This is a genomic window from Flavobacterium cucumis (genome assembly GCF_900148835.1).
In the GTDB taxonomy this organism is placed as follows: Bacteria; Bacteroidota; Bacteroidia; order Flavobacteriales; family Flavobacteriaceae; genus Flavobacterium; species Flavobacterium cucumis.
Genome location: NZ_FRYK01000001.1, coordinates 288,357 through 519,042, shown reverse-complemented (window position 1 = coordinate 519,042; position 230,686 = coordinate 288,357). Strand labels below are relative to the sequence as shown.

The 230,686-nt window shown below is 32.8% G+C and carries 214 protein-coding genes, 6 tRNA genes and 1 riboswitch (2 of these 221 only partly in view); of the genes, 125 read left to right on the top strand and 95 right to left on the bottom strand.

The annotated features are described in order from the left end of the window. The 4 genes from BUE95_RS02445 to BUE95_RS02430 all read right to left on the bottom strand — a co-directional run. Positions 1-438, bottom strand: partial view of a tRNA1(Val) (adenine(37)-N6)-methyltransferase gene (locus BUE95_RS02445; protein WP_073581091.1) — the 5' portion only. The gene continues 267 nt to the left of window position 1, outside the view; 438 of the gene's 705 nt are visible here — the first part of the coding sequence; the start codon lies at positions 436-438; its stop codon lies off the left edge, out of view. Positions 439-493: 55 nt separating this feature from the next. After that, positions 494-841, bottom strand: a complete 348-nt coding sequence (locus tag BUE95_RS02440) for a four helix bundle protein (RefSeq protein WP_073581090.1) — start codon at positions 839-841, stop codon at positions 494-496. 152 nt (positions 842-993) lie between these two features. After that, entirely contained in the window at positions 994-1,521 is a 528-nt protein-coding gene (gene rimM / locus BUE95_RS02435) for a ribosome maturation factor RimM (protein ID WP_073581088.1), read from the bottom strand. A gap of 15 nt (positions 1,522-1,536) precedes the next feature. Next, positions 1,537-2,091, bottom strand: a complete 555-nt coding sequence (locus tag BUE95_RS02430; protein ID WP_073581086.1) for a 30S ribosomal protein S16 — start codon at positions 2,089-2,091, stop codon at positions 1,537-1,539. A gap of 169 nt (positions 2,092-2,260) precedes the next feature. On the opposite strand from BUE95_RS02430, the gene BUE95_RS02425 reads away from it, so the two are divergent. The 6 genes from BUE95_RS02425 to BUE95_RS02400 all read left to right on the top strand — a co-directional run bounded on the left by BUE95_RS02425 (position 2,261) and on the right by BUE95_RS02400 (position 10,137). After that, positions 2,261-2,971 carry a DUF6252 domain-containing protein gene (locus BUE95_RS02425; protein WP_073581084.1) on the top strand — a complete coding sequence of 237 codons (711 nt, stop codon included), beginning with the start codon at positions 2,261-2,263 and terminating at the stop codon, positions 2,969-2,971. 151 nt (positions 2,972-3,122) lie between these two features. Then, positions 3,123-7,649, top strand: coding sequence for a DNA polymerase III subunit alpha (gene dnaE, locus BUE95_RS02420; protein ID WP_073581082.1), 4,527 nt, complete (start codon positions 3,123-3,125; stop codon positions 7,647-7,649). Positions 7,650-7,763: 114 nt separating this feature from the next. Then, positions 7,764-8,081, top strand: a complete 318-nt coding sequence (trxA, locus tag BUE95_RS02415) for a thioredoxin (RefSeq protein WP_073581080.1) — start codon at positions 7,764-7,766, stop codon at positions 8,079-8,081. Positions 8,082-8,190: 109 nt separating this feature from the next. Then, positions 8,191-9,129, top strand: a complete 939-nt coding sequence (locus tag BUE95_RS02410) for a DUF58 domain-containing protein (protein ID WP_073581078.1) — start codon at positions 8,191-8,193, stop codon at positions 9,127-9,129. An 86-nt stretch (positions 9,130-9,215) separates the two neighbouring features. Then, positions 9,216-9,292: transfer RNA gene (locus BUE95_RS02405), tRNA-Asp, on the top strand. A 218-nt stretch (positions 9,293-9,510) separates the two neighbouring features. Next, entirely contained in the window at positions 9,511-10,137 is a 627-nt protein-coding gene (locus BUE95_RS02400; protein WP_073581076.1) for a hypothetical protein, read from the top strand. Positions 10,138-10,203: 66 nt separating this feature from the next. Here BUE95_RS02400 and BUE95_RS02395 read toward each other — a convergent pair whose 3' ends face one another. After that, positions 10,204-10,701: a DUF456 domain-containing protein gene (locus tag BUE95_RS02395; protein WP_073581074.1), complete on the bottom strand. Its 498-nt coding sequence runs from the start codon at positions 10,699-10,701 to the stop codon at positions 10,204-10,206. Between the two features lie 65 nt (positions 10,702-10,766). Between BUE95_RS02395 and BUE95_RS02390 the strand changes: the two genes are divergently transcribed. Further along, entirely contained in the window at positions 10,767-11,246 is a 480-nt protein-coding gene (locus BUE95_RS02390; RefSeq protein WP_073581072.1) for a hypothetical protein, read from the top strand. A 168-nt stretch (positions 11,247-11,414) separates the two neighbouring features. On the opposite strand, the gene BUE95_RS02385 is transcribed toward BUE95_RS02390, so the two are convergent. Further along, positions 11,415-12,524, bottom strand: a complete 1,110-nt coding sequence (locus tag BUE95_RS02385; protein WP_073581070.1) for a glycosyltransferase family 2 protein — start codon at positions 12,522-12,524, stop codon at positions 11,415-11,417. 169 nt (positions 12,525-12,693) lie between these two features. Then, positions 12,694-13,623 carry a hypothetical protein gene (locus tag BUE95_RS02380; RefSeq protein ID WP_073581068.1) on the bottom strand — a complete coding sequence of 310 codons (930 nt, stop codon included), beginning with the start codon at positions 13,621-13,623 and terminating at the stop codon, positions 12,694-12,696. Between the two features lie 54 nt (positions 13,624-13,677). Here BUE95_RS02380 and ruvC point away from each other — a divergent pair, with 54 nt between their 5' ends. From ruvC to BUE95_RS02335, 9 genes are all read left to right on the top strand, one after another. Further along, positions 13,678-14,232, top strand: a complete 555-nt coding sequence (ruvC, locus tag BUE95_RS02375; protein ID WP_073581066.1) for a crossover junction endodeoxyribonuclease RuvC — start codon at positions 13,678-13,680, stop codon at positions 14,230-14,232. Between the two features lie 52 nt (positions 14,233-14,284). Beyond that, the gene (locus tag BUE95_RS02370; RefSeq protein WP_073581064.1) at positions 14,285-14,659 is read left to right on the top strand and encodes a four helix bundle protein; all 375 of its coding nucleotides are present in this window, start codon (positions 14,285-14,287) and stop codon (positions 14,657-14,659) included. A gap of 51 nt (positions 14,660-14,710) precedes the next feature. Then, positions 14,711-15,844, top strand: a complete 1,134-nt coding sequence (gene hemW, locus BUE95_RS02365) for a radical SAM family heme chaperone HemW (RefSeq protein ID WP_073581062.1) — start codon at positions 14,711-14,713, stop codon at positions 15,842-15,844. 74 nt (positions 15,845-15,918) lie between these two features. After that, entirely contained in the window at positions 15,919-16,296 is a 378-nt protein-coding gene (locus BUE95_RS02360) for a GxxExxY protein (RefSeq protein WP_073581060.1), read from the top strand. 78 nt (positions 16,297-16,374) lie between these two features. Beyond that, positions 16,375-17,130 carry a cyclase family protein gene (locus BUE95_RS02355; protein ID WP_073581058.1) on the top strand — a complete coding sequence of 252 codons (756 nt, stop codon included), beginning with the start codon at positions 16,375-16,377 and terminating at the stop codon, positions 17,128-17,130. A 50-nt stretch (positions 17,131-17,180) separates the two neighbouring features. After that, entirely contained in the window at positions 17,181-17,552 is a 372-nt protein-coding gene (locus BUE95_RS02350) for a four helix bundle protein (RefSeq protein WP_073581056.1), read from the top strand. Positions 17,553-17,605: 53 nt separating this feature from the next. Continuing rightward, on the top strand, positions 17,606-17,977 hold the full coding sequence (locus BUE95_RS02345; RefSeq protein WP_073581054.1) for an MmcQ/YjbR family DNA-binding protein: 372 nt from the start codon (positions 17,606-17,608) through the stop codon (positions 17,975-17,977). Between the two features lie 46 nt (positions 17,978-18,023). Continuing rightward, a complete protein-coding gene (locus BUE95_RS02340) occupies positions 18,024-18,515 on the top strand; it encodes a hypothetical protein (protein ID WP_073581052.1) in 492 nt (163 codons plus the stop codon). A gap of 38 nt (positions 18,516-18,553) precedes the next feature. Next, complete coding sequence (locus tag BUE95_RS02335) at positions 18,554-19,246, top strand: PH domain-containing protein (RefSeq protein WP_073581050.1); 693 nt, start codon at positions 18,554-18,556, stop codon at positions 19,244-19,246. 155 nt (positions 19,247-19,401) lie between these two features. Here the strand turns inward: BUE95_RS02335 and BUE95_RS02330 are convergent, their stop codons facing one another. Further along, positions 19,402-20,502: a DUF4407 domain-containing protein gene (locus BUE95_RS02330; protein WP_073581048.1), complete on the bottom strand. Its 1,101-nt coding sequence runs from the start codon at positions 20,500-20,502 to the stop codon at positions 19,402-19,404. A gap of 195 nt (positions 20,503-20,697) precedes the next feature. After that, positions 20,698-22,014 (bottom strand): adenosylhomocysteinase, encoded by a 1,317-nt coding sequence (ahcY, locus tag BUE95_RS02325; protein WP_073581046.1) that lies wholly within the window; start codon positions 22,012-22,014, stop codon positions 20,698-20,700. 130 nt (positions 22,015-22,144) lie between these two features. Here ahcY and BUE95_RS02320 point away from each other — a divergent pair, with 130 nt between their 5' ends. The 6 genes from BUE95_RS02320 (at position 22,145) to BUE95_RS02295 (ending at position 28,489) form a co-directional block, all read left to right on the top strand. Next, positions 22,145-22,828, top strand: a complete 684-nt coding sequence (locus tag BUE95_RS02320; RefSeq protein WP_073581044.1) for a 4'-phosphopantetheinyl transferase family protein — start codon at positions 22,145-22,147, stop codon at positions 22,826-22,828. A gap of 1 nt (position 22,829) precedes the next feature. Then, a complete protein-coding gene (locus tag BUE95_RS02315) occupies positions 22,830-23,549 on the top strand; it encodes a phosphoglycerol geranylgeranyltransferase (RefSeq protein ID WP_073581042.1) in 720 nt (239 codons plus the stop codon). Beyond that, a complete protein-coding gene (pnuC, locus tag BUE95_RS02310) occupies positions 23,542-24,156 on the top strand; it encodes a nicotinamide riboside transporter PnuC (RefSeq protein WP_073581040.1) in 615 nt (204 codons plus the stop codon). Before BUE95_RS02315 ends, pnuC begins: the two co-directional genes overlap by 8 nt. Continuing rightward, complete coding sequence (locus BUE95_RS02305) at positions 24,126-25,661, top strand: DUF4301 family protein (RefSeq protein WP_073581038.1); 1,536 nt, start codon at positions 24,126-24,128, stop codon at positions 25,659-25,661. The genes pnuC and BUE95_RS02305 overlap by 31 nt, the downstream gene beginning before the upstream one ends. After that, complete coding sequence (arfB, locus tag BUE95_RS02300; protein ID WP_073581036.1) at positions 25,654-26,055, top strand: alternative ribosome rescue aminoacyl-tRNA hydrolase ArfB; 402 nt, start codon at positions 25,654-25,656, stop codon at positions 26,053-26,055. Before BUE95_RS02305 ends, arfB begins: the two co-directional genes overlap by 8 nt. 220 nt (positions 26,056-26,275) lie before the next feature. Next, on the top strand, positions 26,276-28,489 hold the full coding sequence (locus tag BUE95_RS02295) for a TonB-dependent receptor (RefSeq protein WP_073581034.1): 2,214 nt from the start codon (positions 26,276-26,278) through the stop codon (positions 28,487-28,489). 49 nt (positions 28,490-28,538) lie between these two features. Here the strand turns inward: BUE95_RS02295 and BUE95_RS02290 are convergent, their stop codons facing one another. Beyond that, positions 28,539-28,961, bottom strand: a complete 423-nt coding sequence (locus BUE95_RS02290) for a Rieske (2Fe-2S) protein (protein WP_073581031.1) — start codon at positions 28,959-28,961, stop codon at positions 28,539-28,541. A 156-nt stretch (positions 28,962-29,117) separates the two neighbouring features. Between BUE95_RS02290 and greA the strand changes: the two genes are divergently transcribed. Then, positions 29,118-29,594 carry a transcription elongation factor GreA gene (gene greA, locus BUE95_RS02285; RefSeq protein WP_073581029.1) on the top strand — a complete coding sequence of 159 codons (477 nt, stop codon included), beginning with the start codon at positions 29,118-29,120 and terminating at the stop codon, positions 29,592-29,594. Between the two features lie 106 nt (positions 29,595-29,700). Beyond that, entirely contained in the window at positions 29,701-30,090 is a 390-nt protein-coding gene (locus BUE95_RS02280; RefSeq protein ID WP_073582382.1) for an HIT family protein, read from the top strand. 31 nt (positions 30,091-30,121) lie between these two features. Here BUE95_RS02280 and BUE95_RS02275 read toward each other — a convergent pair whose 3' ends face one another. After that, positions 30,122-31,270, bottom strand: coding sequence for a sensor histidine kinase (locus BUE95_RS02275; protein WP_073581027.1), 1,149 nt, complete (start codon positions 31,268-31,270; stop codon positions 30,122-30,124). 105 nt (positions 31,271-31,375) lie between these two features. Between BUE95_RS02275 and BUE95_RS02270 the strand changes: the two genes are divergently transcribed. From BUE95_RS02270 to aat, 3 genes are all read left to right on the top strand, one after another. Beyond that, the gene (locus BUE95_RS02270) at positions 31,376-32,251 is read left to right on the top strand and encodes a flavin reductase family protein (RefSeq protein WP_073581025.1); all 876 of its coding nucleotides are present in this window, start codon (positions 31,376-31,378) and stop codon (positions 32,249-32,251) included. 11 nt (positions 32,252-32,262) lie between these two features. After that, complete coding sequence (locus BUE95_RS02265) at positions 32,263-32,646, top strand: DUF3127 domain-containing protein (RefSeq protein ID WP_073582380.1); 384 nt, start codon at positions 32,263-32,265, stop codon at positions 32,644-32,646. A gap of 104 nt (positions 32,647-32,750) precedes the next feature. Beyond that, on the top strand, positions 32,751-33,398 hold the full coding sequence (gene aat / locus BUE95_RS02260; protein ID WP_073581023.1) for a leucyl/phenylalanyl-tRNA--protein transferase: 648 nt from the start codon (positions 32,751-32,753) through the stop codon (positions 33,396-33,398). On the opposite strand, the gene BUE95_RS02255 is transcribed toward aat, so the two are convergent. The 16 genes from BUE95_RS02255 to rplM form a co-directional block, all read right to left on the bottom strand. Next, positions 33,382-34,092 carry a HesA/MoeB/ThiF family protein gene (locus BUE95_RS02255; protein WP_073581021.1) on the bottom strand — a complete coding sequence of 237 codons (711 nt, stop codon included), beginning with the start codon at positions 34,090-34,092 and terminating at the stop codon, positions 33,382-33,384. The two genes, aat and BUE95_RS02255, sit on opposite strands and share 17 nt — an antisense overlap. A gap of 11 nt (positions 34,093-34,103) precedes the next feature. Next, positions 34,104-35,219 carry a 2-iminoacetate synthase ThiH gene (gene thiH / locus BUE95_RS02250; protein WP_073581019.1) on the bottom strand — a complete coding sequence of 372 codons (1,116 nt, stop codon included), beginning with the start codon at positions 35,217-35,219 and terminating at the stop codon, positions 34,104-34,106. 29 nt (positions 35,220-35,248) lie between these two features. Continuing rightward, on the bottom strand, positions 35,249-36,019 hold the full coding sequence (locus tag BUE95_RS02245) for a thiazole synthase (RefSeq protein WP_073581017.1): 771 nt from the start codon (positions 36,017-36,019) through the stop codon (positions 35,249-35,251). Next, positions 36,006-36,638: a thiamine phosphate synthase gene (locus BUE95_RS02240; RefSeq protein WP_073581015.1), complete on the bottom strand. Its 633-nt coding sequence runs from the start codon at positions 36,636-36,638 to the stop codon at positions 36,006-36,008. Before BUE95_RS02240 ends, BUE95_RS02245 begins: the two co-directional genes overlap by 14 nt. Then, positions 36,631-37,386: a hydroxymethylpyrimidine/phosphomethylpyrimidine kinase gene (locus BUE95_RS02235; protein ID WP_073581013.1), complete on the bottom strand. Its 756-nt coding sequence runs from the start codon at positions 37,384-37,386 to the stop codon at positions 36,631-36,633. The genes BUE95_RS02240 and BUE95_RS02235 overlap by 8 nt, the downstream gene beginning before the upstream one ends. Continuing rightward, positions 37,359-37,946 (bottom strand): thiamine phosphate synthase, encoded by a 588-nt coding sequence (locus BUE95_RS02230; RefSeq protein WP_073581011.1) that lies wholly within the window; start codon positions 37,944-37,946, stop codon positions 37,359-37,361. Before BUE95_RS02230 ends, BUE95_RS02235 begins: the two co-directional genes overlap by 28 nt. 2 nt (positions 37,947-37,948) lie before the next feature. Then, positions 37,949-39,775: a phosphomethylpyrimidine synthase ThiC gene (thiC, locus tag BUE95_RS02225; protein WP_073581009.1), complete on the bottom strand. Its 1,827-nt coding sequence runs from the start codon at positions 39,773-39,775 to the stop codon at positions 37,949-37,951. 41 nt (positions 39,776-39,816) lie between these two features. Beyond that, the gene (gene thiS / locus BUE95_RS02220; RefSeq protein ID WP_073581007.1) at positions 39,817-40,023 is read right to left on the bottom strand and encodes a sulfur carrier protein ThiS; all 207 of its coding nucleotides are present in this window, start codon (positions 40,021-40,023) and stop codon (positions 39,817-39,819) included. A gap of 51 nt (positions 40,024-40,074) precedes the next feature. Then, positions 40,075-40,171, bottom strand: a riboswitch (TPP riboswitch). A gap of 36 nt (positions 40,172-40,207) precedes the next feature. Next, the gene (locus tag BUE95_RS02215) at positions 40,208-40,420 is read right to left on the bottom strand and encodes a VF530 family protein (protein WP_073581005.1); all 213 of its coding nucleotides are present in this window, start codon (positions 40,418-40,420) and stop codon (positions 40,208-40,210) included. Positions 40,421-40,424: 4 nt separating this feature from the next. After that, complete coding sequence (locus BUE95_RS02210; protein WP_073581003.1) at positions 40,425-40,985, bottom strand: DNA-3-methyladenine glycosylase I; 561 nt, start codon at positions 40,983-40,985, stop codon at positions 40,425-40,427. Beyond that, positions 40,975-41,628, bottom strand: a complete 654-nt coding sequence (locus BUE95_RS02205) for a queuosine precursor transporter (protein ID WP_073581001.1) — start codon at positions 41,626-41,628, stop codon at positions 40,975-40,977. The genes BUE95_RS02210 and BUE95_RS02205 overlap by 11 nt, the downstream gene beginning before the upstream one ends. A 1-nt stretch (position 41,629) precedes the next feature. Further along, positions 41,630-45,328: a TraB/GumN family protein gene (locus tag BUE95_RS02200; protein ID WP_073580999.1), complete on the bottom strand. Its 3,699-nt coding sequence runs from the start codon at positions 45,326-45,328 to the stop codon at positions 41,630-41,632. A gap of 106 nt (positions 45,329-45,434) precedes the next feature. Then, entirely contained in the window at positions 45,435-46,256 is an 822-nt protein-coding gene (gene tsf, locus BUE95_RS02195; RefSeq protein WP_073580997.1) for a translation elongation factor Ts, read from the bottom strand. Between the two features lie 135 nt (positions 46,257-46,391). Then, entirely contained in the window at positions 46,392-47,153 is a 762-nt protein-coding gene (rpsB, locus tag BUE95_RS02190) for a 30S ribosomal protein S2 (RefSeq protein ID WP_073580995.1), read from the bottom strand. 175 nt (positions 47,154-47,328) lie between these two features. Continuing rightward, positions 47,329-47,715, bottom strand: coding sequence for a 30S ribosomal protein S9 (rpsI, locus tag BUE95_RS02185; RefSeq protein ID WP_008256015.1), 387 nt, complete (start codon positions 47,713-47,715; stop codon positions 47,329-47,331). Further along, entirely contained in the window at positions 47,715-48,170 is a 456-nt protein-coding gene (gene rplM / locus BUE95_RS02180; RefSeq protein WP_026724384.1) for a 50S ribosomal protein L13, read from the bottom strand. The genes rpsI and rplM overlap by 1 nt, the downstream gene beginning before the upstream one ends. Before the next feature lie 197 nt (positions 48,171-48,367). Here rplM and BUE95_RS02175 point away from each other — a divergent pair, with 197 nt between their 5' ends. Together BUE95_RS02175 and BUE95_RS02170 are read left to right on the top strand one after the other, a co-directional pair. After that, the gene (locus BUE95_RS02175; protein ID WP_073580993.1) at positions 48,368-49,390 is read left to right on the top strand and encodes a LacI family DNA-binding transcriptional regulator; all 1,023 of its coding nucleotides are present in this window, start codon (positions 48,368-48,370) and stop codon (positions 49,388-49,390) included. A gap of 16 nt (positions 49,391-49,406) precedes the next feature. Then, positions 49,407-49,988: a hypothetical protein gene (locus BUE95_RS02170; protein WP_073580991.1), complete on the top strand. Its 582-nt coding sequence runs from the start codon at positions 49,407-49,409 to the stop codon at positions 49,986-49,988. Positions 49,989-49,993: 5 nt separating this feature from the next. Here the strand turns inward: BUE95_RS02170 and BUE95_RS02165 are convergent, their stop codons facing one another. From BUE95_RS02165 to polA, 3 genes are all read right to left on the bottom strand, one after another. After that, the gene (locus tag BUE95_RS02165) at positions 49,994-50,704 is read right to left on the bottom strand and encodes a nicotinamide mononucleotide transporter family protein (RefSeq protein WP_073580989.1); all 711 of its coding nucleotides are present in this window, start codon (positions 50,702-50,704) and stop codon (positions 49,994-49,996) included. A gap of 2 nt (positions 50,705-50,706) precedes the next feature. Continuing rightward, positions 50,707-52,074 carry a serine hydrolase domain-containing protein gene (locus BUE95_RS02160; protein ID WP_073582378.1) on the bottom strand — a complete coding sequence of 456 codons (1,368 nt, stop codon included), beginning with the start codon at positions 52,072-52,074 and terminating at the stop codon, positions 50,707-50,709. A 70-nt stretch (positions 52,075-52,144) separates the two neighbouring features. Then, positions 52,145-55,000 (bottom strand): DNA polymerase I, encoded by a 2,856-nt coding sequence (gene polA / locus BUE95_RS02155; protein WP_073580985.1) that lies wholly within the window; start codon positions 54,998-55,000, stop codon positions 52,145-52,147. A gap of 135 nt (positions 55,001-55,135) precedes the next feature. Between polA and BUE95_RS02150 the strand changes: the two genes are divergently transcribed. The 3 genes from BUE95_RS02150 (at position 55,136) to BUE95_RS02140 (ending at position 58,399) form a co-directional block, all read left to right on the top strand. Then, positions 55,136-56,668, top strand: a complete 1,533-nt coding sequence (locus BUE95_RS02150; protein WP_073580981.1) for a DUF4394 domain-containing protein — start codon at positions 55,136-55,138, stop codon at positions 56,666-56,668. Between the two features lie 130 nt (positions 56,669-56,798). Beyond that, on the top strand, positions 56,799-58,028 hold the full coding sequence (locus tag BUE95_RS02145) for a metallophosphoesterase (RefSeq protein ID WP_073580978.1): 1,230 nt from the start codon (positions 56,799-56,801) through the stop codon (positions 58,026-58,028). 74 nt (positions 58,029-58,102) lie between these two features. Further along, a complete protein-coding gene (locus BUE95_RS02140; protein WP_073580974.1) occupies positions 58,103-58,399 on the top strand; it encodes a thioredoxin family protein in 297 nt (98 codons plus the stop codon). Here the strand turns inward: BUE95_RS02140 and BUE95_RS02135 are convergent. Then, positions 58,396-59,034, bottom strand: coding sequence for a polysaccharide deacetylase family protein (locus tag BUE95_RS02135; RefSeq protein WP_073580970.1), 639 nt, complete (start codon positions 59,032-59,034; stop codon positions 58,396-58,398). The genes BUE95_RS02140 and BUE95_RS02135 overlap by 4 nt on opposite strands. A 67-nt stretch (positions 59,035-59,101) precedes the next feature. Beyond that, positions 59,102-62,302 (bottom strand): glycosyltransferase family 117 protein, encoded by a 3,201-nt coding sequence (locus BUE95_RS02130; protein WP_073582376.1) that lies wholly within the window; start codon positions 62,300-62,302, stop codon positions 59,102-59,104. 156 nt (positions 62,303-62,458) lie between these two features. Between BUE95_RS02130 and BUE95_RS02125 the strand changes: the two genes are divergently transcribed. Next, positions 62,459-62,529, top strand: a tRNA-Gln gene (locus BUE95_RS02125). A gap of 117 nt (positions 62,530-62,646) precedes the next feature. On the opposite strand, the gene BUE95_RS02120 is transcribed toward BUE95_RS02125, so the two are convergent. Further along, positions 62,647-63,471 (bottom strand): universal stress protein, encoded by an 825-nt coding sequence (locus BUE95_RS02120; protein ID WP_073580946.1) that lies wholly within the window; start codon positions 63,469-63,471, stop codon positions 62,647-62,649. 167 nt (positions 63,472-63,638) lie between these two features. Between BUE95_RS02120 and rimP the strand changes: the two genes are divergently transcribed. Genes rimP through infB form a run of 3 tightly spaced genes read left to right on the top strand, consistent with a single transcriptional unit; the run spans position 63,639 to position 68,206 of the window. Then, positions 63,639-64,106 carry a ribosome assembly cofactor RimP gene (gene rimP / locus BUE95_RS02115; protein ID WP_073582374.1) on the top strand — a complete coding sequence of 156 codons (468 nt, stop codon included), beginning with the start codon at positions 63,639-63,641 and terminating at the stop codon, positions 64,104-64,106. A gap of 13 nt (positions 64,107-64,119) precedes the next feature. Beyond that, positions 64,120-65,361, top strand: coding sequence for a transcription termination factor NusA (gene nusA / locus BUE95_RS02110; protein ID WP_073580945.1), 1,242 nt, complete (start codon positions 64,120-64,122; stop codon positions 65,359-65,361). A gap of 52 nt (positions 65,362-65,413) precedes the next feature. Then, the gene (gene infB / locus BUE95_RS02105; protein WP_073580944.1) at positions 65,414-68,206 is read left to right on the top strand and encodes a translation initiation factor IF-2; all 2,793 of its coding nucleotides are present in this window, start codon (positions 65,414-65,416) and stop codon (positions 68,204-68,206) included. 55 nt (positions 68,207-68,261) lie between these two features. On the opposite strand, the gene BUE95_RS02100 is transcribed toward infB, so the two are convergent. After that, complete coding sequence (locus tag BUE95_RS02100; RefSeq protein ID WP_073580943.1) at positions 68,262-68,651, bottom strand: SPOR domain-containing protein; 390 nt, start codon at positions 68,649-68,651, stop codon at positions 68,262-68,264. A gap of 216 nt (positions 68,652-68,867) precedes the next feature. Here BUE95_RS02100 and BUE95_RS02095 point away from each other — a divergent pair, with 216 nt between their 5' ends. The 30 genes from BUE95_RS02095 (at position 68,868) to BUE95_RS01945 (ending at position 105,532) form a co-directional block, all read left to right on the top strand. Next, a complete protein-coding gene (locus BUE95_RS02095) occupies positions 68,868-70,145 on the top strand; it encodes a c-type cytochrome (protein ID WP_073580942.1) in 1,278 nt (425 codons plus the stop codon). 32 nt (positions 70,146-70,177) lie between these two features. Then, positions 70,178-73,213 (top strand): TAT-variant-translocated molybdopterin oxidoreductase, encoded by a 3,036-nt coding sequence (locus BUE95_RS02090; RefSeq protein ID WP_073580941.1) that lies wholly within the window; start codon positions 70,178-70,180, stop codon positions 73,211-73,213. A 30-nt stretch (positions 73,214-73,243) separates the two neighbouring features. Next, entirely contained in the window at positions 73,244-74,653 is a 1,410-nt protein-coding gene (gene nrfD / locus BUE95_RS02085) for an NrfD/PsrC family molybdoenzyme membrane anchor subunit (protein WP_073580940.1), read from the top strand. 4 nt (positions 74,654-74,657) lie between these two features. After that, positions 74,658-75,182 (top strand): DUF3341 domain-containing protein, encoded by a 525-nt coding sequence (locus BUE95_RS02080; RefSeq protein WP_073580939.1) that lies wholly within the window; start codon positions 74,658-74,660, stop codon positions 75,180-75,182. 9 nt (positions 75,183-75,191) lie between these two features. Further along, complete coding sequence (locus BUE95_RS02075; protein ID WP_073580938.1) at positions 75,192-75,737, top strand: c-type cytochrome; 546 nt, start codon at positions 75,192-75,194, stop codon at positions 75,735-75,737. 27 nt (positions 75,738-75,764) lie between these two features. Then, positions 75,765-77,273: a quinol:cytochrome C oxidoreductase gene (locus BUE95_RS02070; protein ID WP_073580937.1), complete on the top strand. Its 1,509-nt coding sequence runs from the start codon at positions 75,765-75,767 to the stop codon at positions 77,271-77,273. 19 nt (positions 77,274-77,292) lie between these two features. Further along, positions 77,293-78,444 carry a cytochrome c oxidase subunit II gene (locus tag BUE95_RS02065; RefSeq protein WP_073580935.1) on the top strand — a complete coding sequence of 384 codons (1,152 nt, stop codon included), beginning with the start codon at positions 77,293-77,295 and terminating at the stop codon, positions 78,442-78,444. A 29-nt stretch (positions 78,445-78,473) separates the two neighbouring features. After that, positions 78,474-80,240: a cytochrome c oxidase subunit I gene (locus tag BUE95_RS02060; protein WP_073580933.1), complete on the top strand. Its 1,767-nt coding sequence runs from the start codon at positions 78,474-78,476 to the stop codon at positions 80,238-80,240. A gap of 74 nt (positions 80,241-80,314) precedes the next feature. Beyond that, positions 80,315-81,337 carry a Holliday junction branch migration DNA helicase RuvB gene (ruvB, locus tag BUE95_RS02055; RefSeq protein WP_073580931.1) on the top strand — a complete coding sequence of 341 codons (1,023 nt, stop codon included), beginning with the start codon at positions 80,315-80,317 and terminating at the stop codon, positions 81,335-81,337. A 58-nt stretch (positions 81,338-81,395) separates the two neighbouring features. Next, positions 81,396-81,749 carry a four helix bundle protein gene (locus tag BUE95_RS02050; RefSeq protein ID WP_073582372.1) on the top strand — a complete coding sequence of 118 codons (354 nt, stop codon included), beginning with the start codon at positions 81,396-81,398 and terminating at the stop codon, positions 81,747-81,749. Position 81,750: 1 nt separating this feature from the next. After that, a complete protein-coding gene (gene queG / locus BUE95_RS02045) occupies positions 81,751-82,689 on the top strand; it encodes a tRNA epoxyqueuosine(34) reductase QueG (protein WP_073580929.1) in 939 nt (312 codons plus the stop codon). Positions 82,690-82,776: 87 nt separating this feature from the next. Next, positions 82,777-83,658: a DUF808 domain-containing protein gene (locus BUE95_RS02040; RefSeq protein ID WP_073580927.1), complete on the top strand. Its 882-nt coding sequence runs from the start codon at positions 82,777-82,779 to the stop codon at positions 83,656-83,658. A 577-nt stretch (positions 83,659-84,235) separates the two neighbouring features. After that, positions 84,236-86,518 carry an NADP-dependent malic enzyme gene (locus BUE95_RS02030; protein ID WP_073580923.1) on the top strand — a complete coding sequence of 761 codons (2,283 nt, stop codon included), beginning with the start codon at positions 84,236-84,238 and terminating at the stop codon, positions 86,516-86,518. 6 nt (positions 86,519-86,524) lie between these two features. After that, positions 86,525-87,106 (top strand): Holliday junction branch migration protein RuvA, encoded by a 582-nt coding sequence (gene ruvA / locus BUE95_RS02025; protein ID WP_073580921.1) that lies wholly within the window; start codon positions 86,525-86,527, stop codon positions 87,104-87,106. A gap of 36 nt (positions 87,107-87,142) precedes the next feature. Further along, entirely contained in the window at positions 87,143-94,366 is a 7,224-nt protein-coding gene (sov, locus tag BUE95_RS02020) for a T9SS outer membrane translocon Sov/SprA (protein WP_073582370.1), read from the top strand. Between the two features lie 127 nt (positions 94,367-94,493). Next, entirely contained in the window at positions 94,494-94,874 is a 381-nt protein-coding gene (gene gcvH, locus BUE95_RS02015; RefSeq protein ID WP_073580919.1) for a glycine cleavage system protein GcvH, read from the top strand. Continuing rightward, positions 94,843-95,220, top strand: a complete 378-nt coding sequence (locus BUE95_RS02010) for a VanZ family protein (protein ID WP_073580917.1) — start codon at positions 94,843-94,845, stop codon at positions 95,218-95,220. The genes gcvH and BUE95_RS02010 overlap by 32 nt, the downstream gene beginning before the upstream one ends. A 42-nt stretch (positions 95,221-95,262) precedes the next feature. Next, entirely contained in the window at positions 95,263-96,000 is a 738-nt protein-coding gene (locus tag BUE95_RS02005; RefSeq protein ID WP_073580915.1) for an energy transducer TonB, read from the top strand. Positions 96,001-96,092: 92 nt separating this feature from the next. After that, positions 96,093-96,848 (top strand): energy transducer TonB, encoded by a 756-nt coding sequence (locus tag BUE95_RS02000; protein WP_073580913.1) that lies wholly within the window; start codon positions 96,093-96,095, stop codon positions 96,846-96,848. Between the two features lie 77 nt (positions 96,849-96,925). Further along, complete coding sequence (gene deoC, locus BUE95_RS01995; RefSeq protein ID WP_073580911.1) at positions 96,926-97,669, top strand: deoxyribose-phosphate aldolase; 744 nt, start codon at positions 96,926-96,928, stop codon at positions 97,667-97,669. Positions 97,670-97,680: 11 nt separating this feature from the next. Then, positions 97,681-99,786, top strand: a complete 2,106-nt coding sequence (locus BUE95_RS01990) for a gliding motility protein RemB (protein ID WP_073580909.1) — start codon at positions 97,681-97,683, stop codon at positions 99,784-99,786. 54 nt (positions 99,787-99,840) lie between these two features. After that, complete coding sequence (locus tag BUE95_RS01985) at positions 99,841-100,233, top strand: DUF3592 domain-containing protein (RefSeq protein ID WP_234977617.1); 393 nt, start codon at positions 99,841-99,843, stop codon at positions 100,231-100,233. 136 nt (positions 100,234-100,369) lie between these two features. Beyond that, positions 100,370-101,272, top strand: a complete 903-nt coding sequence (gene cyoE, locus BUE95_RS01980; protein WP_143165214.1) for a heme o synthase — start codon at positions 100,370-100,372, stop codon at positions 101,270-101,272. Between the two features lies 1 nt (position 101,273). After that, complete coding sequence (locus tag BUE95_RS01975) at positions 101,274-101,861, top strand: cytochrome c oxidase subunit 3 (protein ID WP_073580903.1); 588 nt, start codon at positions 101,274-101,276, stop codon at positions 101,859-101,861. Between the two features lie 45 nt (positions 101,862-101,906). Next, positions 101,907-102,887, top strand: a complete 981-nt coding sequence (locus BUE95_RS01970; protein ID WP_073580901.1) for a cytochrome c oxidase subunit 3 — start codon at positions 101,907-101,909, stop codon at positions 102,885-102,887. A gap of 20 nt (positions 102,888-102,907) precedes the next feature. After that, entirely contained in the window at positions 102,908-103,258 is a 351-nt protein-coding gene (locus BUE95_RS01965; RefSeq protein ID WP_073580899.1) for a cytochrome C oxidase subunit IV family protein, read from the top strand. 77 nt (positions 103,259-103,335) lie between these two features. Next, positions 103,336-104,043 carry a hypothetical protein gene (locus BUE95_RS01960; RefSeq protein ID WP_073580897.1) on the top strand — a complete coding sequence of 236 codons (708 nt, stop codon included), beginning with the start codon at positions 103,336-103,338 and terminating at the stop codon, positions 104,041-104,043. After that, entirely contained in the window at positions 104,043-104,669 is a 627-nt protein-coding gene (locus BUE95_RS01955) for an SCO family protein (protein ID WP_073580895.1), read from the top strand. The genes BUE95_RS01960 and BUE95_RS01955 overlap by 1 nt, the downstream gene beginning before the upstream one ends. A gap of 89 nt (positions 104,670-104,758) precedes the next feature. Next, positions 104,759-105,298 carry a DUF420 domain-containing protein gene (locus BUE95_RS01950; RefSeq protein WP_073580893.1) on the top strand — a complete coding sequence of 180 codons (540 nt, stop codon included), beginning with the start codon at positions 104,759-104,761 and terminating at the stop codon, positions 105,296-105,298. Further along, the gene (locus BUE95_RS01945) at positions 105,299-105,532 is read left to right on the top strand and encodes a hypothetical protein (RefSeq protein WP_073580891.1); all 234 of its coding nucleotides are present in this window, start codon (positions 105,299-105,301) and stop codon (positions 105,530-105,532) included. It abuts the gene before it with no gap. Positions 105,533-105,548: 16 nt separating this feature from the next. On the opposite strand, the gene BUE95_RS01940 is transcribed toward BUE95_RS01945, so the two are convergent. Then, positions 105,549-106,940, bottom strand: a complete 1,392-nt coding sequence (locus BUE95_RS01940) for a DUF4403 family protein (RefSeq protein WP_073582368.1) — start codon at positions 106,938-106,940, stop codon at positions 105,549-105,551. Between the two features lie 102 nt (positions 106,941-107,042). On the opposite strand from BUE95_RS01940, the gene BUE95_RS01935 reads away from it, so the two are divergent. The 3 genes from BUE95_RS01935 (at position 107,043) to tsaB (ending at position 110,581) form a co-directional block, all read left to right on the top strand. Further along, positions 107,043-108,476 carry a TolC family protein gene (locus BUE95_RS01935; RefSeq protein WP_073580889.1) on the top strand — a complete coding sequence of 478 codons (1,434 nt, stop codon included), beginning with the start codon at positions 107,043-107,045 and terminating at the stop codon, positions 108,474-108,476. A 20-nt stretch (positions 108,477-108,496) separates the two neighbouring features. Next, positions 108,497-109,819: an efflux RND transporter periplasmic adaptor subunit gene (locus BUE95_RS01930; protein ID WP_073580887.1), complete on the top strand. Its 1,323-nt coding sequence runs from the start codon at positions 108,497-108,499 to the stop codon at positions 109,817-109,819. A gap of 102 nt (positions 109,820-109,921) precedes the next feature. Beyond that, entirely contained in the window at positions 109,922-110,581 is a 660-nt protein-coding gene (gene tsaB / locus BUE95_RS01925) for a tRNA (adenosine(37)-N6)-threonylcarbamoyltransferase complex dimerization subunit type 1 TsaB (protein ID WP_073580885.1), read from the top strand. A gap of 8 nt (positions 110,582-110,589) precedes the next feature. Here the strand turns inward: tsaB and BUE95_RS01920 are convergent, their stop codons facing one another. After that, entirely contained in the window at positions 110,590-111,408 is an 819-nt protein-coding gene (locus tag BUE95_RS01920; protein ID WP_073580883.1) for a mechanosensitive ion channel family protein, read from the bottom strand. Positions 111,409-111,491: 83 nt separating this feature from the next. Beyond that, positions 111,492-111,692, bottom strand: coding sequence for a dodecin family protein (locus BUE95_RS01915; RefSeq protein WP_073580881.1), 201 nt, complete (start codon positions 111,690-111,692; stop codon positions 111,492-111,494). A 135-nt stretch (positions 111,693-111,827) separates the two neighbouring features. On the opposite strand from BUE95_RS01915, the gene BUE95_RS01910 reads away from it, so the two are divergent. Further along, complete coding sequence (locus BUE95_RS01910) at positions 111,828-114,071, top strand: inorganic phosphate transporter (RefSeq protein ID WP_073580879.1); 2,244 nt, start codon at positions 111,828-111,830, stop codon at positions 114,069-114,071. A gap of 123 nt (positions 114,072-114,194) precedes the next feature. Here BUE95_RS01910 and BUE95_RS01905 read toward each other — a convergent pair whose 3' ends face one another. Both BUE95_RS01905 and BUE95_RS01900 read right to left on the bottom strand, forming a co-directional pair. After that, complete coding sequence (locus BUE95_RS01905; RefSeq protein ID WP_073582366.1) at positions 114,195-114,719, bottom strand: gamma carbonic anhydrase family protein; 525 nt, start codon at positions 114,717-114,719, stop codon at positions 114,195-114,197. Positions 114,720-114,777: 58 nt separating this feature from the next. Further along, positions 114,778-115,782, bottom strand: coding sequence for a PorP/SprF family type IX secretion system membrane protein (locus BUE95_RS01900; RefSeq protein ID WP_073580877.1), 1,005 nt, complete (start codon positions 115,780-115,782; stop codon positions 114,778-114,780). Positions 115,783-116,133: 351 nt separating this feature from the next. Between BUE95_RS01900 and BUE95_RS01895 the strand changes: the two genes are divergently transcribed. Then, positions 116,134-117,033: a NifU family protein gene (locus BUE95_RS01895; protein ID WP_073580875.1), complete on the top strand. Its 900-nt coding sequence runs from the start codon at positions 116,134-116,136 to the stop codon at positions 117,031-117,033. A gap of 10 nt (positions 117,034-117,043) precedes the next feature. Here BUE95_RS01895 and murI read toward each other — a convergent pair whose 3' ends face one another. The 8 genes from murI to BUE95_RS01855 all read right to left on the bottom strand — a co-directional run bounded on the left by murI (position 117,044) and on the right by BUE95_RS01855 (position 125,324). Next, positions 117,044-117,823 carry a glutamate racemase gene (murI, locus tag BUE95_RS01890; protein ID WP_073580873.1) on the bottom strand — a complete coding sequence of 260 codons (780 nt, stop codon included), beginning with the start codon at positions 117,821-117,823 and terminating at the stop codon, positions 117,044-117,046. A gap of 73 nt (positions 117,824-117,896) precedes the next feature. Further along, positions 117,897-118,403, bottom strand: coding sequence for an OmpH/Skp family outer membrane protein (locus BUE95_RS01885; protein WP_073580871.1), 507 nt, complete (start codon positions 118,401-118,403; stop codon positions 117,897-117,899). 22 nt (positions 118,404-118,425) lie between these two features. Beyond that, a complete protein-coding gene (locus BUE95_RS01880; RefSeq protein ID WP_073580869.1) occupies positions 118,426-119,424 on the bottom strand; it encodes an OmpH family outer membrane protein in 999 nt (332 codons plus the stop codon). Positions 119,425-119,538: 114 nt separating this feature from the next. Beyond that, a complete protein-coding gene (gene bamA, locus BUE95_RS01875) occupies positions 119,539-122,292 on the bottom strand; it encodes an outer membrane protein assembly factor BamA (protein ID WP_073580867.1) in 2,754 nt (917 codons plus the stop codon). Then, the gene (locus BUE95_RS01870; protein ID WP_073580865.1) at positions 122,222-122,962 is read right to left on the bottom strand and encodes an isoprenyl transferase; all 741 of its coding nucleotides are present in this window, start codon (positions 122,960-122,962) and stop codon (positions 122,222-122,224) included. Before BUE95_RS01870 ends, bamA begins: the two co-directional genes overlap by 71 nt. A 1-nt stretch (position 122,963) precedes the next feature. Beyond that, on the bottom strand, positions 122,964-123,647 hold the full coding sequence (porG, locus tag BUE95_RS01865; RefSeq protein WP_073580863.1) for a type IX secretion system protein PorG: 684 nt from the start codon (positions 123,645-123,647) through the stop codon (positions 122,964-122,966). Positions 123,648-123,768: 121 nt separating this feature from the next. Continuing rightward, a complete protein-coding gene (locus BUE95_RS01860; RefSeq protein ID WP_073580861.1) occupies positions 123,769-124,653 on the bottom strand; it encodes an NAD kinase in 885 nt (294 codons plus the stop codon). 11 nt (positions 124,654-124,664) lie between these two features. Beyond that, entirely contained in the window at positions 124,665-125,324 is a 660-nt protein-coding gene (locus tag BUE95_RS01855; protein ID WP_073580859.1) for a CBS domain-containing protein, read from the bottom strand. A gap of 94 nt (positions 125,325-125,418) precedes the next feature. On the opposite strand from BUE95_RS01855, the gene BUE95_RS01850 reads away from it, so the two are divergent. The 8 genes from BUE95_RS01850 to clpX all read left to right on the top strand — a co-directional run bounded on the left by BUE95_RS01850 (position 125,419) and on the right by clpX (position 133,761). Then, positions 125,419-126,132 carry a pyridoxine 5'-phosphate synthase gene (locus tag BUE95_RS01850; RefSeq protein WP_073580857.1) on the top strand — a complete coding sequence of 238 codons (714 nt, stop codon included), beginning with the start codon at positions 125,419-125,421 and terminating at the stop codon, positions 126,130-126,132. A 4-nt stretch (positions 126,133-126,136) separates the two neighbouring features. Further along, the gene (locus tag BUE95_RS01845; protein WP_073582364.1) at positions 126,137-126,898 is read left to right on the top strand and encodes an alpha/beta fold hydrolase; all 762 of its coding nucleotides are present in this window, start codon (positions 126,137-126,139) and stop codon (positions 126,896-126,898) included. 118 nt (positions 126,899-127,016) lie between these two features. Next, the gene (locus BUE95_RS01840; RefSeq protein ID WP_073580855.1) at positions 127,017-128,255 is read left to right on the top strand and encodes an OmpP1/FadL family transporter; all 1,239 of its coding nucleotides are present in this window, start codon (positions 127,017-127,019) and stop codon (positions 128,253-128,255) included. Between the two features lie 16 nt (positions 128,256-128,271). Continuing rightward, complete coding sequence (locus BUE95_RS01835) at positions 128,272-129,840, top strand: autotransporter outer membrane beta-barrel domain-containing protein (protein ID WP_073582362.1); 1,569 nt, start codon at positions 128,272-128,274, stop codon at positions 129,838-129,840. A 79-nt stretch (positions 129,841-129,919) separates the two neighbouring features. Further along, positions 129,920-130,264, top strand: a complete 345-nt coding sequence (locus tag BUE95_RS01830; protein WP_073580852.1) for a phage holin family protein — start codon at positions 129,920-129,922, stop codon at positions 130,262-130,264. Between the two features lie 101 nt (positions 130,265-130,365). Further along, positions 130,366-131,691: a trigger factor gene (gene tig, locus BUE95_RS01825; RefSeq protein WP_073580850.1), complete on the top strand. Its 1,326-nt coding sequence runs from the start codon at positions 130,366-130,368 to the stop codon at positions 131,689-131,691. A 108-nt stretch (positions 131,692-131,799) separates the two neighbouring features. Then, a complete protein-coding gene (gene clpP / locus BUE95_RS01820) occupies positions 131,800-132,456 on the top strand; it encodes an ATP-dependent Clp endopeptidase proteolytic subunit ClpP (RefSeq protein WP_073580848.1) in 657 nt (218 codons plus the stop codon). A 72-nt stretch (positions 132,457-132,528) separates the two neighbouring features. Beyond that, positions 132,529-133,761 carry an ATP-dependent Clp protease ATP-binding subunit ClpX gene (gene clpX, locus BUE95_RS01815; protein WP_073580846.1) on the top strand — a complete coding sequence of 411 codons (1,233 nt, stop codon included), beginning with the start codon at positions 132,529-132,531 and terminating at the stop codon, positions 133,759-133,761. A gap of 213 nt (positions 133,762-133,974) precedes the next feature. Here the strand turns inward: clpX and BUE95_RS01810 are convergent, their stop codons facing one another. Next, a complete protein-coding gene (locus BUE95_RS01810) occupies positions 133,975-135,537 on the bottom strand; it encodes an OmpA family protein (protein WP_073580844.1) in 1,563 nt (520 codons plus the stop codon). Between the two features lie 237 nt (positions 135,538-135,774). Then, complete coding sequence (locus BUE95_RS01805; RefSeq protein ID WP_073580842.1) at positions 135,775-137,286, bottom strand: GH3 auxin-responsive promoter family protein; 1,512 nt, start codon at positions 137,284-137,286, stop codon at positions 135,775-135,777. Between the two features lie 99 nt (positions 137,287-137,385). Here BUE95_RS01805 and BUE95_RS01800 point away from each other — a divergent pair, with 99 nt between their 5' ends. Further along, positions 137,386-138,177, top strand: a complete 792-nt coding sequence (locus BUE95_RS01800; protein ID WP_073580840.1) for a DUF2797 domain-containing protein — start codon at positions 137,386-137,388, stop codon at positions 138,175-138,177. Positions 138,178-138,231: 54 nt separating this feature from the next. On the opposite strand, the gene BUE95_RS01795 is transcribed toward BUE95_RS01800, so the two are convergent. Beyond that, entirely contained in the window at positions 138,232-140,838 is a 2,607-nt protein-coding gene (locus BUE95_RS01795) for an AsmA-like C-terminal region-containing protein (protein ID WP_073580838.1), read from the bottom strand. Between the two features lie 140 nt (positions 140,839-140,978). Beyond that, entirely contained in the window at positions 140,979-142,745 is a 1,767-nt protein-coding gene (gene sppA, locus BUE95_RS01790) for a signal peptide peptidase SppA (protein ID WP_073580836.1), read from the bottom strand. Positions 142,746-142,859: 114 nt separating this feature from the next. Between sppA and folK the strand changes: the two genes are divergently transcribed. Next, the gene (folK, locus tag BUE95_RS01785; protein ID WP_073580834.1) at positions 142,860-144,002 is read left to right on the top strand and encodes a 2-amino-4-hydroxy-6-hydroxymethyldihydropteridine diphosphokinase; all 1,143 of its coding nucleotides are present in this window, start codon (positions 142,860-142,862) and stop codon (positions 144,000-144,002) included. 116 nt (positions 144,003-144,118) lie between these two features. Here folK and BUE95_RS01780 read toward each other — a convergent pair whose 3' ends face one another. Further along, the gene (locus BUE95_RS01780; protein WP_073580832.1) at positions 144,119-144,646 is read right to left on the bottom strand and encodes an RNA methyltransferase; all 528 of its coding nucleotides are present in this window, start codon (positions 144,644-144,646) and stop codon (positions 144,119-144,121) included. Positions 144,647-144,849: 203 nt separating this feature from the next. On the opposite strand from BUE95_RS01780, the gene mutS reads away from it, so the two are divergent. The 4 genes from mutS (at position 144,850) to BUE95_RS01760 (ending at position 148,200) form a co-directional block, all read left to right on the top strand. After that, the gene (mutS, locus tag BUE95_RS01775; protein WP_073582360.1) at positions 144,850-147,417 is read left to right on the top strand and encodes a DNA mismatch repair protein MutS; all 2,568 of its coding nucleotides are present in this window, start codon (positions 144,850-144,852) and stop codon (positions 147,415-147,417) included. Positions 147,418-147,579: 162 nt separating this feature from the next. After that, positions 147,580-147,652, top strand: a tRNA-Gly gene (locus BUE95_RS01770). 18 nt (positions 147,653-147,670) lie between these two features. Beyond that, a tRNA-Leu gene (locus tag BUE95_RS01765) sits at positions 147,671-147,756 on the top strand. Positions 147,757-147,858: 102 nt separating this feature from the next. Further along, positions 147,859-148,200 (top strand): YegP family protein, encoded by a 342-nt coding sequence (locus BUE95_RS01760; protein ID WP_073580830.1) that lies wholly within the window; start codon positions 147,859-147,861, stop codon positions 148,198-148,200. 5 nt (positions 148,201-148,205) lie between these two features. Here BUE95_RS01760 and BUE95_RS01755 read toward each other — a convergent pair whose 3' ends face one another. The 6 genes from BUE95_RS01755 to BUE95_RS01735 form a co-directional block, all read right to left on the bottom strand. After that, complete coding sequence (locus tag BUE95_RS01755) at positions 148,206-149,471, bottom strand: hypothetical protein (RefSeq protein WP_073580828.1); 1,266 nt, start codon at positions 149,469-149,471, stop codon at positions 148,206-148,208. Between the two features lie 242 nt (positions 149,472-149,713). Further along, positions 149,714-149,842, bottom strand: a complete 129-nt coding sequence (locus BUE95_RS13850; RefSeq protein WP_262494359.1) for a hypothetical protein — start codon at positions 149,840-149,842, stop codon at positions 149,714-149,716. 148 nt (positions 149,843-149,990) lie between these two features. Further along, complete coding sequence (locus tag BUE95_RS01750; protein WP_073580826.1) at positions 149,991-150,191, bottom strand: hypothetical protein; 201 nt, start codon at positions 150,189-150,191, stop codon at positions 149,991-149,993. 163 nt (positions 150,192-150,354) lie between these two features. After that, positions 150,355-152,508 carry a S46 family peptidase gene (locus tag BUE95_RS01745; RefSeq protein WP_073580824.1) on the bottom strand — a complete coding sequence of 718 codons (2,154 nt, stop codon included), beginning with the start codon at positions 152,506-152,508 and terminating at the stop codon, positions 150,355-150,357. Between the two features lie 66 nt (positions 152,509-152,574). Beyond that, on the bottom strand, positions 152,575-153,024 hold the full coding sequence (locus tag BUE95_RS01740) for a GNAT family N-acetyltransferase (RefSeq protein WP_073580822.1): 450 nt from the start codon (positions 153,022-153,024) through the stop codon (positions 152,575-152,577). Then, positions 153,024-154,265: a 3-deoxy-D-manno-octulosonic acid transferase gene (locus BUE95_RS01735; protein WP_073580820.1), complete on the bottom strand. Its 1,242-nt coding sequence runs from the start codon at positions 154,263-154,265 to the stop codon at positions 153,024-153,026. Before BUE95_RS01735 ends, BUE95_RS01740 begins: the two co-directional genes overlap by 1 nt. A gap of 150 nt (positions 154,266-154,415) precedes the next feature. On the opposite strand from BUE95_RS01735, the gene BUE95_RS01730 reads away from it, so the two are divergent. Together BUE95_RS01730 and galE are read left to right on the top strand one after the other, a co-directional pair. Continuing rightward, the gene (locus tag BUE95_RS01730) at positions 154,416-155,543 is read left to right on the top strand and encodes a DegT/DnrJ/EryC1/StrS family aminotransferase (RefSeq protein ID WP_073580818.1); all 1,128 of its coding nucleotides are present in this window, start codon (positions 154,416-154,418) and stop codon (positions 155,541-155,543) included. 65 nt (positions 155,544-155,608) lie between these two features. Then, positions 155,609-156,640 (top strand): UDP-glucose 4-epimerase GalE, encoded by a 1,032-nt coding sequence (gene galE / locus BUE95_RS01725; protein ID WP_073580816.1) that lies wholly within the window; start codon positions 155,609-155,611, stop codon positions 156,638-156,640. Positions 156,641-156,648: 8 nt separating this feature from the next. Here galE and BUE95_RS01720 read toward each other — a convergent pair whose 3' ends face one another. From BUE95_RS01720 to BUE95_RS01655, 14 genes are all read right to left on the bottom strand, one after another. Next, positions 156,649-156,903, bottom strand: coding sequence for a hypothetical protein (locus tag BUE95_RS01720; RefSeq protein WP_073580814.1), 255 nt, complete (start codon positions 156,901-156,903; stop codon positions 156,649-156,651). A 49-nt stretch (positions 156,904-156,952) separates the two neighbouring features. Beyond that, a complete protein-coding gene (locus tag BUE95_RS01715; protein ID WP_073580812.1) occupies positions 156,953-157,633 on the bottom strand; it encodes a peptidoglycan DD-metalloendopeptidase family protein in 681 nt (226 codons plus the stop codon). 4 nt (positions 157,634-157,637) lie between these two features. Then, complete coding sequence (locus BUE95_RS01710; protein WP_073580810.1) at positions 157,638-158,021, bottom strand: DUF3037 domain-containing protein; 384 nt, start codon at positions 158,019-158,021, stop codon at positions 157,638-157,640. Further along, the gene (locus BUE95_RS01705) at positions 157,999-158,787 is read right to left on the bottom strand and encodes a HipA family kinase (protein WP_073580808.1); all 789 of its coding nucleotides are present in this window, start codon (positions 158,785-158,787) and stop codon (positions 157,999-158,001) included. The genes BUE95_RS01710 and BUE95_RS01705 overlap by 23 nt, the downstream gene beginning before the upstream one ends. Positions 158,788-158,866: 79 nt before the next feature. After that, positions 158,867-159,736: an ACP S-malonyltransferase gene (gene fabD / locus BUE95_RS01700; RefSeq protein WP_073580806.1), complete on the bottom strand. Its 870-nt coding sequence runs from the start codon at positions 159,734-159,736 to the stop codon at positions 158,867-158,869. 122 nt (positions 159,737-159,858) lie between these two features. Continuing rightward, the gene (locus BUE95_RS01695) at positions 159,859-160,389 is read right to left on the bottom strand and encodes a YceI family protein (RefSeq protein ID WP_073580804.1); all 531 of its coding nucleotides are present in this window, start codon (positions 160,387-160,389) and stop codon (positions 159,859-159,861) included. Between the two features lie 84 nt (positions 160,390-160,473). Then, positions 160,474-160,998 (bottom strand): NADPH-dependent FMN reductase, encoded by a 525-nt coding sequence (locus BUE95_RS01690; protein ID WP_073580802.1) that lies wholly within the window; start codon positions 160,996-160,998, stop codon positions 160,474-160,476. A gap of 6 nt (positions 160,999-161,004) precedes the next feature. Beyond that, complete coding sequence (locus BUE95_RS01685; RefSeq protein ID WP_073580800.1) at positions 161,005-161,217, bottom strand: putative antibiotic biosynthesis monooxygenase; 213 nt, start codon at positions 161,215-161,217, stop codon at positions 161,005-161,007. Continuing rightward, a complete protein-coding gene (locus BUE95_RS01680) occupies positions 161,217-161,498 on the bottom strand; it encodes a GNAT family N-acetyltransferase (RefSeq protein WP_073580798.1) in 282 nt (93 codons plus the stop codon). Before BUE95_RS01680 ends, BUE95_RS01685 begins: the two co-directional genes overlap by 1 nt. Positions 161,499-161,530: 32 nt before the next feature. Next, the gene (locus BUE95_RS01675; RefSeq protein ID WP_073580796.1) at positions 161,531-162,244 is read right to left on the bottom strand and encodes a pirin family protein; all 714 of its coding nucleotides are present in this window, start codon (positions 162,242-162,244) and stop codon (positions 161,531-161,533) included. Positions 162,245-162,321: 77 nt separating this feature from the next. Then, positions 162,322-162,897: a Crp/Fnr family transcriptional regulator gene (locus BUE95_RS01670; protein WP_073582358.1), complete on the bottom strand. Its 576-nt coding sequence runs from the start codon at positions 162,895-162,897 to the stop codon at positions 162,322-162,324. A 72-nt stretch (positions 162,898-162,969) separates the two neighbouring features. Beyond that, complete coding sequence (locus tag BUE95_RS01665; RefSeq protein WP_073580794.1) at positions 162,970-164,841, bottom strand: peptidase U32 family protein; 1,872 nt, start codon at positions 164,839-164,841, stop codon at positions 162,970-162,972. 260 nt (positions 164,842-165,101) lie between these two features. Then, positions 165,102-166,286: a pyridoxal phosphate-dependent aminotransferase gene (locus BUE95_RS01660; protein WP_073580792.1), complete on the bottom strand. Its 1,185-nt coding sequence runs from the start codon at positions 166,284-166,286 to the stop codon at positions 165,102-165,104. Positions 166,287-166,343: 57 nt separating this feature from the next. After that, a complete protein-coding gene (locus BUE95_RS01655) occupies positions 166,344-167,438 on the bottom strand; it encodes a fatty acid desaturase family protein (RefSeq protein WP_073580790.1) in 1,095 nt (364 codons plus the stop codon). 108 nt (positions 167,439-167,546) lie between these two features. Between BUE95_RS01655 and rsmG the strand changes: the two genes are divergently transcribed. Beyond that, positions 167,547-168,176 carry a 16S rRNA (guanine(527)-N(7))-methyltransferase RsmG gene (gene rsmG / locus BUE95_RS01650; RefSeq protein ID WP_073580788.1) on the top strand — a complete coding sequence of 210 codons (630 nt, stop codon included), beginning with the start codon at positions 167,547-167,549 and terminating at the stop codon, positions 168,174-168,176. Between the two features lie 44 nt (positions 168,177-168,220). Continuing rightward, positions 168,221-168,688 carry a hypothetical protein gene (locus BUE95_RS01645; RefSeq protein WP_159433488.1) on the top strand — a complete coding sequence of 156 codons (468 nt, stop codon included), beginning with the start codon at positions 168,221-168,223 and terminating at the stop codon, positions 168,686-168,688. 77 nt (positions 168,689-168,765) lie between these two features. Here the strand turns inward: BUE95_RS01645 and pruA are convergent, their stop codons facing one another. The 4 genes from pruA to BUE95_RS01625 form a co-directional block, all read right to left on the bottom strand. Then, positions 168,766-170,391 carry an L-glutamate gamma-semialdehyde dehydrogenase gene (gene pruA / locus BUE95_RS01640; protein WP_073580784.1) on the bottom strand — a complete coding sequence of 542 codons (1,626 nt, stop codon included), beginning with the start codon at positions 170,389-170,391 and terminating at the stop codon, positions 168,766-168,768. 127 nt (positions 170,392-170,518) lie between these two features. Then, on the bottom strand, positions 170,519-170,905 hold the full coding sequence (apaG, locus tag BUE95_RS01635) for a Co2+/Mg2+ efflux protein ApaG (protein WP_073580782.1): 387 nt from the start codon (positions 170,903-170,905) through the stop codon (positions 170,519-170,521). A 3-nt stretch (positions 170,906-170,908) separates the two neighbouring features. Beyond that, positions 170,909-172,003 carry a DUF3667 domain-containing protein gene (locus BUE95_RS01630; protein ID WP_073580780.1) on the bottom strand — a complete coding sequence of 365 codons (1,095 nt, stop codon included), beginning with the start codon at positions 172,001-172,003 and terminating at the stop codon, positions 170,909-170,911. A gap of 2 nt (positions 172,004-172,005) precedes the next feature. After that, positions 172,006-173,253: a type IX secretion system plug protein gene (locus tag BUE95_RS01625; protein WP_073580778.1), complete on the bottom strand. Its 1,248-nt coding sequence runs from the start codon at positions 173,251-173,253 to the stop codon at positions 172,006-172,008. A gap of 195 nt (positions 173,254-173,448) precedes the next feature. Between BUE95_RS01625 and BUE95_RS01620 the strand changes: the two genes are divergently transcribed. From BUE95_RS01620 to BUE95_RS01580, 9 genes are all read left to right on the top strand, one after another. Continuing rightward, positions 173,449-174,795, top strand: coding sequence for a Na(+)-translocating NADH-quinone reductase subunit A (locus BUE95_RS01620; RefSeq protein ID WP_073580776.1), 1,347 nt, complete (start codon positions 173,449-173,451; stop codon positions 174,793-174,795). 26 nt (positions 174,796-174,821) lie between these two features. Further along, entirely contained in the window at positions 174,822-176,018 is a 1,197-nt protein-coding gene (locus tag BUE95_RS01615; protein ID WP_073580774.1) for an NADH:ubiquinone reductase (Na(+)-transporting) subunit B, read from the top strand. Between the two features lie 2 nt (positions 176,019-176,020). Then, complete coding sequence (gene nqrC, locus BUE95_RS01610; protein WP_073580772.1) at positions 176,021-176,746, top strand: NADH:ubiquinone reductase (Na(+)-transporting) subunit C; 726 nt, start codon at positions 176,021-176,023, stop codon at positions 176,744-176,746. A gap of 3 nt (positions 176,747-176,749) precedes the next feature. Then, on the top strand, positions 176,750-177,424 hold the full coding sequence (locus BUE95_RS01605; protein ID WP_073580770.1) for an NADH:ubiquinone reductase (Na(+)-transporting) subunit D: 675 nt from the start codon (positions 176,750-176,752) through the stop codon (positions 177,422-177,424). Between the two features lie 3 nt (positions 177,425-177,427). After that, on the top strand, positions 177,428-178,177 hold the full coding sequence (gene nqrE / locus BUE95_RS01600; RefSeq protein WP_073580768.1) for an NADH:ubiquinone reductase (Na(+)-transporting) subunit E: 750 nt from the start codon (positions 177,428-177,430) through the stop codon (positions 178,175-178,177). 2 nt (positions 178,178-178,179) lie between these two features. Further along, on the top strand, positions 178,180-179,493 hold the full coding sequence (nqrF, locus tag BUE95_RS01595) for an NADH:ubiquinone reductase (Na(+)-transporting) subunit F (RefSeq protein WP_073580766.1): 1,314 nt from the start codon (positions 178,180-178,182) through the stop codon (positions 179,491-179,493). An 80-nt stretch (positions 179,494-179,573) separates the two neighbouring features. Further along, positions 179,574-179,939: a Na(+)-translocating NADH-quinone reductase subunit F gene (locus BUE95_RS01590; protein WP_073580764.1), complete on the top strand. Its 366-nt coding sequence runs from the start codon at positions 179,574-179,576 to the stop codon at positions 179,937-179,939. Next, positions 179,914-180,930, top strand: a complete 1,017-nt coding sequence (locus tag BUE95_RS01585) for an FAD:protein FMN transferase (protein ID WP_073580762.1) — start codon at positions 179,914-179,916, stop codon at positions 180,928-180,930. Before BUE95_RS01590 ends, BUE95_RS01585 begins: the two co-directional genes overlap by 26 nt. Before the next feature lie 91 nt (positions 180,931-181,021). Continuing rightward, positions 181,022-183,829: a M16 family metallopeptidase gene (locus BUE95_RS01580; protein WP_073580760.1), complete on the top strand. Its 2,808-nt coding sequence runs from the start codon at positions 181,022-181,024 to the stop codon at positions 183,827-183,829. 34 nt (positions 183,830-183,863) lie between these two features. On the opposite strand, the gene BUE95_RS01575 is transcribed toward BUE95_RS01580, so the two are convergent. Genes BUE95_RS01575 through map form a run of 4 tightly spaced genes read right to left on the bottom strand, consistent with a single transcriptional unit; the run spans position 183,864 to position 189,142 of the window. Further along, on the bottom strand, positions 183,864-186,746 hold the full coding sequence (locus BUE95_RS01575) for a DEAD/DEAH box helicase (protein WP_073580758.1): 2,883 nt from the start codon (positions 186,744-186,746) through the stop codon (positions 183,864-183,866). 10 nt (positions 186,747-186,756) lie between these two features. Beyond that, positions 186,757-187,521 (bottom strand): class I SAM-dependent methyltransferase, encoded by a 765-nt coding sequence (locus tag BUE95_RS01570; protein WP_073580756.1) that lies wholly within the window; start codon positions 187,519-187,521, stop codon positions 186,757-186,759. Next, positions 187,518-188,306: a DUF3667 domain-containing protein gene (locus BUE95_RS01565; protein ID WP_073580754.1), complete on the bottom strand. Its 789-nt coding sequence runs from the start codon at positions 188,304-188,306 to the stop codon at positions 187,518-187,520. Before BUE95_RS01565 ends, BUE95_RS01570 begins: the two co-directional genes overlap by 4 nt. A 17-nt stretch (positions 188,307-188,323) precedes the next feature. Then, positions 188,324-189,142: a type I methionyl aminopeptidase gene (map, locus tag BUE95_RS01560; RefSeq protein WP_073580752.1), complete on the bottom strand. Its 819-nt coding sequence runs from the start codon at positions 189,140-189,142 to the stop codon at positions 188,324-188,326. A 240-nt stretch (positions 189,143-189,382) separates the two neighbouring features. Here map and BUE95_RS01555 point away from each other — a divergent pair, with 240 nt between their 5' ends. Together BUE95_RS01555 and BUE95_RS01550 are read left to right on the top strand one after the other, a co-directional pair. Then, complete coding sequence (locus BUE95_RS01555) at positions 189,383-190,663, top strand: acetyl-CoA hydrolase/transferase family protein (protein ID WP_073580750.1); 1,281 nt, start codon at positions 189,383-189,385, stop codon at positions 190,661-190,663. A gap of 199 nt (positions 190,664-190,862) precedes the next feature. Next, entirely contained in the window at positions 190,863-191,192 is a 330-nt protein-coding gene (locus BUE95_RS01550) for an RNA recognition motif domain-containing protein (protein WP_073580748.1), read from the top strand. A gap of 52 nt (positions 191,193-191,244) precedes the next feature. Here the strand turns inward: BUE95_RS01550 and BUE95_RS01545 are convergent, their stop codons facing one another. The 7 genes from BUE95_RS01545 to BUE95_RS01515 all read right to left on the bottom strand — a co-directional run bounded on the left by BUE95_RS01545 (position 191,245) and on the right by BUE95_RS01515 (position 200,610). Further along, positions 191,245-192,633: a TolC family protein gene (locus BUE95_RS01545; protein ID WP_073582356.1), complete on the bottom strand. Its 1,389-nt coding sequence runs from the start codon at positions 192,631-192,633 to the stop codon at positions 191,245-191,247. Then, a complete protein-coding gene (locus tag BUE95_RS01540) occupies positions 192,633-193,979 on the bottom strand; it encodes an HlyD family secretion protein (RefSeq protein WP_073580746.1) in 1,347 nt (448 codons plus the stop codon). Before BUE95_RS01540 ends, BUE95_RS01545 begins: the two co-directional genes overlap by 1 nt. A gap of 2 nt (positions 193,980-193,981) precedes the next feature. After that, a complete protein-coding gene (locus BUE95_RS01535) occupies positions 193,982-195,634 on the bottom strand; it encodes a peptidase domain-containing ABC transporter (RefSeq protein ID WP_073580744.1) in 1,653 nt (550 codons plus the stop codon). Then, on the bottom strand, positions 195,631-196,302 hold the full coding sequence (locus BUE95_RS01530; RefSeq protein WP_073580742.1) for a TetR/AcrR family transcriptional regulator: 672 nt from the start codon (positions 196,300-196,302) through the stop codon (positions 195,631-195,633). Before BUE95_RS01530 ends, BUE95_RS01535 begins: the two co-directional genes overlap by 4 nt. Before the next feature lie 110 nt (positions 196,303-196,412). Continuing rightward, a complete protein-coding gene (locus tag BUE95_RS01525) occupies positions 196,413-196,601 on the bottom strand; it encodes a hypothetical protein (protein WP_073580740.1) in 189 nt (62 codons plus the stop codon). Next, positions 196,601-198,118: a 2,3-bisphosphoglycerate-independent phosphoglycerate mutase gene (gene gpmI / locus BUE95_RS01520; protein WP_073580738.1), complete on the bottom strand. Its 1,518-nt coding sequence runs from the start codon at positions 198,116-198,118 to the stop codon at positions 196,601-196,603. The genes BUE95_RS01525 and gpmI overlap by 1 nt, the downstream gene beginning before the upstream one ends. 83 nt (positions 198,119-198,201) lie before the next feature. After that, positions 198,202-200,610, bottom strand: coding sequence for a DUF5916 domain-containing protein (locus BUE95_RS01515; protein ID WP_073580736.1), 2,409 nt, complete (start codon positions 200,608-200,610; stop codon positions 198,202-198,204). Between the two features lie 191 nt (positions 200,611-200,801). Between BUE95_RS01515 and BUE95_RS01510 the strand changes: the two genes are divergently transcribed. Beyond that, the gene (locus tag BUE95_RS01510; protein ID WP_073580734.1) at positions 200,802-201,533 is read left to right on the top strand and encodes a murein L,D-transpeptidase catalytic domain family protein; all 732 of its coding nucleotides are present in this window, start codon (positions 200,802-200,804) and stop codon (positions 201,531-201,533) included. A 52-nt stretch (positions 201,534-201,585) separates the two neighbouring features. On the opposite strand, the gene BUE95_RS01505 is transcribed toward BUE95_RS01510, so the two are convergent. Beyond that, complete coding sequence (locus BUE95_RS01505) at positions 201,586-203,175, bottom strand: L,D-transpeptidase family protein (protein ID WP_073580732.1); 1,590 nt, start codon at positions 203,173-203,175, stop codon at positions 201,586-201,588. A 41-nt stretch (positions 203,176-203,216) separates the two neighbouring features. Continuing rightward, positions 203,217-203,675: a GNAT family N-acetyltransferase gene (locus tag BUE95_RS01500; RefSeq protein WP_073580730.1), complete on the bottom strand. Its 459-nt coding sequence runs from the start codon at positions 203,673-203,675 to the stop codon at positions 203,217-203,219. Positions 203,676-203,816: 141 nt separating this feature from the next. Between BUE95_RS01500 and BUE95_RS01495 the strand changes: the two genes are divergently transcribed. Next, a tRNA-Gly gene (locus BUE95_RS01495) sits at positions 203,817-203,889 on the top strand. A 34-nt stretch (positions 203,890-203,923) separates the two neighbouring features. After that, positions 203,924-203,996, top strand: a tRNA-Gly gene (locus BUE95_RS01490). Between the two features lie 33 nt (positions 203,997-204,029). Here BUE95_RS01490 and pepE read toward each other — a convergent pair. Then, positions 204,030-204,737 (bottom strand): dipeptidase PepE, encoded by a 708-nt coding sequence (pepE, locus tag BUE95_RS01485; protein WP_073580728.1) that lies wholly within the window; start codon positions 204,735-204,737, stop codon positions 204,030-204,032. A 112-nt stretch (positions 204,738-204,849) separates the two neighbouring features. Between pepE and BUE95_RS01480 the strand changes: the two genes are divergently transcribed. The 6 genes from BUE95_RS01480 to BUE95_RS01455 all read left to right on the top strand — a co-directional run bounded on the left by BUE95_RS01480 (position 204,850) and on the right by BUE95_RS01455 (position 210,276). Continuing rightward, positions 204,850-205,626, top strand: a complete 777-nt coding sequence (locus BUE95_RS01480) for a peptidase associated/transthyretin-like domain-containing protein (RefSeq protein ID WP_073580726.1) — start codon at positions 204,850-204,852, stop codon at positions 205,624-205,626. Continuing rightward, positions 205,616-206,449, top strand: coding sequence for a hypothetical protein (locus BUE95_RS01475; protein ID WP_073580724.1), 834 nt, complete (start codon positions 205,616-205,618; stop codon positions 206,447-206,449). Before BUE95_RS01480 ends, BUE95_RS01475 begins: the two co-directional genes overlap by 11 nt. 16 nt (positions 206,450-206,465) lie before the next feature. Continuing rightward, positions 206,466-206,960 (top strand): DUF6702 family protein, encoded by a 495-nt coding sequence (locus BUE95_RS01470; protein WP_073580722.1) that lies wholly within the window; start codon positions 206,466-206,468, stop codon positions 206,958-206,960. Positions 206,961-206,974: 14 nt separating this feature from the next. After that, positions 206,975-209,254 (top strand): M1 family metallopeptidase, encoded by a 2,280-nt coding sequence (locus BUE95_RS01465; RefSeq protein WP_073580720.1) that lies wholly within the window; start codon positions 206,975-206,977, stop codon positions 209,252-209,254. Positions 209,255-209,354: 100 nt separating this feature from the next. Then, on the top strand, positions 209,355-209,702 hold the full coding sequence (locus BUE95_RS01460; RefSeq protein WP_073580718.1) for a Sec-independent protein translocase subunit TatA/TatB: 348 nt from the start codon (positions 209,355-209,357) through the stop codon (positions 209,700-209,702). Between the two features lies 1 nt (position 209,703). Next, entirely contained in the window at positions 209,704-210,276 is a 573-nt protein-coding gene (locus BUE95_RS01455; protein WP_073580716.1) for a phosphatase PAP2 family protein, read from the top strand. On the opposite strand, the gene BUE95_RS01450 is transcribed toward BUE95_RS01455, so the two are convergent. Beyond that, positions 210,260-210,901 carry an O-methyltransferase gene (locus BUE95_RS01450; protein ID WP_073580714.1) on the bottom strand — a complete coding sequence of 214 codons (642 nt, stop codon included), beginning with the start codon at positions 210,899-210,901 and terminating at the stop codon, positions 210,260-210,262. The two genes, BUE95_RS01455 and BUE95_RS01450, sit on opposite strands and share 17 nt — an antisense overlap. Positions 210,902-210,973: 72 nt before the next feature. On the opposite strand from BUE95_RS01450, the gene rlmN reads away from it, so the two are divergent. The 6 genes from rlmN (at position 210,974) to dnaG (ending at position 217,755) form a co-directional block, all read left to right on the top strand. Next, positions 210,974-212,014, top strand: coding sequence for a dual-specificity RNA methyltransferase RlmN (gene rlmN / locus BUE95_RS01445; protein WP_073580712.1), 1,041 nt, complete (start codon positions 210,974-210,976; stop codon positions 212,012-212,014). Positions 212,015-212,093: 79 nt separating this feature from the next. Next, positions 212,094-213,074, top strand: a complete 981-nt coding sequence (locus BUE95_RS01440; protein WP_073580710.1) for a polyprenyl synthetase family protein — start codon at positions 212,094-212,096, stop codon at positions 213,072-213,074. 168 nt (positions 213,075-213,242) lie between these two features. Further along, positions 213,243-213,812 (top strand): RNA polymerase sigma factor, encoded by a 570-nt coding sequence (locus tag BUE95_RS01435; RefSeq protein WP_073580708.1) that lies wholly within the window; start codon positions 213,243-213,245, stop codon positions 213,810-213,812. Further along, a complete protein-coding gene (locus tag BUE95_RS01430; RefSeq protein ID WP_073580706.1) occupies positions 213,799-214,485 on the top strand; it encodes a hypothetical protein in 687 nt (228 codons plus the stop codon). Before BUE95_RS01435 ends, BUE95_RS01430 begins: the two co-directional genes overlap by 14 nt. Positions 214,486-214,519: 34 nt before the next feature. Then, a complete protein-coding gene (locus BUE95_RS01425) occupies positions 214,520-215,638 on the top strand; it encodes a hypothetical protein (RefSeq protein ID WP_073580704.1) in 1,119 nt (372 codons plus the stop codon). A gap of 140 nt (positions 215,639-215,778) precedes the next feature. After that, on the top strand, positions 215,779-217,755 hold the full coding sequence (gene dnaG, locus BUE95_RS01420) for a DNA primase (RefSeq protein ID WP_073580702.1): 1,977 nt from the start codon (positions 215,779-215,781) through the stop codon (positions 217,753-217,755). A gap of 1 nt (position 217,756) precedes the next feature. On the opposite strand, the gene BUE95_RS01415 is transcribed toward dnaG, so the two are convergent. Together BUE95_RS01415 and nadE are read right to left on the bottom strand one after the other, a co-directional pair. Beyond that, positions 217,757-218,386 carry a response regulator transcription factor gene (locus tag BUE95_RS01415; protein ID WP_073580700.1) on the bottom strand — a complete coding sequence of 210 codons (630 nt, stop codon included), beginning with the start codon at positions 218,384-218,386 and terminating at the stop codon, positions 217,757-217,759. A gap of 78 nt (positions 218,387-218,464) precedes the next feature. Then, complete coding sequence (gene nadE, locus BUE95_RS01410; RefSeq protein ID WP_073580698.1) at positions 218,465-219,271, bottom strand: NAD(+) synthase; 807 nt, start codon at positions 219,269-219,271, stop codon at positions 218,465-218,467. A gap of 81 nt (positions 219,272-219,352) precedes the next feature. Between nadE and gldB the strand changes: the two genes are divergently transcribed. Then, a complete protein-coding gene (gldB, locus tag BUE95_RS01405; RefSeq protein WP_073580696.1) occupies positions 219,353-220,315 on the top strand; it encodes a gliding motility lipoprotein GldB in 963 nt (320 codons plus the stop codon). Between the two features lie 5 nt (positions 220,316-220,320). Then, on the top strand, positions 220,321-220,647 hold the full coding sequence (gene gldC, locus BUE95_RS01400) for a gliding motility protein GldC (protein ID WP_073580694.1): 327 nt from the start codon (positions 220,321-220,323) through the stop codon (positions 220,645-220,647). Positions 220,648-220,682: 35 nt separating this feature from the next. Here the strand turns inward: gldC and yihA are convergent, their stop codons facing one another. Both yihA and BUE95_RS01390 read right to left on the bottom strand, forming a co-directional pair. After that, a complete protein-coding gene (gene yihA / locus BUE95_RS01395) occupies positions 220,683-221,303 on the bottom strand; it encodes a ribosome biogenesis GTP-binding protein YihA/YsxC (protein WP_073580692.1) in 621 nt (206 codons plus the stop codon). Between the two features lie 130 nt (positions 221,304-221,433). Continuing rightward, positions 221,434-222,189 (bottom strand): alpha/beta fold hydrolase, encoded by a 756-nt coding sequence (locus tag BUE95_RS01390; RefSeq protein WP_143165212.1) that lies wholly within the window; start codon positions 222,187-222,189, stop codon positions 221,434-221,436. Between the two features lie 338 nt (positions 222,190-222,527). Here BUE95_RS01390 and mraZ point away from each other — a divergent pair, with 338 nt between their 5' ends. From mraZ to BUE95_RS01350, 8 genes are all read left to right on the top strand, one after another. Then, positions 222,528-222,998 (top strand): division/cell wall cluster transcriptional repressor MraZ, encoded by a 471-nt coding sequence (gene mraZ, locus BUE95_RS01385; RefSeq protein ID WP_073580688.1) that lies wholly within the window; start codon positions 222,528-222,530, stop codon positions 222,996-222,998. Continuing rightward, positions 222,973-223,881, top strand: coding sequence for a 16S rRNA (cytosine(1402)-N(4))-methyltransferase RsmH (gene rsmH, locus BUE95_RS01380; RefSeq protein WP_200778595.1), 909 nt, complete (start codon positions 222,973-222,975; stop codon positions 223,879-223,881). The genes mraZ and rsmH overlap by 26 nt, the downstream gene beginning before the upstream one ends. Positions 223,882-223,887: 6 nt before the next feature. Next, on the top strand, positions 223,888-224,244 hold the full coding sequence (locus BUE95_RS01375) for an FtsL-like putative cell division protein (protein WP_073580684.1): 357 nt from the start codon (positions 223,888-223,890) through the stop codon (positions 224,242-224,244). Continuing rightward, positions 224,235-226,217 carry a penicillin-binding protein gene (locus BUE95_RS01370; RefSeq protein WP_073580682.1) on the top strand — a complete coding sequence of 661 codons (1,983 nt, stop codon included), beginning with the start codon at positions 224,235-224,237 and terminating at the stop codon, positions 226,215-226,217. Before BUE95_RS01375 ends, BUE95_RS01370 begins: the two co-directional genes overlap by 10 nt. Beyond that, positions 226,214-227,677 carry a UDP-N-acetylmuramoyl-L-alanyl-D-glutamate--2,6-diaminopimelate ligase gene (locus tag BUE95_RS01365; protein WP_073580680.1) on the top strand — a complete coding sequence of 488 codons (1,464 nt, stop codon included), beginning with the start codon at positions 226,214-226,216 and terminating at the stop codon, positions 227,675-227,677. Before BUE95_RS01370 ends, BUE95_RS01365 begins: the two co-directional genes overlap by 4 nt. Before the next feature lie 58 nt (positions 227,678-227,735). Continuing rightward, a complete protein-coding gene (gene mraY / locus BUE95_RS01360) occupies positions 227,736-228,956 on the top strand; it encodes a phospho-N-acetylmuramoyl-pentapeptide-transferase (RefSeq protein ID WP_073580678.1) in 1,221 nt (406 codons plus the stop codon). Between the two features lies 1 nt (position 228,957). Next, positions 228,958-230,292, top strand: a complete 1,335-nt coding sequence (gene murD / locus BUE95_RS01355; RefSeq protein WP_073580676.1) for a UDP-N-acetylmuramoyl-L-alanine--D-glutamate ligase — start codon at positions 228,958-228,960, stop codon at positions 230,290-230,292. 90 nt (positions 230,293-230,382) lie between these two features. Beyond that, a protein-coding gene (locus BUE95_RS01350) for an FtsW/RodA/SpoVE family cell cycle protein (RefSeq protein ID WP_073580674.1) crosses the window boundary here: on the top strand, positions 230,383-230,686 show its beginning. Its footprint extends 1,052 nt past the window's final position; the window shows 304 of its 1,356 coding nt (coding positions 1-304); the start codon lies at positions 230,383-230,385; its stop codon lies off the right edge, out of view.

The window sequence follows — 230,686 nt, the reverse complement described above, 5'->3', positions numbered from 1 at the left end:
TAAGGCAGCTGCTTCAATTAATTCTTCAAAAGGTAAAGCGTCTTCAAAACGTGCTAAATCTCTCGAAGTGTTATCTGATTTGTAATCATCGGTGTAAAAAGGCGGATTAGAAATGATTAAATCATATTCTTCTTCAGGTTCGTCTACAAATTCATCCAAACCCGCATGAAAACAGAATAATTTATCACCCCAAGGCGAAGCTTCAAAATTTTCAACACATTGTTCGTAAGCGTCTTCGTCAATTTCAATCGCATCGATTTGTTCGGCGTTACTTCTTTGAGCCAACATCAAAGACAAAATTCCAGTTCCGGCACCAATATCTAAAATATTATGAGGATTATTGATTAACGGCGTCCAAGCACCAAGCAAAACACCATCTGTGCCAATTTTCATAGCACAACGCTCTTGATTAACGGAAAATTGTTTGAATGTAAACATAATGAAAATCCCAATATTAAAGATCCCAAATTCCAAAAGTGGAACCTAGTATGTATTATGAACTTTTAGTTATAATTGTAGATAAAATTTTTCTTAATTCTTCTGCTTCTTCCAAAAGTGGAATCGAAAATTCATTTAATTCTGGATTCAAATCTTGTAACAATCTAATCCAATATTTTGATTCTTTAGCTTCTTTTCTAGATATTTTAGCTCTAAATAAAAAATCTTTATCTCCCAACTTTTCATTTGCTTCAATATAATTAGCGCCAATAGAACCAGATGAGCGTACTAATTGCTTCCCGTCTTCCATATTTGAAATAGTTTTAGGTAGTTTTTTAACAAATAACCTACAATCTCTTGCAAACAAATAAGTTCTTTTTTCTAAGTCAAAAGGTTTATTCATAATTAAATTATTAATAGTTGGAATTTAAAATATTGGAATTTAAAATATTGGAATTTCTATATTTTATTGGAATTTGGAATTTAAAATATTGGAATTTAAAATATTGGAATTTCTATATTTTATTGGAATTTGGAATTTAAAATATTGGAATTTTAAGAAAGATAAAGGTCAACCAAGCCTTTAGGAGTTTCTAAAGTAATGGTTTTGTTTGCTCTGTCAAGTGCAATGATGAAATCATCAATAAGCGGGATTAAAATTTCAGTTCCGTTTTTATCGATTTCAAAAAGGGGTTGAGCACCACTGTCATTAATAGCGGCAATTTTTCCAATATTTCCTAAACGGGTATCAATTACATCAAATCCAATTACTTCGTGATAGTAGAATTGAGTTCCTTCTAATTTTGGTAACATTGAAAGTGGAAGGTATAATTCGCTTCCCATGATTTCGTCAGCTTCTTCTTCCGTTTGGATGTCTTCAAATCGGATTCTTAAAAATTTATCTTTATGAAGCGAACTACTTTCAATAAAAAATGGAACCAGACTTTTGTTGATTTCAACAAAAACTGATTCCAAATTTTGATACAATTCGGGTTCGTCGGTGTCTAAATACGCCAATACTTCCCCTTTGAAACTAAATTTTTTCGCGATTTTACCTAAATAGAAACAATCTTCTTTACGCATGGAATCGCTGTAAAATTATGCTTGAGTTTCTTCGTTGTTTTCTTCAACAGCAGGAGCTTCTTCAGCAGCAGCCTCAACTACTTCTTCAGCAACTTCTTCTGTAGCTTCAGCAGCTTTTGCAGCCTCAGCTTGAGCAGCAATACGTTTTGCGTTTGCTTCTTGTTCTGCTTTTAAAGCTTTAGCTTTTGCATCAGCTTCAGCTTTTGATAAACCTGATTTTTTAGCTTCAACTTTACCAGCTTTTTCTTCTAACCAAGTAGCTAATTTAGCATCAGCTTGTTCTTGAGTTAAAGCACCTTTACGAACTCCTCCATCTAAGTGGTGTTTTAATAAAGCACCTGTGTAAGATAAAATTGCTCTTGCAGTGTCAGTTGGTTGCGCACCATTGTGTAACCATTGTGCTGCTTTTTCGATGTTTAAATCGATAGTAGCTGGGTTAGTGTTTGGATTGTAAGTTCCTAATTTTTCTAAGAATTTACCATCTCTTTTTGATCTTGCATCTGCTGCAACAACCCAATAAAAAGGTTTCCCTTTTTTTCCGTGTCTTTGTAATCTAATTTTTACTGACATAATCTTGTGATTAATTTGAGGTTCTCGACCTCGGTTATTTAAGGCTGCAAATATACAAAACTTTGCTAATTTAAATTATGCACTTTAAAAAAAATAAAATAAAATCCTAATTAATATGAAAAAAACGTTATTTTTGTTTCTAAAGAGCACAAAAAATAAACATTATTAGATGAAAAAAGCTGCATTAATCACAATTTTAAGTATTTTTCTTTTTTCTTGTGAAGAAGATATTCAAATAAGTTCGCCAGCCTTGCAGGCAAAAAAAGATAATATGTTTTGGCGGTCCAAACAAACAACAGTTTCAGTTAATTCATTGGGTCAGTTGGAAATAACTGCAATTAATGGTTATGATGAAATTGTTATGAAGACAGCTCAAAACAGTGTGGGGACCTATCTTTTTGGTACCACCAATACAGATAATTTTGTTACCTATACACTAGATAAAACACAAACTGAGGATAATATTGATGAAGTTTATGATTCTAGGGATGTCTTAGGACCTGTAAACAGTGTTTCAAATCCTTTATCAAATGGGTTGGATTATATAAATGAAAGTATAGTTCAGACTACAACTAGTGGTACGGGATCGGGTTTGAGATTGAAAGTAACCACAAATTCTAATGGAAGTGTTAGTACAGTTGAAATTGTTGCAAGAGGAGTTGGATATAAATCAGGTGATATTGTTTACTTAGTTGGAGGTAATAATAATGCAGCAGTTCAAGTGGTAAATGTGCAGCAAAGTAATGGTAAGATAGTGATAGAGAAAATCGAAAATGGTTTTTACACAGGAAGTTTTAATTTTAATGTTGTTAATGATGAAGGTGAAATTATAACTTTTTCAGAAGGGATATTTTACAGAGTACCGCTTACTTCGTTTTAAGCTAATCCGAAATTATATTTTAAGCCACTTGAATTCTTTCAAGTGGTTTTTTTGTTGATAACTAAAATTGATATTCATTAACATTAAATGTAATTTTGTTTTTATTCAAAAACTGCTTTTGCACTTTGCTTGAGCCTTAATTATCAGATAAATGTATTTAATTTTCGATACTGAAACCACAGGATTGCCACGTAGTTGGTCGGCACCCATTACAGATACGGATAACTGGCCACGCTGTATACAAATTGCTTGGCAGCTTCACGACGAAATGGGGAATTTAATCGAGCATCAAGATTATTTGGTAAAGCCCGAAGGGTTCAATATTCCATATGATGCGGAACGAATTCACGGTATTTCTACGGAATTAGCAATGGAACAAGGAATCTCCCTATCGGAAGTTTTAGAAAAATTCAATATCGCACTTTCAAAGGCAAAATTCATCGTGGGGCAAAATGTGGGATTCGATGTAAATATTATGGGGTGTGAATTCCATCGTATGAACATTGGTTCGGATATGGCTAAAATGCCTGTTTTAGATACCTGTACAGAAGTTACAGCCAATTTGTTGAAGTTGCCTGGCGGACGTGGTGGAAAATTCAAATTACCAACTTTAACGGAATTACATCAATATCTTTTCAACCAACCTTTCGCTGAAGCACACAATGCCACTGCCGACGTGGAGGCTACAACGCGTTGTTTCCTTGAGTTAATCAAAAGAGAAGTTTTTACAAAAGAAGAGTTAGATGTAACGCCAGAATATTTTAGAAGCTTCCGGGAAAAAAATCTAGGTGAAATACAACTTATCGGATTAAAGCATATCAATCTAAAACAAGCCTCTGATGAAATTAGAGCACGTTTGAAAAAAATCGAGCAAGAAAAGATTCAAACTACGATTTCAGATGAAGTAAAATCCGATTTAAAGGATGCTGTATTTGCGCATTTGCACAATCACACTCAGTTTTCGGTATTGCAATCGACTATTGCAGTCAGTGACTTGGTTAAAGCTTCGGCAAAATTTAAAATGCCTGCGGTTGCGATGACCGATACCGGTAATATGATGGGTGCGTTTCATTTTGTAAGTGCTGTTTTGAATCACAACAAAGCAGCTGAAGCTAAAAACGCAGTATTAGTTGAAAGCGGAGAAGCACCAACCGAGACCGTAATCAAGCCTATTGTTGGTTGCGAATTCAATATTTGCGACGATCATAAAGATAAGACCAAGAAAGACAACGGTTATCAAGTTGTTCTATTGGCAAAAAATAAAAAAGGATATCATAATTTAGCCAAAATGTCCTCAATTGCTTATACTGACGGTTTCTATTATGTACCTCGTATCGATAGAAAAGTAGTGGAGCAATATAAAGAAGATATTATTGTATTGTCAGGAAATTTATACGGAGAAATTCCTAGTAAAATTTTGAATGTCGGGGAAAGTCAAGCGGAAGAAGCTTTAATTTGGTGGAAGGAACAATTCGGTTCTGATTTCTATTTGGAATTAATGCGTCACAAACAAGAAGACGAGAATCGCGTTAATCAAACTTTAATCGCTTTCGCGAAAAAACATAATGTGAAGTTAATCGCGACTAACAATACGTATTACGTTAATAAGGAAGATGCCAATGCACACGACATTTTATTGTGTGTAAAAGATGGTGAAAAACAAGCGACTCCTATTGGACGTGGACGTGGTTATCGCTACGGATTACCAAATCAAGAATATTATTTTAAATCGGGTGACGAAATGAAGCAACTTTTTGCGGATTTACCTGAAGCGATTATCAATATTCAAGAAATCATCGATAAAACAGAACCGTATTCTTTATATCGCGATGTATTGCTTCCAAAATTTAAAATTCCAGACGAATTTGAAGTAGAGGAAGACAAATTAGATGGCGGAGTTCGTGGTGAAAATGCGTATTTGAAACATCTTACGATGGAAGGTGCAAAAAAACGCTATGGCGAAATCACACCAGATATTCAAGAACGTTTAGATTTTGAATTATTAACGATTTCTAATTCAGGTTATCCGGGTTATTTCTTAATTGTACAAGATTTCATCGCTGAAGCTAGAAAAATGGATGTTTCCGTTGGGCCAGGTCGTGGTTCGGCTGCGGGTTCGGCTGTAGCATATTGTTTAGGAATTACGAATATCGACCCGATTAAATACGACTTGCTTTTTGAGCGTTTCCTGAATCCCGACCGTGTTTCCATGCCTGATATCGATATTGACTTCGATGATGAAGGTCGTGGTCGCGTTATGGATTATGTAATCAATAAATACGGTTCTAATCAGGTGGCGCAAATTATTACCTATGGTAAAATGGCTACGAAATCAGCAATTCGAGATACCGCTCGTGTATTGGATTTGCCACTTTTTGAAGCCGATAGAATTGCCAAATTGATTCCAGGGATGATGCCATCAAAATGGAATTTAGCAAGATTCTTAGCCGAAGATGAAAGCGAAGTTAAAAAAGCATTGCGTTCGGAAGAATTTGATCGCGTAAAAGAATTAATCGAAATTGCCAATTCGGAAGATTTAGCAGGAGAAACCATTCAACAAGCAAAAGTGTTAGAAGGTTCCATGCGAAATACAGGAATTCATGCTTGTGGGGTGATTATTACGCCCGATGATATTACGAATTTCGTTCCCGTAACTACCGCGAAAGATTCGGATTTATATGTGACCCAATTTGACAACTCGGTAGCGGAAAGTGCTGGTTTGTTGAAGATGGACTTCTTGGGATTAAAAACCCTAACCTTAATTAAAGACACAGTGAAATTGGTAAAATACCGTTTAGGAATCGATTTGAATCCTGACGAATTTCCAATTGATGACATTAAAACTTACGAGTTGTTCCAAAGAGGTGAAACGGTTGGAGTTTTCCAATACGAATCGCCTGGAATGCAAAAATACATGAAGGACTTAAAACCAACAGTTTTTGCCGATTTAATTGCCATGAATGCATTATATCGTCCGGGACCATTGGAATACATTCCTTCTTTCGTTCGTAGAAAAAACGGAGAAGAGCCTATCACTTATGATTTAGATGCTTGCGAAGAATATTTAGGAGAAACTTACGGAATTACCGTTTACCAAGAGCAGGTGATGCTTTTGTCGCAAAAATTAGCGAATTTTTCTAAAGGTGATGCCGATGTACTTCGTAAAGCGATGGGTAAAAAGCAGAAAGATGTCTTGGATAAAATGAAATCTAAGTTCATTGATCAAGCAAAAGCCAATGGTCACGACGAACAAAAATTAGACAAAATTTGGACCGATTGGGAAGCGTTTGCGAGTTATGCCTTCAACAAATCGCATTCTACTTGTTATGCTTGGATTGCGTATCAAACCGCGTATTTGAAAGCGCATTATCCAGCGGAATATATGGCTGCGGTGCTTTCCAATAACATGAATGATATTAAACAAGTTTCGTTCTTTATGGAAGAATGTAAACGCATGGGATTAGCTGTTTTGGGTCCAGACGTGAATGAATCGTACTATAAATTTACGGTTAACGAAAATTATGCCGTTCGTTTCGGAATGGGAGCGATTAAGGGTGTTGGCGCAGGAGCTGTTCAAACCATTGTAGAGAATAGAAAGGATGGAAAATATAAATCGATTTTTGATTTGGCCAAACGAATTGATTTGCGTGCTGCTAACAAAAAAGCATTTGAAAATTTAGCACTAGCTGGAGGCTTTGATGGTTTTGGTGAGACTCATCGAGCGCAATATTTTCATCATGACGGCGACGGAATTACGTTTTTGGAAAAAGCGATTCGATATGGATCGAAATTCCAAGAAAACGAGAATTCATCTCAAGTAAGTTTGTTTGGTGATGCTTCGGAAGTACAAATTGCCGAACCACAAGTGCCACCATGTGAAGAATGGAGTACTATGGAAAAGTTAGCCAAAGAAAAAGAAGTAGTTGGAATTTACATTTCTGGTCATCCATTAGATGATTATAAATTTGAAATGAAATATTTCTGCACGGCGAAATTGGAATCACTTAAAAATTTAGAGCAGCATTTGGGTAAAAATCTTTCTTTTGGAGGAATTGTAACCAATGTACAACATCGAACTGCCAAAAATGGAAAAGGCTGGGCAACCTTTGTTTTAGAAGGTTATGACGAAAGTTATGAGTTTCGGATTTTTGATGAAGAGTATTTAAAATACCGTCATTTCTTATTGCAAAATCAGTTTGTTTATTTTAAAATTAATGTGAAGGAAGGTTGGGTAAATCGCGAAACTGGGAAAAAATCCGATCCGAGAATTCAGTTTTTAGATGCTAAAATGTTGGCTGATGTATTGCCAACTTTTGCTAAAAAATTGATTTTAATGTTTCCAATTAACGATGTAAAGGAGCCTTTGATAACTGAGTTAAATCGAATATTTTCTGAAAATAAAGGAGATAATTCAGTGACTTTTGAAGTAATGGAATTGGAACGAATAAAACGAATTGTGGAAGATATACCAGTTTCAAATCCTGTAGATGATGTAGATGAAGAAATTTCGGAAGATTCAAATGAAGAAATGGAAATGAATATTGAAGTTCCTGTTGAAAAAGAAGAAATTATTGTAAAAACAAAACTTTCCATGCCAAGTCGAAAATTGAAAGTAAAGATTTCGTCAGAGTTGCTTCAAGAATTAGAACGTATGCAGGTTAATTTCAAATTAAATTAAAGTATAAGCTCTTGCAATAAAGGTATAATCAAAACTAATTTTAAAATACACTTTGGTTTATAATTAATTCCTAAATTTGCAATTCAAATAAGTATAAAACTAAAAAGAAATAATATGGCATTAGCAATAACAGATGCTACTTTTGATGAAGTAGTATTAAAATCAGACAAACCAGTAGTAGTAGATTTTTGGGCAGCTTGGTGTGGCCCATGTAGAATGGTTGGTCCAGTAATCGACGAAATTTCTACTGAGTACGAGGGAAAAGCAGTAGTAGGAAAAGTAGATGTTGACGCAAACCAAGAATTTGCTGCGAAATACGGTGTAAGAAATATCCCAACGGTATTAGTATTCCAAAACGGAGAAGTTGTTGGAAGACAAGTTGGTGTTGCTCCAAAGAAAACATACACTGATGCAATTGACGCATTGTTATAATGTTTGAAAAAGAAATTCAAGGCTCAACGAAAGTTGGGCTTTTTTTTGCCTATGACCTTTCGCCCATATCCTTTGGTCAAAAAATAAAATCTTTTTCTATCTTTACGATATGAATCTAGAACCGCAAATAGAAAAAATTTCCAGTTTTGAACATTTAGAACTTTTGGCCAATCAAATCGTGGAAGGTTTTATCTCGGGCATGCACAAATCCCCTTTCCATGGATTTTCGGCTGAGTTTGCTGAACATAAAATATACAATCCAGGAGAAAGTACGAAACATATCGATTGGAAATTATATGCCAAAACCGATAGATTATACACCAAACGCTACGAGGAGGAAACTAATTTACGTTGTCATTTGATTTTAGACAATTCGTCTTCGATGCATTATCCGAAATTAAAGGAAAATCAGCCGTTTTATGAGAATAAAATTGGTTTTTCAGTGTTAGCTGCTGCAGTTTTGATGAATTTGCTTAAAAAGCAACGCGATGCAGTTGGGTTGAGTGTTTATTCAGATACGTATGAGTATTATTCGCCAGAAAAAGGGAGCGAGCGGCATCATCGTATGATTTTAAATAAGCTGGAAGAAGTCTTATCTCAAAACAAAGCCAATCGAAAAACTGACACCGTAACTTTTTTGCATCAAATTGCGGAGAATATTCACCGTCGCTCTATGGTGATTTTATTTACGGATATGTTCCATTCTGAAGGATCGGAAGAAGATAACGATAAAATTTTCAAAGCCCTCCAACATTTAAAACACAACAAACATAAAGTGGTAGTTTTTCATGTTTATGATGAAAAAACGGAGTTAAATTTCAATTTTGATAACGCACCTCGTAAATTTATTGATGTAGAAACGGGAGAGGAAATCAATTTATTTGCCGAGAACACACAAGAATTGTATCAAAAAGTGGTGCAAGATTATTTTAAAACAATAGAAGCAACGTGTATGCAGTATCAGATTCGCTATGTACCTGTTTCGATGAAGGAAAATTTCGAAAAAATTTTACTGACGTATTTGGTTGAAAAACAAAAGTTTGGCTAAAAACACTAAAAAAAGTTTACTTTTTTTTGCAAAAATATTTGCAGGAATGAAAAAGTGTAGTATATTTGCACTCGCAATCAAGCACTGGTTTGGTAGTTCAGTTGGTTAGAATACATGCCTGTCACGCATGGGGTCGCGGGTTCGAGTCCCGTCCAGACCGCCAGTACAGAGGAAGCCTTTCGTAAAAGAAAGGCTTTTTTGCCCTCTTACAATATTTAAAATAGTTGTGTTGTTTAGGTACGAAAGTACCAAAAGGTTTAGTAGTTAGACCAATGAAAAGCTTTGCATTTGATGCAGGGCTTTTTTGATTTTTAAACTTTAACACCTGTTTATTTTATTTTCATTTTTTGTTTCATAATTTTATAAAAAAATTAAACAAATATGAAAAATCTAATCACAGTCTTCTTCTTGTTTTTTTTAATTTCAATTTTTGCTCAGGAAACTAATGATAAAAATCAAACTAAGTTTGGTTTTGAGGTTACAGCTAAATTTGGTTCATCAAAATTAGATGTAAAAGAAGCTGTTGATTTGAATGGAAACTTCAGTGCTGGTGATTTCTTAGTTGTGTACCGTTTAAATCAGTATTCGATTTTTAAATCTGGGATAACAATTGCTGAATTTAATTCTAATTTTACAGCATCAGGTGAGACAGCAAGTCTCAAAAATTCATACCTACAAATCCCATTAAAATATTTTTATGTTACCTCATTATCAAACAATGCTATTAATGATTCTACGATTAATTTGTTGTTTGGATTAGGAGTGAATGCAAATCATCTGTATCAATCTAAAATCGAAACGGTAAACACCTCAAATTCGAATAAAAATTTAGGTTGGAATTTAGGTTCTTCTTTTGAAATGGGGTTAGATTTTTCCTTCTCAAAATATATGAATTTTGGTATTTTCTATGAAGCCATGGCGGATATTACTAGAAACGAAAAAGAAAATAATAATCAAAAGTTAGTAGGTACTAATTTGATTAAATTTTCCTATATTATAAATTTTTAATTAGTTTGTTTTAGGTTTTAATGGTTGAACCCTTAAAAGCTTTGCGTAATGCAAAGCTTTTTTGATTTAAAACCAAATAGCTCTATTTTGCCAAAACACAACTATAAATACTCCTAAGAAAAGCAAGCTCACTAAAAACTTAATAAACGTTCCTGCTAGAAAACCTAAGAACGAACCTGTAGCGGCTTTAAAAGCACGTTTTCCTTCGTTTGAGTTGTATATGAGTTCTCCTATTAAAGCTCCTAAGAATGGACCAATTAAAAACCCGAAAGGAGGGAAGAATAAACCAATGACTAACCCAATATTTGTTCCCCAAATTCCATATTTGCTACCCCCGAAATACTTGGTGCCTTGTGCTGGAATCACATAATCTAAAATCCCAATCACAACGGCAATTATTAAAGTAATTCCAAGTAACCAATAATTCGTTTCGATTCCTGGACAAAAATAAAGCAGTAAAATCCCAACCCAACTAATAGGCGGGCCAGGCAAAGCGGGTAATAAACTACCTATAATCCCCACTGCCATTAAAAGTAAGCCCAGAATCAATAAAAAGTATTCCATAAGATTTTAGTTATTGTCTAACAAATTTATAACTTTGTTTTATACGATGCATTAAAATTCGAATAATGAGATTATTTTGGGCTTTATTTCTTTTATTTTCTTTTGTTTCTTGTCAGTACTTGGATAAACAAGTGCCTGATGAGAAAGAATTATTGGAACAAGAATTGAAAAAAATCAATTGGGAAGAAGTGGATGAATTTCCATCCGTTTTGCAATGCGATACCCTAAAAAATGCAGAAATAAAAAGACAATGTTTCTTCGATTACATAGCACAAACCATTCAAGAGCGGATTGGACTGGATACATTTCGTTTTGAATATCCAGAAATTGATACTATAAATGTGAAAGTTACCATCAATCCTGATTCTAGCTTACAATTTGAAACCCAATATTTGAACGATAGTATTCCAACAGTTGAAAAAAGAAAAATTGATAGCATTCTAACCTCTAGATTAGCTGATTTTCCTAAGGTAGAACCAGCGATTAAGAGAGGTATAAAAGTAAAATCGCAATTTGTGCTTCCAGTGATTATTAAAATGGAGTAGTAAACAAGGTCAAAATCAAGTTCAAATTAGGAACACAGATTTAAGAAATTTCAATAATTTTTAAAATCTTATATGAACTTAATTCGGAAAAAATGTCTACTTCAAAAAACTCACATGACTTTTGTGTTAAAAACAATTCATGCTAATTCGTGAAATTCGAGTTTAAAATTATTTCCTAAAATTTCTCCCTTTCCAATTGTATTTCCAAAACAAAGAATACACTGCCACAGAAACACTAAAAAAAGGATACAACAGACTACTCGCCAGTATATATTGTAATTTCGATTCAAAGAAACTTGCCGTCTTGTAAATCAAGATGAAATCGATTAGGAATTTTAAACCCAAAAAAAGCATGAAGCTGTTTGGATCTAAAGTTTCTAACAGCCAGATCAAGAAACTTATTATCCAAGCTAAATTACCGCCAAAAACTACTAAAGCTAATAACGTTCCATAAACTGAAACATAACTTGTACTCTTTGAAGCCCAACGAACCCGTTGTTGAAATAATTCAGTCCAAGTTTCAACTGGTTTTGTTGTGACAATACTTTCTTTAGCCATTAAAAAGCCAACTTTTTTTGGAGCAACCGAAACTGCTTTCTGAAGAAGAAAAACATCATCACCACTGGCAATGGTTTCATTTCCTACAAAACCATTTAATTCTTTGAAAAATTGTTTGGAATAAGCAAAATTAGCACCATTACACATAAAAGGTTTTTCGATTCCAAAACTTCCAATTGTAGCGCCTTGTAAACTCGAGAAATCTAAATTCTGAAAAGCCGATAAAAAGCCACTTTTTGGAACATAACAAACACCAGAAGCTACCATTTCCACTTCATTTTCCTGAATATATTGATCGAAAGTCGTTAACCAGTTTTTCTGAACTAAACAATCGGCATCGGTAGTTATAATCCAATCGTTTTTGGCAACTTGAATCGCGGTTTCAATGGCATCTTTCTTGGGTGAATTTGATTTTCTTTCGTTCTTAATTAATCGAATTTCAAACTTCCATCTTCCATCTTCCATCTTCCAACTATCATTGGAATCATCATCAACCAAAATCACTTCTACCAATTCTTTCGGATAATGCAACAAAGAAATCGAATGCAATAAATTCGGAAGATTCTCTTTTTCATTTCGAAATGGAACCACAATGGTAAAGGAGGTTTTTGGAGTGAATTCCTTTCTCGAAAAGCGTTTCATGCGATTAAATCCATAAATCAGTTGCCCAATGAACAGGATGTAAATTAGAAAAACGGTTCCAAGAATCAATTCCAGCATAATTAAAAATTAGTTCTATGTGAGTTATGTTTAGTGAAACGCCTAAAATCAACACAGTCAAAATCTATTGTGACTATGTGTTAAATTTTAAAACACCTAGAAATATAGTAAAAGTGGGAAAAAATATTGAGAAGACAAAGAAAACTTCGTTTTTACACAAAGAAATCGCTCATGCTTTTTTGTCATTCAACTTAAATCGCATCACATAATAACTTCCAATTACCACAGGTAAAACTACGTTTAAAAACCACATCAACGTACTAATGAAAATCACAATCCATTCGTTAATGCCATATTTTCCAAAGAAAAACATTGCGACACTTCCTTTTACTGCGAAATCTAAAAATTGAAAACTCGGTAACGAAGAAGCTAAAAAGTAAACAGCAGCAATCGAGCTAATCAATGTTAAATAAGGTAAATCGACATCAAAAACCAAAAACAAAACATAATACTGATGCGAAAAAACCAAGTAACGACAAACTCCCAATAAAATATTTTTTCGATGAATCTTCTTTGGAATTTCGTTGATTTTATGAAGTAATTTTTGAATGGAATAACCTTTAATTGTAATGTTTTTCGAAAGAACAGCAATTAAAAATAAGACAACGGCAATTCCAATAATCGCTAAAGCCCATTTCCAATAACCAATTAAAAACAATCCAAGAATTCCGAAAATAATGGTCAAAATCATTTGGATTCCGTTACAAATCAAGTTTAAAAACACCACTTTTTTGGTTTGTTCTTTTTTGAAAAACATGGCTTTTCCAGCGTATTCTCCCAAGCCATTTGGAGTGTAAATTCCAGCAGTTAAAGCACCTAAAACATGTTTGCTTGCTTCGCCAACCGAAATCGGCTTGATAAAAGTGACTAAGTTCTGCCATTTTAAAATTTCAAAATAACGATTCGCAACACTAAACAATAAAATGAAAATGATGGTTGTTGCAGAAGTTTTTTCTAAAACCAAAGTTTGGAATTTACTCCATTCTAACTTTGAGTTATTGGCAATTTGGTCATAAATAAAATAAAACGCACCAATTACAATCAAAAGTTTGATGGTAAAAACAAGTAATTGCTTAGCTTTGTGAGGAATTGAAATCATGTTGCAAAGAAACAAAAACTTTGAACTTGAAACTTGAAACTTGAAACAAAATAATTGGCAAACGAGCGCATCATATTAGGAATCGACCCAGGAACCACGATTATGGGTTTTGGATTAATCAAAGTAGTCAACAAGAAAATGGAATTTCTACAGTTGAACGAGCTTATTTTATCCAAATACGACAATCATTATCAAAAATTAAAAGTCATTTTTGAGCGTACTATTGAATTAATCGACACACACAATCCAGATGAAATTGCGATTGAAGCACCTTTCTTTGGAAAAAACGTACAGTCGATGCTGAAATTAGGAAGAGCGCAAGGAGTTGCCATGGCAGCCGGACTTTCGAGAGATATTCCCATTACAGAATACGAGCCTAAAAAAATTAAAATGGCGATTACCGGAAACGGAAACGCCAGTAAAGAACAAGTTGCTAAAATGCTCCAACAATTATTAGGTTTAAAAGAATTGCCAAAAAACCTCGATTCCACTGATGGTTTGGCAGCAGCGGTTTGTCATTTTTTCAATTCGGGAAGAGTGGAAGTAGGAAAAAGTTACTCAGGTTGGGATGCTTTTGTGAAACAGAATGAGTTGAGAGTTAAAAAATAGTGCTCAGTGTTCAGTTTTTAGTATTCAGTTTTAAATTGTATTAAAAAAATATATGAGATTTCAAGATTTATTAGCTTATAAGAAAGGATTTGAAGTTGCAATGGAACTTTTTGAAGTATCAAAAAGTTTTCCAAAAGAAGAAACATATTCTTTAACAGATCAAATTAGAAGAAGTTCAAGAAGTGTAACAATTACGATTGCAGAAGCCTATCGAAAAAGGGAATACCCAAAATATTTTCATAGTAAATTAACAGATGCTGATGCTGAAAACTCTGAAACACAAGGTTGGTTAGAGTATGCTTTAGCTTGTAAATATATTACTCAAGAGACATTTGACTATTTGACTGAAAAATCAATAGAGGTTGGAAGATTAATAAATTACATGATTTTAAATCCCGGAAAATTCGGTTCAAAATCTGAAAACTAAATATTTCAGCATTTAGACAGAACACTAAAAACTGAACACTGAGCACTTAAAATGAGCGGAATCTACATCCATATCCCTTTTTGCAAACAAGCATGTCACTATTGTGATTTTCATTTTTCTACTAATTTGAAGAAGAAAGATGAAATGGTTTTGGCATTGGCTAAAGAAATTCAATTGCGAAAAAGCGAGTTTCAAGATGAGATTGTGGAAACGATTTATTTTGGTGGTGGAACGCCTTCGATACTTTCGATTGAAGATTTGAAATTTTTGATTGATGAAGTGTATCTTAACTACAAAGTAGTCGAAAATCCAGAAATTACTGTAGAAGCCAATCCAGATGATTTAACTGAAACGCGAATAATAGAATTATCAAAAAATAAAGTCAACCGCTTATCCATCGGAATTCAATCGTTTTTTGAAGACGATTTGAAGATGATGAATCGTGCGCACAATGTGGAAGAAGCTAAAAAATGTTTGGAAATCGCCACACAGTATTTTGATAATATTTCTATCGATTTGATCTACGGAGTTCCTGAAATGAGCAACGAAAAATGGTTGAAAAATATTGAAACCGCTCTGTCTTTTGGTGTGCCGCATATTTCAAGTTATGCCTTAACAGTTGAGCCTAAAACCGCGTTGCATTCGTTCATTCAAAAAGGAATTATCCCACAACCTGATGACGAAGTCGCACAAGAGCATTTTCAAATTTTGGTTGATAAACTTTCGGAAAACGGATTCATACATTACGAATTATCGAATTTTGGAAAAGAAAACTTTTTTTCAAAAAACAATTCGAGTTATTGGTTAGGTAAAAAATACATCGGAATTGGTCCGTCAGCACATAGTTATGACGGAAAAAATAGAGGTTGGAATGTTTTGAATAATTCGCTTTATATTAAATCCATTCAAGAAAATAAATTACCAATAGAAATTGAAACTTTAACCCAAACAGATCGTTATAACGAATATATTATGACAGGTTTAAGAACAATTTGGGGTGTTTCATTAGAACGAATCGAACAAGAATTTGGGAAAACCTATTTGGAATATTTGAACAAACAAGCAGTAAAATTTATAGATGACCATTTGTTGTTTGTAGATGAAAATATCTTGCGAACTACAAAAAAAGGAAAGTTTTTGAGTGATGGAATAGCTTCCGACTTATTTTTATTAAATTTGGAGTAGTTTAACCGCAAAGACCGCAAAGTTTTTCGCAAAGCACGCAACAATTTAAATTATACACGCCAAAATAAATAATTATGACAGAAAACGAATTATCAAGAATTGTATTTGATTGTGCTTTGAAAGTACATCAAAGTTTGGGTCCAGGTTTACTGGAAAGCGCTTACGAGGAATGTCTATTTTACGAATTAAAGAAGATAGGTCTAAGAGTTGAAAAACAAAAACCTTTACCCTTAATTTACGAAGAAGTAAAACTCGATGTCGGTTACAGAATTGATATAATAGTTGAAAACAAATTAATAATTGAAATTAAATCGGTAGAAGCATTAAATGATGTTCATTTCGCTCAATTATTGACTTATTTAAAATTAACAAATTGCAAGTTAGGGTTACTAATAAATTTCAATGTTTCTCTAATCAAAAATGGAGTAAAAAGAGTTGTAAATAATCTCTAATTCTTTGCGAACTTAAACAATAACAAATAAACTTAGCGAACCTTGCGTAAACCCTTGCGTTCTTTGCGGTTAATTAATATGAAAGCAACCATCAACAACATACAAATCGACTTATCAAAACCTATTGATATTTCCATCCCATTAACCAATAATGAACAAAACCCAATTGCTTGGTATCAGAATGCGCCTGAAATTGAACCTGTAAAAATGGGCGATTGGACAGGAAAAGTTTCGGAAGGGAAATCATCTACAAATTTCAATAATATTTTCTTTAATCCGCACGCTCATGGTACGCACACGGAATGTTTGGGACATATTACCCGCGATTTTTACTCAATAAATCAATGCTTGAAACAGTTTTTCTTTACAGCGGAATTGATTTCGGTGGAGCCAAAAGTAGTTGGAGAGGATTTAGTTATAACGAAAGAACAAATTGAATTTGCAATAGGAGAAAATTCGCCAGAAGCCATTATCATACGAACTTTACCAAATCCAGAAAGTAAAAAACATTTGAATTATTCCAATACCAATCCACCATATTTAGAAGAAGCTGCTGCGATTTTTATTAGAGAAAAAGGAATTCAACATTTACTTATAGATTTACCAAGTGTTGACAAAGAACACGACGAAGGAAAATTATTAGCTCATAGAGCATTTTGGAACGTAAAAGACATAAACCAAGTAAATGATGATGCTCGATTTAATTGTACGATTACTGAAATGATTTACGTTTATGAAGAAATTCAAGATGGCAGTTATCTATTGAATTTGCAATTCGCTTCGTTTGAGAATGATGCTTCGCCATCGAAACCAGTTTTGTACAGTTTGGAGTAGGGAGTTTTTAGTTTGGAGATTATAGAGTAATTATTTTTTAAAATTGTGATATGGATTATGAAGATTTATTAGCTTATAAAAAATCATTCGCCTTAGCTATGATGATTTTTGATGTGTCTAAGGCTTTTCCAAAAGAAGAAAAGTATTCTTTAACAGATCAAATTAGAAGAAGTTCCAGAAGTGTAACAGTAACAATTACAGAATCATATAGAAAAAGAGTTTATCCAAAAAATTTCTTGAGTAAACTTACTGATGCTGAAGCAGAAAATTCTGAAACTCAAGTGTGGTTAGATTTTTCATTAGCATGTGGCTATTTGGAAGAGATAAAATACAACGAACTCACTGCGCTGAATACTGAAGTTGGTAAATTAATTTATTATATGATGAATAATCCCGATAAATTCGGTTCAAGTAAAATATAAATTAAACGATATAAAACTCCCAACTAAAAACTCCTTACTCCCAACTATTAATTATGGATATTCAACAACTATACGAATTCTGCTTATCTAAAAAAGGCGTTACCGAACATTTTCCGTTTGATGAAGATACGTTGGTGTTTAAAGTAGGAGGAAAAATGTTTTGCCTAACCTCATTGTCCGAATGGGAAAAAGGAACACCATCGTTAAATTTAAAATGTAATCCTGATGTAGCGGTAGAATTACGTGAGAAATATGACGGTATTCTCCCAGGCTATCACATGAGCAAAGTACATTGGAATACCGTAAAAATTAACGAAGATGTTCCTGATAAAAAAGTACTTCATCTCATCAATCATTCATATGAATTGGTTTTTTCAAGTTTAACAAAAAAAGTAAAAGAAGAAATTCAAGAATTAGAAAATTAGGCATTACTTTTGTAATGAGAATTAACCCAAAAAAGTAATTTTGTAAGTGGAAAAGTTTCTTTATCTTGAAAAAACATCTTTAAAAAGTTTAATACTTGGAAATTTACTTTGGATTTCAGGATTGTTTCTATTGCTTTTTTTTAATGTTACTTTTGGACCTGCTTTCGTGTTAGTTTGGATAGCTTTGATAATTGGAGGTTTTGTAATATTATCCAATAACGGAATAGAGTTAGATTTAAAAAATAATCAATATAGAAATGTTTTTTCGATTTTAGGTTTGAAAATAGGTGATTGGAAGAATTTCCCAAAAATGGAGTCTATTTCTGTTTTTAGAAGTAATATTTCAACTAAATTTGGAGGAATTGGAATAAGTTCAACAGCTTCTGTAAGAATTTCAGAAAAGGCAATTTTAATAAATTTATTTCCTGAAAATGGTAAACCTACAACACTTTATTTTACTGAAGATGAAAAATTAGCATTAGAAATAAGCGAGAAACTTAAAATGAAATACGAAGTTGAAATAATAAATAAGATTTAATCTAAGTTATTTTAGCAATTTTAAAATTAAAACAGAAAATGATAGACAACTTAAAAAAAATATTAAACGAAGATCAAGATCCAAAAGCTATTGAGAAAATCACGGCTAAATTGGAGCATCTTTTAATGTCGAACGAAGAAGTAGGTTACATTGCCGTTCAGAAAAAACCAGCGGTAACTATTTTTCCTGATAGTATAGTGGTAACGAACAAACGCATTATTTTGTGTAAGCCTAAAAATTTAGGGTTATCAATGGAATTCATTGATTATGATTGGGATGATATTGCAGGTTCGTTTGTAAAAGAAGGTATTTTAGGTGCTGATTTTACTTTTACTACGAATTCTGATTTAACGCATACCGTTGATTATTTACCAAAGAATCAAGCTCGAAAATTATATACTTACGCAAAAGAGCAATTGGATTTATTAAAAAATCCGAAAGCAAGTGTGCCAGTTGTAGCAGAAGTTAAAGAGGAAACTCCTGTTGTTGAAACAGTAGAAGAAGTTCCAACAGAAGAGGTGACACTTTATGCTGAAATTATGCCAACTTCAAACGATATTATTCGTGATACAGAAGTAGAAGCTCCAATTTCGGAAGAGAAAGGTTTAGCGCATTTAACACAAGATGAATTGTTTGCCAAACTTCAGAACTATAAAAAATTATTAGACAACGGATTAATTCTTCAAGGAGAATATGATCGATTGAAGTCGGAAATCTTGAAATTTTTATAATTTTTAACCGCAAATATCGCAAAGATTTACGCTAAAGAACGCTAATAAGACAACATAAAAGAATCCCGATAAGGTGTTTAAATTTATCGGGATTTTGCCTCTTTAATAACCTTTGTAAACCTTGCGTAAATCTTTGTACGCTTTGAGGTTAAGTTCTATATCGATTTTTTCTGTTTTTCTACAAAACCATCGGCCTGGAGTTTTAGCAATTCCACAGCACTTTTCTTTTTATAGTTGTAGAGTTCTTTATCTTCTTTGATGTCGGCATAGACTTTGTCATAAATTTCGGCATCGGTTTTCTTTTGCAATTCACTTTGGTAACGATTTTGGACCAACATATTTTTGATGCCCATTTCGTTGTCTTCCTGTTTGAAATCGTATTCACTTTTTGGTGATAATAATTTGGCAATAATAGGCGAAGTTTCAATCGCTAAAAACAATAACATAATAAAAAATGAAGGCAAGAAAGGTAATTTATTCAAGGCGTTAATTCGCGCCATTAAACCGTCGAAACCTTCAATAATGGGTTGGGTTTCGGTGACTTTTTTGTCTAAATCGGCTTGTAGGGTTTTAGCTTTCGCTTCTAAATCTGTGATTTTGGCTTGATTTGTCGTTTTTAAAGTTGCTAAATCTTGCAAAGCAGCGTCGTGCTTTTCACGTTTTTCCTTATAAACCGGACCTTTGCCTAACTTTTTAGTTCCGGTAGTTCCTTCGGCTTCGGTGATATAGACGGAATATAAATCGTTTACTTCTTTCTCTTTTTTAAGAATATCCGATTTTAAACTATCAATTTGGGCTTTGTTTTTATCTAAATCCGATTGAAAATAATTGGCTACTTGTTTTTTATTGGTCAATAGCATTTCGTTCTTCTCTTTTAGTAAAACCGTATTAATTTCCTTTTCGAATATTTTAATTTCTAGAGGTTTCGAAATTACGATTGCAATAATAACCGCTAAAATAATCCTTGGTGTAGCTTGAATGAATTCGTCAAAGAAACGCTCCCTTTTTTTAATGGTAGAAACGATAAATCGATCCAAATTAAAAATAAGTAACCCCCAAACTAAACCGAAACCTACGGCAATAAATGCATTATCAAAAACGGTAAAAAGAGCATAAGAACTGGCAATAAAAGCCATTACGGCAGTGAAGAATACGGTAGCTCCAATTCCGGCATATTTGTTTTGCTCGCCATTGGAACAACCTTTAATTATGTCGGCATCTACGCCCGAGCATAACATGAAAAAATGTTTTAACATGATGATTGATTTTGATCCACCAAAGGCGGACAGGTTGATGATTGATGATATTAGTACAAATTTAACGCAAATTGTTTCAACTTGATGTTAATTTGTTGATAAATAGTTAGATAAAAAAAACCCTCGCATTCCCGAATTGTTAGAATGCAAGGGTTTAAAATATTTTGAGATGCTGAAACGAGTTCAGCAAGACAATTAATATCTATAATATTCAGGTTTGAATGGACCTTGAACTTCAACTCCAATGTAAGCAGCTTGCTCTGAATTTAAAGTTTCTAATTCAACACCTAATTTAGCTAAATGAAGCGCTGCTACTTTTTCATCTAAATGTTTAGGTAACATATATACTTCGTTTTTGTAAGCGGCACTATTTGTCCATAATTCAATTTGCGCTAACGTTTGGTTAGTAAATGAATTACTCATCACAAAACTTGGGTGACCTGTAGCACAACCTAAGTTTACTAAACGTCCTTCAGCTAAAACAATAATATCATTTCCGTTAACATTGTAGATGTCAACTTGTGGTTTTACTTCTATTTTAGTGCTTCCAAAGTTTTTATTTAACCACGCCATATCAATTTCATTATCAAAGTGTCCGATGTTACAAACGATAGTCTTATCTTTCATAGCTTCGAAATGACGTCCAACAACGATGTCTTTATTTCCAGTTGTAGTGATTACGATATCTGCATTAGCAATAACAGTATCTAATTTTTTTACTTCAAAACCGTCCATAGCTGCTTGTAAAGCACAAATTGGATCAATTTCAGTAACCGTTACAATAGAACCAGCACCACGGAAGGAAGCCGCTGTTCCTTTTCCAACATCTCCATATCCACAAACTACAACTCTTTTTCCAGCTAACATGACATCAGTTGCTCTACGAACTGCATCAACTGCAGATTCTTTACATCCATATTTGTTGTCAAATTTAGATTTAGTAACAGAATCGTTAACATTAATTGCTGGCATAGGTAAAGTTCCTGCTTTCACTCTTTCATAAAGACGGTGAACTCCAGTGGTTGTTTCTTCAGATAAACCTTTGATGCCAGGAACTAATTCAGGGTAACGGTCAATAACCATATTCGTTAAATCACCACCATCATCTAAGATCATGTTTAACGGTTTTCTATCTTCACCAAAGAATAATGTTTGCTCTATACACCAATCAAAATCTTCTTCATTTAAACCTTTCCAAGCATATACTTGAATTCCTGCAGCAGCAATTGCAGCAGCAGCCTGATCTTGAGTTGAAAAAATGTTACAAGATGACCAAGTTACCTCTGCACCTAAAGCGATTAAAGTTTCAATTAGAACAGCCGTTTGGATGGTCATGTGAAGACATCCTGCAATTCTTGCTCCTTTTAAAGGTTGACTTGCGCCGTATTCTGCTCTTAATGCCATTAAACCTGGCATTTCAGCTTCCGCTAATTCAATTTCTTTTCTTCCCCAAGCCGCAAGTGAAATATCTTTCACTTTGTAAGCTACATAAGGTAATGTTTGTGTACTCATCTATTATGTATATTTGTATATTCAAAAATTAGTGTGCAAAATTACAAAATAACTTTTTATTTTTTCAAAGTTTTCTATTAATTTGTGAAATGTTTATCTTTCTAATGATTTGAAAAACAACAAAATATAAATGCCATTACATAAAATTATAACGATTAACGAGACCACGGTTGCGTACTTTTGGCACATTACTGAAGACGTAACTTCGTTGTTTAGAGCTGTTTCGTTAAAAGATACTTCTCTTTTTCGCTTGGAGGGAATGAAATCTGAAGAACATCAAAAAGGTTTTTTAGCCGTTAGAATGTTGTTACAACATTTAGGGTATACAGATTATGATTTAACTTATGATGAAGCTGGAAAACCCCATTTGGAGTACAAAGTAAGAAGTTCGGAGAAGAAAAATGAAAACCCATCAACCATCAACCATCAACCAAAACATATTTCCATTTCCCACTCACATGAGTTCTCTTGTATTTGCATAAGTAATGAACTAATGGGGATAGATTTAGAAAAACTTAAAGAAAAAACATTGAAAATTGCTCCTCGATTTATGGAAGTAAAGCATTTGGAGAATCTTTCTGTTTCGGATCAAATAGAGAAAGCAACTGTGATTTGGGGTGTAAAAGAGTCCATTTTTAAAATTAAAAATGAAAAAGGAATTAGTTTTCCAGAACATATTTTTGAGAACAAATTTGACTTAAAAGACAAAAAATGCGAAGCGGAGTTGCATTTTAATAACACCATAGAAAAGTTTAAAATTCACTTTTCTAGAGTAGAAGATTATATCTTTGTGTGCGCTTTTCCAAATAAATAGAATGCAAAACCTATATCAAAATATACTTCAAGCAAAAAAAAATTGCCAAAAACTATTAGCTATTCTGATTGATCCTGAAAAAGTTTCTATTGAGAAAGCAATTGTTTTGTCAAATAAAATTAAAGAGTCACCAGCCACACATATTTTTGTAGGCGGAAGTACTTTTAGTGGAACACATTTGGACGAACTGATTTCCGTTATTAAAACAATTACTCAATTGCCAGTTTTGATTTTTCCAGGGCATCCATACCAAATTTCCAATGCAGCTGATGGAATTTTATTTTTAAGTTTACTTTCAGGTAGAAATCCAGAATATTTAATCGAGCATCATATTAATTCGGTTGAAGTCTTAGAAAGATCGGATTTAGAAATTATTCCAACAGGCTATTTGTTAATTGATGGAGGAATAGAAACGGCTGTGCAACGTGTAAGTCAAACCCAACCGATTGATCGTAATAATATGGAATTGGTTTACAAAACAGCAAAAGCAGGGGAGTTTTTAGGAAAAAAACTGATTTATTTAGAGGCGGGAAGTGGTGCTAATCAACACGTGTCTTTAGAAATGATTCGTTTTGTGTCGCAAAACATTCAAATTCCCTTAATTGTAGGGGGAGGTATTCGTACTATTGGAATGATTAAAGCGGTGCAAAACGCTGGAGCCGATTTAGTTGTTATTGGAACTGCTTTTGAAAAGGACACTAATTTCTTTGATTATGATTGATTTTTTATTTTCTCAATACAAATCGTACACAAGTTATTTCATTTTTTTAGAACTAACAGCAGTTTTCTTTGGAACTATTAGTGTTTTATTTGCCAAAAAGAATAATATTTTAGTATATCCGACAGGTTTAGTAAGCACATTGATTTTTGTTTACATACTATTTGAGTGGAAATTGTTTGGCGATTTCATTATCAATATTTACTACTCGATTATGAGTGTTGTCGGTTGGTATTTATGGTCTAGGAAGAAAAATGGAGTAGCTGAATTTCCAATATCTTTCATGAATCGAAGCGATTATTTCATTTCGAGTATCATTTTCTTAGGCACCTTACTTTTTATTGCTTTGATTTATCATTTTTTTGATAAATTTACACATTGGACAGCTTATGTAGACACGCTTACAACTGCATTGTTTTTTGTAGGAATGTGGCTTATGGCTAAACGAAAAATTGAAAACTGGATTATTTGGATTATTGCCGATTTAATTTCGGTTCCTTTGTATTTTTATAAAGGATTAACTTTTTCCAGTATACAGTTTTTAGTGTTCACAATTATCGCTATTTTAGGTTACAAAGAATGGAAAAAACTTTTACAGAAGCAGATATAAAATATATAAACGAAAGAGGGAATTCTTTAGAAAAAATTCAACAACAATTGCATTTTTTTATTGAAGGAATTCCCAAGATTAATTTAGTTAAATCCGCTACAATAGGTGATGGAATATGGCGTTTCTCAGAAGAAGAAGTTTTTCAGTTAGTGTCTTATTTTGATAAATTTAAAAATAGGTATTCTATTGAAAAGTTTGTGCCGGCTTCCGGTGCCGCAACCCGTATGTTTAAGTTTTTAATAGAGTTTTTAGAAGACTTTGATCCAAAAAAAGACACTATAAACGCTTATGTCAATAAAAGAAATGCTAAAGATTTATCTATCTTTATTTTTGGATTGAAAAATTTCCCTTTTTATAAAGAATTAAAAGAAGCTACTATTGCTCTATATCCAAATTATTTTTCATTATCAAATGATGCGAAATACTATACTCTAATAAAAACTTTGTTAAGTAAAGAGGGATTGGATTTTGCAAACAAGCCAAAAGGAATATTGCCATTTCATCTGAGAGAAGAACAGATTATTACCCCAATAGAAGAGCATGTGTTTGAGGCCAATTTCTTTAAGAAAGAACATCAAAAGACAAAAATTCATTTTACTATTTCTCAAGAGTTTCAAACAGCTTTTGAAAGCATAACGAATAAGTTTACTGATTTTGACATTAGTTTTTCTTATCAAAATCAGGCAACAGATACTTTGGCTGTTAATGAAGACAATACGCCATTTCGAATTGAAGAAAACAAATTGTTTTTCAGACCAGGTGGACATGGTGCATTGATAAATAATTTGAATGCCTTGCAATCGGATATTATCTACATAAAAAACATTGATAATGTTTCTCAAAATCACAGAAAAGTAATTGAGAATTATAAGAAGTTGTTAGGAGGCGTTTTGTTTTGGATACAATACAAAATTTTCAATTATCTCGAATTGCTTTCTAACGGAGATGTAACGGAGACTCAAATTACAGAAATCAAGGATTTTGCAGAAAACAAGACAGCTTTCCCACTTCCAGAAGAATTCAAATATTTTCAAACGGAGTATAAGGTCGAGTATTTAATTAAGGTTTTAAATCGTCCGATTCGAGTTTGTGGTATGGTTAGAAATGAAGGAGAACCTGGAGGAGGCCCTTTTTGGGTTCAAGATGAGAAGGGTAGGAGAACGCTACAAATCGTTGAGTCGTCTCAAATCGATTTGAATAATAAAGAACAAAAAAAGATTGTTAAAAAAGCGACTCATTTTAATCCTGTTGATATCGTTTGCGGTGTAAAAAATTTCAAAGGAGAAAAGTTTAATTTGAATCAGTTTGTTGAGCCTAAAACTGCATTTATTACTGAAAAAACAAAAAATGGAAAAACCATAAAAGCTTTTGAACTCCCTGGATTATGGAATGGTGCAATGGCAAAATGGACTACTATTTTTGTTGAGGTTCCATTAGAAACTTTTAATCCGGTTAAAACAGTTAATGATTTACTCAAACCAGCACATCAGGTAGATAATGGATAAATCAATAATTATAACAGAGTTTTCTTTTAAAGCTGTCAGGAGTAGTGGCCCTGGAGGGCAAAACGTGAATAAAGTGTCTTCTAAAGTGGTGCTGACTTTTGATGTAAGGCAGTCAAAAGGATTGTCGAATGAAGAAAAAATGGTGTTACAAACTAAAATTTCGACCAAGTTAACTCAAGATGGCATACTAATTTTAACTAGCGAAGAAGATAGAAGTCAGTTAAAAAATAAAGAAAACGTCATAAAAAAATGTTTTAGACTACTTGAAAATGCTTTAGTAATTCCAAAAGAGCGAAAAGAAACAAAAATCCCAAGAGCAGTTAAAGAAAAGCGTTTAAATGCTAAAAAAGTTATGAGTGTTTTAAAACAAAACAGAAAAAAACCAAACTTTTAAACCTTTCAACTTGGAATTGTAGACTAAAGAATCTTATATTTGCACGTCTCAAAGGGGTGCTCCAAATAACGAGCTGAGATCATACCCATAGAACCTAGAACAGGTAATGCTGTTTAGGGAATTGACTAAAATAATTATATATTTTTATTGGTGTCAAAGAGTATCAAATTAATTTTTAACCAAGGAATAATTGCCCCTTTTATTCGTATTAATTTTACGAATGAAAACTTTATTAGCCACGCTCAGTTCGTCAAGAATTCGGGTCAAAAAAAGTACAAAGTACAAAGTATTAAGTACAAAGACTTGTTTTAGTCTATTTTCTATTTTCTATTTTCTTTTCTCTTTTTCTCAAGAAACACAAAAAGATAGTTTAAAAACTACTGAGCTAAAAGAAGTTACGGTTTCATCTGTAAGAGCAAAAGACAAAAACCCAATTACCTTTACGAATGTTTCAAAAGAGCAAATTGCGCCACGAAATTTAGGTCAAGATGTCCCTATTTTACTTCAATATTTACCTTCTGTTGTAAGTACAACGGATGCTGGTAATGGTGTAGGGTATACTTCTTTGCGCGTTCGAGGTTCCGATGGTTCTCGAATTAACGTAACCTTAAATGGTGTTCCTTTTAACGATAGTGAAAGCCAAGGTACTTTTTTTGTGAATTTACCTGATTTTGCTTCATCTTTAGAAAGTGTTCAGTTGCAACGTGGAGTAGGAACTTCAACTAATGGTGCGGGTGCATTTGGTGCGAGTTTGAATATGGCGACCAAATCTTATCAAGAAAAGGCTTATGCCGAAATTGCAAATTCATACGGAAGTTTTAACACCAGAAAGCATACTTTATCCTTCGGAACAGGTTTGCATGATAATTTTGAACTGAATGGTCGCATTTCAAATATTGCTTCTGATGGATTTATTGATAGAGCTGAATCCAATATGTTGGGTTATTTTTTCAATGCCAATTATGTAAAGGAGTCTACTTTGATAAAGTTTATGGCTTTTGGAGGAAAAGAAAAAACCTATCAAGCATGGTATGGAATAGAGGATCCAGAAAAACTTAGAAATGACCGAACCTTCAATCCTGCAGGAATGTATTTTGATGAAAATGGTACTATGCAGTTTTATGATGACGAAACCGATAATTACTGGCAAAATCACTTTCAATTGCATTGGACAGAAAAGTGGTCGGAGCATTGGATTTCAAATGCGGCGTTACATTACACTATTGGTAAAGGCTATTTTGAGCAATACAAAGAAGACGAAGATTTAAACGAATATAATTTACCTGCGTTTAATGGAAATTCCATTTCCGATTTGGTTAGAAAACGTTGGTTAGATAATGATTTCTTTGGTGCAACTTTTTCCTTAAATTACAGAGATGAAAAAACTGACTTATTATTTGGTGGAGCAGCCAATCGCTATTTAGGATTGCATTATGGAGAGGTAGTTTGGACACAGAATAACATTCCAGCATCAAATCGATACTACGATAATTTTGGGAATAAAGATGATGTAAATTTTTACACTAAAGCTTCTTATAATGTTACAAATAAGCTAAATTTATTTGCTGACTTACAATATCGAATGGTTTTTTATGAAGCAACAAGTTTTCGTTTTGATGCTGTAAATGATACGTTTCGCTTTTTTAACCCTAAAACGGGTCTAAACTATCAGTTAGATGAGCAAAATGCTTTTTATGGTTATTTTGGAATTGCCAATAAAGAGCCAAGACGCGATGATTACGAGAGCGGTGCCATAAAGCCAGAGCGTTTGTTTGATTATGAATTGGGCTGGAAATTCAATTCTGAAAAAGTGAAGTTGTATGCCAATGCCTTTTATATGCGGTACAATGATCAGTTAGTTTTAACTGGTGATTTGAATGATGTTGGTGCTCCAGTTTTTACTAATAGTGGAAAAAGTTATAGACTAGGCTTGGAAGTAGAATCAATGATTGCTATAACTGATAAACTGCTTTTCAATCCAAATTTCACTTTAAGTCAAAATAGAAATGAAGATTTTTATTATGAAATTAATGGTGTAGTTCGAGATTTGGGTAATACAAATATTGCATATTCGCCTGATTTTATTTTTGGCAACAGATTTTCATATTTGCCAGCTAAAGGTTTGCAATTGTCCTTGTTGTCAAAATTTGTTGGGGAGCAATACATGGGAAATATTGATTCGGAAGTTTCAAAATTAGATAGTTATTTTATAAATGATTTCAATGCTTCTTTCGATTGGGAAATCAACAAAGGCATTAAGTCAATAACTTTTTCTGCTTTGGTAAATAATATTTTTGATGTTGAATACGAATCGAATGGTTATTTCTATACATTTGATGATGATTCTTCAGGAAACGTAATAACGTATGAAGGAGCGGGTTTTTATCCACAAGCTGGAATAAATTTCCTTCTCGGAATGAGTTTGAAATTTTAGTTTTGTTAAGTTGAAAAAGCCTGAAAGATTATTTTTTCAGGCTTTTTTATTAGTTATAAACTCGGAGTGAAATTGCATCTAATTGTTCTACGCGGTAACGTTTCATAGGGTATTCCATACCTTGTGCTTGACCCGAAAACAAACTGTATCTAGTATCATCACATGGACAAATGGCATCAATGCCACTTAGCGTCATAGTAGAACAAGAACTTAAAGCTTGATTTGGGCAAGCAGCATCATAGGCTACATAACCATTACCAGTATTAAAAACAATAATTCCTAAAATTCCTTGTCCAGAAGAATCAATATAAAGTGCGTTTCCTGGAAACTGTAGTATACTATATTGTGGTAGGCTTAAATTTATGTTCAAGTTTACGGGATAATTAGGTAGATATGGATTGTTGTTTTGAAACGCTTCTTTATCACATCCTAATAGAAATAGGATTGATAATAAAAAAAAATATTTTTTCATTTGCTATTAACCTTTGTATCTGTTAACAAATTTAATTAAATACATTTAACTAAACATTACCTTATTACTTAAATTAATATTAAAATAAATTACTACCTTTGTGAAAAGGAATCCCATGAAGGTGGGATTCTTTCTATTTATATAAACGATGAAGTTATGAGTACAGTATCTTATTACACAGCAGAAGGGTTAAAAAAATTAAGAGACGAATTAGACCAACTTAAAAGTATAGAACGCCCAAAAGCATCACAAGCTATTGCTGAAGCTAGAGACAAAGGGGATTTATCAGAAAATGCTGAATACGATGCGGCTAAAGAGGCGCAAGGGTTATTGGAAATGAGAATCTCTAAAATGGAAGAGTTAGTAGCTAATGCTCGTTTAATTGATGAATCACAATTGGATTTATCAAAAGTATTGGTATTGTCTACTGTAAAAATTAAAAACCAAGCTAATGGTATGGAAATGAAGTACACATTAGTAGCAGAAAGTGAAGCGGATTTAAAAACAGGAAAAATATCAGTAACTTCTCCAATTGGAAAAGGGTTATTAGGAAAATCAGTGGGAGAAATTGCTGAAATTAATGTTCCAAATGGAGTTTTAAAGGTAGAGATTTTAGAAATTACAAGAGATTAAATTAATTAGTCGATTTGTCAATGTGGCAATATGACAATTAAAAATATAGTAAAAACAATTTTCTTGAAATTAATCAATGAAAATTAGCCAATTGAAAATTATTAAAATGAGCTCAATATTCACTAAAATAGTAAACGGAGAAATTCCTTGTTATAAAATAGCTGAAGATGAAAATTATTTGGCTTTTTTAGATGTAAATCCGAATGCAAAAGGACATACATTATGTATTCCAAAGCAAGAGATCAACAAAATCTTCGATATGGAAGAAGATCATTATTTGGGTTTAATGAAGTTTTCTCGTAAAGTAGCTAAAGCACTTGAAAAAACTATCGAATGCAAACGTGTTGGTGTAGCGGTTGTTGGTTTAGAAGTGCCACATGTCCATGTGCATTTAATTCCACTTCAAGACATGGACGATATGCGTTTTCAAAGAAAGACTAGTTTAACACCAGAAGAATTTCAACAAACAGCAAAGCAAATAGCTTCCAATTTATAAGCAATATTATCCCGATTCGTTCGGGATTTTTTTATGCTTTTTTGTAACTAATTTGCATTGTTGTTCCTTTTCCTAGTTCGGAATGAGCTACTTTTATTTTTCCTTTATGGTATTCTTGAACAATACGCTTGGTTAGGGATAAGCCTAATCCCCAGCCGCGTTTTTTTGTGGTAAATCCAGGTTCAAAAATTTTGGTAAATTGGTTTTTTGGGATTCCTCTTCCAGTATCGGTTATACTGATTTTTACAAAATTGTCTAATTCTGAAATAACAATATTCAAATGGCCTTTCCCTCTCATTGCGTCAATTGCATTTTTGACTAAATTTTCAACAGTCCAACTATGTAGTGCTGAATTGATCTCAACAAAAATAGGATGTTGAGGTGCTTCGAAGTTGAAATTCACTTGTTGCGACACTCTAGTTTGTAAATAGTCAACGGTTTTGTGCGTGTCTGTAATGATATCTCTTTTTTCTAAAATGGGTTCGCTTCCTATTTTCGAGAATCGATCTGTGATCGTCTGTAATCGGGTAATATCCTTTTCAATTTCAACAATAGTACTTTCTTCAATGTTTTCCATTTTTAAAATTTCCAACCAACCGATTAAAGAGGATAATGGGGTTCCAATTTGATGTGCTGTTTCTTTAGCCATCCCAGCCCAAAGTTTATTTTGCGTGGCCATTTTTGTAGCGCGATAAAAATTATACACGACTGCACCAAACAAAATAATAATCAGCAATAAAGCAATTGGATAATATTTCAACTTATTCAATAATGGCGAATTTCCATAATAAACCAATTGGTAGCTTTTCTCTGAAAGTTGCATTTTTATGGGTTGGTTGTCGTTTTTTATCGAGTTGAAATATTTTTTTAAATCAGTAGTGTCAACTGCAATAGCCTCATCAATATTATTGTGGCTGATAATAGAATCTTTGCTGTCAGTAACAATCATTGGAATAGATGTGTTATTACTAATGATTTGGAAAGGAAGTTCTACATCTGTAAATTCATTTGCATTGGCCAATGTTTTTTGAGCACTTGCCCAATATTCTATTTTAGCCCGTTCTTCATTTTTAAAAATTTGGAAAAAGTTGTAAGTATTCCAAAGAATTAAAACGACAATGAAAAAAGATGCTATTATTATAAACCAACGTGTGAGATTTCTTCTTTCTGAAAACTGCATGTATTCGTATTTGAAGTAAAAATACTAAAATCCTTTTTAATTTGATGTTTATTCTTGTAATTGAACTTGTAATTGTTTGTTATCTTTGTAAAAAATAGTTTCAACATGTTAAGCATCGATCCAAAAGAAATAGCGCCAGCGAAATTACAAGGGTATTTACAAAGTGCTGTGGCGCCTAGACCCATTGCATTTGCGAGTACAATAGATACTGATGGAAGTCCAAATCTGTCTCCATTTAGTTTTTTTAATGTATTTAGCTCCAATCCCCCTATTTTAATTTTTTCCCCTGCTAGACGTGTTCGAGACAATACTACAAAGCACACTTTAATTAATGCTCAAAACACTAAGGAAGTGGTGATTAATGTTGTGAATTATGATATTGTAGAGCAAATGTCATTATCAAGTACGGAATATCCAGATGGTGTAAACGAGTTTGAAAAAGCAGGATTTACGATGCTAAAATCAGATAAAGTAAAACCATTTCGTGTGGCGGAAAGTCCAGTACAATTTGAATGTAAGATTAACGATGTTGTAGCTTTGGGAGATCAGGGTGGTGCCGGCAATTTAGTTATTTGCGAGGTGGTGAAAATTCACATCAGTGAAGCCGTTCTAGATGCAAATGGAATGATTGATCAATATAAAATTGATTTAGTTGCCCGAATGGGAGGCAATTGGTATAGTCGATCTAATGTAGGGATGTTTGAAGTTGAAAAACCTTTGACCACTTTAGGAATTGGAGTAGATAGTATTCCTGATTTTATTAAAGAAAGTGGTTGCTTTACAGGTAATGATTTAGCAAGATTAGGAAATATAGAAAATATTCCAACCGAAGAAGAAATTGCTATATTTGTAAAAGAAAATTTTGAGGTCAAAGCTGTTTTAAGTGCTGATGATATGGCTACCAAATTTCAAAAGGCAAAAGAGTATGTAGATAATGGAAGAGCTATTGATGCTTGGAAATTGTTATTAGCAAAAAAATAAATTTTAGTATTATGGAAGTTTTAGGAAGAGTAAAAGTAATTAACCCTGTTCAACAAGTGAGTGCATCTTTCAAAAAAAGAGAACTTGTTGTTACAACAGAAGAACAATATCCTCAACACATTTTGATTGAGTTTACACAAGATAAAACGGATTTGTTAAACAATTATAATATTGGAGAACAGGTTAAAGTTTCGATCAATTTGAGAGGAAGAGAATGGGTAAATCCACAAGGAGAGACAAAATATTTTAACTCTATACAAGGTTGGAGAATTGAAAAAGTGCAAGCAGAAACACCAGCAGCGGGAGCACCTCAAATGCCACCAATGCCACCAGCAGCAGCTTTTGAACCAGCAACTAACTTTAACGAAGAAGAACACGACGATTTGCCTTTCTAAAAGTTAGAAGTCAAAAGTTAGAAGTCAGAAGTTTAAGAGTAATACTTGAATTTCTGGCTTTTTTATTGAAATTGAAATTTGATTTTGAACTTGTATTTGACTAAATGTATTATTTAACCAAAGAATTATTTTTTCCACCAGTAGAAACCGCTTCACCAGAAGGAATTGTAGCTGTTGGAGGTGATTTATCTCCCGAACGATTACTGCTTGCTTATAAATCAGGAATTTTTCCTTGGTTTGAAGATGATGAGCCTATTTTGTGGTGGAGTCCACCAGAGCGGATGGTCTTGTTTTTTGAAGATTTAAAGATTTCGAAAAGTATGCGCAATATCATCAATCAGAATAAGTTCAAAGTAACATTCAACACTTCTTTTAGAGAGGTGATTCTAAATTGTAAAAAGATTTCTCGAAAAGATCAACCCGGCACTTGGATTACAGATAATATGGTAGAAGCCTATTGTAAACTTCATGAATTAGGTGTTGCTAAAAGCGTTGAAGTTTGGTATAATGACGAATTAGTTGGCGGTTTGTATGGCGTTGATTTAGGCCACATTTTCTGTGGTGAAAGTATGTTTTCTAAAGTTTCAAATGCTAGTAAAATTGCTTTTATTGCTTTGGCAAAACAATTAGAAATGGCGAATTATCGCTTGTTAGATTGTCAAGTATATAATGATCATTTAGCCAGTTTAGGTTGTGTAGAAATTGAAAGAGAAGATTTTATGATGGTGTTGAATACTAATATTTCAATTTAATTAAATTCCAATCGAGTGTGTTAAAAATCAGTATTTCGTCATTTAAAACTGGAATTTCCATAATTAATTTTAATGCTTCATTTGCCATAATTACACCAATTATTCCAGGCAAAGTTCCCATAACACCATTCATACTGCAATTAGGTACATCCTCAGGACTTGGCAGTTCAGGAAACAAATCGCGTAGGTTTTTGTTACCCTTATGGTTAAAAACAGCTACTTGACCTTCAAATTTTAAAATACTTCCATAAATTAGAGGTTTGTTCATCTTTACACAAGTATCATTTACTAAATAACGAGTGTCAAAATTATCACTACCATCAATAATTAAATCAAATGATTCAAAAATAGATTCACAATTATTTTGAGCTAATTTTTCGTCAAAAGGGATAATTTTTATATGTGGATTTAGTTCTGCTAATACCTTTTTGGCAGTTACTACCTTTGATGAACCAATATGATTTTCAGTATATAAAATTTGACGATGAAGATTGGGTAATTCTACTTTGTCAAAATCAATAATCCCAATTGTTCCTACACCAGCAGTTGCTAAATATTGTAAAATTGGACAACCTAATCCTCCAGCACCAATCATTAATACTTTTGCGTTTTTAATTTTTTTTTGACCCGATTCACCAATTTCTGGGAGCATCATTTGCTTGTTGTATCGTAAAATATCTTGTATAGAAAGCATGGTATTTGTATTTAAATAGTATAACTCTTATCCCAATTTTTCCAAATGGGTTGATATCCCTTTTCGGAAATTATTTTTGCTATTGTTTGAGCAGAACGTTCATCACTAGTTTCAAATTGTTCTAACGATTCTACATCAACGATATAGCCTCCGGGATTGGTTTTTGAACCAGCACTCATACTGGTGACGCCTAATGGAATTATGTTGTCCCGAAATTTTTCGTTTTCACGAGTAGAAATCGAAATTTCTAAATCCTCATTCCAAAGGCGGTAAGCGCAAATGAGTTGAAGTAAATCACTATCTTCCATAATAAAATTGGGCTCAATAATTCCTTCAGCTGGTCGTAATCTAGGAAATGAAACCGAATAATTACTCTTCCAATATTTTTTTTGTAAGTAATCGATATGAAGTGCATTAAAAAAACTATCCGTGCGCCAATCTTCCAATCCCAACAAAACTCCTAATCCTATTTTATGAATCCCAGCTTCTCCAATGCGATCGGGCGTTTCTAAACGAAAATCAAAATTTGATTTTTTGCCTTTTGGATGGTATTCTTTATAAACCTCCCTATGATAAGTTTCTTGATAAATCATAACAGAATGCACACCAGTACTATGTAATTGCTGGTATTCTTCTGTTGAGAGAGGTTGTACTTCAACAAGAATTGAAGAAAAATGTTCCTTTATTTGTGTGACAGCTTTAAGAAAATAGTCAATGTTTACTTTGTGACTTGCTTCTCCAGTGACCAGTAAAATAGTGTCGAAACCTGCTTTTTTTAATTCTGTGATTTCAATAAAGATCTCTTCTTCGGTAAGTGTTTTTCTTCTAATTTTATTATCTAGACTAAAGCCACAATAAGTACATATGTTTTGACATTCGTTGCTCAAATACATTGGGGCATACATTTGTATGATTTTTCCAAAGCGTTTTTTAGTCAGTAGATGACTCGTTTGTGCCATTTCCTCTAGAAAAGGTTTAGCCGCTGGAGAAATAAAAATTAAAAAATCATCTAAACTTTTTTTCGTTTTTACTAATGAGTTTTTGACTTCTTTTTCCGTAGTTAGATAAATTTTATTTTGAATGGTATTCCAATCATAGTTTTCAAATACCGATTTGAATGTATTCATCTGCTTTTTCTTTTTTGTAAATGATAAACCTAATGATTTAAAAATGAAGTTAGTGGGCTTGAGGCTATTGCTTTATTTGCTGTTTGAGCTAACTGTGCTTCGTAAGCTTTTCGTCCAGCTATTACGGCTTCTTTAAATGCTTCGGCCATTAATTGAGGGTTGCCAGCAACAGCAATAGCGGTGTTTACTAAGACTGCATCGGCGCCCATCTCCATTGCTCTTGCTGCGTGAGAGGGAGCTCCAATTCCAGCATCAACAATCACTGGAACATTACTTTGTTCTATTATTATTTCTAAAAAATCTTCTGTTTTTAAGCCTTTATTACTCCCAATAGGTGAGCCCAATGGCATAACAGCTGCAGTTCCTACATCTTCTAATCGTTTGCATAAAATTGGGTCTGCATGGATGTAGGGTAAAATTATAAAACCAAGTTTTGCCAATTCTTCTGTTGCTTTTAGTGTTTCAATCGGGTCGGGGAGTAGGTATCTTGGATCAGGATGAATTTCTAATTTTAGCCAATTGGTTTCTAACGCTTCTCGGGCTAGTTGCGCTGCAAAAACAGCTTCTTTGGCATTACGAGCACCAGAAGTATTGGGTAGTAAATTAATATGAGGATGATTTATATGGGATAATAGTTCGTCGGTTTCGGTCTCTAAATCAATGCGTTTAAGCGCTACGGTTACCAATTCACTACCAGATGCCAAAATAGCTTCTTCCATTTGTTGGTTTGAACCAAACTTTCCAGTTCCCAAAAATAAACGAGAACTAAATATTGTATTCGCAATTTTAAAAATTGACATATAGCTTTTCGTTAAGTTGTATAATTAATTCTTTTGTAAAAGGATTGTTGGTAAGTAGTTTTGAAACAGCAATTCCATGAATACCTATTTTAAGTAAGTTATCAATGTCATTTGCTTCAATTCCGCCTATCGCATAAACTGGAATTTGGATATTTTGCTCTTGCATTTTAGAAAGAATTCTTTTGTATTTTTCTAACCCTATAATTGGACTCAATTTAGTTTTCGTTGTTGTAAATTTGTAAGGACCAAGTCCAATGTAATCGCACTTTTCTTTAGAGAGATGTATTATATCTTCAAAAGTATTTGCTGTTCCACCAATTATTTTATGATTGCCAAGAAGATTTCGAGCTTCCCCGATTTTCATGTCGTTTGCACCTAAATGTACTCCATCAGCGTTGATTTGAATGGCTAAATCTACTTTGTCGTTAATGATGAAAGTTGCTAAGTATTCATTACAAAGTATTTTTACTGCCTCCGCTAAAGTAAATAGTTCGTTTGAATTGCCGTTTTTGAATCGCATTTGAATCCAATCACAACCATTATCTAATGCTTGATGAATGTTATATAATTGTTGTTCGACGGTGTTTCCCTGAGAAATGTATTGTAGTTTACTAAACATAATGATATCCTAATAGTGTATTGTTTGAGTTAAGAAATTTTTCAATATAAATTTTGGCATTTGTACAAGCAGAAGTTAGATCGTATTTCAATGCTATATTCGCTAGAATTGCAGCAGATAAAACACAACCAGAACCATGTTTCTCTTGTATACTTGATGTTTTTGGTATTATTTTTATGACTTCTCCATTGAGGTATAGTTCATCTATGCCTTTCAATTCAGAACGATGTCCTCCTTTCAATAAAACAGGACAATATTTAGATAATTTTTGTGCTGTTTTTGTTGCAGAAATTCCATTTTGGGAGAGTTTTGATAGTTCTATATAGTTTGGAGTAATTAAGTCTATGTTTCGAATTACCTCTATAAAAGTTGATTTGTTATCAATGGAGATAAAAGTAAAATCAGTAGAGGATTTTAAAATGGTGTCCCAAATGATTATTGTTTTTGGTGAAAGTGTTTTTATTTCTTGAACAATACTTTTTAAATAGGTTAGCGATGGAATAATCCCTATTTTAACTCCTTTTATATCGTGTTTTTCGAAGAGCATTTTTATGGAACGCAATACAAAATCTAAGTCAGTCCAATGCATTTCATAAAAATGATTTTCGGTTTGAATCGTATTCCCAGTATTAATGGCTAATCCATACACTTGATGTTGTTCAAACGTTTTGATATCCGATAAAATACCAGCACCAGCAGAAGGGTCAAAACCTGCAATTGTTAAAACGATTGGGCGATTTTTCGACATTTTATATATTTTTTTACTGGGTTTTTACAATTCCAAATGGTTCCTAATAATGCTACATCATCAAAACCGTTTTCTAATGTATATTGAATATTTTCAGCTGTAATTCCACCTAATGCAACTAGTCTTGTGTCGAAGTTGCTTCTTTCTTTTACTCTTTCAAAGTGATTGTTTTTTGGAGTGTAATTCGGTTTGGAAATGCTTGGAAAAATTGGACTCAAAAAAGCGTATTCAAAACTATGTTTTAGCGCATTGAAATTATCGATAGTATGAATTGATGTGGAATGGTATTTAATTGATTTTAAAGGCTTTACTGGTATGGAATTTCTTTCTTTCTCAGAAAAATGCAATTGATTGATATCTAGGTTTTTTGCCAGTTGATGATGACTGTGTAAAACCAAACGATTATAATATTCCAATCCTATTTTTAATAAAAGCGATTCCATTTCTGCTTCGGAGAAATCAGGTTTTCGAATATGAAGAAATGATAATCCTTCCTCGAAAAGAGAATGAATAATTTTAATTTCGTTTGAAATAGCAAAAGGGTTGGTTATGATAATCATAATTAGATATAAATTTCTTTACCACTCTTTTCGAATTCTTCGGATTTGGCTTTCATGCCTTTTTCAGCTTCAGCTACATCACGAATTTCTTGAGAGATTTTCATAGAGCAAAATTTTGGACCACACATAGAACAAAAGTGTGCAACTTTTGCGCCATCAGCGGGTAATGTTTCGTCATGATATTCTCTTGCTGTATCTGGGTCTAATGCCAAGTTAAATTGATCTTCCCAGCGGAATTCGAATCGAGCTTTACTTAATGCATTATCGCGATATTGTGCTCCTGGGTGCCCTTTTGCTAAATCTGCAGCATGAGCAGCAATTTTATAAGTTATAACGCCATCTTTCACGTCTTTTTTATTTGGCAAGCCAAGATGTTCTTTTGGAGTTACATAGCATAGCATAGCGCAACCATACCAAGCAATCATTGCTGCCCCGATAGCTGAAGTAATATGATCATAACCAGGAGCAATATCAGTTGTTAAGGGTCCAAGTGTGTAAAATGGAGCTTCTGAACAATGTTCAAGTTGTTTGTCCATGTTCTCTTTAATCATATGCATTGGAACATGTCCAGGGCCTTCAATAAAAACTTGTACATCGTGTTTCCAAGCTATTTTTGTTAAATCACCTAAGGTCTCTAACTCAGCAAATTGAGCGGCATCATTGGCATCAGCAATAGAACCAGGTCGTAATCCATCACCTAATGAAAACGCAACATCATATTGTTTCATGATTTCGCATATTTCCTCAAAATGAGTGTAAAGAAAGTTTTCTTTATGGTGAAACAAACACCACTTAGCCATGATGGAACCACCTCGAGAAACAATTCCTGTAACACGATTAGCGGTTAAATGGATGTATCGCAACAATACACCAGCGTGAATAGTAAAATAGGAAACCCCTTGTTCTGCTTGTTCAATTAATGTGTCTTTGAAAATTTCCCAAGTTAAATCTTCTGCTACCCCTTTTACTTTTTCGAGTGCTTGATAAATTGGAACAGTTCCAATTGGAACAGGTGAATTTCGAATAATCCATTCACGAGTTTCATGGATGTTTTTCCCAGTTGATAAATCCATTATCGTATCTGCTCCCCAACGGCACGCCCAAACTGCTTTTTCAACTTCTTCTTCAATGCTTGAAGTAACAGCACTATTCCCTATGTTGGCATTTATTTTTACTAAAAAATTACGACCAATAATCATGGGTTCACTCTCAGGATGGTTGATGTTGTTTGGTATGATGGCACGACCTGCAGCAACTTCACTTCTAACAAATTCAGGTGTGATTTTGCTTTTTGGTGTATTGGCACCAAAACTATGTCCTTCATGCTGAGATTGCATTGCTTTTGTTTGTGTGTTTAATTGTTCAATGCGTTGGTTTTCACGAATGGCAATATATTCCATTTCTGGAGTGATAATCCCTTTTTTAGCATAATGTAATTGGGTAACATTTGCCCCTTTTTTGGCACGCATTGGTTTGTGTAAATATTCAAATCGAAGATGATTCAGCGTTTCATCGTGCAATCTTTTTTTTCCATAACCAGAAGATATTTCTGTTAATTCTTCTACATCATTTCGATTTAAAATCCATTCTTCTCGTAATCTTGGCAAACCTTTTTTAACATCAATTGTAATGTTGCTATCTGTGTATGGCCCACTAGTGTCATAAATGGTCACGGGTGGATTATCTTCTGTTTTTCCGTTAGTTAATTTGGTGTTATGTAGTTTAACTTCTCGCATGGCTACTTTGATGGGATAAAGTTCGCCTTCTACATATATTTTTTTTGAGTTAGGGAAAGGAGTTCTTGAAATTATATCTGTTGTTTCTTTCATTTTATGTTTTTTATGTGGTTAGTTTTGAGCCAAAAGAAGATTCATCCGCCTTGAGTTGCTGATATTATTAAAATTTCATCTTTTTCTTTGATGTAATGAGAGTTCCAATTCGATTTTGGAACTACAACGCCGTTTATTGCGAGAGCAATACCGTTTTGTTTGTTTGGTCTTTCTAAATCAAGTAGCATCTGAACAGTTAAACCGTTAGATGTAATTTTTTTGATTTGATTGTTAACTTTGATTTCCATTCCTTAAGTTTTTGATATAAAAGCACTTTAGGAATGGCTACATAAATAAAATGAAGTCATTTCACTTTTCCCTACGGCAGTATGAACTGCATCAGGTTCAAAGGGTAAAATCTCAGCCTATTTAAAATAGGCACCCCTAAAGTGTTACAAATATATTAGTATTATTTAAATATTTGTATTTTTTTTAAAATTTGTATATAGATTTTATATATAATTCCTCAACTTTTTTTCTAGCCCAATCGGTTTTTCTTAAGAATTTCAAACTAGAATTTATTGATGCATTATCTTTAAAGCAATTGATATTGATGAGCTCTGACAAAGTATCAAAGCCATAAAAAGCTACTAATTGTTCCAAAATAGCTTTTAGAGATTTTCCGTGTAGTGGATCGTTACTCATAATTTTATTTTCTAGTCCAACAATCCATTACATGATCATTTACCATTCCAGTGGCTTGCATATGGGCGTATACCACTGTGGAGCCTACAAATTTAAATCCTCGCTTCTTTAAATCCTTACTTAGAGCATCTGAAATTGGAGTAGTGGCCTTAACATCATTTAGTGTTTTGGGTTGGTTGTCAATAGGTTTTCCGTTTACAAACCCCCAAATATATTTCGAAAAACTTCCAAATTCTTTTTGGATTTTTAAAAACGCTTGTGCGTTGGTAACGGTAGCTTTGATCTTTAATTTATTTCGGATAATTCCTGCATCTTCAGCTAATGCATTCATTTTCTCTTCTGAGTAATTAGCCACTTTCATTAAATCAAAATTATCAAATGCTTTTCTGAAATTTTCTCTTTTAGCTAAAACAGTATACCAGCTTAATCCCGCTTGAAACGTTTCTAGAATAAGAAATTCGAATATGGTTTCATCATCATAAATAGGTTTTCCCCATTCATTATCGTGATAATTTCGATATAAGTCATCTTTTTCACACCAAATACAACGGTTTTTATTTTCCATCTTTAGCTAAGTATTTTTCAATTACATAATGTCCCAAGTAAATTAAAGGGGTTAGTCCAACAGCAATTAGTAATTTCACGGTATAGCCTGTTAATGCTGATGCAATAAACATTTTCGTGTCAATTTTACCGGGTAACCAAAAGGCGATTCCTAGTACAATGAAACTATCAAAAAGCTGAGAAATTACAGTTGACCCCGTACTTCTTAACCAAATCATTTTTTTACCAGTTCGATTTTTTACAAAATGAAATAAGGTTACATCAATTAATTGGGATACTAAAAAAGCTGTAATACTTCCAACAATAATCCACATACTTTGCCCAAAAACTGCAGTGAATTGCTCGTCAGTAATTAAGTTATCTCCTTTAACAGCAGGGATTTGGAGTCCAATTAATAGCAGAAAAAAAGTATAAGCAATTAATCCTGCTGTAATGAATGACAATTTTTTTACCCCTTTTTCTCCAAAATATTCGTTGATTAAATCAGTTGTAATGAAAACAATGGGCCAAGGTAAAATCCCTAAACTCATCACAACATCTCCAATATAAATTAATTTTCCGCCAATTAATTCAGCAACCAAAGCATTGGTAATAAAAATTCCAGCTAAGATCACATAAATGATATCTTTTCTTCTTTGAAACATATTAATAGTCTTCTGAGTTTACTTCTTCGTAAAAGTTGTAATTCGATTTTATTTTACCAAATGAAGCTCTTTTATGATGCTCGTTTAAGGATTCGTCAATCATATTTTTAATAATACCTTCAACTTCTTTTTCTTCTAAAAATATTTTTGAGTTTAGTTTGTGGTATTCTTTAATGTTGATTTTCCCATTTTGCGTTATAAAGCCAATGCCACCTATTTTTTGTTCATTTGATTTGTATGAATTCTCTTCAGTATTTATTCTTTTGAAGAAGAAATAGATGATTTTTTTATTATTAAATTTAATTTCTTTTGAATCATAAAATGTTAATGATTCGGTTTTTTTATCAATATTTTCCGCATAAACTTCAGCTGCCATTGCAATAGTTTTAGCATCATATTTTGTTAAAAATGAGTTTTCTTTCATGTGATGCAACATTAAAAAACCGATAAATTGAATTTTTTCATTACTTAAAATTTTTTCTAAAGTTATGTTTTCAACCTGATTGGTTTTTTTTAATTGTATGTCAGCCATAGCTAAGTCTAAATTGTCAATATTTAGATTATTGGCTTTACTAAAGAGTTGTGCGATATCTTTTTCGGTTCTAAAGGGAAATAAAATTGTATAGTAACTTATGAAATCTTCTATTGGAGCTTCTTCCTCATAGTATTGATCTTCGTCAGTTGATTTGATGTTTTGTTTGTTTTTCCAACTAGCTAATCGTTTGTATTCTAATTTTGCATTAGTTAGTAACATTTTCTTGAACGATTTCAATTTTTTGGCGTTCCCATAGTTTTTCAATAGCACTTTATGAGTAAAAGAAACAATTGGTCCGTGAAATTCTTTAATGCTATAGTATTGAAAGATGTAGGGGAACATAACTTGACTATTTTCAAGATCTTCTTCAAAAAGACTGAATAATCCAATTATCTCGTATTCGTTATCTGATATTGGCAAATCGAATTCCAATAGCTCCAAGATTTTTTTATAGGCCTCCTTGCTTTTTTGATGTGTTAATGCTCTTAATATGGCAAACTGAATTATAGTGCTTGAATTTTCTTTTTTATAGGCGTTTTCAAGGTAATTAATAACTTCGGGAGTCTTTATTTGTCCCAACTTTTCATATAATGCACCTAAAATTTCCGTTTCATCTTCCCTAAACTTAAAGGTGTTAATAAAAGTTATGAGTTTGGAAAGATCTTTCTTTTCAATTGATAAGTATTCAATTGATTTTAGTGCTGAATAGCGAATGCTATCGTGTTTACTTCTAACATCATTCAGAAATAAATCCATTTTGTTTTCAAAGATATTTTCTGAAGCGTTATTTAGTAAAACCAAGGAATTAAATGTCCTTTCAACAAAAGTATCTTTTTTATTGTAATTTTTAGGAACTAAGGTTGACACTTCATAAATGGTATTTCCTTTTAGAAGTAATTTATATTTTATGGCTTGTTTGGAGTCTTGTTTTGAAACTAGAGCTTCGAAAGTATGTAGTTGTCTTTCTTTGTCGTAATCGATATTCTCTTCTATTATTTTTAATTTTTCCTCTTTACCAAATAATTTTTTATCCCAATCAGAACTTAAAAAATCAGTTGGCAGATTAAAATTTGCATCAATTGATGTAGTTTCGTTTGTATTTGGAGCATTTTCTTCTTGTATTTGATTAACCGTTTGGTTTTTTGTAATTTGTTTGCGGTATTCTTTCCAAATCGAATCTAAAGATTTTTCAGATTCATAGCGATGGTACTTGTAATAATTTAATTGAATTATGGCGCCGTTGCTGCCTAAGAAATTATAGCTTTTTGATTTGGCTGTAAAATGATTTTTCTTTTTCGTACTGTTTTTGGGGTCAATATCGATCAAAAAGTCTAAATGTTCGTTTTGTTTTTCTGGAACTTCAATACTAAAATGGTTTGTAGTGTCTTTGAAAATTCTATAAGTGCCCGAATCGATTGCTGATTTGATTTTGAAAGACTCGAAATAACGTTTGGTATTTGTTTCAGAAGCGTTTACAGTTCCAAGAAGATAGTATTTATTTCCGTTTATTGTAGATTTTAGTTGAATGGCTCTGTTGTCAATTGTTGATTTTGAGTAAAATATTTCTCTTTCTTTATTAAATCTTGTGTGGACAGAATCCAAGTCGTGTTGGTTATAAAATTCTTGATGAATGCGCTTTAACTCATATTCTGAGTTTTCTAAATTATTTATTTCAGAAAGTGTTTTTTCTATAAAAAAATAATAACTTTTTTCTTTTTCGTCAAGAGCAATAATCGAAATGTCTGAATTGTCTTTTTCGTTATTTTTATTTCCAGAATATGAGTAATATGCGGGGATTTGTATTTCAAAGTTTCCTTTTCTTGGATTCATTTTTTCCCAAATGTTTTTAGTGTCTTTTAGTTCAATCTTTGAAAAAATATCATCTTCAAAACGTCTAACATAATCGCCTTCACCACCCATAATTACAGTAATGATTTCTAGCGGAGTAATATAATATCGATAACGTTGAGCGTTTCCAGTCTTGGTTTTACTTTTTAAATCATAAACCCAGTAGTTTTTTTCTTGATAGGATTTTTTTTCTATTATTTCACCTGGAATATTTTCATAAAACAAACTATCTAGTGTCTTAGTATTAAAAAATTTATTCTTTTTATTGATGAAATCGTTTAATCGCTTTCTTTTTACATTTACATAACCGCCGTTGACCAAATCGGGAGATTCCAAGTCTTCCCCGTTTTCAAGTACAATTTCAAAAAGGGGTAGAGAAATCATTCCATCAGCTGTGGTTTTGATTTTTAGTTCTGGTTTCGTAAAATATTCTTCTATTTGTTTTTTTACAGCTTTCCCTTTTTCGGTATAGTTTCCAAAAATAGGAGTGACTTTATAACCTTTTGATCTTAGTAATTCAATTATCCCATTAGGTCCCGGTAAGTGCGCAGCGCCAATTGCACTAAATAAACTACCAGTTTTCATTATAGAATCCATATTTTTAACCATTTCAATGTTTCGGTCAAAGAGCATGGCTTTTAAGAAAGATTTGGGTGAGCTTAACATTCCTAATGAGTCGATCATGTCTAAATCTTTTTCTCTATAAAAATCATTTAGTGCCTGTTCGTAAGATTTATTTTTTAAGATTTTTAAAATGGCTTGGCGGTTTTTATCTACTTCACTCTCATCCATTTTAGCTTGCGCTGTCATAATGTTTAAAGTGGATTGCTTCACATCTTCTAAGCCAATTGTTTTTTTGTTGTACTTTCTTCCTGTTCTGTAGATAAACATGTCTAGATAGGTTTCTTCTTGAAAGTCTTTTTGCGCTTCATTAGTTCGTGTTAGAAGACTAATTAGGTTGTAATTATTGCTTTTAAATAAAGAATATAGATTTTCTTTTTCAATTGGATTTATATAGAAGTTTGTATAAAATCTATTTTGATTTGTAAATTGGTTATAAAAGCTAAACAAGTCAAATAATGAGGTCCAAGTTCTTGGTTCACTTTCGTTTGCTATGATGTCGGCCTCATTAAGATGTTTAAAAAAGTTATCAGAAAGATGGTAGGAAACTTTATCGCTCACGTGCATGCTGCCATAGAGATACGACTTTTTTTGTAGGTTGTTGCCGCTAATTTCCCACAATAAACTTTGGTATTTTTTTTCTTGTGCAATTATGGAAACTGAGTAAAAGATGATAAATAAAACAATTCTTTTCAAGATAATTCGATTTAACTTTAAATCAAATATACAGTATTTTAAAAAGAAAAAACCCTTAACTCTTGTTAAAGAATTAAGGGTTTGAATAATTTTGTTTAAAATAGGATTATCCTAAAGCAACTCTTTTGAATCCAGTTACTGTTAAGTTAGCGTCTACAGATTTGATGTAAGCAGCAACACTCATAGAACTGTCTTTAATAAAATCTTGGTTTACTAAAGTATTATCTTTGTAGAAACGTTGGATTTTACCTTTAGAAATGTTATCTAACATAGCTTCTGGTTTACCTTCAGCTCTTAATTGTTCTTTAGCGATTTCGATTTCTTTTTCAATAATTGCAGCATCAACACCAGCTTCGTTTAAAGCTATTGGGTTCATTGCAGCAGCTTGCATTGCTACGTTTTTAGCTGCTTCGTCAGCACCAGCAACGTTTGCAGATAATGCCACTAAAGTAGCGATTTTACCAGCGTGAATATAAGATCCAACGAAAGCACCTTCTAATCTTTCGAAAGCACCGATTTCGATTTTTTCTCCGATTACACCCGTTTGCTCGATTAATTTCTCTGCAACAGTAATTCCGTTGAAATCAGAAGCTAATAATTCTTCTTTAGTAGCAAAGTTTAATGCTTGGTTAGCTAAGTCGTTAGCTAATTTTACAAATGCTTCATTTTTACCTACGAAGTCTGTTTCACAGTTTAAAGTGATTGCAACTCCAGCAGTATTGTTAGCATTGATAACAGCAACAGCAGCTCCCTCAGTAGATTCTCTATCTGAACGGTTAGCAGCAACTTTTTGCCCTTTTTTTCTTAAGTTTTCGATAGCTAAATCGAAATCTCCTTCAGCCTCCACTAATGCTTTTTTACAATCCATCATTCCAGCACCTGTGATGGTTCTTAATTTATTTACGTCTGCAGCAGTAATATTTGCCATTTTGTATTTTTTTATTTGTTGTTTATAAAAGTAAAAATTCCAATTACTAAATCCCAAATTCCAATTTTACTAAATTGCTAACTAAAAGTTAGAACAAGTTTGGAATTTGGAATTTAATTCTTGGAATTAATTGATTTATGCTTCAGTTTCAGTAGCAGGAGCTTCAGTAGCTTCTACTTCTTTAGCTGGTAATTCATCTTTTTCAACTTTTCTATCAGAAAGACCTTCAACGATAGCTGAAGATACTAAAGATAAAACTTTTTCAATTGATTTAGAAGCATCGTCATTTGCAGGAATTACGAAGTCAATTGGACGTGGGTCCGAATTCGTATCTACCATTGCGAACACTGGAATGTTTAATTTTTGAGCTTCTTTAACAGCGATATGTTCAGCTTTTACGTCCACTACGAATAATGCAGCTGGTAATCTTGACATATCTGCAATTGAACCTAAGTTTTTCTCTAACTTAGCTCTCAAACGATCGATTTGTAATTTTTCTTTTTTAGATAAAGTGTTGAAGGTACCGTCTTTCTTCATTCTATCAATAGAAGCCATTTTTTTAACAGCTTTACGAATAGTTACGAAGTTAGTTAGCATACCACCTGGCCATCTTTCTGTGATGTATGGCATGTTACAAGATGCTGCTTTTTCAGCAACGATATCTTTTGCTTGTTTTTTGGTAGCAACGAATAATACTTTTCTACCAGAGGCAGCGATTTTTTTCAAAGCTTCATTAGCTTCTTCAATTTTAGCTGCAGTTTTATATAGATTAATGATGTGAATACCATTACGTTCCATATAAATGTAAGGAGCCATGTTTGGATCCCATTTACGAGTCATGTGTCCGAAATGTACACCTGCTTCTAATAACTCTTTAACGTCAATTTTGTTTGCCATTGTGTAATAGTTTACGTTCCGTGATTAGCAATCTTCAAGTAGTCACTTGCGTTAGTCTTGAAAATTTAGATGCTAAACTAATTCCCTTTTTACAAGGAATATCGACAACTTTGTTTTAAATTCAATTTTAATTGTAAAAATAAATCTGAAAAAATAATCTGATAAATACCAAATATTAACGTTTCGAGAATTGGAATCTCTTACGTGCTTTTTTCTGACCGAATTTTTTACGTTCAACCATTCTAGGATCTCTTGTTAATAATCCTTCTGGTTTAAGGATAGCTCTGTTTTCAGCCTCAACTTCACACATTGCTCTAGCAATAGCCATTCTCACAGCTTCTGCTTGTCCTGTTGAACCACCACCATATACGTTTACTTTAACGTCAAAGTTTGATGCATTTTCTGTCATAGACATAGGTTGCATAACTTTATACTGTAAAGTTGCAGTTGGGAAGTAGTTAGTGAATTCTCTTTTGTTTACAGTGATTTTTCCTGTTCCTTCTGAAACATAAACACGTGCAACAGCGCATTTTCTTCTACCGATTTTGTGAATAACTCCCATTACTTAAGATCGTTTAGGTTAACGGTTTTAGGTGATTGAGCCGCATGTTTGTGCTCAGAACCTACATATACATTTAAATTACGGAATAATTCAGCACCTAATTTGTTTTTAGGCAACATTCCTTTGATAGCTTTTTCTACTAATAATGCAGGGTTTTTTTGTTGCATTACTCTAGCAGTTAAACTTCTTTGTCCTCCTGGGTAACCTGTGTGTCTGATGTACGTTTTGTCATCTAACTTGTTACCAGTAAGGTTGATTTTTTCTGCATTGATAACAATTACGTTATCTCCACAGTCAACGTGCGGTGTATAACTTGGCTTGTATTTACCTCTTAAAAGCATCGCTACTTTTGTAGATAAACGACCTAAGTTATGCCCTTCAGCGTCTACAACAATCCACTGCTTGTCTGCAGTTGCTTTGTTTGCTGATACTGTTTTGTAGCTTAATGTGTTCACAATAATTAATTTAAATTAAACATTCCATTCCCAATAAAGGGAGTGCAAAAGTACAATTATTTATTAGAATTGCAAACCCCTAATGTAAAATATTATTTTTTCTAAATACTTATTCGTCACATCTTTATCTAAAAATCATTTGGAGTTGTTTTTTTAAATTACAGAAATACACTATTTTTACCTCTTAACTTTTATGTATGAAAGCAAAAGCAACTCTAAAGCAGATTGCCCTTGAATTTGGGGTGTCTATATCTACCGTGTCTAAAGCTCTGAGTGATAGTCCTGAAATCAGCGAGGCTACTAAGATTAAAATTCAAGAGTATGCGGCTTTGCAAAATTATAAACCCAATAGTATTGCTAAGAATTTAAAAAATCAACGTACCAATACTATAGGTGTAATTATTCCTAATATTCTAAATCCTTTTTTTGCAAAAGTGTTTAGTGGAATAGAGCAAGAGGCTTTACAAAAAGGATATAATGTAATTACGGGTATTTCAAATGAATCTTTACACAAAGAAAAACAAGTAATGGACATGCTTAATAATGGAACTATTGATGGTTTTATTGTGGCAGTTGCAGAAGAAACTCAATCTTTAAAAGAATATAAGCATTTTAAAGATATCATGAATAGCGGAACCCCTATTGTTATGTTTGATAGAGTAGCTGAGGGTATTAATTGTGACAAAGTTGTGGTAGATGATTTTGATTCGGCTTATGGTGCTACTTCGCATTTAATTAAATTAGGGAGTAAGAAGATTGCCTTACTTTCTACCATACACAATTTAAGTGTTGGAAAATTAAGAGTAGATGGATATCAAAAAGCACTTTCAGATGCAAGTTTGACTGTAGACGAATCGTTAATTATCTTAGAAACCGCTACAGCAGATTTTGATTTAAAATTAAATGAGTTGTTCGCCTCAAAAAAGATGGATGCAATTTTTGCTTTAGATGAACATGCTTCAACCATGGCTATGAAATTTGCAATAAAAAAAGGAATCAAAATTCCACAAGAAATAAATATTATTGGTTTTGCTGATGGCGTTTGGTCAAGACGATTAACGCCGAGTCTATCAACCGTGAGCCAACACGCGCCAGAAATTGGAGCTAAAGCAGCCGAATTGTTAATTCACAAACTCAATTCTAAAGATGAGTTTTACCAACCGCAAACTGTTGTAATAAAAACAGAGTTGCGTCAGAGAGAATCTACGAGGAAGTTATAATTTTAAAATTCTTAAAATGTCATTAGATAGAAAAGCCCTTTTCACAATTCTTGTAATTGGTTCAGTTATTGTTTTGTTACTTTTAGATATTCAAAAGTATATACCAGGATTTTATAATTATTTACCATTTGTTTGGGTTCCTTCCGTAATCTTTGATATTTATCAAACTAAAAAATATTTAAAAAATAAGCCAGAATCAGAAATTAGAGTTAGAGATAAAAATAATAGTTATACCGATATTTTACCTTTTATATTCGGCTCTTTAATAATTCTATTTTCTATTATGGGATTTTTTCTATTGGAAAGTGATAAGGGAATAATAGTATTTTATATTATTTCGGGCTTAGTATTGATTTTTCAAGGTATAGTGTCACTTCCAAATGCAATTATTAAATATGAAAATGAAATTTTGAAATTTGTGAATGGTAATCAGAAAGAAAATATTGAAACTATATTAATTAAAGAAATTGAAGTTTCTGAAGATCAAATTAATGTTAAGACTGTAGATGATAAGAAATTTGTATTCCAGCATTTAGAATTAAATCAATCAGAAATAAAAATGGTTAATGATTTTTTCAAGAAATATATTGTTAAATAATTTATTTAATTCTGCATCTTTTTATCATCCTTCCAAGTAATATACCCCAAAATCGCATTGAACATATAAAACACATATTTTGCGGTGTTGGCAATGTTCATTAGCATGACATTTTGTATGATTTTGAATAGATTATATACTTGCCAATTGATCCAATTGTCGGGATACATTCTTCCTATATTAAAGGTGCCGCCAAAACTAATTCCGGCTGGAATAGCAATGGCGAAAAACAATTCCCAATCAATCGCTTTGTCTGAAAATGTTGTGAAGGCAATGTAATTTAATACTAACGAAAGCAGTAAACCTATTGCCATATTTCGGAAAAATATAGCATCAATTGCATTCAAATATTGTTTCTTTTTCCAAATTCGGAACGCAAAATAGTTTCCAAAAAACGAAACAGGATAGGTTAAAATCGCACCAATATTTCCTAAAAGATAATCGATACTTCCACTTAATAAGGTATTACAAGTGCTGATTAAATTCCCAATATTATTTTTCTTGGTAACCAACCGAGTCGCCATCATTGACAAACAAGTGTTTAAAATGGAAAAGTAGCCTAAGTAAAAGGAATACTTCTTTCCATCGAAACTAAAATCGTACGTAGTTTTGTAATATTCTAAGTACGCCGAAACTCTCACCACCAAAACCACTCCAATGATATCGAGATATTTGCTATTGGTAATGCTTTTGATGGTGGCGATGGTATTTTGCATCTTTATTCTTTTGTAAAGTTGAATTTCATTCCGCCTTGATTTAATACAAAGGAATTCTCTCCAAAAACCATTTCAATTCCGGCAGCTGCAAAAACGAAAGTCTTTTCTTCTCTAAATGTTAGTGGAAATGCACCTTGTCCAGTTGCTTGAGCTTTTAATTCGCCATTTTTTTCTGAAACAGTAATTTTTAATGGAATATCTTTTGATGTGTATGTTCCGGTTAATTTTGCAATTTCTTCTGCATCCATTTTCATGAATTGTGGAAAAGGAAATGGAATTTTATAATAAATGCTTAGAATACCAATTATAATATCGTTTTGAACATAATTGTCACCATTGGATATTAAAGAAAAACTTAATTTGTCTGTTGGATAGTAACCTAACATAGAACTGAAATTCTCAATTCTTCCACCATGACCATAAAAACGTCTTTCTCCAAAAGGAAATTGAATTAAGGCTTTTCCGTAACCTTCTTTAATTTCTTTCATTTGGTCTAAAGAAGTTGGGTTCACTAATTTCCCATCGAACAAAGCGTAAATAAACTTTGTTAAATCAGCAGTCGTTGAAGTAATTCCACCAGAGGCAAATGCAATCGAATTGTGATTTTCATACGATTTTACCCAATTGGTTCCGTCAAAATAATAGGAATAACTTTCTTTGTTTGCTGTATTTGTTGCTTCTTCTGTAAAGTAAGTTGTTGGGACGAAAACTTTTTTAGTCACGGCGCCTTTAGCTGTCATTTCGGTTTTGTTTTCGTACGTTCCTAATTCTGCCTTTTTTACTATACGATTTTCTAAGTTTTCAGCGTATGATTTTTTTGTCAACTTTTCGATAATACAACCTAAAATAAAATAATTTGAATTGCTGTATTCGTATTTACTTCCAGGCTCAAAATTCGATTTATAAGTCGTCATTACTTTTAAAATATCGTCTTTCGAATGTTTTTTGTCAATAACCTTATGAAAAGTTGAATCCTGATTAACAAAATCTACAATTCCAGTTCTGTGATGTAATAAATCGTAAATCGAAATCTTTTCAGCGTTTGGCATTTTTGGATAAAAACGATTCAATTTAGTTTGTAAGGTTAGTTTTTTTTCTTCAATCAATTGCATTATCATTACAGCCGTAATAGTTTTGGAAATCGAACCTATTTTATATCTTGTTAATCGATCGGCTTTGCTATTTTTCTCAACATCAGCAAAACCATACGCTTTATTAAAAACCACATTTTCGCCTTCACGAATGGTTAATGAACCCATGAATTTATTATTTTCATGTAAATAGTTCAACAAACTATCCATACGGGTGAACTTATCTTGAGCAAAAGTGAAACTCGAAAAGGCCAATACAAAAAGAAGTAATTTTTTCATGTTAAACGATTTTTTATAGAAACGTAAAATTTGAAATTTAGGCATAATTATTTTAATTCAAAAACTAAAATTAATGCGCTTCCAACCAATTCTTACCCAATCCAATTTCCACATCTAATGGAACTGCCATTTTGAAGGCGTTTTCCATTTCGTGTTTGATCATCGGTTGGATTTTTTCTAATTCGGAGTTGTGCACGTCAAATACTAATTCGTCATGTACTTGCAATAGCATTTTAGATTTCCAATTTTCAGAAGTCAACTTTTTATGAATATTAATCATTGCAATTTTGATGATATCCGCAGCCGAACCTTGAATTGGTGCATTTACCGCATTTCGTTCTGCGCCACCACGAACAATCGCGTTGGCTGAGTTGATGTCTTTCAAATAACGTCTTCTTCCCGAAATAGTTTCAACATAACCATTTTCTCTAGCAAAATCCACTTGCGAAGTCATAAACGATTTTAATTTTGGATACGTTTGATAGTAGGCTTCAATTAATTCTGCACTTTCTTTTCGAGATAAGTTGGTTTGGTTGCTCAATCCAAATGCCGAAACGCCATAAATAATTCCGAAGTTTACGGTTTTAGCATGACTTCTTTGTTCTTTTGTTACTTCGTCTAAAGGCACGTTGAACACTTTTGCAGCCGTACTTTTGTGAATATCTTCGTGATTTTGAAACGCTTTAATCATATTTTCTTCACCGCATAAAGCCGCAATAATTCGTAATTCAATTTGAGAATAATCGGCAGAAAGTAAGGTGTAATTTTCATCGCGCGCAATGAAGGCTTTTCTAATTTGTCTTCCTCTTTCGGTACGAATAGGAATGTTTTGTAAATTCGGATTATTCGAACTCAAACGACCGGTAGCCGCCACCGTTTGCATATAATCGGTATGTACCCTTCCAGTTTTTTTATCGACTTGATTTGGTAATGCATCAATATACGTACTTTGTAATTTCACCATTTGACGCCATTCTAAAATATCGCGCACAATTTGATGTTCGTTTGCCAAATAACTCAACACTTCTTCACCAGTAGCGTATTGACCGGTTTTGGTTTTCTTTTGTTTCGCGCCACCAATTTTTAGTTTGTCGAATAAAATATCACCCAATTGTTTTGGAGAAGCCAAATTAAATTTTTCACCCGCAGTTTCATAGATTTGTTGTTCAAACGCATCAATTTCTTTTTGCATGTCAACCGACATGCTTTTTAGAAATTCCACATCCAAACGAATCCCTTCTTTTTCCATATCCGCTAAAACAGGAACTAGCGGAATTTCTATTTCGTCGAATAGTTTTTTAGTGCCTACTTTTTCTAAAATCGGTTGGAAATGTTCTTTTAGTTGGAACGTAATATCAGCATCTTCCGTTGCGTATTCTTTGATGTCTTCCAAAGGTACATCACGCATTGATAATTGATTTTTCCCTTTTTTACCAATTAACGTTTCAATCGATTTTGGCGCATATTTCAAATAGGTTTCCGACAACACATCCATATTATGTCGCATATCTGGATTAATCAGATAATGTGCAATCATGGTGTCGAATAATTTTCCTTTGACTTGAATGTTGTAATTCGAAAGAATTTTCAAGTCGTATTTCATGTTCTGACCGATTTTTTCGATGTTCTCATTTTCGAAGAAGGGTCGGAATTTTTCAATTAACGTTTGGGCTTCTTCCTGATTTTCGGGAAACGGAATATAAAATCCTTTTCCTTTTTCAAAAGAGAACGACATTCCTACTAACTCAGCATTCAAAGCGTCAATTCCTGTAGTTTCGGTATCAAAACATACTGAGGTTTGATTTAATAAATTCTGCATTAACAATTTTACGGGTAAATCGCCTTGAACTATTTGGTAGAAATGTGTTGTATTTTCTAAAGTTGCATAATAGGAATGATTCGCAGTTGGTTCATCCGATTCATCACTAAAACCGAACAAATCAAATTGGTCTTCGTTTGATTTTTTGGCTGGCGCTTTTTTTGTTGGTTGCGGAATTTCCGAAGTATTGCCATTACTGTCAATTTCATCGTATTCTTTTCCGGTTCCAAAAAGCTTATCAAACTGCGCTTTCATTTGACGGAATTCTAATTCCTGAAACAAAGCATCAGTTTTCTCCACATCAGGTTTTGATAATTCGTAATCGTTAGCATCAAATGTCACAGGACAATCTAGTAGGATAGTGGCTAATTTTTTGGATAAAATTCCCAATTCTTTGTTGGCTTCAATTTTGTCTTTCATTGCACCTTTTAGTTGATGCGTATTGGCTAATAAATTTTCTAAAGTTCCATATTCCGCTAAGAATTTTTTAGCAGTTTTTTCACCCACACCAGGTAATCCCGGAATATTATCGGCAGAATCACCCATCATTCCTAAGAAGTCAATAACTTGTTCTGGACGTTCGATTTCAAATTTTTCTAAGACTTCGGGAATTCCCCAAATCTCGATGTCATTCCCCATTCGGGCAGGTTTGTACATGAAAATATTTTCCGAAACCAATTGCGCAAAATCCTTATCTGGCGTTACCATGAACACTTGAAACCCTTCTTTTTCGGCTTGTTTGGCTAAAGTTCCAATCAAATCATCTGCTTCAAAACCTGCTTTTTCGATAATTGGAATGTGCATTGCTTTCAACAATTCTTGAATATAGGGAACAGCAATTTTAATCGCTTCAGGAGTTTCGTCACGATGTGCTTTGTATTCTTGGTACATTTCAAAACGGTAATCGCTTCCGCCTTTATCGAAAGCTACTGCTAAATGGTCAGGTTTTTCGCGCTTAATTACATCCATCAAAGAGTTCATGAATCCCATAATGGCTGAAGTGTCCATTCCTTTTGAATTGATTCTTGGGTTTTTGATAAAAGCGTAATAACCTCTAAAAATTAAGGCGTAAGCATCTAGTAAAAAAAGGCGTTTTTGTGACATAATAATGGTGTTCTATAATTTTTCAAAGTTATAAAAATATATGTGTTTTTGGTCTTTTTTGTTTTATTAGGAAAAAAATCGGATGTGATTTAAACCATGATTTCATGTTTTTCGTAAATAAGAAAAAACAAATTAATTATGAAACAAATTTTATTACCTGTGAAATCAGTTTTACTAATGAGTCTTTTGATAATTTTTGTAGCATGTTCAGATGACGATGCTGCTACAATGCCTCAAACTGATCCAACTCCAATGCCAGAAGTTGCACCGCTTGTTGAGTTTACAGCATTAAGTAATGATAACAGAGTTATTTATTTTAACGCAAGAAATTTAAGTTCTCCAATTCGAAATTTATCAATTACTGGATTACAATCTGGAGAAAATATTATTAGTATTGATTATCGTCCAGCAACAGGTCAATTGTATGGTTTAGGTTCAACAAGTCGCTTGTACATTATTAACGAGATTTCTGGATTAGCTACGCCTCTTGGAACAGCTTCATTTACACCTCAAATAGCTGGAACTTCTAGTTCAATTGATTTCAATCCAACGGTAGATAGAATTCGTTTGGTTTCAAATAATGGTCAAAATTTAAGATTGCACCCAGAATTAGGAACAGTGGTAGCTACTGATGGAAGTATTAATGGTGTGGGTAATGCAAGAATTGAAGCCATTGGTTATACTAATAGTTTTGCAGGAACTACTTCAACGTTACTGTACGATATCGATTATGCAACGGATAAATTATATGTTCAAAATCCGCCAAATGATGGAGGACTTCAAGAAGTGGGTGTTTTAGAGGTAGATTTTGAAGGTGTTGGAGGATTAGATATTTTACCAGATTCTAATTATGCAATGGCTGTTAACTATAAAAATAACGAATCAAGATTGTATACAATCAGTTTAATGACTGGAAAAGCTACTTGGATTGGAACTTTTTCTCAACAAATTGTAGAAGTTGCTTTTAAGTCGAAACCAATTGCTTACGTGACATCAACTTCAAATGTTTTATACAGAATTCATCCAATTCTAGGTTCTTCTAATTCAATAGCTTTAACAGGAATGAATGCTAACGAACAAATTGTAGGATTAGATTTTAGACCAGCAAATGGTGCTTTATATGCAGTTACAAACCAAAGTAGATTATTGACCATTAATACAGCTAATGGTCAAGTTTCAGCGGTAGGTTCAGGATTAACTCCAGTGCTTTCAGGTACAGATTTTGGGTTTGATTTTAACCCAACGGTTGATAGAATTCGGTTAGTTAGCAATACAGGGCAAAACTTACGTTTGCACCCAGATTTAGGAACAGTTGTAGCAGTTGATGGAAACTTAAATCCGGGAACTCCTTCCGTTACAGCTGCAGCGTATACAAACAATTTTGCTCAAACAACATCAACTCAGCTTTTTGTTATTGATACGAATAATAATAATTTGTATTTGCAGAATCCACCAAACAACGGAACCTTAGTTTTGGTTGGAAGTTTAGGTGTAACTGCTTCCTCAATGAATGGATTTGATATTGGTGGAAATAGTAATGAAGCATTCTCAATTTTAACTGTAAACGGAACACAAGCTGTTTACCGAATTAATTTAACAACTGGTACTGCAACACGTGTTGTGAATTTTTCTCCAAGTATTTCGGCAATGGCTGTTGGATTAGGATTTTAAAGAGTTTTAGTTATTAATTTCAAAGGCTGTAAATCGGATTAGTTTTACAGCCTTTTTTAATCGTTAAAATTTTAATAAATAGGTATTGAATTGACAAAGTTGTAGTTACTTTGCAAAAAAAAAAGAGCTAATGATTCGTTGGATTGTTTTTTTAGTGTTTGTTATAATTCTTGAAATCTATGCTTTTCAGGCGTTTAAGACTTTGATTAAATCGAAGTGGTTTTTTGTTTTTTACTATGTAACATCTGCAATTGCTTTATTTTACATTATTTATCAGTTGTATCATTTTGATAGGAGTGTTGGACAAACACCGCAAACAATGATGACTTTTGGACTGTTGTTGTTGCTTTATGTGCCTAAACTATTATTGACTATCATTTTATTTGGAGAAGATATAGTTCGCTTTTTTGCAGGATTGTTTGGTGTAATAACAAAAAGCGGTTCCGATGGTTTTTTACCCGAAAGAAGAAAGTTTGTGAGTCAAATAGCTTTAGGTATAGCAGCTATCCCGTTTGCTTCTTTTTTATACGGAATTACTATTGGAAAATACAATTACAAAGTGATCAGACAAACTTTATTTTTTCCTGATTTACCAGATGCTTTTGATGGAACTACTATAACACACATTTCGGATGTTCACAGTGGGAGTTTTGATGATGCTGAGAAAATCCAATATGCGATCGATTTGATTAATGAACAAAATTCAGATATGGTTTTGTTTACAGGTGATATTGTAAATACACATGCAACTGAAATGGATCCTTGGATTGATACTTTTAAAGGAATTCATAATCCAAAATTCGGGAAGTACTCAGTACTTGGAAATCATGATTATGGTGAGTATGTTAATTGGCCCTCGCAACAAACTAAAATGCAAAATTTTGAAAACATTAAAGCTATTCACAACAAAATTGATTTTAAATTGTTGTTGAATGAGCATGTGAAAATCAAAAAAGACAATCAGGAATTGGCAATCGTAGGTGTTGAAAATTGGGGAAGGAAATTCGGAGAGCGTGGCGATTTAAATTTAGCCTCAAAAGGTTTAAATAAAGAAGATTTCAAAATAGTGATGAGTCACGACCCAAGTCATTGGGATGAAAAAATTCAGCACGATGCTAATCATTATCACTTAACGCTTTCAGGACATACTCACGGGTTGCAATTTGGAATAGAAATACCAGGCTGGATAAAATGGAGTCCAGTACAATATGTTTACAAACAATGGGCAGGATTGTATGAAAATGCAGGAAGATATATTTATGTAAATCGTGGTTTTGGCTTTCATGCCTATCCAGGTAGGGTAGGGATTATGCCTGAAATAACGGTTATTGAACTAAAAAAAGGAGAAAAAGTAGCGTGATTCAGTAAAAATGCTACATTTGTATATTATTTTTGTGTAAAAATTTATTTTTTGATACTAATAAATTGCAATTTATGTCAAAATTTGGAGAACTTATCGATGCTCAGGTACCTGTACTAATCGATTTCTTTACCGAGTGGAATGAACCTTCAGTAGCTATGAACGAAGTAATCCGTCATGTAGCAGCTGCTTTGGGAGATAAAGCACGTGTAATTAAAATTGACGTGGATAAAAATCAAGAGTTAGCCGAAGCACTTCGTATTAAAGGCTTGCCTACTTTAATGATTTATAAAGAAGGTCAAATGGTATGGAGACAAAGTGGCGAACTTGATGCTAACACTTTAATTTCATTAGTGCAAGAACAAGTCTAAGGAATTACATCAAAAGTAAACCCCTTATCTTTTAAAACTTTTATTGCCTTAGGCAAAGCAAACTTTAAATTTTGTTCTGATTTAATGCTGTCGTGAAATACTATTATACTCCCTTGTACTGTGTATGAAATTACATTTTCTAGGCATTTCTCTTTTGAAGTAGAGGAATCAAAATCATAACTCAAAACATCCCACATAATTATTTTGTAGCCTAATTGTCGAATTGCTTTTGATTGACTGGGTTTAATTTTTCCGTAAGGAGGACGAAATAAAAACGAGTGTTCAGTATTCAGTTTTAAGTTTTCAGTTTCGCACAACTTGAAATTATCGATATAATTATTTGTCTCGGTTTTCCAGCCGTTTAAATGGTTGAAAGTGTGATTTCCTGTTTGATGTCCTTCAGACAGTATTCTTTTATAAATTTCAGGATGTTTTTTGATGTTATCGCCAATGCAAAAAAATGTTGCTTTAATTTCTTCGGATTTTAAAAGATCTAAAACCCATTCGGTTACTTTAGGAATTGGGCCATCATCAAAAGTTAAATAGATTTTATTATCTGAATTTGGAATATCCCAAGTCAGGTCATTGAAAATCTTTTTAATCCATTTATTTGTTTTTACCCAACCGAAGTTCATTAAGTAAAATTAGTTTTAAAAAATGTCCCAACAGAAATCTCTTCCTATTGGGACATTTTATTATTTGTTATTCCATTCTTCTGCCAAAACGAGCAAACATTTTGTTATAATTGTTGAATTTTACTTTTTCTGCATCATAAAATTCAGAATCACTTGCGTTTTTGGCAACTTGTAAGTAGCTTCTGTATTGCTCAATATCCAACATAATGTCCATTGCACTAAAATTTTGATCACTTGGTTTCCAGGAATTAAAATAAGTTAGCATTTCTTGTTGTTTTTTAATTAGCTTAGAAAGTAAGTTTCTAGCTTTTTCTTTTTGATTAACTTCATAATATCCAGCAGCAAATGGTTCTAATAGTGAATAATATTCAAAGAATTCGAGCGGCATCTTTGTCATGGCTAAATCAATTACCTTTTCGGCTTTATCTAATTTACCTTCATTAATTAAAGTTTGAGCTAAACGAGCTAAATTCGTTCTATATGATATACTATTTTTACGCGTTTCAGGGTCATGATAAATGAATGGGCTTTCGCTATTTCCCCAATCCCATTTCATTACGATTTCATACATTTTCTCTGAATCGATGTATCCCATTTCCATCGGATTTGGATCTTTTACTGATGTTTTTACTGGGACTAATTTAAAGCACATACCATCTAATTGAAGGTAGTCTTTCATCCAAATGTAGTCATCTTCACCAAAACTTCCTCCTGTGAAATATATTGGTCTTTTCCAGTTGTTTTGATTTACAATGTCTAACATCATTAAACGATTTTTGTAAATAGCTTTGTCTTTGATGGTGAATTCAATTTGCGGAACAATAGAATCATAATATTTAGGGCTCACCACTTTGTTTTTAATGATTGTATTTTTGTCAATAGGGAGAATAACTTTTTTAGAAGGGAAATAATTTACTTGATTTCCGCTTTCTAATTTTATTTTTGCTCTATCGTCGTCTAATGCAATGAATTTAAGCATTTCATCAAGTAGTAAAGGTTCTTCGGTACGTTCTACATACAAGCTATAGTCTCTTCTACTTCCTTTGTATTGTTCTCTGTTAAACGAGCTTGGAATAGGCTCTGAATTGTGTGTTTTCATTTTCATTTGATCGATGTACCAATCAGTCATGAATAAGCTGGTATTTACAATTCTAACATCTGTTCTATATCTTTCAATTTCTTGAGCATACCAAAGAGGGAAAGTGTCATTGTCACCAATAGTGAATAGGATGGCGTTAGGTTCACAAGAATCTAAGTAAGCCTTTGCCATTGCCAAAGCGGTGTATTTATCAGATCGATCATGATCGTCCCAGTTTTCTTTAGCCATTAGAATAGGTGAAGCCAACAAACAAATTGTTAAAACAATTGGTATCGCGATTTTAGGAGCTAGGTACTGTTTGATCCAATCAAAAATTGCGTAAATTCCAAATGCTATCCACATGGCAAATACATAAAACGAACCAACTAATGCATAATCCCTTTCTCTTGGTTCAAAAGGTCTCTCATTTAAATATATTTTTAATGCTAAACCTGTAAAAAGAAATAAAACTAATAGGACATAAAAACTTTTTATATCGCGTTGTGCATGAAAAACAATACCAATCAGAGCCAGTAAAAATGGAATACCAAAATAAATGTTCCTAGCTTTATTGTTTGCAATGTCTGAGGGGAGGTTTTTTTGTGAACCTATGAAAATTTCGTCAATAACGTCAATACCAGTAAGCCAGTTTCCTTTTAAATCATCATATTTTCCTTGTTCATCGTTTTGTCTGCCTACAAAATTCCATGCTAAATAACGCATATACATATACCCAAATTGATATTGAAATAAGAATTTCATGTTTGAAATAAAACTTGGTTTGTCAACGATTAGATATTCGCCATAGGTTTTAAGGAATTTATCATAACCTTTTAGATCTACTTCACCTGTAGCATAAGCTTTTCTGAAATCGGTTACAATTTGAACCAACTCGTCTTCATGTGAATATTCAGGATTTATTCTGAATTCTAGAGGTTCACCAAAAGTCATATAATTTACAGCATGATCGTTGCTCCACATTCTTGGAAGAAGTGCCTTGTGAGCATCGTCAGTGTTTTGTTTTGCGTTTTTAAAGTTGTTTGTAATTACATATTTTTTTGTTTTGTAATCTCTTTCATAATTTGGTTTTTCATCCAAAAAAGGAGTTTCAGGATCTAATCCTGAGTAGGCATCAGAGAATTGAGGGCCATAAAATAATTTTTGTTCTCCATATTGTTCTCTATTGTAATAAGCTAAAACTTCTGCTGCATCTGAGGGTCTGTTTTCATTAATTGGTGTATTGGCATTTGCTCGAATAGGTAACATTAACCAAGTTGAAAAACCAATTAGAATAAAAAGCGTAGATAAAATTAGCGTATTATAAAAAACATGACCTTTCTTTTTGGTGTAGTTTAAACCAAAATAAAACATGGTAACAATTAAAATAAAGGCAAAAATGGTTCCTGAATTAAAAGGCATTCCAAGGCTGTTTACCATGAAAATTTCTGTTTTTCCAAAGAAAGCGAGCGTGTATGGTAATAACAGTTTAAAAATGAAAAGTAAGATAGCTACAATTACAATGTTAGCTATAATGAAATTTTTAATGGTTACTTTTTTATATTTTTTGAAAAAGTATAGAAATCCTATAGCGGGAAACGTCAAAAGAGCCATGAAATGGACTCCAAATGAAAGTCCGATAACAAGAGAAATGATTAATAGCCATTTATTTCCTCTTGGTGTTTCTAGTTCCTGTTCCCAGCGTAATCCCAGCCAGAATAATAATGCGATTAGAAAAGTTGCCATTGCATACACTTCTGCTTCAACTGCATTGTACCAAAAACTATCTGAAAAAGTAAAAGTTAAGGCTGCGATAAAAGCACTACCAAGAATAATTATATCTTGTCCTTTTGCGTTTGTTTCTTTTGATTTGAAAATCCTTTTCATTAACAATGTTAAGGACCAAAACATAAAAAGTACAGTAAAAGCACTTGAAAAGACAGAAAGATAGTTTACCATTAGCGCTATTTTGTCTGTGCTGGTAGCAAACATTGCAAAAAAAGCGCCTAACATTTGAAATAAAGGAGCTCCAGGCGGATGTCCAACTTCTAAGTTTGCAGAAGTTGCTATGTATTCTCCGCAATCCCAAAAACTTAATGTTGGCTCTACAGTTAATGAATAAGTTGTTAGTGCTACAATAAAAGTAGACCATCCTAGAATAGTGTTCCACTTTTTAAAGTTGAATGAATTCATATTGTAATTAGGTTTTCTATATTCATCTACAAAGAAACTATTTTTTTGTTTATAATGTTGGGTAATTATTTTTTTTAATATTTTTTTTAGAAAAATTTGCAGAATAAAAAATATGTCATACATTTGCACTCGCAATCGAAAAGGTTGTTTAGGTATTGGCCCATGGTGTAATGGTAACACTCCGGTTTTTGGTACCGTCATTCAAGGTTCGAGTCCTTGTGGGCCAACAAAACTCCACTATATTTTTAGTGGAGTTTTTTTATTTTTAGGCTGTTTGTGTTTGATAATTTCCATAAAAAAAGACTGAGAATATTCTCAGTCTTTTTTTATGGAAATTACTTGTTTTATATTTTGAAAGTAATTACGGGTCTTTTAGCATGGTTGACTAAATCTTCACTAATACTTCCATTGAAGAAGTGAGCTAAACCTTTTCTTCCATGAGTACACATTCCTATTAAATCTGCGTCAATGCTTTTAGCAAAGTGTAGTATTCCTTTTTCTACATTAACGTCATTATAAATGTGTGTAGATAGGTTTGTATTTTTGAATTCAGAAATGAAATCATCTATTATTTGTTGGGCAACTTTTGTTGATTTAAAGTTGTTAGGGGTGTTTATGTTTACTAGGTGTAGTTTTGCTCCAAATTTTTCTGCAAAAGCACTTGCTTGTTCAAATGGTTTTTTTGCTTCGTCTGAAAAATCAGATGCAAAAACAAATTTATTAACATTGAAATTTTCCTCTTCCTTTTTTATTACTAATACTGGGATGTCAGAATGTCTAACGACTTTTTCGGTGTTAGATCCTATAAACATTTCTTGGAAGCCTTTAGCGCCATGTGATCCCATTACAACCAAGTCTGCATTTTGTGTTTTGCCATTTTTTAAAATTCCGTCAAAAGCAAGTTCAAATTGAATGATTTTAGAAATTTTTATACCAGACAAGTAATCGGCATTCATTATGGCGTCTAATTTGTTTACCGCTGCATCTTTGAATAACATTAATTCTGGTATTTCGTGAGATGTTGATAAAGCGTCATTTCCAGAGGTTGGCAATTCCAGCATATGGATTAAAAAGATTTCACCATCATTTTTTTTTGCAATTTGAGCGGCTACTTTTAGAGCGTACTCTGCATGCTTGGAAAAGTCTGTTGGAACTAAAATTCGTTTCATAAGTTTGTTTTAGGTTGTTAAAATGGTATATTTATATCATTTTATAAAGGTATTAAAATTATCTAAATAGACCATGTGTTTTTTATTATTTTTTTGTATATTTGCAAAGTTATTACAAGAGCAAAATAATTGTGAGGCACGCTGAGCGTGCCTCTTTTTATAAAAATATGACATTTAAAAGCAAAGTTCAGGAGGTGTTGGATGCGGTTTTACTAGATTATGCGCATCTTTTTTTAATAGATTTCTCTATCAATGATACTAATAAGATTAGTGTTGTTTTAGATGGGGATTTTGGCGTGAATCTTCAGGATTGTATCGATGTTAGCAAAGCGCTTGAGAGTAAGTTGGATCGTGATGAGCAAGATTTTTCTTTGGAGGTTGCATCTGCGGGTATTTCGAGTCCGCTAAAGTTGGTTAGGCAGTTTAAAAAAAATATTGGCAGGGTTTTAAAAGTCAAAACAGCTAATTCAGAGGAGTTTGAGGCAAAATTAGTTGCAGCTGATGACGAAAAAATCATTCTTGAATGGCAAGCTCGTGAGCCAAAAAAGATAGGTAAAGGAAAAGAAACTGTTGACAAAAAAATAGAAATTTCCTACATTAATATAAAAGAAGCAGTTGTTATAATATCATTTTAAATATAGAGTTGACATGGAGAATATTGCATTAATCGAATCGTTTTCAGAATTTAAAGACGATAAACTCATTGATAGAGTTACCCTGATGGCAATTTTAGAAGATGTGTTTAGAAATGCATTGAAGAAGAAATACGGTTCGGATGATAACTTTGATATTATCATCAATCCTGATAAAGGAGATATGGAGATTTGGAGAAATCGTGTCGTAGTTGAAGATGGAGAGGTTGAGGATCCAAACTCTGAAATTTCTTTGTCTGAGGCAAGAAAAATTGAGCCAGATTTTGAGGTTGGTGAAGATGTTTCTGAGGAAGTGAAATTATTTCAATTAGGAAGAAGAGCAATTTTAGCTCTACGTCAGAATTTAATTTCCAAAATTCATGAACACGATAATACAAATTTATACAAGCAGTTCAAAGATTTAATAGGTGATATTTACACAGCTGAAGTGCATCATGTTCGTCCAAAAGCTGTAATTTTGATGGATGATGAAGGAAATGAGATTGTATTGCCAAAAGAGAAGCAAATCCCTAATGATTATTTTAAGAAGGGGGATAACGTTAAAGGTGTAATTGAGAATGTTGAACTGAAGGGAAATAAACCTCAGATTATAATGTCAAGAACGGCACCGGAATTTTTGGAGAAATTATTTGAGCAAGAAATTCCAGAGGTATTTGATGGTTTAATTACAATTAAGAAGGTTGTTCGTATACCTGGTGAAAAAGCTAAGGTTGCAGTAGATTCTTATGATGACAGAATAGATCCTGTTGGAGCATGTGTAGGGATGAAAGGTTCTCGTATCCACGGAATAGTGCGTGAATTGGGTAATGAGAATATAGATGTGATTAATTATACTGCAAATGCGCAATTATATATTACAAGAGCTTTGAGTCCAGCAAAAGTTTCTTCGGTTAAGATTAACGAGGAAGCTAAAACAGCAGAGGTATCTTTAAAAATTGAAGAGGTTTCAAAGGCTATTGGTAGAGGAGGAAACAATATTAAGTTAGCTAGTTTATTGACAGGTTATGAGATTGATGTTATTCGTGAAGGCGCAGCTGAGGAAGAAGATGATGTTGAATTAAGAGAGTTTTCTGATGAGATCGAAGGATGGATTATTGAAGAGTTTGAAAAGATAGGTTTAGATACAGCTAGAAGTGTTTTAAAACAAGATGTTGCTGATCTAGTTAGAAGAACAGATCTAGAAGAAGAGACAATCATGGATGTTATGAACATCCTTAAAACAGAATTGGAAGGATAATAACTTTCTATTTTTAACAACACACAACAAAGAAGAATTTTAAAAAGATTATATGTCTGAAGAAAGAGTAATAAGAATAAACAAGATTTTAAGGGAGTTAAATATTTCTCTTGATAGAGCTGTGGATTTTCTTAAAGAAAAGGGTCATGAAATTGAGTCTAGTCCAAATGCAAAAATATCACAAGAGGAATATAAAGTCTTATGCGGTCAATTTTCTGCTGACAAAGGGAATAAGGTTGCCTCTCTAGAAGTGAGTGAAGAAAAGCGAAAAGAGAAAGAGGCGCTTAAAAGGGAGCTTGAAAAGGAACAAGAAGCAAAACGATTGCAAGAAGAAGAGCGACAAAGACAAGAAATTATTAAAGCTAAAGCTATTTTATCTGCTCCTAAAGCTGTGGGGAAAATAGATTTAGATCCTAAAAAGCAAGTTGTTACATCTGATACTTCTTCTTCTGAACAAAAAGAGACTCCAATTGAAGCTGTTGCTGAAAAAAATATAGCTGATGTTCTTTCAAAAGACGAGTCGGTTGATAATGGTGTTGTTGATAAGCAAGAAGTAAAGAAAGTTGAGCTTACAAAATCAGCAGAACTTACAACTGATACTTCTGAAGAAGGAGAAATTAAAATTGAAACACAATACCAAAAACTTTCAGGAGCTACTTTTACAGGTCAAAAAATTGATTTATCTCAGTTTGATAAACCTAAAAAGAAAAAAGAAGATCCTAAGAAAGACTTTAAAAAACCGGGAACTCCTCAAGCTCAAAATGCTGCTGGAGCTAATTCGGCTAATAACAAAAATAAGCGTAAGCGTATTGTTAAACCAGGTGCACCTGGAGCTTCAGGAGCTAATAATAATGTTGGAGGTCCAAAGAAAGAGTTTGTTAAAGGTGGTGGAGCAGGCTTTAACAAAGGTAAAAAACCAATTATTCAAAAGGTTGAGCCTTCTGAAGAAGATGTTAAAAACCAAATTAAAGAAACTCTTGAAAGACTTCAAGGAAAAGGAAATAAGTCAAAATCGGCAAAATATCGTAGAGACAAAAGAGATTCTCATCGTCAACGTGTTGATGATGAATTACAGGCTCAAGAAGAAGGAAGTAAAACATTAAAAGTTACAGAATTTGTAACAGTTGGTGAAATTGCTTCTTTAATGGATGTGCCAATTACTAAAGTAATCGGAACGTGTATGTCACTTGGGATCATGGTTACCATGAATCAGCGTTTGGATGCAGAAACACTGTCAATTGTAGCAGATGAGTTTGGATATGAGGTTGAATTTATCACAACAGATATTGAAGAAGCTGCTGTTACTGTGGAGGATAAACCTGAAGATTTAGTTCATAGAGCTCCAATAGTTACTGTTATGGGGCATGTTGATCATGGTAAAACTTCATTGTTAGATTATATCCGTAAAGCAAACGTTATTGCGGGTGAGTCAGGTGGAATTACACAGCATATTGGTGCTTATGGTGTAATTTTAGAAAATGGAGAAAAGATTACATTTTTAGATACACCTGGTCACGAAGCCTTTACTGCAATGCGTGCTCGTGGTGCACAAGTAACGGACATTGCAATCATTGTAATTGCTGCGGATGATGATATTATGCCACAAACAAAAGAGGCAATTAGTCATGCTCAAGCGGCTGGTGTTCCTATGATTTTTGCTATTAATAAAGTAGATAAGCCAGCGGCTAATCCAGAAAAAATTAAAGAGCAATTGGCAGGGATGAACTTACTAGTTGAAGATTGGGGTGGAAAATATCAGTCTCATGACATTTCAGCTAAACAAGGAACAGGAGTATCAGAATTATTAGAGAAAGTATTGTTAGAGGCTGAAGTTTTAGAATTGAAAGCCAATCCTAATAAATCTGCACTGGGAACTGTAGTGGAAGCTCAGTTAGATAAAGGTAGAGGTTATGTTTCTACAATTTTAGTTCAAGCAGGTACATTAAAAGTAGGAGATTATGTTTTAGCTGGGAAAAATCATGGTAAGATTAGAGCTATGTTTGATGAAAGAGGACACCAAATTAAAGAGGCTGGTCCATCAACTCCGGTATCTGTTTTAGGTTTGGATGGAGCTCCAACTGCGGGTGATAAGTTTAATGTTTATGAAGACGAAAGAGAAGCGAAACAAATTGCGGCTAAGCGTACACAATTGCAACGTGAACAATCGGTTCGTACTCAAAAGCATATTACACTTGCTGAAATTGGTCGTCGTATTGCGTTAGGGCAGTTTAAGGAATTAAATATTATCTTAAAAGGAGATGTAGATGGATCTGTTGAGGCATTGTCTGATTCGTTCTCTAAATTATCAACAGAAGAAATTCAGATTAATATTATTCATAAAGGAGTTGGAGCGATTACAGAATCTGATGTTTTGCTTGCTTCGGCATCTGATGCAATTATTATTGGTTTCAATGTACGTCCTCAAGGAAATGCTAAACAATTGGCTGAAAAAGAAGAGATTGATATCCGTAACTATTCGATTATATATGATGCTATAGATGATTTGAAAGATGCTATGGAAGGGATGCTTTCACCAGAGATGAAAGAAGAAATTACTGGTACTGCTGAGATTAGAGAATTATTTAAAGTTTCAAAAGTGGGTACAATTGCTGGATGTATGGTTACGGATGGTAAGATTTTTAGAAATTCTAAGATTCGATTAATTAGAGAAGGAGTTGTGATTTACACAGGAGAACTTGCTACTCTGAAACGTTTTAAAGATGATGTTAAAGAGGTTTCTAAAGGCTATGATTGCGGTATGCAAATTAAGAATTACAACGACATTCGTGAGTATGATTTAATTGAAGGTTTCCATGAAGTAGAAGTTAAGAAAAAATTAAAGTAATTACTTGTTTGTTTTAAAAACGGTGAAGCCATTCAATTTGAATGGCTTCACCGTTTTATTTAATAGGTTTTATTAATAATGCTGTACTGTATTTCTTTTTTATTTCGAGTAAAGCTTTTTCGGCTTCTAAACGTGTTTCGAAATTTCCTATCCAAACTTTAAAATTAGGATTTGTATATACTATTGTGGCTTCAAAATTTTTAAATTCTTTTTTAAATTCATTCAGTTTTTTCTTAGATTCATCACTGCTTCCGTAAAAAATTTGGATTTTATATCCTTCAAAAGATTGCGTGTAATTGTTTAATTTCCTTTTTTCTTTCAATAAAATTTCAATTTTTGAATCTTGAATAAGATTGGTTTTACTCTCTTGAGCATTTCCATAAATACTAAAAAAAAACGTTAGTATTATGTTTAACAATAATTTAGCTTTATGAGTTTTTTTCATCGTTTATTTATTTTAAAACAAAAATACAATTTATAGCGACATTGAGGCATTATGTAATTATTTAGAATAAATATAAATTACAACGTTAGGTAAAGTTAAGGTTTTAATAATAGGACTAATATTGTATTTTTGTCGGAGTTTTGAAAAAATAACATGTTTTTTTAGATAAGGTATGGTCAAAAAACATACCAAATTTAGTCGATAATCATTTTAAATATGAAAAAGGTGGGTAACCATAAATCGTTTTCAAAGATTTTCTTCAGTTTAGCATTCGTGCTAGTAACTTCTTTATCTGCATTTTCTCAAGATGTGGCGAAGGGTAAAGAATTGTTTAATACTAATTGTGCTGCTTGTCATAAGTTAGATGGTAAAGCTACGGGGCCTGCGCTTCGAGATGTTGCTTCAAAGTATGATAAAGAATGGTTGTACAAGTGGATTAAGAACAGTGGAGAATTAATCAAGTCAGGAGATGCGCAAGCTGTTAAGGTTTTTGAAGAGAACAATAAAGTTCCAATGACTGCATTTCCGCAATTGTCAAATGAAGATATTGACAATATTTTAGCGTATACATCTGAGCCTGCTCCTGCGGCACCTGCTGCTGTTCCTGGGGCTCCTGTTGTAGCTGGTAATGCTGCTGCTGATTCTGGGGTTTCTAATAATGTAATATTAGGAGTACTTTCATTAGTGATGTTAATGTTAGTGGTGATGTTGTTCTTGGTGAACAATATGTTAACAAAAATTGCTAGTGCAAAAGGATTGGAAGTAGAGCAAAAAGATCGCTCAGTAATGAATCTTTTCAGAGCTTATGCTAAAAATCAGTTTTTAGTTTTAGTTTCTGTTGTAGTTTTATTATTGGTTTCTGCTTATTTTGCATATGGTTGGATGATGCAAATTGGTGTGGATCAAGGATACGAGCCAGTTCAGCCAATTCATTATTCACACAGAATACATGCTGGTGAAAACGGAATTGATTGTAAATACTGTCACTCTGCGTCTCGAGTTAGTAAGCACTCAAATATACCTTCATTGAATGTTTGTATGAACTGTCATAAGAATATAAGTGAAGTTGCTGAAACTACTTTAGCAGAAGGTAATGAATTTGGTGTTAATTACAATGATGAAATTCAAAAGTTATACGATGCTGTTGGATGGGATAAATCATTACAAAAATACACTGGAAAAACGAAGCCTGTTAAATGGGTTAGAATTCATAATTTACCTGACCATGTTTATTTCAATCACTCTCAACACGTTACTGTAGCTGGAGTTGAGTGTCAAACTTGTCACGGTCCAGTAGAAGAAATGGAAATTATGAGTCAACATGCTCCATTAACAATGGGTTGGTGTATCAACTGTCACAGAGAAACTAATGTGAAAGTAGAAGATAACGCTTACTACAAAAAAATCCACGAAGAACTTTCTAAGAAATACGGAGTATCTAAGTTAACTGCTGCTCAAATGGGAGGTTTAGAATGTGGTAAATGTCACTATTAATAAAATAATTTAAGAAGCTAATATACTATACAATGGCATCAAACAAAAAATACTGGAAAAGTGTTGAAGAGCTAAACGAAAATAGCTCTATTGTTGAGACGCTAAGAAACAACGAGTTTGTGGAGCCAATTCCGGTTGACCAGTTTTTAGGAGATAAGGAATCTTTATCTTCTTCGTCAACTACTCGTCGTGACTTTTTAAAATATGTTGGATTTAGCACGGCTGCAGCTTCATTAGCGGCTTGTGAAGGTCCTGTTGTAAAGTCAATTCCTTACGTAGTTCAACCAGAAGAGATTATTCCTGGTGTTGCTGATTATTATGCAACAACTATGGCTGATGGTTTTGATTTTGCTAATATTTTAATCAAAACTCGTGAGGGTCGTCCTATTAAAGTAGAGAACAATAATTTAGAAGGAGCAAAAACTGGAGCTAATGCAAGAGTTCATGCTTCTGTTCTTTCATTATACGATAGTTTACGTTTGAAGCAACCTAAAATTGCTGGTAAAGATGCAACTTGGGCTGACGTAAACACTAAAGTTAAAGCTAGTTTAGAAGATGCTAAAGCAAAAGGTGGAAATGTAGTAGTGTTGACAAACACTATGGCAAGTCCATCTACAGATGCTTTAATTTCTTCTTTAGTTGCAAAATATCCAACAACTAAGCATGTTGTTTATGATGCAGTTTCTGAATCAAATGCTTTAGACGCTTTTCAAGCAGTTTACGGTGTAAGAGCTTTAGCTAATTATGATTTTTCTAAAGCAGATGTTATCGTTTCTGTTGGTGCAGATTTCTTAGGAGATTGGCAAGGAGGAGGTTTTGATGCGGGATATGCTCAAGGTCGTATTCCTAAAAATGGAATGATGTCTAAACATATTCAAATTGAAGCTAACATGTCTTTAGCAGGTGCTAATGCAGATGTTAGAATTCCAATGACTGTTGCGCAACAAAAACAAGCTTTAGCAGATTTATATTATGCTGTTGTTAATGGTGCTCAACCTAAAAATGCTAAAATTGCTAAAGCAGCTAAACAACTTAAAGATGCTAAAAATAAAGGTGTTGTTGTTACAGGTTTAGATGATGTAAATGCACAATTAGTAGTTTTAGCTATTAATAATGCATTACAATCTGTAGCTTTCAATCCTTCTGATGCTATCCTTACAAGAAAAGGAGATGCAAAAGCTGTTGCTCAATTAGTAGCAGACATGAAAGCTGGAAAAGTTCATACGTTAATTATGAATGGAGTTAATCCAGCTTACACTTTAGCTAATTCAAAAGATTTCGTTGCGGCTTTAAAATCAGTTAAACTTTCAGTTGCTTTCTCAATGAAAGAAGATGAAACTTCAAGTTTAACAAATATTGCTGCTGCGGCTCCACATTATTTAGAATCTTGGGGTGATGTTGCAATTACTAGAAGTAATTACAGCATTATGCAACCAACGATTCGTCCTTTATTCAATACAAAACAATTTCAAGAGGCTTTATTAGCTTGGACAGACAATACAGTTACTTATTACGATTTCTTAAAATCTTTTTCAGTTACTTCTTTAGCCGGAAAATCTTGGAATCAAGCAGTTCATGATGGTTTTGTTGCTTCTTTAGCAAGTCCATTAACTGTAGTTTCTGCTGATTATGCTTCGGCAGCTTCAGCTTTAGCTAAAGCAAAATCTTCTAATTTCGATTTAGTTTTATATTCTAAAGTTGGAATGGGAGATGGTCAACAGGCAAACAACCCATGGTTACAAGAATTCCCTGATCCTATTACAAGAGTATCTTGGGATAATTATGTAACTATGTCTAAAGCAGATGCTGAAGCAAATGGATTCAAAAACTGGAATGTTGCTAATGGAGGTTTGAACGGAAGTTATGCGACTATTAAAGTAGGAAATACTACTTTAGAAAATGTACCAGTTATTATTCAACCAGGTCAAGCAAAAGGAACTTTAGGTTTAGCTTTTGGATACGGTAAAAAATTAGGTTTAAAAGAAGAGATGCAAGTAGGTGTTAATGCTTATGCTTTATACGCTAACTTAAACTCGAATCAATCTGCTACTATTACTGTTGCTGACGGTGAGCATGAATTTGCTTGTGTTCAGTTACAAAAAACATTAATGGGTAGAGGTGATATTATCAAAGAAACTACATTAGAAGTTTTCAATACTAAAGATGCTAAAGTTTGGAATTCAGTTCCAATGGTTTCATTAGATCACAAACCAACAGCTGCTACAGAAGTTGACTTATGGGATTCTTTTGACAGAAGCGTTGGTCACCACTTTAATTTATCTATTGATTTAAATGCTTGTACAGGATGTGGAGCTTGTGTTATCGCATGTCACGCAGAAAACAACGTACCGGTAGTAGGTAAATCAGAAATCAGAAGAAGTAGAGATATGCATTGGTTGCGTATCGATAGATATTATTCTTCACAAGATACTTTTGCTGGAGATGTTGTTGTTAAAGAAGAAGCTTCAGGTTTATTGGATTCTATCGATACTTTTTCAGGAATGGAAGATCCTTCAGAAAACCCACAAGTTGCTTTTCAACCAGTTATGTGTCAGCACTGTAATCATGCTCCGTGTGAAACGGTGTGTCCAGTAGCTGCAACATCTCATGGTAGAGAAGGTCAAAACCACATGGCATACAACAGATGTGTTGGTACACGTTACTGTGCAAACAACTGTCCGTATAAAGTAAGACGTTTCAACTGGTTCTTATATAACAAAAACAGCGAGTTTGATTATCATATGAATGATGATTTAGGTCGTATGGTTATCAACCCAGATGTAAATGTACGTTCTCGTGGGGTTATGGAGAAATGTTCTATGTGTATTCAAATGACTCAAGCAGTTAAATTGAAAGCTAAACGTGAGGGTAGACCAGTTGGTAAAGATGAATTCCAAACGGCTTGTTCTGCAGCCTGTTCAAGTGGTGCTATGAAATTTGGTGACATCAATGATTCAGAATCAGAAGTGGCCAAACTAGTTGAGTCTGATAGAATGTATCATTTGTTAGAGCACATCGGAACAAAACCAAACGTGATGTACCACGTGAAAGTTAGAAACGATAAATAAGTATTAATTAAAGAAACAATATAAAGGATTATGTCGTCTCATTACGAAGCACCCATTAGAAAACCTTTAGTAGTAGGAAGTAAGTCTTACCACGATGTAACGGTAGATGTTGCTAGACCTGTAGAAGGTAGAGCTAACAAACAATGGTGGATAGTATTTTCAATCGCATTAGCCGCTTTCCTATGGGGATTAGGTTGTATGATTTATACAGTTACCACAGGTATTGGAACATGGGGATTGAATAAAACAGTTGGTTGGGCTTGGGATATCACCAATTTCGTTTGGTGGGTAGGTATCGGTCACGCTGGAACACTTATCTCTGCCGTATTATTATTATTCCGTCAAAAATGGAGAATGGCCATTAACCGTTCTGCAGAAGCTATGACAATTTTTTCTGTAATGCAAGCAGGTTTATTTCCAATCATTCACATGGGACGTCCATGGTTAGGATATTGGGTATTGCCTATTCCAAATCAATTTGGTTCATTGTGGGTTAATTTTAATTCACCTTTGTTATGGGACGTATTTGCAATTTCAACTTATTTGTCAGTATCATTAGTTTTTTGGTGGACTGGTTTGTTACCTGATTTTGCAATGTTACGTGATAGAGCAGTAACCCCTTTTACTAAAAGAGTTTATTCTATACTTTCTTTTGGATGGTCTGGTAGAGCTAAAGATTGGCAACGTTTTGAAGAGGTTTCTCTTGTATTAGCTGGTTTAGCAACTCCTCTTGTACTTTCTGTACATACTATTGTATCCTTTGACTTTGCTACTTCTGTAATTCCAGGATGGCATACTACAATATTACCTCCATACTTCGTTGCTGGAGCGATTTTCTCTGGATTTGCGATGGTAAATACTTTACTTATTATCATGAGAAAAGTATCTAACTTAGAAGATTATATCACTATTCAACATATCGAATTAATGAACATCGTAATTATGATTACGGGTTCAATCGTTGGTTGTGCTTATATTACAGAGTTATTTGTAGCTTGGTATTCTGGGGTTGAGTATGAACAATATGCCTTCTTAAACAGAGCAACTGGTCCTTATTGGTGGTCATATTGGTTAATGATGACTTGTAACGTAATCTCACCACAAGTTATGTGGTCTAAGAAAATTAGAACTAACATTATGGCGTCTTTCATCATTTCAATTGTGGTGAACGTAGGAATGTGGTTTGAGCGTTTCGTAATTATCGTAACTTCATTACATAGAGATTATTTGCCATCTTCATGGACAATGTTTCAACCAACTTTTGTTGATGCAGGTATCTATATCGGAACTATCGGATTCTTCTTTGTATTATTCTTATTATATTCTAGAAGTTTCCCTGTAATTGCTCAGGCAGAGGTTAAGACTATTTTAAAATCTTCAGGAGATAATTACAAGGCAGAAAGAGAAAAACACGGTCATAATCATTCAGATAATCATTAATATCATGAGTAATAAAGTAATACACGCTATATATAATGATGATGATGTTTTAATGGATGCTGTTAAACAAACAAGAGCAGCTCATCATCACATAGAAGAAATCTATACTCCTTTTCCAGTCCATGGTTTAGACAAGGCTATGGGTTTAGCACCGACAAGAATTGCAATTTGCGCTTTTCTTTATGGATTAGTAGGTTTATCTGTCGCTACTTGGATGATGAATTTTATTATGATTCAAGATTGGCCTCAAGATATTGGTGGAAAACCAAGTTTTAGTTATATTGATAATATGCCAGCGTTCGTACCAATTATGTTCGAATTAACGGTATTCTTTGCAGCTCATTTAATGGTTATAACCTTTTACATGAGAAGTAAATTATGGCCCTTTAAACAAGCTGAAAATCCAGATGTAAGAACTACAGATGATCATTTTTTAATGGAAGTGGGTGTTCACGGTAATGAAGAAGAATTGCTTTCTTTCTTTGCTAATACTGGTGCTGTAGAAGTTAAAATTGTTGAAAAGCATTAATAGATAGTTATGAAAAGTTTATATAAAATAGTAGCAGTAGTAGGTTTGTCTATCATGACAACTTCATGTTTCGATAAAGCAAAACCTAACTATCAATTTTTTCCAAATATGTACGAAGCGGTTTCTTATGAAACTTATTCAGAACATAATGTATTTAAAGATGGAGTTGAAGCTCAATTGCCTGCTAAAGGTTCTATCAAAAGAGGTTTTGTGCCTTACGAAATTCCAAATACACCAGAAGGTTATGCTTTAGCAAAAGCAAGTTTGAAGTCACCTCTTGATTCTTTGTCAATTAATCAAGATAAAGCTAAAGAGTTATACACTATTTACTGTGGAATTTGTCATGGTGATAAGGGAGATGGAAAAGGAAACTTAGTGGTTAAAGAAAAATTCCTTGGTGTTCCAAGTTATGCTGACAGAGAAATCACTGAAGGTAGTATTTATCACGTAGTTACCTATGGACTAAATTCTATGGGTTCTCATGCTAATCAATTATCTCAAGAGGAGCGTTGGATAGTTGCAGACTACGTTTTAAAATTAAAAGCTGGATTATAATAGTAAAACTTTTTGAAAATAATAGATATGTACACGTTTTCAAGTAAATTAAAAACTTTTTCATTCATCCTAATGGCTCTTGGAGTTGTTGGAATTGTATTTGGATTCTTAAATGCTCCAAAAACAATTGAGGATGTAGAAAAATTATTAGCAGATAGTCATCACGGTCATGAAGTTGCTCATGTTGAGAAGATTGCTCCACAGGCTGTTGATACTCATATTGTAGCAGATACTGTAAATGTCGCAGTTGCTCATGTAGCCGATTCAACTCATGTAGAAACTAACAATACTACAGTTGATTCTACTGTTCATGTTGAAGATACTACTGCTGTTGTAGCCGTTGCTGAATCTCCTGCTCATACAGACAATCACAAAACTCATTCTAAAGCAGACGCTCATTATCAGGATGATCATAAAGCTCATTTAGAACATGTTTTACATCAATTACAAAATAAGCCTTGGGCCGCCTTGTATGTGGCTTGTATCTTCTTTATGTTAATTTCTGTTGGAGTTTTAGCCTTCTATGCTATTCAATATGCAGCTCAAGCGGGTTGGTCACCAATTTTATTTAGAGTAATGGAAGGTATTACGGCTTATTTATTGCCAGGTTCTATTATTTTCTTCCTTTTGTTGGTTGCTGCAGGAATGCATTGGAATCATTTATTTGTATGGATGGATCCGGAAGTTGTTAATCCAGAATCAGTTAAATTTGATAAATTAATTTTCCTTAAAAAAGGATGGTTAAGTGTTGGAAGATTCTTAGGAACCGCAGCTGTCATTTTAATTGTTTGGAATTACGTTCGTTTCAAGTTTGTTAAAAACTCTATTGCTCAAGATGCTGCTGAAGACAATGCACCATATAAGAGAAATTTTAAATTAGCTGCTTTCTTCTTAGTGTTCTTCATTGTTTCTGAGTCTATTATGTCTTGGGATTGGATTATGTCTGTTGACCCACACTGGTACAGTACATTATTTGGGTGGTATGTTTTTGCAAGTTTCTTCGTAAGTGGAATTACTGTAATTGCTATGATTACATTATATTTAAAATCTAAAGGATATTTAGAACATGTAAATACAAGTCACATTCACGATTTAGCTAAATTTATGTTTGGTATCAGTATTTTCTGGACATATTTATGGTTTTCTCAGTTTATGTTGATTTGGTATTCAAATATTCCAGAAGAGGTTACTTATTTCGTAACTCGTATCGAACACTATAAATTACCTTTCTTCGGAATGTTAGTTTTAAACTTCATTTTCCCATTGTTAATCTTAATCAATACAGATTTCAAACGTTTAACATGGATTGTAGTTATGGCTGGTATTGTAATATTATTTGGACATTATATTGATTTCTTCAATATGATTATGCCTGCAACAGTTGGTGATCAATGGTTTATTGGTATCCCTGAAATTGGAGCTTTAATGTTCTTCTTAGGTTTATTTATTTTCGTTGTGTTCTCAGCTTTAACTAAGGCTCCATTAGTTCCAAAAAGAAATCCTTTGATTGAGGAAAGTAAGCATTTTCATTATTAATAGTTAAAAAGAAATAAAAATGACAAGTTTCTTGGTATTTATAATTTTAGTTCTAATCGGTATTGCTGTTTGGCAATTAACTAAAATTTTTGATTTAACCCAAATTGGTGGTTCTTCGGATAATGACGAAATCGCTAATGATAGAGATAATAGTGTTAATGGTTATTTAATGTTTGCCTTTGTTGGTTTCATTTATGTTTTTACTATCTATTCATTGTATGCTTGGAGTGATTTGGTGTTAGGAACTCCAGCTTCTGAACATGGAAAAGATGTAGATAACTTGATGGCTATTTCTATGGCATTAATTTTCTTCGTTCAAACTATTACTCAGTTTTTATTGCATTATTTTGCATTTAAATACAGAGGTAAAGAAGGTCAAAAAGCTTTATATTTTGCAGACAACAACAAATTAGAAGCAATTTGGACTATTATTCCAGTTATTGTTTTAGCCGGTCTAATTATGTATGGCTTGTATACATGGAATAACATTATGTTTGTTGATAAAGAAGATGAACAAGATGCTATTATTGTTGAATTATATGCTAAACAATTTGGTTGGGAAGCACGTTATGCTGGTGATGATAAAACTTTAGGAAAAGCAAATGTAAGGTTAATTGAAGGCATTAATACTTTAGGTGTAGATTTAGCTGATCCAGCTGCTCAAGATGATAAAGTAGTTACTGAGTTGCATTTACCAGTTGGTAAAAAAGTGATTTTCAAAATGCGTTCACAAGATGTTTTACACTCAGCTTATATGCCTCATTTTAGAGCACAGATGAATTGTGTTCCTGGAATGGTAACCCAGTTTGCTTTTACTCCAACTGTAACAACTGCTGATATGAGAAATGATGAAGCAATTGTTGATAAAGTAGCTAAAATCAATAAAATTAGAGTAAATAATAGTAAGAAAATTGTAGCCAATGGTGGAACTGCTTTAGATTCTTATACTTTTGATTATTTATTATTATGTAATAAAATATGTGGAGCGTCACACTACAATATGCAAATGAAAATTGTTGTTGATACCCCTGAAGATTTTAAAGCTTGGTTAGATGAAAAACCAACCTTAGCACAACAATGGAAAGAGGCTAATGCACCTGCTCCAGTTGCTACTGAAGTTGTTCCAGTTATAGTTGATTCAACCAAAGTTGTAGCACAAGTTATCAAATAAGTTTTTATATATCCTATAATAGAATTAGTATGTCACACGAACACGGTCATCATAAAGAAACTTTCATTACTAAATATATTTTTAGTCTTGATCATAAAATGATAGCAAAACAATACCTTATTTCAGGTTTATTGATGGGTATTGTTGGAGTTGTTTTATCTTTATTCTTCCGTATGCAAATTGCATGGCCAGAAGAATCTTTTGAAATATTCAAGATTTTCTTGGGAGATAATTTTGCACCAGATGGTGTAATGCGTAATGATATTTACCTTGCTTTGGTAACTATACACGGAACAATAATGGTATTTTTTGTACTTACTGCGGGTTTAAGTGGTACGTTTAGTAACTTATTAATTCCGTTACAAATTGGAGCTCGTGATATGGCCTCAGGTTTCATGAATATGCTATCTTTTTGGTTGTTCTTTGTTTCTTGCATTATCATGATTAGTTCTCTATTTGTTGAATCAGGACCGGCATCTGCGGGTTGGACAATTTATCCTCCTTTAAGTGCTTTGCCTCAGGCAATTCCTGGATCTGGTTTAGGTATGACTTTGTGGTTAGTTTCTATGGCTATCTTTATTGCTTCTTCTTTGATGGGGTCATTAAATTATGTTGTAACAGTAATCAACATGAGAACTAAAGGTATGACAATGACTAGGCTTCCATTAACAGTTTGGACTTTTTTCTTAACTGCAATTATCGGTATAGTTTCGTTTCCAGTTTTGTTTTCTGCTGCATTGTTATTGATTTTTGATAGAAGTTTTGGAACATCTTTCTTCTTGTCAGATATTTTCATCCAAGGTGAAGTTTTACATTACCAAGGCGGTTCTCCAGTATTGTTTGAGCACTTGTTTTGGTTTTTAGGACATCCGGAAGTATATATTGTTATTTTGCCTGCAATGGGACTTGTTTCAGAGATTATTGCAACAAGCTCTAGAAAACCGATTTTTGGTTACCGCGCAATGATTGCATCAGTTATTGCAATTGCTTTTTTATCAACAATCGTTTGGGGTCACCACATGTTCGTTTCTGGAATGAATCCTTTCTTAGGTTCTGTATTTACATTTACAACCCTATTAATTGCAATACCTTCTGCTGTTAAAGCCTTTAACTGGATTACAACTTTGTGGAAAGGTAATTTACAATTGAACCCTGCAATGTTGTTCTCAATTGGTTTTGTTTCTACTTTCATCACTGGAGGTCTAACAGGTATTATCCTTGGAGATTCTACATTAGATATCAACGTTCACGATACTTATTTCGTAGTAGCTCACTTCCACTTAGTAATGGGTATTTCTGCGCTTTATGGATTTTTTGCTGGTGTTTACCATTGGTTCCCTAAGATGTTCGGCAGAATGTTAAATAAAAATTTAGGTTATGTTCACTTCTGGGTAACTGCCATTTGTGCTTACGGTGTATTCTTCCCAATGCACTTTATCGGTATGGCTGGTTTACCAAGACGTTACTACACTAACTCAGCTTTCCCATTATTTGACGAATTAGCAGATGTTAATGTTTTAATTACAATTTTTGCTATCGTAGGAGCAGCGTTTCAAATTGTATTTTTCTGGAATTTCTTCTACAGTATTTTCTATGGTAAGAAAGCAACTCAAAATCCATGGAGATCGACTACTTTAGAATGGACTACACCAGTTGAGCATATTCATGGAAATTGGCCTGGTGAAATTCCTGAAGTACACAGATGGCCTTATGATTACAGTAAGCCAGGTCACGATGAAGATTTCGTTACTCAGATCACACCAATGAAAGAAGGAGAAGAAGTTTTACATCACTAAGATTTTTTCCACAATATACAAACCTCTCCATTTGGAGAGGTTTTTGTTTTATAACTTTACTTATCTTTGCTTTTATGAACGATAATTTGAATCCAAATAAAGAATCCTATTCTTCGCAAGATATTGATATTGAAAAGGCATTGCGCCCATTAAGCTTCGATGATTTTTCTGGACAAGAACAAGTTTTAGAAAATCTAATTGTTTTTGTACAAGCGGCTAATTTGCGTAAAGAAGCATTAGATCATACATTATTTCATGGACCTCCGGGTTTAGGTAAAACAACCTTAGCTAATATTTTAGCAAATGAGTTAGGAGTAGGAATCAAAATCACATCAGGACCAGTTTTAGATAAGCCTGGTGATTTAGCGGGTCTGTTGACCAATCTTGAAGAAAGAGATGTTTTATTCATTGACGAAATACATCGTTTAAGTCCAATTGTTGAAGAATATTTGTATTCGGCAATGGAAGATTTTAAGATTGATATCATGATTGAATCAGGTCCAAATGCAAGAACCGTTCAAATCAATTTGAATCCATTTACTTTAGTTGGAGCTACCACTCGTTCAGGATTATTAACTGCACCAATGCGTGCTCGTTTTGGGATTCAGAGCAGATTACAATATTATAATACAGAATTATTAACCACCATTGTTCAACGTAGTTCATCCATTTTAAAAATGCCAATTACGATGGAAGCTGCTATTGAAATCGCTGGCAGAAGTAGAGGAACACCTCGTATTGCTAATGCATTATTACGTCGTGTTAGAGATTTTGCTCAAATCAAAGGAAACGGTAAAATCGATATCGAGATTGCAAAATTCGCATTAAAAGCTTTAAATGTAGATGCACATGGTTTAGATGAGATGGATAATAAAATTCTATTAACCATAATCGAAAAATTCAAAGGAGGACCAGTGGGATTATCAACATTAGCAACCGCAGTTTCTGAAAGTGGTGAAACGATTGAAGAAGTATACGAACCTTTTTTAATTCAAGAAGGTTTCATCATGAGAACACCTCGCGGAAGAGAAGTTACTGAAAAAGCTTATAAGCATTTAGGTAAAATTAAAAATAATATTCAAGGAGGACTTTTTTAAGAGCTGGAAGATGGAAGATGGAAGCTGGAAGTTTTATTTCGTTTTAAAAGATATTTTTATGAGTTTTAAGTTTGAAAAATTAATTATTTGGCAAAATGCAATGAGTTTTGGTGAAGACATTTTCAAAATTTCTCAAAACTTTCCTAAAAGTGAAACATATAATTTGACTTCCCAAATCAATCGTGCGGTTGATTCGATAGCGTTAAATATTTCTGAAGGTTCAATTGAGCAAAGTAATCCTGAGTTTAGAAGGTTTTTAGGATATGCAATTCGCTCTTTAGCAGAAGTTGTGACTTGTTTGCACAAAGCAAAAAGGAGAGCGTATATTAGTGAAGTAGATTTTGATAAATATTATCAGGATTCATATAATTTGATGAATATGATGATTGCTTTTAGAAATAAATTATCGTAATATGTCTTCCAACTTCCAACTTCCAACTTCCAACTATTCGAAAATAATCAAAGCCGAATCCAAAAGACTCGGCTTTTTGTCTTGCGGAATTTCCAAAGCTGCTTTTCTAGAAGAAGAAGCGCCTAGATTAGAAAATTGGCTTAATAACAATATGAACGGTCAGATGAGTTACATGGAAAACCATTTTGACAAACGGTTGAATCCAACTTTATTGGTGGATGATGCCAAAAGTGTAATTTCGTTATTATTGAATTATTATCCTTCCGAACTTCAAAATGATGACTCTTATAAAATTTCTAAATACGCTTACGGACAAGATTATCATCACGTCATCAAAGAAAAATTAAAGGAATTGTTGCATTTCATCCAAAACGAAATTGGCGAAGTTTCAGGAAGAGCTTTCGTGGATTCTGCTCCAGTTTTGGATAAAGCTTGGGCGGCAAAAAGTGGCTTGGGTTGGGTTGGAAAAAACAGTAATTTAATTACACAAAAAGTCGGTTCGTTTTATTTTATCGCCGAATTAATTATCGATTTGGAATTAGAATATGATTCACCAACAACCGACCATTGTGGAAGTTGTACAGCTTGTTTAGATGCTTGTCCTACAGAAGCTATTGTAGCGCCTTATGTGGTAGATGGAAGTAAATGTATTTCGTATTTCACGATTGAATTGAAAGATAATTTGCCACAAGAAATGAAGGGTAAATTTGACGACTGGATGTTTGGTTGCGATGTATGCCAAGATGTTTGTCCTTGGAATCGTTTTTCAAAACCACATAATGAACCTCTTTTTCAAACGAATTCTGAGATTTTAAACTTCTCAAAATCCGATTGGGAAGAAATTACGGTGGATACTTTTCAAAAGGTATTTAAAAATTCTGCTGTGAAGCGAACCAAATACGAAGGCTTACTTCGTAATATCAATTTCTTGAAGAAATAAATGGTATAGTGCTTTTCGGATAAAAATATTTTCAATTTCAAAACTTTACTGTAGTTTTGAGCGTTATTAAAAAGAAAAAATAAAATTATGGCATCAGGATTTTTCGCAATCTTAGACGATATCGCCGCATTGATGGACGATGTGGCAATGACTAGTAAATTAGCAACCAAAAAAACAGCAGGGATTTTAGGAGACGACTTAGCAGTAAATGCCGAAAAAGCAACGGGATTTTTAGCTTCAAGAGAAATCCCAGTGCTTTGGGAGATTACTAAAGGTTCGTTTATCAATAAATTGATTATTCTGCCGGTTGTTTTTGTTTTGAATTGGTTGTATCCGCCAGCTATTAAAGCGGCTTTAATCATTGGGGGAGTTTACTTAGCCTACGAAGGGGTGGAGAAAATTATCGAATACTTTTTTCATCGCGCTAAAAAAGGAGAAGAAGTTATCGCTGAAAGCCAACTAGAAGAAAGTGATGAACATTCGGAAAAAGCAAAAATAAGTTCGGCTATTAAAACCGATTTTATTCTTTCGCTTGAAATTGTCATCATCGCCTTAGGAACTGCAATGGAAAAACAGCATCCCTTGATTACCCAAATTTTAAGTGTAACTTTTGTAGCTATTATTGCTACTGTTGGAGTTTACGGAATCGTAGCTTTAATTGTTCGTATGGACGATGCCGGATTTTATTTAATGCGAAAAGGCAACGATAAAGGATTTTTGTCTTCTTTAGGTGGTGTTTTAATCAAAGCCTTGCCATTGGTTATTAAATTCCTTGCTGTCGTAGGAACTATCGCACTTCTTTTAGTTTCTGGAGGAATTTTTCTTCATAATATCGAATATATTCATCATTTAATTCCACATAGTATTCCATCAACTGTAGCTGAATTTGGCGTCGGAATCGCATTTGGATTGTTGGCAGTTTTGTTGATGACGGGGTTTGAGAAGGTGAAGGGTTTGGTGAAAAAATAACCTTTCAAAACTTTGATTATAAGTAAGGTGAGTAATATATATTATATGATTTGGTCTGATGCTATACTAACAGCTCAAAGTAAAAAAAAGAATAGTCAAGAATGGAAAATACTTGTTTATCTTTTTGCTGTTTTTCAGATGTTAAATTTGGCTATTATTATCATTTTAATAAAATCTTTTTTTGATATTCGTTATCCAATTACTTTTCAAATTGATATTTTTCCGGGAAGAATTTTAAATAGCTTATTTCCTGCTCTAATATTTTATATATTACCATTTTTTTAATTAATTTTTTTTGATTGTTTACAAAGATAGATACAAACAAATTATAGATAATTACAAAAGTTATAATGGGAAGTTAGTTTTAGGATATATTATATTTTCAATATTATCATTTTTTTTACCTCTTGTCATTATGAAATTTTATAAGTATCCTAACTATAAACTAGATTAATTGTTTTAATTTACAATTGAATGATTTAATTAATAATCCATTTATTTTTTCAAAAGAATGTCAAAATAATTTCTCATTTTATATGCATACTACTATATTTGTAAGTTAGTAAAATAAAAAATCATGCATAAAGATAGTAAACGTAGAGAAGCCTTATTATACCACGCTAAACCAACACCTGGAAAAATTCAGGTAGTACCTACCAAAAAATATGCGACACAAAGAGATTTAGCTTTGGCTTATTCTCCAGGAGTAGCAGAACCTTGTTTAGAAATTGAAAAAGACGTTAACAACGTTTATAAATATACCGCAAAAGGAAATTTAGTAGCTGTAATATCAAATGGAACCGCAGTTTTAGGTTTGGGCGACATTGGTCCAGAAGCTTCAAAACCTGTAATGGAAGGAAAAGGGTTGTTGTTCAAAATCTTCGCCGATATTGATGTTTTTGATATTGAAGTGGATACAAAAGACGTAGATAAATTTATTGAAACGGTAAAAAATATTGCTCCAACTTTTGGAGGGATTAACTTGGAAGACATCAAAGCACCAGAATCTTTTGAAATTGAAAGACGTTTGGTAGAAGAGTTGAATATTCCAGTTATGCACGATGACCAGCACGGAACTGCTATTATTTCTTCAGCTGCTTTATTGAATGCAGTAGAATTAGCAGGAAAAAAAATGGAAGAAGTGAAAATGGTCATTTCTGGAGCTGGTTCTGCTGCCATTGCTTGTGCTAATTTATATGTTGCCTTTGGAGTTAAGCCTGAAAACGTAGTAATGTTTAATAGTAAAGGGGCATTACGTAAAGACGATCCAAGAGTTACCGATATGCAACGCCGATATGCAACGGATAAACATTATGACGATTTAGCTCATGCTATGAAAGGAGCCGATGTATTTATCGGATTGTCATCTGGAGATATTGTTACACCTGAGATGTTATTGTCAATGGCCGATAATCCAATCGTTTTTGCGATGGCAAATCCTACGCCAGAAATCAACTACAATTTAGCAATTGATACACGTAAAGATATCATTATGGCAACAGGCCGTTCTGATCATCCTAACCAAGTGAATAATGTATTAGGTTTTCCATTTATTTTTAGAGGTGCTTTAGATGTTAGAGCAACAAAAATCAATGAGGAAATGAAGAAAGCTGCTGTTATCGCTTTAGCGGAATTAGCAAAAGAATCGGTTCCAGAGCAAGTAAATATCGCGTATGGCGAAACCAAATTAACGTTTGGCCGCGATTATATTATTCCAAAACCTTTTGATCCAAGATTAATTGCGGCAGTTCCGCCAGCTGTTGCAAAAGCTGCTATGGAATCTGGTGTAGCAATAGCGCCTATTACTGATTGGGAAAAATACAAAGACGAATTATTAGAACGAATGGGTTCTGATAACAAAATGATTCGTTTGTTAACGAATAGGGCAAGAACCAATCCAAAACGTATCATTTTTGCTGAAGCAGATCAGTTGGATGTGTTGAAAGCGGCTCAAATTGTTCATGAAGAAGGTATTGGTTTTCCAATTTTATTAGGAAATAAAGAGATAATAATGGAGTTGAAAGAAGAAATTGGTTTTGATACTGAAGTGCCAATTTTTGATCCAAAAACAAAAGAATCAGAAGTAAAAAGATTAGAATATGCCAATCATTTTTGGGAAGCTAGAAAACGCAAAGGAGTTACGTTATATGAAGCTGAAAAATGGATGCGAGAACGTAATTATTTTGGTTTGATGATGGTAAATACGGGTGAAGCAGATGCTATGGTTACAGGTCATTCCAGAAGTTATCCATCAACAATAAAACCAGTTATACAATTGATTGATAAAGCGCCAGGAGTTTCTAAGATTGCGACTACAAATATGATGATGACCTCTAGAGGGCCAATCTTTTTGGCAGATACTGCAATAAACCCAAATCCTACAGCTGATGAATTAGCTAGAATTGCTTTGATGACGGCTAAAACCGTTCGAATGTTTGGCATGGAACCAGTTATAGCTATGGTGTCTTATTCAAATTTTGGTTCGTCCCACAATGAAGCGCCAAGTAAAATAAGTCAGGCGGTTTCATATTTACATGAAAATTATCCAGATTTAATTGTTGATGGTGAAATTCAAACGGACTTTGCACTGAACTCAGAAATGTTGAAAAGTAAGTTTCCATTCTCTAAATTAGTAAATAAGAAAGTAAATACACTTATCTTTCCTAATTTAGACGCGGCAAATATTACCTATAAATTATTAAAAGAATTAAATAAGTCTGAATCAATTGGTCCAATAATTCTTGGCTTAGATAAACCTGTTCATGTGTTTCAATTGGGTGCAAGTGTTGAAGAAATGGTAAATATGGCAGCTGTGGCTGTAGTAGATGCACAAGAGAAAAGTAAAAAGACACTAAAATAGATTAAAATGATAGCACACATCCAAGGGAGATTAGTTGAAAAAACACCAACCGAAGTAATCATCGATTGTAATGGTGTGGGTTATCATATTAATATATCCTTACATACTTTTTCACTGTTGCCAGATTCAGAAAATTTGAAATTATTTACTTTTTTACAAATAAAAGAAGATGCGCATACTTTGTATGGTTTTGTAGAAAAACAAGAACGGGAATTATTTAAATTATTGCTTTCGGTTTCAGGTGTTGGAGCGAGTACAGCCCGAACTATGTTGTCGTCTCTAGCGCCTAGTCAAATTATTCAGGCAATTGCAGCTAATGATGTTGCCACGATTCAATCAATGAAGGGGATAGGCGCTAAAACTGCTCAACGTATTATACTAGATCTTAAAGAGAAAGTGTTAAAAGTGTATAATTTGGATGAAGTTTCACTAGTTCAAAACAATACAAATAAAGATGAAGCGTTATCTGCTTTAGAAGTTTTAGGATTTGTGAAGAAATCTGCAGAAAAAGTCATAGATAAAATTGTCAAAGACACTCCAAATGCTTCTGTTGAGGATTTAATAAAACAAGCTTTAAAAAATTTATAAAACTTGAAAGAAACGGCATTTAAAGTGATTAGCGATATTAAGTATAGTTTTGTACTTATTTTAATGTTGTTTTGTTTTCCACTTCAAGCTCAGGTGGATGTAGAGCAGCAAGATACTATAAAAAAAGGAGTGGATTTAGGAAAACTAGATATACCAAACCCTAAAAGTATTTTAGAAGCCTACAGCTACGATGCCAAATCAGATCGTTATATTTATACAAGTTCGGTTGATGGTTTTAATATAAATTACCCCTTGATTTTAACGCCAAAACAATATCAAGAATTGGTTTTTCGCGAGCAAATGCGAAAATACTATCAAGAAAAGTCAGCTGCAATTGATGGTAAAAAGGCGGGTTCCGAAGAAGCTAAAAAAGATTTATTGCCAAGGTATTACGTCAATTCTAAATTCTTCGAATCTATTTTTGGAAGTAACACAATAGATGTTAAGCCTACAGGATCGGTTGAATTGGATCTAGGAGTTCGTTTCACGAAACAAGATAATCCATCTTTCTCACCCAGGAACAGAAGAACCACTAGTTTTGATTTTGATCAAAGAATTAGTGTGGGTTTGCAAGGAAAAGTGGGAACACGATTAAATGTTAATGTAAATTATGATACTCAATCTACATTTGCTTTTCAGAATTTAATAAAGTTAGAGTATACCCCGACTGAGGATGATATTGTTCAAAAAATAGAAGTGGGTAATGTTAGTTTTCCTTTGTCAAATTCGTTAGTTCGAGGTGCGCAAAGTTTATTTGGAGTTAAAACCCAACTTCAATTTGGTAAAACTACATTTACAGGTGTTTTTTCAGAGCAAAAATCTCAGACGAGATCATTAACTTCACAAGGGGGAGGTACCTTACAAGAGTTTGAATTATTTGCTTTAGATTATGATTCGGATCGACATTATTTTTTATCACAATATTTTAGAGATAGATACAACAGTGCATTGGAAACCTATCCTTATGTTAATTCACGCGTGCAAATCACAAGAATTGAAGTATGGATTACGAACAAACAAAATAGAGTAAATTCTACAGAAAATAATCTTAGGAATATTGTGGCTCTTCAAGACTTAGGAGAAGGTCCTTTAACGGGTGTTTTGCCTCAAGAAACCGTTCATGTAGATTTAACATCAAATCCAACGTTTTACAACGTTAGCCCAGATACTCCTTCCAAAAATAGTAATAATAAATTTGATCCCTCTTCCATAGGTAATAACTTTTTGAATAGCGCAATACGAGATGTGTCTTCAGCTTTAAATGGATTCAATATTTCAGGTATGGCCGAAGGTATTGATTTTGCAAAACTTGAAAATGCAAGAAAATTAACGGCTTCTGAATTTACGTTTCATCCTCAACTAGGTTATATTTCATTAAATCAAAAATTAACCAATGACGAAGTCTTAGCTGTAGCGTACCAATACACGGTTGGAGGTGAAGTTTATCAAGTGGGAGAATTTGGCACAGATGGGGTAGATGCGACTAATGTAAATAATTCCGGAGTTCCTAGCTCGCAAGCGTTGATTTTGAAATTGTTAAAGAGTAATTTAACGGTTACAGAATATCAAATTGGTGGTGTTGATCCAAAATATACTATGCCAATATGGAATTTAATGATGAAGAATATTTATCAAATTCCAGGAGGTTATCAACTGCAACAAGAAGATTTTAAATTGAATATTCTTTATACAGATCCTTCACCTTTAAATTATATATCCAAAACTGGTTTAGATCCATTCCCAGATGAGAATAACCCCAATTTAAATCTACCATATGAAGTAACACAAACACCATTGTTAAAGGTGTTTAATTTGGATAAATTGAATTACACCAACGATCCTCAGGCAGGAGGTGATGGTTTTTTTGATTTTATACCAGGATTAACTGTAGATTCCGAAAAGGGAAGAATTATTTTTACTACAGTTGAGCCTTTTGGTAAGCATTTGTTTGACAAGTTAGACTTAAATACGCAAGCAGAAGATTATGATGCAGCTTTAACGTATAATTCAAATCAAGCAAAATATGTATTCCGAAGTCTTTACAAGAGTACACAAGCCGCTGCACTACAAGAAAGCGCAAAGAATAAGTTTCAATTAAAAGGACGCTATAAGTCTATGGGAGGTGATGGAATTCCCATAGGAGCTTTTAATGTGCCCCAAGGTTCGGTAGTTGTAACAGCTGGAGGAAGACTTTTAGTTGAAGGTGTTGATTATACCGTGAATTATCAAATGGGAAAAGTTAATATTATTGATCCTTCACTCCAAGCTTCTAATACTCCGATAGAGGTTTCTGTAGAGAATAATTCCATTTTTGGTCAACAAACTAGAAGATTCTGGGGACTAAACGTGGAACACAAATTCAATGATAAGTTTTTAATTGGGGGAACAGTTTTAAACATGTCGGAGCGACCATTTACAACTAAGTCAAATTACGGACAAGAATCTGTTAATAATACTATTTTTGGATTCAACGCTAATTTTTCTACTGAAATTCCTTTTTTAACCAGATTGGTTAATAAATTACCTAATATAGATACAGATGTTCCATCTAATTTTTCTTTTAGAGGCGAAATTGCTTACTTGAAACCAGGTGCGTCTAAAACAGATCAATTTAATGGTGAGGCTACAACTTATATTGATGATTTTGAAGGTTCTCAATCTAGTATCGATTTAAGGTCGCCATTAGCATGGAGCTTGTCCAGCGTTCCTTTAGAAGAAAATTTCGACGGAATACCAAACGCAAATGAACCTCCTGTAAATGATATTTCCATTGGATACAAGAGAGCTAAAATGTCATGGTATTCTATTGATCCAGTTTTTTACGTGCAAACTCCTTCGGGAATCAATCAAGACGATCTTTCATTTAATAAAACACGAAGAATTTTTAGTAGAGAACTTTATCCAGTCACAGATATAGCTCAGGGGCAATCTACAGTGATTAACACACTTGATTTGACTTACTACCCTAAGGATAGAGGACCTTATAATTTTAATCCGAATTTGGCATCGACGAATCAGTTTCCCGATTTGGAAGCTCCAGAAAATTGGGCTGGAATTACAAGAGCTATAAACTCTACAAATTTTGAACAATCTAATGTTGAGTACATTCAATTTTGGGTTATGGATCCGTATTATGGAAATGCTGGTGATAGAACAGATCCAACGAATACAGGTAAATTGGTTTTTAACTTAGGAGAAATATCAGAGGATGTATTGAGTGATGGAAAAAAATTATTTGAAAACGGTTTGCCAGAATCAGGTTCGACACAATCTACTGTTGGTTCGTCTTGGGGAGAAACACCAGCTTCACAATCTTTAATCTATGCTTTTGACACCTCAGAAGGGAACAGAGCAGTACAAGATGCTGGTTTTGATGGGTTAATTGACTCAGACGAAGCCGTTAAGTTTTCACAATTCGCTTCTCAGCCCGATCCCGCTGCGGATAATTATCAATTTTACTTAAATTCCTCGGGAGATGTTGTGACACGATATAAAAATTATAATGGTGTTGAAGGAAACTCTCCAGTAAATGTTACAGATACCAATAGAGGGAATACAACTTTTCCAGATGTAGAAGATATTAATAGGGATAATACGATGAATACGATTAATGCCTATTACAAATTTGAAGTTGATTTTGAAGAATATCCAGAAGCGGCAGTTCCAGTTGGGCAAAATTTCATAGCAGATTACAGAGAGGATAACAATGTGATTTTACCTAATGGTTCTACAGGGAAAGTGAGATGGATTCTCTATAAAATACCAATTTTAGAATTTATTAATAATCCAAATAATAAAGTAGGTCCTATATCAGATTTTCGTTCTATACGATTTATGAGGATGTATTTAACAGGATTTAGAGATGATATTACTCTTCGATTTGGCGCCCTTGATTTGGTTAGGGGAGAATGGAGAAGATTTGTAAACACTTTAGATATTAATGATCCAAATGTAGATGATGACAATACAGGTTTTGATGTAGTGGCATTAAATGTTCAGGAAAATGGAGATAGAAGTCCTATTAACTATGTTACACCGCCAGGAGTTGTTCGTGAGCAACTCTATAATAATAATACTGTTATAAATCAAAACGAACAATCACTTTCATTACGAGTTTATGATAAATTAGGTGGAACTGCGAATGGTTTAGAAAACAATGATTCAAGAGCGGTTTTCAAAAATGTTAGTATTGATATGCGTCAATACAAAAAATTAAGAATGTTTTTACATGCAGAAGCTGTGCAGGCTGGAGATTTAGATGATGATGAATTAACGGCTTTTATTCGTTTTGGGAATGACTTTACCGATAATTTTTATCAAGTTGAAATTCCTTTGAAAGTATCGCAATTTGGAGCTTCTACACCAGAGGCTATTTGGCCATTAGCTAATGAAATTGAATTACCATTAGCCCTTTTAACCAGCCTAAAGATTTTAAAACTTCAAAATGACCCCTCTATAGATTTTTCAGATCCTAATGGGATTGGTTTTATAGAAGAAGAAGATTTGGGTTCGTCAAATAATAAACTAACGTTAGGAATAAAAGGTAATCCAAATATTGGTTTAGTTAGAACCTTAATGATTGGTATTAAAAATAAATCAGGAGCAGTTCAACGAGGTGAAGTTTGGTTTAACGAACTTCGTATTTCTGATATGGATAATAAAGGAGGGTATGCAGCAGTAGCAAATGTGGATACCAATTTAGCTGATTTTGCAAATGTTTCTGCTACGACTCGTGTTAATACGATTGGTTTTGGAGCGTTAGAGCAAGGGCCAAATGAAAGAAGTAGAGAAGATGTTTTTCAATATGATATTGTAACGAACATTAGTCTTGGAAAGTTGTTGCCAAAAAAATGGGGTATTAATTTACCGTTCAATTATGCTGTTGGAGAGGAAACAATTACGCCTAAATTTGATCCTTTAAATCAAGATATTGAACTTGATCAGTTGTTGGATATTACAGATCCTAGTCAGCGAGAGAATGTTAGAAATCGAGCAATTGATTATACTAAACGTACTAGTATTAATTTTATTGGAGTTAGAAAAGAGAAAAATCCTGAAAAGAAAGCTCATTTTTATGATGTTGAAAATTTAACCCTTTCGTACTCTCTTAATGAAACAGAGCATCACGATTTTGAAATAGAAGACTTAATTGATAAACAAAACAGGTCGTCAGTAGATTATGCTTATGCGTTTAAACCGTTGGCTATAGAACCATTCAAAAATTCAAAATCACTAAAGAAAAGTGGGTATTACAAAATGCTTTCTGATTTTAATTTTAATTTCTTGCCTACCAATATATCTTTTAGTTCAACAATTTTGAGACAATTCAACAAACAACGTTTTAGATTGGCAGAGGTACAGGGAATTGGATTGGGAGATTTGTACAGACGTAATTACTTTTTTAATTACAACTATGGTGTCAATTATAATCTTACCAAATCACTTAGGTTTAATTATACAGCTTCATCCAATAATATTGTTAGAAATTATTTAGATGAAAATAACCTTCCAATTGATGGTTTAGGTATTTGGGATGATTATTGGAATATTGGCGAGTCAAACCAGCACAATCAGCAATTGGTTGTTAATTATGATTTACCTATTAACAAAATACCTCTTTTTAGTTTTGTCAAATCTACTTATACCTATACAGGTGATTATAATTGGCAGCGCTCATCTGATGCTTTTTCTTCTATATTGGCGGAAGATGGGACACAATATCAATTAGGAAATACCATTCAAAATGCAAGTTCCCATAAGTTGAATACCACTTTGAATATGGATGCTTTTTATAAGTATATTGGGCTAACAAAAAACAAAAGAGTAAAAACAAAGGATTCATCAAAAGATAAAAATGCGATACCAAAACCAGGGCAAAAAGTTGTAGCGGCCAATAAAAACATTAATACAGAGCGTAATGTTTTTATGAGTGGTTTGATAGGGTTTGTTACAAGTGTAAAGAACATCCAATTAAATTACACGGAGAATAAAGGAACAATTTTGCCAGGATATTTGCCAGGATTAGGATTTTTTGGGTCATCAAAGCCTACATTAGGTTTTGTATTTGGTAGTCAGGATGATGTTCGTTACGAGGCAGCAAGAAACGGTTGGTTGACAACATTTCCAGAGTTTAATCAAAATTTCACACAAGTTCAAAACAAAAAGCTAAATGTAACGGCCCAGATGGAAGTTTTTCCTGATTTTAAAATTGATTTAAGTGCTGATAGAACCTACGCCTATAATTTTTCAGAACAATATGATGTTTCGTCTGGGCAATATAATTCACGTTCTCCTTATGATTTTGGAAATTTCAATATATCTACAATACTAATTCAAACCTCTTTCCAGCAAAGCGATTTAAATTTTTCACAAGCATTTCAAGATTTTAGAGATAATCGATTAGTTGTTGCTAATCGTTTGGGGGAACGTTATTATGCAAATCTAGGTACTCCGGTGATACGCGATGCGGAAGGTTATCCAGTAGGGTTTGGGAAAAATAGCCAACAAGTTTTGTTGCCTGCATTTATAGCGGCCTATTCAGGTCAGAGTGCTGATAAAGTAGCAACGGGAGTTTTTAGAAACATACCACTTCCTAATTGGACTATAAAATATACCGGGTTAATGCGATACAAATGGTTTAAGGACAAATTTAGTACTTTTTCTATTCAGCATGGATATCGAGCAAGTTATAATGTAAATGCTTTTAGATCTAATTTAAATGAAAGCCCTACAGATGCCAATCAGAATTTTTATGCTAGTAAATTGATTTCTAATGTGAATTTAACAGAACAGTTTAATCCATTAGTAAAAGTAGATGTTACCCTTAAAAATTCACTTAAAATCTTGGCTGAAATCAAGAAGGATAGGACTTTGAATATGAGTTTTGACAATAACCTGCTTACCGAAGTTGTGGGTAACGAATATATAATAGGTTTGGGATACAGAATCAAAGATGTTACGATTAATTCTGCATTAGCTGATAATGTTTCGGGTATTATAAAAAGTGATATTAATATAAAAGCTGATTTTTCTTTAAGAAAAAACAATACTATTGTTCGTTATCTTGATTATGATAACAATCAACTTGGTGGCGGACAAGATTTGTGGTCAATAAAAGTTACAGCAGATTATTCTTTTAGTAGAAATTTAACCGCTATTTTTTTCTATGACCATCAGTTCTCACAAGCGGTTATATCAACTTCTTTTCCTATTACAAATATTAGAGGAGGATTTACACTGCGATATAATTTTGGTAACTAAATAAAATAATAAGTTGGGGTACGGATTGAAAAAGAAAAGCTATTTCGAAATTGAATAAAAAATCACAAAAACATTTTTTTCAATTCAATAAATAAAATTACATTTGTGCATCAAAAAACAAATTAAGATGAATATACCAGCAAATTTAAAATACACTAAAGATCATGAATGGGTTCTAGTAGAAGGCGATATTGCAACTGTAGGGATTACCGATTTTGCTCAGAAAGAGTTAGGTGATATTGTTTATGTTGAAGTAGAAACATTAGATCAATCTTTAGCGAAAGATGAGGTTTTTGGAACAGTTGAAGCTGTAAAAACAGTTTCAGACTTGTTTTTGCCATTATCTGGTGAAATTATTGAATTTAACGATTCATTAGAGTCAAGCCCTGAGACGGTGAATACGGATCCTTATGGAGATGGTTGGATGGTAAAAGTTAAAATTTCTGATGCATCTGAAGTTGCTTCTCTTTTAACAAGTGAAGATTATAAAGCACTTATTGGAGCGTAGGTTTCTTTTTCTTGCGATATTTTGGACAATCGGAATCTTGATTGGCAGTTTAGCAAGAATTAATAGTATTCCAAACATTTCTATAGTAGGAAATGATAAGATGGTACATTTTATATTTTATTTTGTACTATTCTTGCTTTGGTTTGTTGCATTGAACAGAAAGAAAAAAGAAAATAGGTTAAATTTTTGTATTCTTATTTTTATTCTTATTTTTGGCATAATTATTGAAGTTTTACAAGGGATGTTTACGCAAAATAGACAAGCAGATTTTAGTGATATCGTAGCGAATTTTGGCGGCGTTTTATTAGGATTTTTTGTAGTGAAAACATTTAGATTTAAAAAATAAATAGTTCTATTATTAACTATATTAGTACCTCAAAATTAAATTATGGAATTAAAGAAAAACCCTAATGTTGATCCAAAGAGAAATAGTTCACTCTATTTCCAGATTGGTCTTGCAGCAGTTTTGTTGTTAACATACGTTGCTATTGAAATGAAGTCTGAAGATCCAAAGGTTGTAGTTGAAACATTAAGTATTCAAGAGAACTTTGTGGAAGATGAAGATGTTATTTTAACAATGCCACCTGCACAAAAATTGCCACCACCACCACCACCTGCACCTGAAGTAATTCAAGTTGTAGAAGATAAAATTGTTATTGAAGAAAAGAAAATTGAAACTACAGAAGTTGATGAAAATAAACCTGTAGTAGTAGTTCAAGCATCAAACTTCGGTGATGAAGGAGGTACATCTGAAGAGGTTTTTGATGAAGAAATACCGTTCGCTGTAATTGAGCAAATTCCAATTTTTCCTGGATGTGAAAACGTTCCGAAAAGCAAACAGTTAGAGTGTTTTCAAGAACAAATGACGAAACACATCAGAAAAAATCAACAGTATCCAGAAAGAGCTATGGAACAAGAAATTCAAGGAAGAGTGTCTGTTTTATTTATCATAGCAAAAGATGGAAGTATTACAGATATTCAAGTTAAAGGACCAAAAGGAGGTGAATTACTTGAAAAAGAGGCAGAAAGAGTAATTTCAAAATTACCTAAGTTCAAGCCTGGTCTTCAAAGAGGTAAACCTGTAAAAGTAAAGTACAGTCAACCGATTGTATTCAAACTGCAATAAATTTTAATCCCAACCTAGTGTTGGGATTTTTTTTTGGCACATATATTGTATTAATGTTTTAACAAATAGTTAACCATTAATCTTTATTTATTATGAAACCAAATGTTGATTTCCCGAAGAAGGCTAGAAATAGTTTTATCTATTTTCAGTTAGGCTTAATTGCTACTATGGTAGTAGTGTTATTTGTTTTGGAGTTTGATTTTAAAACAACAAAGCAAAAAATAGTGGTAGATACTCCAGATGAATTTGAAATCAATGAGCCTTCGCTGTATTCTATTATTTCTGAAGTTAAAACGGTTGTGCCAGTGAAAACAAGCAATCATGTGCCGATTTCGGTTTTTAATGATGTCATTAAGCCGGTTGATGTAGAAGTTCCAAAGGAAATAGAAGTTGCTCCGTTAGCTACTCCTGATAAAGTAGCGTTTTTGGATGAGCAATCTCAAGCTATTCCTTCCGATAATGGAGCCTCTAGTGTAACTAAACCTGCTGAGATAACCGCTTTTACAGTTGAATCATTGCCTATGTTTCCTGCTTGCAGAGGTATTAGTAGAGCCGAACAAAAAGCGTGTTTTGATGAGCAGTTGGCTAAGTTTGTAAGCAGATATTTAGTATATCCTGAGGAGGATTTAGAGAACGGGAAGCAAGGTGTGGCACAGGTCGAATTTATAATTGATGAAAATGGAGTTGTTTCTAATGTTGTGGCATTAAATAACAAAAGGGCTACTTTAGAAATGCAAAAGGCTGCAGAAAGGGCTATTAAGAGGTTGCCAAAATTGATTCCAGCAAGACACGGTGATAAAGCAGTTAGAATAAAATATACAATTCCTGTTGGTTTTAGACTCAATTAGATTAAATAAAGTGTTCTAAAAATCCCACTTTGGTGGGATTTTTTTTATTTTTACACTTTATAATCAATACACTTAAAATGAATATTAAACAATATTTAGATTCAACATATCTTAAGACTGCTGATCAGGCGAATCTCTCAGAGTATGAAAATACTGAGGTGGTTAAAAATTGTATACAAGAAGCTATAGAGCATGATTTTAAGTTAATCATGATTCGTCCAGATAAAGTAGCTTTAGCCAAAAAAATGATTCAAGAGGCAAATTCAAAGGTTACTATTGGAACTGTTATTGATTTTCCATTAGGAAACGGAACTTTAGAAGATAAATTAGCTGAAGCTAAAGAAGCTATAGAAAACGGTGTTGATGATTTGGATTTTGTAGTAGATTATGAAGCTTTTAAAAGAGGCGAGATTGAAGCTATAAAAGAGCAAGTTCTGGAAGGAACAAAGCTAGGCTTATCACATCATAAAATCGTAAAATGGATTATTGAAGTCGCGGCTTTAGACAATCATCAAATCGTACAATTATCTGCATTGATTAAAAATGTTGTGATTGCAAATTTCGATGAGAACGATTATGAAAAGGTTTTTGTAAAATCTTCAACCGGTTTTTATAAAACTCCTGAAGGCGTTCCAAATGGAGCTACAGTTCCAACTATTAAATTAATGCTTGAAAATTCATGTCCGTTACCAGTCAAAGCTGCTGGTGGTGTTCGAACTTATGAAGAAGCGGTTGAAATGATTCAATTAGGTGTAAAACGAATTGGTACTTCTGCCGCAAAAGCCATTGCAAATGGTGAAATTTCAAATAGCGATTATTAAAAAAGTTCCTCATGAAAAGGTTTTTCAGTTTAGTATTGTTGGTTTTGAGTGGAGTCATTATTGGACAAAACTCGTTAAGCGAGCAATTCCCAAAATTCCCCGATTGTGTAAATGCAATGGGGAGTCAGCAAGAATCTTGTTTTTATAACACTTTGCAGAATTATTTTTACAATAATTTTAAAGTGCCGCAAGAACTTCAGGAACAAAATTACAAAGGAAGTGTGATTGCCGTTTTTGAAGTAGACACTACAGGAACTTTTAAGGTTTTATACACAGATGCGGCTTATGAATCTTTGAAGAAAGAATCAAGTCGTGTTTTTGAATCCTTGCCAAAAGTAACTCCTGCTACTTTTTCTGGAAGACCAACTTATGCTAAATTCTCGATTAAGATTAATATTCCTTTAATTGCTCCAACTTCAAATGAAGAAAATGAAGCAACTAAATATCATAAAACCAATGCAACACTAATTGATAACAAAAAAGAACTATCGGAATACGATGATATTGTTTACAAACCTTTTGAAAATCCACAATTCAAGAGTTCTGGAGTTCTGCCTTTTTCGCATCAAAATTATGGTGTTTTTGAAGCTTTGATGAATCAAGTCGGTGCGAATAATCATACGGCTTCAAAACCTTATTCGTATGATGAAGTAGCTAAATATTATGATTTTGAAACCGTGAACAAGGCTTTTTTAAAGCAAAAAGAATCCTGGTGGGGTAGGAAATTATGGAATGAGAATTTAGTAGCGATTCAAGGAGAAGATTATTGGTTTACTTTAAATCCCATTTTCGATTTGAGAGTCGGAAAAGACACAAAAAGTGAGGCCTCAAATACATTTGTAAACACTAGAGGTGTGATAGTAAATGGAGGTTTGGGTTCGCAGCTTACCTTTTCAACTTCGATTTTTGAAAGTCAAGGGCGTTTTGCTGATTATTACAATGCTTACGCAGAGAGTATTCGCCCTTCTGGAGGGAATCCAGCAATTGTTCCAGGAATTGGAATTGCGAAACGTTTCAAGGAGGATGCTTATGATTTTCCACTAGCAGAAGCGAATATCAAATACAAGCCGAATTCGTTTATTGACCTTCAATTAGGATATGGGAGAAATTTCTTAGGAGATGGATATCGTTCTTTGTTGCAAAGTGATGGTGCAAGTCCGTATCCTTATTTTAAAATTAACACTACTTTTTGGAAAATCAAATATACCAATACCTACATGTGGTTAAAAGATGTGAGGGATTTAGCTACTGTTGATGGTACGTATGCTACGAAATACATGGCAAGTCATTATTTGAGTTGGAATGTAACGAAAAAATGGAATTTAGGTTTCTTTGAAAATGTAGTTTGGACAGATACTAATGAAAGAGGCTTCGATTTCAATTTTGTAAATCCCTTGATCTTTTATAGAGCAGTTGAATTTGGTTCGTCTTCTAAAACAGGAAATGCATTATTAGGATTAGCAACGAAATACAAATGGAATAATAGTTTGAATTTCTATGGTCAATTTCTAATTGATGAATTTGCGATTGGAGATGTAAAAGAAAGCAATCAGAGTTGGAGAAACAAATTTGCCTATCAAATAGGGGTTAAATATTACGATGCTTTCAAAGTAAAAAATCTGTTACTTCAACTGGAGTACAATCAGGTGCGTCCCTATGTGTATTCACATAGTAATCCCATTACAAATTACGGTCACAACAATCAAAGTTTGGGGCATTTATGGGGGGCAAATTTCAGAGAATTTATAGCAATAGCTAGGTATTTCAAAGGTAGGTACTTTGCTGATGCGAAATTAATTTACGGCCAACGCGGATTTGATTTCAACAATGGAGCCGATAACTTTAACTATGGAGGAAATATCTATTTAGATTACGACGAAAATCGCCCATACGATACTGGAGTTTCAATTGCACAAGGAAATAAAACAACGGTTATGATTGCCGATTTACAAATAGGATATGTGGTAAATCCTGCAAACAATTTAAAAGTTTTTGGGAATGTAATGTTCCGAAATTTTGATCCAACAGCGGTAACGGCTTCAACTGTTCAATCTAATACCACATGGTTTTCAATTGGACTAAGAAGTGATTTATTCAACTGGTATTTTGATTATTAGTGGATGGAAGAGAATGTTTTATACTTCATGCAAATAATTTTAATTATCTCTTTTTTGATATGGCTGTTTGTAATTGGAAGAATATTTTTTTTCTATTTGGTTACCATTAAAAAATGGAAAAATACGGAAGCGACAATTATTTATTCTCAAACGGAATGGTTTAGATCAAAAACAGATTCAGATAATGAAGGTTGGAAGCAAATTATTAAATATGAGTATTCTGTACATGATTTGAAATACAAGAATGATTGTGTAACCAAAAACATTAGTTTTCTGTCACCTTTTAAAGATTCTGCTAAGAAATATACCTTTGCTAAAGGTCAAAAAATACAAATAGCTTATAATTCGATTAACCCAAATAATTCGATTATTGAAGATAGGTTTGATTTTTCAACTTTAATAATTCCAATTGTATTTTATATTTTCCTTGGCGTTTTTCTTTTCTAAATTAATTTGCAACCTTAGTTTGAAGATTGTAAATTTTAATATTTCCCACTTTTAACGAATTTTCTAAATTCTAAATTCTAAAATCTAATTTTCATATCGTATCTTTGCGCGCAATTTCACAGCGAAAAACACTAAAGTGGACACGAATACACAACCTCAAATTAAAAGATCTCTTTACAAAGACTTTGTGGAAATCACAAAGGCGCGCTTATCGATTAGTGTAGTGGTTTCTACCATTGCAGGTTATTTGTTAGGATTTAATGAGGAACAACCTTTTCAATGGCTAGTTTTAGTATTGTTAATTGTTGGGGGATATTGTATGGTGGGCGCTTCAAATGTTTTCAATCAAATTATCGAAATTGAATTAGACGCCAAAATGGATCGAACTAAAAATCGTCCATTGCCTTCTGGCCGTATTTCCAAACAAAATGCTTTCATTTTAGGTTGTATTTTAACCATTTTTGGATTAGCTATCCTATATAATGTAAATCCTAAAACTGCTATGTTTGGCGCGATTTCCATTTTCATGTATGTGAGTTTGTATACACCTTTAAAAACCCTTACACCGCTTTCTGTTTTCGTTGGAGCTTTTCCTGGTGCTATTCCGTTTATGCTAGGATGGGTAGCGGCAACAGGTCATTTTGGGATTGAAGCTGGAACTTTGTTTATCATTCAATTTTTTTGGCAATTCCCACACTTTTGGGCAATCGGTTGGTTTTTGTATGACGATTACAAAAAAGCAGGATTTTTTATGTTGCCAACTGGAGAACGCGATAAGAAGACAGCTTTACAAACTATTTTATATACCATTTGGATGATTGTAGCTTCTGTGATTCCCGCTTTTGGATTTACAGGAAATTTATTTTTAAGTAAAGTTGCAACGGTAATCGTAATTGGATTGGGTTTGTGGATGTTGTTTTATGCTTTTAAAATGCATAAAGAGATGGATGCAAAAGCTGCAAGAAAATTGATGATTATAAGTGTTTCTTATATATCTTTGTTGCAGATTGTTTATGTTTTAGATAAATTTTTACGATAAGATGGAAAATAGAATGACATTCGAAGAAGAGCAAGAGCGTAAAGGTAGAACCTATAAGTTGTTGTTGTGGTTTGGAATGATTAGTATTTGTATGATTTTTGGAGGATTGACAAGTGCCTATGTGGTAAGTAAATCGCGTCCGGATTGGTTGAAAGATTTTGTTTTACCATCTGCATTTGTTATAAGTACAATAGTCATGTTAGCGAGTAGCTTTACTTTTTATGGAGCATTAAAGTCTATGAAGAACGGTAACAGAAATCAAACAATGACTTTGCTTTTGATTACATTGGCACTAGGGGTTACTTTTGTGATTCTTCAGTTTGTAGGTTTTGGTCAAGTTATTGAAAATGGCTATTTTTTTACTGGAAGTGAAAGTAATGTTACAACCTCTTTCTTGTATATTGCCGTTTTAGTTCATATTGCCCATCTTTTTGGGGGTATCACATCGCTTTTGGTGGTAATTTATAATCATTATAAACAAAAATACAATTCGGTTCAAACCCTTGGTATAGAGCTAAGTGCAATGTATTGGCACTTTATGGATTTTATCTGGGTTTATCTGTTTTTGTTTTTCTATTTTTTCAAATAGAAAAAAAATAATAAATTTGAAAACTTTTTAACAATAAAAAAATTTATGGGAGCGACAGTTATTTCAAATGAACACGCTTTAGACGGAGGTCCAGGACCTATGGGGGCAACCTACGGTAAAATGATGATGTGGTACTTCATCTTATCCGATGCATTAACTTTTTCTGGTTTCTTAGCAGCGTATGGTTTTTCAAGATTTAAGTTTATTGAGACTTGGCCAATTGCTGACGAAGTTTTTAACCACTTTCCATTTTTACACGGTGTAAATGCACCTATGTATTATGTAGCGTTGATGACTTTTATCTTAATTTTTTCTTCTGTTACTATGGTTTTGGCTGTTGATGCGGGACATCATATGAAGAAATCTAAGGTGGCATTTTACATGTTTTTAACTATCATTGGTGGATTTATCTTTTTAGGCTCTCAGGCTTGGGAATGGAAAAATTTCATCAAAGGAGAATATGGCGCTGTTGAAACAAATGGGGGTTCAATTTTACAGTTTGTTAAAAAACAAGAAGATGGAACTTTTAAAAGAGTTGCTTTAGCTGATTTTGCACTAACGTTACCAGAATCTAGGGAACAACACACTAAAAGTAATGGTGTTTGGTTTGTGGGTGAATCTACACTACCAACTTATTCAGTTAATGAAGTAGTTCAAGGGTTTCAAGCAGATGAATCCATTTTAGTTCGTTCTGAATTAATTAATGCTGAGAAGCATAAAACTGTTTTGTCTAGAGCAGAATCTTTGAAAAGATTACAAGAGGCAAAATATGTTGTTGAAGGCGCTAATTTAGTTAGAAACGAATATGGACATAAATTATTTGCCAATTTCTTCTTTTTTATCACTGGTTTCCACGGTTTCCACGTATTTACAGGAGTATTAATTAATATTATTATTTTCTTCAATGTGCTTTTGGGTACTTATGAGAAAAGAAAAAGTTACGAAATGGTTGAAAAAGTTGGGTTATACTGGCACTTTGTCGATTTAGTGTGGGTATTTGTCTTTACTTTCTTCTATTTAGTATAATCATATAATAAAAGTATATCATGGCAAACGCACACGAATCAAATACAAAAAAAATCTGGATAGTTTTTGGAATACTATCTTTAGTGACAATTGTTGAGGTAATATTTGGTATTTACAAACCAAAGTCTTTATTTTTTACCAACTTTTTAGGAATGAATTTGCTTAACTGGTTGTTTATCATTTTAACTATTGTAAAAGCTTATTATATTACATGGGCATTCATGCACATGGATGGGGAGAAAAAATGGTTCAGAAGATCAGTTGTATGGACAGCTGTTTTCTTGATGATTTATTTATCTTTTATCCTATTAGTTGAAGGAGATTATGTTTATAATGTTTTTAAAACAGGACATTTAAAGTGGATATTTTAACACTTCTTTCTATATTATAATCCCGATTCCATCGGGATTTTTTTTTACTTTTGTATGAACTCAATATGTTCTTTCTAATGAAAAATAAAATAGTTTTAATTTCTCTTTTTATTTTGCCTATTGCCATTTATTTGGTTTTTTCCACGGCATCTCATAATTCCTTGTTTTTACCAACAATTTCGAAAAACAATCAAGACATTCCTTTAAATTGGACAAGTTTGAGTGGTTCTAAAGAGTCAATGAAAGGTAAAATTACAGTACTGGGTTTTGTAGGAGATAAAGTAATTGAAAATAGAGGTAATTTTTTTAATTTGAATCAAAAAATTTACAACAAATATAAAGGGTTTAAAGATTTTCAAATGGTTATGGTGGTTCCTTCTGGAAATGAAAAAAAATGCCAACAGATCATTGATGAATTGGCTCCAATTACTGGAGATATGAAAGGATGGCGCTTTGTTTTTGCTGCACCACAAGAGATTCAAGCGTTTTATGATAGTTTTAAATTGATGGGGCAATTGGATGAAAGTAAAGGCACGCCTGCGGTTATTATTGTAGATAAAGAATTGAACCACCGTGGCAGAAACGGAAAAAATAAAAAAGGAGATCAAGAATACAAAGAAAGTTATAATACCATTTCAGCTGCAGATTTGCACAATGAGATGACAGATGATATTAAGATTATTTTACGAGAGTATCGTTTGGCTCTTAAAAAAAACAATAATGAGAGAAAAGATGTTTTTAGAGATAACATCAAACAGAATATAGAAAAACAAAAAAATCAGTAATGAAAAATAAATCATATATCGGAATATCTTTTATTGTTTTGATCTTTGGAATTTGGGCTATCCCTAAAATTGTGGCTAAATTTCAAAAATCCGATTTAATAGTGATTGGTCCTGTTCCTGAATTTGATTTGATCAACCAAAACAACAAAAAAATTACTAATAAGGATTTTTTGGGTAAGGTATATGTGGTGGAGTTTTTCTTTACAACCTGTCCTACTATTTGTCCAAAAATGAATGAAAGCATGTTGCAATTGCAAAATGAATTTTATGGAAATCCAAGTTTTGGCATAGCTTCTATAACAATAGATCCTGCTAATGATACCCCTCAGGTTTTGAAAGAACATTCGGATTTACTAGGAGTGAAGCATTATAATTGGCATTTTTTAACCGGTGATAAAGAATACATCTACAGTTTAGCAAACAAAGGTTTTAATTTGTATGCAGGTGAGAATAATAAAGCTGCAGGTGGTTTTGAACATTCTGGTTTATTCGCTTTGATTGATAAAGAAGGTAAAATTAGATGTAGAAAAGACGCTCAAGGGAATCCGATTTTGTATTATGATGGACTTGATACAGCCGGAGTAGAAGCAATCAAAGAAGATATCAAGAAATTATTGGAAGAATAGTTTTCAAGAACAATTTTCTATCTTACATCAACTTATATTTCTTAAATTGTTAAAAGTTTATAGAATTAAAATGTATAAAAATAAATGAAATGGAAAATAATATAGAAACCAAATACAATAAGCTTATAGTTGTTTTGTCTATTGCTATTCCAGCTGTTGTGGCTTTGCTATTTGGAGTTAATTTGAGAAAATTAGGTTATGATGTAGCGCCATTATCCTTCTTACCCCCAATTTATGCTACAATCAATGGTTTAACAGCAGTTGTTTTAGTTGTAGCGGTAATAGCAATCAAAAATGGGAATAGAAGATTACATGAAAACTTGATGAAAGTGGCAATAGGTTGTTCCGTAGCTTTTTTAGGAATGTATGTAGCCTATCATATGACTTCAGATTCTACAAAATTTGGTGGAGAAGGGGTTGTTAAATATGTTTATTATTTTATTTTGATAACTCATATTTTGTTATCTATCATTATCATACCATTAGTTTTAATTACTTATGTAAAAGCGTTATCAAATCGATTTGATAAGCACAAAAAAATCGCTAAAATTACCTTTCCAATTTGGTTGTATGTTGCGATTACTGGTGTGATTGTTTATTTAATGATTTCTCCTTACTACGTGAATTAGATGAAAAATATATTTGTTGGAATTTGTTTTTTCTTAATTGGAGTTTCTGCTCAAGCGCAATGTGCTATGTGTCGTGCTGCATTAGAGAGTGAAGAAGGTGGTGTTAAAGCTGAAGCTATTAATGATGGAATCGTATATTTAATGGCGATACCTTACATATTGGTAGGTATATTAGGTTTTGCGATCTACCGATTAAAATTTGGTAATAAGAAACCATCTAAAAACTTGTCTTAATAGAATTTTTTAGCCTTTATTCTAGACCATCGATTGAAATATTCATTTGTCCTGACGTTGTTATAAAAGCTATGATGGCTTTGTCGGTTATTTCTACTTTTTCGAATTCAAAGTCATTAATAGTCCCGTTTACATAGACGCCTTTCATAGGAGAATAGTTGTTCAAATAAGGTTTCATATTCTGTTTCCCTTCATCTAAATTTCCTTTGATTGAGTAACGACAGTTGGTTTGAATGCTTTTTAATATTGTGCCATGCAATAGCCAATTTGCAGACTTCATTAAGATGTTTTTTGTGTTCAAAACATAATCCATTTGGTCAAAATAGATTTCTTTGGTAATCGAATTGTAATTTGGGATTCCTGACAAATAAATAGTTCCATTAATACTTCCTAGAACGTCTAAAGCAATTATCATTTTGCCTTCTTTTTGCCATAAGTCTACTTTTTGAACTGTAATTTTTCTATTTCCTGACGCGAACTCTTGTCCTTGAAAATTTTTAGTTACAATTTTACTTGCGCTTTCAAATGTTGAAACTGCAACAACTGATACAGTAGTGTTTTCAGGAATTGTAGCAACGGGTTTCAATATTATTTTAGCTACATCGAAACCTTTTTTGGGTTGTTGTCCCACCATAGTTTGCATGTTGCATTTTAATCCCATGTTCAACAAGATTTTGATTGGTGTTAACTTAGCGTCTGTTACATACAACTCTAGTGGAACCATTTTGAACCAAGTTTCGTACTTTTCGCTTGTTAAAATAGGATTGCTCAATTTGTCCAAAGCATCTAAGACATGAGGTTTGAAGTCACATGTTTTGTCGATGGCTTCGTCAATTTTCTTCGAAATTTTTGATTTAAACAAGTTTAGAGTTGGGTTGATGATATATGTAATTGGGATGTTTTTACCAGATATCAATATTGTTGGACTTTCGTTCCATTCAAAATTTTCTATTTTGGAAGTAGTGATTAGTTTCCAGTTAGTCAAATGTGTTTTACTGTTAAGTGTAATTGTTCCGTTTAAATTGATTTCTCGAGTATCGTTTAATCCCATAAAATCCGTTCCATATTTGAATTTAGCCCAGATTTTTAAAGGAATTATAGAACGTATGTTTCCTTCTTTTTCACTTATTTTAATTGGTGCTGTTTTCCATATTTTCATTTCGGTTTTGTCATCGTTTAATATGGAATCTTGGTATACCAGACCGGTTACATTTTTATTTAATTGTTGTTCAAGTTCTTTTAAAGTGATCTCGACTGGCATTGAAATGAAGGAAACTTTATTTTTAAAGACTACTGGATTTTCGTCTGAAGGTACTGGTTTGACAGCTTCAATTTTTTTCGAGGGACCACATGAAAAGGTTATGATTACTAATAAAAACAAGGTTAGCTCGGTAAGAATGGTTTTCATAACATCTCTAATTTTCACTGTAAAAGTAAAATTTTAATTGATATACTGTAACAAAATAAATAAAAAGAGGTCTTATAAGAAAAGAGATTTAAAGCACATAAAATGATAACAAAAAAAATAGTTTTTTTTCTATTGTTGATCGGTTTTCAACTTTCGGCACAAAGTAAAAAATGGACTTTAGAGGAGTGCGTAGATTATGCTATTAAAAACAATATTTCAATTAAACAATCTGAATTGGATTTGAAAAACGCAAGCATTAATAAAAAGGATGCTATGGGAGCTTTTTTACCAAGTATTAATGCTAATGCATCTCATTCATGGAATATTGGTTTGAACCAAAATATAACAACAGGTTTGTTAGAAAATCAGACCACACAATTTACTTCTGCTGGATTAAATGTAGGAGTTGATATTTATAATGGATTGAGAAATCAGTTGCAACTGCGTAAATCTAACTTACAGATAATCGCTACACAGTATCAACTTACAAAAATGCAAGAAGATATAGCTTTGAATGTAGCAAATGCATATTTACAAATTTTGTTTAACAAGGAAAATTTAAAAGTTCAATTGCAACAAAAAGAGTATAACTTAACCCAGTTAGAAAGAACACAAGAATTAGTAGACGCGGGTGTTGTTCCAAATGGAGATTTATTAGATATTAAAGCAACAGTTGCGGCAGATGCACAAAGAGTAATCACAGCCCAAAATGCTTTATTAATTTCTAAATTAAGTTTGGCGCAATTATTAAGATTAGAAGATTTTGAAAGTTTCGATATTGACGAGAATCAGATTCCATCATTAAATGCTGAAATTTTATTGCAATCATCACAAAGTATCATACAAAAAGCTAAAGAAACTAGAACAGAATTGAAAATTGCGAAATCCAATGTAGAGTTGGCTCAAAAAGATGTTGCAATAGCTAGAGGTGCTTATCAGCCGACAATTTCAGGGTTTTACAGTTTTAATACTAGAGCGGCATATAGTGACAGGATAACTGGATTTCAACCTAATGCAAATAACCCAACCTCTATTATAGGTTTTGTTGATGGAACTGGGCAGTCTGTACTTCAACAGAATTTTTCACCAATTTTAGGTAAACCCGAGCCAGTTTTTGATCAATTTGACAACAACAAAGGTCAGAATTTTGGACTTCAGTTAAATGTTCCAATTTTTAATGGATTTGCAGCTAGAAACAATGTGCAAAGAAGTAAGGTGGCATTAGACAGAGCAAAACTAAATTTGGATCAGCAAGAGCTTGATATAGAAAGAATAGTTTATACGGCTTATGCAGATGCAAGTGCTGCTAAGGAAAGTTATGATGCGGCTGAAACAACTTTAGTTGCTAGAAAGTTGTCATTTGAGTATGCTAAAGCCAGATACGAAGTCGGACTAATTAATGTATTTGATTTTAATCAAGCCCAAACACTATTTGTCAATGCTCAATCAGAGGTTTTGAGAACAAAATACGATTACATTTTTAGAACAAAAATTTTAGAATTCTATTTTGGGATTCCATTAATTAAAAAACAGTAACAAAATATAAATACCTAGTCATGTCAAAGAAAACCATATTCATTTTATTAGGAAGTGCAATCGGATTAATCTTATTATTAGTTGGACTAAAAAAAGGTGGCGTTATCGGAAATAATGATGATTCAAAAATTGTTGAATTATCAAAAGTTGCGCAAACAAGAATCATAGAAACGGTTTCTGCAACTGGAAAAATTCAGCCAGAGATTGAAGTAAAAATATCATCAGAGGTTTCGGGTGAAGTAATTGCCTTACCTGTAAAAGAGGGGCAACAAGTTAAGAAAGGAGATTTGTTGGTTCGAATTAATCCGGATTTATATGAATCGGGTGTAAATCGTTCTGTTGCATCTATGTCAACTTCAAAAGCGGGTTTAAGTCAGGCAGACGCTCAAGTTAAAGAGGCTAAAGCAAATTATGACAGAAATCAAAAATTATTTGAAAAAGGAATTATTTCAAAATCGGAGTGGGATAGAATAGTTTCGGCATATGAAGTTGCAGTAGCCAACAAACAATCGGCTTATTATCAAGTTCAGAGTGCATCAGCAACGGTTACAGAGGCAAATGATAACCTTAGAAGAACCACAATTTATGCTCCTGCAGATGGAACAATTTCTTTATTAAATATTGAGTTGGGTGAAAGAGTTTTAGGTACGCAACAAATGGCAGGAACCGAAATACTGAGAATTGCCAATTTAAATAATATGGAAGTTGAAGTGGATGTGAATGAAAATGATATTGTAAAGATTAACATCGGGGATTCGGCTAATATTGAAGTAGATGCTTATTTAAAAAGAGCCTTTAAAGGTATTGTAACCAGTATTTCTAATTCTGCTAGTACTGCTTTAACAGCAGATCAAGTTACAAATTTTAAAGTTAAAGTTAGAATTTTGAAAGAATCCTATCAAGATTTATTAACTGGAAAGCCGGAAAATTATTCTCCATTTCGTCCAGGAATGACTGCTACTGTTGATATTATAACAGAAAGAAAGGAAAATATTATAGCTGTTCCAATTAGTGCGGTTGTTATCAAAGACGATACAACTTCAGTGAAAAAAGATATAGTTGCGGAGCTTGAAAAGAAAGAGCAAGAACAGAAAGGAAATGCACCAAAGGGAGATAATAAATTCGAGTGTGTATTTGTAAAAGTAGGAGATAAGGCAAAATTAAGAGTGGTAAAAACAGGAATTCAAGATGATTCTAATATTGAAATTATCACAGGGTTAAAAGCTGGTGAAGAAATTATAATTGGCCCTTATACTACGGTTTCAAAGGACTTGGCTTCAAATGACAAAGTGAAGGTGGCTTCTGAGAAAGATAAGAAGAATGCGTCGGATTCCAAAAAATAAGATTCATTAATTAGTTAATTTGTTTAAGTAGGACGCTAGAAATAGCGTCTTATTTTTTTTTTACGTATTTTCATCACTAACTTTGCTTTTCAAAATTTGATTATGGCTCTAATTTTAAATATCGAAACCGCTACAAAAAATTGTTCAGTAGCATTAGCTAGTGACGGAAAGTGTATCGCTTGCAAGGAAATTGCTGAGCAAAATTTTTCACATGCTGAAAAGTTACATGTTTTCATAGAAGAGTTGCTTTTTGAAAATCAGTTAAAATTTTCTGATTTAGCTGCTGTTGCTGTGAGCCAAGGACCAGGGTCTTACACGGGTTTAAGGATAGGGGTTTCCTCTGCAAAAGGATTTTGTTATTCTTTGAACATTCCATTAATTGCAATTGATACATTACAACTTTTAGCAAAAAAAATTAAGGTCCATGACGGCATCATTGTTCCTATGATTGATGCGCGTAGAATGGAAGTTTTTACTGCTTTTTATGACAAACACCACAATCAAATTAGAAATACCCAAGCTGAAATCATAGACGAGACCTCTTATCAAGAAATTAAAGATACAATCCATTTGGTAGGTGATGGAACAGATAAATTAAAAAACACTTTAACCAATACTAAATTTATATTCCATTCTGATGTGATATTTCCATCTGCTAATGAAATGTGTGATTTATCTTTTGAAAAATACCAAACAAGCAACTTTGAAGACGTTGCTTATTTTGAGCCTTATTATTTAAAGGATTTTGTGTTGAACAAGTAAAATTAAACTTATTCTTTGTGGATTTCTACTTGATGAGGATAAGGGATTTCAATGCCTGCTTTATCAAATGCAATTTTAATTTTTTCTAAGACGTCAGATTTGACTTTCCAATAATTTTCATTTTCTGTAAAGGGTCGTACAGCAAAATCGATTGAACTTGAAGCTAAATTGTTTATAAAAACAGCAGTTTCAGGATCTTTTAAAATCTCAGGAATTGTATCTAAAACATTGAAAATAGTGTCTTTTGCTAATTGTAAATCGGTTCCATAATCTACGGAAATGATTAAATCAACCCTTCTTATTCCGTTAACAGTATAATTTATAATTACACCATTTGATAGTGCGGCATTAGGAATTACAATTTGCTTGTTATCAGGTGATGTTATAACCGTTGAAAATATTTTTATATCTTTAACAGTGCCAGAGACATTTTGGGCTTCTATGAAGTCGCCAATTCTAAAGGGTTTGAATAAAATTATTAATATCCCACCAGCAAAATTAGATAGTGAACCTTGTAAAGATAATCCAATTGCCAAACCTGCAGCCCCTAAAATAGTAACAAATGCAGATGTTTCTATACCGAGTTTTGAGATTACTGTTACAAAAAGTAAAATTCGTAATGTCCAAAAAATTAGATTTCCAATAAAAGTAGAAAGGGTTAGTTCTACATTTCGAACACTCATAATTTTTTTAGCCGATTTAGTTATAAAACTTGTAAACCATAAACCTGCTAGCAAAATAATAATTGCAATTACAAATTTTGGAGAGTATTCAAAGACTAATTTTTTTATTGTTTCAAAATAACTTTGGATTTCTAGGGGTGTCATATTCTTTTTTTTTTTTTTTACAAAGATATTGTTATAATTTTTAAAGACAAAAAGCGCTTTTGAGCGCTTTTTGAAAATTTTGATTATTCGATTTCAAATGTAAGTTTGAGATTAACTCTAAATTCTGTTATTTCATTGTCTTTAACGGAAGCGCTTTGGTCTTGAACATAAACGGAACGAATGTTTTTTAAAGATTTAGCTGCTTGTGTCACCGCTTTTCTTGTTGCGTCTTCCCAACTCACACTGGAGCTGGATAAGACTTCGATTACTTTTAATACTGCCATAGTTAGAATATTAATATTAAATTAAAGTTAAGAAATTTATTTTTAAAAATTACTTTTATTACAATTGATAACATTAAATTAACGTAAATCTAAATTTCTTAAAGGAATTTTGCAGCAAAATTAATTCATAAAAAAATGGAGCAAATTTATATTATAATGTTAATTGCATTAGCTATTCTTGCAATTACCGATTTGATGGTAGGGGTAAGTAATGATGCAGTTAATTTCTTGAATTCTGCTATTGGTTCAAAAGCGGTTTCGTTTAAAACCATTATGATTGTGGCGAGTTTGGGAGTTGCTGTTGGAGCGCTTTACTCGAATGGTATGATGGAGATTGCTAGAAACGGAATATTTACGCCAAGTATGTTCAGTTTTAACGATGTCATCATCATCTTTTTAGCAGTAATGATTACCGATGTATTGTTGCTTGATGTTTTTAATACATTAGGATTGCCAACATCAACAACGGTTTCTGTAATCTTTTCTTTGTTAGGTGCTTCCGTTGCATTAGCTATTTACAAAGTATATGTAAGTGAAGATGGTTTTGATACTTTAGGAAGGTATATCAACTCTGAAAAAGCAACTGAAATAGTTTATAGTATTTTGCTTTCTGTGGCATTATCGTTTGCTCTAGGGTCTTTAGTTCAGTACGTTTCAAGGTTAATTTTCACCTTCCATATTGAAAAAAGATACCAATATGTAGCTGCTCTTTTTGGAGGAGTTGCAATGACAGCTATCACTTTTTTTATTTTAGTAAAAGGATTAAAATCTATCACTTTTGTACCTTCTGAGATAAAGGATTTTATTAAAGAAAGTCCTTTAACGATAATACTTTATTCGTTTATTTTATGGACTATTGTTTGTCAGTTACTAATTAGTGTTTTTAAGTATAGTGTCTTTAAATTTATCATTATTGTAGGGACATTTGGATTGGCATTAGCATTTGCTGGAAACGATTTGGTAAACTTTATTGGAGTGCCGATTGCGGCTTATCAAGCTTATGAAATCTGGGCAGCTCAAACTGTTGGAGCTACAGAGTTCATGATGTCCGATTTAGAGAAAGAAAATTTGCCGGCCCCTTTCTTGTTTTTGGCTGCAGCTGGTGTGATCATGGTCTATACGTTATGGACATCAAAAAAAGCAAAATCTGTTATTGAAACAGAACAAAATTTATCACGTCAAGGGGAAGGAAATGAAAAGTATAATGCGAATAATTTATCCAGAAATATTGTTCGTGGGTTTATGTATATAGGTAATATAATTAGTTTTATTTTACCAAAATCGCTTCAGAAAAAATTGGATGCTCAGTTTGTTCAGCCAGAATATACGGGTAAGCGTGATGAACAGCCAATGTTTGACATGGTAAGAGCGTCAGTTAATTTAATTGTTGCATCTATTTTGATCTCCATAGGTACTTCTATGAAATTACCGTTATCTACAACTTATGTGACTTTCATGGTGGCTATGGGATCTTCTTTTGCTGATAGAGCTTGGGATAGAGAAAGTGCTGTTTACCGTGTCGCAGGTGTTTTTAATGTAATTGGAGGTTGGTTTGTAACAGCTTTGGCGGCTTTCTTATCATCAGCTATTATTGCCTATATTTTATTTATAGGAGAAGTTTTTGCTTTCTTTGCTTTCATGATTGTGGTGGCTATCTTTTTCTACAGAAGTAATCAAATTCACAAAAAGAAGGTGCAAGAAGAAGAGGAAATTAAGAAATTAAGAAAAGAGGATATTGTTACTATCAAAGAGATGATAACGGAGAGTTCTTCTCAGATTTCTAAAGTTTTGCGTAAAACAAATATGTTATATACTAATGTTATTGATAATTTAGGATTGCAAGATTTAGCCAAGTTAAAAGAGAACAAGAAAGCGCTAAAAAAACTTGAAAAAGAGATTGATGAGTTAAAGAGCAATGTGTTTTATTTTATCAAAAATTTGGATGAAAATTCGGTAGAAGCAAGTAGATTTTATATTTTAATTTTAGGCTATTTGCAAGACATGGTTCAGTCTATTGATTTTATAACAAACAGTAGTCATTCGCATGTGAATAATAACCATAAAAAATTGAAATTCAATCAGATTCGTGATTTAAAAACGATAGATGTTCAACTTCAAGCGATTTTAACGAAGTTAGAGGAAAGTTTTAAAACAGAAGATTTTACTAAATTAGACGATATTTTAAAAGAGAAAAACACCTTCTTAAATTCAGTTGAAAGTTTGATAAAAAAACAAATTGTTAGAATTAGAACTACAGAAACAAGTCCTAAAAATAGTAAATTATATTTCGCTTTACTTTTAGAGACTAACGATTTGATTAAATCAATAATGAATCTATTAGAGTTGTTTAAAGAGTTTAATCAACAAAATAAAAAATAAAGGAAGAGCCGTAAGGCTCTTTTTTTATTAGACACTATCCTAAAAAGTGTGTAAGTTTAAATAAAAAGGTTGGACTTTTAACTATAGCCCAACCTTTTTATTTTATAATAGCGATAAGTAAAACTATTTTTTGTCGCTCTCTTTGAACCAACTGGAGTACATGACGTAATTGTTTGAGATTCTTTCTATTTCCCCTGCAAAATCACTCTGATCAATATTTTTTACCTTTTTAGCAGGGACGCCTGCATAAATACACCCTGATTCCACTATTGTGTTTTGTGTAATCACGGCACCAGCAGCTATTATTGAGTTGCTCTCTATAATACAATTGTCCATGACAATTGCTCCCATGCCTATTAAGACATTGTCTTTTATTTCACATCCATGAACAATCGCATTGTGGCCTATTGATACGTTGTTTCCAATTGTTGTTGGATGCTTTTGGTAGGTACAATGAATGATTGCGCCGTCCTGGATATTTACCTTGTTTCCGATTGTAATCGTATTTACATCGCCTCTTATGACGGCGTTAAACCATACGCTGCAATTTTCACCTATTTTAACATCACCTACAATGGTTGCATTTTCGGCAATGTAACAATCTTTTGGTATTTGTGGATATTTCCCGTTTACTTCCTTTATTAACATGATTACTATTTTAAAAAAAATGTCCCGATAAATCGGGACAAATATAAATTTTATTTTCTTAGTTGACAGCAGGACAATTACAATCCCATTTTTTATCTCTACAAAAAACATTGATACCTAATGTAATTTGATGAAACCCACCATTGTCAAATTTAACATCACCCATGATATGAGAGTAAGTATAGGAGAACATAAATTGGTCATAGTTTAAGCCGATTATTGGAGTGATCCATTGCAATTTTTGATCTTCAATACTGCCATCGTTATTAAATTGCGCACCATCAAAACTTCTTCTATAGGATAAACCTCCCCAAAGTCTTCCAAAATCTAGTTCTTTATAAACTTTTAAGTTTAAGTCTAATGCTTTTTCTTTGGTTTCTGAGGTATATTGAAACATAAAAGAAGGTTCAAAAAGAAGGTTGTTTTCATTACCAAGAACTGCACCAGCTGACCAAAGATATTTAGACAAATTGTCCGATTCGAAACCTTCCGTGTAAATTTCTCTTCTATTAGCTAAGAAGTTTTTTATTGTGAAGTGGGTAAAAAAGTCTAAATAATGATAAGAAACACCTAAATCAATATTAAAATAGGCATCTTTTTGATAAATTCCTCCAAATACAAACGGATCAAAAGGTTGACCTATGAACTGCGTTTCGTCTAGCGTGCTTTGTACAAAAGCGGTGCTCAAACCAAACGATAATTGGTTTAAATCAACTGTGGTTCTAGAGAATCTCAAATGATGTGCATAAGTTAACTTTGCCCCTTTTTGAGAGTGGTATCCGTTTTTATCATTAAACAATATAATTCCAATTCCAGAAGTTGCATCTTGTCCCAGTGAGGTGTTGAAACTTACAGTTTGAAGTGCAGGAGCATCGTCTTGTCCAAACCATTGTTGGCGTCCTGTAATTCTTATTTTTCCACAATTAGCAGCTCCTGCCATTGACGGGTGAATTAAATAATAATTATCTGATAAATAATCAGAGTATACTGCGATTCCCTCTTGAGAATAAGTAAATTGTGCAAGTAATAGCACTAAAATGTAATAACTTTTTTTTAGGTTCATTACGAATTTCGTTTTAATGAAAATTGATTCAACATGCTTGTTTTGTTAATTGTTTTTTACTAAAACAAATTACATTTTAAGAAATGTTGTATTATTTGTAATTTTCCAAAGATATAAATTTTTCGTTCTATTTACATTTTTTTATTTTTTTTTGTAAAAGCAACATTTAAATTTTTAAGATTGACTTTGCTTATACGTTAAATGTTTATGAATTTTATTGTTGTTTAGCCATTTGTGTTTTTCTTTTTCAATACTAAACTAGTATGAATTATAAGTTAAAATAAAGACTTTAAAGGGAATTATAAATCGGGAAAGTTTTTTTGTTGTTATATTTGCAAAAAGAAAATTAAAATGCAAGTAATAGCTACCAATACCACAAATAATCCAGCGATAATTAAATTTGAATTTGATGAATTTATAGTAAAAAATAAAAATTTTGAATTCAAAAATATTGATGAAACAAAAGTTTCACCATTAGCAAAACAATTATTTTTCCTCCCTTTTGTAAAGACAATTTATATCTCAGGTAATTTTATAGCTATTGAGAAATTTTCAATAGTAGAATGGGAGGATGTTAAAGGTGATGTTGTTGAACAGATTAATGCGTTCTTTTCTAATGGAGGTCAGGTTCTTTTGCCGGAAGAGCTAGAAAACAAAAAGCAACCTATTACAATTTATGGTGAGACCACACCTAATCCTGCGGTTTTGAAATTTGTAAGTAATAAATTGTTGACTAAAACGGCTGTTGAATTTAAAAATATTGATGAAACTACCGCATCTCCATTAGCAAAAGAATTGTTTAAGTTCCCATTTGTAAAAGAAATTTTTATAGACGAAAATTATATCTCTATAACTAAGTTTGCTATAGCGGAATGGGATGAAATTACCTTGGAATTACGAACGTTTATTAAAGAGTTCATTGAGAACGGCAATGTTGTTATTGATGAATCTTTATTGGCTGTAACTGCAGTACACCAAAAACAACAAGAAGCTTACTTTGATTCTTTAGATGTTACTTCACAGCAAATAATAAATATCATTGAAGAATATGTAAAACCAGCTGTTCAAAGTGATGGAGGCAATATCATGTTTGATTCTTTTGATCCTGCAGAAAAGAGAGTAAAAGTAATTTTACAGGGAGCTTGTAGCGGATGTCCTTCGTCTACTTTTACTTTAAAAAATGGAATTGAAAACATGTTAAAAGATATGTTGAAAGACAATGATTTAAAAGTAGAAGCTATTAATGGGTAATTTTTTTGAGTTAGAAATTTTTAAAAACTACTTCATAAGAATTATTTAGAATATTTTTCAAGACTTCTGGGTCACTATTTGTATAAAAAATTTGTTTCCCTATTTCATTTGTTTGATTCAGGAGTTTGTTTTTTTCCAAAATATTCCTGGTTTGTTTAGCCACAGCTTCACCCGAATCGATGATTTGGACATTCGCAGGGATGATTTTTTTTATTTGGGGTATGAGGTAGGGATAGTGACTGCATCCTAAAACTAGATAATCAATATTTTTTTTCACCATTGGAGTGAGATAACTTTCTAAAAGTTCTTTTATTTCTGGCGATTCAATGTCTCCATTTTCGATTAGTTGAACCAATCCATGGCCGATTTGTTCAATGATTGTAACATCAGGATGATTCATTACACTTTTGTGAAACAATTCACTATTTAATGTCCCTTTTGTTGCAAGGATTCCAATGCAGTGGGTTTTACTGTTAATGGCAGCTGGTTTAATAGCAGGTTCAATCCCTATGAAAGGGACATCGTATTTTTCTCTAAGTTCTTTAATTGCATTTGTAGTTGCGGTGTTACAAGCAACAACAATTAGCTTGCAATTTTGATTCAGCAGAAATTCTGTATTTTTACAACTAAGCGAAACAATTTCCTCTTTAGTCTTTAAACCATAAGGAGCATTTTTACTGTCAGCTAAGTAGATCGAATTTTCATTTGGTAACAAGGTGTGTACTTCTTTCCATATAGAAGTACCTCCTATGCCAGAATCAAATAAACCTATTGGATTTGTATTTTTCATCAAAACAAAAATAAAAAAAACTGTTTAATCTAAATACAAGATTAAACAGTTTTTATGTTGCTAATTAGCTATGTTAAAAACCTAATTCTTTTTTAACGTCAGCTAATAAATCAATACCACCTTCTGCAAAAAGCACACCACTTCCACTTGTAGCATCTAAAACATAAGTAACACCTTTAGCTTTAGCTACTTTTTGGATTGCTTTTTGAGCTTTTTCCATAATTGGTTTAATTAATTCTAATTCTTTGTCTCCAAGAGTTTTTCTTGCATCTTGCTCATATTTTTGAATACGAGCTCCCATATCTTGCATTTCTTTTGAGCGTGTTTCGTTTACTGCATCTCCAACAGTAGCTGCTTCTTGATCATACTTTTGAAGTTTTGTTTGGTATTCTGCAACCATTCCTTTGTACTCTTTATCGTATGTTTCTTGTATTTTTCTAACTTGATCTTGAGCGGTCTTCATTTCCGGCATGGTAGTCATTAATGCTTGAACATCAATATGTGCAATTTTTTGTTGTGCAAATGTTTGAGTTCCTATGAAAAGTAAAGCTGTAATTACTAATGTTTTTAATTGTTTCATTGTTGATTTTAATTTAAGTTATTTATTCTTTTTTTTCTGTTTTCTGTTCTTTAGCTTTTATAGCGGCTTCTCTATCTGCGGCTGCTTTTTTCTTTTTATCATCTAAAGCTTTTTTACGCTCTTCTAGTTTTTTATTTCGGTCGTCTATTAACTTTTGTCTGGCTTGTTCGGCTGCCGTTTTTTTGTCATCAGCGGAAGGGCTAGTTGGAGAATCTTTCTCTTCTACTGCTTCTTTACTGCCCTCAGCAGAAGTCTTTTCAATTACTGTGCCATTTTTTTTAGCGTCGCGTTCTTCTTGTAATTTTTTTCTTTTTGCTGCAGCTTCTGCTTTGCGGTCGTCTATAGCTTTTTGTCTCACTGCAATTAAAGAATCTCTTGCGGCTTTTCTTTCATCTAATTTTTTTTGACGCTCCTCAACTGCTGGGTTATCAGCTATTAATTCTTCTAGTTCCTCTTTTGCTTCAAATGCTTTTAATTGTTTTTTTGACATTTCTTCTCTCTTTTGAGAAGAGGTTAGTTTTCTTACCACATAATCGCTAATGTCATAGCGCTGTGCTGCAAACAACATGGTTAAATCAGAAGATTTATCGAAAATGAAATCGTAATTTCTTTGTTCTGCTACATCTTGAACAATTGTAAATATCTGGTCTTGTATTGGTTTTACTAATACTGTTTTTTGTAAAATTAAATCCCCTTTTGGACCAAATCTTTTTTCTTGATAATCTAAAAGCTCGTTTTCTAGAAAGTCGATTTCCTCTTGGCGTTCTTCTATTAATTCTTTTGTTAAAAGAACACGTTCTACTTTTAAATTATCTTTAAGTACTTTGATTTCGTTTTTTTTGACTTCAATTTCTTGCTTCCACTTTTGAGCTTTTTGTTCTAATTGGTTGTTCGCTTCCGCATAGTCAGGGACTTTTTCTAGAATATATTCCATATCTATATATCCAATTCTTACACCTCTAGCGGTTTGGGCATTAGTGATAAAAGTACAACAAACGAAAAATAGCACTATTTTTTTCATGTAGATTAAATTTTGTTTTGTAGGTAAAGTACCAATACAAATTAATGATACTTTACAAACGTAACAAATATCAAAATATTTTCACGAAATTAACAAAAAACAATCAAACTATTATTAAAATTGTTGTCCAATGATAAAGTGTGTTTGCCAACCACTTTTAGGAGCACCTACGTTAGATTGACCGTCAAAATTTGGTATAGCATCAAAACCATGAGCAAAATCAATTCCTAATAAGCCAAATGCAGGCATGAATACTCGTATTCCAACTCCAGCTGATCTTTGTAATTTAAAGGGATTATATTCTTTAAAGTTGTTAAAGGCCGATCCAGCTTCAAGGAAACTCAAAGCATAAATAGATGCTGATTGATTTAAAGTAATAGGGTATCTTAACTCTAGTGAGAACTTGTTATAAATGGTACCACCATCTTGAGAAGACAAGGTGTTATTCGGGTATCCTCTTAACTGAATTACTTCTCTTCCATCAAGTGCAAAGTTTGCCAATCCGTCTCCACCTACAAAAAATCTTTCAAAAGGAACCAAGCCTCTGTCTGAATTATAGGCTCCCATGAAGCCGAATTCGGTATTCGCTCTTAAGACTAATTTTTCATAAATTCTAGTGTACCAATCTGCTTTAAATTTTATTTTATAATACTCTAACCAGTTGAAACGTTTTTGGTCGTATTTGGCTTCATCTAGAGCGGCATCATTAGGATTGTCTACATAAAATATAGATGCTATATTACCATCTTGGTCATAGTTAGCGCCAATGTAGTCTCCAGTAGTAGGAACTTGTCCACTTGAATTATCTACAAGTGGAGCAAGGGCATCACTGTATTTTAATTTGTAATTTGGATCATTTCTTAATGCTCTATAATCCACTCCATTAAATAATGAGTAAGGAGGAGTAAACTTACCAGAAATACTAAATTCAGAACCTGTTGTGGGGAATATTGGATTCACTCCTTTACTGTTTCTAGTCAACGCTACTGTATAAGCTAAATTTCTAGAGGCACCATTTTGAAAACTAAAGGTTGCAAATCTAAAATTATTTAAATCATAATATTGAAAAGATGCCGATTGTGATAAGACAAAGAAATCATCTGGTACGGTAAGTCTTTTAGCAATACCAACGGATAATGAAGTAATGTTAAAACTTTGACTTCTGTCTACGTCTCTAGATCTAAAATTAAATTGAAATTGTTTACTATGGGAAATCGATGTAGAAAAACTAACCGGTTTTTTTCCTCCAAACCAAGGCTCAGAAAACGATAAACTATACGTTTGGAAGTAAGTACTCCCTTGTAAACGTAACGACATTTTTTGTCCATCTCCCATAGGTAGGGGTTGGTACGCTTCCTTTTTAAACATATTTCTAGCAGAAAAATTGTTGAAAGACAATCCTAGAGTTCCTATAAAACCTCCTCCGCCGTAACCTCCTTGTAATTCAATTTGACTAGAACCTTTTTCTACAACGTTATATTCAATGTCAACTGTTCCAGCTTGAGGGTCTACATTCTTAAAGTCGGGTTTAATTGCTTCAGGATCAAAAAATCCTAACTGTCCAATTTCACGAATTGAGCGTATTAAGTCTTCCTTGCTGTATTTTTGACCAGGCCTTGTACGCAACTCACGGTAAATCACATGGTCGTTTGTTCTGTCGTTTCCTACAACTGAAATTTTATTAAAATAGGCAATAGGGCCTTCTGTAATTCTAATTTCAAAATCTATAGTATCATTTGAGGTTCTAACTTCAACAGGGTTAATGTTAGAAAATAAATAACCATTATTTTGATATAAATTGGTTAAATCTTCTCCGTCTGGCTCTTTTTCATTTGCAATTCTTTTTTGCAAAATGGTTCCGTTGTAAACGTCTCCTTTTTTAATTCCAAGCAAAGCATTTAACTGACGATCGGTGTAGACCGTATTACCAAGATAACGAATATCTCCAAAGTAATATTTTTTACCTTCTTCAAGGTTTACTTTTATTGCAATAGTATTATTGGCTTTATCATAAGTTATGGAATCAGCTACTATTCGAGCATCTCTAAATCCTTTTTCTTTATATTTATCAATTAAGCTAGTTAAGTCCTCATTGTATTTATCCTTGATGTATTTTGATTTTTTCCAAAATCGTATAGGGTTTCTTTCTTTGGTATTCTTAAAAGCTTTTTTAAGTTTTTTATCGGATAAAAGTTCATTCCCTTCAAAAGTGATGCTTTTAACTTTTACTTTATCTCCTTTGTCTATGTTAATAACCATTTTGACATCGGCAAATGTGGAATCTTGAATGGTATTTATAGTTACTTTTGTGTTATAAAACCCGTCTTTTTTATATTTGTTTTCAATATAATTTTTAGTGGTTGTAAGTAAATTTTCATTAACAATTTTTCCTTTTTTAAGGTCGGTCTCTTTTGTTAATTCTTCTACTTTTCCTTTTTTAATTCCCTGAAATTTGACATCTCCTAGTTTTGGGAGTTCATTGATATTCAGTTCTAAAAAGATGCTATCACCTTCAATTTTGTTTACATAAAAGTTTACATCGGAAAAAAGACCTAATTTCCATAGTTTTTTAATTGCATTGCTAATATCTTCTCCAGGAACCATAATAGATTGTCCTTTTTCAAGCCCCGTGAAAGTAGTTACGGTCTGCGCATTGTAATTGATTTTTCCAGTAACATCTATGTTGGCTAAAATGTACTCTTTTCCGCTTTCGAGTTTTGTATCTTGAGCGAGAAGGGTTGAACTATAAAATATTAAGAATATTGAAAGTGCTTGTAATCCTTTTTTAAACATTTTTTTAAGGTATAATTTGTTCGCTGGTTTTACCAAAACGGCGTTCTCTTTTTTGATAACTAATAATTGCTTCATATAAATGGTCTTCTGAAAAATCTGGCCAAAGTATGTCAGTAAAATAAAATTCGGCATAAGCAATTTGCCATAACAGGAAATTACTAATTCTATGTTCACCGCTAGTTCTAATTACTAAATCAACATCTGGTAAATTGTGTGTGTAAAGATGCTGATTAATAATTGATTCGTCAATAGCCTCTTCAGAAATTATATTATTTTTAACTTTGTGAGTGATTTTTTTAACAGCTTGTAGTAACTCTTCACGGGCACCATAGCTAAGTGCTAATGTGAGTGTCATCCTTGTATTTTCAGCTGTTTTGTCGATTACTTCATGTAGTTCTCTTTGAACGCTATTCGGTAAATTTGTTAAATTTCCAATGGCGTTTAATTTGATATTGTTGTCTTGTAAAGTTTTAATTTCTTTTTTTAAAGAAGAAACTAAGAGTTTCATTAAGGTGTCAACTTCTATTTTTGGACGGTTCCAGTTTTCTGTAGAAAAAGCATAAAGTGTTAGGTTTTTTATCCCAAGTTTTGCACAACTTTCTACAGTTACTTTTACTGATCTTGTTCCATTTTCATGTCCTACAGCACGTAAAAGCCCTTTCTGTTTGGCCCAACGACCGTTGCCATCCATGATAATAGCTAGATGTTGAGGAAGACAGTTTGTATTTATTTCTTGTAATTTCATTTTATTCTGGACAATAACATGGGTTTTTGCCAAAGGTATACGTAAGTGTTAATCCGCTAAAAACATACCAATCGTTACTATTTAAATTGCCAAATCGAATTGTTTCAAAATTATCATTTTCTGGATTACTTCCATCTAAATTATCGGTAAAAGTATATCTTGCTCCAACTTCTGCTCCCAGAATAAAATTATCAAACAAGCGTGCTTTGACACCAACTATCATAGGGATGGCAAAAGTACTACTTCTGTAATCAATACTACTTTCTTGGTTTAAAATGTAAATTTCATTGTAAATAAAATAATTTAAACCTGTAAAGACATAAGGCGTTATTTTTTTTTCACCATCATGAAGATCAAAGTCTAGAAAATTGAACTCCATTCCAGCTGAAAATTCTTTAATATGGTTTTCAAAAGAATTCCCTCTTAAATTTCTACTAGGAACATCACTATCTCGATCCTTAGATTCTAGATTTCCTTGATAATAAGAAAAGCGCCAAGCATGTCTTGGACTCCTATTCCATTTGTATAAAATTCCAAAGGCAGCTTCGTTAGGAGCGACATAAGTAGTAGGCCCAACATCTCCTATGTAATTTATTCCACCAACAAATACTCCTAACTCATTTATTTGTGAGTAAGAATTCAAGTAACAGAAAATCAAGCTAATGTAAACTAAAAAGCGTTTCATTTTTTAAAATAGTTTGCAAATATAACAATATTGACTTCTTAACCCTATTTTATAGGTTTTTTTTGTTATACCTTATTCAATTTTTAAAACGCTAAAAATATAAAAATGATATAAAAGAGTCTTAATTTCTTTTATCGGCTCCCCAAAGTAGTTTTTTTCTTATGGTGTTCAAAAAAGATTCTTCTTTGAATTCTACAATTGAAATAGTAAATGGAGCTTTTTTAATCTTTACAACTGTGTCTTTTGAGACTGCTGCAATTCTGGAATCTAATGAAATTAAATATTGTTCTTCTCTTCCAGAAACCTTTAATTCAATTTCGGTATCATCTTTTATTACTAATGGCCTGGCATTCAGATTGTGTGGGGCCATTGGGGTAATAACAAAACTACTTACATTTGGTGTTAAAACGGGTCCGCCACAGCTCAAAGAATATCCCGTAGATCCTGTAGGTGTTGAAATGATTAATCCGTCAGCCCAATAAGAGGTTAGGTATTCACCATCTAAATACGTTTCAATCGTAATCATAGAAGTGGTGTCTTTTCGGGCAACAGTTACTTCGTTTAGCGCAAAATCAAGCACTGAGAAATTTTCGTGTTCGGGTGAAGTCGTTATGCTTAACAAACTTCTTTTGGAAATACAATACTCTTTTAATAGTACTTTTTGTAATAAGGTTTCAATATTTTCAAATTGTATCGTGGCTAAGAAGCCTAATCTACCGGCATTAATTCCGATTATTGGAATATTCTTTTCTCTTACAAATGTGGCTGCTTTTAAAATTGTTCCGTCTCCACCGATGCTAATAAGAGCTTCAAAGTCAGAATTTAGTTCTTCGTAGTTGGAATAGCTTGGAAAATTTTTTGTAATGATATTTTTTTCTTGTAAAATTTTTAAAAAAGCGTTTTCAAAATGGATAGAAACTTGCTTCGTTTCTAAAAAGGTAACTACTTTATTTACGATTTCGGCTGTATTGTTTTGATAATATTGTCCAAAAATGGCTATTTTCATAATATCTTTTTTTAAATATTAAGGTATTTGTCTAAGTAATCGGAACGTTCTTTTAAACTGTTTAAATACGAATCTTCTTGATGTTCTGAAATTATTTCATATTCATATCGTCTAAAAGTTTGAATGATGTCGTTTAAGCCACTTTGACTAATTTTTATTGTAATTTCTATTTTATTCCCTGCTATTTTGGATATGAACAATCCTAGTATTTTTGCATTATTGCTTTCAACAATTTGGGTAATTTGACTCATTGTAAATTGATCACTTTCTTTCTCAACAACAATTATTCCTCCTTCTTCTTTTAAAAAAGGAGTTTCATGAAAAAATCGGATAATATCCTCTAATTCGTAATATCCTAAATAATTGTTTTTTTCATCTAAGACTGGGATTAAGTTGGTTTCGTTTTTGGCAAAAATTTCTAAAACATCAAGCCAAATTACAGAAGATCGCACAAAAAAGCGTTCAAAATGAAATCGATTTTCATTAACAAGCATATCACTTTTTAAAAATTCAATGCTCTCTTTACTCACGCAACCTACATAAACTCCTTCTTCAGTGACAGGAAAATGGGTGTAAGGGAAATCAGTAAATAAGTCTTGTGCATCCGCTATCGTGTCGGTATGTTTTAGCGGTTTGATCTCGTTGTTGATATAGCTTATTAAATTATTCATTGTGGAATGGAAAAAAATACATCGCAAAATAATCAAAAAATACCATATGCTTGCTAACTTATACTTTGTATTTTTGTATAAATTAAAAATTATTATGACAAAGTTATCCGTAAATATTAATAAAATTGCGACGCTTCGTAATTCAAGAGGAGGTAATGTGCCTGATTTGTTGAAAGTTGCACAAGATATTCAGCAATTTGGTGCTGATGGAATCACGATTCATCCAAGACCAGACGAAAGACATATTCGGTATCAAGATGCACGCGATTTAAAATCGATAGTGTATACCGAATATAATATAGAAGGAAATCCCCAACATAATTTTATCGATTTGGTTTTAGAATGCAAACCAACACAAGTGACTTTAGTTCCAGATGCAATTGGCGCATTAACTTCAAATGCGGGTTGGGACACAATCAAACATCAATCGTATTTAATTGAAGTAATTCAAGAATTTCAACGAAATGGAATCAGAACTTCCATTTTTGTTGATGCCGATGAAAAAATGATTGAAGGAGCAAAAGCTACGGGAACAGAAAGAATAGAATTGTATACCGAATCCTTTGCACATCAATACGGTTTGGGAAATAAAAGTGGAATAGATCCTTATGTTAAGGCTGCAATAAAAGCAAATGAATTGGGTTTAGGAATCAATGCAGGTCATGATTTGAGTTTGGATAATATCAAGTTTTTCAAAGATAATATTCCTGGATTACTTGAAGTTTCAATTGGGCATGCTTTAATTTCAGAATCGTTATACTTAGGATTGGAAAATGTTGTGAATATGTATATTCAAAAATTGAAATAAAATGGTGTTGCACTCAAGAATAGAGGGGGAAGGAAAGCCTTTGTTAATTTTGCATGGTTTTTTTGGGATGTCAGACAATTGGAAAACTTTAGCGACTCAATTTGCACTTGAAGGATTTCAAGTACATGCTTTAGATTTGAGAAATCACGGTAAAAGCTTTCATTCTGAAGAATTTTCATATGAAATTATGGTAGAAGATGTAAAGCAATATTGTGATTATCATAATTTGAAGGAGGTTAGTATTATTGGGCATTCTATGGGGGGTAAAGTAGCCATGCTTTTGGCTACTAGGTATCCTGAATTGGTTTCTAAATTAATCGTGGCGGATATTGGTCCGAAATATTATGCACCACATCATCAAACCATTTTAGCGGCATTAAATGCGGTTGATTTTTCAAAAAAACCAAGTAGAGGAGCGGTTGAAGAAATGGTTTCTACTTACATTAAGAATTTAGGGACTCGTCAATTTTTACTAAAGAGTTTGTATTGGGCTTCACCAGAACAATTGGCTTTTCGATTTAACTTGAAAGTGTTTAATGAAAAAATTGAAGCTATTGGAACAGCGTTGCCTATTGATTGTGTTTTTAATAAAGAAGTGCTTTTTTTAAGAGGTGATAAATCAGATTACATTTTAGACAGTGATTTTGAAACCATTTATCATCATTTTCCAAAGGCAAAAATTGAAACAATAAAAAATGCGGGTCATTGGTTGCATGCGGAGAATCCTAAAGATTTTTATTCGTATGTAGTAGAATTTATCAAATAAAAAGGCAAAAAATTATGCATGCATAATTTTTTAGTTAAAAAAATTGTAAAATTCATATTTTGTCTTAATTTTGAACTATTGATATTACAAATTCAGAAAAACTAACACTTATTACATTATGAGAAAATTACTTTCTTTAACATTATTGGCTTTGGCTGGCTCAACTGCTTTCGCAGGAGGTTATCGAGTTAGTATTCAAGGACAAAAACAATTGGCTATGGGGCACACAGGTGTTGCTGTAGTAAATAGCGCTGAAGTTGCTTTCTTCAACCCAGCAGGTATGGCTTATTTAGATAAGAAATTCAATTTATCTGTTGGAGGGAGTGCCTTGTTTGCAAACACTAAATTTCAAGAGAATACTTTCAACACTACTGCTTACACTGAAAATGTTGGTACTCCTTTTAGTGTGTATGCAACCTACAGGGTTACTGACTGGTTGACGGCAGGCTTGGCAGTTTATACTCCATACGGAAGTTCGGTAGAATGGGATCAAAATTGGCAAGGTGCATATCTGGTTAATAATATCGATTTACAAGCTATTTTTGTTCAACCATCAGTTTCTATTAGAGCAGGAGAGCATTTTAGTGTAGGTGGAGGTTTAATTTACGCTACTGGTTCGGTTAATTTTAATAGAAATTTATACGCTGCTAACGAAACATTTCAAGTAGATAATGATCCGACAGATTTAACGCTTGATGCTACAGGTATCACAGCTTGGGGATATAATTTAGGAATAATGTTTAATCCTTCAAAGAAAGTTAGATTGGGATTAAATTATAGATCTGAAATCACGATGGAGGCTAGAGGTGGTGATGCTACCTTTAATGATGTTCCAGTTATTGCTCAATCTTTACTGACAAATACCACATTTGATGCGGATCTACCATTACCAGCAGAAGTGACTACTGGACTGTCAGTTCAGCTTACAGATAAGTGGTTGGTTGCATTTGATTATAACTATACTTTATGGAGTGCTTACCAAAGTTTAGATGTTAAGTTTGATAATGGCTTGCCAACATCTGTAAATCCAAGAAATTACAAAAATGCATCAACTTACAGAATCGGAACTCAGTACAAAGCGAGTGAAAAATTTACTGTTAGAGCAGGATATTATTTTGATGAAAGTCCCGTGCAAGATGGTTATTTTGCTCCAGAGACACCTAGAAACGATTCCAATGCATTCACAGGAGGTTTAACGTATCAGTTGAATGACAAATTTGGCATTGATTTATCTTTCTTGTATATTCATTTTGACGAAATTGATAATTCATATGATTACAATGCAAATGGAAGATTTGCAGGAACATATAAGTCAGTGGTGTTTTCTCCAGGTATTGGAATAACATATGGTTTCTAATTTAAAAAAAAATAAAATGAAAAATAAATTTATATACTTAGCAATTATTGCTGCTGGATTTGCTTCTTGTGAGCCAGAATTTGAAAATCCAGTTTCACAAGATTATTCGGCTGGGGAAGCTGATTTTTCATCTTATGTTGCTGTCGGAAATTCTTTGACAGCAGGATACATGGATGGTACGGTATCAAGAGTAGGACAGACTTATTCTTTTCCTAATTTATTAGCACAACAGTTTGCACTTGTTGGTGGGGGTGAGTTTACTCAGCCATCATATGCTGATGATGTAAATAATCTAGGAGGTTTACCATTACCAGGATTTAATACAAGATTAATCATCGATGCAGCGCAAGGTGGTCCAGAGCCAATCGCAGGAACAACCACTGTTACATTAGCAGCTCAAGCTACGGCATTCAATAATATGGGGGTTCCAGGAGCAAAATCCTTTCACTTACTAGCTCCAGGTTATGGAAATCCAGCAGGTCTTGCAGTAGGTCAGGCTAATCCATATTTTGTGAGACATGCAACTTCTTCAACTGCTTCTGTTTTAGGAGATGCAATGAGCAAAAATCCTACTTTCTTTACGAATTGGATTGGTGCGAATGATGTTTTGTCGTATGCAACTAATGGTGGTGCACAAGCTGACGGAAATACTCCTGCTGCAGATCATAATGTTACTGGAAACTTAAATCCAGCTACCTATGGCAGTAATGATATCACTAATGCGAATGCCTTTGCTAGTGTATATTCAACAATTATTACTACCTTAACTTCTAATGGAGCTAAGGGGGTTGTAGCAACGGTACCAAGCGTAACCTCTATTCCTTATTTTACAACTGTTCCTTATGCGCCACTTTCACCAACGGCTTTAGGAGGTGCTACAAATATTAATGCTTTGAATGCTCAGTTATATGGCCCTTTAGATAATATCTTTACAGCGTATGGAGAACCAAATCGTGTTAATCTTTTATCGGCAACAGCAGCAAATCCTATTTTAATTTTTGATGCAGATGCAACTGATAGATCTGCCGAGATTACAGGAGCTTTAACTCCTACATTAGGAGCTCAGGTTGCTGCTGCTTTTGGAGCTGTTTTTGGAAAAGCTCGTCAGGCAACAGCACAAGATTTAGTGGTTTTGCCAGCTAGATCGGTGATTGGTACGCCTAATGCATCGTCACCATCTACATTAATCAATATTAATGGAGTTTCTTATCCAATGGCGAATAGATGGGTGTTAACGGCTAATGAAAAAGCAAAAGTTGCAAGTGCAACTGCAGCTTACAATGCAGCTATTATATCAATTGCTAATGCTAATGATTTAGCTGTGGCTGATATGAATGCGATATTGAATCAATTAGTTTCAGGATTAAGAGCGGATAATGGAACGTTATATACTGCAAATTATTTCAGTGGGGGAACAACCGAATTTCAAGTGTTATTTTCGTTGGATGGTGTTCATCCTAATGCAAGAGGGTATTCTGTAATTGCTAATGAAATTTTAAAAGTAATTAATAATTATTACAGTGCAAGATTACCTCTTTTAAATCCAAATAATTTTCCTGGTATCAGCATCTTACCGACTAATTAAAAATAAATCAAAATAAAAATAAAAAAGGCATCCATTTCGATGCCTTTTTTTGTAACTTTAAATTTTAAATATTAGTAAGATGAATTTATTAATCAAGTTGTTAATAAGTACAATAATTGTTTTTGTACTGTCCTATTTTTTACCTGGAGTTCATGTTGAAAACTTAACAGCAGCTTTAATGGTAGCGGTAGTTTTAGGTTTGTTGAATACTTTTTTTAAACCAATCTTAGTGTTGCTAACAATTCCTGTTACTTTGATAACACTAGGTTTATTTCTGTTGGTTATAAATGCAATTATTATTTTGGTATGTGATTATTTTATTGACGAATTTAGTGTTGATGGTTTCATAACGGCTTTAATTTTTAGTATTTTATTGTCCATAAGTCAGTCGATTTTAAATAAAATCTTCGTTAGTGAAGATTAATTTTTAGCCAATTGAATTTCAATAAATTAAAAACTTGTTTGGGTTGTAAAAATTCTATAATTTTGCAACCCAATTTTTATGGTATTTAAACAAAAGAAATAATGAACATTACAAAAACGCAAGTTGATGATTTAAATGCTATTGTAACAGTAGCAATTACGAAAGAAGATTATTCAGATAAAGTTGAAAAAGTATTAGCTGACTATAGAAAAAATGCTTCTATTCCGGGATTTAGAAAGGGAGCAGTTCCAATGAGTTTGATTCAAAAACAATATGGTAAAGCGGTTTTATTGGACGAAGTAAATAAAATTTTGCAATCTTCTTTAAATGATTACTTAGTTGCCGAAAAATTAGATATCCTTGGAAATCCACTTCCAAAAGTAACCGAAGATTTTAATTGGGATGCTGAAGACTTATCTTTTGATTTTGAATTAGGGCTTGCGCCACAATTTTCAGTTGATTTAACAGCTAAGAATAATGTTACTAAGTTTAATGTTGTTGCTGATGAAAAAATGTTAAATGACCAAGTGGACCGTATTGCAAAGCAGTATGGAAAGTTAATTTCTAAAGACAAAGTAGAAGAGGGTTTTGATGTTGTAGGAACTTTCACGAATGAAGAGAAAGGAATTAATGCTTCTGCCAATTTTGGATTAGATATTTTTGCAAATAAGAAAGTAGCAAAGGCTTTTATAGGTAAAAAAGTAGGTGATGTGGTAGCAATCGAGACCAAAGGATTGTTTGATGATGATCACAAATTAATGGATTATCTAAAAGTAAGCCATGATGATGTACACGGATTAGATATTACGGTTAATTTTACTATTGAAGAGATTAATGCTACTGAGAAAGCTGAGTTGAATCAAGAATTGTTTGATAAATTGTTTGGTGCTGGCGTGGTTTCTTCGGTTGAGGATTTAAAAGCAAAAATTAAAGAAGATGCAGAAGCACAATTTGCGCAACAAGCAGATCAAAAATTTTTAAATGATGTAACAGAATTCTTAATTGAAACTACAAAATTTGATTTACCTGCAGCTTTCTTAAAAAAGTGGATTCAGAATACTGGAGAAACGCCTTTAACAGCAGAGCAAGCTGAAGAAGAATACGCAAAATCTGAAAAAGGATTACGTTTCCAATTGATCGAAGGAAAAGTAATGGCTGAAAACAACTTACAAATTACTTTCGAAGATTTAAAAGCACATACTGCGGATTTAATTAAGAAACAAATGGCACAATTTGGTCAATTAAATCCTTCAGAAGATGAAATCAACGGAATTGTAGCTCGTGTAATGTCAAACCAAGATGAGGTAAAACGTTTGTCAGAGCAAGTTATGAGCGAAAAAATGTTAGGTCTTTACAAAGAAAAAGTAAAAGCTAAAACGAAAGAAGTAAATTACGAGCAATTCATCAAAGAAATGTACGGAGAATAATATCTCACAAAAAATAATTATCTTTGAGCGTCAGACTAGTTTTGGCGCTTTTTTATTCTGTATTCAAGAGCAGAATTTCTAAATATTAATTATTTAAACCATACAAAAATGAACTACGGAAAAGAATTTAAAAAATATGCTACGAAGCATCACGGAGTAAACAGTTTATATTACGATAAAATTGTTAGTAGTATGACGCCATATATCATTGAAGAACGTCAGTTAAACGTAGCTTCAATGGATGTTTTCTCTCGTTTAATGATGGATAGAATCATTTTCTTAGGAACGGGAGTAGATGATTATGTGGCAAATATTATTCAAGCGCAATTGTTGTTTTTAGAAAGCGTTGATGCTTCTAAAGACATTAGTATTTATATTAATTCTCCTGGAGGAAGCGTGTATGCTGGATTAGGAATTTACGATACCATGCAATTCGTAAAACCTGATGTGGCTACAATTTGTACAGGAATGGCAGCTTCAATGGGAGCAGTATTATTATGTGCTGGAGCAGATGGAAAACGTTCCGCTTTACCGCATTCTAGAGTTATGATTCACCAACCATCTGGAGGGGCACAAGGGGTTGCAACGGATATGGAAATCAACTTGAAAGAAATGTTGAAATTAAAAGAAGAACTGTACCAGATCATCTCACAACATTCAAAACAACCTTACGATAAGGTTTATAAAGACAGTGAAAGAGATTATTGGATGATTGCTGCAGAAGCAAAAGAATATGGAATGATAGATGAAGTTTTAACAAGATAATTTAAAAAGTAATTAGTGATTAGTAAAAAGTGATAAGCTATTTACTAATCACTTTTCACTAATCACTAAAAAATGGCTAAAGAAGTATTAGAGTGTTCATTCTGCGGAAGGAAAAAGCCTGAAACCAATTTATTAATTGCAGGGATTAATGCACATATTTGTGACAAGTGTATCGAACAAGCACACGGTATTGTAATAGAAGAATTAAAACAATCAGGAAATTCCAATTTGGTGGCTGATTTGATTCTTTTAAAACCAAAAGAAATTCGTGCGTTTTTAGACGATTATGTAATTGGACAAGATCAAACTAAAAAAGTAATGAGTGTTGCAGTTTACAATCATTATAAACGTTTGATGCAAGTTCAATTAGAAGACGAAGTTGAGATTGAAAAAAGTAATATCTTGATGGTAGGGCAAACAGGAACTGGAAAAACATTGGTAGCAAAAACAATTGCTAAGATGTTAAATGTCCCATTGGCCATTGTAGATGCAACTGTTTTAACTGAAGCGGGTTATGTGGGTGAAGATGTTGAAAGTATTTTAACACGTTTGTTACAAGCGGCTGATTACGATGTCGCTAAAGCAGAAAGAGGAATTGTATTTATTGACGAAATTGATAAAATTGCTCGTAAAAGTGATAATCCATCTATCACTCGTGACGTTTCGGGTGAAGGAGTTCAACAAGCCTTGTTAAAATTATTAGAAGGAACGGTTGTAAATGTACCACCAAAAGGAGGAAGAAAACATCCCGACCAGAAATTTGTGGAAGTGAATACACAAAATATCTTATTTATTGCAGGTGGTGCTTTTGACGGAATCGAAAGAATTATTTCAAAGCGTTTGAACAGACAAGCGGTAGGATATAGTTCATCTATCGGAACCGATCAAATTGATAAAGATAATTTACTACAATATTTGATTCCAAAAGACGTAAAAGATTTTGGGTTAATTCCAGAAATTATTGGTCGTCTACCAGTCTTAACACACATGGATCCTTTAGATGCTGAAACGTTAAGAGCTATTTTAACCGAGCCTAAAAACGCTTTAGTAAAACAATACAAGAAATTGTTTGAAATGGATGAGGTAACTATTGCTTTTGAAGAAGAAGCTTTGGATTATATTGTTTCTAAGGCTTTAGAGTATAAATTAGGAGCCAGAGGATTACGTTCGCTTTGTGAAGCGATTTTAACCGATGCGATGTATGAATTGCCGAGTTCTGATGATAAGCACTTACAGGTTACAAAAAAATATGCTGAAAACAGTTTAAGCAAGAATTTACTTCAACGTTTAAAGGCTGTTTCTTAATGAAATAGGTATAATTGAAAAGGTCGCTATTGGCGACCTTTTTTTGTGATTAAGCATTTTTATTTTGCTCAATTGTCTCAGTTTGTTTGGCGTTACAATATCTTTTTTGACAACTCCAACTGCTTGAACATGATGTTAATACGACTATTGTAGCTATTCCTAAAACTAAGGTGATTTTTTTCATTTGTTAAGTGGTATAAATGATGTCAAATATTATTTCATGATTTTGAATTCAACTCTGCGGTTTCTTTGATCTTGTTCAGGGGTGCATTCTTCGCAATTTTCTAAGGGTTGACTCTCTCCTAGTGCATTGAAAGTTATTCGCTTTTTAGAAATGCCTTTTCCAGCTAGATAGTTTATTGTCGCTTTTGCTCGTTTTACAGAAAGCTTTTTATTGTAATCGCTTGATCCTTTATTGTCAGTATGGGCTGTAATAATCATTGTTGTTTTATCATTATCCCTTAACACAGCTATAATTCTGTCTAAAGAAGCAAAATATTCTTCCTTTATAATGTCTTTGTTGAAATCAAATTCTATTGTTTTGAAATCTTCAATCGTATCATTTGGAATTATTGCTGTATTCTTTTTCAAAGTTATCGATTTGATTTTATCATTATTCGTGAGAAGTGAAATCTTATCTTCAAAGCCTTCTTTTGTTATTAAAAGGGTATAAACAGATAGCGGATCAATTTCTAAATTAAATTCTCCATTCGGGTCAGTTATAGTTTTATACACTAATGCTCCAAATTCATTTTTAACTTCGATTTGAGCATCGGGAACTTTTTCTGTTGAAAGCTCTTCTAGAACAGTAACCGTAACTGTAGCGGGATTTTGCTTAATCATTTCAAATTGAAAGATATCAAAATTTCCTATTGCGTTTTTGTCAGATGTTATATAGCCTTTAAGCGGTGAAGACATAATAAAAGCAATTTCATTTCCTTTTGAATTAAGTTCACTTCCCAAGTTGATAGCTTGTAAAAAATTATTGTCAACTTTTGGGGATCTGAAAATATCAAAGCCTCCAAAACTTTGATGCCCTTTGGATGAAAAATAAAGATATTGATTATCTGATGATAAAAAAGGATATTTCTCATCTAAAGAGGTATTGACACGCGAACCTAAATTGGTCGGTTTGCCAATCTTACCATTCTCTAAAATGGCTGCTTGATATAAGTCAAAACCACCATAACCACCAGGCATATTTGACGCAAAGAAGAGGTGCTTTCCATCAGATGATACACTTGGGGTTTCAATCGAGTAGTTTGATGGAACAACTTCTAAAAGGGTAATGTTTATCCATTTTTTTACATCATCTTCATTTAATTCCGCTTTGTAGAGTGAAAAAACTTGTGAATTATTTGGGTTCTGTTTAGAGTAATAAACGGTGTTTTGATCGGGTGAAAATGTCAAGGATCCTTCTTCATTTTCAGAATCTAAAGCTTTTGAGAAAAGGACAGGAAAAAATAAACTTTCATCTTCTTTAATATCTACACAATATAAATTGTTATTAGGTTGCTTGGAATTTTGATTGAAAGTCTCTTTTGCAAATCTTCTTTTTTTATTGGATAAGATGATGTATTTGCTTTTAAAAAAAGCACCACCAATCTCATTCAATTCTGAATTTATTCCAGCATCTTTAAGTAAGAATTTGATGCCTAAATACTTTGTAGTCAGACTGGTTTCTGAATTGAGATTTACGGATGTGGTCGCTTCTTGTGCAAATAAAGAAACGTTTCCTAAAAGTAAAAAAAATGAAAAAATTGTGGAGAAATTCATAAATTTAAATACTTAAATAATAGTTAGTTAGTATTTTTTTAACGAACTACAAAATTAGTACTATATTATTTAGAAAAAATCTTTTTTCATTTTATCGTAAATAAATCCGATAAACTGCAATAAAAATCGATTTTATGTCAACCTTTATCTTTAAAAAATTAAAATATGATAAAAATGATAGCATATTACATTCTGTTTTAGGAATTATTTGACAGAATGATATATTAATGAGCAACTTTATTGTAAAGATAACAGATCTTCTAAATAAGTTCTTTCATTAGAAAGTCTAGGAATTTTGTGTTGTCCTCCTAATTTATCTTGTTGTTTTAACCAATCATAAAATAAATTTTCTCTAGCTACATTTAATACTAATGGACTTAAAGTCATATTGTTATGGCGTTTGGCTTCATAGTCAGAATTTACACTTTGAAGATTTTCATCCAAAACTTTTCTGAAATTTTCTATATTATCAGGTTTGTTTTTAAATTCGATAATCCATTCATGTGCACCTTTTTGTTTATCGCTCATAAAAATTGGAGCAACTGTGTAATCCTTAATTTCACAACCAAACTCTTTGCAGGTTTTGGTTAAAGCGGTATCGGTATTTTCTACCATTAATTCCTCACCAAAAACATTAATATGATGTTTGGTTCTTCCCGTTACTTTAATTCGGTATGGACTTAATGAGGTAAATCGTATTGTGTCACCAATTAAGTAGCGCCACAAACCCGAGTTAGTGGTAATTACCAAAGCATAATTTGTATTCAATTCTACTTCATTTAATCGAATAACACGTTGGTTTGGCATTCCAAACGTATCCATCGGAATGAATTCGTAGAAAATGCCGTAATCTAACATTAGCAGTAATTCGTTCGAATTATTTTGGTCTTGAATGGCAAAAAAACCTTCCGAAGCATTGTAAATTTCGTAGTATTTGAAACTCTCTTTTGGAAATAATTTCTTGTATTGCTCTCTATACGGATCAAAATTTACGCCTCCATGAAAATACACTTCCGCATTTGGCCAAAGTTCTAATAAGTTCGATTTTCCTGTGGTTTCTAATGTTTTTTGTAATAAAACCAGCATCCAACTCGGAACACCAGCTAAACTCGTTACATTTTCATTGATAGTTTCGTTTATTATCGCTGGAAGTTTGGTTTCCCAATCGCCCATTAACGAAATTTTGCTGCTTGGAGTAGAACTAAACTCGGCCCAAATTGGCATATTGTCAATCAAAATTGCTGATAAATCACCAAAAAACGTGTTGTTGTCTTCATACAATTGCTTGCTCCCGCCTAAGCGTAGACTCTTTCCCGTAAACATTTGTGACTCCTCGTTGTTGTTCAAATACAAACACAATAAATCTTTACTAGCTTTGTAATGACAATTTTCTAGCGCTTCTGAACTTACTGGAATAAATTTACTTTTAGCATTGGTTGTTCCGCTTGATTTGGCGAACCATTTAATATTGGAATGCCAGAAAACGTTTTGTTCGCCTTGTCTTGTTTTTTCAATCAAAAGTTCTAAATCTTCATAAGTAGAAACAGGAATACGATTGCTAAATGTAGCATAATTCTTCATAGAAGAAAAGTCATATTTTTTCCCAATTTGTGTATTTTCAGCAGCTTTTATTAGGTTGAAAAGCAATTCATCTTGTACTTCATGCGGATATTTTAAAAACAATTCCATTTGATGAATTCGTTTCTTTAAAATCCAAGTAGCAACAGAATTTATAATTTGTAATGGCATTTACCTATTTCTAATTTTGAATTATTAAAACGGAATAATAACTTTACCAAAAATAGCAATTTTTTCAAATAATAGAACGAAAAAGTAAATCTAAAATAAATGAATTATCATGGAACGCTTAGTAAAATGCAAACCGAATTTGGAAATCCAATTCAATACTATCTGGTTTTTGAAAACAGTTTTTTAAACTTGAACCAACTTTTAGGGAAACCAATGGAGATTGAATTTCAAGGGTATCAATGTTTGAATTGCGGAAAAGCCAAGAAAATTTTTCGTCAAGGATTTTGTTATGATTGTTTTATGAGCAGCCCAGCAGTAGGTGATTGGATTATGAAACCCGAATTAAGTACTGCACATTTAGATATTGAAGACCGTGATTTAGCATACGAAAAACGCGTACAATTACAACCTCACATAGTGTATTTAGCTTTGTCAAGTGAAGTGAAAGTAGGTGTAACGAGAAAGACCCAAGTTCCCACTCGTTGGATTGATCAAGGTGCCGTACAAGCCATCCCAATTGTTGAAGTTCCGAATAGATATTTAGCCGGAATTACTGAAGTAGCTTTGAAAAACCATTTTGCTGATAAAACCAATTGGCAAAAAATGCTTAAAAACGAATATTTAGATATGGATTTGATTACGGAACGCAATAAAGTATTCGATTGGCTACCAACCGAAGTAAAAGACTATTTCCCCAAAGAAGAAAAAGTCATCCAACTCGACTTTCCTGTTTTGCAATATCCTAAGAAGGTAACTAGTTTAAATTTAGATAAAACACCCAATTTCTCAGGAACCTTAACTGGAATTAAAGGACAATATTTACTATTTGAAGACGGAACCGTTTTTAATGTAAGAACCTATGAAGGTTATGTTGTAAAGATGAGTTTGTAAAAATAAAAGCCTCTTTCTAGGCAGAAAGAGGCTTTTATTAATTCAATTAAAAATTTATTCTTCTTTTTTCTTCTTACCAAATAAATCTTTAATTGCTCCAGTGGCTTTGTCTTTTACAGTATTTTTAATTTCTTCTTTTGGAGTTGAGGTGGATTTTGTAGTATCTGTTGCTGTGTTTGGTTTTGTTCCACCAATTAAATTTCCTAAAGCACTTGTCCCTTGATTTACTAATTTTTCTTTCTGCATTTTAACTAATTGCGTGGTTAAATTGGTAGAAGCTTGTTTTAAATCGGTATTGAATTTAGGTTGCGAAAAATTACCCGTCATTAATCCATTTACGGGAATGCTGGTTATTTGTTTTTGGTCGGCAGGCGTTAATTTTGCAAGCAAATTAGAAACGTCTTTACCTAAATATTTCACTGGAACATCAAATTTCAAATTGTAATTCATATTTTGATCAAAACCATGACTTCCAGCTACATTTACTGTGATGTCCTGATATTTAATGTCGAAAGGTTTTACGTTTACTTTTCCATCTTTAAACGATAAAGCCGCTTTTACATCGTTTAAGTTTAGCTTGCTCATATCAATGAATTTCATGTTAGAACTCAATGCAGTCAACATGGCCGAATTCTTCTCGTTGATGGTCGTTGATAATAATTGCCCAAATAAATCTCCGGAAATGGTTTTTAAGTTAGGTGTCATATCGTTTTGTAAATTCCCTGAAAGTTTAATAGTAGAATTCACTTTTCCATTAATTACTCCAGCGATCGGAGCAATCGATTTTAGCATGTCTAATTGGGTAAAAGATTCTGCGATATTAACCGCGTTTAATCCTAAATTCATATCAAATTTAGGGGTGTTTCCTTTTGTAGAAACGTTACCGGTTAATCCAATGTTTCCTCCAAAAATCCCCATTTTTAAATTGTTCAATGCAATTGCTTCATCACGAATGACCAGATTTCCAGAAACGTCTTTTAAATTCAAATTGTCATAGACTACGGTTCCTACTTTTGCTGTGATACTACAATCTAAGAAAGAAGGAATCTTAACTGCTTCAGTGGTTTTTTTGCTTTCTTCTGAAACAGTTGTAGTAGATGGCACCATGAAATCTGAAACTACTAATTTGGTCGAATTCATGTTGAATTTTCCTTTCAAAATTTGGTTTTTAAATAGGAATCCGTAGAAATTATCCAAAGTTCCGTTAACTTGTATATCAGACGAACCTGTTTTAGCATCAAACTTGCTCAAGTTGATGTGGTTTGGATTAAATGCTACATTCGCCTGATTGATTTTGAAAGGTTTCGCCATTTCTGGACCTTCGTAATTAAATCCAGTCAAACTAACCGTTCCTGAATTTTGAATGTTTTGATATTGGCTTTTTTCAACGGATTGCATATCGAATTTTGTCTTCACATCAGCTTTTAAAATTCCAGTTAGAGGTTTGTCTAATTTTACAGGGTAGGCTTTGGTAACGTTTGCTAAATTGATAGTTCCTTTTAATTCGGCATCAACTAAGGCATTTGTCGCTAAGTTTTTAACATTGGCTTTTGCATCAAAAACGTCTTGGTCTATTGAAAACGAAAGCTGGTTTAAATTCACATAAGTGTCGTTCATTAAACCTGTTTCGTTGATAATATGTGTGTCGATAATAATATTTTTTACGGATTTCGGTAAGTCTGGATATTGGAAAGACGCATTATTTGAAGCAATTTTTACATCGAATGCAGGAATCGTAGTTTCGGTTAAATTTCCTTTTACTTTTCCATCTACTGAAAATTGCCCTGTTGTTTTTACTTTACTAATATCACCTGAATAAGCAGCAGGAACTAGTCCTAAGAAGTTTTTAAAATCAGAAGTTGGGGTTTTAAATGTTAAGTTATAGGTTTGTCCCGCTTCCACCATTTGAATGAAACCATTGAACTCTAACGGTAATTGATTAATTAGAGCTTTATTGTCTTTGAATTCGTATTTACTTTTCTCTAAATCTATTCCTAAAACAGCATCTAGAGTGATTCCTACATTGTTCATGTAGTTCATTTTTTCCATTTCAAAGGATAATTTAGCAGTAGTTTTGGTTTCCAAATCTAATTTCTGAGCGGCAAAATTTCCTTTTCCTTCATGATAAATACTGTCTAAAATCATTTTCATATTTGAACCTTCGTCAATATAACTGAATTTCAAATTTTCCACGCCATACTTTTGAATGTCTAATGAAAAGGGTTTGCTGTCTGAAGGTTTATTTTCTTCCGTTTCTTTCAATGCAATATCAAAATTTCCAATACCATCTTTATTGAAAATAATATTCACAATACCATCAACAGCACTAAAACTCGCCAAGCTCATCGTTTCTCCTTCTCCTTTAAAAAGCTCTTTAATACTCATGGTAACATTAGTCTCTCCAGCATATAAAAGCGTGTCTCCAGCAAAAGGTGCTTTGTTAATGATGCTAAGTTTATCAATTATAACATGGGCTTGAGGAAAACTTTTAAACAAACTCAAATCCACATCTTCAAAAGCAATGTTGGCATTTACATTTTCATTCAGTGTCTTAGCAATCATTTCTTTAATTTTGTCTTTAAACAAAAAAGGTGTAGCTGCCAATGCGATGATGGTTACCAAAAGGAATATCCCAATGCCTTTTAAAACTTTCTTTAACATAATTGTATATTTTGAAGTGAATGATTTTTGATTACACAAAAATAGTAGCAAATGTAAATTTACACATTAAATTTGAGTAAAATATGAAAAAAATCCCAAAAACTAGTTGTCTTTGGGATTTTTGGTTTTTATAGTAAAGATTAACGAATCTCTATTTCGTATGGCAGTATCGCTTGAATACCTTTTCTACTTTTAATGCGTTTGATTTGTTCTAACATTTGGAATCCTTCTTCTCCCAATTGTTCTTTTAATAATTGCTCTTTGGTTTTAAACATCGCTATTCCTGTGAAGTTAGCTAGCAAATCTTCAAAACTCTTCTCGTATTCGGGGAAGTTTTCTGTTCTGTACGAAGTTGTTTTTCCAAGTTTCGCTGCATGTTTTATTGCTGCATCTAAACCTCCAATTTCATCTACTAATCCTAATTTTTGAGCATCAATTCCGGTCCAAACTCTTCCTTGAGCAATAGCATCAACTTGTTCAGTTGTCATTTTTCTTCCATCAGCGACACGTTGAAGGAAAGTAGCATACGTTTTTTCGATACTTTCTAAAACAAATCCCTTGAAATTTTCATCTATAGGTTCAAAAATACTGTAACCACTTGCATTATTGTGTGTTTTTACTTGTTCGGCATTGATTCCGATGTTTTTTCCCAATTGGTTCATATTAGGCAACATTCCAAAAACACCTATTGATCCAGTTATTGTATTAGGTTCTGCGAAAATTCTATCTGCATTAGCCGCAATATAATATCCTCCCGAAGCTGCATAATTTCCCATAGAAACCACAACTGGTTTTGATTTTTTAGTGATTTCGATTTCTCTCCAAATCAATTCTGAAGTTAATGCACTACCACCAGGACTATTTACACGAAGTACAATAGCTTTAACATTTTTGTCTTCACGAGCATCTTGAAGCGAACGTTTTATAGATCCTTCTCCAATAACATTAACATCACCTTCACCGCCTAAAATTTCTCCTTGTGCATAAATTACTGCGATAATATCTTTTTTAGAATAATCTTCCACTGTTGAAGCAGCAGTTTTGGCATAATCTGTAACGCTTACAAAATTATATTTTTCATCTTTTGCAAGTTTCAATTTAGCACGAATCGCATTGTGATATTCATCTTCATAAGCTACTTTGTCAATTAATTTATTTGCTAAAGCTAATTCTGGTGTTCTTGCGCCTAAAGAATTGGCAATTGCATTTAATTGAATAACGGATAATTTTCTACTTTTAGCAATATCATTCACAATTGTACTCCAAACCGAATTCAATAAAACAGTCATTTGTTCACGGTTTTCTGGACTCATCTCTTGGGATAGATAAGGTTCAACAGCACTTTTGTATTTCCCATGGCGAATGACTTCAAACTTTACACCTGATTTTTCTTGTAAGTCTTTCATATAGATGATTTCAGAAGCAAGTCCTTTGAAATCAACTTCCCCAACAGGATTTAAATACACTTGGTCGGCAACCGAGTTTAGATAATATTCTCCTTGTGTGTAATAATTAGCATAGGCATAAACAAATTTGCCTGATTTTTTAAAATCTTCTAATTTGTCACGTACTGCTTTACTTTGCGCCAAGCCTAATCGAGATTGATTGTTTAAAATCGAAATCCCTTTGATGTTATCATCGGTTTTGGCAACCTCAATAGCATTTAAAATATCGGTAACACCATCATGATGTGCTTCAAAATAATTGAAATCTTTGTAATTTGTTTTTCCCGCGTAGTCTAAGGTTACCTTGGATAAATCTAATTCAATCACAGAATTGTTTTTAACAGTAACCGTGTCTTCTCCTCCACCAGCGATTAAACCAATTATAATGATGCCAAAAAAGGCTATCATACAAAAAACAAAAAGTCCAACAATTGTTGCTAATACATTTCCTAAAAATCTCATTTCAGTTTCATTTAATTTACTGCATTAGTAGTTAAAAGCATAAAATTGTTACATGTTCATAAAAAAATGAAAAAGGTAAATTAGAAGTCTAAAATTGTTTGTTATTTTGCCAATATGAGTCAGCATCAAGTTGTTTTATCGTTAGGGAGTAATCAAGGAAATCGATTGGAAACGATTCAATTTTGTATTGATCTGATTCATAGTGAAGTAGCTACAGTGGTGAAGGTTTCTAAAATTTATGAAACACCGGCTTGGGGTTTTGAAAGTGAGCCTTTTTATAATGCAGTCATTTTAATTCACACCTCAAAATCAGCTCAAAAAGTTTTGAATCAGGTTTTGAAAGTGGAGAAGAAGTTAGGTCGAATTCGTTCCAAAGATTTCGGTTATCAAGCCCGAATAATTGATGTGGATATTATAGCATTTGATGAAGAAATTATTGCAACCGAAACTTTACAAGTTCCACATCCGTTTATGCACAACAGAAAATTTGTGTTGCAACCGATGTTAGATTTGGGATTGAATTGGGAACATCCAAATTTAAAAAGATCAGTTGCTCAATTATTAACTCAAACCGAAGATACAAGCGAAATTAAAGCGGTTCATTCTATAATTTCACCCATTGAAAAACTCCAATTACAACAATTCAATTACATCGCCATTGAAGGAAATATTGGGGCAGGGAAAACGACTTTATCAACTAAATTGTCAGAAGATTGCAATGCGAAATTAGTGTTAGAACGATTTGCTGACAATCCTTTTTTGCCAAAGTTTTACAAGGATCAAAGTCGTTATGCTTTTCCTTTAGAAATGTCTTTTTTAGCCGATAGATACCAACAATTATCAGATGATTTAGCGCAATTTGATTTGTTCAAAGATTTTGTGGTGGCAGATTATCACATTTTTAAATCATTAATTTTCGCCAAAGTCACACTTCAAGAAGATGAATTTCGTTTGTACAAAACCATGTTTGACATCATCCACAAAGAAATGCCAAAACCTGATTTGTATGTATATTTATATCAAAATACAGAACGATTGTTAGGAAACATCAAAAAACGCGGCAGAAGTTACGAACAAGAAATTCCAGCCGATTACTTAGAAAAAATCAATCAAGGTTATTTGGATTACATCAAAACACAAACGGATTTGAATGTTTTAATAATTGATGTTTCCGATTTAGATTTTGTGAAGAAACAAGAAGATTATGTATATTTGTTGAATGAAATTAACAGGAAAATAGCTTTGGCACGCGGATAAAACTGATTCGCCTTGGCGAAACGCTGATTTTAACGGATTTTCTATGTTTACTTTGTAAAGTGCAACGTCTAAAATCAACACAAAGAAATTTTATTGTGTCTATGTGTTTAGAAAAATTATTTCATCTTCTGAAACAAATCCCAAATCACAATTCCAGCACTAACTGAAATATTCAGAGAATGTTTACTTCCCAATTGCGGAATTTCAATTACACCATCGCTTAAATTAATAGCTTCTTGCGAAACACCTTTCACTTCGTTTCCAAAGATTAAAGCGTATTTTGTATTTATTTCAGGCTGAAAATTATCCAACATAATCGCATTTTCAGTTTGCTCCACCGAATACACTTTTACATTTTCTGATTTCAATTGATTCACTACTTCTAAAACGTCTTTTGCATATTCCCAAGTAACAGTTTCCGTAGCACCAAGAGCTGTTTTGTGGATTTCTTTGTTGGGTGGAGTAGCCGTGATACCGCACAAATAAATTTTTTCAATCAAAAAAGCATCCGAAGTTCTAAAAACCGAACCAATATTGTGCAAACTTCTAATGTCGTCTAAAATCACAATAATTGGTGTTTTTGGAGCTTCTTTAAACTCGTCAATGTTTTTGCGTTCTAATTCTGCGTTGGCTAATTTTCTCATGGGGCAAAAATAAGGGAAATGTGGCAATTTGACAATTAGTCGATGTGTCAATTTAAACTTGTTTTTGAAATTCAAAATTGTTCTTGTCCTTGCCCTTGAAATTGAACTTGATTTTCTTACCTTCGCAAGCATACTTAAAATTTGAAATTGTGGCGAAGAAATCTGCAACAACTCCCGATAAAGCACCTAAGGAAACACCTTTAATGAAACAATACAACGAGATAAAAAATAAATATCCCGATGCGTGTTTGTTGTTTCGAGTGGGCGATTTTTATGAAACTTTTGGAGAAGATGCTGTTCGTGCTGCAGGAATTTTAGGGATTACTTTAACCAAGCGTGGAGCAGGAAGTGATAGTGAAACCGCCTTGGCAGGATTTCCGCATCATTCAATTAATACTTATTTACCCAAGTTAGTTAAAGCCGGACTTCGAGTGGCGATATGTGACCAATTAGAAGATCCAAAAATGACGAAGACCATTGTCAAAAGAGGTGTTACAGAATTAGTTACGCCCGGAGTTTCCATGAATGATGAGGTGTTGCAATCGAAGTCGAACAACTTTTTAGCATCGGTTCATTTTGGAAAGAAAGCAGTTGGGGTTTCGTTTTTAGATGTTTCAACAGGCGAATTCTTAGTTTCTCAAGGCAATGAAGAATATATTGATAAGCTTTTACAAAACTTCCGCCCGAGTGAAATTTTAATTCCGAAGCAGTTTAAAAATCAGTTTAACTCAGTTTTTGGAGACGATTTTCATACCTTCTTTTTAGAAGATTGGATATACAAGGAAGATTACGCATTAGAAAGTTTGACCAAACATTTTCAAACCAATTCGCTAAAAGGATTTGGAGTAGAAGAATTAACCGAAGGTTTGATTGCTTCGGGTGCGATTTTGTACTATTTGTCGGAAACACAACATAACAAGATTCAACACATCACCAATATCCAACGTATTGCCGAAGATGCTTACGTTTGGATGGATAAATTTACTATTCGAAATTTAGAATTGTATCACAGTTATAATCCCAATGCGGTAACGCTTTTAGATGTGATTGATAAAACGCTTTCGCCAATGGGAGCAAGGTTGTTGAAACGTTGGTTGGCGCTTCCGTTGAAAGATATTGCAAAAATTAGAAGTCGCCATGAAGTGATTTCATATTTGAAAACCAATCCTGAAGTTTTACAAAAAATTCAATATCAAATCAAACAAATTTCCGATTTGGAACGTTTGATTTCAAAAGTAGCTACAGGGAAAATTTCGCCAAGAGAAGTTAATTTCTTGAAAGATTCGTTAGATGCGATTATTCCAATTAAAAACTTGGCTTTAGAGAGTTCGAATGAAGCGTTGCGAGTTATTGGCGATAGTTTACACGCTTGCGAATTGTTACGCGAAAAAATCAAAACCACCATTCAAGAAGACGCTCCTGTAAGTGTGAATAAAGGAAATGCAATTGCTGTTGGAGTTCATCCCGAATTAGATGAATTAAGAGCAATTTCATCGACAGGGAAAGGTTATTTAGAAGCATTAGAACAACGGGAGAGTGCTGCTTCTGGAATTCCTTCTTTAAAAGTATCGTTCAATAACGTTTTTGGTTATTATATTGAAGTTCGAAATACACATAAAGATAAAGTGCCAGCAGAATGGATTCGTAAACAAACCTTAGTGAATGCTGAGCGTTATATTACAGAAGAACTAAAAGAATACGAATCTAAAATTTTAGGTGCTGAAGAAAAAATCCATCAATTAGAAACGCAGTTGTTTGAGCAGTTGGTGAATTGGATTGCGACTTATATCAAACACGTTCAGTTGAATGCGAATTTAATTGCACAATTGGATTGTTTGACTTCTTTCACGCAATTAGCGATTGATAATAAATATGTTTGTCCTGATTTAGATGAAAGTTTCGATTTGGAAATCAAAGAAGGTCGTCATCCAGTGATTGAAAAGCAATTGCCTGTTGGTGTGCCGTATATTTCTAATGATGTGTATTTAGATAGAGAAACCCAACAGATTATCATGATTACCGGTCCGAATATGTCGGGTAAATCGGCCATTTTGCGTCAAACGGCTTTAATTGTGTTGATGGCGCAAATGGGAAGTTTTGTTCCAGCAGAAAGTGTGAGAATGGGAATTGTAGATAAAATTTTCACCAGAGTAGGAGCGAGCGATAACATTTCGATGGGTGAATCTACTTTTATGGTGGAAATGAACGAAACCGCTTCGATTTTGAATAATATTTCCGAGAGAAGTTTGGTGTTGTTAGATGAAATCGGAAGAGGAACTTCAACCTATGACGGAATTTCGATTGCTTGGGCGATTTCAGAATATTTACACGAACATCCAAATCAACCGAAAACACTTTTCGCTACGCATTACCATGAATTAAACGAAATGGAAGTTACTTTTGAACGTATTCAGAATTTCAATGTTTCGGTAAAGGAATTAAAAGATACGGTTTTATTTATTCGTAAATTAGTGAAAGGTGGAAGTGCTCATAGTTTTGGAATTCATGTAGCAAAAATGGCAGGAATGCCTCAAATTGTGATTCAAAAAGCACAAAAACTATTAAAGCAATTAGAAAAAAGACATTCTAGCGAAGAGTTATCTGGAATTAAATCGGCAAGTGATGAATTGCAATTGAGTTTCTTCAATTTAGATGATCCACTTTTGGAGGATATTAAAGAAGAAATCATGAATATTGATATTAATACTTTAACGCCCGTAGAAGCATTAATGAAGTTAAACGAGATTAAACGAATGTTGATTAAAAAATAAATTTAAAATAAATTATTCGTTATCAAAAGGTTAAAGTAAAGTTCGAAAAAAGTTTTAATTTTTATTTAAAAAGTACTTGCAAGAATAAAAATATGTCCTATATTTGCACTCGCAATACGGAACAAGTATGGCGACGTTCTTTAAGAGATAACGAAACGAAACGCGAAAATAGCTCAGTTGGTAGAGCGCGACCTTGCCAAGGTCGAGGTCGCGGGTTCGAACCCCGTTTTTCGCTCTACTACCAAAAATATTTGCTCGAGTGGTGGAATTGGTAGACACGCTGGACTTAAAATCCAGTGGGTAGTAATGCCCGTGCGGGTTCAAGTCCCGCCTTGAGTACAAAAAGCTTCAAACTATGTTTGGAGCTTTTTTTGTTTATAAAATTCTCAATTTGAAATTTTATAATATCTTTAAAAAAATCTTTAAAAATCAATTTAAACTATGGGTACATTTGTAATCGCGCAACGATTAAGCGATTCTTATAAATATGAGTTTGTCTCTCGTAAAGGAAAAACCATTTTTACAAGTAACGATTTTGAATTACGCTTCGAATGTGAGGAAGAGATTGAATATCTTAAGATGTCGATAGATAAATGTGTTTTTATGCGATTTCGATCGTCTAGTGGTAAGTTTTTTTTTCGTTTGGTTTTGGATGACCGGGAAATTGCAGTTAGTCGAAAATATACTACACAGCTTTTGCTTCAAAAAGGGATTGATGAAATTGTTAAATATGCCTGTAAATCAGAAATTTTAGATTTTTCAGTGCCTAATATTTTTTCTTGAATCTTTTAGTAAGTTACAATTGTCTCTCCTTTTATTCTGAAGTCGGGTTGGTTTTGGATATCACTATTAATGAATAATTCTTTTGTTGTTCTTTTGATAATTTGATTTTTAAATTTATCATTAAGGAAGTGGTTAGTAATGTCATTGAAAATTTCGTAACCTTCTTTTTCTGCAAAAAATTGACAATCATTGACAATGCATTTTTCAATGGAGATATTATTAATATCATCATTAAATTCATTTATGTTTTTGTTTAGATTTACGGTGCTTCTAAAGCCTGAAATAATACTGTTATTCAAATTAATTTTGGCATTATTACTTATATAGATGGCTTCTTTGATTAATCCCTGGTTATTATTTTCGTAGTTGATGAATACCATATTTGTAGCATTAATTTTTGTGATGTCTTTTGCGAGATCCGCCGTTTCAGTGTTGTCATAAGTGTCGATTTCAAAGCATCGTGACCGTGATGCATCTGATGTGAATGGGTATCTAATTGCAATACTGTTTTTTATGTCGGCTTGAACCCCTTGAGTGAAATCAAAATCATCATCCGTTGCACGAAATGAGATTAGGTTCTCTACATTAATATTTCCGCCATAAAATTCGAATGAATCGTCGTTAGAATAGCTAATTTGAATATTCTTGAGCGTGGTCTTGTTGCCAACGCCTGCTAGCGATAAGCCGTTATGCTCTTTTTCTTGTTTTATTAATTTTCTACCTGCATATTCAATTCGTATATAGTTGAGTGTTCCAGAGTTGGACTCGCTATTATTGCCCCCATAAGAGCTTAATCCTCTTTCTAATCCTAAATCAAGAAAGCTAACACCTCCAATTTTGTTTATACTGGCATCACCTAGGATAATAATTCCTCCCCAATCTCCTGCTTTTCTTAGTATAGTTTCTTTGTTGGAAGTAAAAACTATTGGGCTGATTTTAGTGCCATTAGCAATTAATTTAGATCCTTTAGTTATGATTAGTGTTCCACAAGATTCTTCGTCACCACGAATTATTGTTCCTGGTTCAATTGTGAGTATTGCATTGTTGGTAACGTATACATTTCCTCTTAATAAATAAGTCTTATTATTTGTTAGTGTATAATTGTTTTCAATTTTTCCCTCAAGAATATTTGTTGTTTCTGGATAAGATAATGCTTTAGGGTTGAAATTTGTCCATCTTGATGTAAAATACTCCTCTTGTATTTGTGCATTAACTAGGTTGATTAAACTAAAGTAGGTGATAAGGAATATAATTCTGACACTTTTTTTCATTTCTCGTTTGTTTGAGGTTGTGAAACAAAAGTAGTTTTCAAATATGATAGGAAGGTTTTATGAAGTTTATAATAGGGTTAAGATTTTCTTAGAATTGTTAAATAATCTTTCCTTTAAGCAATCTTTAAAAAAACACCCCGAACAACAATTTGTTATTTGGGGTATTTTCAAGTAATTTATTATGACTAACTTTAATTATTCATTAACTTTTTTAAGTTTTACTTTAACAGTTTCTTCTATTTTTACTTTGTGGAATCGATAATATTAGTCGAAGAATCCGTTACAGTTTCAATGGTATCATTTACTTCGGTGATTGTTGAGTCAATAGCGACTTCGGTTTTTTCGGCAGTCTCATTACAAGAAACAATCATTGCAACAACAATGACGACACTTAATGCTATTTTTTATATTGTTTAATTTTAAAAAGTTAGAGTACTGAGTTGAAAATGTGTTTTTGTAATTTTGTATTAAAAAAAAAGCCCCACATTGTGGAGCTTGATTTTTTCTGTCAGCAATAAATTACTCAGCAGCTGGAGCTTCAGTAGCTGGAGCTTCAACAGCAGCAGTATCAGCTACAGCAGTAGTATCAGCAGCAGGAGCTTCTTCTACAGCAGGAGTTTCAACTACAGTTGAGTCAACAGCTGGAGTTTCAGCAGCATTTTCTTTACATGATACGAACATAGCAGCAACAATTGCTAAACTTAAAACAACTTTTTTCATCTTACTAAATTATAAAGGTTAATTATTAATTCGGAGCAAAGATATAAATTTTTTGACATGTCAAAATGTTTTTAGACATTTTTTTTAATTTTTTTTCTCTGGATTCCGAAATGCTCTATTTCAAATGGTGTGCCAAACTTCTTATTTATAAATTTTTTTGTAATTATTTGGTTTTTTGAGACTTAGGATAAACTATGGTCATCTCCTCTATAAGGTTTTTCGCTCCAGCAAATTTATCAATCACAAATAAAATATAACGTGTATCTACCATGATATTTCTACAGATTTCTGGACTGTAATAAATATCACTCATGGTACCTTCCCAAACCCGGTCAAAGTTTAATCCAATAAGGTTACCATTCGCATCTAAAGCAGGACTTCCTGAGTTTCCTCCTGTAGTGTGATTGGTAGCGATAAAACCTAAAGGCATTTTACCATTTTTATCGGCATATCTTCCATAATCTTTAGCATTGTACAAATCGATTAGTTTTTTTGGAACATCAAATTCGTAATCGCCAGGAACGTATTTTTCGATAACGCCATCTAAATAACTAATGGGCTCATAATAAACAGCATCACTAGGTTTGTATCCTTTTACTTTTCCATAAGTTACACGTAACGTGCTATTCGCATCCGGGAAAATTCTATCGTTAGGGAAGAATTCCATAATTCCTTTCATGTATGTTCTTTGTAGGGCGATGTTTTTTAAGTTGATTTCATCAGACTTAGGGGCTACATTTTTTTGGTAACTCTCTGCAATTGATTTTACTAATTGATAAGCAGGGTCTTGGTTTAATTTGTCTAAAACTGATTTAGCATCACCATTTAATACCTCTTTTAAGCCATTGTAATTGGTTAATTTCGAAGAACTAAAAATATTGGTTGTCAAAGTTGAAGCATTAATATTGTTTAAACTTTCAGGTAAAAATTGTTTTGGTGATTTAGTAGCGTATAAATTGATTAATTGCTCAAAAACTTTCTCATCAACTTGAGCGCTGTAATCTTTATATAAACCTTCAAATCCTGAAATTAAATTGTTTTTTCTGTCATTGAAAGCTTGTTCACCTCTTGTATTATAAACTTGCTCTAATTGGTATAAGCGGTATCCAAAAGATAAGATTTCTGAATTACGTAAAACAACTTCTGTAAAGTAATCTCTTGCAATAGCGTATTCTCTAATGTCTTTGTAATTTTTCTCGAAATCAGCTAAAATAGTTCCGTATTCCTCTTGTTTTCCTGCTTTGTTAACTCTTTCTTGAAATTTCTTTTCGAAATCTTGTTTGATGGCAACTGCATTCGATTTTTTCAATCCTTTAGTTTCGCCAATCCATTTTTTCCAATAATTAGCAACACCAGCGTATTTGGAAGCATACTGAATTTTAATCGCATTGTCTTTTCTCATGAAACCATCTTGCACTTTCAAAGCAGCATCACGAATTTCAATTTTTGCCGGATTCAAATCATTAACAATTTGTTCTACGGCGAATGAAGGTAAATACTCCTGAGTTCTTCCTGGATAACCCATTACCATTGTGAAGTCATTTTCCTGAATTCCTTTTGCAGAAACTGGGAAGAAGTGTTTTGGTTGGTAAGGAACATTGTCTTTTGAATATTCAGCTGGACGATTATTTTTGTCGGCGTAAACTCTAAATAATGAGAAATCTCCTGTGTGTCGAGGCCAAACCCAGTTATCAGTATCCGAACCAAATTTCCCAATTGAACTTGGTGGCGCACCTACTAAACGAACATCTTTGAAATTTTCGGTTACGAATAATAAGTATTGATTCCCATCATAAAAAGCACGAATCATTACATCTTGCCAAGCTTCTTTTTGGAAACTTTTGCTAACTGCTGCAATGTTTTGTTGGATTCTTTTTTGTTTGTCGCTTTCTGTTGGAAGATTTAAAACGCCTTCAAAAATTTTAGTGGTAACATCTTCAATTTTGATGATGAATGTTACTGTTAAATCTTTATTTGGCAATTCGTCTTCCATTTTGTAAGCCCAAAAACCATTCGTTAAATAATCGTTTTCAACTGTGGAATGACTTTGAATGTTGTCATAACCACAGTGGTGATTCGTTAATAAAAGGCCTTTTGGTGAAATCATTTCAGCTGTACAACCCCCATCAAAATGAGGTACAGCATCTTTTAAGCTGGAATTATTTGCCGAATAAATAGCATCGGCACTAATTTTCATTCCCAAAGCTTTCATTTCTTTTTCGTTGGTTCCTTTCAATAACGAAGGAATCCACATGCCTCCTTGTTGCGCTTGAACTTGGAAAACAACTAAAACAAGTAGTAATTTTAAAAATTTCATATTTAAGTGTTTATTTTTTTAAGGGGTTTGTTTTCAACAAACGAAATTTTTACTAGCGATTTCATTTTATTTAGTGACTTTGTACTTCATTAATTTTCGATTGTGAAGTTCAAAATCGTGTGCAAGATACAATTTTTGTGCGTTTTTGTTATGTGTTTCGACTTCTAAATACAGTAATTTTAACGATAATTTAGGAACTTCTGCCTGAACAAATAGAATCGCTTCTTTTCCAATTCCTTTTCCGCGAGCGGTTTCTTTGATGAATAATTCGTCTACAAAAGCAATTTTTCCGCCGTATTCAAAACTGAAAACAAAAGTGAGTATCATGTAACCTACAATTTCATTTTCGGAATAAATCAACCATGATTTTCCTAGTTTTTCATTTGAAATAAATTCTTGAAATAAAGTTTTAGTCACTTCAACATCCATAGGATAATTGTCAATTGTATAGAAATCTTGCATCATCAGGGTGATGGCTGTAATGTCTTTGATTTCCAAAGGCTTGAAGGTTATCATTAGTTCAAAATATGATTCATAATCGTTTGAGTTACTCCTTTATTCATTTGAACAAACGTACTGCAAATATGACCTTTTTCTAATCGTTCATCCTCGTTGTGAAGTAATAAATCAAAAGTTTCATTTAATTGGGATTGATTCTGAATTGAAATACAACCTTCCATATTTACCAAAGCCTTAGCTTCAGCAAAATGGGAGTAATTAGGTCCAATGACAACCGGAACTCCAAAAGTCGCAGGTTCTAAAATATTATGAACTCCTGGATTTCCAAAACCACCACCCACATAGGCAATATCAGCATAAGAATATATTTTGGTTAATATTCCGATGGTGTCGATGATGAATACGTTGTTTTCCTGTAGAGACGCGTTTAATCGCGTCTCTACATCAGAAAACAAAATGGTTTTTTTAGAAATAGAATTTTTTAATTCCTGAATTTGCTCCGATTTGATATTATGTGGGGCAATAATAAATTTCACGTTATCCGAACTCTGATTGATATAATTCACCAATAAGCTTTCGTCTTTTGGCCAAGAACTTCCAATGACGATTGTGGTTTTGTTGTCTTTGAATTGTTCAATAAAATCCAATGAATTATCACGTTCTAATATTGAAACTACGCGATCAAAACGTGTGTCGCCAGAAACTTTTACATTATTGAAACCAATACTTTGTAAAAGTGTTTTCGAACTTTCATTCTGTACAAAAAAGTAATCAAATGTTTTTAAGGCGTTTCTATAAAATCCGCCATACCATTTAAAAAACGCTTGATTTTCTCTTAAAATTCCAGAAATCAAATAGGTTTTGATTTGCTGTTTTTTTAGTTCGTTCAGATAATTTGGCCAATATTCGTATTTGATAAAAAATACCATTTCGGGATGAACTAACTCAATAAATCGTTTCGCATTCGAAATCGTATCTAAAGGCAAATAAACCGTAACATCAGCAACAGTATTGTTTTTTCGAACTTCATATCCCGAAGGTGAAAAAAACGTAACTACAATTTTATGATTTGGGAATTGCTTTTTAACAGCTTCAATTACTGGTAAGCCTTGCTCGTATTCACCTAAAGACGCTGCATGAAACCAAATTGTGTTATCTAAGGTTTTAATTTTATCAGTCAAATTTTGAAAAACCGATTTTCGACCGTCTATAAAAAGCTTCATTTTAAGACTGAAAATTGCTGTGAGTTTCAGAAGTTGTGAAGTAAAAAGGACTATGAAATTGTATAGAAATAACATGTTAGTAAATATCTATTGCGAAAATACAGTTTCTTTGTGAAAATTCATTGCCAACTAATCAATTATTGATTATTTTTGTTCTTGTTAAAAGTATAAACAAAGGTCATCCACTTTAAACTTTTAAACTTTAAACTTTAAACTTATTTTTTAATGAGAAAATTACAAATGGTTGACTTAAAAAGTCAATACGAAAAAATAAAAGAAGAAGTAAATGCTTCAATTCAAGAGGTTTTAGATACGAATACATACATCAACGGACCTTTGGTTCACCAATTCCAAGCAGATTTAGAAAAATATTTGGGTGTGAAACACGTAATTCCATGTGCAAATGGTACAGATGCGTTGCAAATTGCCATGATGGGATTAGATTTAAAACCAGGTGACGAAGTTATTACAGCCGATTTTACATTCGCAGCCACAGTTGAAGTAATTGCTTTGTTGCAATTAACTCCAGTTTTAGTAGATGTGGATATGAACAATATGAACATTTCACTTGACGGAATTCGTAAAGCAATTACGCCAAAAACAAAAGCAATTGTTCCCGTACATTTATTTGGTCGTGCTGCTAATATGGATGCGATTATGGAAATTGCTAAAGAACATAATTTATATGTTATCGAAGATAATGCCCAAGCAATTGGCGCTGATTACACTTCGAAAGATGGCTCTAAAAAGAAAGTAGGAACTATTGGTCATGTTGCTGCAACTTCTTTTTTTCCATCTAAAAACTTAGGCTGTTACGGTGATGGTGGAGCAATTTTTACAAATGATGATGCTTTAGCACACAAAATCAGAGGAATTGTAAACCATGGAATGTATGAAAGATATCATCATGATGTAGTAGGTGTAAATTCTCGTTTAGATAGCATGCAAGCGGGAGTTTTAAAAGCAAAATTACCACATTTGGATGCTTATAACAAAGCACGTCAAGAAGCTGCAAGAAAATATAGTTTGGCTTTGGGTGTGAATCCTAATATTTGGGCTCCAACTATTTGTGAATCTTGTGATTGTCACGTATTTCATCAATATGTAATCCGTATTATGAATGGGAAACGTGATGGGTTATTAGAACATTTACAAGCAAAAGGAATTCCTTGTGCGATTTATTACCCAATTCCATTACATAGCCAAAAAGCGTATGCTGATTCGCGTTATAACGAAGCGGATTTTCCAGTTACGAATCAATTGGTGAAAGAAGTAATTGCATTGCCAATGCACACGGAATTAGATGACGAGCAAATTAAATTTATTACAGACGCTGTTTTAGAATACGTATAATAGTGTTCAGTCTCAGTATTCAGTATCGGTTACTGTATACTGAGACTGTGGCTGAAAACTAAAAAATGAAGATATTAGTTACAGGAGGTTTAGGATTTATAGGTTCTCACACCGTTGTGGAATTGCAAAATGAGGGTTTTGAAGTTATTGCTATTGACAATCTTTCTAATTCATCAATCGAGGTTTTAGAAGGAATTGAGCGAATCACAGGAAAAAAACCTTTGTTTGAAAATATCGATTTGCGAGATAAATTGGCGGTCCAAAATTTCTTTTCAAAATACCAAGATATTTCAGGAGTGATTCATTTTGCTGCCTCAAAAGCAGTAGGAGAAAGTGTTGAGAATCCGTTATTATATTATGAAAACAACATTAATTCTTTAGTTTACTTATTACAAGAATTACAGAGAAAGCCAGAAGCGCATTTTATTTTCAGTTCGTCTTGTACGGTTTACGGTCAAGCCGAAAAAATGCCAATTACTGAGAATGCGCCTATTCAAACTGCGATGTCGCCTTATGGAAACACAAAGCAAATAGGTGAAGAAATTATTACAGATGTTGCTAAGGTAACCAACATTAATTCCATTTTATTACGCTATTTCAATCCGATTGGAGCACATCCTTCGGCAGAAATTGGCGAATTACCATTAGGTCTTCCACAAAATTTAGTACCTTTTATTACGCAAACCGCAATTGGACTTCGTGAAAAATTATCGGTTTTTGGGAATGATTATCCAACAGCTGACGGAACTGCTATTCGCGATTATATTCATGTGGTTGATTTGGCAAAAGCTCACGTTGTCGCTTTGAAACGTTTGGTAAACAAGCAAAATTCAGTAAATGTAGAAACATTTAATTTAGGTACAGGAACTGGAAGTTCGGTTTTAGAAGTGATTACAGCTTTTGAAAAAGTATCTCATCAAAAATTAAATTATCAAATTGTAGGAAGACGAGAAGGCGATGTTATAGAAGCTTATGCAAATACTGATAAAGCAAATACGATTCTAGGTTGGAAAGCACAATCTACTTTAGAGGAAGCTTTAGAAAGTGCTTGGAAATGGGAACAGAAGATTAGAAATATTAAAAAAATCCTCAATTGAGGATTTTTTTATTCTTCAACAGATTCTTTTACTTTTTTGGCACCTTCTTCCACTTTTTCAGCTCCTATTGCAATAATATTTTTTGCCTTTTCACCTACTTTAGAGGAGTCAATTGCTTCTTTAGCTTTTACTTTTGCCGAATCTGCAGCTTGTTTTAAATCGGCTCCAACAGCCTCTGAAGCTTCTTTTACTTTTTGTTTGGTTTCTTCTTGACAAGAAAGCATTATGGTTACTAGTGCAATTCCTAAAAATATTTTTCTCATAGTTAGATGTATTTAGTAAATCTAATGTACAAAATTAATGCCAATTCTTTTAGTTAATTTTCAAAAGTATATTAGGATCTGGACAATTTGATTTGTAAAACGGAAGCGTCTTTTCGCTACATACCCCAGGGTAATCACCTGTTTTTCCTTCCATGTCGATAATGATTTGAAAGTGTAGATGCGGTGCATAATCACCATTAATAGGAGGTAATCCTAAAGAAGCAATTTGTTCTCCTTTTTTTACTACATCACCTACTTTTTTCCCAATCAAACTTACTTCACTTAAGTGACCGTAAAGGGTGTGGAATTTTATTCCATCAATTTCGTGAGCTAAAATGACGGTTGGGCCATAATCTCCTAGTGCATTATTGTTTTGAAAACTATGAATGGTACCATCTAAAGCTGCATAAATTGAAGCGGAATCATTAATCCATAAATCCAATCCGATATGAATGTTTCGTTCGTCAGAATTGGTGTTTTTAAATACAGTACTTCTTTTGTATAAATTTCTTGTTTCTAAGTAACCCCCAAAAGCAATTTTTGCCTTGTTTTTATCTAAATAATTTTGGATAAATTTTTCGTAGTCTTTCGCTGTTTCAAGGTTATGATTCGATAATTCTACATTAGCTACAGATAAATCTAAAGCAATATAATCGGAATAATCAATTTCAGTTGAAATGACTTTTATATCTTTTTGCGCTTGAAATAATTTTTCTATTTCGTTGTACATATTGTTATTCGACTAATTCGTTATATAATTTTTCAAATGTTTGATCTAAATCTATACTCAATCCTGAATGTGGTCGAGAGGTTTGTATGCTTGAACTTTTTACGGCGGTAATCCATCTAAATCTCTCGTCTTTTTCAAGTTGGGCAATGGGTCCACCTTCTTTTTTGCCTTCACAAATTGCTGCTAAAGCTTCTAAATTCTGTTGAAGTTGATACAAATCAAATTCTGAACAAAAAGCTTTAATTTTTTCAGTCGGAACATGATATTGTATCCGTAAATATTTCTGACGTTTGCAATATAGCATCAATCCTACATTTACAAATTCCTCGCGTTCAACTCTTGGTATAACACGAATTACAGCGTAATCATATAATTGTTTTTCGTGCATCTTGCGCTTGTTTTAAAAATAATTCGGCATGTTTTAAACGTAACGATAAAAATTGGAAATAAACTTCCTTAATTTCCGAAGGAGAGCCAACATCACCTTCCCAAAGCAACCAATCTTCTGGAATTTGATTTACAATTTCTCGCAATAAAGTATCGTTTAATTTGGAAGTAAATTCCTGATGCACTTCTTCTAGTTTTGAAGCTTTTGGCAATAAAACATGGTCTTTAATTAATGCAAAAGGAGTTTTAGCAGTAGCTTGCCAATTGATCCAAGAATGATGAAAATAGAAAGAAGCGCCGTGGTCAATTAACCAAAGTTCTTTTTTCCATAGTAATAAATTAGTGTTTTTAAAAGTTCTGTCTACATTAATGATAAAAGCATCCAACCAAACAATTTTTGAAGCTAAAGTTGCCTCACAATCGTTTGCAGCCGCATCATAAGTTAAGGCACCAGATAAAAAATGCAGTCCTAAATTTAAGCCTTGACTAAACTTTAATAAATCTTGAATTTCCTCATCGCCTTCCGTTCTTCCAAAAGCTTCATCTAAGTTAGCAAATACTAATTCCGGAACAGGTAATCCTAAAAATCTTGCGATTTGACCTCCTAAAAATTCTGCAATTAGCGCTTTTACACCATGACCCGCACCTCGAAATTTCAAAACATATTTAAAATCATCGTCGGCTTCAACTAATGCTGGTAATGAACCACCTTCCCGTAAGGGTGTAATGTATCTTGTAACGTTTACCGTTCGTAAATCTAAATTCATAAATACAGCATTCTTTTTACAAATATAGCCAAAAAAAAACTCCGATAGAAATATCGGAGTTTCACAAGATTTTATGTTTTTAAGCTGAAATAGTTACTACATCTTTATTGATTTTTCCAACCAATCCAACCAATACTTTACCCGGACCTACTTCTGTGAAACTAGTTGCTCCATCTGCAATCATTTGTTGTACAGATTGTGTCCATTTTACAGCACCCGTTAATTGTGAAATCAAGTTTTTCTTTATTTCTGTAGCATCAGAAACGGCATTTGCAGTAACGTTTTGATAGACTGGACAAGTTGGTGTAGTAAAGGTAGTTGATTCAATTGCCGCTGCTAATTCTTCTCTTGCTGGTTCCATCATAGGAGAGTGGAATGCACCTCCCACAGGTAAAATTAAGGCGCGTTTTGCACCTGCTTCTTTCATTTTTTCACAAGCTAATTCCACTGCTTTGTATTCTCCTGAAATTACTAATTGACCTGGACAGTTGTAATTGGCAGCAACAACAACTCCATCAATAGAAGCGCAAATGTCTTCCACAATTTTGTCGTCTAAGTTTAATACGGCAGCCATGGTTGAAGGAGTAATTTCACATGCTTTTTGCATAGCCATAGCTCTTTGTGAAACTAATTTTAATCCGTCTTCAAAAGATAAAGTACCATTTACTACTAAAGCAGAAAATTCTCCTAATGAGTGTCCTGCAACCATATCTGGTTTTATATCTAAAACTTTGGCTAAAATTACAGAGTGTAAAAAGACCGCTGGTTGGGTTACTTTTGTTTCTTTCAATTCTTCAGCAGTTCCTTCGAACATGATATCGGTAATTCTAAAACCTAAAATATCATTCGCTTTTTCAAATAATTCTTTTGCTAAAGGTGAGTTTTCATATAAATCTTTACCCATTCCTGAGAATTGAGCCCCTTGACCTGGAAATACGTATGCTTTCATATATTTTATTTCGAGTTTAAAGTTTCAAGTTTTTCTTGAGAGGCAAAAGTAAACTTTTTACAAATAAAAAAACCTTACAAATTGTAAAAATCTGTAAGGTTGTAATTATGTTTTATGATAAATTATGATTTAACTAATTGTAAATCAATAACTAATTTTACTTCTTCGCCTACTAAAACACCACCTGTTTCCAATGCAGAATTCCAGTTTAATCCCCAATCTTTTCTGTTGATTTTGCCTTCAATGTTTAATCCTACTTTAGTATTTCCCCATGGATCTTGCATCAAACCACTGAATTCTACTGGAAGTTTTACTTCTTTTGTGATATCTTTAATGTTTAAATCACCAACTAATTCATAGTTGTTTTCGTTAATCTTTGAGAATGATTTTCCTGTAAAAGTTAGTTTTGGATGATTTTCAGCATCAAAAAAATCAGCACTTTTTAAGTGATTATCTCTATCTGAATTTCTGGTATCTATAGAATCAATAGCAGCTGAAAAAGCTATTTTAGCTGTTGTAAAATCATTCTCTTCTGTTTCAATACTTCCAACATATTGATCAAATTTTCCTGAAACATTTGTAAACATCATGTGTTTTACTTTAAATCCAATTTCTGAGTGTGTTGGGTCAATTGCCCATTTTGTAGTTGCCATAGTATTTATTTTTAAATTTTAATAACATTACAAATTTACAATCAGATAGTTAACCTGTCACTTAATCTAGATTAAGAAATACTGTTACATTTGAATGGATGCCACAATTTTTAAAAATTCATTTTTTAATTCTTCGTTAATGATCCCTTTTTCAGCATCAAAATTCTCTCCGAAACTTGGCAGTGAAAAACTTCCCTTAACAATACCTCCTTGGAATGGGAATCTATTTTTTGCAATTTCTAATACAGTACTACCACCACGTGTACCTGGAGAGGTGGCTAATAAAAACATCGGTTTGTCTTGGAATACTTTCATATTAACTCTTGAAGTCCAATCAAAAATATTCTTAAATGCTGTTGAATAAACACCATTATGTTCTGCTAATGAAATGATTATTAAATCAGCAGTTCCTATTTTATTGTAAAAGTCATGTGCTAACTGTGGAATACCATTTTTCTCTTTGTCAATTGAAAAAATAGGCATCTCATAATCATTTAAATCTAAGATTTCAATTGTAGTATTTTCAAATTGATTTGCGGCATAAGTAGCCAATTGTTTATTTATTGAAGTTTCACTAGATGAAGCTCCAAATGCTATAATTTTTTTCATAAAAGTTTATTTGTTTAACCAATTGCCCATAATGCCACGTAATAATGGCAAAAGAACAAAAATCATTAATGGAACTAATATTCCAGTCATGATTAATGTTTTTATGGGTAAAGGTAAATTTTGAATAGAATCACCTATCAAAAAAGTTAAAAAAGTAATTGAAGGATATATAGCTATCCAAACTAGAATAGCAAACTTCCATTTGGGTGGTTGTTTCATTATAAAACGTCTCTAAATTCAGGAGTTTTGTTAAAAACACTTTTCGCAAAAGTACATAAAGGCACTATTTTGATTCTTTTATCTCTGGCAAATTCAACGGCTTTAGTTAACATTTTTTTACCAAAACCCTTTCCTTCATTTCCAGGATTTACTTCGGTGTGATCAATGATGATTTTGTCTTCGTCTGCAAAAACAAAAGTCATCATAGCTTCCTTTTTACCTTCTACTTCAATGTAAAAAGCACCTTTGTTGTCGTTTATTCTAATTTGTACTTCACTCATTATTTAATTTTTTTACTGCGACTGCTCACTAATTACTGTTCCATTGGGATTTCCATTAATAAAAACTTTGCATTTGAATTTGCTTTGACTTGGATTTCATTCGTTTCCCAAATTCCAATCGCATCTCTTTTTTCTAATTTTTGACCATTTATCTCGATCTCTCCCTCAATATTCATAATGTAGAAACCATTTCCTTCTTTCTTAAGTGAAAGTTTTTTAGAAAAATCAGTGTCAAAATTACTCAAATAAAACCATGCGTCTTGATGAATCCAAACACCCGCATCATCAGGATTTGGTGATAAAATCTGAGCAAAATCGTTTTTTTCTAATGACTTGTCTAAAGTAATTTGTTGGTAACGCGGAGTTACATTGTGATATTTAGGAAACAACCAAATTTGAAATAATTTTGTGTGTTGATCTGGATTAGGATTGAATTCGCTGTGTTGAATTCCCGTTCCAGCACTCATTACTTGTATGTCGCCACTTTTAATTGTTGTACCATTTCCCATACTGTCTTTGTGAGCCAAATCTCCTTCAAGAGGAATAGTAATGATTTCCATATTGTCATGTGGATGTGTTCCAAAACCCATACCACCAGCAATTGTATCATCATTCAAAACACGAAGCATTCCAAACTGAATTTTTTCGGGATTATACCAATTGGCAAAACTAAAACTGTGATACGCATTTAACCAACCATGATTAGCATGACCTCTTTCATTTGCTTTATGTACTATCGTTTTCATATGTATAAATTTAGTAATTATTATGATACAAATTTACAACTATGAATAGGGTAGAGCACTTAACCTAGGTTAAGAAATTATTTTTTGAGTAATCTAGCTTTCATCTTACTAAAAAACTCAGGTGTTACACCGATAAAAGAAGCAATATGTTTTTGAGGCACTCTTTGAATTAAAGTAGGGTATTTGGAACAAAATTTTTCAAAGCGTTCTTCAGCTGTAATACTCAAATTGTCCATTAAGCGTTCTTGATGTGACACTAATGAATTTTCAGCCAAAATTCTGAAAAAGCGTTCTAATTTTGGAATTTCTTGATAAAGCTTTTGATGGTTTTCTTTGGTAATGATTACTACTTCAGCTTCTTCCAATACTTCTATAAATAAGTTACCCGGTTTTCTTGAAATATAGCTGTACATATCGCCAATCCACCAACCTTCACAAGCAAAATGCAATACATGTTCAATGATATTGTCATTAATATTGAAGCTTCTTAAAATTCCTGAATTTACAAAATACGTACACGTCGCAATTTCCCCGGCACTCAATAAAATAGTTTTGGCTTTGAATTGCTTGGTTTCAGTTTTAGACAAAAATAATGCTTGCTCTTCCGAAGTCAAGACAACATGTTTGGCGATATTTTCTAGAATAGATTGCATTACTCCAAAAATACAATTTAATTTTGGCATTATAGAAAGAAAAAACCGATGTACAATACATCGGTTTGTTTCTTAATGAAAATGATCTTCTTCTATTTCGAATTCGGCATCTTTTTCCCAAATTTCCATTTCGCAAGGTTTACAATTGAATTTTAATTTGTATTCTAATTCGCCTTGTTTTAAAACTAAAGGTTCTTTTAGTTTTTTATCCATATTTTCACGATGGTATTTTGGACAACGCTCTAGTTCATATTTGATGCAATATTTGGTTGTCATTACACGAGATTTTCCTGGATCCCATTGTAATTCGAATGCTTTTTCAATTTCGGTTACACCATGACGTTCGTAGAATTTACGAGCGGTTTTGTTGGCAACATTGTACATAAAATCCAATTTCGTTTCTGGATAAGGATGTGATGTTTTTTCCAATTGATGTTCTTTTCGAACATAATTTTTTAAACGAATTTCCGATAATTGTTCGTAAACCGTTCTTCGCATTTCATTTATTTTTGAAATAGGTAAAAACCAATTTCCAGAAAATTCAATCGTAATTTCATCAGCTGTATATGGTGTAAAACCTGTTTTTGCTAAGTTGATTTTGAAATTTTCAGCTAAAGATTCGTTGTTTTTTGTTTGTTCTTTTGGGTGAACCAAATTTACAACGCTTACATTCCCATCTTCGTCAGTTGCAATTAATTCGAAACCATTTTCGTTTTCTTTTAATAGTAAAGTCGTGCTGATTTTTCGAACTGCACTATCTTCTCTTTCTACTAATTTAATAAAAGCAGCATCGTTATTTCTGTAAATGAAAGTACCTTCTTTGATTTCTTTCAATACGTTTGGATATACAAATCCGTTTTCGGCACGGTTTACGTAAATTCCTTCGGCTTCGTTGTTTTCGTTGATGAAACACAATCCGTCGCCATTATTTAATAATTCACCGTTTTCGATTTCGTAGGCATTTCCAACCGTTTTAATCAGCTTTCCAATGTATTGTCCTTTTGATTTTGGACTTTCCCAAGAACCAATGGCTTGATGTCTTTCGTTTACAAAATAATCGGTATAACCACGGTTGAATGTTCTATCTAATGAAGAATCAAATAAATACGTACATTTTCCAGAAGAAGCTTTGGTGTATTTATCACTGTTTTCGTTCAAGAAAGCATCTAATTTCTGACGCAAATACGAAACGTTATTTTTTACATAAACGATATCTTTCAAACGACCTTCAATTTTGAACGAAACGATTCCGGCTTCCACTAAATTTGGAATTTGGTTCGAAACATCAAAATCTTTAATCGAAAGTAAGTGACTATTTTTAATTAAAGTATCGCCATTTCCATCAATTAAATTATAAGGTAAACGACAATTTTGTGCACAAGAACCTCGGTTTGCCGAACGTTCACCATTGGCAACACTCATATAGCAATTTCCGCTGAACGAAACACACAAAGCACCGGTTACGAAGAATTCTAATTCCACATCAGAAGCTTCACTTATTTCTTTAATTTGATGCAAGTTTAACTCACGTGCTAAAACCACACGTTTGATTCCGGCATCCGCTAAGAATTTAATTTTATCGGCATCACGATTGTTGGTTTGCGTACTGGCATGCAATACGATAGGAGGTAACTCCATTTCCATAATTGCCATGTCTTGAATAATTAAAGCATCTACGCCGATATCATATAATTTCCAAATCAATTGACGACAAGGTTCTAATTCGTTATCATATAAAATCGTATTGATAACCACAAAAACCTGAGCATTAAACAAGTGTGCATATTTTACCAATTCAGCAATATCTTCTACAGAATTGGTAGCGTTTGAACGAGCACCATATAAAGGAGCACCAATATAAACCGCATCGGCACCACTGTTTATGGCAGCAATTCCTTGTACTAAGTTTTTTGCAGGTGCTAAAATTTCAATCTTCTTTTTCATATGTTCTGACTATAATTTTTCAGATGTAACATATGAAATCGCTTTTTTTTAATTTGTAATTGCTTACGCAATCTTTTTTAGTGGCGATTTCATTTGTAAATCTTTAATCTTTCGGGATTTGCCGAAAAAAAGTGTGCAAAGTTCTTATAAAAAATCCAAGATTTCTAATTCGAGTTCGCTTTTTTTGAATTTAGAGCATAAAAAAACACGAATTGGTTTAATTTAATAAATCAATTCGTGCTAATATATTTGTTTGTGATTTAAGAAACCGCTTCTTTGATTCTTCTCATTGCTTCTGTTAATAAAGCTTCGCTTGTTGCGTAAGAGAAACGAATACAATTTGGATTTCCAAATGCGTCACCCGTTACAGTAGCTACGTTAGCTTCGGCTAATAAGAACATTGAGAAATCAGTTGCATTTTTGATTTCGGTTCCTTTTACAGTTTTGCCAAAATAGTACGATACATCAGGAAAAACATAAAACGCTCCTTCTGGAACATTCAATTTGAATCCTGGGATTTCTTTTACTAATCCAACAACTAAATCTCTTCTGTTTTTAAAAGCAGTAACCATTTCGTTTAAAACACTTGGATCTGCTTCAACAGCAGTAATCGTTGCTCTTTGTGCAATAGAATTTGCTCCTGAAGTAACTTGTCCTTGAATTTTAGTACACGCTTTTGCGATGAACTCTGGTGCTCCAATGTAACCAATTCTCCAACCTGTCATAGCGAATGCTTTTGCAACTCCATTAACAGTAATTGTTCTTTCTAACATACCAGGAATAGAAGCAATACTGCAAAATGTTCCTGAAAAGTTGATATGTTCGTAGATTTCATCAGCAACAACATATACGTGTGGATGTTTTTCTAAAACTTTTGCTAAAGCTGTTAATTCTTCACGATTGTAAACCGAACCACTCGGATTACAAGGCGAACTGAACCACATCATTTTTGTTTTTGGTGTGATGGCTGCTTCTAATTGTTCAGGTGTAATTTTGAAATCGCTTTCAACTGAAGTAGGAACTTCAACCGGAACTCCGCCAGAAAGTTTGATGATTTCGTAATACGAAACCCAATATGGAGCTGGAAGAATTACTTCATCACTTTCGTTTAACATTACTTGTGCAATGTTGTATAACGATTGTTTTGCTCCTGTAGAAACTACAATTTGTGATGGTTTGTAGTCTAAATTATTATCTCTTTTGAATTTTTTGCAAATCGCCTCTTTCAATTCTAAGTAACCTTCTACTGGAGTGTACGTACTGTAGTTTTCGTCGATAGCTTTTTTTGCAGCTTCTTTAATGAATTCAGGAGTATTGAAATCTGGTTCTCCTAAACTAAGGCTGATAATGTCTTTTCCTTGTGCTTTTAATTCTCTTGCCAAAGCCGCCATAGCTAACGTTTGTGAAACGGCTAAGTTGTTGATTCTGTCCGATAACGGGTTCATTGTGTGTTAGTTATTATAGTTAATACAAAAGACGCGATTCCTCGCGTCTCTTTCTTATTATGCTAATTGTGGTTTTCTTCCCAGTTCTCTCAAATGTTTGAAGTGAGATGCAATGGCCGCTCGAGTTGTTTTAAACTCGTGATAAGGTAAGTTGCATTCCGCTGCTGTTTGTTTTACAATTTCTGCGATTTTATTGTAATGAATGTGACTGATATTTGGAAAAATATGGTGTTCAATTTGGTGGTTTAAACCACCAGTATAATAATTTACAATCCAGTTTTTAGGAGCGAAGTTAGCGGTTGTGAATAATTGGTGTATGGCCCAAGTATTCTCAATTTCTCCATTTTCATCTGGCATTGGATTCACAGTGTCTTCTACAACGTGTGCTAATTGGAATACAACACTTAAAATTAATCCAGCGGTGTAATGCATTACAATAAAACCTAAAAGAACTTTCCACCAAGTAATTCCAAATACAATGGGTAAAACGATCCAGATAGAAAAATAAATGACTTTAGTAATAATTAAAGTTGTCCATTGAAAAGCAGGGCTCTTTGCTTCTCCATAGGATAATTGTCTTTTTAAGTATCGTTTCATTTGAAGGAAATCAGTAGTGATAGCCCAGTTGAACGTTAGTAATCCATATAAGAAAACGGAATAATAATGTTGGAATCTATGGTGACTGTACCATTTAGCTGTTTTGGAAAAACGTAAAATTCTTCCCGCTTCTAAATCTTCATCGTGACCAATAATGTTAGTATACGTGTGGTGTAAAACGTTGTGTTGTACTTGCCAGTTATAAACATTTCCTGCTAAGATGTAAATACTTCCGCCCATTAATTTGTTTACCCAGGATTTAGTTGAGTAAGCGCCATGATTACCATCGTGCATTACGTTCATTCCAACGCCTGCCATTCCAATTCCAATTACTACGTTGAGCAATAAGTAAGTCCAAAATGGCATATCCATAGCTAAAAGGAAAAAATATGGTGTAAGGAAAAGACCGAACATTACAATCGTTTTTAAGTGTAATTTCCAGTTTCCTGTTTTGTCAATTTTATTTTCTTTAAAATAATCGTTTACTCTTTTGTTTAATGTTCTGAAAAATTTCAGATTGTCCTCTTTTGAGAAAATTGGGGTTGTGTTACTCATAAATAGTGTATTCAAATTTTGTCAAAGATAATTATTATAATTTTTTCATTTATGATATTCCTCATTTTTTATTCGTCAAAAAGCGTATTTTTGTGCAAAATTTAACGAATGGAAGAAATTTTAAAGCAATTTCCTGATTTATCTGAAAATCAAATACTTCAGTTTCAAAAATTGCAAGGTTTATACGAAGATTGGAATGCCAAAATTAATGTGATTTCAAGAAAAGACATCGATGAATTGTATACAAGACACGTTTTACATTCGTTAGGAATTGCAAAAATTATAGAATTCCGTCCAGGTTCTAAGATTATGGACGTGGGAACTGGTGGTGGTTTTCCTGGAATTCCATTAGCGATTTTATTTCCAGAAGTTGATTTTTATTTGATTGATGTTATTGCAAAGAAAATCAAAGTAGTGAATGAAGTAGCTGCAGGTTTAGGATTAAAAAATGTAAAAGCCGAACAAAAACGTGCCGAATTAGTAAAACAAGAATTCGATTTCATCGTAAGTCGTGCTGTAACCAATATGCCTGATTTTGTGAGTTGGGTAGATGATAAAGTTTCAAAAAAGCAGAATCACGAATTAGCTAACGGAATTTTATATTTAAAAGGCGGCGATTTAACCGAAGAATTAAAGGATTTCCCAAAAGCAACGCAATATAATTTATCTGATTTCTTTACAGATGAGTTTTTTGAAACTAAGAAAGTGGTGCATTTGCCATTGAAGTATAAGAAGTAATTGATTAGTCTAAATCAAATAATATAATTTGAATGGAATTTAATTTGAAATTTATCCCAGATGAGAATTATTATAAAGAAGCTTATGATGAGATGGTTTCTTCATTGAAATATAAAAAGTCTGTACCATATTTTGCATCAGCTTTGATTTTTGTAGGTATTGTTTTTTATTTTTTAGATAAGTCTGGAGTTATTGGAATTTTTCCATTTCTTTTTATTTGTTCAGGTTTGTTTGAACTTTTTAAATTTTATAATGAAAAGAGAAAATGGATGAAAGATAGATTAGATTCAAGAATTTTAGGAAAAGAAATTCAGATCGAATTTACTGATGAAATGATTAAAATTAACGGTCCTTTTTCTAATGGAGAATTAAAATGGTTTGGTTTAAAAAAAATTGTTAAATCAAAGAAAGGAATTTTGTTAAAGCCAGAAAATGGATTAAGTATTTATTTGCAAGACAAAATGTTTTCAAGTGATGAGCAGATTAAGTTTATCTTATCTAAAGGAAATTAAATCTAAAATTTTAATAAAATAGAAAACCCGATTTTCAACTGAAAATCGGGTTTCTTATTTCTACTTCGTATTTCGGATTAACCTAAAAACGGATATTTATAATCTTCTGGTGTCACGAAAGTTTCTTTAATGGTTCTAACAGAAGCCCAACGCAATAAGTTTTGTGCTGAACCTGCTTTGTCGTTAGTTCCAGAACCTCTAGCACCTCCAAAAGGTTGCATTCCTACAACAGCACCCGTTGGTTTGTCGTTGATGTAGAAGTTTCCTGCTGCATTTTGTAAAGCAACGGTTGCTTCTTCCACTGCATAACGACATTGACTGAATACAGCTCCTGTTAAAGCATATTCTGAAGTTTCGTCAACTAATTTCAATGTTTCAGACCATTTAGCATCTTCGTAAATATAAATCGTAACAACGGGTCCAAATAATTCGGTACACATCGTGTTGTATTTTGGATTTGTAGTTAAGATAACCGTTGGTTCAATGAAATACCCTTTCGACTTATCGTAATGACCACCCATGATTACTTCAGCATCGCTATCGTTTTTAGCTTGGTCGATATAACGTGCTAATTTGTCAAATGACGCTTCAGAGATAACAGCTGTAATAAAATTACTCATATCTTCTGGTGAACCCATTTTCATAGATTTTAAATCCGCTTCTAATTTTGCTTGAACCGCTGGCCATAAACTTTGTGGAATATAAACACGTGAAGCAGCACTACATTTTTGACCTTGGAATTCAAAAGCACCACGAGCAATTCCTACTGCAACTTGCGCTGCGTTTGCTGATGGATGAGCAATGATGAAATCTTTACCACCAGTTTCTCCAACGATTCTTGGATAGGTTTTGTAAGTTGCAATATTGTTTCCAATTGTTTTCCAAATGTCATTGAAAACGCCAGTCGAACCTGTAAAGTGAACTCCCGCTAAATGTGGACTTGATAAAACTACGTCAGAAACCATTCCAGAATCACCCATTACCATATTGATAACACCATCTGGTAAACCTGCTTCTTTGAAAACTTGCATAATTACATTTGCAGAATATACTTGAGTTGCTGCTGGTTTCCAAACTACCACATTCCCCATTAAAGCCGCACTTGAAGGTAAATTTCCTGCAATAGCTGTAAAGTTAAAAGGTGTAATTGCATATACAAATCCTTCTAATGGTCTGTATTCAACACGGTTCCACATGTCTGATGTAGAAGCTGGTTGGTCAGCATATATTTTCGTCATGAATTCTACGTTGTAACGTAAGAAGTCAATCAACTCACAAGCAGAATCAATTTCGGCTTGGTGAATGGTTTTTGATTGTGCAATCATAGTAGCTGCATTGATTTTAGCACGGTATGGACCTGCTAATAATTCAGCCGCTTTTAAGAAAATCCCAGCTCTGTTTTCCCAAGCCATTGCTGCCCATTTTTTACGAGCCTCTAATGCTTCTGTAATTGCTTTTTCAACTAATGCTTTGTCAGCTTGATGGTAAACCCCTACAATATGTTGGTGATCATGAGGTGCCGACATTTTTTTAGTATTTCCGGTTTTTATTTCTTCGCTACCTATATATAGTGGAACTTCTACTTGAGCATTCCACATGGTTTTATATGTTTCTGCAACTTTTGCTCTTTCAGGAGAACCTGGTGCGTACGATTTTACGGGTTCGTTAACCGCTTTTGGGACATTAAAAAATCCTTTTAACATGGTGTTGTATTTTGAGATTAGACAATTATTTGCATTGTTTTACGAAAAAACCGTAAACGCATACAAAAATACAAAGTATATTTTGAATTATTGATACCAAATACCAGTAAGCTAGAAGATAGTTGTTTTAGTTAATGGCAAAAGGTGCACTAAGTTTAAATGTGGGGATAACAACTCTGAAACTTTTAGTTGAAGTAAAGTTAACCATATTGAAATAGCCTTTCATAGCACCTATTGGGGAAGAGAGCAAGCATCCCGATGAATAAGTGTAGGTTTCACCAGGTTTTATGACAGGTTTCTTTCCGATAACCCCTTCGCCATCTACAACTTCAATATGATTTAGCGCATCGTAAATTTCCCAGTGACGCGTTGTTAATTGAACAGAATCTTTGCTTTGATTTTCAATAGCGATATGATAAGAAAAGGCAAAATGAATCTTGTAGTTTTTGAAATAAGTACCTTCAAAACTAGTTAAAACAGAAATTTTTATGCCTTTTGTAATTTGACTAACCATATTTTAAAAAAGAATTATTCCGATGAGCATCATAATTATAGTGCAAATGCTTAATAATAAAAAGAATAACGGATTCAAAATTAAGAATTTTAAAACTGTAATCCAACGGCTTTCTTGATAAAAATTTCTTAAAGATTTGTAAAAATAAATTGGAAAAATAAATGCAAATGAAATTCCTTCCAAAAAAGTTGCAGTTGCATTGTTTATTAAAGATATTAAATTAAAGATTATTAAACAGATAAAAATGAAAGTAAAAAAAGTGTAGGCAAATACTAAATGTTCGGTATAATTGATTTTTTTAGAGAAAAAGACCAGCCAGAACATGAGTGTAAGTATAGGGAGCGAAAGAAAAATAAAAAAAGGTAGTTTTGCATAAAAGTAATCGAAAATTTCATCTTCAATTTCATTTGATTTGAAAAGTTTAGATTTGTTAAAAAAAGTGGCATACATAAAACTTGACTCATATCCCAATTCTTTCAGAGCATCTTCAGTAGGTTTTTTGGGATACTTCCTGTAAAAGTTTCTAAATGAAAGCACTGTGTAAATTATGGGGTCAAAACCGGAAGTTATATTTTCATTTATGAATTGTTTGTTGTAGATAGAATCTCTACTGTATTTGATTACAGGCTCGTTTATACTATCAATTAAAAATCTTGTACTTTGATTTTTACTAATTATTTTGTTGGATAAGCTGTCAATTCTTTTAAAGTCTTGTTTTTGTTTTTCGGTAAGTTTTCCTTCTACCTTAATTTCTTCCTCTTCAATGTTGTTGTTTTCTTCTGTTAGGTTAAATGTTATAAACAATATTAATGAAACACTAAGAAATAGACGGAATGGATTGGCATATGTGTGTCTTTTTCCTTCGTTAAATCTTCGAGCTAAAATGCCTGGTTTTGAAAATAAAGAAATGATTGAATTTCGTAATCGAGAATCATAAGCGTAAAAATTAGCAAAAAACTCTTCAATGAAATCCTTTACTTCTAGTTTTTTTGTAGAATTTAGCTGACCGCAATGATGGCAATATTTTTCACTAATGTCTAATGCTGTTTCGCAATTAATACATTTTGTTCCTCTGTATTTGAAATCTTTTCTGCTCATTTTTAATTTCTTATAACTTCGCTATTGGTATTGGCAATTCCGATTACTCTATCATATCGGTCATTGTTTCCTCTGTAATATACTATGGCGGCATAATTGTTTTCTGTTTGAAAAAAATTTCCGTCTATTGCATTTCCATGGTCAACCTTCCCAGTTTTGTCAATAATTACATATTGATAATTTGTAAAACCTTGTTTTATGAGCATTGCTTTTTCATATAATCCATCTTTTTTGTTGAAGTCCATTTTGTTTTCTTCACCAATTACATAGTTATTAAACATACCTACTATATAAATATTTTTATCTAAGAGGTACGGAGTGTTCAGAGTGAAATAAACCCATGAATAATCGGACTCTACTTGAGGGTTAGTTGCATTGGCATTTTGAATAAAAAAATTTCCATTAATATCAGGAAAATAAGTGTAAGGTTGATTTTTTCTTGGTGTATTTACATAGAGATAGGTGTTGTAAATGTTGTCGCCAGAAGTTACTCTGGATACGGTATTGTTTGTTCCTCTAATAATTTTGTTATCGATACTGTAGGCTTCATTTCCACCCCAAAACTGGGTTTCTTTGTTGTAGCGATAAATTAATTCTGTACCAAGTGTATATTGAGGTTTAATGTTAGCAATACTGGTTTTCCAGTTGCCATTTTGAAACAATGTAACTTTGACATTTTGAATCGGATTTTGTAAAATTTTATCACCGTAGTTAATTGTCATTTCTATATTTTGTTTTCCATCCAAACTTTCAAAATCTCGAGCTCTTCTAACTAGAAGATTTACAGAAACTTCTTCTTCATAAATAACAAACCTACGAGAAAAAACAGTACTACCTTCATCGTTTAAAATAGTAATAATGTAGTTTCCACTTTTGGTAATTTGGTTGAATCTGTTGGGAAAAACTTGTTTGTAATGCGAATATAGTTGTAGCGTGTTGAAAGAATTTTCATAAGTAATAATACGTTGGTTGTCGATTCCGTTCAGATATTCTACTTTTCCCAAATCGGAAGGCGCTGACCAATCGTAGTTGTATTGTGTTATCGTGTAATAGTAATCTGCTTCGTCTCCATATAAATCATCGAAACTAAGTTCAAATGTTTCACCAAGTTTAAAAAACGGGATTACATTATTTTCGTTTACTCTAAAAGAAATGGTTTTGATGTTAAAAGGAGGGTCTTGTTCAATTCCATTTTGAGAGAAATTAAAATTGAAGAACAACAGGTAGAAAATAAATATGATTTTTTTCATTTTGGAGCTATAAAAAAGTAAAAATAGTAAAAGTTTAGTAACAAACGTAATTCCAGATAATTAATTCTGAATCTATAATTTAGAATAATTATAAATAAATCAAATCTCTTGGTTTATTTTTGGTAGGGTGTTAGGTATTTGATTAAATTTGCACGTTTTATAGTAAATTTTTTAACAACTCATATCTTCAAAAATATGTCAAAAGACATTCGAATTAAAAAAGGTTTAGACCTTAAGTTGAAGGGTGAAGCGGCTAACAAGATAGCTGAGACCACTCGCTCGAAAGTCTATGCTGTTAAACCTTCTGACTTTCATGGAGTTACTCCAAAGATGGTAGTAAAAGAAGGGGATAACGTTAAAGCGGGAGAAGTAATTTTCTATTCTAAAGCAGATGAGAAAGTTAAGTTTGTTGCTCCTGTAAGCGGAACAATTCAAGAAATCAAACGTGGTGAGAAAAGAGTCATTTTAGAGATTCTTATTGCTGCTGATTCACAAGATGTTTTCGTTGAGCATAGCAAGAAAAACCCTAATGATTTATCAACAGAAGAAGTAAAAGCACATTTGTTGGCTTCGGGTTGTTGGCCTTTTATTACGCAGCGTCCTTACGATGTAATTGCGAATTCGGCTGATTCTCCAAAGTCAATTTTTGTATCCGGTATTAATTCTGCACCACTTGAGGCGGATTTGGAAATTACATTGTCTGGAAAGAAAGATTTTCTAAAGGCAGGTTTCGAGGTTTTAGCAAAATTAACTTCTGGTAAAGTGCATGTAACTGCAAAGAAAAACGCTGCTTATTTACCAGATTCAAATTCTTTTGTTTTTCACAAAGGTTCTGGATTGCATCCTGTAGGATTGGTTTCTACTCAAATAGCTAAAATTGATCCTATTAACAAAGGAGAGAAGGTTTGGGTAGTACAAATGGAGGATGTAGCTATTATAGGGGAGTTATTCTTGACAGGTAAATTTAACCCGACAAGAATATTGGCATTAGCGGGTACTGGTTTTCAAGACCCTTCTTATGTAAAAGCTATTATTGGAGCTCAAGTTGCTGACGTCGTTGCAGGAAATTTAAAAGAAGGTAATTATAGAATTATTAATGGAGATGTCTTAACTGGTGAACAAAAAACTAGAAATGGATTTTTAGGTTTTTATCATAACATGTTTACAGCAATTCCAGAAGGGGATGACTATGATTTCTTTGGATGGAATATTCCGCGTCCAAATAAGTTTAGTGTTTATAGAGCCAATATGTTTTCGTTCTTAACACCAAATAAAAAGTACGATTTGAATACCAATACTAATGGAGAACATCGTGCTTTTGTATTAACAGGTGATTACGAAAAAGTATTTCCTTTAGATATTTATCCAATTCAATTGTTAAAGTCGATTTTAGTTAAAGATATTGATCAAATGGAAGCTTTGGGAATTTATGAAGTGGCTCCAGAAGATTTTGCTTTGACTGAGTATATCTGTGTTTCTAAACAAGATCATCAAAGAATTGTGAGACATGGATTAGATGTAATGATAAAAGAAGTTGGTTAATCTTATAAATTTATAAAATCACAAAAATGGGATTAAAACAAAATTTACATAATTTAAAAGAAAAGTATAGAGGAACAAAATTTGAGCAAGGGTTCAATGCGTTGCATACTTTCCTTTATTTGCCAAATACCACCACGCATGGGGGAACGCATGTTAAAGATGCAACCGACTTAAAGCGTGTAATGAATACGGTGATTATGGCAATGATACCGGTTTTGATATTTGGTATGTTTAATGCGGGATATCAACACTATCTTCAAATCAATGGTACTGCGGAGTTTTTAACAATGGATAACTTCATTATTGGACTTAAAAAAGTAGTACCAATGTTATTAGTTTCTTATGGAGTAGGGTTAGGAATCGAATTTATTTTTGCTACTGTAAAGAAACATGAAGTTGAAGAAGGTTACTTGGTAACAGGTATGCTTGTGCCTTTAATTATGCCAGTTGATCTGCCTTTGTGGATGTTGGCTGTTGCTGTTGCATTTGGAGTAGTTATTGGTAAAGAATTGTTCGGAGGAACAGGAATGAACATTTTAAATCCAGCATTAACTATACGTGCTTTCCTGTTTTTTAACTGGGCTGCTTGGATGTCGGGAGACAAAGTATGGGTACATGGAGCTGTTGATGGAGTTAAAAAAATATCAGGTACAGATGCCATTTCAGGTGAAACGGTGCTAGGTGCTTTAGCGGCAAACAAACCACTTCCTGAAAACTGGGATGCTATGAATTCTTTCTTAGGATTCATTCCAGGATCTATTGGTGAAACATCAACTCTTTTAATTTTAGTTGGAGCTGCATTTTTAATACTTACGGGAATTGGGAGTGCAAGAATTATGCTTTCAGCTGTGATAGGTGCTGCAGTAATGGGATTGATTTTTAACGGTATTGTAGATGCAAACGTTATTACTGAATCTAGTAAATTTTACAGTTTAATGAATTTTCCATTCTGGCAACACTTATTAGTTGGTGGAATTGCATTTGGTATAGTTTTCATGGCAACGGATCCTGTTTCAGCTGCTCAAACTAGTACGGGTAAAATTATTTATGGTTTCTTAATAGGATTCTTTAGTATCTTGATTCGAGTTTTCAATCCAGCATATCCAGAAGGAGTTATGATGGCTATCTTGTTGCTTAATGTTTTTGCACCAACTATTGATCATTATGTGGTTCAAGCCAATGTAAAAAGAAGAATGAAACGTTTAAAAGTTAAAACTACTTAATTATGTCAGGAAAACGTACAGATTCAAATAGTTATACAATCATATTTTCTATAGTTATGGTTGTGGTTGTAGGTGCATTATTGGCATTTTTCGCAAATTTCACTAAAGATCTTCGTGTTAAAAACGATCAGGTTAAGGCTCAAATTGATATTTTATCTGCAATTGGAGTTACTGCTGAGAGAAGCAATGCCACTGAAATGTTTGATAAATATATTAAATCACAAAAGGTTATAAAAGGAACTGAAATTTCTGATGATGATAAAGCATATTTAATTGATGTAAAAAAAGAATTAGATATAGCTAAAAAAGGAGGGATTCAGAGATTGCCTTTATTTGTGGCTGAAAAAGAGGGTAAGACAATTTACATTTTACCTGTTAGAGGGAATGGACTTTGGGATGCTATTTGGGGTTATATTGCATTGAATGATGATCTAAAGAGTATCAATGGTGTGTATTTTGATCATAAAGCGGAAACACCTGGTTTAGGAGCTAATATTACAGAGACTTTTTTTACAAGTGATTTTAAAGATGAACAAATTTATGATGCTTCAGGAGCATTTAAAGGTGTTGAAATTTCTAAATCTAATGCAGACCCAAATAACGAAGACAAAAAAGACAATCAGGTAGATGCTATTTCTGGAGCAACCATCACAGGTAATGGTGTTGGAGCTATGATTAATTCTGGAATTAAAGCCTATTTACCTTATTTTGAAACTTTAAAAAAATAAACTATGGCAGACAATTTAAATGTAGAAAAAGAGCCATTGTTCTCTAAAAAGAATATAGGTTTAGTAAAAGATCCTTTAGTTGACAATAACCCTGTAACAGTTCAAGTATTGGGTATTTGTTCAGCACTTGCTATTACTGCTGAGCTAAAAGCTTCGGTTATTATGGCATTATCTGTAATATTTGTGTTAGCTGCTGGTAATGTACTTATTTCATTATTGCGTAATTTAATACCACCTTCAATTCGAATTATTGCTCAGTTAGTTGTGGTTGCAGCGCTTGTAATTATTGTAGATTTAACATTGAAGGCGTATGTTCCAGATTTGGCTAAAAAACTTTCAGTATTTGTTGGTTTGATTATTACAAACTGTATCATTATGGGACGTTTCGAAGCTTTTGCTTTAGGAAACGGACCGTGGAAATCTTTCTTAGATGGTGTTGGAAACGCTGCAGGTTACGGTTTAATCTTAGTAATTGTAGGTTTCTTTAGAGAGTTATTGGGTTCTGGAAAATTATTTGGTTTTCCAGTATTTGGTGATCCAGTTGAAAAAACAGGACTATATGCATTAGGTTATGAAAACAATGGGTTTATGTTATTAGCACCAATGGCGTTAATTACATTAGGCCTAATCATTGGATTTCAGCGTTCAAGAAATAAAAGTTTAATAGAAACAAACTAAGAAATGGAATTATTAGAATTATTTTTAAAATCAATTTTCATAGAAAATATGATTTTTGCTACATTCCTAGGGATGTGTTCGTACTTAGCGGTTTCTAAAAAAGTATCTACCGCTGTGGGGTTAGGTGCAGCAGTTATTTTTGTTCAAGTTATAACGGTTCCTTTAAATTATTTATTGGATAAATATATTCTACGTCCAGGTGCTTTGACTTGGTTAGGTGAAGAATATGCAGAATATGATTTAAGTTTCTTAACTTTTATTTTGTTTATTGCTACTGTTGCTACAATGGTACAATTAGTTGAAATGGTAGTTGAAAAATTTGCTCCTGCTCTATATAATTCTTTAGGTATTTTCTTGCCACTTATTGCTGTAAACTGTGCTATTTTAGGAGGTTCATTGTTTATGCAGCAAAAAGATTTTGCTACAATTACTGAGGCAACTGTTTATGGTTTAGGTTCAGGGATTGGATGGTTTTTAGCAATTTTAGCTATTGGAGCCATTAGAGAGAAAATTAGATATTCAAATGTACCTCCTGTATTCAGAGGTTTAGGTATGACGTTTATTTTAACGGGTTTAATGGCTATTGGTTTCATGTCTTTTGGAGGTATGTTAACAGGAGGTAGTGATGCGCCTAAAAAAGAAGTTGTAGAAAATGTAGCTCCTGCGGTAACAGAAGAAGTTAATGAAGTAGCAACTGATTCAACTGCTTTAGAAACAAAAACAGATTCATTAACACAAACTGTTCAAGAATAATTATGATAGCACTAGAAGTAAGTACAACTGGTTTAATCAGTACCACGGTAATTGCCTTTTTGGTTTTATTATTGATTTTGGTGGCTGTTATTTTATTTGCTAAAGCAAAGTTAGTTCCTTCCGGGCCAGTTAAAATTAAAATTAACGGAGAAAACGAGATAGAAGTAGGTTCAGGTAGTACCTTGTTATCAACTTTAGGAGGAGCAAAAATCTTTTTACCATCTGCTTGTGGAGGTGGAGGAACTTGTATCCAATGTAAATGTAAAGTTCTTGATGGTGGAGGAGAAGCACTTCCAACTGAGATTCCTCACTTTAGTAGAAAAGAGTTAGCTGATGGATGGCGTTTAGGATGTCAAGTTAAAGTAAAATCTAATATGGTTATCGAAGTTCCTGAAGAAGTTTTTGGAATTAAGAAATTTAATGCAACTGTTTACTCTAACTACAATGTGGCTTCTTTTATTAAAGAGTTTATTGTTGAGTTACCTGAAGATATGCATTATGAGCCAGGAGGTTATATTCAAATTGAAATTCCTAAGTGTGAAATTAAATATTCCGATATTGATATTTCAGCTCATCCAGTAGAGCATCCAGGTGAGCCAGAAAAATTTAAAGCAGAATGGGATAAATTCAATTTATGGCCATTAGTAATGAAAAATCCAGAAACTGTAGAAAGAGCCTACTCAATGGCTTCTTACCCTGCAGAAGGAAGAAAAATTATGTTGAACGTTCGTGTTGCTACTCCACCATGGGATAGAAATATCAATGGTTGGGCTAAAGTAAACCCTGGAGTTGCTTCTTCTTATATTTTCTCCAGAAAGGCAGGAGATCCAGTTGTGGTTTCTGGACCTTACGGAGAATTCTTCATCAACGAATCAGAAGCTGAAATGTTGTATGTAGGTGGTGGAGCTGGTATGGCACCAATGCGTTCACATTTATACCACTTATTCCGTACAGTTAAAACAGGAAGAAAGGTTACCTATTGGTATGGAGGTCGTTCTAAACGTGAATTGTTCTACACAGACCACTTCAGAGCATTAGAGAAAGATTTCCCTAACTTTAAATTCTATTTGGCTTTATCAGAACCACAACCAGAAGATAATTGGAAAGTGAAAGATGGTATCGACGGAGAAGGAGACGGATTCGTAGGATTCATCCACAATGTGGTAATTGATAATTATTTATCAAAACACGATAATCCAGAAGATATTGAATTGTATTTCTGTGGACCACCAATGATGAACAAAGCCGTTCAAAAAATGGGTGAAGACTTCGGTTTAGATCCAGAAAACATTAGATTTGACGACTTTGGAGGTTAATCCAAATTTTAAATACCAAAACCGATTCAGTAATGAGTCGGTTTTTTTATGCTTTCAAATAGAATAACTACCTTTGCTTTATGGAACCATTATCACAACAAGACTTACATCATTTGGCCATGAATCACGTGGGTAAAGAACTCGAAAAACAAGGATTTGAGTTCATCGCTATTAACAGCCAGTTGAAAAAACATCCGCAATTTGTTTGTGTAGATAAACCTACGAATACGTTGCATTTTGTGATGGTACAAGCGGTGACTTATCCTGACAATCCTGCCGATTATGATGTGTTGTTTATGGAAACATTCATCAATCACGCCAAAGGGAAAAAGGCAAAAGTGTTGTTTGCGGGAGTTGGTTTTGCCAATGCTGAGGACTTCGAAAAACCGATATTAAAAAATCAAGATTATATTTTACATTATGAAGGAATTAAAGAGATTTTGTAGTTTACTTGTTGTATCAATTTTATTAGTTTCATGTGAAAAAACTACAGATTTTTATACCATTCAAGGCGAAGCACAAGGGAGTACTTACTCTATAAAATACATCGCTACCGAACAAAGAGTAACTAAAATTCAAATTGATTCGTTGTTGACTGCTTTTGATTTATCGCTTTCAACATACCGACCAGATTCTAAGATTTCTAAAATTAATGCTGGTGATTCTACTGTTGTTGTAGATGAATTCTTCGCAGAAACGTTTCAACTTTCCAACCAAATTTATAAAGAAACGAATGGTTTGTTTGATCCCACAATTGGTGTTTTAGTGAATTCATACGGTTTTGGACCAAATAAAAAGCAAGAAAATCTGTCTCAAAAACAAGTTGATAGTCTATTGCAATTTGTAGGTTTTGATAAAATTAAATTGAATGAAAACAAAACTATTTCCAAAAAACACAAGCAAACTTTCATCGATTTTAATGCAATTGCTCAAGGATATTCGGTAGATGTTGTAGTGAATTATTTAAAATCGAAAGGAATTGAAAATGCCATTGTTGAAATTGGTGGCGAATTATTTGCTTTGGGTAAAAATACGATTGACAATAAGAATTGGGTAGTAGGAATCGACGATCCATTACAAAAACCAGAAGAACGTACTTTAATTGCTAAAGTCAATCTAGAAAACTTAGGAATGGCAACTTCAGGTAATTATCGTAAAGTATTGATTGATGAAAAAACAGGTAAGAAGTTTGTTCATATCATCAATCCCAAAACAGGATTAGCGCAAAAAAATACTGTTTTAAGTGCAACTGTTTTATCAAAATCATCTGGGTTGTCTGATGGTTATGCGACGGCTTTTATGTTGATGAGTTTAGAGGAAAACAAAATATTTCTGCAGAAGCATCCTGAATTATATGTAATGCTTTTGTATGCTGATGAAAGTAATAAAATGCAGCAATTCACTACAGAAAACTTTAATTCTTTAATTGTAGACTAATTCTAAATGCGAAATTAATTGTTAAAACTTGCATAATATATTTTTGATTTTGTTGTTATATAAATAATTTTATCACAACAAAAACAAATTTATGAAGAAATTTCACTTTTCCATTTCTTTATTGCTATTGACTCCAGCGTTTCTTTTTGCGCAGGACTTTAAGCTTGAAGATCCAATTCCGACTGATCCAAATGTAAAAATCGGAAAATTATCAAACGGATTAACCTATTATATCCGTAAGAATGCAAAGCCTGAAGATAAGGTTGATTTGCGTTTAGTTGTCAATGCTGGTTCCATTCAAGAGACAGATGAACAACAAGGTTTAGCTCACTTTATGGAGCATATGTGTTTTAATGGAACAAAGCGATTCCCCAAAAATGAATTGGTAAATTACCTACAAAGTATCGGAGTTAAGTTTGGACAACATTTAAATGCCTATACTAGTTTTGATGAAACCGTTTATTTTTTACCTATTCCTTCCGATGACAAAGAAAAAGTAGAAAAAGGGTTCCAAATTTTAGAAGATTGGGCGTTTAATACAACCTTAACTCCGGAAGAGATTGATAAAGAGCGCGGTGTTGTCTTAGAAGAATATCGTTTAGGGTTGGGTGCTGAAAAAAGAATGATGGGTCGTTTTATGCCTAAAATGATGTACAATTCGTTATATGCTAAACGACTTCCTATTGGTCAAAAAGAGATTTTAGAAAACTTCACTCATGATAAATTAACGAGTTTTTATAAAGATTGGTATCGTCCAAATTTAATGGCAGTAATTGTTGTTGGTGATATTGACGTTGCCGAAATGGAGCAAAAAATTATCACTCATTTTGGAAACTATAAAAATCCGAAGAAACAGAAAGAGCGAAAATTTTATGATGTACCTAATCACAAAGAAACTTTTGTAGCTGTTGAATCAGACAAGGAAGCTGCTTTTGCAGAGGTACAGTTATTATACAAAGATTATGATGCGCCTAAAAAAGTAACTACTATAGGTGATTTCAAAGAATATCTAGCAAAAGGACTTTTCTCTACTATGTTAAATAACAGATTGGAAGAGTTACAAAACAGTCCAAATCCACCTTTTAACTTTGGTTACACCTATCATGGAGGTACTTGGGCAAGAACTAAAGAAGCTTTTCAATCTTTTGCTATGGTAGCACAAGACAAGCAATTAGAAGCTTTAAAGGTTTTAGTAAAAGAGAATGAAAGAGTGAAGCTATTTGGGTTTACCCAAGGAGAATTAGATCGCGCAAAAGCAGAATTTTTATCCCAAATAGAAAGACAATACAATGAAAGAGAGAAAAGTGAATCTGAAAACTTCGTATCTGAATATCAATCAAATTTCTTAGAAAAAGAACCAATACCAAGTATCGAATGGACGTTTGATATCTTTAAAAAGATGTTACCTACCATTTCTGTTGAAGATACAAATGGGTTAATTGCAAAATATTTGAAGGAAGATAATAGAGTAGTTATTTTAACTGGCCCTGAAAAAGATGGATTGATAAAACCAACGGAACAAGAAGTTTTAAATTCATTGAAAGTAAACAAAAGTGAATTAACTGCCTACACGGAAACAAAAGTTTCGGAAAGCTTATTAAGAAATCCAGTTAAAGAAGGAAGTGTCGTCTCAAAAGAAAGCAATACCAAATTAGGAACGACTACTTTAAAACTTTCAAACGGAGCAACAGTTGTTTACAAAAAAACAGATTTCAAAAACGACCAAGTTATGTTTGAAGCGGTAAGTTTTGGAGGTTCTAATTTGTTCTCAAATGATGAAATGGATAAAGTTTCATTAGCGATGGGAGGTTTATCAGAGGCAGGTTTTTCAGGGATGTCAAAAAATGACATTAATAAGTTTATGACTGGAAAAATTGCAAGAGTCAATCCTTATGTTTCAGGAATTTATGAAGGATTAAATGGCTCTTCAACTCCAAAAGATTTAGAGTATTTATTCCAAATGACATATGCATATTTTACCGATTTGAATTTTGATAAAGATGCTTTTATAGGTTTTATTACAAAGCAAAAAGGTTTTATGGCAAATCTGATGTCACAGCCTGCTACATATTTTTCAAATGAGTTTTATTCGTATTTGAACAAGGAAAATCCAAGATTTAGAGGGTTTCCAAAAGAAGAGGATTTTGATAAAGCAGATTATGAATTAGCTTATAAAAAATACAAAGAGCGTTTTGCAAATGCAGCTGATTTTAATTTCTATTTTGTAGGAAATTTTGATGAAGCTCAATTAGAAGCTTTTGCAGCAAAATACATTGCGTCGTTACCTTCAGATAAAAACACTAAAGAAAGTGCTAAAGATTTAGGCTACAGAATGCTTAAAGGTTCGCACAAAAAAGTTGTCAATAAAGGTAAAGACCCAAAGAGTACTGTAAATATTATGATTTATGGTGATACTAAATATGATGCAAAAGAAGCATTTGCTTTCAAAGCATTAGGTGAAGTATTAACAATTAAATTAGTAGAAGAATTAAGAGAAAACGAAAGTGGTGTGTATGGTGTAGGGGCAAGAGGAAGTATGAGTAAAGTGCCTTACGGAAGTTATAATTTCTCAATTTCTTTTCCTTGCGGACCAGAAAATGCAGAAAAACTTACTGAATCTGCTTTAAGAGAATTAAATAAAATGGTTACTAATGGTCCAGAACAGAAAGATTTGGATAAATTTAAAGAAGCATCAAGATTGGAATACAAAGAAAGTTTGAAAGATAATCGATATTGGATGGCAGTTTTGAAGCGTCAATATACAGATGGTGTTAATCCAGAAGAAGTATTTGAATTTGAATCTAAATTAAATGATTTAACTATCAGAGAACTTCAAGATGTAGCTAAAAAATATTTGGCGAAAGATAAAGTAATTGGAATGTTAATGCCTGAAAATTAAATTGGTTAAGCCCTAGTGAAAACTAGGGCTTTTTTTATGACAAAATTTCAGAAATTTTAGACGTAATTTCTTCTTCGATCATTTCTTCAGAAATAACACTATTAAATAAATCTTTTTTAGTTTTTTGTAGCATTAAGATTTTTTCTTCAATGGTTTCTTTACTAACAAATCGCATAACTGCTACTTTATTTTTCTGTCCCATTCGGTAACTTCTTGCAATAGCTTGTTCTTCAATTGATGGATTCCACCAAGGATCTAGTAGAAAAACGAAACTGGCTGCTGTTAAATTTAGACCAGAACTGCCTGATTTTAATGAAATAAAGAAAAAGTGATTTTCGTTGTCATTTTCAAATTTTATTACTTCATTTTGTCGGTCTTTTACAGCACCTGTTATTAATGAATACTTATAATTATTCTGTTTGCACCATTCTACATACAATTGAATATGAGACACAAAAGCACTAAATACAAGAACCTTCAGGTTGCTTCTTCTTATGTTTTCTAGGTAATGCGTTACTTCCTCAAACTTCCCTGATGATGCGCTGCTGCTAGTATCAACTAGTTTAGGATGGTTGCTTAATTGGCGTAACTTCATTAATGTATTCAATACATGAATCTTATTAACTTTTATTGCATTCAATTGTAGCAATTGGTTTCTAGCTTTTGACTTTTCAGTTTCATACCACTTTTTCTGTTCTTTGTTCATCTCACAAAACACAATCTGTTCCGATAGTTCTGGTAGTTCTTTTAAAACGCTTGCCCTTGTTCTCCGTAATAAAAAAGGTTGTATAATTTGAAGTAAAGTTTGTAACGCTTTCTCAGATTGTTGCTTTTGGATTGGAACAATAAAATTTTTTGTAAAAAAAGTAAAACTCCCTAAAATATCAGGATTTATGAACTGCATTTGCGCCCATAAATCACTTAATGAATTTTCAATTGGAGTACCACTCAAAGAAACTCTAAAGGAGGTGTTTATACTATTAATGGCTTGAAATATTTTTGAGTCCTTATTTTTTATTTGTTGACTTTCATCTAAAATAACAACTCTGAAATTCATTTTTTGGAGCAATTCTATATCTTTTGAAACGATTGCATATGTTGTGAAGATTACATCATAATTCAAAAGTCTGGATGTATTTTCTTTTCTTTTTGGTCCTGAATATACAATTTTTGAAAAATGAGGAGTAAACTTTTGAGTTTCATTATACCAATTAAAAAGCAAAGTGTTGGGAAGTACTATCAACGCTCTTAATGCTTCTTTTTTCATAGTTTTTATAGAAAACAAATCTAAAGGTACGATATCTCCTTCTGATTCAAAAGCAACTATTTCTTCTTGTATAGCTACCAACATAGCTAGTGTTTGAAGGGTTTTTCCCAACCCCATATCGTCTGCTAGGCAAGCACCTGTTTGATTGTGATAATTTTTCATCAACCATTGTACGCCTTCTTTCTGATAGGGTCGTAAAGTTGTTTTAACTAGATTAGAAGGTTGGTATGGTTTTGTTTCTACATCAATTTCAGTTGTCTTTTCAAAAAAATTATTTAATAATCCTGCTTTGTTTTTTGGTAGTTTTATTTGATTTTTTTCTTTCTTTATAAAATGCTGTAAAGTACTAAAGCGTTGCATCCATTCGGTTGGAATTACAAAAAATGTCTCGTCTTCTAGTTTGAAAAAGGGATCGTTGTTTCTAATATTTTCTAAAATATGCACAAAGTCTATTTCAAATGCTCCAATTGTTATTTTTATTTTTAAATCAAACCAATCGTTAATAATAGCTTTGTTAAACGATATAGCAGGCTTTTCTAACTTAATTTTCTTATGGTCAAAACTAAGATCGACAAGTTTTATTCCCGCGTTCTCAATATCTTCTCTGTAATCCGTTAAAAAAGAAAATAGGTTGGTTTCTTTGGGATTGGATGGAAAAAATAATCCATTACTTTCAATTAATCCAATAGCTATTAAATTTGTCTTTAATTGCGATTCAGTGCTATTGTCACGTTCCTGATTGAAAACACTAATATTGTCAAGATCTTCAATATTTAAGTCTGTTTTATTTTTTTGATTAGAAGTGCTTAAGAATATTCCATATTTATAAACAAATTGAAGTTCAAGCGCATAAGTGTCTTTAAAAAAATCATAAATAATAGATGCCTTAGTCTCCAAAAGGCAATTGTTTTTTTCAACTTTAAAACCATTTGCTTCTATGGTTCCATGCTTTATTACGTCTTTTATAAATTTTTGAAAGTAGGTAGCGGTAAGATAAGTTGGTATTTCGATTTTATCTTTATCAATAAATGGTTTTATTTTATTTCCATTTATATAATTTACTTGGTGAATGGAATCATTCATTACAATCCAGCAAGGATTATTTGATAGAATCAATGTTTTATTTGTACTTGGAATTATTTTGTCTTTATTTGATTCAAGAAATAAAGAATAGTGCATTCCATTATCATGTTTGTCAAATTTTAGATATGGATTTAATTGAAAACAACTAAAGTTTTTTTTGAATTTATAGAAAGTTTTTTCTTGATTTAAATTTATTGAAACGGAATAATCGTTTTTCTTACAGATAGACAGGAAAAGATGAATTTTACTATCAATATAATTTATAAATGCATTAAAAGTATTTTTCTCTGATTTTAAATCTATAAAACTCTTTTTTTTTGAAATTGAAAACTTTTTACCTAAGTGGTTAACTTGTAGTGTTTTTTCAATTTCAAAAAGTTTCTTTATATCATCCTCTAATGCTTCCCACTCAATGGTGAAAATTGATAAATTATCTTTAGTGATTTTTTTTTCTACATAATTGAAGGAGGAGTCTTTTTCTAATAAAAAAATAGAAGGTAAAAAAAAACTTACTTCATGGTTGTAACTTAAATCAAAACAAAAATCGTATTTTGTTGGATGGCTCATTACTAATCCCCTATTTGAAACAAACCGGAATAATTTCCCCTTTTGCTAAACAATATTTTTCAACTAATTCTGGAGCAATTGTTTTGGTATAATCTACTTCTTCTACTTTAAAACCAATGCTTCTTAGCTTATCAAAATAATCTCTTCCATAAACTCTTACGTGATCGTATTGCCCGAAGATTTTAGCTCTTTCTTTTGGGTCAGTTATCGAATCATCTGCAAAAGTGGTGGCTTTTGATAAATCTTGTGGAATTTGAAAGATTCCCATTCCACCCGGTTTTAAAACACGATATAATTCTTGCATTGCTTTTGTGTCATCTGGAATATGCTCCAAAACGTGATTACACAAAATCATATCATATGAGTTGTCTTCAAAAGGTAAATTACAAATATCTGCTTTTACATCGGCTAAAGGCGAAAATAAATCGGTGGTTGTATACTCTAAATTTGATTGTTTTTTAAAACGTTTGTAAAATTCTTGTTCAGGTGCAAAGTGTAATACTTTTTTTGGTGCTGAAAAAAAATCGGTTTCATTCTGTAAATACAACCATAACAAACGATGTCTTTCTAAAGAAAGTGTACTTGGTGACAACACATTGTTGCGTTGTGTTCCATAACCATAAGGTAAAAACATACGAAAACTTTTCCCATCAATAGGATCAGTAAAGCGACTTCCTTTTAATAAAAAAGCTAAAATAGGACGCGCCACAATACTTAAACGGATTAATATCGGACGTGGAATGGTATTTAATATAAGTTTAAAAAGTTTTTTCATTTTAATAAAATTAAGGCGTATAAAATTCCAATAAGTATAGAAAATGTAATAATTACACCAATATATAATCCAAAGAAAAGGAGTAGGTACTTAATTCCCGATACTAAACTTTGCTTTAAATTTTGATGATATAATTCTTTAAATGCATAAAGTGTAAACACTATAAATAAGAATAGAAACAAGATAGAGTAAAAACCAAATCCCATGCCCAATACATTTACTAAAAAAACTTGAAGTATTAAGGATATAAAACCTAAATTGGTTTGTAAATAGCTGTTGAAAACAAGATGTTCAAAAAAATTGTGTCCTTTCTTTTTGAATAGGATGTAACTTACAATAGCATATATTGGAATTAATAACAGTACAAAAAAGTTGTAATATCCCATTAATACTTCAACATAAGCCTTCATGTCAATTTTGGGAACCTTATTAGACGGGTTTGAATTTTGATACCCGTCAGTAAGACCTTCGGAATAATTTGCTATTATTTCTAATGGAAAAAATTTATAGAAAAAAACGGCAATCGTTGCATATAAAATTATATAAGAAAAAGGCTGGAAATATTTTTTTCTAGCCCCCGTAATGTAGGCTTCTAATACATCTTTCGGGTTTTTAAATAACCCAAAAAAAGTTCGCCAAAAATTATTATCCCAACTAAAAAAAGGGCCAACGAATTCCTCCCAAGTCCCTTTTAAAGAAAGTCTATCATGAACAATTTTTGCTCCACAATTAGAGCAATATTGAGCAGTGTTGCTAAGCTGGAAATTACAGGTTTTACAATTCATTGGTTAAATGAGTTAAATTATAATACTAAAGGTTTTTGTCTCAATCCATCTTCTTCATTGCTCACAATCCCTAAAGCATCATAGATGTAAGCAAAAGTAGATAACAATTCTGGTTTTCCGTTTACAATGGCTACATCGTGTTCAAAGTGTGCGCTTGGTTTTCCGTCAGCAGTGGTAATGGTCCAACCGTCTTTATGTTGTTTGATATTTTTCGTTCCCATGTTAATCATTGGCTCAATTGCAATGACCATTCCGTTGACTAATTTTTTTCCACGACCGCGTTTCCCGTAATTTGGAACTTCTGGATCTTCGTGCATTTTTCTGCCTAAACCATGTCCGCATAATTCACGAACTACACCATAACCATGACTTTCGCAATATTGTTGAATTGCATGTCCGATATCTTCTACACGATTCCCAACTTTAGTTTCACGAATTCCAACGTAAAGCGATTCTTTGGTAACTTGAAGTAATTTTTTTGTTTCTGGCGCTACTTCTCCCACTTCAAAAGTATAAGCATGGTCGCCATAAAAACCATTTTTTAGAGCACCACAATCCACCGAAATGATATCGCCATCTTGCAACGGGGTATTATTTGGAATACCGTGAACTACTTGCGTGTTTGGACTCATGCACAAAGAATTGGGGAAACCATACATTCCTAAAAAGGCGGGCTCAGCTCCATGCGAACGAAGAAAATCTTCTGCTAATTTGTCTAAATATAAAGTGGTTACGCCAGGTTTTATTTCTTTGGCAATCATTCCCAATGTCTTAGAAACTATCAAAGCACTTTCGCGCATTAATTCAATTTCTTCGGAGGTTTTAATTACAATCATAATGAAAAATTTCGAAACAAAAGTACAAATTCAAGTTCAATTACAAGAACAAATTCAAATTCAATTGCAAGCATTTCATCTTAGAATGTTGATTATATAATTTAAATAGTAATGTTTTAGAGATCAATAACAACCATTTAATTTTTTTAGTATAGCCCTAAAACCTTTAAGTAAAAATGAGAAATGTCATATTTTAGTATTAAATTACAACATAATTTTGCAGTATAAATTTCATTAGGTATGGGAAAATATGTAACTGCAGCGGAAGCTGTACAAGTAGTTAAAAGCGGTGATAGAGTGTATGTTCAAGCTGCCGCTGCTACACCAACAATTTTAACAAAAGCATTGGCTGATAGAGCATCGGAACTTAGGAATGTAGAGGTCTGTCATTTGCATACAGAAGGTGAGGCACCCTATGCAAATCCTGAATTAGCTGAAAGTTTTCATGTAAATTCCTTCTTTATTGGAGCTAATGTGCGCCACACTTTAAAAGCAGGAAATGGTTCTTACACCCCTGTTTTTTTAAGTGAGTTACCATTATTATTTCGGAAAAATGTAGTAAAACTAGATGTAGCATTTATACATGTTTCACCACCAGACAGTCATGGGTATTGTTCATTAGGAGTTTCGGTTGAAGCTTCTGTGGCAGCAATTGAAAATGCCAAAATTGTAATTGCTCAGGTTAACCCTCAAATGCCAAGAACATTTGGAGATGGAATTTTACATGTTTCAGAGATTGATTATTTAGTCGAAGTAAATCTGCCTATTTATGCTCATGCAGTAACCCCTTTTACAGCAGAGGAAGAGAAAATAGGAACGTATGTAGCTTCTTTAATTGAGGATAAAAGTACATTGCAAATGGGAATTGGTTCAATACCAAATGCAGCTTTGAGTAAATTAACAAATCATAAAGATTTAGGATTGCACACGGAAATGTTTTCTGATGGGGTTATTGATTTAATTGAAAACGATGTCATCAATTGTAATTATAAAGGAACTTTAAGAGGAAGAGCTTTAGCGACTTTCTTGATGGGTTCAAAACGTTTGTATGATTTTGTAGATGATAATCCGTTTATCGAAATGAAAGAATCCTCTATGGTGAATGATACCGCTAGAATTCGAAGAAACCCAAGAATGGTAGCCATTAATTCTGCAATCGAGGTTGATTTAACGGGGCAAGTTTGTGCGGATTCCATAGGAAGTAGAATGTATTCAGGAGTAGGGGGGCAAATGGATTTTATAAGAGGAGCATCGTTAAGTGAGGGGGGTAAAGCTATTATTGCGTTACCTTCAATAACGAAGAGGGGAGAAAGTAGAATAGTTCCACATTTAAAACAAGGAGCAGGAGTGGTTACAACTAGAGCACACGTACATTATGTTATTACCGAAAATGGGATTGCTGATTTGTATGGTAAAACCTTGAAACAAAGAGTAAACGAATTGGTTAAAATTGCGCATCCATCGCATCAAGAAGCTATTGAGAAGGCTTATTATGAAATGACGGGTTGTTTATTTGGTTAATCATCTGTTTCGGATATAGAAGAATAAACAGATTTTTAAATTTCGAGAAAATAGGAATTATGATACCCGTTCTTTAATGAACTAACTTTTTGATTTTTAATTTTTTAACTAAATTAACTGTTTTTTGAAAATAAATCAAAGTTTAACCTTTTGACAACATTAAATAGTCTACCTTTGTGAGGAATTAAATTTTTCATAGATGAATATTTTTGTAGGAAGTCTTCCTTTCAGTGTAGAGGAAGCAGATTTAAGAGGTTATTTTGAAGAGTATGGAGCTGTAGAATCAGTTAAAATTATCTCTGATAAATTTACCGGAAGAAGTAAAGGATTTGGATTTGTTGAAATGGCTAATGATGCTGAGGCTCAAAAAGCAATCGATGAATTAAACGGAGGATCTATCGAAGGTAGAAAAATCGTGGTTAACAAATCTGAACCAAAACCAGAAGGAGAGAGAAGAAGTTTCGATCGTAATTCAGGTGGTAGAGGTGGTTATTCGAACAATAGAGATAACAACAGAGGTCGTTACTAATATTTTTTTGGATATAAGATTAAAAACCTTCGCATTGCGAAGGTTTTTTTATTTATTGTGGGTTTGCTAATGTTTTGTACAAGCCAAGAATTGCATTCAAATAGCGATTTTCTAGGGCAATATCATTAATTTGAGAACTAACTAAAGAATTTTCTCTTGAGTTAATAATGAATAACGAACTTTCTCCCATTTCGAATAATCGGTCTTCTGCATTTAATAAAGTAGTGAAGTCTTTTACAAGTCGACTGTTATATTCTTTTTGTGTTTGCAAAGAAGTAATTTCTTGTTGTTGTGCTTTAATTTTATTTTCTAGATTTTTGCGTTCAAATAATAATCCAAATTCTGAATCTTGAATTTTTAAATCGGCTAATTTTAAACTTCCTCGCTCTTTTCTTAAGAATATGGGGAATGAAAAATTGATGCCAATTTTATAATCTTCGAAACGATAATTATCTATATAGCTGGGTTCGGATAGGTAATTGTAACTCAAATCTAATTTTGGTAAGAGTGCGTTTGCTTTTAATCTTCTATCTACCTTAAGCATACTTATTTTTGCATCCAAAGCTTGAATTTTGGGATGATTTTCTAAATCTATAGTGCCTAATTCATTAATTTGAAGTGTTTCTTTAATGGTTAAAGTTAGCAGACTTTCAGGTTGTAAACTGTCGTTTAATTCTAATGGGATGTTATTTTCTAGCCACAAGTAATTAGATAAATCTAGTTTTGCTTTGATTAATTTTAATTTAGCATCTTCTAAATTTAGACGTCTTGTTTTTACAACAATTCCTGCTTCAACACTATCAATGGCTGGCTTGTCACCTTGTTCAATTAATTTTGAAACCCCATCATATCTTACAAAAGCATTTTCTAAATAGGTTTCGTATAATTTAACTTCATCATAACTTCTTTTCCAGTTCATATAGCTTACAGAAGCTTCATACATTACTTCGATAGCTTGCAGATTTCTCTCAGCGACATTTAAATTTCGAGCAATTTTTGCTTTTTTCAAATCAGCCATACGTTGATTGATAAACAAACCTTGGCCTACGGGAACCGAAATTCCAAACGAAGTAAGTCCGGAATTAGGCAAAGTGTTTTCCGGATTCAAATAAATTCCTTCTGCATTGTCAAATCCTGCTTTTAACTCAATTCCGTACCAAGTTGGAATTTTAAAGCTACTGTTTAAAATGGAATAATATTCACTGTCTTTGAATTGTTTTTCACTAAAGTCAACTTCAATTTTTGGATCAAATGCACCGCGAGCTTGCATCAGATTAGCTTGCGCTTCATTGAGTTTTAAATCCGCTTGTTTTACTAAAGGATGATATTTTTTCACATAACCCAAAAATTCATTGTAGGTGAATTCAGTGGGTAAATTTTGTCCCAATACCCCCATCGAGCTACAAATAAAAACAAGGATGTAGTGTATTTTTGATTTCATCATTTTTTTGTATTTTCTGTAGTTGTTGGTTGATAGAAATTAGGAGGGAAACCATTTAAAGTTCTCCAAATCTCGAACCAAATGGGCACATCATCCAGTAGTGCTAAAGATTGAGTTCCTGCGCCAATACTCAATTGTTCAGGCCATTTTTTATCTTTAGGATCGGGAGCAATTAAAACACGATATTTTCCATTTGCACTGATAAAGTTTTCTTTTGCAACGATAACACCACCAAAAGTTCCATAAGAAACGCCAGGCCAACCGCTAAATACAATGGTAGGCCAACCATCAAACCACACACGTACTTTCTCACCTTTGTTGATTAAAGGAAAATCCATTGGATTAACATAAGTTTCAACTGCAATATCATATTTTGCGGGCATAATACTTACTATTGGTGTTCCTTCTTTAATCGTTTCACCAATTCCAGACTGCAAAGCTCTGTTAACAAATCCATCTTGAGGAGCTGTTATGTAATATAATCCGTTTCTGATTTGATAGTTATTGTATTGGTTTTTCAATTTGTTAACTTGTGCCTCAGTATCAAATTGTGAACTCAAAGCGGTTTGTTTGTCGCTACTCGCTTTAGCGTTTTTTTCTGCATATTCTGCACTTATTCTATTCAGCTCCATGGTAGCGTTTAAAACTTCATTTTTGCTGGTGATGTATTTGTTTTCTTGTGTGATGATTTTAGCCTCTGATTCTTGAAGTTTTACTCTTTTTTCTTCCACATCTGTCATGGGTTTTAAACCTTCCTTGTTCAAATTTATGGAACGATTGTATTGTGTTTTTGCAATGGTTAATTGTGTTTTTGCTGCTTCAAAGTCAATACTATCACTTTGGACTTTTAGATATGCTTGTTTTAATTTATTTTGAGCCTGTTTAAGTTTTAGATTTTTCTCATTTTCAATAGCACTCATTTGAGCATCTAAAGCTTTTACTTTATCCGCATATGATATAACTGCATTTTCTTTTGCTTTTACTTGATTTCCAGTATTTTCAACCAAGTTTGGGTCTAGATATTCTTCTTTGATTTCAGAAATAAATAGAATTGTATCTCCTTTTTCAACAAAATCCCCTTCATTTACATACCATTTTTCAATTCTACCAGCAATAGCTGTGTGAATGGTTTGGGGGCGTTGATTGGGTTTCAGAGTAGTTACACTTCCCGCACCTTGAATGTTTTGAGTCCAAGGAAGAAAAAGAAATAGCACCACAATGACAACAAATGCCCAAATAATTTTTCTAATTACTTGATAGTGTTTTTGCTCTTTAAATATTTGTCCTGATTTGAATTGTTCTAATTTTACAAATTGATCAATTCTGTTTTTTGTGATGTTTAGCATGGTTAAATAGCTTTAATTTCTCCTTTTTCTAAAAGAATAGTTTGCTTACAAATTTGTTTCCAATAGCTGTTTTTGCTAACAACAATTAGTGTCCATGGATGTTTTTCATCGCTCAAGTAATCTAAAATTTCGCGACACGTTTTTTCATCTGATTTATCTAAAGGGTTTTCTAAAAATAACAATTTGGGTTTATTTATAATACATCTTGCTAGAACAATTTTTTGTATGGTAGAAGAATTGATTTGTTTTCCTTCAGACGATATGCGGGTGTCTAATCCTTTCGGAAGTGCTTTTATAGCTTCGGTAAGTTTAAGTTTTTCAATCATTTCAAAAACCATTTCCATTTTAATTTCCGGATTATTACAGGTGATGTTTTCTAAAATGCTTCCTTCAAATGGCATTTCTTGTGCTGTAATAATTCCTATTTTAGAGCGGTACTCTTCGGAAGAATATTTTTTATAATTTGTATTATTGATAAAAATGCTACCTGCTGTAGGTTCAATCAATCGAGCTAATAATCGCATCAGGGTTGTTTTTCCAGAGCCATTTTCGCCTAAAATTAAGGTGTGTTGTTTTGGTTGTATTGAAATATTAATGTTTTTTAGAATTTCTTTATCTGATTTCGGATAAGTAAACGATACATTTTCTGTCTCAATTGTAATTTTGTTTTTATCCACTAAATAATTTGAATTTTGTACATCTTCTTCTAATTCCATATCCACTACAGAACCTAGCTTTTCCAAAGAAGTTAATACGTCATAAAACAATTCTAGGCCAGAAAATAACTTTTCAACCGCTGCGATAATGCTTAAGATGACAATTTCGGCGGCAACAAATTGTCCAATATTCATTTGTTGATTGATTACCAATAGTCCCCCAATGATTAATAATCCTGCTGTAATAATGATTTTAAAACCAGTTAACTGTACAAACTGTTTTAATAAAACCTGAAAATGATTTTCTCTTTGTTTTAAATATTCACTTACCAGTTTATCGTTTTTATGTAGTGAAAAATTAAAGATTGAATTGCTTTTGAAACTTAAATGGTTTCTGGCAATTTCTTGTAACCAATGGGCAATTTTATATTTGTATTTTGATTCTTTTAAACTCGTCTCTAGTCCAATATTGAAGTTGATTTTAAAAATCAGATATAACAATATAAGTAGTATAAGCCCGAAAAAGATAAAAAAGGAGTGGTATAACGATAATAAAATTATTCCAAACACGATCTGTAGTGCAGCTCCTGAAATATCTAAAAGGAGTTTAGAAAACCCTTTTTGTACCGTTAAGGTATCAAAAAATCTATTTGCTAATTCAGGGGGATATTGATTGTGTAATTCATTGAATTTTATTTTAGGAAATCGATAGGCAAATTCAAATGAAGAACGAACAAATATTTTTTGTTGCAAGTTCTCGGTAATTCTGAATTGCATAATTTTAAGTAATCCAACAAATGCAACCCCAAGTACTACTACACCTACTAATACAATCCAAGAAGTACTAATTTTTCCCGCTTGAATAAAATTGATAATAGATTGAATTCCTAGAGGTAAAGATAAACTTACTAAACCCGCAATAATGGAGTACAAGAAAATTTGGTAAATGTCTTGTTTGTCGATTAAAATGAGGTTTTTAAATCTTTTTAATGGTGTCATAGCAATATTTTTTTAGCCATATCTGTATAGAAATCAGTAGCACATTCTTTTTCAGATAAATTAGTTATCGTTTTTAAATGATTCTTTAAAAAATGTTGGTGAAGCGATCCTTCCACAATGCTTGAAGCTAAACTTTTAGCATATGGATAATTAGGATTTACTTCCTTGATAATATCGATAATTCTATTGATTACCCTTTTGTATACTAAGAAAAAGCCTTCTTTATTTTCATTGTCAACCTCTTTGGTCATTAAGGTTTTAGTAAACTCTTCAACAATAATTCTGCTTAAAACTTCTTCATTGATGTGTGGTGTTGTATTATCGTCTATAATATTTTCAGTTACTAATTTAATGGCTTTTTCTAGTTTTTCAATCGGATTAGAAACATTTATTGTAGCAAATGCCATGCGATATTCCATCCAAGACCAATACCAAGAGGTTAAGTAGACTAAAAGTTTGTGTTTATTTTCAAAATAGCGATAAATAGAGCTTTCATTAGATTGAATTCTTTCTCCCAATTTTTTGAATGTAAAAGCATCAAATCCAATTTCATCTATTAAAAGAATACTATTTTTTAAAATGTTAAGTCCAAGTTCTGAAGTCTCAGGGTTTTTGACATAAAGTTTATCGTTAATAGTAATTTTTAAGTTGGATAGTAAATTATGCATACTATGATATTTAATACCACAAATATAATAGTATTACTATTAATGTTTAAAAGTTTAACTTTTATTTTGGAATCGTTCAAAAAAAATCCCGACGAATCGGGATTGATAAATTATGCTTTTATACCTATTGTTGTACTTTTATTTTTTCCATTTTTTCCGTTCTCACCATCAGCACCTTTTTGTTCGGTTGCAGGTTTTCCATCTTCACCGGGTTTTCCATCCTCACCATTAGAAGCTTTGAAAGTCGAAATGCACCCAACAAATGGTAGACAAATTAATATCAATAAAAAACGTTTCATTATAATAAAGATTTACAAGTCATAACGGAAGGTTTTTCAATTCCCATTAAATCTAAAATAGTAGGAGCGATGTCTCCTAAGACCCCATTTTTGATTTTTTTTAATTCTTTGTCAACTAAAATAATCGGAACTGGATTGGTTGTATGGGCTGTGTTTGGTGAGCCATCTGGATTTATCATCGTTTCGCAATTTCCGTGATCGGCTATGATAATTGTGGTGTAATTGTTTTCTTGAGCAGTTTCAACCACTTCTTTTACGCAAATATCAACCGCTTCACAAGCTTTAATTGCAGCTTCCATTACACCTGTGTGCCCAACCATATCACCATTGGCGAAATTTAAACAAACAAAATCTACTTCTCCTTTTTTGAGTTCAGGAACTAAAGCATCTTTTAGCTCGAAAGCACTCATTTCAGGTTGTAAATCGTAAGTAGCTACTTTTGGCGAATTTTTCAAAATACGAGTTTCGCCCACAAAAGGTTCTTCTCTTCCGCCAGAAAAGAAAAAGGTTACGTGCGGATATTTCTCCGTTTCGGCAATTCGGATTTGCTTTTTACCTGCCTTTTCTAAAACTTCTCCAAGTGTTTCGGTAATGTTGTCTTTGTCGTAAATTACATAAACATTTTCATAGGTTTCATCGTAATTGGTCATGGTAACATAATACAAATTCAATTTGTGCATGTTGAATTCGTGGAAGTCTTTTTGAGATAAAACCTCCGTTAATTCTCTTCCTCTATCAGTTCTGAAATTGAAGAAAATCACTACATCATCTTCCTGGATTTTTGTAATTGGATTGTTGTTTTCATCCACCATGACAATCGGTTGAATAAATTCATCGGTAACCTCTTTTGCATAGCTTTCATTGATACTTGCAACCGCATTTTTCGAATGCATTCCTTCACCATTCACCACTAAATCGTAAGCTAGCTTTACTCTTTCCCAACGTTTATCTCGATCCATAGCATAATATCTTCCGATTACAGAAGCTAACTTAACATTCGTATTTTGAAGATAATTTTCTAAATCTGAAATGTATTTTGCTCCCGATTTTGGATCTACATCACGACCATCGGTAAAAGCATGAACAAACATATTTTGAACGCCACTTTCTTGAGCAGTATCAATTAAACCTCTTAAATGCGAAGTGTGAGAATGAACACCACCATCAGAAACCAATCCTAAAAAATGAATGGATTTGTTGTTCTTTTTAGCATACTCAAACGCATCTATGAGCGGTTTTTCTTGACTCATGGTTTTGTGTTCTACCGCTAAATTCAGTTTGGCTAAATCTTGGTAAACAATTCTTCCAGCGCCCAAATTCATATGCCCAACTTCGGAATTCCCCATTTGACCTTCTGGTAAGCCTACGTTCAAGCCATCCGTTCTTAACTGAGCATTTGGGTATTTTGTGTATAAACTATCAATAAAAGGAGTGTTGGCATTATCAATAGCTGAAACTTTTGGGTCAGGTGATTTTCCCCAACCATCTAATATCATTAAAATAACTTTTTTGTTCATTTTTGTGTGTTTGCACAAATATAAGCAATTGGTCAATTTTTAAATGAAAAAGCGACTTAAAATTACGAAAACGATTAAGTAAATTAACCTTTTCGAATCCAATTTTTAGCTTGGTTATAATCGATGAAATAACGAACACTTACGGATAAAACATGATTCAAATTATCTTCAAATAAGTTGGAGAAATTGGAGCCAAAATCTTTATTAATCGTTCTGTCAAAAGTGTCAGCATTATTTCTGTATAAAATCGACATTTGACTTCCAGGAGCAAACCACCATGAATACGATACATCTAAATTCCAAGTACTAAAGTTTGAGTTTTTGTTAGTAGCATATGAGGTGTTTGGAGATAAACTTCCATCCTGATTTAGATTGTTGATTTGATTGTTTTCGGCGAGTGACCAATAGTGTCTTACCGATAAATTAAAATTCATTTCACTGCTTATTGAGAATTTACTTGTGATTGAATTCGTGTACGTATCTCTATCTCTTCTAGCAAAAATGATATTGGATGCATCTGAATCAATCCATCCTATATCGTTTTTTTGTTTGAAATAGTTGAACCCATAAACCAATGAAAACTTATCACTAAAACGATATCTTGGACTAATATTTACTCCAGCTTCATATCTGTTTTCGTTAAGTACATGTGTCATGAAAGGTTCAAAATCAATTGCAAATTTGTTGTTATAATTGGATGAAAAATAGAGAAAACCACCCATATTCGTAGGATTTACAAAATAACGGTTAGCTGCTCGAGGTTCGTAATAATCATAATTTTTAAAAGGATTAACATTGAAACCTGCACCAATATAATGATTGCTTTTATTTGTTGAATTTAAGTTTACGTTGAAATTACTAGATTGGATTTGGTTTGTTGGCGTGTAAAATTCAAAGTAAGAATTCAGATTAATTCTAAATGTATTAAATGTTTTATTTGGGTTCAGAATTCGATAATTTGTGTTTCCAGAAAAAGAGTAGTAGTTTGTCCTGAAATTTATTCCTAAATCATTTATTTCAAAATCTTTCGACATGTATTCCCCACCGAGACTATATCTAAACTTACCACTTGTTTCTGCAAAAAATAACGAGGCGTTATAACCGTTTTTATTGTCGACATCATTTATACTGCTCGATTTTACTCCTCCAGAAAGATTATAGGTATTGGTTTTATTATTTAAATCAAATAATAATCCAGTTACATTAGCATCTCTAAAACTTCCATTTCGGGTAACGTTTGTATTAATAAAAGTTACAGAAGAATTTTGGTTAAATCTTTGGTCAAAAACGGTAACATTGTAATTTGTTAAAGGTGAAATTTCAATGAATCTTGTTTCATCATTGTCATCGTTTGAAACAGTTGCTATTGTTTTTTCTGTGACGGCATTTAAAAACCCAATTCCTAATCCATCTTTATCACGACCTGATATTTTCATTGCATTTAATAGATTGATAGCTCCGATATTTTCTATCGATTCATTTTCTGCTAAATTTAATTTCAAATTTGGAGTTTGTCCAATTCTTCGCGAATACAATAAATTACCTTTGCTAAACAAATCCGTTCCTTCTGTAAAGAAAGGCCGGTTTTCATTGAATTGTTGTTCGAATGGGCCCAAATTCAAAACCACATTATCAAATTTGGTTTGACCAAAATCGGGTACTAAAATGGCGTCTAATGTAAAAGCATCATTGATTCCATATTTAATATCCAATCCACCTTTTAATTCCCCTTTGGTTTTTTGTGTTTCACTTCCAGAAAGGTAAAAGGAAGAATAAGGAATTAAGAACAATCGGGTAGGTGTTTTAATATTTTCAATTCCAGTCAAAATTCCGGCTTGTTGCGAAATGGCTCCAATTTTATTATCAATTGGACTCCAGGTATATTTTTGACGTTCTCTTCGAACTTCTCTGAAGAAATTTAATCCCCAAGTTTGTTTTTTTTGTTCTGGAAATCGAAGAGCTGCGTATGGTATTTTCATTTCGATTACATAACCAAAATCAGTAATTTTCGCATTGCTTTCCCAAATGGCATTCCAAGAACCATCTTCACCTTCAGAAGAAGTAAAGTTAGTATCAATTTGACCATTTGCAGCAGTAACAAAAAACCGGAACTCTTGTTGGCCATCATTATATCCATTAATGAAAACTCCAAAAAAATCTGAAGTTCCAATATCATCTCGTTCTACTAATTCTTTTAAAATTTTTTCAGGATTAGGATCGTATAATTTAGCTCCAATGTAAATAGCATCATCAGAATATAAAATCTTTACTTCGGTTTTAAATTCTTCAGGGATTGGTGTTCCGTTTTTAGGTTCTAATGAGACAAAGTCAGTTGCAATTTCTGCTTCTCTCCAAGATACTTCATTTAGCTCGGCATCAATAGTAATATTTTCATTTGTTTTCTTTGTAGCTACACTTTTCTTTGTTTGAGAAAAGGTGAACAGAGAACTTACTAAGCATATAAATATGGTAAAGCCGATTTTATTAGTCATGTAAAAGATATTTTAACTGCAAAAATATTGGAATCTTATATATGTCTCTTTTTTTTATATAATGTTTAACTTTTTTCTTTTAAATCGATGAAATACATAATTTTTCGATAAAATACATGATTTTATTTGTTTATTAGAAAATAATAAATAAATTTGGCGCTTTCAATAACAACATAACTGTAAGATTAACAATGATTTATAAGATATTGCCTATAATTTTAATTGGTCTTTTTTCATTCAAACCATTAACGATAGAAGATTATAAAAAAAGCTACACAACAGGGACAGATCCGAAATTACTTGCTGAAAAAGCGAAAGTTACTTTAGAAGTTAAATGTAAAGCTTTTTATGCAACTATAAATCAAAGTAATTTTTCTTTGCCTAAATTTGATAGTTTCTTAGCTGCTTTCGAAGGCTATGAACAATTGAAATCTCAGGGAAAAATTGTTAATGAAGTATTAACGGTTATTGATTTTAGTTTATCTTCAAAAGAAGAGCGAATGTGGGTTATTGATATGAAAGCTCAAAGAATAATTTTTCAATCATTAGTTGCACATGGAAGAAATTCTGGATTTGAGTTTGCGACTAGTTTTTCCAATATTAGTGAGTCCTACAAAAGCAGTTTAGGTTTTTATTTAACTGGTGAAGTTTATAATGGAAAACATGGTACTTCACTTCGTTTAGACGGATTAGAGGAGGGAATTAATGATAATGCTAGAAGTAGAGCAGTTGTAATTCATGGTGCTGATTATGTGAGTAAATCATTCATAAACAAAACAGGTAGATTGGGAAGAAGCCAAGGGTGTCCTGCAGTTCCTTACGAAATTCATAAAGAATTGATTGATACCATAAAAAACAAGTCTTGTGTTTTTATATATCATCCTTCAAGAAATTATATTGAGAAATCTAAATTAGTTTCATAATTGTAAAAAATTTAACGTTGTAATTTTTACAATCGTTTGGTTTTAAATTTTATTAATCTAGAGGTCTTAATTTTTTGAATAAACCTTTATCAAGATTGTAAATGTCTTCTCTAAATTGAAGTGTCCCTTTCTCCATCCAAGAAGTCCAATAAAATAAATGAATATTAACAGTGTCTTTCATAGACACTGTTTTGGTTTTTTCTTTTTTTAAAATGGAATCGATTTGGTTGCCACTCCATTTTTCAGCATTCATTTCAGTTAGCATTTGTTTCGTTAAAATCAAAGGATTTTCGATTCGAACGCAACCCGAACTTAACGCACGGTAATTCTTTGAAAAGTAATCTCTGTGGTTTGTGTCGTGAAGATAAACTAAATGGTTATTTGGAAAATTGAACTTTATTAATCCAAGCGCGTTATTCTTTCCTGGTTTTTGAACATAGCGATAATGACTAGCCGTTTCAGGATTCCATTCCTCGGGTGAAACCTCATGTCCTTTTTTGTTGTAAATGGTTAACTTTCTTGAGGGAAAGTAGTCTCTATTTTGTGAAGCAGAAGGAGTTAAATCTTCTTTTATTATTGTAGGGGGGATTGTCCAAGTAGGATTGAAAACAAAATTGGATAATTTTGAACTTAAAATAGGTGTTTTCCTTTTTGGAGTTCCCACTACAATTCGGTGTGAAGCAACAGTATCATTTTGATTAATGTAAAATAATATGTAATCAGGGATATTAGCAACTAAATATTTTTCACCTAGATCAGATGGATACCAACGCCAACGCTCTAAATTGGCGAAAATTTGTTCGATTCGTTCGCTTTTTGACATGTTTAAAGCTTTAATAGTTCCGATTCCGATTACGCCATCTTGTGCTAAACCGTGACGTGCTTGAAATCGTTTGATTGCTTTAAAAGTGATGGAATCGTAAGTCCATGTTATAATACTGTCTTTGTTTTGATAATCTTTCCAATAGGCTAAACGTTTTTTAATTTTTACCATTTCGGGTAGGGTGTCACCTAAAAGGATTTTATTTTTAATGTTTATTTTCTCAAAATTGATATTTGGTAATTTATCAATCTCAACAAGGCTCTTTTTTAGAGATTGATAAACAATATGATTTGGTTTTAAATCTTTGAAAGTAGTTGCGATTTTTTTCCCTTTTATGGCATCTTCAAGCAATGTGGAAAGTTTTATTTCTTTTGGTTTTAAATCCCAATCACGATATAATTCTTTTGGGTTTAGTTTTCCTTTATGAAGATGATTTGCTAATTTTTCAAAGGTTTCTGTTAAAAGAATGTCATATTTTACAATTTCAGCATCATTGAGTTTGGCCCTTTTATTTTCTAAGTCTTCAATAATATTGATTTCATAGTCTTTTGGATTCAAACCTTCTTGGTAGCAAAATTTAATTTCATTGATTAAATCTTTTCGATTCTCATTTAAATACCAGATTTCATGAAAATTCATTTTTTGGTAATATAATTTCACGCTATCTGACTTTTCGTTAAGTAAGTCTGGATGAACTGGTCTTATGATGACATTTAAAATAGTGTCCTTAATAATGCTATTGTCAAACGCAATTGGTGATGCTTCCTTTTTACAAGAAATTAAGGAAAAAATAAAGAGTAGGAGTGTAATTTTTTTCATAAAACCTTAATTGTGATATAAATATAAGAAGATTTATTGGATTACTTCTTTGAGGGTTTTTTATACATTACAAAATGGATGCCAACATCTGGAATTAAGAAAGAATCACCAATGATTTTATAATTTAACTTTTCGTAAAATGGGACAGCTTTTTCTCGAGCGTTGAACCAAATTAAATCAGCTTTCAAATTAATGCAATGATTTTCAGTTTCTTTAACTAATTCGGTTCCAAATCCTTTTCCTTGAGCTTCTTCTAAAACTGCCATTCCTCTAATTTGAAATTGATTTGATTCTGAAAATAAATTATTGTTTTCTTTGAAAATAGAGATGATTCCCACAAGTTTATCTTCTAAAAACAATCCAAAATGAGCGGTGTTTTCATCATCATCGCCTTTAAATTGGCAGGTTTCAATTGGTTTTCCTTTTCTTAAAACCTCATGTCTAACAGGATATGTTTCAACCGAACTAATTTTTTTAATTTCCATAATAATATAACTCATTAAAAGTTAATCTTTTAGAGAAGAGTGTTGATTTTAGGGTAAAGTTAGTACAATTGCTTTGAAAAAAATATCAAAAAAAATTTGCAATTACCAAAACTTTTAAAGTATATTTGCACCCACAAAAGTAAACGCTTTTGTTATGCGGAAGTAGCTCAGTTGGTAGAGCTCCAGCCTTCCAAGCTGGTTGTCGCGAGTTCGAGCCTCGTCTTCCGCTCTAAAACAAGATAAAGTTTTAAAAATTATCACCTGCGGAAGTAGCTCAGTTGGTAGAGCTCCAGCCTTCCAAGCTGGTTGTCGCGAGTTCGAGCCTCGTCTTCCGCTCTTAAAAAAAGCCTTGCATTTGCAAGGCTTTTTTTATTTTAAACTATTTAATTCGGTTTCAGGTGCTACTTCAATTGGAGCTTCGTTTCTTTTAAAAATTCTGGCCGTCAAAGTTCCTTTTAATTTTACAGAATCGCCTTTTACTTCTAACCAACTTCCTTCTCTCAGTCCTACAACAGGTTGCGGATTAAAATGATGAAATTCATTAATTCTAGTTTCTCGAGTTTCTCCCATATGGGTTGAACCTTCAATCGGGTCTAAATAATGGGGATTAATATTAAACGAAACAAATCCTAAAGTTCTAAAACTTGGTGGATATACGATTGGCATATCATTAGTAGTGCTCATTGTTAAGCCACAAATATTACTTCCTGCGCTGGTTCCTAAATAAGATGTTCCATTTTTAACTACTTTTTCTAAAGCGTCAATTACATTATTTTTGTATAATTGACTTACCAATAAAAAAGTGTTTCCACCACCAGTAAAAATCCCTTGTGCTTTTTCAAGGGCTTCGATTGGGTTTTCAAATTCGTGAATTCCTTTTACCGATATATTAATTTTTGTAAAAGCTTCGCTAACTTTTTTGGTATAATCATCATGTGAAATACCGCTTGGTCTTGCGTATGGAATAAAAAGTAACTCTTTTACATTTGAAAAGAACGATTGTAATTCAGGCAATAGATAGTCTAAATATTCACCTCCGTGTAAAGTAGAAGTACTGGCAATAATTATATTTTTCATCACTTATTTTTTACAAAGCTACCAAATTTGTCTTAACATAAGTTTATCATCTTGTTAGGATTTCATTTTGAAGCCTATTTGGTACATTTACAAAAATATTCAATTTTAGTTTATGCCAAAAAGACTACTTTTTTTCTTTTTTATCTTTCCAATTCTTGTTTTTTCGCAAAACGATACTTTAATTAGGGGAAAAGTAGTTTCGGAATCAAGCTTGTTAGAGGGTATTCATGTTATTAATTTGTCTAGTAAATTAGGTGTGGTTACCGATTCTAGAGGTTATTTCCAAATTCAAGTTAGAATTTCAGATACCTTACAATTTAGTGCAGTTAATTTAAAAGCTACTCGGTACGTCATGCAAAAAAGTGATTTTTTTAATGATTTATTGTTAGTAAGAATGGAATCACTCATTACAGAATTAGAAGAAGTAGCGATTATCAATTACAAAAACATCAATGCTGTTGCACTCGGGATTGTTCCAGCTAATCAAAAAACATATACGCCAGCCGAACGCAAATTAGCAGCAGCAGGAGATTTTAAATGGTATAGCCCACTGTTGATGCCGCTTGGAGGAATGAGTGTTGATGGATTGATTAACTCAATTAGTGGTAGAACGAATATGTTAAAAAAAGAAGTGATGGTAGAAAGAAAAGAAATGTTGCAAGCAAAGACTTCTGATTATTTTGAAAAAAAATATTTTCTTGAAGTTTTGAAAATACCTGAAATTTATATCGAGGGTTTTATGTTTTATGTGGTAGAAAATGAAAGATATGTAAGGGCTATGAGTGAAAAAAATAAAACAATGGCTTCTTTTATTCTATCAGAATTAGCTGCAGAATATTTGAAATTACAAGAAATTGATACTGAAAAAATAACTAAAAATGAAAAATAGTATTTTATTCCTATTTATAGTTTTGATTGGTCAAATTTGTTTTTCTCAAGGAATGCAAAGAAAAGTATTGCGAGGGAAAATTGTAGCAGATTCCTTGGAGGTTGAAAATTTAACAATCTATAACATTTCATCTAATGTTGGTGCCATAACAGATGTTGATGGGATGTTTTCTATAAATGCAAGAGCAACTGATACCCTTTTTATTCAAGGGTTATCTTATGATACAAAAAAATATGTGGTAACGGACAAGGATTTTTGGTTACCCGTATTAGAAATAAAATTGCACGTTAGAATTTCTGAGTTGAATGAGGTTGAAGTGACACCTTACTCTTTGACTGGAGATTTGAAACAAGACACTAAAAGAATACAGGTTTATGGAGATGGTTTTTATGGGATAGATGCAAAAGTTGTAAAATATTATGATGATGATGTTCGAACGGGAACTCCAGTAAATTCAGCGTTACCAACTGTTTTGGCTCCAAATGGATCAAATTTTAATTTTAGTGCAATTGGTTTAGGAATAGTGAGTTTGTTTGTGAAAAAGGATAATTCTAAAAGATATTCAGAGCGAGTTTTTGATGATAGAAGAATTAAAGAGATACAATCAAAGTCTTTTTCGGAACATATTTTTGAGCGTTTTTCACATAATTTTTTTATTGAAACACTAAAGATTACTAACGAAAGTATTCCTTCTTTTCTTAGTTTTGCTGAATTGTCGGCTTACGAACTCTCACCACTTTTAAAAGCTGAGAATGAATTAGCGTTAATTGAGTATTTAATTGACAAATCTACAGCATTTAAAAAACAACTAGAAAAAGAATAATTACTATTTTTACCAGATGAGAAAAGCAATATCCTTATTATTTGTAATGTTATTTTTGTGTTCGTTTTCGGTTCACAAGTTTTATGTTTCGGTAATGCAAATTGATCATGTTCCTTCCAAAAAAAGAGTTGAAATCACTTCTAGAATTTTTGTAGATGATTTGGAGAAAGCTTTAACAAAAAAATACAATAAGAAGATAAATTTAACATCTTCTAGAGAATTACCTGATGCAGATGCCTTAATTGAAGGATATTTAAAAGAAAAAGTGAAGATTTTCATTAATAATAAGCCTCAAAATATTACTTTTTTGGCTCGAGAACTTGAAGGTGATGTGTTAATATTATATACAAAAATTGCAATTTCAAAAAAAATAAATACCTTCGAAATTTATAATTCTTTACTTACAGAGGTGTATCAAGATCAACAGAATATTGTTCATACAAACATCAACAGTAACAAAAAAAGTATTTTGTTGACTAATACAGAATTAAAAGAAAAAATTGACTATTAAATTACTAACAAACTATGAAAAAATCAATTGTTTTCGGTGCATTTTTGTCTCTAATAGTATCCTTAGGAGTGGTAGCTCAAGAGGTTAAACCAGATGAAAAGAAAACTGAAAAGGGACATTACAATGAGAATAAATTTCGTCAGATGTATGAGGAAATGGCAACTCCAAATATGTTCAGAACCGCTTCTGGTGCTCCTGGACCAGCTTATTATCAACAGAAAGCAGATTATAAAATGAATCTGGAATTGGATGATAAGAATAAGAAACTCTATGGGTCAGAAACTATAACCTATTATAATAATTCTCCTGAGAATCTTGAGTATTTATGGGTGCAATTAGAGCAAAATATTGAAAGGCCAGATTCTAAAACCCCATTGGTAGATAACGAAGTTTTGCCTAAAAGTATTCCTGCTGATGCATTTGCCAAAAAATTCGTAGAAAACCCATTCCCAGGTGGATTTAACATTGATTATGTTAAAGATGCAAAAGGAAATGCAATGCAATACACTATCAATCAAACGATGATGCGTATCGATTTGCCTAAGCCTTTAAAGAGTGGAGATAAAATTTCTTTTTCAATAAAATGGTGGTATAATATTGTAAGTTATCAGGAAGGGGCCAATAATGGGCGTTCTGGTTTTGAGCAGTTTAAAGACGGCAATCGTCTGTATGTAATGGCGCAATTTTTCCCAAGAATGGCGGTTTATAATGATGTTGAAGGTTGGCAAAATATGCAATTTTGGGGAAGAGGAGAATTTGCACTAGTGTTTGGAGATTATGAAGTAAATATTACGGTGCCTTCAGACCACGTAATGGAAGCAACAGGAGTACTTCAAAATAGAAGTGAAGTATTTACGCCTGAGCAAGTAAAGCGTTGGGAATTAGCTGAAAAAACTTTTGATAAACCTGTTGTAATTGTAACACAAGAAGAAGCTATTGCAAAAGAGTCGAGTTTTTCGGATCAAAAGAAAACTTGGAAGTTCAAAGCACAAAATGTTCGTGATTTTGGTTTCTCTACATCTAGAAAATTTATTATAGATGCTATGGCAGTTGACTTGCCAACGAACAAGCCTTTAGCTATTTCTATTTATCCCAAAGAAGCAAATCCACTTTGGGGAGATTTATCTACAAAAGCAGTGGCTCACACCTTAAAAACTTACTCACATTACACGTTTGATTATCCTTATCCAAAAGCAGTCTCTGTTTCTGCAGAAGACCAAGGGATGGAATATCCAATGATTTGTTGGAATTACGGAAGACCTGATGAAACTGGTTTTGTAAGTGATAGAATCAAATACGGAATGTTAGGAGTGATTATTCATGAAGTAGGTCATAATTTCTTTCCAATGATTGTGAATTCAGATGAGAGACAATGGACATGGATGGACGAAGGCTTAAATACTTTTTTAGAATATTTAACAGAAACCACATTTGATCCAAATTTCCCGGCCATGCGTGGACCAGCAAAAAACATTGTTCCTTATATGAAAGGCAATCAACAGTATTTGGAGCCTATTATGTCTAATTCTGAAAATATTTACAATTTTGGGGCTAATGCATATGGAAAACCAGCTACAGGATTAAATATTTTAAGAGAAACTATCATGGGACACGAATTGTTTGACCATGCTTTTAAAACTTATGCAAACCGTTGGAAATTTAAACACCCAACCCCAGAGGATTTCTTTAGAACTATGGAAGATGCTTCTGCAGTAGATTTAGATTGGTTTTGGAGAGGATGGTTCTATTCTACCGATGTTACTGATATAGCAATTAAAGAGGTTAAACAATATTATGTTGTTGAGCAAGATCCAAAAGAAGCAAAACCTCAATTTAATAGAAGAGGGAGAAAAATTGCAGACGCTAATCAACCAATGCTAAAGATGGTTTTAGAAGGTGCGCCAGAATTTAAATCAGAACTTAAAAATGGGTTTGATTATTCTAAAGTTCAAGGTTTAAATGATTATTTAAGCAAAAATTATTCTGCTGAGGAAATTGCAAAATTAAAATCACCAAAGTTTTTCTATGAAGTTGAATTTGCAAAGCCTGGAGGATTAATAATGCCAATTATTGTAGAGCTTCAGTTTGAAGATGGAACAAGTGAAGTTCAAAAATTTCCGGCTCAAATCTGGAGAAAAAACAATGATTCGGCTAAGAGAGTATTTGCTACATCGAAAAAAGTTGTTAAAATGCAGCTGGATCCAAAACTAGAAACTGCCGATGTTGACGTTACAAACAATTTTTGGCCTAATGTAGAAGTTGAATCGAAATTTGATACTTTAGAGAAAAAATAAGAATTAAGACTATCTTCGGATAGTCTTTTTTTTGATTACTTTAAGACAGATAAGTTGTAAAACTTTGTAACTTTGTAACGTTAATTTCAAAAAATGTACTATGTTTGGAATAGGTGGAGGTGAATTGTTTTTTATTATTTTAGTGGTCTTGATGCTATTTGGATCGGATAAAATTCCTGATATTGCTCGTGCTTTAGGTAAAGGTATGGCGCAATTAAAAAATGCCACAAATGAAATTAAAAGTGAAATTCAAAAAGGTACTCAAGATGCAGGATTAGATATGAATACCTTAACCGGTGGCGTTTCTGAAGAAATCGCAAAAGCTAAAGAAGGGATTACTAAAATGGTGAATCCTTTAGAAAATATCAATTTAGATGTTCAAAATCCGATTGAAAAAGTAAAAGAAGATATCGAGAATATTACCGGACCTATAAAAAGACAATTATAATTTGGAACAGTTAATCAACCTAGACAAAGAATTATTTCTTTTTTTAAACGGATTAGGTTCAGAGCCATTTGACGGTTTCTGGATGATTATCACAAAGCAAATTTATTGGTCGCCATTTTTTATTGCCATTTTTTATCTCATTCAAAAGAAATTGGGATGGAAAGGTTTAGGAATTATCATTCTTTTTTTGGCAGCTTTAATCACTTTTACAGACCAAATTACCAATCTATTTAAATATTCATTCGAACGTTTACGCCCTTGTAATAATCCTGAATTCGATGGTATTATGCGCGAAGTGATCACTAGGAAATCATTCAGTTTTTTCTCAGGTCATGCTTCTAACTCTTTTGCAACAACTACTTTTGTTGTATTAATCATACGCAAGTATTACAAACACACGTATTTGCTGTATTTGTTTCCTTTGGTTTTTGCTTTCAGTAGAATTTATCTAGGATTGCATTATCCTGGAGATATTTTAGCGGGTTATATCGCTGGTGGAATTTTTGGTTTTGGTTTTTATAAATTGTACCTTTTTATAGGTAAAAAATACAATTTTACTACAAAACTCGACTAACCGTCAAACCATCACGAATGGGTAATAAAACTGTTTCTACTCTTGGATCAGTGTTCAATAGTAGATTATATTCTAATAAAACGGGTGTGCTTTTATCATTTGGTTTAACTTCTTCTAATACTTTTCCGCTCCATAACACATTGTCGGATAAGATAATTCCGCCTTTGTTCATCATAGGAACTATTAAGTGAAAGTAATTCACATAATTTTCTTTGTCGGCATCAATGAAAACCAAATCGAATTTTTTGTTCAAAGTTGGGATAATATCAACTGCATCACCTAAGTGTTGAAAAATTTGGTCTTTCCATGGCGAAGCATCGAAATATTTTCTTTGAAAATCGACCAATTCTTCTTCAATATCAATCGTGTCTAAAGTTCCGTTTTCAGCTAATCCTTCCGCTAAACACAAAGCAGCATAACCAGTATAAGTTCCAATTTCTAAAATATGTTTTGGTCGAATAATTTTTGAAAGCATACTCAAAACTCTACCTTGAAAATGACCACTCAACATTCGTGGTTGCATGATTTTTTGGTAAGTTTCTTTATTTAATTTCGCTAATAATTCTGGTTCTGCTTGTGAATGATTGGCAACGTAATCTTCTAAATCTTCAGATATGAAATGCATGATAAAATCAAATTTTGACAAAAATACAAATTAACAATTAAACGTTTTGACATTTTAACCTAACTTTGCACCATGCAAATCGAGAAAAAAGACATACGAGCACTTACCAAAGAACAATTGCGTAACTTCTTTGTTGCTAACGGAGACAAAGCATTTCGTGGTAACCAAGTGTATGAGTGGTTATGGCAAAAACGAGCTCATACTTTTGAAGATATGACCAATGTGTCTAAAGAAACGCGTGCTATGTTAGAAGCTAATTTTGTAATCAATCACATTAAAGTTGATACCTTACAACGTAGTGAAGATGGAACCGTTAAAAATGCCGTTCGTTTGCACGATGACTTAATTGTAGAATCGGTTTTAATTCCTACAGAAACTCGAACTACTGCATGTGTTTCTTCCCAAGTAGGTTGTAGTTTAGATTGTAATTTTTGTGCTACAGCTCGATTAAAACGTATGCGTAATTTGGAACCAGGAGAAATCTATGATCAAGTTGCTGCCATTGATAATGAAAGTCGTTTGTATTACGACCGACCATTGTCCAATATTGTTTTTATGGGGATGGGTGAGCCTTTGATGAATTATCCAAATGTAATGAAAGCGATTGATATGATTACATCTTCTGAGGGTTTAGGTATGTCGCCAAAACGTATCACCGTTTCCACATCTGGAATTCCGAAAATGATAAAAAAAATGGCAGATGACGAGGTGAAATTCAAGTTAGCGGTTTCTTTGCATTCCGCTGTGGAAGAAATTCGAAATGAAATCATGCCGTTTACTAAAAGCTTCCCACTAACTGATTTACGTGAAAGTTTAGAATATTGGTACAGAAAAACAAAAAGTAAAATTACTTACGAATATGTGGTTTGGAAGGGAATCAACGACGATAAAAGATCGATTGACGCTTTGGTGAAATTCTGTAAATATGTTCCTTGTAAAGTTAATCTCATCGAATACAATCCTATTGATGATGGGATGTTTCAACAAGCCTCAGAAGAAGCTACAAATGCTTACATAGCTGCTTTAGAAAAAAATAATATCGTGGCAAAAGTAAGACGAAGTCGGGGTAAAGACATTGATGCGGCTTGTGGGCAATTGGCAAATAAATCTTAATTTATTTTTGTCTTTCTAAACTTGTTTCAGAATCGAAACTTTTGCCTTTAGCAATTGTTTTCGTACTTTTGTTATCCAAATGAAAATAACCGAACAAATAAAGCTTCCCATAGTAAATGAAATGGAACTTTTTGAAGAGAAGTTTCGCGATTCCATGTCTTCAAAAGTAGCTTTATTGAACAGAATTACCCATTATATCGTTAACCGTAAAGGAAAACAAATGCGCCCTATGTTTGTTTTCTTAACTGCTAAAATGGTTTCGGGCGGTTTCGTTAACGAGCGAACGTATCGAGGTGCTTCGGTTATTGAATTGATTCATACTGCAACTTTAGTTCATGATGATGTAGTTGATGATAGCAATAAACGTCGCGGATTTTTCTCTTTAAATGCCCTTTGGAAAAATAAAATTGCCGTTTTAGTTGGTGATTATTTATTGTCAAAAGGTTTGTTACTTTCTATAGATAATAACGATTTCGATTTATTAAAAATCATTTCTGTAGCTGTTCGTGAAATGAGTGAAGGTGAATTACTTCAAATTGAAAAAGCTAGAAGATTAGATATCACCGAAGACATTTATTATGAAATTATCCGACAAAAAACAGCTACTTTAATTGCGGCATGTTGTTCGCTTGGCGCTTGTTCCGTTGCTCCAGAGGATACTCTTTTGGTGGAAAAAATGCGCAAATTTGGAGAACTTATCGGAATGGCGTTCCAAATTAAAGATGATTTATTCGATTATACTGATGATGCTATTGGAAAACCAACAGGAATCGATATCAAAGAGCAAAAAATGACGTTACCATTGATTTATGCGTTGAATAATTGTTCTCCAAAAGAGAAAAGTTGGGTCATCAACTCGGTGAAAAATCATAACAAAGATAAAAAACGCGTAAAAGAAGTAATCCAATTTGTTAAAGACAAAAACGGATTAACCTATGCAGAAGGAAAAATGGTGCAATTTCAACAAGAAGCACTTTCATTATTACAAGATTTTCCAACATCTCCTTACAAAGATTCCCTTACTTTAATGGTAAATTACGTTATTGAACGTAAAAAATAAGCCAATGAGTCAATTAGTCAATGTGTCTTTTTAAGATATTCACTCATTGGCACATTAAAAATTGGCACATTTTTTTAATATCATACAACCCTTTTAAAATCATTCTCGTCTATGTTTATAGAAGAGTATTTTACTGAATACTAAAAACGGAACACTGAACACTTTTTTATGAAAGTTATCCAGTTACATCAAGAAGAAAAACAACTCATTAAGTTGGCTGTCGAAAACAATCGACAAGCACAACAGCAGATTTATGCTAAGTTTTCTTCTAAAATGTTAAGTGTGTGTCGTCAATACATAAAAGACATTCACCACGCAGAAGATGTAATGATTACCGGATTTATGAAAGTGTTTACTAATCTTAAAAATTTTGAACACAAAGGTAGTTTTGAAGGTTGGATTCGTAGAATTATGGTGTATGAATGTATCGATTTTCTTCGGGTGAAAAAGAACAATTTCAACCATCAAGATATTGAAGAGGTTACGGTTAGCGAAAACGAATCGGTTTATGAAATGGAAGATTTTTCGGTAGATGATATTCAAAATATGATTGATAATTTGTCTGATGGCTATAGAATGGTCTTTAATTTATATGCGATTGAGGGTTACAAACATCAGGAAATAGCTGAAATGCTTAAAATAAGTGAAGGAACATCAAAATCGCAATTATCACAAGCTCGAAAGTTATTGCAACAACAAATCACCGACTTAAAAAACAAATTAAATGGAACCAAATAAATTAGATAATCAAATAAGAGAAAAGCTGAATGCTAGAGAAATTCAGCCTTCTGCTCAAGCTTGGGATCGATTAGATGCTATGCTTGCGGTTTCAGAAGAAAAAAAGCCAAAGAAAGGTTACGGATGGTTTTTTGTAGCCGCTTCTACGCTACTTTTTTTCGGATTGGGGTATTTCCTTTTCAATTCAAACGAAACGACAGAAATTAATAATTCAACACCAATTGTAACCACTATTAACAAAGAAATTGATACAGTTGAAACCAATAAAATCAATAGAATTTCAATTGAAAATGTGAAACCTGTTTTAGTTCAGAATGAAGAAAATATTTCAAAAAAAGAAAAACGAAATATAAAATCAGTTGAAATAAATAAAAAGATGAAAGAGGAAAACGTTTTGGAAGAAAAAATAACTCCCCACTCCCATCACCCATCACCCATCACCTACAAATACGTTTCTCCAGAAAATTTATTAGTTGAAGTTCAAACAGGTGAAAAGGTAATCACATCAGAAAATAAGTTTATTTCAAAACCTAAAATGAAAATAGATCCAAATTCTTTACTTACTACGGTTGAAAAAGAATTAGATGAAACACACAAAGAAACCACTTTAGAAAAATTAAGTAGAAAATTTCAAGATGCTAAATCAGCATTAGCGAATAGAAATTACGAATAAGTAAAAATCATCATTAATCAAAAATCAAACAGTTATGCAAAAAATTATTTTGTACACCATCATTATTGCTTTTAGTTTAGTAACAAAAGCAGTTGCGCAAGAGAAAAAAGAGAAGCCAATTTCTTTTGAGAAAAAAGTAGAACAAATTTCATCTGGAATGGAATTTCTGTTAGCTCGTGAAAAAAATGAGCTCAAATTAAAAATAGATTCATTGGAGACAGTTTTTAAACAAAATAAAATTTCAGTAGATGAATTTAATACTTTGAAATTGAAAGAAGCAGAAAAATCTGCTAATCGAATAGAGCTTGGAATGGAACGCTATAACCAAAAATTAGATAGCTTAATTCAGAACAAAATTGAAATAGGAAGCAAAGAAGTGTCGTTTAAGATAGATACAATTAACGGGAAAAAAGTTAGAACTTATTTTAAAAAAACTAATACAAAACACTATGATATTCCCGCTTTAAAAATCTATAAATCAGATGAAGAAAAAGCGGAAAGAAAATCAAAAAGAACCACATCACAATTTGTTTTTGCATTTGGTTTAAATAATGTAATTACTGAAGGTGAAAATTTAGAAGATTCCGATTACAGAGTTTGGGGTTCGCATTTTTATGAATGGGGTGTTACTTACAATTCAAGAATTTTGAAAAACAACAATTTGCTTCATGCTAAATACGGACTTTCATTAATGTACAACAATCTTCGTCCAACTGACAATCGTTATTTTGTTAGAAATGGAGATCAAACGGATTTGGTAACATCAACAATCAAATTTGATGAATCGCGTTTCAGAAATGTGTATTTAACAGCACCGCTTCATTTAGAATTCGATTTCACACCTAAGAAACTTTCAAAAGATGGTTCTAAAACCTATTTCAGAACCCATGAATCGGTTCGTTTAGGAATTGGAGGTTATGCAGGTGTTCGAATTAAGTCGAAACAAATATTGAATTACGAAATCGACGATGTAAAAATAAAGGAAAGACAAAAAGGAGCTTTTAATGTTTCTGATTTTAATTATGGGTTAAGTGCATATTTGGGGTATGGGCAAACTAGTTTTTATGTTAAATATGACTTAAACCCGATGTTCAAGAACAATAATATGGATCAAAACAACGTTTCATTGGGTATACGCTTTGATTTTAATTAAAATTTGGGGTTAAGTTAAGTTAAGTTCTCTGTTTAAAAAGCACTTCAGCCATATGAAGTGCTTTTTGTTTTTTTAAGATTATTTGTTGTTTAGCTTGACAACTTTGTATCTTTGAAACGTTCCTAAGTAAATTAGAAAGTTTGATATCTAAAGACACTATAGAAAAAGTTTTTGAAACCGCCCGAGTTGAGGAGGTTATTGGCGATTTTGTCCAACTCAAACGTGCTGGAAGTAATTTAAAAGGATTGTCGCCGTTTGTGAACGAGAAATCCCCTTCGTTTATGGTTTCTCCTGTGAAACAAATTTGGAAAGATTTTTCCTCGGGTAAAGGGGGGAATGCTGTAACTTTTTTGATGGAGCACGAGCATTTTACGTATCCTGAAGCTATCAAATACTTAGCAAATAAATACAATATTGAAGTTGAGGAAACGGTTCAAACCGATGAGGATGTAGCGCAAGCCAATGAAAAGGAGAGTATGTATTTGGTTTCCGAATTCGCACAGAAATATTTTCATCACTCTCTGTTAGAAACGGATGAGGGGAAAGCGATAGGGTTATCGTATTTTAAAGAGCGAGGTTTTACTTCCGATACGATTAAGAAATTTGGTTTAGGATATTCACCGGAAACTTGGGATGCTTTTACCAAAGAAGCCCTTGGGAAAGGGTATAAATTAGAGTACTTAGATAAAACAGGACTTTCTATTGTTAAAGAAGATAAGCAATTTGATCGTTTCAAAGGTCGCGTGATGTTCCCAATTCAGAGTATGAGTGGTCGTGTTTTGGGTTTTGGAGGGCGAATTTTGACCAATGATAAAAAAGCAGCAAAATACCTGAATTCGCCTGAAAGTGATATTTACCACAAGAGTAAAGTTCTTTATGGAATTTTTCATGCCAAGCAAGCCATAGCCAAATTGAATAATTGTTATTTAGTTGAAGGTTATACGGATGTGATCCAAATGCATCAAGCTGGAATTGAAAATGTTGTGGCTTCTTCTGGAACTGCCTTAACGCCTGATCAAATTCGTTTAATCAATCGTTTGACGCCAAATATTACGGTGCTTTTTGATGGTGATGCTGCGGGGCTTCGAGCTTCCATTCGTGGAATAGATTTGATTTTGGAAGCAGGAATGAACGTTAAGGTTTGTACGTTTCCTGATGGCGATGACCCAGATAGTTTTGCTCGAAAAACATCACATGATGACTTATTATTGTATTTCGAAGAAAACGCTAAAGATTTCATTCAGTTCAAAGCGTCATTGTTGATGCAAGAAGCCAATAATGATCCGATTAAAAAAGCAGATTTAATTCGCGATATGGTTGTTAGTATTTCTAAAATTCCAGATCGAATTAAAAGAGAGGTTTACATTAAGGAGTGTTCCAGAATCATGGATATATCCGAAGATGTACTTTTTAATACATTAGCGCAATTAATTAAAAAAGAGTTATCGGAAGTTAGTAAGCAATTTAAAGAGGAACAAAAAGCTTTTGAAGTTGTTAAGAATGATAATACGCAACCAACTACGAAAGTTGATATTCAGTATGAATTGGAGCATAAAATTATTCAAATTTTATTGTTGTATGGTGATAAAGAAGTGGCTTTTGAAGACACCATTTTAACTCAAAATAATGAAGGTGAAATGATTGAAGTAAAAGAGCAAAATAGCCACAAAGTATTCCAACGTATTTATTTAAGTCTGCAAGAAGATGAGGTAGAATTAGCAAATCCTGTTTTTAAAGCAATTTATAATCACTTAATCTCATATTTCAATGAAAATGAGGTTTTTGAATTAGATAAATATTTGATGCAACTTCCAGAAGATTTGGCGCAAGAAGTTACCACAATTCTTATGAATGAAGAACGTGAGGTGTTGCACAATTGGGAAGTACAGCAAATTTTTGTAAAACAAAAAGATGCAACTATAGGTCAATACGTAACAGAGACCATTATTACATTGCGCTGGTATTTGGTTAACAATATTATTGAAGATTTGAAAAATACAATTTCAAACGAAGTAACTTCTGATAATTCAGAAACACTTGAAATGGTAATGGCTTATTTGAATTTAACCCATATTTTTTCTAAAAATTTGGGTAGGGTTTTATCTAGATATCATTAATTTAAATTACATCTAAATCTTTTGCTTTTTTCAACAAATCCACCAAGTTGGTTACATTTAGTTTGGCTAATAATCGCAATTTGTATGTGCTGATTGTTTTTTCATCTAAACCAAGAATTTGAGCTATTTCTTTATTTTTTTTACCGTCATTTAGATAACGGAGTACTTCAATTTCTCTTGTGGATAATTTTTTAAATAAGCGCTCTGATTTTTTACCTTTGCTTAAGATATCAATAGTTTTTTTAACATTATCACTAAAAACTATTTTTCCATCCGAAACCTTAGTAAGTGCGGATTCAAGTTCTTTTAAACTACTTTTTTTCGAAACATAAGCTGCTACTCCTGCTTTTATAGCTGTTGGTGCATACATTTGTTCCGAAACGTTTGTAAATAAAACGATTTTAGTTTCAGGAAAGTCTTTCAGGATACTTTTAATATCTCTGATACTTGACAAGCCGTCTAATTCGACATCAACAATAGCGATGTCACAACGTTTGCTGTTTAGAATGCTAAGAAGGGATTCTAAACTTTTAGCTGATGCCACAACTTCCATTTTGGAACTACCTTGAAAATACGATTGTAATCCTTGGATTACAACAGGAATACTATCTGCGATACATATTTTAATCATAATTAAAAAAGATTAAATTAAACTTCCACTCTCAAAGTTACGAAAAAAAATGTAATTACTTGTTAATTAAATGGATATTTATTTTAGTGTAGAAGGGATTGTACAAATTGGGATAGGATTCATTTTGTGTTGATTAATTGAATTTAGTCTTTTGTAAATTGAAAATACTTGAGCTTCTCTATCAAGAAAATCTTCTTTGGTTTTTCCTTTTTCCATTTGTTGCATAGCCCATTCTAGTTCATCATAATTGGCTCCAATTTGATCTTCATCGCTTCTGTCGTCTCCGAACAATCCATCTGTGGGTTTTGCTTTTAAAATGCTTTCAGGGACTTTTAAATAATCGGCAAGTAGCCGAACTTCACTTTTTAATAGATCCGCAATTGGACTGATATCGACTCCTCCATCTCCATATTTTGTAAAAAATCCAACGCCAAAATCTTCGACTTTATTTCCTGTACCGGCAACTATAAACCCGTGCAAACCTGCAAAGTAATAAAGGGTTGTCATGCGGAGACGAGCCCTTGTGTTTGCTAATGATAAATTCAAAATAGCTTCATTATTACTTGACGGAACTTGATTTTTAAACATTTCAAAAACAGGTGTTAAGTCGGCTTTTTCATCAAAAACATTTGGGAATCGCTTCTTTAATTGATCAATATGTTCGTTTGCTCTATTTACATGACTTTCTGCTTGATGTATAGGCATTTCAATGCATAATGTAGGCAATCCGGTTTGTGCGCATAGAGTAGAGGTTAATGCGCTGTCAATCCCTCCTGAAATTCCAACAACAAAGCCGTTTACTTTAGCGTTAGTAGCATAATCTAGTAACCATTTTACGATATATTGATTAATTTTTTCAGTTTGGAACGTGTTGGAATTTGTCATTTTTTTATGAAAATTTATAAGTCGATAACTGTATATTTGTAAACTAATTTTAGTTCCATAAAAGTATAAAAAATACACTATATGAAGAAATTATTATTTGTTCTTCCTGTTCTTGTTTTATTTTCATGTAAAGAGGAGAGTAAAGTAGAAGAAGCCGTAGCAAACATTCCAGTTGAATTTAAAGTGGAGCGGTTTGATCAGGTTTTTTATCAATCTAAACCTGAGGATTTATCTAAAATAAAAGCGCAATATCCCTTCTTTTTTCCAGCAGGAAATCCAGATTCTGTTTGGACAAACAAACTAAGAAATCCATTGTTGAAAGAGTTATATAAAGAAGTTCAAATTAAGTATCCTACACTAGGTCCAATTGAGGCTGACATGGAAAAGATGTTTGCTTATGTTCAATACTATTTTCCAAAATACAAAACACCAAGAGTAATTACGTTAATAAATGAAGTAGATACGGAGGCGAAATCATTTTATGTAGATACTTTAGCGTTGATTTCATTAGATTGTTATTTGGGAAAAGAACATCGTTATTATGCTGATTTTCCTGAATATAAGAAAAGTACATTAGAGCAAAATCAAATTTTACCAGACTTGGTTTCTACCTTTTGTTACGGAAAAATTGCTGCACCAACTGATAGAACATTACTCTCTGCTATGATTTATTATGGAAAAGAGTTGTATGTGAAAGATAAATTAATTCCATTTTATTCCGACGCTGATAAGATAGGCTATACGGATTTACAAATACAGTTTTGTAAAGATAATGAGTATTACATGTGGAGTAATTTAATTGAAAATAAGTTATTATATGATGCCAATCCTAAGAACGAGTCAAGATTTATTAAACCAGCACCTTTTTCAAAATTTTATTTAGAAATTGACAATCAAACGCCTGGTAGGGTTGGGCAATGGTTAGGTTGGCAAATTGTGAGAAGTTATATGGAAAACAATGAAGAAATAACTTTAGAAAAATTGATGGCTTTAGATACCAAGACAATTTTTGAAAATTCGAAATATAAACCTAAGAAACCTTAATTTAAATGAAGACATCCGATATAAAAATTACAGTAGGATTAGACGAAAATAATGTTCCTGAAAAATTGTTGTGGACGGCACAAGATGGGGGAGTTGAACAAGAAGAAGCTAAAGCTTTGTTGTTGTCTGTTTGGGATAGCAAAGCGAAAGAAACACTTCGTATTGATTTGTGGACGAAAGATATGCCAGTAGATGAAATGAAGCAATTTTTTCATCAAACATTGGTAGCAATGGCAGATACATTTCAACGCGCTACAGCTGACGAGAAAATGTCGGATACTATGCGCGATTTCTGTGATTACTTTGCTGAAAAGATGGATTTGAAAGTATAAAAGTAAAAGTCGCTAGATAATAGCGACTTTTACTTTTAAATAAATCCATTATCTCTAAAAATATCTTCATTGATTTGGTCGATATATTCTAATATTCCTTCTCTACCAATGGCTTCTAGCGATGAGGTTACAAAATAGGGAGGCATTTCTGCCCAATCGCCAGCTAGTAGTTGCTTTTTATAAGCTTCTACATGATTGTTGACTTTATTTTTACCAAGTTTATCTGATTTGGTAAAAATAATCGCAAATGGAATTTCACTTTCCCCTAAATATTCCATGAATTCCAAATCAATTTTTTGAGCTTCTAATCGAATGTCAATTAAAACAAAGGCGCAAACTAATTGCTCTCTTTGCTCAAAATAATCCATAATAAATTGTTGGAAAACGGCTTTGGTTTTCTTAGAAACCCTGGCATAACCATAACCTGGCAAATCCACTAAAAACCAATTATTATTGATTTTAAAGTGATTGATTAACTGGGTTTTTCCTGGTTTTGATGAGGTTTTTGCCAAATTTTTATGGTTCGTCAACATGTTAATCAATGAGGATTTACCCACATTGGAACGACCAATAAATGCGTATTCAGGTAAACGGTCTTTGGGACACTTATCTACTTCTGAATTACTAATTACGAATTCGGCGGTGTTAATTTTCATAAGTTTAAATTTTATTTTTTAGCGGTAACATGTGTTATCACCTTTTTAATAATTGGTGTTTACTTACGTAAACAGTTTGTTAGTGGTGATTTCATAGACTATAAAATAAAATTCCCCTATTGGGGAATTATTATAAATCCTTTTTTTGTAACCAATCCAGTAAAATTTGATTGAATTCATCAGGATGTTCCATCATGGCTGCATGCCCACATTTATCAATCCAAAACAACTCAGAATTGGGTAATAATTTGTCAAATTCTTCAGCTACATTTGGAGGTGTTACTTTGTCATCTTTGCCCCAAATAATACAAGTTGGAGTCGTCATTTTTGGTAAATCTTTCGCCATATTATGACGAATAGCGCTCTTAGCAATCGTTAAGGTTTTAATCAATTTGATTCTATCATTAACCGTTGCAAAGACTTCGTCTACTATTTCTTTTGTTGCGATTTCAGGATTGTAAAAAACGTCTTGTGCTTTCTTTTTGATGTATTCATAATCACCACGTTTTGGGTAACTTTCTCCCATTCCACTTTCGTATAATCCTGAACTTCCTGTAATTACAAGTGCTTTCACTAATTCTGGATACATTTTAGTAAAATACAATCCAATGTGTCCTCCAAGAGAATTTCCTAATAAAATAACTTGATCATAACCTTTGAAAACGATAAAATCTTTAACAAATTTAGAAAAAGCCTTAACATTTGTTTTTAGAATATTTTGCGTGTAAATGGGTAGTTCGGGAATTACGACTTTATATCCTTTAGGAGGGAAAAAATTAGCTACACCATCAAAATTACTAAGCCCTCCCATTAATCCATGAAGTATGATTATTGGAGTTCCTTCGCCAGCTTCAAAATAGGTGTATTTTTTTTCTTTTTTTAACATAAATTCCACGTAAGGTATTGGTTATAATGATTCACAAATATACTATTTTATTGATGAAAGTAAAGAAAAAAATAATAAGGTTTTTTTTAGTTTTTTAGAAGATGTAAAAGCTTAGTTATCAACAATTTTGTCATGATTTAAGTTCAATCTATGGGGTTTTTATGGATTGATTGTAAAGTTTCAATTCTTCTTAAATCTTTATTTTACAAATATTCTTTTGTTAAAACTATGAATTCGCGGTTTTGAATTCAAAAAACTTATTAACAAAGTGGTAGTTTGTGGTAAAAAGTGGTAATTTTTTTCTAAATTTGTCCATATTCTAATCTAAAACAAGAAAGTTGAAAACGTTAATCGGGACATACGAATGTAAGGTAGATGCCAAGGGAAGGTTGCTACTGCCGACTTCGCTAAAGAAACAATTGGGTTCTTTAGAAGAGGGTTTCGTTTTGAAACGTTCGGTTTTTCAGCCTTGTTTGGAGTTGTTTCCAATGGAGGAATGGAATAAGATGATGTTGAAAATCAATAAGCTAAATCGTTTTAATAAAAAAAACGATGATTTCATTAGAAGGTTTACAGCAGGAGTTAAAATGATAGAAATTGATGCGACAGGGCGACTTTTAATTCCGAAAGATTTAGTGGTTTTTGGTCAAATTGATAAAGATATTGTGTTGAATTCAGCCATTAATATTATTGAGATTTGGGATAAAGATAAATACGAAAATGCGATTGAAAACGCTACGGATGATTTCGCAGATTTGGCAGAAGAAGTAATGGGTAATTTTAATGACGACGAAAATGGAATATCATAATCCAGTATTGTTAAAAGAAACGGTTGATGGATTGAGTATTCGTCCTGATGGAGTGTATGTAGATGTAACATTTGGCGGCGGCGGACACTCGAGAGAAATTATAAGTCGTTTAGGTAAAAATGGAAAACTATTCGCTTTTGATCAAGATTTAGATGCTTTAAAAAATGCAATAGACGACGAACGTTTTACTTTGATTAATGAGAATTTCAGATTTATAAAACGTTTTTTGCGTTTTCATGGAATTAAGCAAGTGGATGGAGTTTTGGCTGATTTAGGGGTTTCATCGCACCAATTTGATGTAGCAGAAAGAGGTTTCTCAACTCGTTTTGATGCCGAGTTAGATATGCGAATGAATCAAAAAGGAGAAGTCAGTGCGTTTCATGTGGTTAATGAATATGACGAACAAGATATAGCGAGAGTTTTATTTGATTATGGCGAATTAAAAAATGCCAGAGCTATGGCAAACGTAATTGTGATCGCTCGAAAAGATAAAGAAATCCGAAATTCGGATGAATTGAAAAAAGTGTTGGCGAAATTTTTGCCTGGACATAAAAGCAATAAAATTTTAGCTCAAATATACCAAGCCATTCGCATCGAAGTAAATCAGGAAATGGATGTTTTGAAAGAGTTTTTAGAACAATCACTTGAGATTTTAAAACCTGGCGGACGACTGAGTGTTATTTCCTATCATTCTTTAGAAGACAGATTGGTAAAACGTTACATGCGAAATGGTATGTTTGAAGGAGAGCCCGAAAGAGATTTTTTTGGAAATTTCAAAGTTCCTTTCAAGATTATTGAAAAATTAATTGTTCCTACAGAAGAGGAAATAGCATCAAACAATAGAGCACGAAGTGCAAAACTAAGAGTAGCAGAAAAAATATAGCAATACATGAAAAACGGCATCTACGGTTTATTAAAAGCAAAATTTCTTATAAGTGATGACGCTCTTAAGAACTGGAAATTCATCGTTTTTTTAGTAATCTTAGGAATGATGGCTATTGCAAACAATCATCAATACGATGCGAAAAATTACCGAATTACCGAATTAACGAATCAAGTAAAAGAATTACGTTCCGAATTTGTAGACCGTCGTTCCGAATTGATGAAGTTAAAAATGGAATCTACAGTGGCTAAAAAAATGGAAGAGCGTAATATCTTTCCGTCAGAAGTGCCACCTGTAAAAATAGTTGTTGAGAGTCGAGAAAATAAAAAGAGTTTTTGGGATAAATTAAAAATATGGCAGTAGAAGATAAAAAAATATCGTACCGCATGTATTTTGTAGCTTTCATGTTTTTCATGATGGCTGTCTTCATTTTGATAAAACTCAATAATATTCAGTGGGTTGAAGGCTCGTATTACCGGAAATTAGCAAAAGAAAGAACTGTAAAAAACTTTACTATTCCTGCTAACAAAGGGAATGTGTATTCTGCAGATGGGAGTTTGTTGGCGACATCGATTCCTGAATATACAGTTTATTTTGATGCGGTTGCCCCTTCTTCCGAACTTTTCAAAGATAATCTTCAAGCGCTATCTGATTCGCTTGCTGTGATGTTAGGAAAATCTTCGGGTTATTATCAAGCTAAGTTTCAGAAAGCACGTTCCAATAGAAATCGCTATTTGTTTATTGCTAGAAAATTGAGTTATACGGAACAAATGCGAATCAAATCGTTTCCATTATTCAACAAAGGAGCAAACAAAGGAGGATTGATCATAGAACAAAAAATTGTTAGAGAGCATCCTATAGGATTAGTGGCTAAAAGAACCATAGGATATGAGCGTTCAAACGAAGATGGTAAAGGATTAGAGTACGCTTTTCGTGATTATTTGAATGGGAAAAATGGCCACAGAATGATGCAAAAAATTGCAAAAAATCAGTGGAAACCTATTAATGATGTAAATGAAAAAGAGCCTCAAGATGGTTATGATATAATTTCTACAATAGATGTTTACATTCAGGATATTGCACATCATGCCTTATTAAAACAATTGGAACATTATAGTGCTGATCACGGTTGTGTGGTGGTTATGGAAACCAAGACGGGTCACATCAAGGCGATTTCAAATTTAGGAAGAGCTGAGGATGGGTCGTATTATGAAACGCAAAATTATGCCATTACTGAATCTCATGAGCCTGGTTCGACTTTTAAATTAATTGATTTGATTGCGGTTTTAGATGATAAAAAAGCAGATACAAGTACGGTTTATGATTCTAATAATGGTGTAATTGAATATTATGGACGTAAAGTTAGAGATTCAAAAGCCGGTGGATATGGGAAGATTTCTTTGGCAAGAGGTTTTGAACTTTCTTCCAATACGGTTTTAGTAAAATCGGTTTATGATAGTTATAAAAGTAATCCGAAACAATTTGTTGAGAGAATTAACAGTTACGGATTAAACAAACCACTTGGATTACCAATAAGAGGTGAAGGAAAACCATTCATTCCACAACCTGGAACGGATAGATGGTCTGGGGTCTCGTTGCCCTGGATGGCTTTTGGTTACGGATTGTCAGTTACCCCCTTGCAAACGTTAACATTTTATAATGCTGTAGCAAATAACGGTGTTATGGTGAAGCCTATTTTTGTAAGTGAAATAAAGGAATGGAATACAACTATCAAAAAATTTGATACCCAAGTTATCAACCCGAAAATTTGCTCGCAAGAAACATTAGATAAAGTAAAAGCGGTTTTAGAAAATGTCATAAAAAGAGGAACGGGTTCTAGGTTATACTCGAAGGATTTCTCTATGGCAGGTAAAACAGGAACAGCTCAAGTAAATTATAAAGATAAGTCGAAACTCTATTATGCTTCATCTTTTGTAGGTTACTTCCCTGCGGATGAACCAAAATATTCTTGTATTATCGTGGTTCATAAGCCAAATGTTGCCGCTGGATATTACGGAGCTGATGTTGCAGGACCTGTTTTCAAAAGAATTGCACAAAAAATCTTTACCGATTCACCATCAATGAATCACGTAAAAAATATAGATGCAAAAGTTGTTTCTCAAGAAAAAAACTACTCAGAATATTATAAAAAAGTAGAGAGAGAAGAACAAATTGTTCCAAATGTAAAAGGAATGGACGGAATGGACGCTGTTGCCTTATTAGAAAATTTAGGATTAAAAGTGAAAGTAAAAGGTATAGGAAGAGTGAAAAAACAATCACTTACATCGGGACAAGCTTTTAATAAAAATCAAACTATCATAATTGAATTATCGTGAAGCAATTAAAAGATATATTATATAAAGTACACATTGAAGCAGTTCATGGCGCTACCGATGTTGTCGTTTCAAAAATTGAATTCGATTCTAGAAAAATTGAATTGAATGACGTTTTCGTAGCCATCAAGGGAACACTTTCTGATGGTCATGATTATATTGAAAAAGCATTAAATTTAGGTGCGATTGCGATAATTTGTGAGGAGTTTCCTAGTATTCTAGTTAATGGGGTTACTTATATTAGAGTTAAGGATTCCAACGAAGCTTTAGCATATTTAACGGCTAATTACTATGAAAATCCTTCTGAAAAAATCAGATTAGTTGGAATTACGGGAACAAATGGTAAAACAACGATTGCCTCTTTATTATATCAATTATTCAAAAAAGCAGGTTATAAAGTTGGATTGTTATCAACTGTTAAAATTATGGTTGACGAACAAGAATTCAAAGCTACGCACACAACGCCAGATTCTTTAACAATCAATAAGTATTTAGATTTGATGGTACAACAAGGTTGCGAATTTTGTTTTATGGAAGTTTCTTCGCATGGTGTTCATCAAAAAAGAACCGAGGCGTTACGTTTTGAAGGTGGCGTATTTACGAATTTATCACACGATCATTTAGACTACCATAATTCATTTGCAGAATATCGTGATGTGAAAAAATCGTTCTTCGATAATTTATCAAAAGAGGCTTTTGCCATTACCAATATCGATGACAAAAACGGATTGGTAATGCTTCAAAATACGAAAGCAAGAAAACTAACCTATGCTTTAAAATCGTATGCTGATTACAAAGCCCAAATCCTAGAAAACCAATTGTCTGGATTGTTGTTAAAAATCAATGACCAAGAAGTTTGGGTAAAATTAATTGGTTCGTTCAATGCGTATAATTTATTAGCCATTTATGGAGTTGCCGTTGAATTAGGTATCGAAAAAATGGAAGCTTTACGTTTACTTTCTGAATTAGAAAGTGTTTCAGGACGTTTTCAATTTATTGTTTCTAATTCGAAAATCACAGCAATTGTAGATTACGCTCACACACCAGACGCATTGGAAAATGTATTAAAAACGATAGAAGATATTCGTACTAAAAACGAGCAATTAATTACGGTTGTGGGTTGTGGTGGCGATCGAGATAAAACAAAACGACCAATCATGGCTCACATTGCTTCATCTATGAGTGATAAGGCTATTTTTACGTCAGATAATCCAAGAACCGAAAATCCAGAAATGATTATTGAAGAAATGGAAAAAGGAGTAGAACCTCAAAATTTCAAAAAAACAGTTGCCATTTTAGATAGAAAACAAGCTATTAAAACAGCTTGTCAATTAGCCAATTCAAACGATATTATTTTAATCGCGGGAAAAGGTCACGAAACGTATCAAGAAATTAATGGAGTTCGTCATGATTTTGACGATTTAAAAACAGTAACGGAGTTATTACAACAATTGAATAAATAGTAACATGGAGTTTTCAAGAACCAACTTGTAAACTTTTAAACACATAAACTTTTAAACTATGTTATATTACATCTTTCAATATTTAGACAAAGCCTTTGATGTTCCAGGAGCAGGGGTATTTCAATACATTACTTTTCGTTCAGCATTAGCTTTTATTTTGTCGTTGTTAATTGCTACGATTTATGGAAAAAAAATCATCAATTATTTGAGAAATCAACAAGTGGGTGAAACGGTTCGTGAATTAGGTTTAGAAGGGCAAACTGCAAAAGCAGGAACGCCAACGATGGGTGGAATCATCATTATTTTGGCGACTTTAATTCCGGTTTTGTTATTAGCAAAGTTGAATAATATTTACATTATTTTATTGATAATGACAACTCTTTGGATGGGAACTATTGGTTTTATTGATGATTATATTAAAATCTTTAAAAAAGACAAACAAGGTTTAAAAGGAATTTTCAAAGTAATTGGACAAGTAGGTCTAGGTTTAATTGTTGGAACAGTTATGTATTTAAGTCCAGATGTAACGGTTCGTAAAGATACTTTAACATCTCGAGTTAAAATTGAAAACAACATCAAGCCAGCGGATTTAGAAGAAAAATCAACGGCAACTACGATACCATTTTTCAAAAATAACGAATTTGATTATGCAGAAGTTTTATCATTTATGGGTGATAATTATAAAGATTATGCTTGGTTGATTTTTATTCCAATGGTAATTTTAATCATCACAGCCGTTTCAAACGGAGCAAATTTAACCGATGGAATCGATGGTTTAGCCGCAGGAACTTCTGCAATTTCGGTACTAACTCTCGGGTTGTTCACTTTCGTTTCTGGAAACATCATCTTCTCGGATTATCTAAACATCATGTACATTCCAAATTCAGGTGAAATGACAGTTTATATTGCGGCATTTGTAGGAGCTTTAGTTGGGTTTCTTTGGTATAACGCTTATCCAGCATCTGTATTTATGGGTGATACAGGAAGTTTAACTATTGGAGGAATTATCGCTGTAATTGCTATTTCAATTCGAAAAGAATTATTAATTCCTGTGATTTGTGGAATTTTCTTAGCAGAGAATTTATCGGTTATGATTCAAGTGAGTTATTTTAAATACACCAAAAAGAAATACGGAGAAGGAAGAAGAATTTTCTTAATGTCACCGTTGCACCATCATTATCAGAAAAAAGGGTATCATGAAAGCAAAATTGTAACCCGCTTTTGGATTGTAGGGATACTGTTAGCAATTTTCTCACTCGTTTCTTTAAAATTAAGATAAGATGCGATTGGTAGTTTTAGGCGGAGGCGAAAGTGGCGTAGGAACCGCCATTTTAGGAAAGAAAAAAGGATACGATGTTTTTGTGTCGGATTTTGGAAAAATAAAGGAAAATTATAAAGAAGTTCTTACCATTAATGGAATCGCTTGGGAAGATGAAAAGCACACAGAAGAATTAATACTGAATGCCGATGTTGTAATGAAAAGTCCGGGAATTCCTGAAAAAGTATCGATTGTAAAGAAGCTAATAGAAAAAGGTATTCCCGTAATTTCTGAAATAGAATTCGCCATTCAGTTTACGGATGCGACAACGGTTGGAATTACAGGAAGTAACGGAAAAACAACCACAACATTGTTGACGTATCATTTGTTAAAACAAAGCGGTTTGAATGTAGGATTGGCTGGAAATATTGGAAAAAGTTTCGCTTGGCAAGTAGCCGAAAACAAGCATGATATTTATGTGTTGGAATTGAGTAGTTTTCAGTTAGACGGAATCTTTAATTACAAGCCACATATCGCGATTTTGACTAACATCAGTCCAGATCATTTGGACAGGTATAATTACGATTACAATTTATACATTCATTCTAAATTCAGAATAACAAAAAACCAAACAGAGGCCGATTATTTGATCTATGACAATGAAGACGAAGCGATTCAAAATTGGTTAAAAAACAACAAGATTAAAGCTAATAAAGTCCCTTTTTCGTTAACAGGAAAACCTGGAAATGACGGAGGATATATACAAGATAACAATATTAATAGTATCATTAAAAACGAATTATTTACCATGCCAATCAACGAGCTAGCACTAGAAGGGAAACACAACATAAAGAATGCAATGGCAGCAACTGCTGTTGCGCAATTGTTGAATATTAGAAAACAAACCATCAGAGAAAGTTTGACAAATTTCCAAGGCGTAGAGCACCGATTAGAAAAAGTATTGAAAATTCAAGGGGTACAATATATTAACGATTCAAAAGCTACGAATGTGAATTCGGTTTTTTATGCTTTGGATAGTATGAGTACACCAACAGTTTGGATTGTGGGCGGTGTTGACAAGGGAAATGATTATGATGAATTAATGCCGTTAGTTCGTGAAAAAGTAAAAGCAATAGTGTGTTTGGGTGTTGATAATTCTAAAATCATTAATGCCTTTAATAATGTTGTGGATGTAATGGTAGAAACTACATCTATGTCGGAAGCGGTTCAATTAGCACAACGTTTAGCAGAAAAGGGAGATAGTGTTTTGTTATCACCAGCATGTGCAAGTTTCGATTTATTCGAAAACTACGAAGATAGAGGTAAACAATTTAAACAAGCAATTCATAATTTGTAAAAAAAGCTATTGTTAGCGATAAAAAGATAAAAATTAAATACAATTAAGAGAATTGGCTTCATGCTCTAATGTATTCTAAAAAATTAAAAAATGTTTAAAATAATTGGTAAAATAAGAGGAGATAAAACCATTTGGGCTATAGTTTTTCTATTGGCTTTGGTGTCTTTTTTACCAGTTTACAGTGCTAGTACTAACTTAGTATATGTTATTGGAAACGGAACTACAATTGGACATTTAATAAAGCATGCCATTCATGTGGGTTTAGGTTTTGGAATTATTTTTTGGATACATAAAATGCCCTACCATTACTTTAAAGCATTATCCATATTTGGTATTCCATTGGTTGTTTTGTTATTGATTTATACTTTGTTCAAAGGAACGGAGATTGGTGGTG

Coding starts and splice junctions, on each gene's coding strand:
- BUE95_RS02440 (WP_073581090.1), bottom strand. CDS start 841: ATGAATAAACCTTTTGACTTAGAAAAAAGAACTTATTTGTTTGCAAGA.
- rimM (WP_073581088.1), bottom strand. CDS start 1,521: ATGCGTAAAGAAGATTGTTTCTATTTAGGTAAAATCGCGAAAAAATTT.
- BUE95_RS02430 (WP_073581086.1), bottom strand. CDS start 2,091: ATGTCAGTAAAAATTAGATTACAAAGACACGGAAAAAAAGGGAAACCT.
- BUE95_RS02425 (WP_073581084.1), top strand. CDS start 2,261: ATGAAAAAAGCTGCATTAATCACAATTTTAAGTATTTTTCTTTTTTCT.
- dnaE (WP_073581082.1), top strand. CDS start 3,123: ATGTATTTAATTTTCGATACTGAAACCACAGGATTGCCACGTAGTTGG.
- trxA (WP_073581080.1), top strand. CDS start 7,764: ATGGCATTAGCAATAACAGATGCTACTTTTGATGAAGTAGTATTAAAA.
- BUE95_RS02410 (WP_073581078.1), top strand. CDS start 8,191: ATGAATCTAGAACCGCAAATAGAAAAAATTTCCAGTTTTGAACATTTA.
- BUE95_RS02400 (WP_073581076.1), top strand. CDS start 9,511: ATGAAAAATCTAATCACAGTCTTCTTCTTGTTTTTTTTAATTTCAATT.
- BUE95_RS02395 (WP_073581074.1), bottom strand. CDS start 10,701: ATGGAATACTTTTTATTGATTCTGGGCTTACTTTTAATGGCAGTGGGG.
- BUE95_RS02390 (WP_073581072.1), top strand. CDS start 10,767: ATGAGATTATTTTGGGCTTTATTTCTTTTATTTTCTTTTGTTTCTTGT.
- BUE95_RS02385 (WP_073581070.1), bottom strand. CDS start 12,524: ATGCTGGAATTGATTCTTGGAACCGTTTTTCTAATTTACATCCTGTTC.
- BUE95_RS02380 (WP_073581068.1), bottom strand. CDS start 13,623: ATGATTTCAATTCCTCACAAAGCTAAGCAATTACTTGTTTTTACCATC.
- BUE95_RS02370 (WP_073581064.1), top strand. CDS start 14,285: ATGAGATTTCAAGATTTATTAGCTTATAAGAAAGGATTTGAAGTTGCA.
- hemW (WP_073581062.1), top strand. CDS start 14,711: ATGAGCGGAATCTACATCCATATCCCTTTTTGCAAACAAGCATGTCAC.
- BUE95_RS02360 (WP_073581060.1), top strand. CDS start 15,919: ATGACAGAAAACGAATTATCAAGAATTGTATTTGATTGTGCTTTGAAA.
- BUE95_RS02355 (WP_073581058.1), top strand. CDS start 16,375: ATGAAAGCAACCATCAACAACATACAAATCGACTTATCAAAACCTATT.
- BUE95_RS02350 (WP_073581056.1), top strand. CDS start 17,181: ATGGATTATGAAGATTTATTAGCTTATAAAAAATCATTCGCCTTAGCT.
- BUE95_RS02345 (WP_073581054.1), top strand. CDS start 17,606: ATGGATATTCAACAACTATACGAATTCTGCTTATCTAAAAAAGGCGTT.
- BUE95_RS02335 (WP_073581050.1), top strand. CDS start 18,554: ATGATAGACAACTTAAAAAAAATATTAAACGAAGATCAAGATCCAAAA.
- BUE95_RS02330 (WP_073581048.1), bottom strand. CDS start 20,502: ATGTTAAAACATTTTTTCATGTTATGCTCGGGCGTAGATGCCGACATA.
- ahcY (WP_073581046.1), bottom strand. CDS start 22,014: ATGAGTACACAAACATTACCTTATGTAGCTTACAAAGTGAAAGATATT.
- BUE95_RS02320 (WP_073581044.1), top strand. CDS start 22,145: ATGCCATTACATAAAATTATAACGATTAACGAGACCACGGTTGCGTAC.
- BUE95_RS02315 (WP_073581042.1), top strand. CDS start 22,830: ATGCAAAACCTATATCAAAATATACTTCAAGCAAAAAAAAATTGCCAA.
- pnuC (WP_073581040.1), top strand. CDS start 23,542: ATGATTGATTTTTTATTTTCTCAATACAAATCGTACACAAGTTATTTC.
- BUE95_RS02305 (WP_073581038.1), top strand. CDS start 24,126: ATGGAAAAAACTTTTACAGAAGCAGATATAAAATATATAAACGAAAGA.
- arfB (WP_073581036.1), top strand. CDS start 25,654: ATGGATAAATCAATAATTATAACAGAGTTTTCTTTTAAAGCTGTCAGG.
- BUE95_RS02295 (WP_073581034.1), top strand. CDS start 26,276: ATGAAAACTTTATTAGCCACGCTCAGTTCGTCAAGAATTCGGGTCAAA.
- BUE95_RS02290 (WP_073581031.1), bottom strand. CDS start 28,961: ATGAAAAAATATTTTTTTTTATTATCAATCCTATTTCTATTAGGATGT.
- greA (WP_073581029.1), top strand. CDS start 29,118: ATGAGTACAGTATCTTATTACACAGCAGAAGGGTTAAAAAAATTAAGA.
- BUE95_RS02280 (WP_073582382.1), top strand. CDS start 29,701: ATGAGCTCAATATTCACTAAAATAGTAAACGGAGAAATTCCTTGTTAT.
- BUE95_RS02275 (WP_073581027.1), bottom strand. CDS start 31,270: ATGCAGTTTTCAGAAAGAAGAAATCTCACACGTTGGTTTATAATAATA.
- BUE95_RS02270 (WP_073581025.1), top strand. CDS start 31,376: ATGTTAAGCATCGATCCAAAAGAAATAGCGCCAGCGAAATTACAAGGG.
- BUE95_RS02265 (WP_073582380.1), top strand. CDS start 32,263: ATGGAAGTTTTAGGAAGAGTAAAAGTAATTAACCCTGTTCAACAAGTG.
- aat (WP_073581023.1), top strand. CDS start 32,751: ATGTATTATTTAACCAAAGAATTATTTTTTCCACCAGTAGAAACCGCT.
- BUE95_RS02255 (WP_073581021.1), bottom strand. CDS start 34,092: ATGCTTTCTATACAAGATATTTTACGATACAACAAGCAAATGATGCTC.
- thiH (WP_073581019.1), bottom strand. CDS start 35,219: ATGAATACATTCAAATCGGTATTTGAAAACTATGATTGGAATACCATT.
- BUE95_RS02245 (WP_073581017.1), bottom strand. CDS start 36,019: ATGTCAATTTTTAAAATTGCGAATACAATATTTAGTTCTCGTTTATTT.
- BUE95_RS02240 (WP_073581015.1), bottom strand. CDS start 36,638: ATGTTTAGTAAACTACAATACATTTCTCAGGGAAACACCGTCGAACAA.
- BUE95_RS02235 (WP_073581013.1), bottom strand. CDS start 37,386: ATGTCGAAAAATCGCCCAATCGTTTTAACAATTGCAGGTTTTGACCCT.
- BUE95_RS02230 (WP_073581011.1), bottom strand. CDS start 37,946: ATGATTATCATAACCAACCCTTTTGCTATTTCAAACGAAATTAAAATT.
- thiC (WP_073581009.1), bottom strand. CDS start 39,775: ATGAAAGAAACAACAGATATAATTTCAAGAACTCCTTTCCCTAACTCA.
- thiS (WP_073581007.1), bottom strand. CDS start 40,023: ATGGAAATCAAAGTTAACAATCAAATCAAAAAAATTACATCTAACGGT.
- BUE95_RS02215 (WP_073581005.1), bottom strand. CDS start 40,420: ATGAGTAACGATCCACTACACGGAAAATCTCTAAAAGCTATTTTGGAA.
- BUE95_RS02210 (WP_073581003.1), bottom strand. CDS start 40,985: ATGGAAAATAAAAACCGTTGTATTTGGTGTGAAAAAGATGACTTATAT.
- BUE95_RS02205 (WP_073581001.1), bottom strand. CDS start 41,628: ATGTTTCAAAGAAGAAAAGATATCATTTATGTGATCTTAGCTGGAATT.
- tsf (WP_073580997.1), bottom strand. CDS start 46,256: ATGGCAAATATTACTGCTGCAGACGTAAATAAATTAAGAACCATCACA.
- rpsB (WP_073580995.1), bottom strand. CDS start 47,153: ATGGCAAACAAAATTGACGTTAAAGAGTTATTAGAAGCAGGTGTACAT.
- rpsI (WP_008256015.1), bottom strand. CDS start 47,715: ATGGGAGTTATTCACAAAATCGGTAGAAGAAAATGCGCTGTTGCACGT.
- BUE95_RS02175 (WP_073580993.1), top strand. CDS start 48,368: ATGAAAGCAAAAGCAACTCTAAAGCAGATTGCCCTTGAATTTGGGGTG.
- BUE95_RS02170 (WP_073580991.1), top strand. CDS start 49,407: ATGTCATTAGATAGAAAAGCCCTTTTCACAATTCTTGTAATTGGTTCA.
- BUE95_RS02165 (WP_073580989.1), bottom strand. CDS start 50,704: ATGCAAAATACCATCGCCACCATCAAAAGCATTACCAATAGCAAATAT.
- BUE95_RS02160 (WP_073582378.1), bottom strand. CDS start 52,074: ATGAAAAAATTACTTCTTTTTGTATTGGCCTTTTCGAGTTTCACTTTT.
- BUE95_RS02150 (WP_073580981.1), top strand. CDS start 55,136: ATGAAACAAATTTTATTACCTGTGAAATCAGTTTTACTAATGAGTCTT.
- BUE95_RS02145 (WP_073580978.1), top strand. CDS start 56,799: ATGATTCGTTGGATTGTTTTTTTAGTGTTTGTTATAATTCTTGAAATC.
- BUE95_RS02140 (WP_073580974.1), top strand. CDS start 58,103: ATGTCAAAATTTGGAGAACTTATCGATGCTCAGGTACCTGTACTAATC.
- BUE95_RS02135 (WP_073580970.1), bottom strand. CDS start 59,034: ATGAACTTCGGTTGGGTAAAAACAAATAAATGGATTAAAAAGATTTTC.
- BUE95_RS02130 (WP_073582376.1), bottom strand. CDS start 62,302: ATGAATTCATTCAACTTTAAAAAGTGGAACACTATTCTAGGATGGTCT.
- BUE95_RS02120 (WP_073580946.1), bottom strand. CDS start 63,471: ATGAAACGAATTTTAGTTCCAACAGACTTTTCCAAGCATGCAGAGTAC.
- rimP (WP_073582374.1), top strand. CDS start 63,639: ATGACATTTAAAAGCAAAGTTCAGGAGGTGTTGGATGCGGTTTTACTA.
- nusA (WP_073580945.1), top strand. CDS start 64,120: ATGGAGAATATTGCATTAATCGAATCGTTTTCAGAATTTAAAGACGAT.
- infB (WP_073580944.1), top strand. CDS start 65,414: ATGTCTGAAGAAAGAGTAATAAGAATAAACAAGATTTTAAGGGAGTTA.
- BUE95_RS02100 (WP_073580943.1), bottom strand. CDS start 68,651: ATGAAAAAAACTCATAAAGCTAAATTATTGTTAAACATAATACTAACG.
- BUE95_RS02095 (WP_073580942.1), top strand. CDS start 68,868: ATGAAAAAGGTGGGTAACCATAAATCGTTTTCAAAGATTTTCTTCAGT.
- BUE95_RS02090 (WP_073580941.1), top strand. CDS start 70,178: ATGGCATCAAACAAAAAATACTGGAAAAGTGTTGAAGAGCTAAACGAA.
- nrfD (WP_073580940.1), top strand. CDS start 73,244: ATGTCGTCTCATTACGAAGCACCCATTAGAAAACCTTTAGTAGTAGGA.
- BUE95_RS02080 (WP_073580939.1), top strand. CDS start 74,658: ATGAGTAATAAAGTAATACACGCTATATATAATGATGATGATGTTTTA.
- BUE95_RS02075 (WP_073580938.1), top strand. CDS start 75,192: ATGAAAAGTTTATATAAAATAGTAGCAGTAGTAGGTTTGTCTATCATG.
- BUE95_RS02070 (WP_073580937.1), top strand. CDS start 75,765: ATGTACACGTTTTCAAGTAAATTAAAAACTTTTTCATTCATCCTAATG.
- BUE95_RS02065 (WP_073580935.1), top strand. CDS start 77,293: ATGACAAGTTTCTTGGTATTTATAATTTTAGTTCTAATCGGTATTGCT.
- BUE95_RS02060 (WP_073580933.1), top strand. CDS start 78,474: ATGTCACACGAACACGGTCATCATAAAGAAACTTTCATTACTAAATAT.
- ruvB (WP_073580931.1), top strand. CDS start 80,315: ATGAACGATAATTTGAATCCAAATAAAGAATCCTATTCTTCGCAAGAT.
- BUE95_RS02050 (WP_073582372.1), top strand. CDS start 81,396: ATGAGTTTTAAGTTTGAAAAATTAATTATTTGGCAAAATGCAATGAGT.
- queG (WP_073580929.1), top strand. CDS start 81,751: ATGTCTTCCAACTTCCAACTTCCAACTTCCAACTATTCGAAAATAATC.
- BUE95_RS02040 (WP_073580927.1), top strand. CDS start 82,777: ATGGCATCAGGATTTTTCGCAATCTTAGACGATATCGCCGCATTGATG.
- BUE95_RS02030 (WP_073580923.1), top strand. CDS start 84,236: ATGCATAAAGATAGTAAACGTAGAGAAGCCTTATTATACCACGCTAAA.
- ruvA (WP_073580921.1), top strand. CDS start 86,525: ATGATAGCACACATCCAAGGGAGATTAGTTGAAAAAACACCAACCGAA.
- gcvH (WP_073580919.1), top strand. CDS start 94,494: ATGAATATACCAGCAAATTTAAAATACACTAAAGATCATGAATGGGTT.
- BUE95_RS02005 (WP_073580915.1), top strand. CDS start 95,263: ATGGAATTAAAGAAAAACCCTAATGTTGATCCAAAGAGAAATAGTTCA.
- BUE95_RS02000 (WP_073580913.1), top strand. CDS start 96,093: ATGAAACCAAATGTTGATTTCCCGAAGAAGGCTAGAAATAGTTTTATC.
- deoC (WP_073580911.1), top strand. CDS start 96,926: ATGAATATTAAACAATATTTAGATTCAACATATCTTAAGACTGCTGAT.
- BUE95_RS01990 (WP_073580909.1), top strand. CDS start 97,681: ATGAAAAGGTTTTTCAGTTTAGTATTGTTGGTTTTGAGTGGAGTCATT.
- BUE95_RS01975 (WP_073580903.1), top strand. CDS start 101,274: ATGGAAAATAGAATGACATTCGAAGAAGAGCAAGAGCGTAAAGGTAGA.
- BUE95_RS01970 (WP_073580901.1), top strand. CDS start 101,907: ATGGGAGCGACAGTTATTTCAAATGAACACGCTTTAGACGGAGGTCCA.
- BUE95_RS01965 (WP_073580899.1), top strand. CDS start 102,908: ATGGCAAACGCACACGAATCAAATACAAAAAAAATCTGGATAGTTTTT.
- BUE95_RS01960 (WP_073580897.1), top strand. CDS start 103,336: ATGAAAAATAAAATAGTTTTAATTTCTCTTTTTATTTTGCCTATTGCC.
- BUE95_RS01955 (WP_073580895.1), top strand. CDS start 104,043: ATGAAAAATAAATCATATATCGGAATATCTTTTATTGTTTTGATCTTT.
- BUE95_RS01950 (WP_073580893.1), top strand. CDS start 104,759: ATGGAAAATAATATAGAAACCAAATACAATAAGCTTATAGTTGTTTTG.
- BUE95_RS01945 (WP_073580891.1), top strand. CDS start 105,299: ATGAAAAATATATTTGTTGGAATTTGTTTTTTCTTAATTGGAGTTTCT.
- BUE95_RS01940 (WP_073582368.1), bottom strand. CDS start 106,940: ATGAAAACCATTCTTACCGAGCTAACCTTGTTTTTATTAGTAATCATA.
- BUE95_RS01935 (WP_073580889.1), top strand. CDS start 107,043: ATGATAACAAAAAAAATAGTTTTTTTTCTATTGTTGATCGGTTTTCAA.
- BUE95_RS01930 (WP_073580887.1), top strand. CDS start 108,497: ATGTCAAAGAAAACCATATTCATTTTATTAGGAAGTGCAATCGGATTA.
- tsaB (WP_073580885.1), top strand. CDS start 109,922: ATGGCTCTAATTTTAAATATCGAAACCGCTACAAAAAATTGTTCAGTA.
- BUE95_RS01920 (WP_073580883.1), bottom strand. CDS start 111,408: ATGACACCCCTAGAAATCCAAAGTTATTTTGAAACAATAAAAAAATTA.
- BUE95_RS01915 (WP_073580881.1), bottom strand. CDS start 111,692: ATGGCAGTATTAAAAGTAATCGAAGTCTTATCCAGCTCCAGTGTGAGT.
- BUE95_RS01910 (WP_073580879.1), top strand. CDS start 111,828: ATGGAGCAAATTTATATTATAATGTTAATTGCATTAGCTATTCTTGCA.
- BUE95_RS01905 (WP_073582366.1), bottom strand. CDS start 114,719: ATGTTAATAAAGGAAGTAAACGGGAAATATCCACAAATACCAAAAGAT.
- BUE95_RS01900 (WP_073580877.1), bottom strand. CDS start 115,782: ATGAACCTAAAAAAAAGTTATTACATTTTAGTGCTATTACTTGCACAA.
- BUE95_RS01895 (WP_073580875.1), top strand. CDS start 116,134: ATGCAAGTAATAGCTACCAATACCACAAATAATCCAGCGATAATTAAA.
- murI (WP_073580873.1), bottom strand. CDS start 117,823: ATGAAAAATACAAATCCAATAGGTTTATTTGATTCTGGCATAGGAGGT.
- BUE95_RS01885 (WP_073580871.1), bottom strand. CDS start 118,403: ATGAAACAATTAAAAACATTAGTAATTACAGCTTTACTTTTCATAGGA.
- BUE95_RS01880 (WP_073580869.1), bottom strand. CDS start 119,424: ATGAAAAAAATAGTGCTATTTTTCGTTTGTTGTACTTTTATCACTAAT.
- bamA (WP_073580867.1), bottom strand. CDS start 122,292: ATGAAGCAATTATTAGTTATCAAAAAAGAGAACGCCGTTTTGGTAAAA.
- BUE95_RS01870 (WP_073580865.1), bottom strand. CDS start 122,962: ATGAAATTACAAGAAATAAATACAAACTGTCTTCCTCAACATCTAGCT.
- porG (WP_073580863.1), bottom strand. CDS start 123,647: ATGAAACGCTTTTTAGTTTACATTAGCTTGATTTTCTGTTACTTGAAT.
- BUE95_RS01860 (WP_073580861.1), bottom strand. CDS start 124,653: ATGAAAATAGCCATTTTTGGACAATATTATCAAAACAATACAGCCGAA.
- BUE95_RS01855 (WP_073580859.1), bottom strand. CDS start 125,324: ATGAATAATTTAATAAGCTATATCAACAACGAGATCAAACCGCTAAAA.
- BUE95_RS01850 (WP_073580857.1), top strand. CDS start 125,419: ATGACAAAGTTATCCGTAAATATTAATAAAATTGCGACGCTTCGTAAT.
- BUE95_RS01840 (WP_073580855.1), top strand. CDS start 127,017: ATGAGAAAATTACTTTCTTTAACATTATTGGCTTTGGCTGGCTCAACT.
- BUE95_RS01835 (WP_073582362.1), top strand. CDS start 128,272: ATGAAAAATAAATTTATATACTTAGCAATTATTGCTGCTGGATTTGCT.
- BUE95_RS01830 (WP_073580852.1), top strand. CDS start 129,920: ATGAATTTATTAATCAAGTTGTTAATAAGTACAATAATTGTTTTTGTA.
- tig (WP_073580850.1), top strand. CDS start 130,366: ATGAACATTACAAAAACGCAAGTTGATGATTTAAATGCTATTGTAACA.
- clpP (WP_073580848.1), top strand. CDS start 131,800: ATGAACTACGGAAAAGAATTTAAAAAATATGCTACGAAGCATCACGGA.
- clpX (WP_073580846.1), top strand. CDS start 132,529: ATGGCTAAAGAAGTATTAGAGTGTTCATTCTGCGGAAGGAAAAAGCCT.
- BUE95_RS01810 (WP_073580844.1), bottom strand. CDS start 135,537: ATGAATTTCTCCACAATTTTTTCATTTTTTTTACTTTTAGGAAACGTT.
- BUE95_RS01805 (WP_073580842.1), bottom strand. CDS start 137,286: ATGCCATTACAAATTATAAATTCTGTTGCTACTTGGATTTTAAAGAAA.
- BUE95_RS01800 (WP_073580840.1), top strand. CDS start 137,386: ATGAATTATCATGGAACGCTTAGTAAAATGCAAACCGAATTTGGAAAT.
- BUE95_RS01795 (WP_073580838.1), bottom strand. CDS start 140,838: ATGTTAAAGAAAGTTTTAAAAGGCATTGGGATATTCCTTTTGGTAACC.
- sppA (WP_073580836.1), bottom strand. CDS start 142,745: ATGAGATTTTTAGGAAATGTATTAGCAACAATTGTTGGACTTTTTGTT.
- folK (WP_073580834.1), top strand. CDS start 142,860: ATGAGTCAGCATCAAGTTGTTTTATCGTTAGGGAGTAATCAAGGAAAT.
- BUE95_RS01780 (WP_073580832.1), bottom strand. CDS start 144,646: ATGAGAAAATTAGCCAACGCAGAATTAGAACGCAAAAACATTGACGAG.
- mutS (WP_073582360.1), top strand. CDS start 144,850: ATGAAACAATACAACGAGATAAAAAATAAATATCCCGATGCGTGTTTG.
- BUE95_RS01760 (WP_073580830.1), top strand. CDS start 147,859: ATGGGTACATTTGTAATCGCGCAACGATTAAGCGATTCTTATAAATAT.
- BUE95_RS01755 (WP_073580828.1), bottom strand. CDS start 149,471: ATGAAAAAAAGTGTCAGAATTATATTCCTTATCACCTACTTTAGTTTA.
- BUE95_RS13850 (WP_262494359.1), bottom strand. CDS start 149,842: ATGATTGTTTCTTGTAATGAGACTGCCGAAAAAACCGAAGTCGCTATT.
- BUE95_RS01750 (WP_073580826.1), bottom strand. CDS start 150,191: ATGAAAAAAGTTGTTTTAAGTTTAGCAATTGTTGCTGCTATGTTCGTA.
- BUE95_RS01745 (WP_073580824.1), bottom strand. CDS start 152,508: ATGAAATTTTTAAAATTACTACTTGTTTTAGTTGTTTTCCAAGTTCAA.
- BUE95_RS01740 (WP_073580822.1), bottom strand. CDS start 153,024: ATGATAACCTTCAAGCCTTTGGAAATCAAAGACATTACAGCCATCACC.
- BUE95_RS01735 (WP_073580820.1), bottom strand. CDS start 154,265: ATGTTATTTCTATACAATTTCATAGTCCTTTTTACTTCACAACTTCTG.
- BUE95_RS01730 (WP_073580818.1), top strand. CDS start 154,416: ATGAGAAAATTACAAATGGTTGACTTAAAAAGTCAATACGAAAAAATA.
- galE (WP_073580816.1), top strand. CDS start 155,609: ATGAAGATATTAGTTACAGGAGGTTTAGGATTTATAGGTTCTCACACC.
- BUE95_RS01720 (WP_073580814.1), bottom strand. CDS start 156,903: ATGAGAAAAATATTTTTAGGAATTGCACTAGTAACCATAATGCTTTCT.
- BUE95_RS01715 (WP_073580812.1), bottom strand. CDS start 157,633: ATGTACAACGAAATAGAAAAATTATTTCAAGCGCAAAAAGATATAAAA.
- BUE95_RS01710 (WP_073580810.1), bottom strand. CDS start 158,021: ATGCACGAAAAACAATTATATGATTACGCTGTAATTCGTGTTATACCA.
- BUE95_RS01705 (WP_073580808.1), bottom strand. CDS start 158,787: ATGAATTTAGATTTACGAACGGTAAACGTTACAAGATACATTACACCC.
- fabD (WP_073580806.1), bottom strand. CDS start 159,736: ATGAAAGCATACGTATTTCCAGGTCAAGGGGCTCAATTCTCAGGAATG.
- BUE95_RS01695 (WP_073580804.1), bottom strand. CDS start 160,389: ATGGCAACTACAAAATGGGCAATTGACCCAACACACTCAGAAATTGGA.
- BUE95_RS01690 (WP_073580802.1), bottom strand. CDS start 160,998: ATGAAAAAAATTATAGCATTTGGAGCTTCATCTAGTGAAACTTCAATA.
- BUE95_RS01685 (WP_073580800.1), bottom strand. CDS start 161,217: ATGAAACAACCACCCAAATGGAAGTTTGCTATTCTAGTTTGGATAGCT.
- BUE95_RS01680 (WP_073580798.1), bottom strand. CDS start 161,498: ATGAGTGAAGTACAAATTAGAATAAACGACAACAAAGGTGCTTTTTAC.
- BUE95_RS01675 (WP_073580796.1), bottom strand. CDS start 162,244: ATGAAAACGATAGTACATAAAGCAAATGAAAGAGGTCATGCTAATCAT.
- BUE95_RS01670 (WP_073582358.1), bottom strand. CDS start 162,897: ATGCAATCTATTCTAGAAAATATCGCCAAACATGTTGTCTTGACTTCG.
- BUE95_RS01665 (WP_073580794.1), bottom strand. CDS start 164,841: ATGAAAAAGAAGATTGAAATTTTAGCACCTGCAAAAAACTTAGTACAA.
- BUE95_RS01660 (WP_073580792.1), bottom strand. CDS start 166,286: ATGAACCCGTTATCGGACAGAATCAACAACTTAGCCGTTTCACAAACG.
- BUE95_RS01655 (WP_073580790.1), bottom strand. CDS start 167,438: ATGAGTAACACAACCCCAATTTTCTCAAAAGAGGACAATCTGAAATTT.
- rsmG (WP_073580788.1), top strand. CDS start 167,547: ATGGAAGAAATTTTAAAGCAATTTCCTGATTTATCTGAAAATCAAATA.
- pruA (WP_073580784.1), bottom strand. CDS start 170,391: ATGTTAAAAGGATTTTTTAATGTCCCAAAAGCGGTTAACGAACCCGTA.
- apaG (WP_073580782.1), bottom strand. CDS start 170,905: ATGGTTAGTCAAATTACAAAAGGCATAAAAATTTCTGTTTTAACTAGT.
- BUE95_RS01630 (WP_073580780.1), bottom strand. CDS start 172,003: ATGAGCAGAAAAGATTTCAAATACAGAGGAACAAAATGTATTAATTGC.
- BUE95_RS01625 (WP_073580778.1), bottom strand. CDS start 173,253: ATGAAAAAAATCATATTTATTTTCTACCTGTTGTTCTTCAATTTTAAT.
- BUE95_RS01620 (WP_073580776.1), top strand. CDS start 173,449: ATGTCAAAAGACATTCGAATTAAAAAAGGTTTAGACCTTAAGTTGAAG.
- BUE95_RS01615 (WP_073580774.1), top strand. CDS start 174,822: ATGGGATTAAAACAAAATTTACATAATTTAAAAGAAAAGTATAGAGGA.
- nqrC (WP_073580772.1), top strand. CDS start 176,021: ATGTCAGGAAAACGTACAGATTCAAATAGTTATACAATCATATTTTCT.
- BUE95_RS01605 (WP_073580770.1), top strand. CDS start 176,750: ATGGCAGACAATTTAAATGTAGAAAAAGAGCCATTGTTCTCTAAAAAG.
- nqrE (WP_073580768.1), top strand. CDS start 177,428: ATGGAATTATTAGAATTATTTTTAAAATCAATTTTCATAGAAAATATG.
- nqrF (WP_073580766.1), top strand. CDS start 178,180: ATGATAGCACTAGAAGTAAGTACAACTGGTTTAATCAGTACCACGGTA.
- BUE95_RS01590 (WP_073580764.1), top strand. CDS start 179,574: ATGGAACCATTATCACAACAAGACTTACATCATTTGGCCATGAATCAC.
- BUE95_RS01585 (WP_073580762.1), top strand. CDS start 179,914: ATGAAGGAATTAAAGAGATTTTGTAGTTTACTTGTTGTATCAATTTTA.
- BUE95_RS01580 (WP_073580760.1), top strand. CDS start 181,022: ATGAAGAAATTTCACTTTTCCATTTCTTTATTGCTATTGACTCCAGCG.
- BUE95_RS01575 (WP_073580758.1), bottom strand. CDS start 186,746: ATGAGCCATCCAACAAAATACGATTTTTGTTTTGATTTAAGTTACAAC.
- BUE95_RS01570 (WP_073580756.1), bottom strand. CDS start 187,521: ATGAAAAAACTTTTTAAACTTATATTAAATACCATTCCACGTCCGATA.
- BUE95_RS01565 (WP_073580754.1), bottom strand. CDS start 188,306: ATGAATTGTAAAACCTGTAATTTCCAGCTTAGCAACACTGCTCAATAT.
- map (WP_073580752.1), bottom strand. CDS start 189,142: ATGATTGTAATTAAAACCTCCGAAGAAATTGAATTAATGCGCGAAAGT.
- BUE95_RS01555 (WP_073580750.1), top strand. CDS start 189,383: ATGGGAAAATATGTAACTGCAGCGGAAGCTGTACAAGTAGTTAAAAGC.
- BUE95_RS01550 (WP_073580748.1), top strand. CDS start 190,863: ATGAATATTTTTGTAGGAAGTCTTCCTTTCAGTGTAGAGGAAGCAGAT.
- BUE95_RS01545 (WP_073582356.1), bottom strand. CDS start 192,633: ATGAAATCAAAAATACACTACATCCTTGTTTTTATTTGTAGCTCGATG.
- BUE95_RS01540 (WP_073580746.1), bottom strand. CDS start 193,979: ATGCTAAACATCACAAAAAACAGAATTGATCAATTTGTAAAATTAGAA.
- BUE95_RS01535 (WP_073580744.1), bottom strand. CDS start 195,634: ATGACACCATTAAAAAGATTTAAAAACCTCATTTTAATCGACAAACAA.
- BUE95_RS01530 (WP_073580742.1), bottom strand. CDS start 196,302: ATGCATAATTTACTATCCAACTTAAAAATTACTATTAACGATAAACTT.
- BUE95_RS01525 (WP_073580740.1), bottom strand. CDS start 196,601: ATGAAACGTTTTTTATTGATATTAATTTGTCTACCATTTGTTGGGTGC.
- gpmI (WP_073580738.1), bottom strand. CDS start 198,118: ATGAACAAAAAAGTTATTTTAATGATATTAGATGGTTGGGGAAAATCA.
- BUE95_RS01515 (WP_073580736.1), bottom strand. CDS start 200,610: ATGACTAATAAAATCGGCTTTACCATATTTATATGCTTAGTAAGTTCT.
- BUE95_RS01510 (WP_073580734.1), top strand. CDS start 200,802: ATGATTTATAAGATATTGCCTATAATTTTAATTGGTCTTTTTTCATTC.
- BUE95_RS01505 (WP_073580732.1), bottom strand. CDS start 203,175: ATGAAAAAAATTACACTCCTACTCTTTATTTTTTCCTTAATTTCTTGT.
- BUE95_RS01500 (WP_073580730.1), bottom strand. CDS start 203,675: ATGAGTTATATTATTATGGAAATTAAAAAAATTAGTTCGGTTGAAACA.
- pepE (WP_073580728.1), bottom strand. CDS start 204,737: ATGAAAAATATAATTATTGCCAGTACTTCTACTTTACACGGAGGTGAA.
- BUE95_RS01480 (WP_073580726.1), top strand. CDS start 204,850: ATGCCAAAAAGACTACTTTTTTTCTTTTTTATCTTTCCAATTCTTGTT.
- BUE95_RS01475 (WP_073580724.1), top strand. CDS start 205,616: ATGAAAAATAGTATTTTATTCCTATTTATAGTTTTGATTGGTCAAATT.
- BUE95_RS01470 (WP_073580722.1), top strand. CDS start 206,466: ATGAGAAAAGCAATATCCTTATTATTTGTAATGTTATTTTTGTGTTCG.
- BUE95_RS01465 (WP_073580720.1), top strand. CDS start 206,975: ATGAAAAAATCAATTGTTTTCGGTGCATTTTTGTCTCTAATAGTATCC.
- BUE95_RS01460 (WP_073580718.1), top strand. CDS start 209,355: ATGTTTGGAATAGGTGGAGGTGAATTGTTTTTTATTATTTTAGTGGTC.
- BUE95_RS01450 (WP_073580714.1), bottom strand. CDS start 210,901: ATGCATTTCATATCTGAAGATTTAGAAGATTACGTTGCCAATCATTCA.
- rlmN (WP_073580712.1), top strand. CDS start 210,974: ATGCAAATCGAGAAAAAAGACATACGAGCACTTACCAAAGAACAATTG.
- BUE95_RS01440 (WP_073580710.1), top strand. CDS start 212,094: ATGAAAATAACCGAACAAATAAAGCTTCCCATAGTAAATGAAATGGAA.
- BUE95_RS01435 (WP_073580708.1), top strand. CDS start 213,243: ATGAAAGTTATCCAGTTACATCAAGAAGAAAAACAACTCATTAAGTTG.
- BUE95_RS01430 (WP_073580706.1), top strand. CDS start 213,799: ATGGAACCAAATAAATTAGATAATCAAATAAGAGAAAAGCTGAATGCT.
- BUE95_RS01425 (WP_073580704.1), top strand. CDS start 214,520: ATGCAAAAAATTATTTTGTACACCATCATTATTGCTTTTAGTTTAGTA.
- BUE95_RS01415 (WP_073580700.1), bottom strand. CDS start 218,386: ATGATTAAAATATGTATCGCAGATAGTATTCCTGTTGTAATCCAAGGA.
- nadE (WP_073580698.1), bottom strand. CDS start 219,271: ATGACAAATTCCAACACGTTCCAAACTGAAAAAATTAATCAATATATC.
- gldB (WP_073580696.1), top strand. CDS start 219,353: ATGAAGAAATTATTATTTGTTCTTCCTGTTCTTGTTTTATTTTCATGT.
- gldC (WP_073580694.1), top strand. CDS start 220,321: ATGAAGACATCCGATATAAAAATTACAGTAGGATTAGACGAAAATAAT.
- yihA (WP_073580692.1), bottom strand. CDS start 221,303: ATGAAAATTAACACCGCCGAATTCGTAATTAGTAATTCAGAAGTAGAT.
- BUE95_RS01390 (WP_143165212.1), bottom strand. CDS start 222,189: ATGTTAAAAAAAGAAAAAAAATACACCTATTTTGAAGCTGGCGAAGGA.
- rsmH (WP_200778595.1), top strand. CDS start 222,973: ATGACGACGAAAATGGAATATCATAATCCAGTATTGTTAAAAGAAACG.
- BUE95_RS01375 (WP_073580684.1), top strand. CDS start 223,888: ATGAAAAACGGCATCTACGGTTTATTAAAAGCAAAATTTCTTATAAGT.
- BUE95_RS01370 (WP_073580682.1), top strand. CDS start 224,235: ATGGCAGTAGAAGATAAAAAAATATCGTACCGCATGTATTTTGTAGCT.
- mraY (WP_073580678.1), top strand. CDS start 227,736: ATGTTATATTACATCTTTCAATATTTAGACAAAGCCTTTGATGTTCCA.
- murD (WP_073580676.1), top strand. CDS start 228,958: ATGCGATTGGTAGTTTTAGGCGGAGGCGAAAGTGGCGTAGGAACCGCC.